This is a genomic window from Actinomyces sp. oral taxon 175 str. F0384 (assembly GCF_000223355.1).
GTDB lineage: Bacteria > Actinomycetota > Actinomycetes > Actinomycetales > Actinomycetaceae > Actinomyces > Actinomyces oris.
Genome location: NZ_AFUR01000001.1, coordinates 1,146,516 through 1,377,201, shown reverse-complemented (window position 1 = coordinate 1,377,201; position 230,686 = coordinate 1,146,516). Strand labels below are relative to the sequence as shown.

Genomic DNA, 230,686 nt, shown 5'->3' with positions numbered 1-230,686 from the left:
AGCGGGGACTGATCCCCCTGGCCTCGATCGACGTGCTCCGGCAGGCTGAGGGGCGCCCCTGCGTCCTTGTCCATCCCGTGCCATCACGGCCCGTCTCTTAGACAGCTCCACCCCAGTGTTAAGGACCTCATGCTCGGCAACCACGGCCGCGGCCTGACCAAGGCCCTGTTCACCCGACCCGCCCTCGCGCTCGGGCGGCTCGGGGTTACTCCCAACATGCTCACCGTCACCGGAACTGCCCTGTCCGTGACGGCGGCGGTCACCCTGCTGCCGAAGGGACACTTCGTGACCGGGCCCCTGGTCCTGCTCGTGGTGCTGGTGGCCGACTCCTTCGACGGCATTCTGGCCCGGGCCACCGGGAAGAGCTCGGTGTTCGGGGCCTTCCTGGACTCCACCATGGACCGCCTCGCCGACGGCGCCGTCCTGGGATCCCTCGCGGCCTGGGCGGCCCTGTCCATGCCCGTCGGCGCGCTGCGCACCGTGACCGTCGCGGCTGCCCTGGTCGCCGTCGTCATGGCGGCCACTGTTCCCTACGCCCGGGCGCGGGCCGAGTCCATCGGCGCCACCGCCTCCGTAGGGATCGCCGAGCGCACCGACCGGCTCCTGGTCGCGCTCGGCTCCACCTTCCTCGTGGGGCTCGGGGCACCCCAGTGGGTGCTCACCGTTGGGCTCCTCTACGTGGCAATCGCCTCCTTCATCACCGTGATCCAGCGCGCGCGCGCCGTCCACCAGCAGGTCCGGCAGGAGGATGAGAAGGCATGAGGATGCGCCTGCCAGCCGCCTCAGACGCCTACCGCCTGGCCTGGCGCGGTACCCGCCACCTGCCCGCGCCGGTGGGCTACGGCCTTGCCCACTCTGTCGCCGACGCGCTGTGGGTCTGGCAGCGCCTGCGCCGCTCCACCGCCGGGGTGGGACAGCTCGAGCGCAACCTGGCACGCATCCTCCCGGCGGGAACACCACCGCGCGCGCTGCGCCGGGCCACCCGAGCCGGCATGCGCTCCTACATGCGCTACTTCTACGAGGCCTTCGCCCTGCCCGGTATCACACCGGAGCAGATCCTGGCGCGCGTGCGCACCGACATCGACCCCCAGCTGCACGAGGACGTGCGCGTCGGCAGCGTCGTCATGGCCCTGCCACACATGGGCAACTGGGACCTCATCGGAGCCTGGGCCTGCCGTGAGCTCGCCACCGTCCTGACCGTCGCCGAGCGCCTGGAGCCCGAGGACCTCTTCGAGCAGTTCGTCTCCTTCCGCCAGTCACTGGGCATGCGCATCATCGGCCAGTCCCACGGGGAGAAGGTCTTCGACCGCCTCCTTGAGGCGGCGAGCCAGGGGCACTACGTCGTCGCACTCCTGGCGGACCGGGACCTGTCCTCGGCCGGCATCACTGCGCGGCTGGGTGGCGCCACCGCACGGGTGGCTGCCGGTCCCGCGGCGATCGCCCAGCGCCTGGGACGCCCCCTGTACGCCGCCTCGATCCACTACGAGCCGCTCACCGGGCAGAGGCGCCGTCGGGCTGGATCGCCCTGGGGAATCGTGCTGACCGCCCGCAGGGTTCCGGCGCCCCAGCAGATGGAGGGACGCGAGCAGGTCGTGGCGCACACGCGCGCCTGGGTCGCCGCGCTGGAGCCCCTGCTTGCCGAGCACGCCGAGGACTGGCACATGCTTCAGCCCGTCTTCGACGCCGACCTGGACCAGGAGCGCCTGGCTCGCAGCCACGCCCGCGACCAGCAGGGCGCCCACGAGGAGGACGCATGAGGATCGGTATCGTCTGCCCCTACTCCTTCGACGCTCACGGAGGTGTCCAGGTCCACGTCATGGACCTGGCCGGTGAGCTCTTCCGCCGCGGCCACGAGGTACAGGTCCTCGCGCCGGCCTCCCAGGACACCGAGCTTCCCGACTGGGTCACCAGCGCCGGTGACTCCATTGCCATTCCCTACAACGGCTCGGTGGCGCGGCTGAACTTCGGCGCCCTCGTGGCCAGGCGGGCCCGACGCTGGCTGGATGCCGGGGACTTCGACATCCTGCACATCCATGAGCCCATCACCCCCAGCGTCGGGATGCTGGCCCTGCAGGCCGCCACCGGGCCGGTGGTGGGCACCTTCCACGCCGCCATGGACCGTTCGCTGGCCCGTGAGCTGCTGAGCCCGGCGACGGTGCCGCTCATGGAGAAGCTCTCGGCCCGCATCGCCGTCTCCGAGGAGGCCCGCCGCACCCTCATCCAGTACCACGGCGGCGACGCCGTCGTTATCCCCAACGGCGTCAATGTCGGGCCCTTCGCCGACGCCCCCAAGGACGACCCCCGGTTCCTGGGCACGGACGAGGCCCCCACCATCTCCTTCCTGGGGCGTCTGGACGAGCCCCGCAAGGGACTGCGGGTTCTGGCCGATGCCATCCCGACGGTGCTGGAGTCGGTGCCCAGGGCGCGCTTCCTCATCGCAGGGCGCGGGCAGGCCCAGGAGATCCGTCAGGAGCTGGCCCGCTTCAGCGACTCCGTGGTCTTCCTGGGGGGCGTCAGCGACGAGGACAAGGCCGCCATGCTGGCCTCGGCCAGCTGCTACGTGGCCCCGCAGACCGGAGGGGAGTCCTTCGGCATCGTCCTGGTGGAGGCCATGGCCGCCGGCACCCGGGTCGTCGCCTCCGACCTCAAGGCCTTCTCGGACGTGCTTGGCGAAGGCCGTTATGGGGCCCTGTTCCGCAATGAGGACGGCGGCGACCTGGCCCGAGTCATCATCGACACCCTGCAGGACGCCACGGCCGCTCAGGCCCGCGTCCAGGCGGCCAGTCAGGTGGTCGGCCGCTACGACTGGTCCGCGGTCACCGACGAGGTGCTCGACGTCTATGACATGGCTCTGTCCACCGCTCACACCCGGGTCGAGCCCGCCCCCGGTTCGCGCACCATGCTGGGCCGGTTGCGCGATGCCCTGGACGACTAGCAGCTGATCTCAGGAGTGATGAGGAACCGACCATGGCAGCAAGCATGACGACGGCCATGACGCAGGCCGTTGATACCCCGGCCAGTGCGACCACGGCCCTACCGGCACTGTCCTCCACAGAGTCCGGCGCGATGACGGCGCCGATGTGGAGCATCGTCGTGCTGCTGGTCGGGCTGGCCGTGACCGCCGGGTGGGCCCTCTACGCCAGGGCAGTGCGGGTGGACCGGCTGCACCGGCAGGTGCTGGGCGCTCGGGCCACGCTTGAGGCCCAGCTCGTTCACCGGGCCGAGGCCGCAGCGGAGCTGGCCACCGTTCCCGCCCTGGATCCGGCCTCCGGACTGCTGCTCAGCCGAGCCGCTCGTGAGGCGCTGGACGCCGAGGGGCCTCTCGTCGATGACGGTCTGGACACCTCCACGCCTCTTGAGGACACCCCCTCCTCCCATCCTGCTTCCAGCGGCGCGGTGCTCCCGACGCCGACCGCCCGCAGTCGGGCCCTCATCGAGTCCGACCTCAGCCGGGTCCTGCGAACGGTGGTCAGCGAGCCCGCACGCCGCGAGCTGTCCGCCGACCCGCTGAGCCTGCCCGCGCTCAACCGCCTGGACCGGGCCTGCTCCCGCCTGGTCCTGGCCCGCAGGTTCCACAACACCCACGTCAGCGAGGCCCAGGCCCTCAGGGCACGGCTGCTCGTCCGGATGTGCCACCTGGCTGGGCACGCGCCCATGCCCCAGACCTTCGATGCCGACGACGACACCACCCCTGAGACGCCGCCCGAGCGCGACGACGAGGTGCAACCGAGGTGATTCCATGAGCATGCCCCCCAGTCCCTGGGCTCCCCGTCCCGGATACCGGCGCTCCAGCGCCCTGCCGCAGACCCCAGCCGACTCCGGCCCCCTTCCCGGAGTCGGGCAGCGGTATCAGGTTCATCGTGACACTCAGGGCACGCCTCCTTCGCGGGCCACCACGGATCCTGAGGATGGACGGCAGCAGCACGAGCAGGTGGCCTCCCTCATCCCACCTGGTATTCCGGCGAGGGTCGGGGCGATCATCATGCTCACCGCGATCGTTCTGTTCTCGCTGCTCACCGTGTACTTCTTCTCAGGGCTTCGAGACGATTTCGGTCCGGTCGTGCTTCCGTCGTTTCTGCTGGCGCTCATCCCCTTGGGCGGGGTGCTGGTGGTCACGATGCTGCTCGCGGGAGTGTTCTGGTACGTCCGCTGGGAGCCCAGGCCTCCCGGTGTGTTCACGGTGGTCACGCTCCTGGTGGCGTTCCTGTGGGGGACGAGCGTGTCCACCCTGTGCTCGTTGGTGGTCAACGGCTGGGTGGGTCGGGTCATCACCGAGGCCATGGGGGACCCGAACGCGGCCGGCGTCATTTCAGCGCCCCTGGTGGAGGAGCTGACCAAGGGATTGGGCGTCCTGTTCGTCTTCCTCATCTGGCGCCGCACGATCAATGGGACGATCGATGGGGTCGTGTATGCGGCGTTCACCGCCGCAGGCTTCGCCTTCGTGGAAAATATTCTCTACTTCGTTCAGGGGTGGGAGTACGTGGGGACGATCTTCGTCATGCGAGGGGTCCTGTCCCCGTTTGCCCACCTGACCTTCACCGCCTGCACCGGAGTGGCCATCGGTGTCTCCTCCCGCCGGCGCTCTCAGTACGCCTGGGCGTGGATGGCTCCTGTTGGTCTGGTCGGTGCGATCCTCCTTCATGCGACCTGGAACGGGTTCGTTGCCGTGAACCCCGGGGTGTATCTGCTGCTTCAGTTCCCCTTCTACGCTCTGTGCGCCGGACTGGTCTCGTGGCTGCGTTGGAGTGAGCGCCGGTCGATGCGCCGCGGGCTGGAGGACTACGCCCACGCAGGTTGGTTCTCCCCGGCCGAGGTACAGATGCTCACCACCGGCGCGGGGCGCCGGTCGGGCAGACGGTGGGCCGCCACCAGGGGACTGCATGCCTCAGCGGCCATGAACACCTTCCAGAAAGGTGCAGCGGAGCTCGCCCAGTTGCGCCAGCAGGCGGTGGACAGCCACGATCTGGGCGAGCTGTCCGTCAAGGAGACCGAGCTGCTCGACCGGGTCAGCTCGGCGCGGCGGTCCTTCCTCGGGGCCGGCTAGAAGACGGCAGTAGCCGGATATCCTGCGACGGTTCAGGTCTCGCTGCGTGAGTATCGGGGACTGTTACGGAGGCGCGGGGTAGCATGCGTGGCGTCAGTATTTTCATGGAGACGTTGCTGTCGCCCTGTGCGGCGGCCGCGGCTCACGGCCAGAGGACCACGATTGAGTACAGAGCAGACCACTCCCAGCACCGGCACCCTCACCGTCAAACGCGGCATGGCGGACATGCTCAAGGGAGGCGTCATCATGGACGTCGTCACGCCCGAGCAGGCCCGTATCGCCCAGGACGCAGGAGCCGTCGCCGTCATGGCGCTCGAGCGCGTCCCGGCCGACATCCGAGCCCAGGGCGGCGTCGCCCGCATGAGCGACCCCGACCTCATCACCGGCATCATCGAGGCGGTCTCCATCCCGGTCATGGCCAAGGCCCGTATCGGTCACTTCGTGGAGGCCCAGGTCCTCCAGAGCCTCGGCGTGGACTACATCGACGAGTCCGAGGTCCTCACCCCGGCCGACTACGCCCACCACATTGACAAGCAGTCCTTCACCGTTCCTTTCGTGTGCGGAGCCACCAACCTCGGTGAGGCGCTGCGCCGCATCACCGAGGGCGCGGCCATGATCCGCTCCAAGGGAGAGGCCGGAACCGGGGACGTCTCCAACGCGGTGACCCACATGCGCACGATCCGCGATGAGATCCGTCGCCTGACCTCGCTGCCCGAGGATGAGCTCTACGTGGCCGCCAAGGAGCTCGCCGCCCCCTATGAGCTCGTCGCCGAGGTCGCCCGCACCGGGCACCTGCCGGTCGTGCTGTTCACCGCCGGTGGCATCGCCACCCCGGCCGATGCCGCCATGATGATGCAGATGGGGGCCGAGGGCGTCTTCGTGGGCTCGGGCATCTTCAAGTCCGGCGACCCCGCCAAGCGGGCAGCCGCCATCGTGCGCGCCACCGCGCAGTTCGACGACCCCGACGTCATCGCCGAGGTCTCGCGCGGACTGGGCGAGGCGATGGTGGGGATCAACGTCGACGAGATTCCCGAGCCCCACCGCCTGGCGGAACGCGGTTGGTGACTGGCCGCCTGGTCGACGGGCGTCACCCGGTGCTGGTCCCGGAGGACTGGGACCAGCACCTCGACACCGGCGAGTGGAGCCTGGGGGAGGACGGTCTGCCCTTCAGGACGGCCGCCCGGGTCCTGGCCGTGACCCAGGACGGCGAGGTACTGCTGTTGGTGGGGCACGACGCCGCGGACCCGGATCACAACTGGGTCTTCACCCCGGGAGGAGGTCTCCACAGCGGTGAGGACCCCCGTGCCGGGGCCGTGCGTGAGCTGGTCGAGGAGTCCGGGATCAAGGTCGCCCCGGAGGACCTGGAGGGGCCCATCGCCCACCGGGAGGCGATCTTCCGCTTCGCCTCAGTCACGTGCCGACAGGACGAGATCTTCTTCCTCCTGCACCTGGCGAACCGGCGCCCGATCAGGAAGGACGGCTGGACGTGCCTGGAGCGCGACGTCGTCGACTCCATCTCGTGGTGGAGTGCCGAGCAGCTGCAGGCCGCCCAGCAGCGGGGGCAGGAGATCTACCCGGTGCGCCTGCCCGAGATCGTGGAGGAGCTCGCCTCGGGCTGGAACGGCCGGTGCCTCGACCTGACCGATCCGGTGGACCACGAGGTCCTGGCCGAGCTCGCGAGCCCCCTCCCCGTCACTGCGACCCCAGCACCTGAAGGAGCACGATGACCGACCCGAGCCACGCCCACCGCCCGGCCCACACGATGGACGCCCGCCACCCCCGGGCGCTCTTTCCCGCGCTCGCAGCGCCCGACTCCCGCCCCACGATCGGGATCCTGGCCCTTCAGGGCGACGTGCGCGAGCACTCCTTGGCCCTCGAGGCGGCCGGAGCGCGACCCGTCGTGGTGCGCCGCGCCGCCGATCTGGGTGAGGCCCCCGGCCAACGGCTTGACGGCCTGGTGATCCCCGGAGGGGAGTCGACCACCATGAGCACGCTGCTGGTCGCCTTCGAGATGCTCGCGCCCCTGCGCGAGCTCATCGGCGCGGGCCTGCCCGCCTACGGGTCCTGCGCCGGGATGATTATGCTGGCCGACCGCGTCGAAGGGGCACAGGAGGGTCAGGCCTTCCTGGGTGGCATCGACATGACGGTGCGCCGCAACGCCTTCGGCCGACAGGTGGACTCCTACGAGGAGGACCTCATCGCCCCGCAGCTCGACGCGCGGCCGGACCGACCGCTGCGCGCCATCTTCATCCGGGCCCCCTGGGTGGAGGAGGTGGGCCCGGGCGTCGAGATCCTCGCCACGACCCGCGCCGGACGTGCGGCTGGGGTCGGTGGGGCCGACGGCGGTAGGATCGTCGCGGTTCGTCAAGGGTCCCTGCTCGCCACGTCCTTCCACCCGGAGGTCGGAGGCGACCACCGGGTCCACGACGTCTTCGTCTCCATGGTGACGCGCCGGGCCTGAGCAGGTCCGGCAGCGCCCTCAGTATCGACTCCCAAGGAGCACTTATGTCGGGTCACTCCAAGTGGGCCACCACCAAGCACAAGAAGGCCGCCATCGACGCCAAGCGCGGCAAGCTCTTCGCACGGCTCATCAAGAACATCGAGGTCGCTGCCCGCACCGGCGGTGGTGACCCCACCGGTAACCCCACTCTGTTCGACGCCATCCAGAAGGCCAAGAAGAACTCCGTGCCGGCGGACAACATCACCCGCGCCGTCAAGCGCGGCAGCGGCGAGGAGGCCGGTGGCGCTGACTGGCAGACCATCATGTACGAGGGCTACGGTCCCGGCGGGGTCGCCTTCCTCGTCGAGTGCCTCACCGATAACCGCAACCGGGCCGCCTCCGACGTGCGCGTGGCCTTCTCCCGCAACGGCGGAAACCTGGCCGACCCCGGTTCGGTGGCCTACAACTTCACCCGCAAGGGCGTCGTCGAGGTCGCCAAGGCCGACGGCGTGGACGAGGACTCCATCCTCATGGCCGTCCTGGAGGCCGGCGCCGAGGAGGTCGAGGACATGGGCGAGTCCTTCGAAATCTACTCCGAGCCCGGTGACATCGTCGCCGTGCGTACCGCCCTGACGGAGGCGGGGATGGACTACGACTCCGCCGAGGTCCAGTTCGTCGCCGGCACCAAGGTGGAGGTCGACGTCGAAGGAGCCCGCAAGGTCTTCCGCCTCATCGACGCCCTGGAGGACTCCGACGACGTCCAGAACGTCTACACCTCGGTGGACCTCAGCCCAGAGGTGGCCGCCGAGTTCGCCGGCGACGAGGACTGAGCCCCTGGACCTCGCCGGCCCCCGGCCGCGTTCGGCTCGTGCCGTCGTCGCCCAGCAGCGGGTCCTGGGAATCGATCCCGGACTGACTCGCTGCGGTCTGGGATGCGTCGATGTCGACCCTCGCCGTCAGGTGCGCCTGGTGGAGGTCGGCGTGGTTCGCACGCCACCTTCCCAGAGCCCCGAGCTGAGGCTGCTTGCCATCACGGAGGCCATTGAGGACTGGATCGCCCGCCTGGGCCCGTCGGTGGTCTCCATCGAGCGGGTCTTCGCGCAGGACAACCTGCGTTCGGTCATCGGGGTCGCCCAGGTCATGGGGACCGCGATGGCCACAGCGGGGCGCGCGGGCCTGGAGGTCGCACAGCACACGCCCAGCGAGGCCAAGGCCGCCGTCACGGGCTCGGGCACGGCTGACAAGGCTCAGGTCCAGGCCATGGTCACCCGCATCCTCGGCCTCGACGCCCCACCCCGGCCGGCCGACGCCGCCGACGCCCTGGCCCAGGCGATCTGCCACGGCTGGCGAGGGGGCGGAACGGGCACGGACGACGCCACCGAGATGGTCTCCGCCGGGGGAGCGGTGCGTGTCTCCGCCCGCACGCCGGCACAGCGCCAGTGGGCCGCCGCCCAGGCCGCGGCCCGGCGCACCGGCGCCGTCGACCCACGACGAGTGCGGCGCTGAGGACCCCGCCGACGTCGGGCTGCTAGGATCCGAACGTCTGTTCGAGCCCCGTCGGCGTCCGTCAAGGCTGCCTGAGAGCGCTCGACCCGCTGAGAACCCCAGGAGAAGTCGCCCATGATCGCCTCCCTGCGCGGCACTGTCCTCAGTGTCGGCCTGACCAACGCCGTCATTGAGACCGGCGGCGTCGGCATGAGCATCCAGGCCACGCCCACCACGCTGTCCGGCCTCAGGGTCGGCGAGGAGACCCTCGTGCACACCGAGATGGTGGTCCGTGAGGACTCGCTGACCCTGTTCGGCTTCGCCGACACCGACGAGAGGGACAGCTTTCGCACCCTGATGAGCGCCAAGGGGGTCGGAGCCAAGCTGGCGCTGGCGATGCTGGCCGTCCACACGCCCAACGCACTCAGGCGGGCCATCGCCTCCCAGGACGTCGCCGCCCTCACGCGGGTACCCGGCCTGGGCCCCAAGGGCGCTCAGCGCGTCATCCTGGACGTGGCCGACAAGCTGGGCCCTGTCACCGGGGACGATCTGGGGGCCGCGCAGACTGCTGCGCAGAGCGCGCAGGGGGTGGAGGCGATGAGCGACGGCGGTCCCGAGCCCCACGCGGACGTGGTCGCCGCCCTGGTGCAGCTCGGCTGGAACGAGGCCAGCGCGCACCAGGCGGTCTCCTCAGTGACGGCCGATGCCGCCGATGGAGGCCAGGAGCCGGACATGGCGGCGGTGCTGCGGGCCTCCTTGAGGTGGTTGGGAGGCGGACACCGTGGCTGAGCCCGATGAGCTCGATGGGCAGCGTTTGGTCGGTGGCGGCGCCGACGCCACCGAGCGCGCCGCCGAGGCGGCCCTGCGGCCCAAGCGCCTGGAGGACTTCACCGGGCAGGAGGTGGTGCGAGGCCAGCTCTCGGTGGTGCTGCGCTCGGCCCTGGCCCGTGGAGTGACGGCTGACCACGTTCTGCTCTCGGGGCCGCCTGGGCTGGGCAAGACCACCCTGGCCATGATTATCGCCGCCGAGGTGGACGGTTCTCTGCGCCTGACCTCGGGGCCGGCCATCCAGCACGCTGGAGACCTCGCGGCCATCCTGTCCTCCCTGGAGGAGGGGGATGTGCTGTTCATTGATGAGATCCACCGCCTGGCACGCACCGCCGAGGAGATGCTCTACCTGGCGATGGAGGACTTCCGGGTCGACATCGTCGTGGGAAAGGGACCCGGTGCCACCTCCATCCCCCTGTCCTTGCCTCCCTTCACCGTCGTCGGGGCCACCACGAGAGCGGGGCTGCTGCCGGCGCCGTTGCGGGACCGCTTCGGCTTCACCGGGCACCTCGACTACTACGGGCCGGGCGAGCTCACCCGTATCCTCACGCGCAGCGCGGGGCTGCTGGGGGTGAGCCTGGAGGCGGACGCCGCCAAGGAGCTGGCCTCACGCTCGCGCGGCACGCCCCGAATCGCCAACCGGCTGCTGCGCCGGGTCCAGGACTGGGCGGAGGTGCACGGGCGTCCCGGTCGACTGGACCTGGAGGCGGCGCGTGGCGCCCTGGATGTCTTCGAGGTCGACGCCCTGGGCCTGGATCGTCTGGACCGCCAGGTGCTTGAGGCCCTGTGCACCCGGTTCGGCGGCGGCCCGGTGGGGCTGACGACGCTGGCAGTCAGCGTGGGGGAGGAGCCCGAGACGGTGGAGACCGTGGCCGAGCCCTACCTGGTGCGTGAGGGGCTCGTGGTGCGCACCCCGCGGGGGCGGGCGGCCACGCCGGCGGCCTACAGCCATCTGGGACTCGAGCCCCCTGCCGACGGATCATTGTTCTCCTGACTGACAACCGGGTAATGTGACCATTTTGTAACCGGTTGGTACCCAGTTGTGCCCGACCACTCGCCGACGGTCGGTAAGGCTCTGGCCCGCGTGCCATAGACTCGCCACCGCCGGCCTGTGACAGTCGTAGGTCTGCATCAGCCGGGACTGCCTAGTCGAAACGGAAGAGGCCTCCATGTCGTCGTATTTCATCTGGATCATGCTCATCGGGATGCTCCTGATGATGTGGTTCGTCAGCCGCAGGCAGCGCGCGATGCAGGAGGAGCAGAAGCGCCGTACCGAGAAGGGCCTGGTACCCGGCAACTGGGTTCGCACCATCGGCGGCTTCTACGGCACGGTTGTCGAGGTCGACGGCGACGTGGTCACCCTGGCCACGCCGCTGGGCGACGAGACTCTGTGGAGCAAGCGGGCGATCGCCGCCATCGAGGAGCCGCCCTTCGGCTCGGCCTCCGCCCACGAGGAGTCCGGCTCCGACGTCGAGCAGACTGACAACGACATCCAGGACTCCGAGCAGGACGCGGTCGAGCCGCAGTCCTGATGTCGCGAACCGAACGCTCTGCCACGATGTGAGCGCGGCGGCTCCCCGCGGAGCTCTGCACACCCCACCCGCGCCTGGCGACCAGACTCGCCGAGTCCACCGGAATACGGTGCGTCTCATGGTGGTGCCCGCCAAGCATCCCTACCCACACTCACCTCAGCCTTCGGGCCATGTGCTCGAGCACACTCCACTCCAGGAAGGGACCACGTGTCCAGTAAGCAGCGAAAGCGCCCAGGGCGCCGCCTCCTGATGTTCATCCTCGTCCTCGTCATCGGTTTCGGTGCGCTCGTGGCGGGAAGCATGAGGCACAAGGCCTCGCTCACCCCCGGCCTCGCCCTCGATCTGGAGGGCGGGACCCAGCTCATCCTGACGCCCACCACCTCCGACGGCTCGGCGATCAGTGACAACGACGTCGAGCAGGCCATCGAGGTGATCCGCCAGCGCGTGGACGCCTCCGGTGTCTCCGAGGCGCAGATCTCCCGCCAGGGCGGTCAGAACATCGTGGTCTCGCTGCCGGGTAAGCCCAGCCAGGCCACCCTGGAGCTGGTGCGCACCTCGGCCGTCATGTACTTCCGCCCGGTCCTGCGCATCCTGCCGGGCAGCGCCCAGCAGGCCGCCAAGAACATCGCCAGCCAGAACCCCTCTGGTGGGCCGACCCCGGCGCAGGCGGCTCAGCCCAGCCCGAGTGCCGGCAGTGAGGCGACTCAGCCGGCGGCGGACTCCGAAGGCGCCGAGGAGGGCTCGGGCGACGGCGAGCAGGCGGCCGCGACCCCGGCCCCCACCGCGCAGCCCACGGCCCAGTCGACGGCACAGCCCAGGACTCCCGAGGAGATCGCCAAGCAGCTGGCGGATGTCAACCAGGATGGGGTGATCTCCTCCGACCCGCTCCCCGCTCAGGACAAGACGAACTCGTCGGACTCCTGGATCACCGAGAAGCTCCTCTACGACGGCTACATGACCGACTGCTCCGACCCGAAGAACCTCACCGGTCAGACGCAGGACCCCAAGGTCGCCGTCATCTCCTGCTCCAAGGAGGCCGGCTCCCAGCACCAAGGCGCCTACATCCTCGGCCCGGCCGAGATCACCGGCACCGAGCTCAAGAGCGCCAACTCGGGCCTGGAGACCGACTCCCGAGGACAGGCCACCCAGCAGTGGGTCGTCTCGCTGGCCTTCAACGCCGACGGCACCAAGAAGTTCGCCGAGCTGTCCAAGCGGCTGCTGGCCTACCGCGACCAGGCCAGTGCCGCCGGTGCCCAGGGGGCTCAAGGCGCTCAGAACCAGGACAGCCAAGCCAAGGCCCAGTTCGCCATCGTCCTGGACGGCCTGACCATCATGGCCTCCGGCTTCAACGAGACCGTCCACTCGCCGATCACCGACGGACGGGTCCAGATCACCGGTGGCTTCAGCCAGAACCAGGCCAACACGCTGGCCAACCAGCTCTCCTTCGGCTCGCTGCCGCTGAGCTTCACGGTGCAGTCCGAGCAGCAGATCTCCGCCACCTTGGGAACCGAGCAGCTGCGCAACGGCCTGATCGCCGGACTCATCGGCTTCGCCCTCATCATCCTCTACCTGGCCTGGCAGTACCGCGGCCTGGCGGTGGTGGCTGTGGCCTCCTTGGTGGTGGCAGCAGCCGGCACCTACCTGGTCATCGCGGCACTGAGCGCGACCATGGGGTACCGCCTGTCCCTGGCGGGGGTGGCCGGACTCATCATCTCCATCGGCATCACAGTCGACTCCTTCATCATCTACTTCGAGCGCGTCCGTGACGAGGTGCGTCAGGGACGGACCCTGAGGACCGCGATCGATGAGGGATGGAAGCACGCCAGGCGCACGATCCTCGTCTCCGACGCCGTCAACCTCGTGGCCGCGATCGTCCTGTACTTCCTGGCCGTCGGCGGAGTGCAGGGATTCGCCTTCACCCTGGGGGTGACCACGTGCGTGGACCTGGCCATCATCATCCTGTTCACCCACCCGATGATGGAGTGGATCGTCCGATTCCGCTTCTTCGGCGAGGGGCACCGCCTCTCCGGCCTCGACCCCGAGCACCTCGGGGCGACGTCCTCGACCTACGGCAAGGGGCGCGAGGCCGTCGCCGACCGCGTGACCGGGTCGCTGGCGCGCCGCAAGGCCGAGGCCCGCAGGAACGCCGAGAGCCCGGAGGGCGCGGCTGAGGAGTCCGACGGCGAGACCGCCGACGACGATGCTGAGCAGCAGGAAGGTGATGCGGTCGATGCCGCGGCCGACAAGGGAAAGGACGGTGAGACGAAGTGAAGTCTCTCGCCACGCTCGGTAACGAGCTCTACTCGGCCAAGACATCCATCCCTTTCGTCGGCAAACGGAAGATCTGGTATCTCATCGCCGTCGTCATCATTCTTGGCTCGGCCACGCTCCTGGGCACTGTGGGCCTGACTCCGGGCATCGACTTCAAGGGCGGTTCGGAGATCACCGTCACGGGGCTGTCCTCCCCCTCAGAGCGTCCTGCCAACGAGGTCCTCTCCAAGAGCGACCTGGCGGCCGGCTCCTCGGTGACGACCATGGGGTCGTCGTCGGTGAGGGTGCAGACCTCTGAGCTGAGCAAGCAGCGTCTCGACTCGCTGGCCGGTCAGCTCGCCACCGCCTACAAGACCGACGCCTCCAATGTCTCAGCGACGACCGTGGGACCGACCTGGTCCTCCGATGTCACGAAGAAGGCGGTTCGAGGACTGGTCCTGTTCTTCATCTTCGTCGGACTGCTCATCTGGGCGTACTTCCGCACCTGGAAGATGGCGGCGGCGGCCCTGCTCGCCCTGTGCCACGACATCATCGTCACCGTGGGCATCTACGCCCTGTCCGGATTCGAGGTCACCCCGGCCACGATCATCGGTGTGCTGACGATTCTGGGCTACTCCCTCTACGACACGGTGGTGGTCTTCGACAAGATCCGTGAGAACACCGAGGACTTCGAGTCCCAGAGCCGATCCACCTACGCCGAGCTGGCGAACCTGGCGGTCAACCAGACCTTCATCCGCTCGATCAACACCTCCGTGGTCGGCGTGCTCCCGGTGGCCTCGCTGCTGTTCGTCGGCGCCTTCATCCTGGGGGCGGGAACGCTGCGCGACATCGCCCTGACGCTGTTCATCGGCATGATCGCCGGAACCCTGTCCTCGATCTTCCTGGCCACCCCCCTCCTGGTGGACCTGCGCTCACGTGAGAAGCGCATTAAGGAGCAGGCCGCCAAGGTCGCCGCGGCGCGCCAGCACCGTCGGGACGAGGCCGGTGACGACGCCGAGGAACTGGCTAAGATTGACGCGGCTCCGGCCGCCTCACCAGTCACTCCCGGCCACCACCTCGGCGTGGCGGCTCAGCCAAAGAGGAAGAAGAAGCGCAGATGACCGCTCCCGTGGCCCATTCCGAGTCGGTGCCCGAGTCTCTGACCAGGCTGGTCATGAGCCACTTGCGAGAGATTCCCGACTTCCCCGAGCCGGGGGTCCTCTTCCGGGACATCACTCCGCTCCTGGCCGATGGGCAGGCCTTCGCCGCTCTCGTCGAGGGGCTGGCCGATCACTACCGGGGCCGGATCGATGCGATCGCGGGGCTCGAGTCGCGCGGCTTCATCCTGGCGGCGCCCTTGGCGGTTCGGCTCGGGGTCGGCATGATTACGGTGCGCAAGGGCGGCAAGCTGCCCGGCCCGGTCATCGGTGTGGACTACGCACTCGAGTACGGCACGGCCCGGATGGAGCTGAGGCCCGAGACCGTCACCAAGGGTGCGCGTGTCCTGGTCATCGACGACGTGCTGGCCACCGGTGGGACGGCTGCCGCCTCCATCTCCCTCATTGAGCAGGCCGGCGCCACGGTGGAGGCCATCTGCATGCTGCTGGAGCTGTCTGATCTGGGCGGTCGCCGCCAGCTCCAGGGGCGTGAGGTCGACTCGATCGTCATCTTCTGAGGCGGCTGCTCGTCGCAGGCCTGCTGCTCGACGGGTAGCCGGGGCTGTTTCTCGTGCGGTGTCGTGATCCTGAAGGACGCGACACCGCACGGTCACCGGCAGTGCCGGCACGCCTCGGTGTGCCGGCCGCTATATGATGCGTCAATGACGGAGACGAAGAACACCCCGGACACGTCAGGTGACAGTGTTGTCCCCGGCTCGCGCGTGCGCAGCCGACTGGCGTGGTTCGGCTCCCGGGGACACTCCACACCGGCGGCCATCGAGCCGCTGCTGCGCGCGGTGCGCGCCAACCACCCCAAGGCCGACACGAGCCTCATCGTGCGCGCCTACGAAGTGGCGGAGAAGGCTCACTCCGGTCAGCGACGCAAGTCGGGGGAGCCCTACATCACCCACCCGGTGGCAGTGGCAACCATCCTGGCCGAGCTGGGAATGACGGCCCAGACGCTGGCGGCTGCCGTCCTGCACGACACCGTGGAGGACACCGACTACACCCTCGAGCGTCTGCGCGCCGACTTCGGCGACGAGATCAGCCTGCTCGTCGACGGCGTCACCAAGCTCGACAAGCTCCAGTACGGTGAGGCCGCCCAGGCCGAGACGGTGCGCAAGATGATTATCGCGATGTCCAAGGACATTCGGGTCCTGGTCATCAAGCTCGGCGACCGCCTTCACAACGCCCGCACCTGGAAGTACGTCTCCGCGGAGAACGCCGCCCGCAAGGCCAAGGAGACCCTGGAGATCTATGCGCCCCTGGCCCACCGCCTGGGGATGAATACGATCAAGTGGGAGCTGGAGGACCGGTCCTTCAAGGCCCTCTACCCGGGCGTGTACGAGGAGATCGAGCACATGGTGGCCGAGCGGGCCCCGGCTCGTGAGGAGTACCTGCGCCAGGTCCGACTCCAGATCGAGGAGGACCTGAGGGTCAACAAGATCAAGGGCGCCGTGACCGGACGGCCCAAGCACTACTACTCGATCTACCAGAAGATGATCGTGCGGGGGAAGGACTTCGACGATATCTACGACCTGGTGGCGCTGCGAGTCATCGTCGACACCGTCCAGGACTGCTACGCGGTGCTCGGCTCCCTGCACTCGCGCTGGACCCCCATGAGCGGGCGCTTCAAGGACTACATCGCCGTCCCCAAGTTCAACCTCTACCAGTCGCTGCACACGACTGTCGTCGGGCCGGGTGGCAAGCCGGTGGAGATTCAGATCCGCACCCACGAGATGCACCGCATGGCCGAGTACGGCGTGGCCGCGCACTGGCGCTACAAGGAGGACCCCAACGCCTCGGGCCCCAGCGCCCTGGGGGGCAGGCCCGGAGACTCCGACCAGGGCGACATGGGCTGGCTGCGTCAGCTCGTCGACTGGCAGAAGGAGACCCAGGACCCCACCGAGTTCCTTGACGCCCTGCGCTACGAGATGGCCGGGGACCAGGTCTACGTCTTCACCCCCCGGGGTGATGTCCTCGCACTGCCGGCGGGAGCCACCCCGGTGGACTTCGCCTACGCCGTCCACACCGAGGTCGGCCACCGCACCGTGGGCGCACGCGTCAACAGCCGACTGGTGCCCCTGGACACGCGTCTGGAGAACGGTGACACGGTGGAGGTCTTCACCTCCAAGGCCATCAACGCCGGACCCTCGCGCGACTGGCTCTCCTTCGTCGCCTCCACCCGGGCCCGCAACAAGATACGTTCGTGGTTCTCCAAGGAGCGTCGTGAGGAGGCCATCGAGGAGGGCAAGGGCGCCATCGCCCGCACCCTGCGCAAGCAGAACCTTCCCCTGCAGCGCCTCATGAGCCACGAGACCCTCATGAACGTGGCCAAGACCCTCGACAAGGTCGACATTGACGGCCTGTACGCCGCGGTGGGTGAGGGACACGTGTCGGCCCAGCACGTCGTCGACACCCTGGTGGCCACCATGGGCGGGGAGGACGGCGCCGAGGAGACCCTCGCAGAGGGGATCCTGCCCACTCGGGCCACGACGCACCGCCGGCCGCGTACGGCCGACGCCGGAGTCGTCGTCGCCGGTATGGATGAGGGCGACGTCTACGTCAAGCTGGCGCGCTGCTGCACCCCCATGCCGGGTGATCCCATCGTCGGCTTCATCACCCGCGGTTCGGGTGTCTCAGTGCACCGGGCCGACTGCCAGAACGTCGAACAGCTCCAGCGCGAGCCCGAGCGCCTCATCACCGTCTCCTGGGCGGATCACGCCCAGTCGGCCTACCTGGTCCAGGTGGAGGTCGAGGCCCTGGACCGCGGGGGCCTGCTCGCCGACATCACCCGAGCGCTGGCAGACAGCCACGTCAACCTGGTGAGCGCCTCCATCGCCACGAGCCGTGACCGGGTCGTCACCGGGCGGTTCGTCGTCGAGCTGGCCGAGGTCGGGCACCTGGACCACACGCTGGCGGCCCTGCGGCGCATCGACGGCGTCTTCGAGGCGCGCAGAAGCCTGTCCACGACACGTCGTCGATGAAGAGGAATGGGGGCGAGTGGGTGCCACGTGACTACTGATCGTTACGTGACATTCAGTCTGACACTATGGACTCTTCGTAAATAGGAGTCTCCAGAGCCATCTGCAACTGCCTCCATCACGGCAAGCTGGTCGAATCCATCCAGCAAGGATGGCCAACGATTATTGCGAAGGCGAAAGGCGATGACTGATGTCACATGCTCCCCACGGTAATCTTTGGGTGAGAATTTGATCTTGCGTCGATCGGAAGAGTGTATGACAAGGTTTCGGGTCTGCCGCCGAGTAATTGAGTAATTATATGAGTATGCTGTTATGTCTCCAAAATCGATTCGAGTTGTTCCGGCAAGGAAGGAGCGTTTCTTGATGAATCCTGGCCCGACCTCGACGTAGTTCACGAATGTTTGGAAGGCTACTCCAGCTCCTAAAGTGATAAGGATGAAGGCGCACACGAGCCATATGGTAGCGACGCCGGCGTCATCGTCAGAAAATGAAGGGGTGACCCATCGCCTGCAGCCGAGCCAGAGGCAGGCCAGGCCGATGAGTAACACCCCTCCGCCGCCGAGCAACTGATGCTGTGGTGGTCTTGATCGTGCAACGCCATTTTCTGACATGTGGAGCCTGTCACTCGTTCAAAGTGGTCCAATCTCAACCTCATGAGGATGGCGAGTATCATAGCACGGCCGAAAGGGAATGGAATAACAACATGAGTTTCTTCTGCTGGGGGCCATGAACAGCGTCACCGAGGGCTTCATGAAGGCTTTGGCTGGTGCTTACGGTGGTGACTCGAATCAATGTCTTCGAGAATGTGTCGCTGTTTACTGGCGGAATGCGACGGACTCGATGATGTGCTGCGCCCGCGGGCAGCCTCTGCTGGCAGCCCCGCGACAGTGATTGAGCGTGAGCAGGAGACGGACTCGGCTCACTCCGTGGTTGCGGGCGGTCAGGATGGCTTGCACAGCCTGCACCGGTGTCCCCAGACGAGCGATGTCGACGGCGGCTCGGGCGATCGTGGCGCAGGTGATACCCCCGATCACGGTCGTGTCGCAGTGAGGCAGCCGACCTCGTTTAGTCACCAGGTAGGGCAGTCGACTCCGACGACCTCCGGGCAGGCTCACCTCCAGGGAGTCGGGTGGGGGCCCACCGACGTGCACCCACAGGGCAGTGCTCGCCAGAAGCACACCTCGGCAGGGCAGCGCAGCGGCAATGGCCCGCATACGTCCCTCGGCCGAGCGCAGCGTGTCGGCCGGTTGCAAGTTGCCCAGAATGTTGACCAACAGCCGGGCATCGAGGCTGGCGCACCTGAGCACCTCCATGTCCTGAGGCGGAAGCGTGCCCAGAACCGGGGTCAGCGGGCGGGCGGACAGATGGGCCACGGCGGCGTGGCCGGGTACCGGGACAAAACGAGCCATATGCCATCGTGGACGTCAACCGGCCGCGGGCGCCACAGTGAACCGGCCGCCTGTGGATAACCTCGTGGTGACCGTGAGGAGTTGACCCTCACGCGGCGGGAGGCTCCACGGTGGATGACACGCGCCCGGACACGTGCCAGGTGGAGCCAGTACTGAGGAAGGAGACTACGGTGAAGGACTCTCAACACCGTCATGCTGGAGCTGAAAGGCCTGGCACGACAGCCGAGGCCACGGTCGATGCCGTGTCGGACGATGCTGACATCGCCATGACGGTCGGTGAGGTCTCAACGCTCCTGGGCGTCAGCGTCAGGGCGCTGCATCACTGGGACGAGTCCGGCCTGGTGCATCCCTCCCAGCGCAGTGCCGCCGGATACCGGCTCTACAGCGAGGCGGACATCATGCGCATCCAGCAGGTCCTCGTCTACCGGCAGACCGGCATGAGCCTGGCCGACATCAAGGCAGTCCTTGACGAGCCGGGCGCCGATGCACTGACGCACCTGCGCCGTCAGCGCGAACTGGTGCAAGGACAGATCTCCCACCTCCAGCACAAGCTCAGCTCCATCGACATGGTGATCGATATACATCAGTTGGGAGCGAGGATCTCCGTGGCTGAGATGGCGGAGATCTGGGGGACCGACTGGGACCCCGTCTATGTCGAGGAGGCCCGCGCCCGGTGGGGTGATACACCGGAGTGGGCCGAGTCCTACCAACGCAAGGCTCGGATGTCTCGCGCCGACTGGGTGCAGGCGCACGAGGAGACCGTCGCTCTGGAGACCGCGCTTGCCGAGGCGATGCGCAACGGCGTCGAACCGGGCAGCCCCGAGGCCAATGCCCTGGCGCGGTGGCACCGCAAGGACTTCAACCGGTGGTTCGAGGTCTCCACCTCCAAGCAGGTGCTCATCGCCCGCGGCTACGTGGCGGACGAACGCTACGCCCGGTACTACGACAAGCGCGCGCCGGGCCTGGCGGCCTGGCTCAAGGACGTCATCGACGCCTGCGCCAGGTCCGAGGGAGTGGATCCAGAAACCGCCACCTGGGAATAGCAGATCGCCCGACCAGGGCCACCAGGACGAGACACGAGGCGGGGCCGACACCGGTGGGTGGTGTCGGCCCCGCCTCAGGTGCTCCTTCAGTCTCAGAGCTGAGCGGAAGGTGCTCGGCTCAGGCCTTGGCTGAGCGCAGTACCTGCTCGAGCCAGGCCCGGCGAGCCGTCAGCGCGGCCTCGGCCTCGGCGATCTTCTTGGCGTCACCGGCGGCCTGGGCGGCTGCCAGGTCCTTCTCCAGACCGGCGATCGCGTCCTGGAGCTGACCGGCCAGGCCCTCGGCGCGGGCCTTGGTCTCCGGATCGGTGCGGCGCCACTCGGCGTTCTCGGCCTCACGGATCGCGTCCTCGACGGCGCGCATGCGGCCCTCAATGCGACGCACGGCGCCGCGCGGGACCCGCCCGGCCTCCTCCCAGGCGTCCTGAATGGGGCGCAGGGCCTTCTTGGCGGCCTTGATGTCCTTGATGGGCAGGAGCGCCTCGGCCTTGGCCACCAGCGCCTCCTTGACCTTGAGGTTCTCGGCGAACTCGGCGTCGACGGCCTCGTCCTTGGCACGGCGGGCGTCGTAGAAGACCTGCTGGGCGGCCCGGAAACGGGCCCACAGGGCGTCGTCCTCCTTGCGGGAGGCGCGTCCGGCCTTCTTCCACTCGGCCAGCAGGTCACGGTACTTCGCGGAGGTGCCGGCCCAGTCGGTGGAGGTCTGCATCTCCTCGGCGCGCTTGATGAGCGCTTCCTTGGCGGCCCGCACCTGCGCCTGCTTGGCGTCCAGCTCGCTGAAGAACTGGCGGCGGTGACGGTCGAAGGTGGTGCGCGCGTGGGAGAAGCGCTTCCACAGCCCGTCCTCGGTGGGACGGTCCAGGCGCGGCCCGCGCCGCTGTGCGGCCTTCCAGGACTCGAGCAGCTCACGCAGCTCGGCGCCGGAGTTCTTCCACTGCGTGCGGGCCGGGTCCTGTTCGGCGATAGCCTCAGCGCGCTCGACGATCGCCGTGCGCTCCTTGAGAGCCTGCTCCTTGGCGGCCTGGCGTTCGGCGGAGACGGCCTCGCGTCGCTCGGCGGCCACGGTCTTGAGCGCGGCGAAACGGGCCCGCAGTCCCTCCAGGTCGCCGACGGCGGCCGGCTCGGTGAGGGACTCGGAGATCGAGGACAGGGTCGAGTCGATCTCTCGGACGCTGAGCTGGGGCAGGCGGGTGGCGAACAGGTCGATGGTCGCCTTGAGGTCCAGGTAGCGGCGCACGTAGAAGGCCATGGCCTCGGCGATCGGGGCATCGGGGAACTGGCCGACCTCGCGCTCGGCGCCACCGTCCTGGACGTAGACCCGGCCCTCACCGTCCACGCGTCCCCACTTGGCGGCGTCCATGGCCTCCTGCGGGTCGACGGCCGGCTCGGCAGGTGCCGCAGGCGCCGCTGCCGGGGCGGGAACCTCGGCCGGGGTCGGCGTGGCGTCCTCGGAGGTGGTCTCGGTGGCCTGAACCTTCTCGGTCGGCTGCTCGGTCTGGGCAGGCTCCTCGGAGGCGGGAGACGCCGGCTCGTCAGAGGACGCCGCTGTGGACTGCTCGACGGGTTCCGCGGGCTCGCCGGGCTCGGGCTCCTTGGAGGACTCGACGTCGGCATGTGTCTGCGGGGTGCTGGTCTGCGTTGACGCAACGGCCTCGGCCGCGGGATCGGCGGGGGAGGCGTCGGCCGTTGGTGCCTGCTCCGTCGGGCTGGGCGCTGCCGACTCGTTCAGGTCGGTCGGCTGGATGGTCTGCTCAGTGTCTGACTGGCTATCAGGCTGGTTGTCAGACCGGTTGTCGGGCTGGTTCCGCTCAGTCACGGGATGCTCCTTCATGGTTGACGGGGAGGGAGCGGCGTGACCGCTCCGTTCCGTTCGCGCCCGGCTCTCAAGCCGGGTGGTGGTGAGGTGCCGTCGGAGGACGGCAGTGTCGAAAGTCTACGTTCCCGCTGGCTCCATTCACCATCCTTCGTCCCACTGATTTCCGTTGATTCGTTGAGCGCCGGTGCCCCTCACGAGCGGGCCAGTGTCGGTTGCCCCACCTCGTCGACGGCTGGCGCTGTTAGCATGTGACCATGCTCGCGTGACTCGCCCCTGTGCCCCCACCGCCTCATGCCAAGGACGAGTCATGCCTGCGATCAGTTTCTCCCATGTCAGCTTCTCCTACACCTCCGCCCCCTTGCTGGAGAGCATCAACCTCACGGTCTCCGACGACGAACGCGTCTGCGTCGTCGGCCCCAACGGATCGGGGAAGTCCACGCTCCTGCGCCTGGCCACCGGTGAGCTGTCGCCTGACCAGGGGACTGTCAGCATTCCCGAGCAGCCTGGCCCGCAGGCGGCCGACTTGGAGGAGGCGACCGCCACGTCGATCGAGGGCTATCTCGACGCCGTCTGCGCTGAGACTCTGGACGCGCTTGATCGTTTCGAGCGCATGGGCGAGGCCATCGCCCATGCCGGAGCTGAAACCGGCTCCCTCGCCGAGGATTACGACGTGTTACTGACCCGGCTCGAGTCGCTCGACGCCTGGAACCTGCCGGCTCGACGGGCTGAGGCGCTCGCCGGGCTGGGACTGGGACGCGTGGATACAGGCCGCCTTGTCTCCTCTCTGTCGCCGGGCCAACGGGGGAGGCTGGAGATCGCGGCTCTGCTTCTTTCAGCCGGTCAGGCGCTGGTGCTCGACGAGCCCACCAACCACCTGGATGCCGGTAGCAGTAGCTACCTGAGCGAGATGATGGTGTCATGGCCCGGACCGGTCCTGTTCTCCTCTCACGATCGTGCCTTCATTGACGAGGTGGCCACCGCCGTCGTCGACCTGGACACAGCGCCGTGGCAGGCACTCGCCATCGCCTCCGGGGACAGCGGCCCCATGGGTGCCTACCGGTGCGCGGGGCGATACAGCGACTACCTCGTGGAGAAGGCGCACGCCAGGTCGTCCCACCGCAGTCTTCACCAGCGTCAGCAGGAGCAGCGGCGCAAGCTCGTGCGTCACCGTCGCGACTCCGAGATCGTTGGGCACAGCGGGGCAGCGCCCCGGACCGAGGCCCGCATAGCCCGGAAGTTCTACGCCGACCGCGCCCAGCGGGTCTCCACCCGGCGCCAGACGCAGGACGACCGCCGGCTGGAGGCGCTCGCCAGTACCGAGGTGCGCAGGCCCCGCTCCTACGACCTGCAGCTGGGCCTGAGTGAACCGGCGCCGCGAACAGGGATGGCGGTCTCGGCCCGGTCAGCTGCCGTACCCGGGCGCCTTGCACCGGTCACGGTCGATGTCATGGCAGGCGAGCACCTGCTGGTCACCGGTGCCAATGGGAGCGGCAAGTCCACGCTTCTGGCCTGGATGGGGAGACGGTCAGCACCCACGGAGGACTCCGTCGGCAGCCTCACGGTATCTGGTTCAGTGCTCCGGATACCCCAGCACCTGCCGAAACTCGGCGACCCTGGGATGGATGAGAGTGTGTGGACCGAGGGGATTGGGGACAGCGGCCGGGGCGCACTGCACCCGCGCCTGTGGAACCGTCCCGTCAGCGAGCTCTCCGACGGTAACCAGCGCCGCGTTCAGCTGGCCCTGGCCGCTGCTGCTGGGCCTGAGGTGCTTGTCGTCGACGAGCCCACGAACTACCTGGACCTGGACGCCCTCGAGATGCTCGAGGCCGCTCTGAGGACATGGACGGGCACGCTCATCGTCGCCAGCCACGACCGCTGGCTCATTGAGCACTGGTGGGGGCGGCGGCTCCACCTTCGGTGAGCCAGCCGGGTCATGCGGACCGGAGCAGTTCTTTTATCCGTATCGTCACTGTTCCCAGACGACCCAAGTAGGGTGGGGGCATGATCTTGGAGCGCACCATCGCACCCGTGTTCGCCGCCAACTGCTACGTCCTGGCCGCAGGTCCGGGCGAACCCGCCCTCGTCGTCGACCCCGGAGCCGGTGCCGCCCGCGGCGCCCTGGCCCTGCTTCGCTCCCATCGGCTCACCCTGAGCGCCATCCTGCTCACCCACGGTCACGCCGACCACGTGTGGGACAGCCAGGCGCTCATCGAGGCCGCCCACGCCGAGGGCCTGCTCACCAGTGACGACGCCGTGGACGTGCCGGTCTACATCCCCGAGCGCGACCGCTACCGGCTCGAGGAGCCCGACATCACCACCGGTATCAGCGCCAACGGCATGACCTTCACCGACATGGCCGGCAGCGAGTGGAAGCAGCCCGCCGACATCCGTCTCTTCCCGGGAGACGGCTTCTCCCAGGCCATCGAGCTGGCCCCCGGTATCGCGCTGCGCGCGGTCCCCGCCCCGGGCCACTCGGAGGGCTCCACGCTGTTCTTCTTCGAGGCCCGCCTGGCCGACAACGCCTTACTCTACGAGGCCGAGGTCATCGATGACGACCCTGCCGTCGCCGACGAGGAGCACTCCTACCTCATGGCCCTCGACGGCGACGTCATCTTCAAGGGCTCCGTCGGACGCACCGATCTGCCCGGCGGGGACCAGGTGCAGATGCTCGCCACCCTGCGCTTCCTGGCCAACGCCGTCGACCCGGCCACCATCCTGCTGCCCGGGCACGGCGCAGTGACCACCATGGAGCACGAGCACCACGGCAACCCCTACCTCGCCGAGGCCAAGATCCGTGGGGGAGACCTCAAGGCCTGATGGCGCCAGGGCCCGACGGCGACGCGCAGGCTCACTGCTCGTCATGACACAATGCGGACCATGGCACAGGTACGACAAGCTCTCTCCTCACTGTCCGGCTTCCCCGAGTGGCTCCCCGCGGGCCACATCGTCGAGCAGCACTTCGTCGACATCCTGCGCCGCACCTTCGAGCTCCACGGCTTCAGCGGCATCCAGACCCGCGCCGTCGAGCCGCTGAGCGAGCTGACGAAGAAGGGAGAGACCTCCAAGGAGGTCTACCTGCTCAGCCGCCTTCAGGCCGATCCCGCCGACGCCGAGTCCGAGACGGATCCGCGCAAGCAGCTGGGGCTCCACTTCGACCTGACCGTCCCCTTCGCCCGCTACGTCGTGGACAATGCCGGGCTGCTGACCTTCCCGTTCAAGCGCTACCAGATCCAGAAGGTCTGGCGCGGGGAACGGCCCCAGGAGGGACGCTTCCGCGAGTTCATCCAGGCCGATATCGACATCGTCGGTGACGGCGCCCTGCCGCTCCACCACGACGTCGAGGTCCCCCTCATCATGCACGAGGCGCTCAGCGCCCTGCCGGTGCCCGCGGTCACCATCCACGTCTCCAACCGTAAGGTCGCCCAGGGCTTCTACCAGTCGATCGGCATTGACACCGACCGGCTCATCGAGGTCCTGCGCGTGGTCGACAAGCTCGACAAGATCGGTCCCGAGAAGGTGGCCGCCGAGCTCACCCAGAGCGTCGGCACCACCGCGCAGCAGGCGGCACAGGCCCTCAGGCTCGCCACCATCACCGGCACCGATGGTCAGGACGTCTCCGATCAGGTCCTGCGGGCGCTGGCCGGCGCCGAGCCCACCGAGCTCCTCATCGAGGGCCTGGCCGAGCTGACCGCCCTGCTCGAGGCCACTGGACGGCGCCGCCCCGGCGCCGTCATCGCCGACCTCAAGATCGCTCGCGGACTGGACTACTACACCGGCACCGTCTACGAGTCCTTCATGGCAGGCCACGAGGATCTGGGCTCAGTGTGCTCCGGGGGCCGCTACGACTCCCTGGCCACCAACGGCAAGCGCACCTTCCCCGGTGTGGGCATCTCCATCGGCCTGTCCCGGCTCCTGGCCCGCGTCATCGGCGAGGGCCTGGTGCAGGTCAGTCGAGCCGTGCCCACGACGGTGCTCGTGGCCGTCACCGACGAGGCCCACCGCTGCGCCTCCGACGCCGTCGCCGATGCGCTGCGCGCCCGCGGCATCAGCGCTGACGTGGCCCCCAGCGCCGCCAAGTTCGGTAAGCAGATCAAGGCCGCGGACAAGCGTTCCATTCCCTTCGTCTGGTTCCCCGGTTCTGAGGGGGCCCCCGACTCGGTCAAGGACATCCGCTCCGGTGAGCAGGTCGAGGCCGACGCCGCCACCTGGCAGCCGCCCGCCGAGGATGCCGCCCCACGGATCACCGTCAGCCCGGCTGCGGCCTGCTCCCCGGCCGATGGCCAGGACGGCTGCGAGGTCGACTCAGCCTCATGACCACGAGCCGGAGCGAGTCCAGCAGCACGCACCACGTCCAGCAGGCGACCATGGCGCTGTCCGCCCTCCGGGACAGCCTGACGGCCCTGTCCATGCCCTATGTCCTTCAGGGAACCGCCGCCGCCTCGGACAAGGCCACGCTCATCCGCGACCAGCTCGGTGACTACGTCCTTCCCCGCCTGGCCAGCCTGGACGCACCACTGCTGGCCGTGGTGGGCGGCTCGACCGGGGCCGGCAAGTCGACCCTCGTGTCCTCGCTCGTTCGCCGGCACGTGGCCAGGGCCTCGGCGATCCGCCCCACCACGCGCCGCCCCCTGCTGCTGCACGCACCGACCGACGCCGCCTGGTTCGACACCGACCGGGTCCTGGGGTCTCTGTCGCGCATGCGCTTGGACGCCGACGCACCGGCGAGCCCGGCCACCGACCACACGCCCAGAGAGCTCGAGCTGCGGGACTGCGAGGGGCTGCCCGAGGGACTGGCGATCGTGGACGCACCCGATGTCGACTCCGTGGTCGAGGACAACCGGGACCTGGCTGCCACGCTCCTGGCAGGGGCGGACCTGTGGATCTTCGTCACCACGGCGGCCCGCTACGCCGACGCCGTCCCCTGGGAGCACCTGCGGGCCGCGGCCGAGCGGCACATCACGGCCGCCATCGTCCTGGACCGCGTACCGCAGGGCGCGCAGAGCGAGGTGGAGGCAGACCTACGGCGTCGGCTCACGGAGGCCGGCCTGGCCGAGGCGCCCGTCTTCACGATTCCCGAGACCGCTCTGGACGATGACGGCTTCCTGCCCGAGTCCTGCGTCTCGCCGCTGCGCCAGTGGTTGGGGGCGCTGGCCTCCGACGCGGCTGCTCGCCAGGACGTCGCGCACCGCAGTCTGACCGGCGCCATTGGTTCCCTCCTGACGCAGAGCGAGCTGCTCGCCGTCGAGCTGGCCTCCCAGGAGGCCGAGCACGCCGAGCTGCGGCGAGCAGCCACCTCCGAGCACGATGACGCTCTCGAGCGCGTCATCGAGGCCACCGAGGACGGCTCCATGCTGCATGGCGAGGTGCTGGCCCGCTGGCAGGAGTTCGTGGGCACCGGAGACCTGTTCCGGTCCTTGGAGGTGCAGGTGGGGCGGGTCCGCGACCGCGTCACGTCGCTTCTGCGGGGACGTCCGGCGCCGGCCAAGCGCGTCGAGCAGGCGATCGGCTCCTCCTTGGTTGAGCTCCTGGTCGCCGAGTCCCAACGGGCCTGCCTGGCCACGGAACGCTCCTGGAGACGGGCCGGAACCTCCCAGCAGGCGCTCAACCGGGCTCTGGCGGAGGTGCCCAGTCAGACCGGCCTGGAGGTTGTCGCCGCGGCCCTCGTCCACGACTGGCAGCGTCAGGTTCTCACGCTCGTTCGATCCGAGGGGTCCGACAAACGGCTCACCGCCCGCCTGCTGTCCCTGGGGGTCAACGGCGCCGGAGTCGTTCTCATGATTCTCGTCTTCGCTCACACCGGTGGACTGACCGGGGGAGAGGTGGGGATCGCGGGAGGTACCGCCATCCTGGCTCAGCGTGTCCTGGAGGCCGTTTTCGGGGACCAGGCAATGCGCGGCATGACCAAGCGGGCCCGGGAGGACCTCAGCGAGCGTGCCACGGCTCTGTTCGCCAACCAGGCGAAGTGCTTCACCGACGCTCTTCCGCTGCCCACCCCGAGCGCGGACACGCTGCGAGAACAGCTTCGGGCCTGCCAGGAGGCGGCCACGTCCTTGCGCGTCCTGCCGGCTGCCCGCGGTCGCCGTACGGCCGGGAGGAGGGTCAGGTGACCACCGACTGCTCCGAGGCGTTTGACCTGCCTCAGGTTCTTGAGGACCTGGCCAGGGCGGTCGACCTGGGCGAGCAGCTCGGTCTGCGCGAAGAGCTCACCCAGGCCCGGGACGTCCTCACGCAGGCCTCCCACCGACGGCGTCTGGCGCCGCAGACCACGGTGGCGGCCCTTCTCGGGGCGACCGGGTCGGGCAAGTCCAGCCTCACCAACGCCATGGCCGGCTCCGAGGTGTCCCGAACCGCCCGCACCCGCCCGACGACGACCCAGCCCCTCGCCGTCGTCCCGGACACGGCCGCTGAGGCCACTGAGCTGCTGGACTGGCTCTCCATCAACCACAGAGTGCGCGTCGACGGCGGCTGGGCCCTGGGCGAGACGACGGTGCTGGTCGATCTTCCCGACATCGACTCTGACGAACCCGCGCACCGGGCCATCGCCGAGCGCATGGCGGGCAAGGTCGACGTCCTGGTGTGGGTCCTCGATCCGGAGAAGTACGCCGATGGCGTCGTTCATCGCGACTTCCTCATCCCTATGGCGGCGCACGCCGAGGTCATGGTGGTCGCCCTCAACCAGGTGGATCGGCTCGACCCCGAGAGCCGGGACGCAGTGCTCGCCGACCTCAGAAGGATCCTGGACCGAGAAGGTCTTGGAGCCGTCTCAGTGATTGCCGTCAGCGCCCGCACCGGACAGGGCGTAGAGACCCTGGCACGCACCGTGGCCTCGGTCGCCTCGAACAGGCTGGCCAGTGCGCGAAGCCTTGCCGCCCACGCCCGGCGCGCAGCCAGTGAGCTGGGCGAGCGCACGGGGCTCATCGCTCCATCCGGCCGTGGTGCGCCAACACCGGGCCCGGCCGCTCAGCAGGAGCCGCAGGTACGTCATTCCCTCACTGCCCTGCGGCAGGCGGCCGCGAGCCTCGCCGGGGTCGACGTCGTCTCACAGGCGGTTGAAGGATCGGACCGTCACCGGGCCCGCACCCGAGTCGGCTGGTTCTGGCTGCGGTGGATCGGACACCTCAGACGCGATCCGCTTCGAGCCCTTCACCTGGGGACCGGGCGTCCGCCGGCCCCGAAGTCTGCAGACGCGGAACGATCCGACGGCGCCACGGGCTCCGGCGTCATCGACCTGACCTCCCTGCCCCCCGCAGGACCTGCCGCAACGGGCAGGCTGCGCAGCAGTGCTCACGTCTACGCCGTGGCGGCCTGCTCCGCCCTGCCCGGTGACCTGGCCGCTCAGGCCGTTCTGCGCAGCGACGAGCGCGCCGAGAGGCTTGCCGAGCCTCTGGAACTGGCTGTGGCCCAGGTGGACTACGGGACGTGGAAGCGCCCGGTCTGGTGGAAAGCTGCGAACGTACTGCAGTGGGTGACCGCACTGGCTGCGCTCATCGGCGGGTTGTGGCTGGTGGCCATCCACGTGCTGGAGGACTACCTCCTGCTCATCAGCATCGACGTTCCGCGCTGGGGGGCAGTCCCCTGGCCCACCGTCCTCCTGCTCGGAGGCCTGCTGATCGGACTGGTCCTGGCGGGTCTGGGGACGTTCCTGGCCGGCCTTCAGGCCAGGCGTCACCGCAGGCGGATCGTCGAGCGCTTGCGCCGGGCCACCGACGAGGTCGTGAACGCCGAGCTCATCGAGCCGCTCAGGGCCGAAACACATGGATGGGTGGAGCTCGCGCGGATTCTGGAGCGAATCGCCTAATGTGACACCATCATGTTCCGATTTGACATCAACTTGACATCAAATTCTCTTGGCTGGGGTGGCTAGTGGTGTCATCATGGTGTCATGCATGTGGATGCCTACACCGAGACCCTGCGTCGTACCCTCGTGGAGACCTCGTCCCTGGGTGACGACCGGACCCAGGACGTGGCCCGCTCCCTGGCGGCTGCACTCGATCCGGCGCTGCGCCTCGTCGCCCTGCAGATGCTCACGGATACCGCAGATGAGCTCAACGGCGAGCTCGACGGGGCTCATGTCGCCGTTGTGATGGACGGTGCGACGCCCCACCTTCTGGTGACCCAGGCTGATCGGTCTGATGAGCGGGAGCAGGACCACGTGACGGGCCCGGACCGCCATGCCGAGACTCCGGTGCACGCAGCACCTGAGGTGGAGGAGGGCCCGGAGGTTCGCACAACGCTACGCCTGCCCGAGTCACTCAAGCAGCAGATTGATGCCGCCGCCCGGGTGCAGGGACGTTCGGTCAACGCCTGGCTCGTGGAAGCGGCTCGAGGTGCGCTGTCGGAACAGTCGTCCGCGTCGGGCTCCCAGCGCCCGCCGAGCACGAGCACCGGGAACGACGGGGCGGGGTCTGATCGCTCTGCGAGTGGCTCCGACGGTGGACGCCCCACCGACTGGCGTGCCGGACCGGCGCAGCACCGGAGCTCGGGGGCGACGCTCACCGGCTGGTTCGGCTGACCCCGTACCAGCGCGCCGTCGTGCCACTGATCTCACCTGATCCCAATGACTCACCCGCTGGATGACCACATCGTGGCGGTCCGCGCAGATACCTGGAACCTGAGGAGACCACCCATGCCGATCTGGACCTTCGACCTTCCCGACGACGTTCAGCCGAGCCTCGTCCTGGATCTGTCTACCCTGAGCGTGGTGACTGCGCCTGGGACGGGAAGCGCGATCACCGTCGAGGCCGATGAGAGCCTGAACCCCCTCCTGGACGTCACCGCCGACGGGGCCAAGGTGAGCATCCGCCAGATCGCTCTCGTGGGACGTGAACGATTCGCTGGCATCTGGCCGTGGGGCCCGCAGACATCTCGAGTTCGGGTCACGGTGCCGCACGGCACGCACCTGGATGCCCGCCTCGATGCCGGATCGATCAGCGCTGAGCACTCCTGGGAGCACGTGCAGATCCGGACCTCGGCAGGATCGATCCGGCTGGGCGACTGCATGAGTGCGCAGGTGCACGCCGACGCCGGCTCCATCGTCATCGGCGCCCTGCATGAGGGGAGCGTGCGGGCCCAAGCCGGTTCTGTGCGCATCCGCTCGACCTCCGGCACAGTGTCTGCCCACACGGAGGCCGGCTCGGTCAAGATCGTCGAGGCCCGTGAAGGAACCTTGGATCTGTCCAGCGAGATGGGAACCGTGTCGGTGGGAGTGCCCGAGGGAACCGCGGTCCTGGCCGACTGCCACTCCGACTTCGGTCGAGTCGCCACCGACCTGCCGCGCCAGGAGCACCCCGATGCCCTCGAACGACGCCTCGAGCTGCGGGCCCGCACCCAGATGGGGACCGTGCGGGTGCGCAGGGCCTGAGCACCCACCCATGCGACGACCAGATGGCGGAGTAGGGGAAGAGTAGCGGGGGCGGCAACACATGTTGCCGCCCCCAACCGCATCAGAGGAGTCCTGAGAACTCAGCGCTCGCCGCGCCCTCCGCGGAAGCCACCCCGGTTGCCGCCGAAGCGGTTCTGGTTGCGCTCGCCGTAGCCACGGCGCTCGCCCCGGTGCCCGTCGCGGTCGTAGCCGCGGCCACCCCGGTCCTCGCGCCGGCCACGGAAGCCGTCCCGATCGCCACGGCGCTCATCCCACCGACGGTTGTCACGGCGCTCCCCGCGCTCCGAGCGGTCGTAGCCGCCCCTGCCGCCGCGCCCATCACGGTCTTTCCAACCGCGCTCGCCGTCCTCACGGCGGGGACGGAAACCGCGCTCCGACCGCTCGCCGCGGTCGCCGCGGTCGCCACGGTCCTTGCGGTCCTCCCAGTCACGCCGCTTAGGACGCCGCTCGGCGCCGTTGGGGCCGGACCAGCCGTGCCCCGGACCCTCGTCGGGACGGATCCGCAGCTCGCGGCCGGCAAAGGTCGCCCGCCCCATGACGCTCAGCTGCTCGGGGCTGAGGTCGGCGTAGATCGTGACCAGGGAGAAGGACTGGAGGATGTCGATCTTGCCGATGTCGGAGCCCTCGATACCGCCCTCGTTGGCCAGCGCGCCCACGATCGCTCCGGGCAGGACCCGGTCGCGGTGCCCGACCTCCACGCGGTAGACGGTCCCGGGGCCCTCGTGCTCGCGGCGCCCGGAACGCGTGGCCGAGCGGCGTCCCTCGCCGCGGTCTCCTCGCTCTGCGCGACGGCCCTTCTCCCGGCCGCCTTCGAAGGAGGCCGACAGGAAGGTCCCCTCGGAGTCGAGGTTCTCCTCCCGGCGGGCGCGCTGGGGGCGCTCACCGCCCCGGTCCTCGCGCCTGCGCGGTCCCTCGTCTCCCACGGCCAGGGCCAGCAGCGTGGCCGCCAGCTCCTCGACGTCGATGTCCAGCTCCCGGGCGGAGTCGGCGACCAGCGGCAGGTACATGTCCAGACGGCCGCGCTCGTGGCGGGCGGCTGCCTTGGACAGGAGCTTGCGGGCGCGGTGCTCGGAGACGTCCGCGGGGGAGGGCAGGGTGATCTCCTCCAGACGGCTTCCGGTGAGGCGCTCGATCTGGCGGAGCTTGCCCTTCTCCTTGGGGGTCAGGAAGGTGACGGCCTCGCCGTGGCGGCCGGCTCGGCCCGTGCGACCGATGCGGTGCACGTAGGCCTCGGCCTCGCGGGGCACGTCGAAGTTGACGACCAGGCCGATGCGGTCCACGTCCAGGCCTCGGGCAGCGACGTCCGTGGCCACCAGCACGTCGAGGGTGCCGGCGCGCAGCCGCTCCACCAGGCGCTCGCGCTCGCGCTGAGGCACGTCACCGGAGATCGCGGCGGCCTGGATGCCCCGGCCTGCCAGCTCGATGGCGACGTCCTCGGCCGTGGACTTGGTCCGTACGAAGACGATGGCGGCCTCGGCGTCGGTGACGGCCAGGACCCGGGAGACGGCGCCGATCTTGTGACGGAAGGGAACCACCGCGTAGGTCTGGTGGACGGTGGCAACAGTGGAGGCCGGCCTGGAGACCTCGACCTGAACGGGCTCGTGAAGGTGCTGGCGCGCCACGGCCTGGATGGCCGGCGGCATCGTCGCGGAGAACAGGGCGGTGCGCCGATCGGCGGGAAGAGACTCCGCAATCGTCTCCACGTCCTCGGCGAAGCCCATCCGCAGCATCTCGTCGGCCTCGTCCAGGACGAAGTAGCGCACGTCGTCGAGCTGGAGCGCGCCCTTGTCAATGAGGTCGATGACGCGGCCGGGAGTGCCGACGACGACCTGGGCGCCGCCCTTGAGCGCGCCGATCTGGGGGCCGTAGGGGGCGCCACCGTAGACGGCCACCACCTCCAGTCCGCGGGAGCGGGCGGCCATGTCGGTAATGGCCTCGGCGCTCTGGAGCGCGAGCTCGCGGGTGGGGGCCAGAACGAGCGCCTGAACGACGTTGTCACGCGAGTCGACGGCGTCGAGCAGCGGAAGCCCGAAGGCCGCCGTCTTGCCGGTTCCGGTCTGGGCGACGCCGACGACGTCGCGGCCGGCCAGCAGAACCGGGATCGCCTCCTTCTGGATGGCGGTGGGGGTCACGAAGCCCATGTCGGTGACGGCCTTGAGCAGGTCACCGGGAAGACCCAGGTCGGCGAAGGTGATCTCCTCATCCTCGTGAGCGGTCCTCACCTCGCTCTTGTCCCGGTCGCGCGGCGAGGCGGCGCGCTCGACATCGCGCTGGTGGCTGTCGGAGTCGGCATCGGTGTCGATGAAGGGGGTGTGGCCGTCAACCTCGTCCTCATCAATGTCGACGCCGTCGTCCTCATCGGAGTCGTCGATCCCGTCCTCCGGGTCGGCCTCGGGGAGGTCTCGGTCGATGTCGTCCGCCTCCTCCTCGTGGTCGACGTCCTCCGGGTCCTCAGGGGAATCAGAGGAGGCGGGAGTGGCGAAGTCCTCGGGGGAGGAGGTGGTGCCGTCGCGGTGGTGCGGCGCGGCGACAGTGCTCTCCTCATCGTTCTTGGTCGGGCCGGTCTGCTCGCCGCCGGAGAGCTCGGCGGAGAAGAGCGCATCGAGGCTGAGGGGGCCGTTGCCGTCCTGGCTCTGAGCGTCGGAGGCGCCAGGCGCAGTGCTGCTGGAGTGAGTCATGAAGTTATCCCATATCTGTCCCCATGAAGATGGTGGGGACCGCGGCGGAGTGTGGGGGAGGACCTTCTGTCCTCCGCTCTTTGCCGTACCTGGCCCACCACACTCGCCCCGCACCCGGACTGGCCGGGTGACTCATGGGCTAACACGCACAGACTCACGGGATACTCGTGCCGCACACCGGGTGCGGCAGGACCCGAACGGGGTCAACAGGGCACGGATCGCTCCTGCGACCAGGCTACGGGAGAATCAGCGGAACTCCGCGCTCCACGGGCTGGATCACAGGTGAGGTCGGTCTCGTGGCCCGTTCACCGCCCCAGCAGGCCGAGGATCTTCCGACGCAGTTCGCGGACCTCGTCACTCGACTCGTCGTGCTCGGGCACCTCGATGTCGGCGACGATGCGAGCGGGGCGCTCTGACAGGACGACCACTCGGTTGGACAGGCGCAGGGCCTCGTCCACGTCGTGGGTGACCAGGACGGCGGTGAAGCGTTGGGACTCCCACAGCTTGAGGATCTCGTCCTGGAGCTGGAGGCGTGTCAGGGCGTCGAGCTTGCCCAGGGGCTCGTCCAGGAGAAAGAGCCGGGGCCGGTTGACCAGGGCTCGGGCCAGTGAGGCCCGTTGAGCCATACCGCCTGAAAGCGTGGCGGGGTAGGAATCGGCGAAGTCCCGCAGCCCCACGATCTGCAGGGCCGCCTCCACCCGGCGTCGGTCGCGCTCCACCCGGCCTCTTGCCTCAGGGCCCAGGGCGACATTGTCCCGCACGGTCCTCCACGGCAGGAGCGTGGCGTCCTGGAACGCGAGCGCGCGCAGAGGCGAGGGGCCGGTCACCTGCGTGGAGTCGACGGTGACGCTGCCCTCGACGGGCTGCTCCAATCCGGCCAGCAGTCTCAGGATCGTGGACTTCCCGCAGCCGGACGGCCCCACGAGTGAGACGAACTCCCCGGGTGCCACCGTCAGGTCGATGTCATTGAGGACGGCAAGCTGATCCGGCTTGGCAGCCTCAGCCTCGTAGCGAGCCCTCGCAGCGGGGGAGAACCGGCGCAGCAGCAGATGGAGCCACCCGTGCTCCAGGTCATGGGACAACGGGTAGCTGTGGGAGACACCAGCGAGATCGACCTGTGCACCGCGGGGGACGGACGGAGTCGAAACCTGCGGCGCGGTAGTAGCCGCCGACGAATCAGCAGACATCGGTTCACCACCTCACAAGGTTCTGCTGCCATGCCAGCAGCGAGGAGCGGATCTTGAACAGCAGGACCATGAGCGTGCGGCAGAAGGTCACCAGAATGATGAGGCCCACGTACATCCGGGGGTAGTCCGCCCAGCCCTTGACCCAGTTGATGTACCAGGCCAGGCCCTTGTCGACGCCGGTCAGCTCGGCGGTCATGAGAGCGGCGAGCGAGGTTCCCAGTCCCGTGAACAGGCCGGTGAGCATGTCTGGTAGCGCGGAGGGCACGGCCACTCGTCTGATGAGGAAGAACTCGTCGGCTCCCAGCGTGCGGGCCATGTCGATGTAGTCGCGGCGCACGGAGCGAACTCCCGCCCGAGTCATGGTCGCCATGGGGAACCAGGCGCCGAAGCCGACGATGAAGGCTGCCGAGGTGTACGTCGTCGGAAGCAGCAGCAGCGCCAGCGGAAGCAGAGAGGCCGCGGGAACTGGGCCGATGGTCTGAAGGAGCGGATGGAGCCAGTAGTCGGCGCGCCTCGACCAGCCCATGAGCAGGCCGGTGAAGAACCCCAGCACCGATCCGGCCGTGTACCCGATGATGAAGAGCAGCGCCGAGGCACCCAGGCAGCTGAGCAGCAGCCTCCAGTCTCCGAGGAAGGAGGCAATGAGTACTTCTGGGGCGGCGAAGTACGGGGGCGTGAGCAATCCGAGCTTGGATGTTGTCAGCTGCCAGACGATGAACCATGCGCCGGCGGCGTTGATCCAGGGCAGGAAGTGCGTCAGAGACCTCGCTGCCGAAGAGGCCGGTCGGACCCGTGCGGTGAGTGTCCACGCGATCAGGGCGGTCAGCCATGCCCCGGCAAGGACTGCGACTGGAGTGGTTGACTCCTTGCGGAGAAGGTCGGCTTCCGGCAGGGCGATGAGGAGGACCAGGTAGGCCGACCACAACAACAGCGCCGTCGTGCTCACAAGCGCGCCTGCGCTGGAACGGCGATCGCTTGGTGCGCTCTGCCTGGCTGTGGAGGAGGGCGGTCGTGGATGCCCATCGTCGACGGGCTTGGAGGACGCGGTCGATGCGGTCGCGGGAGTCACTTCAGTGGGCATCGTCACTCAGTCCTTGATGCCGAGGTCGGCGACGACGGTGTCGGTCAGCTTCCGGGCGGAGACGTCGGATGCGATGAAGCCGGTCCCCTTGAACTTCTCGATGCCGGGCTCGATCGCGGCCCGGAACCTGGAGGCCGAGGCCTTGAACCCGTATGTCTTGAGCACCCGGACGACGACGTCCTGGTCGGCGGCGACGTAGTCGTTGTCAACCTCGATCTTCGCGATCTCCTCGATGTGGCCCGGTACGTAGGCCGAGCCCTTCAACCAGGCCTCGGTCAGAGCCTTCGCCTCCTTGGGCTGTCGGCGTACGAAGTCTCCGTTGAGCGCTACCGAGCAGCAGAACTCCTCAGCGTCGTTGTTGGCCAGCTCACGGGCCGTCCCGTTGAAGACGGGAAGCAGTGGTCCGGGGTCGGAGCCCATGATGGCGTCCACCTGACCGTCAGTCAGTGCGGTCCCCAAGGAGTCCGCATCGACTGTGCGCCACGTGATGTCGCCTCCGTCCGGCTTGACGTTGATGCCGGCCTCGGACAGCCCGATCGCGAAGTAGGCGAAGGCGGATGACGACAGTGACGGCACGCCGATGGTGGTGCCTTTCAGGTCAGCCAGCTTCTGATACGGAGAGTCCTTGCGCACCACCAGGCGCAGGCAGCCGGCGTGTAGCCCCGCGGTGAGCCTGGCGTTGAGGCCGTTGTAGATCGGCTCCAGCCAGGAGAAGAAGATTCCCGGAGCGCCAATGTACTTACCGGCGCCCACGCCGTCCTTGGTGTCCTCGGTCTGCTGGGTGCGCGCCAGCGTGACCTTCAGTCCCGCGTCGTCGAAGAAACCCCGGTGGTACGCGGCGTACAGTGGTGCGGCGCAGATGTCGCCGCCAATCACCAGGGGGAGTGCCTCGTGGGCTCCGATGACACCCTGGTTGGTGCGCCGAATCGTCAGGTACGCACCGGTACCGACCGCGGCAGTGGCTGCGAGTCCCCCAATCGTGAGTAGCGTGCGCCGTGACGGTTTGCCGCGATGCGACTGATCCGTCTCATTGGCGTCGGGATCATCGATGTCGTCATCGGCTGCCAGAATCGCGGCGGCGTTCTCAGCCGTGACCTCCTGAGTCTCCACGACCTCGGCCTCCGATGGGACGGAGGACAAGGAGTCGGAGGACTGGGACGGATCGGAGGAAGAAGAGGACGACGAGGACGTGGACATGGTTTCTCCTGTAGTGGTGGGAACGGGCCTCGATGCGCATGACGCAGCAGCGTCCCGGTGAAAATGGTGGAGGAGGAGCACAAGAAGCCGAGCGGAGCAAGCCGAGTAAGTGCGGACACAGCCTCAGGCCATCAGAGCGTGTGAAAGGGCGTCTCCGTACTCTGGCGAGCGGAAAATACGCGGCACGGGAGCCCACGACGTCATGGCCGGTTGTCGTTCTCGGCCGGCGTCAACGCTGCTTTGAGGCGTCGTCACGCTCCCCGGGCAGGTTCAACGCCGGGGGAGGGGACGGAATCAACAGGCTCGACAACAACACATCTGCGCACCACACATGACCGCGAGCGCCTGTGCGCCAGGAGCGGTTGTGGCCGTAAGAACGATGTGCGTCATGACGACTACCCTATGCCACCCTCCCCGGAACAATGCAAGCCTGCCATGCGTCCCATGATGCGAGCCTCCCATCGCCGGATCACTGTGGAACCGATACGTGGAACCGATACTGAGTGGCTGTAGAGTCGGCGACGTGAGTGGGGGGTGTGGCGATCAACCGCCTGTGCCGAAGGCACGGTGGAGACAGCTGGTCGCGACTCCTGTGGCCCAGGACGGCGGCCCGCTTCGCATCACCCCGGCATGGTGGCCTCCGGTTCCCGACGATTCAGCCTTGGCCGCTGCCGCGGTGCACGGCACTCCCGTCCTGGGGGAGGGACGCATCATCAACGGGGTTGAGATGGTGGAGGCGAGCTTCTTGTGGCGCGATGACCACCGGCACGGCGCCAGCCCCAGTGTGCTCATCCATCTCAATACCCTGACCGACAATCATCGCGCTCACATCGCGCCGGCACTGGCCGCCCGGGTTCCTGGGACCGGCTGGTGGGCGCTTCACATCCTGCTGCCGCGGGATGCGCTCTTGAGCTACCGGATCGTCGTGACTCACGACGCCCTGCCTGACGATGCCGGGACCCGACGCGAGTGCTGGAAGCGCGTTCATGCACTGGGACGGCCCGATCCCCTCAATCCCGAGCGGCTGCATGACGGCTTCGGTCTGGTGTCCTCGCTATGGGCGGGCCCCAAGGCCGTGCTGCACCCGGATTGGATGATCGGCTCGGGCGCTTCGGCAGAGGGGGCGTGGCAGGCGCTGAACCGTCCCCAGGATGAACACGACAGGTACGTCCTCCGGTTCGACCTGGAGAACGAGGTGCTCACAGACTTTGATGAGCCGGGAGACCCCGGACGGCGAGTCACACTGTGGTGCGGGGGCCGTGTCCAGGAGGCCTCCTGCGGGCACAGTGAGCGGGGTCTGCTGATCCTGCTCGACGGAAACGTCTGGCGTGGTAACCATGCCGTCGATCACCTGGCCCCCAGATCCCGCCAATGGGATGTGCTGCTCATCGACTCCGGCAGCCTGGCCATGCGCTCACGCGACCTGGGGGATCCGCGACGCAGCAGAGAACTGCTCCGTAGGTGTCTGCAGGCGGCACATCGGGCCGTCTGCGGGCGAGGCTGCAGGATTGCTGTGTCCTCTGAGGATGGTGGTGGTTGCCTATGGCGCCCGGATCGGATCGTGGTGGCTGGGCAGTCTTTGGGAGGGGTTGCTGCGGCCGACCTGGTTCTGCGTCATCCCGAGCTGGCTACTCGTGCCATTGTCCAGTCCGGCTCCTTCTGGCTCGGCTCTCAGCGCCGAGGCGAGGGTGAGGGAGAGCTGCTGCGCTGGTTGCGTCACCGCTCCGAGGCTCGGAGCCTGCAGCGCCCGAGAAGCGACCAGCATCCTCATGATGGCCATGGGCTGGGGGCGCGACTGGTGGTCCAGTGCGGGGTCCATGAAGACGGCCTGCGTCAGGGGGCTCGCACCGTCTCAGAGCTTCTTGGGGTCGAAGGAGCGCTGCTCGAGTATCGCGAGGAGCGTGGCGGGCACGATTACGCCTGGTGGCGTCATGCCTTGTCGTGGGGGCTTGACGCTCATGAGCAGGACCTGGGGTTCTGCTCATGAGCCTCCTGAGGTGCTCCGCGTGCGGCTGCCGCCAGCTCGGGGCGCACTGCCGGGGCGGATCTACTGCGCAAATAAAACCGTGATGCAAAAGAAATCTTGGCAACAAAGGGGTTACGTATCCCAATTTATCGTTACCATTGCTCGAGTTTCCTCAAGTCTCCCGGTTCTGAATGGTCTCAACCCGACCGATTGACGGGTTACCGCTGTGTATACTTAACCCGGAATCGACAACGCGGACGATGTTTTCGGGTGATAGCGGATTCTTAGAAGGGAGGCGTCCGTCTATCATCGTTCGCGAAAGGCAGTCGCGCCTGCTTCGTGGTGCGTCCTTTCCTCGTGCATCTCGGTTGTCAACCGTGTGCTGTACGAGTAAGTCCATCTGCCCCTGCCCATGAACGAGACCACGTCATGCAATACGCTCAGCGGCTGCTTGCCGCCCTCCCTTCCGTCAGGAGCGGCCTGCGCGCGATTCTTGCTGTTCTGACAGCCTTCGGCATTGTTCTGGCCACCGCCGGTGTTGCCGCCATGCCCCTTTTGAATGCAGGCAATGCTGTTGAGGACTATGAGAGCGGTTCGGCCTGCCACCCCGCGGCCAGAATGGTCTACCCCGAGGGCCAGTCGGCGCCCGAGTACGTGGTGCCGGTCTATGAGACCGGGTTCGGCGTGGGGGTCGAGTCGATCCTGTCGGGCTGGTGCAGTACCGCTGGGGAGGTCCTGGAGGACCCCACCATCACGCTCAACGTCGTCGAGGGCAAGACCGTCACTCCCTACCTGCTTCCCGGCATCAAGGCCGAGCTTGAGCGTCCGGCTCCCGCCAACGGCGAGCAGGATGTGTTCATCCCGACTGACTACCTCGTCAAGGGCGTGCGTCAGGCCACCGGAGACAAAGGCTGGGAGGTCGGCACGAAGGTCTTCAGCCTCACCTACACCAGTGGAACGGTGAGTGCGACCACGGGCCTGTTCTCCTTCGTCAAGCAGGACCCGGATGTCATCAACCCTCCGGCTCCCGAGCCGTCGCCGGAGCCGACTCCCGAACCCTCTGCGGAGCCCACCGCGGAGCCGACTCCCGAACCCTCTGCGGAGCCCACCGCGGAGCCGACGCCGGAGCCTACCGCGGAGCCGACTCCCGAACCCTCTGCGGAGCCGAGTGCTGCACCCGGTCCGGTGCCAACTGCTGAACCGACGACCGCACCTACTGCGGAACCGGCTCCTCATGCCTCGAATGAGCCGTCGCCGGCGCCCTCGGCGTCTCCCACGCCGGTACCTACACCGACGCCTTCACCGAGTCCCTCCGCGGCACCCAGCCCGTCGGCAGCCCCCTCACCGTCTCCTTCTGCGGCGCCCAGTCCGACGGCCAGTCCTTCCGCGGCTGCTTCACCCAGCGCATCGCCCTCGCCTTCCAAGTCGCCCGAGCCGGCTGCCTCTGCCCAGCCGAGCGCGACCGCTAAGACGTGCCAGGTCAAGCCCGCCGTCCAGGTGCTCGGTTCCGATGGCTCGGATCTCCAGGGGACAGAGCCCTCCTACGACCCGGATACTGCAGTCAGGGTGCGGGGTACGGGCTGGTGCTCGCAGGGGACGATGCTCGACGGCGAGAAGCCGGTCGAGATCAAGGTCGCGGCCTACGGCGGGTACGTGGTTCCGGGAACGCTCTCGGTTCCCGTCACCTTCCGTCACGGGGCCTTCGACGCCCAGCTCAACCTGTCGGCCCTCTACACCGGGGGGAAGGTCGACAAGGGGCGCTACTACCTGCAGCTCTCGCCCATCGATTCCGGACTGACGGCCGCGACCAACATCTTCGCCCTCAACAAGGCCGTCGCCCCGCAGCCCACGCCGGAGCCGTCCCCCGCGCCGAGCCCGGCTCCTACTGCGACCGCGGAGCCCTCGGCCACTGCGGAGCCCACCAGCGAACCCGCACCGGAGCCGACTGGTTCACCCAACAGCCCTGCTCCCACGCCCTCGGCTGCTCCGTCGTCGGAGCCCTCCGCCTCGCCGGCACCTTCAGCCCACCCCTCCGAGACGGCGTCCCCGGCTCCTGCACCTCAGACCACCGAATCCGACCAGAACGCTCCGAAGCCGAACCCGGATGACAGTGGGCGCCCCGGAACGGACAACGCCGCGGGCAACCACCCAGGTGGCAACCCCGGCGGCACGGGCTCCGGCTCGGGCGCTGGTTCAGGTGCGGGCGCGGACACAGGCGCAGGCAGCCAGGCCGACTCCTCCGCGCCGCAGGCCCCCGATGCCGGATCGGACTCCCGTTCGACCTCGCAGGACGGCTCCGCCCAACAACCGGCCAACGCTGGGGCGGCGCCCGCCCCGAACGCCGGTGGCTCAGGAGGCGAACGCGTCCATGCCTCGGAAGACTCCGCGGCCTCGGCGCAGGCCTCGCCTGAGGCTGACGCGAGCTCACAGCGCACCGTCCGTCCGGACCGGAGCCCGGTGGCCCCGGTGACCAGCGCGGCCCACCTGAGCGCGGACAACGCCGGCTCCCTGTCCGGCTCCCGCCAGGGCAACATCGTCAACCTCGTCCTGCCCAAGTCCAAGGCGCAGGCGGGCGAGTGGGTCTCGGTGTTCGTCTTCCCCGGCGCCACCACGAAGGGATGGGTGCAGGTTGATGATGCCAACAGCGTCTCCATCGATATCTCAACATTCGACTCCGGCTCCTACGAGCTGGCGGTGGCCGATCGCGACAACAGCCTCCTGGGATGGGCGAAGCTGGAGATCTCCTCTGCGTCCTTCGATCCTCGCAACCCGGCACAGGCTCAGCTGCTGACCTTCCCGGACACCGCGGCTGCGCCCACCAAGGGCCTGAGTGCCAACGACATGCTCCTGGGGAGCGCCGGAGGGCTGCTGGTCGTCGGAGCCGTGAGCCTGCTGGTCGCCGCGTTCTCCGGGATGCCACTGCGCGCACCACGGACCACCCTGCGGCTTCCGCGCAGGCGCTGAGACGGTGTAGTAGGAGAGCGTCAATGACATCGTCAAGGAGCCGGAGCACGCGGCCGTGGAAAGGAGGTGTGAGCAGATGATCCGGATATTCCGGATGACTGAGCGCGTACGGCGTGAGCGGCGTCCCGTGCCGAGTCGACATCGGAGTGCCTTGAGGCGCCTTCAGGGGGCACCTCGGATGCTGGTCATCGTCTGCTCCGTGCTCCTGGCCTCCCTGGTGGCGGTGGTCTCCACGAGCCCCGTCGCCAGCGCGGACACCAAAACCGGTCCCTCCACTACAGGAACCGCCTCAACAGTCAGCCCCTCGACGGTCGCTGTCGGAGGAACGATCATGTACACGCTGTCGGGATTCCCCAGCGGCGTGACGGTCCAGGTCCTCATCGACGACGGTGCCCTGGTCGCCTCGCGCCCCGGGGAGTCCGAGGTGGTCACCACGATCACCGTCAAGAAGGACGGCACTGCCGCAGGCTCCTTCGAGCTGCCCGAGTACGTCGAGCAGGGCAACCACTGGCTGCGATTCCGGGTCTTCGGGGCCCAGGGGGAGAGCGGCCAGGAGGGCAACGCGGCGGACTACACCAACAAGAGCCCCTACTTCACGGTATCGGGTGTCACGGTCATAGGCGGGTCCGCCCCTCCCACCGTTCCGCCGGCTCCCACCCCACCGCCCCGTCAAGTCGCGGCCTCGGGCCGGGCCAACGGCACCGCCGCCGGCATTCAAGCCGCGGGGCCAGGTGGCGAGTCGGCCGGTTTCCCAATCATCGGTGCCTTCGTCCTCGGGCTCAGCGTGATCCTGGTGGTGCTGTCGGTGCTCGTGGCGATCAACCGTCGCAGGATGGCTGCCTATCAACGTCGTCGGGCCATGGCCTGAGGGCTGAGACCCGAGCTCCTTGTAAACTGCCGCCGGCGCCCACCCGTCTCGTGGTGCGCCCCGACGGGCACCGGCTCAGTGCCCCACACGGAAGGAACTCAGCACCGTGCTGCGAACCCGAAACGCAGGCTCTCTGCGCGCCTCAGACATCGGCCAGGTCGTCACCCTCACCGGATGGGTGGATCGACGTCGTGACCACGGAGGCGTTGCCTTCATCGACTTGCGGGACGCCTCGGGGATCGCCCAGGTCGTCATCCGCGAGGAGATCGCCCACGACTTGCGCGCCGAGTACGTCTTGGCCGTCACCGGGGAGGTGAGCGCCAGGCCCGAGGGCAACGCCAACCCGAACCTGCCCACCGGCGAGATCGAGGTCGTCGTCTCCGACGTCGAGATTCTCAACGCCTCCGCGCCGCTGCCCTTCCAGGTCTCCGACCACGCCGAGGACGCCGGACAGGTCGGCGAGGAGGCGCGTCTGCGCTACCGCTACCTCGACCTGCGGCGCAGCGCCATGCAGCACGCCATCCGCCTGCGGGCCAAGGTCAGCCAGGCCGCCCGCAGAGTCCTGGACTCCCATGACTTCGTGGAGATCGAGACCCCCACCCTGACCCGCTCCACGCCGGAGGGCGCCCGCGACTTCCTGGTCCCGGCTCGACTGGCACCGGGCTCCTGGTACGCCCTGCCGCAGAGTCCGCAGCTGTTCAAGCAGCTCCTCATGGTGGCCGGCATGGAGCGCTACTACCAGATCGCCCGCTGCTACCGCGATGAGGACTTCCGCGCCGACCGCCAGCCCGAGTTCACCCAGCTCGACGTGGAGATGAGCTTCGTCGAGCAGGACGACGTCATCGCCGTCGCCGAGGACGTGCTGCGTGAGGTGTGGGCGCTCATCGACTACGAGCTGCCCACGCCCATCGCCCGCATGACCTACCACGACGCCATGGAGAGGTACGGCTCGGACAAGCCCGACCTGCGCTTCGGCTGCGAGCTGGTGGACCTGACCGACTACTTCAAGGACACCACCTTCCGGGTCTTCCAGAACCCCTACGTAGGCGCGGTCGTCATGCCCGGAGGGGCCTCCCAGTCCCGACGTACCTTCGACGCCTGGCAGGAGTGGGCCAAGCAGCGCGGCGCCAAGGGCCTGGCTTACGTCACCATCGCCGAGGACGGGACCCTCGGCGGACCCGTCGCCAAGAACATCACCGACGCCGAGCGCGAGGGCCTGGCCCAGGCCGCCGGCGCCGCGCCCGGCGACTGCATCTTCTTCGCCGCCGGGCCCGTGGACTCCTCGCGCGCCCTGCTGGGCGCTGCCCGTCTGGAGATCGGCAAGCGCTGCGGCCTCATCGACGACGACGAGTGGTCCTTCGTGTGGGTCGTGGACGCCCCCCTGTTCAAGCCCTCCGCCGAGGCCAAGGCCGACGGCGACGTGGCCCTGGGCAAGTCCGCCTGGACCGCGGTCCACCACGCCTTCACCTCACCCAAGCCCGAGTGCCTGGAGACCTTCGACACCGACCCGGGAAGCGCCCTGGCCTACGCCTACGACATCGTCTGCAACGGCAACGAGATCGGAGGCGGCTCCATCCGTATCCACCGCAGCGACGTCCAGGAGCGCGTCTTCAACGTCATGGGGATCGGCGAGCAGGAGGCCCAGGAGAAGTTCGGCTTCCTGCTGGACGCCTTCAAGTTCGGTGCTCCGCCGCACGGCGGCATCGCCTTCGGCTGGGACCGCATCGTCTCCCTGCTGACCCGGGCCGACTCCATCCGCGACGTCATCGCCTTCCCCAAGTCCGGTGGTGGCTTCGACCCACTGACCGAGGCGCCCGCCCCGATCACGCCCGAGCAGCGCAAGGAGGCCGGGGTTGACGCCGAGCCCGACACGGCCGATAAGCCTGAGGTAGCGAACAAGGCCTGAGAGCCCACAGGGCCCACGGCAAACCGAGATGGTCGACGGGTGCGTGTCAGAACGAATGATCTGGCGCGCACCCGTCGATGCCTTGAAACATCGATACTGGCTCGGCAGCTCTACAACCGGCCCAGGACGCAGGCGAAACCCCGACTGCCCGCGGCCCACTCCTCATCATTGGGACCGAGCGTGTTGATCGTGTAGCTGGTGGACAGGTCGAGTCCGTAGCGCTGCGCGTAGGCGCTGGTGCAGGCGGCCTCGACCTGAGGGTCATTCGCCATGGCCTCGGTGGCGCTGGAAGCGGTCGTGGCCGGATCGAAGGTTCCGCCGGCGAAGACGATCCAGTCGGCCTGGGAGCAGTCGACCTGGCTGACGCTCGTGCCGCCCACGACCGAGGTCGTCCGGCTCAGACAGGTCCCCAGAGGCCACGGCATGTCGTCGGAGTAGGGGATGCCCTGGGCGTTGACCTGCACGGGAGTCGGGGCGGCTGTCGGGGAGGGCGAGGCCTTCCGGGAGCCGGGCACGGTCGCCCGTACCGTGGCCGAGGGGCGGCTGCCGGCGCCCTGCTCCGCTCGGGCCCCGGCATGTAGCACGGGCGAGGCAGAGGCCCCCTGGGCCGCCCGGTTCGCTGACGGCACCGAGTCGATGAGCCTGACGGCGCCCAGCACAGCGGCGGAGATGACGACGCCCGCTGTCACCCCCAGTGCCAGGAGCATCAGTGCCCTGCTCGAGCGGCGCGATCCGGCTGTGGGCGTCGAGATCACCGCAGGCAGGGGGTGGGAATCCCGTAGCGCCGAGTGAGGGGTGCTGAACGCGCCGTTCGAGAGCCCGCCGGCCCGAGTCAGTGCCTCAGTCAGCTCATTGCCGTCGCGGTACCGCTGAGCGGGGTCGGGGTGCAGCGCCCGGTCGAGCAGCGGGCGTAACGCCTCGGGGATGCGCGCGTCGGAGGTGTCGATGGGCACCGACAGGTGGTTGATGATCTCCGGCAGGCTCTGGGGTGCGCCGTCGGCTGTGCGTCGAGGACCGCGTCCGGTCAGGAGCGCGAAGAGAACGGCCCCCATCGACCACACGTCGCCCCTGGGTGAGGGCGCGGCCAGGGTGAAGGCCTCCGGGGGAGCGAAGTCCGGCGTCATCGTCTCCAGGGTGACGGAGGAATCGATGCCCTCGCGCTGGACGGCGGCCAGGCCGAAGTCGCTCAAACGCGGGCTTCCATAAGCGTCAATGAGGATATTTCCGGGCTTGATGTCGCGGTGGAGAACCCCGGCGTCGTGAGCGGCGCCCAGGGCGGAGCACACGGCCGTGACGATGCTGACGGCCTGAGCGGCGCTGATCTCGCCGCGCTGCAGGACCTGGGCCAAGGAGCCCCCGTCACAGCGTTCCATGACCAAGTAGGGGCGCCCGTCGGGAAGCACTCCGGAGTCGATCAGCGAGACCGCGTTCGGGTGCCCGCTGATCCGGCTGGCGGCCGCCATCTCCCGCATGAAACGTCGGCGGTTGCGCTCGTCGTGCAGCGGCCTGGAGTCGATCTTGACAGCCACTGGGCGCCCCAACGAGACCTGCTCCCCGGCGTAGACGGTGGCGAATCCTCCCTGACCCAGCACCTGTCCCAGACGGACACCGGGCACAGGCGGTGCAACGTGCCCAGAAGCACCGGAAACAGGGAGGGGACTGCTCATGGGCACATGATCGTTGCGCGTGCGCATCGGTGCAAACCCGCCATTCCCTGAGCCTCATCGTCCAGGGGCCTCCCACTGACCGTCTGCTCCGGGTGCCGTCGGCTACAGCGTTGCCGCAAACCGTGAGGGCCTCCTGCCGACATACGTCATTCGGCAAAAGGCCCTCACAGGGGCGCACCTCCTGAAGGCGGAGCCCGTCCAGGGGTGACTGACTGAGTCGCTCAGGCGGCGTGCGTGCAGGTCGGGCAGGTGCAGTCCTCGCAGGTGCACGAGGAGCAGGAGTCCGAGCAGTGCTCGCACGAGCAGGTGTTGTGGTTGCAGGTGGGGCAGGTGCAGTCCTCGCACTCGCACACGGCGCAGGGGTCCGAGCAGTGCTCGCACGAGCAGGTGTCGCACTCGTCGTAGTGGCCGTTGTCCTCGTGGTGGGCGTGGCCGTTGTGAATGTAGTCCACGTGGTCTCCGTGGATGACGGCCAGGTGCCCGCAGTCGGGGCCGTGGGTGTGCTGGTGGGCCTCAGCGGGGCGGTGCTCAGTGGTGGCAGTCATGATCGTGCTCCTTCGTGTGCTCGAGGGTGTCGATGAAGATGGATGCGACATGGTCGTCAATGAGGGAGTAGCTCTGGCGCTTGCCGTCGCGGACCGACTCGACCAGGTGGGCGTTGCGCAGGACCCGCAGGTGGTGCGAGACCAGGGGCTGGGAGACGCCGAGGAACGTCACCAGCTCGGTGACGTCAGCCGGTGAGCTGATGAGGCGGTAGACGATGCTCGCCCTCATGGGGTGAGCCAGCGCCTTGAACAGCTGCACCACGGCCGAGTCCTCCCCAAGGGGGGCCTCCGGTGGTGTCGCGACCTTTCGCATACAAGGGATTTTATATCAACTTGCCTTGATGTCAAAGCGTTCTTCCGCGGAGTGCGTTCGTGCGGCTCATGTAGCATTCCGGCCATGTCATCGGTGACCTCAGACAGTGGAGGGTGCGTACGCGGAGACGAGCGCATGATCTTCGGGCACCGGGGCCTGAGCTCGCTCGCCCCGGAGAACACCATGGCCGCTTTCCGTTGTGCAGTGGATCATCAGGTGAAGTGGGTGGAGGCCGACGTCGACGTCATCGCCGACGGAACAGTCATCATCTGCCACGACTCCACCCTGGACCGGACCACGAATCGCACCGGTCGGTACGACGACCTGACGGCGGCCGATCTGGCGGGCATCGACGCCGGAGGCTGGTTCTCCCCTCGGTTTGTGGGTGAGCCGCTGCCCGCCCTGAGCGATCTCATCGACCTCATGAACGACAGTGGTCTCAACGCCAACATCGAGATCAAGCCCAACGAGACCGGCAAGGAGGCGACCTTGCGCCTCATCGATGGCGTCATCACACAGCTCGAGCGCCTGCGCCCCGACGTCAAGGTCATCGTCTCCTCCTTCAGTCACCTCCTGCTCCACCTGTTCAAGCAGCGCGCCCCGGAGGTCCCCGTGGGGTGCCTCTACGAGAGTCGTGCGCTGTCGGGTGACTGGAGGAGCACCCTTGAGATCGTGGGCGCCGACTTCATCCACCCCGAGGACTCCGGCCTGACCCGGCAGCAGGTCCAGGAGTTTCGGGATGCGGGCTACGGCGTCAACATCTGGACCGTCAACTCGCCCAGCCGAGCCGACGAGCTCTTCAGCTGGGGGGCCACCGGCGTCTTCTCCGACGTCGCCCACCAGATCCCTGGCTGCTGACACCCGTCTGTCCCCAGAACGCTATGTGAGAACCATCACCCGGGGTAGGGTGGGGGCATGGCACGTTACATCGAGCTCCACCCCGTCAACCCGCAGGTGCGTCTGGTTGAGAAGGTCGTCGACACGTTGCGCGACGGCGGCCTGGTCGCCTACCCCACCGACTCCGGATACGCCCTGGCCTGTGCGCCGGGCAACAAGGATGGGCTGGACCGGATCCGCACCATCCGCCAGCTCGACGGCAAGCACAACTTCACCTTCGTGTGCGCCGACTTCGCCCAGGTCGGGCCGCTGGCCATCGTGGGCAACAACGCCTTCCGGCTCATCAAGCGGCTTACCCCTGGGCCGTGGACCTTCATCCTCAAGGGCACCAAGGACGTGCCCCGGATGACGCTCAACCCCAAGAAGCACACGCTGGGCGTGCGCATCCCCGACCACGCCATCACCCAGTCCCTCGTCGCCGAGTTCGGCGCTCCCATCCTGTCCTCCACCTTCATCCGGCCCGGCCAGGAGGAGCCCGAGACCAACGGATGGGAGATCCAGGATTCGCTGGGGCACCTCATCGACGTCGTCATCGAGGGGCCGGTCGGACAGGGGGAGCCCACCACCGTCGTCGACCTGACCGACGACGTCCCCGAGGTGCTGCGTGAGGGTGCCGGAGACGTCAGCCTCCTGTGACCGATCTGTGGCCGACTCGGCCATCGCTGAGCTCGTGTTGCTTGCCGGGCCCGCCTTCGCGTGAGGCCTTGCAAGTTCCTGGAGATCGTGCATCCGTGGGGCCGGCGTCAGGGGAGATAGGGTCGGTGCATGGACCTGTTCGAGTCGGCCGGCACGGATGACGCCGGGATCCCCGTGGACTCCCACGCGCCGCTGGCGGTGCGGATGCGTCCGCGCACGCTCGATGAACTCCAGGGGCAGGCACACCTGCTCACCCCCGGATCGCCTCTGCGCCGCCTCGTGGAGCCGGCCGAGGCGAGCGGGGGCTCCCATGCTGGTGAACGGGGCGCCGCCGCGCGGCCGTCTAGCTCCTCCCTGTCCTCGGTCATCCTGTGGGGCCCACCCGGAACCGGCAAGACGACGCTGGCCTACCTGGTGGCACGGGGCAGTGGCCGCAGGTTCGTGGAGCTGTCAGCGGTGACGGCCGGCGTCAAGGACGTGCGCGCCGTCGTCTCCGATGCCCGGCGCCGTTTGGCGGCGGGGGAGGAGACGGTGCTGTTCATCGACGAGGTGCACCGATTCTCCCGCTCCCAGCAGGATGCCCTGCTACCGAGCGTGGAGAACCGGTGGGTGACGCTCATCGCGGCCACCACGGAGAACCCGTCCTTCAGCGTTGTTTCACCGCTCCTGTCCCGCTCCCTGCTTCTGACGCTCCAGCCTCTGGGGGCCGATGACATCGGGCGCCTGATCGATCGCGCGCTGGATGACGAGCGGGGCCTGGCCGGCACCGTGGGCATCAGCGAGGAGGCGCGCGAGCAGATCGTGCGCATGGCCGGCTCCGACGCCCGCAAGGCGCTCACCGTGCTGGAGGCCGCCGCCGGCACGGTCCTGGCGCAGACACCTGCTTCCAGCTCGTCGCCCCTCATCGAGGTGGCCGACGTCGAGCGGGCCGCGGACGTGGCAGCGGTGCGTTACGACCGCGCCGGAGACCAGCACTACGACGTCATCAGCGCCTTCATCAAGTCGATGCGCGGCTCGGACCCCGACGCCACGATGCACTACCTGGCGCGCATGATCGCCGCAGGGGAGGACCCCCGCTACATCGCCCGCCGCATCGTCATTCACGCCGCCGAGGACGTGGGCCTCGCCGACCCCACGGTGCTGTCCACCGCCGTTGCCGCCCAGCAGGCGGTCGCCATGATCGGGATGCCGGAGTCCGGGCTCATCCTGGCCGAGGCCGCGCTCGCCGTGGCCACCGCTCCTAAGTCCAACGCGGTCACCGCGGCGCTCAACGAGTCACTGGCCGATGTGCGGGCCGGTAAGGCCGCGGCCGTTCCCGCTCACCTGCGCGACGCCCACTACTCCGGGGCCGAGGGGCTCGGGCACGGCAAGGGCTACCGCTACCCGCATGACTTTCCCCACGCCGTCGTCGGCCAGCAGTACCTGCCCGACGGGCTCGAGGGCAGCCGGTACTACCGGCCCACCGGCAACGGCTTCGAGAAGCAGCTGGCCTCCCGCCTCGAGGCGGTCAGGCGCATCCTCGACGAGCGATAGTGCGTACGCCTTGAGCACCCCATCCGGGCAGAGCTTGAGGACCGTCTCACACCGGGCGGTTCCGACATGGGTTTTCGCCGGTGAGCACGCTAGAGTTCTCGAGTTGTCCACATCGGAAACGGCAGGCGCCTCCCGCAGGTGTCACCGGCCGACGACGATGCGGACCTCCTGGGGTCCCGGCCCGAACCGAGGCTTGACCCCGCGCCGTCGGCTCCCGCCACGGCGTGCGACCATCGATCCGACAGGAATGACACACATGAGCTCTTCACGCTCCCGCCGCCAGGTGCGCCTCTCCCGCGCCCTCGGCATCCCGCTGACCCCCAAGGCCGTGCGCTACTTCGAGCGCCGCCCCTACGGCCCCGGTGAGCACGGCCGCGCCCGCCGCCGCACCGAGTCCGACTACGCCGTCCGCCTCAAGGAGAAGCAGCGCCTGCGCGCCCAGTACGGCATCCGCGAGGCCCAGCTCCAGCGCGTCTTCGAGGAGGCCCGTCGCGGCCAGGGCCTGACCGGTGAGTCCCTCGTCGAGCTGCTCGAGATGCGCCTGGACGCCCTCGTTCTGCGCTCCGGGATCGCCCGCACCATCGCCCAGGCCCGCCAGGACGTGGTCCACCGCCACATCCTCGTCGACGGCAAGGTCGTGGACCGCCCCTCCTACCGCGTCAAGCCCGGCCAGACCATCCAGGTCCGTCCCCGCTCCCAGGTGATGGTGCCCTTCCAGGTCGCCGCCGCCGGTGCGCACCGCGACGTGCTGCCCCCCGTCCCGGAGTACCTCAACGTGGACCTCGAGAAGCTCTCGGCCACGCTGGTGCGCCGTCCCAAGCGCGACGAGGTCCCCGTGACCTGTGACGTCCAGATGGTCGTCGAGTACTACTCGCGCTGACCCTCACGCCCACCTGACGCCGGGGCGCCCCGGACCCATGAGAGGTTCGGGGCGCCCCGGCGTGGGAGTACGCTCACCATGGAGCAACTCGACCGGCTCCGCGTCCGCAGGCGACTGATTCCACCGTCTCCGCCGAGTACCTGGCCGGCCGGTCGGCCACACCACACCGTCCACCCGCCCAGCACCAGGCCCAAGAGCCGCAGTGCCCGGGCACACCTCGAACAGGATGAGGACCCCATGCGCACATCCGAGATCCGCAGCCGCTGGCTGGACTACTTCGCCGCGAACGAGCACGAGATCCGGCCCTCGGTCTCCCTGGTGTCTCCCGAGCCCTCCATCCTGTTCACCGTGGCCGGCATGGTGCCCTTCATCCCCTACATCCTGGGTACCGAGGAGGCCCCCTGGCCCCGGGCCGCCTCGGTGCAGAAGTGCATCCGCACCAATGACATCGACAACGTCGGTATCACGACGCGCCACGGCACCTTCTTCCAGATGAACGGCAACTTCTCCTTCGGTGACTACTTCAAGGAGGGGGCCATCTCCTACGCCTGGGGCCTGCTGACAGGCAGCCGCGAGGAGGGCGGCTACGGTCTGGACGGGGACCGGCTGTGGATGACGATCTGGGAGGAGGACCAGGTCTCCCTCGACTACTGGACCCGTGAGATCGGGGTGCCCGCCGAGCGGATCCAGCTCCTTCCCTTCAAGGACATCTCCTGGTCCACGGGCCAGCCCGGCCCTGCCGGTTCCTGCTGCGAGATCCACTACGACCGCGGCCCCGCCTACGGGCCCGACGGCGGTCCCGCCGTCGACACCCAGGGTGACCGCTTCCTGGAGATCTGGAATCTCGTCTTCGACGAGTTCCTGCGCGGAGAGGGCAAAGGCCACGACTTCGAGCTCCTGGGCAAGCTCGACCAGACGGCCATCGATACCGGTGCCGGTCTGGAGCGCCTAGCCTTCATCATGCAGGACAAGCCCAACATGTACGAGATCGACGAGGTCTTCCCCGTCATCAAGGCCGCCGAGGAGCTGTCCGGAAAGGTCTACGGCCGCGGCTCGGCCGGCCCCGAGGCGGGCGAGGCCTACCACGATGACGTGCGCATGCGGGTCGTCGCCGACCACGTGCGCTCGGCCCTCATGCTCATCTCCGACGGCGTGCGCCCCGGCAACGACGGCCGTGGCTACGTCCTGCGCCGCCTCATCCGCAGGGCGGTGCGCTCCATGCGCCTGCTCGGCGTCGACGAGGCCGCCATGCCCACGCTGCTGACCGTCTCGAAGGACGCCATGAAGTCCTCCTACCCCGAGCTGGAGACCGGCTGGAGCACCATCTCCGAAGTGGCCTACGGCGAGGAGGACGCCTTCCGCCGCACCCTGGCCGCCGGCACCACGATCCTGGACACCGCGGTGGCCTCGGCCAAGAAGGAGGCGGGCCGCTCCGGGCGCCCGCTGGTGTCGGGCAAGAGCGCCTTCGAGCTGCACGACACCTACGGCTTCCCCATCGACCTGACCCTCGAGATGGCGGCCGAGCAGGGGGTCGATGTCGATGAGAGCGCCTTCCGCAGCCTCATGAACGAGCAGAAGGAGCGTGCCCGGGCCGACGCGCGCGCCAAGAAGACCGGACACGCCGACATCCGCGTCTTCCGCGAGCTGGAGAAGGAGATGGGCGGCGGCTCGACCTTCCTGGGCTACACCGAGTCCTCCGCCGATGCCACCGTCGCCGGGATCCTCGTTGACGGCGTCCCGCAGAGCGTCGTCACCGCCCCGGCCGCGGTCGAGGTCGTCCTGGACCGGACTCCGTTCTGGGCCGAGATGGGCGGCCAGCTCGCCGACCAGGGCACGATCCGGCTGGCCGACGGCGGCACCGTCGAGGTCGACGACGTCCAGGCCCCCGTCAAGGGCCTGCACGTCCACCGCGGCACCCTGACCGAGGGCACGATCGCGGTCGGGGAGAAGGCCTTCGCCCAGATCGACTCGGCGCGCCGCCTGGCGATCGCTCGAGCCCACACCTCCACCCACATGGTGCACAAGGCGCTCCACGAGATCGTCTCCGACAACGCCACCCAGGCCGGCAGCGAGAACTCGCCCTCCCGCATGCGCTTCGACTTCCGCCACGGCTCAGCCCTGGCCTCGGACCAGATCTCCGGCATCGAGGAGCGGGTCAACGCCAGGCTCTCGGAGGACCTGGCCGTCACCGACGAGGTCATGGACATCGACGCCGCCCGCGCCGCAGGCGCCATGGCCCTGTTCGGGGAGAAGTACGGCAAGCAGGTGCGGGTCGTCTCCATCGGGGGTGACTGGTCCAAGGAGCTGTGCGCCGGCACTCACGTCCCCAGCACCGGCCACATCGGCCGCATCGCGGTGCTGGGCGAGTCCTCGATCGGTTCGGGCGTGCGCCGCATCGACGCCCTCGTCGGTGAGGGCGCCTACGGCTACCAGGCCAAGGAGCACGCGCTGGTCTCCCAGCTCTCAACCATGGTCGGGGGCCGCCCCGAGGACCTGCCCGAGCGCGTCGAGAGCCTCATGACGCGCCTGAAGGACGCCGAGAAGCGCCTGGCCGCGGCCGAGCAGGCGGCGCTGTCGGCGCGCACGGCCGGCATCGTCTCCGACGCCGTCCGGCTGGGCGAGGTCCGTCTTGCCTCAGCCGACCTCGGGACCGTCGGCTCGGCCGATGCCGTACGCTCGCTGGTCCTCGACACCCGCAGCCGGCTCGGTGACGCCGAGCCCGCCGTCGTCGCCGTCGGCGCGGTCGTGGGCTCGCGTCCGGTCGTGGTGGTGGCCACCAATGCCGGTGCTCGTGACCAGGGCATCCGTGCCGGTGCCCTGGTGCGTACCGCCGCCCAGGTTCTGGGCGGCGGAGGCGGCGGCAAGGACGACCTGGCCCAGGGCGGTGGTCAGAACCCCCAGGCTCTCGACGAGGCGCTGCGCGCCGTGGCCGAGCAGATCCAGGCCTGATCCGGGAAACCGGATCGCCCCGTACCATCTCGCAGATCCTGTGACAGGCTCATCGGCTCAACCGGATTCGACGCAATTCCGTCCCGGTGTCCGCATCGCCTTCGATGTCGGAAAGGCACGTATTGGTGTCGCTCGTTGCGATCAGGACGCGATCCTGTCGTTTCCTGTGGTAACTCTCAGGCGGGACCGCTATGGTGCAGACCTCGACGAGGCCGTTGACCTCGTCGAGGAGTACGGTGCCTTCGAGGTGATCGTCGGTCTGCCCAAGCACATGGGCGGCGGCAGCTCGAGCTCAACCAGGGACGCCCGCGCGTGGGCGCGAGACCTGGCGAGCCGCCTGCCTCAGCGGGTGTGCGTCCGGCTGGTCGACGAGCGGCTCACCACCGTCTCTGCTCACCGGGATCTGCACGCGGCCGGCCTGAAGGAGAGGAGCTTCCGCGGTATTGTCGACCAAGCGGCAGCGGTCGTCATCCTCGAACAGGCCATCACCACTGAGCGGATGTCCGGGGTCCCGGCCGGTGAGCGAGTCCACCCGATCAAGAGAGGCAGAGCGTGAGCCACGACGATTTCTTCGCCGAGCTCGGCATCCAGCGCGATGAGGACGCTGGTGACGCCAAGGACAAGCCCAAGAGCCGCAGGCAGCGGCGCATGGAGAAGGTCGAGCGCCGTCAGCGCAAGCGGCGCCGGCACTGGCTGACCAGCCTTGTCATCGTCATCACCCTCGTGGCCGTCGGCGTCCTGGGCTACAAGGCCATCGGGATCATGCGCGACGCCTCCGCCCAGGCGACTCACGCCGAGGACTACAAGGGTGAGGGTGAGGGCGAGGTCACCGTGACGATCCCGGAGGGGGCCTCCGGGGCTGACATCGGAGACATCCTTCAGAGCAAGGGCGTCGTCGCCTCCGGCAAGGCCTTCACCAATGCGGCGAAGAACAACCCGAAGGGCAATACGATCCAGCCGGGCACCTACAAGCTCAAGAAGAAGATGTCCGCCAACTCCGCTCTCCAGGCGCTGCTCGATCCTGAGAGCAAGGGCGATCACACGCTGACCATCCCCGCAGGTGTCTCCAAGCAGATCGTCAAGGACCGGCTCAAGAAGGTCGGCAGCTTCACCGACGAGCAGATCGAAGCCGCCTACGCCGACTCCGCTGCCATCGGTCTGCCTGCCGAGGCCGGCGGCAATGTCGAGGGCTGGCTCGCCCCGGGCACCTACGACGTCACTGAGAACGCCACGCCGAAGGACCTGGTCAAGAAGATGGTCTCCCAGACCGTCACCCAGCTCAAAGAGCTCCAGGTGCCCAAGGAGGACTACCAGAAGGTTCTGACCAAGGCCTCCATCGTCGAGCGCGAGGTCAACAGTGAGCGGTACTACGGGCAGGCAGCGAGGGTCATTGAGAACCGTCTGTCGCAAACAGACGGCGAGACCCATGGCCTGCTCCAGATGGACTCGACAGTGCAGTACGGCCTGGGACGTTATGGAGGCATCCCCACCGAGGCGGAGACTCAGGACGCCAACAACCCGTACAACACCTACGTTCACAAGGGTCTCCCGCCCGGGCCGATCGGCAGCCCTGGCGAGGCGGCCATCAAGGCGGTGCTCAACCCGCCGGCCGGGAGCTGGCTCTACTTCGTCACGGTGAACCTCGAGACCGGCGAGACTCTGTTCGCCTCCACCAACGAGGAGCAGAAGACCAACACCAAGAAGCTCAACGACTACTGCAAGAAGAACCAGGAGATCTGCAACGGCGAGAAGAAGAGTGGCTGAGTCGCCGGCGGGGGAGATCCGCCACCGCGCCGCCGTCATCGGCAGTCCGGTGAGCCACTCGCTGTCACCCGTGCTGCACCGGGCCGCCTACGCCGGGCTCGGACTGGACGACTGGTCCTACGAGCGGCGCGAGACCGACTCGGAGGCGCTGTCGGCCCTGCTCGCCGAGCTGGCCGCTCCGGTTCAGGCCGGTCCGGCCTGGGCGGGCCTGAGTGTCACCATGCCCCACAAGCAGACGCTCCTGGCGCGCCTGGACGTCATCGACCCTCTCGCTGGGGCCGTCGGCGCTGTCAACACCGTGGTGGCACAGCGCAGCGGCGCAGGAAGTGCGCTCCTGGCCGGCTTCAACACCGACGTCGCCGGTATTGTCGGCGCGCTGCGGGAGACCACCCGTACACAGGAACCGGATTGCCCAGGCGTCCGCCCGCGAATCGAGCAGGCCGTGGTGCTCGGATCGGGTGCCACCGCCTGTTCCGCCCTCGCAGCGCTCGGAGAGCTCCGGGCCGGCCGGATCACCGTCGTGGCCCGACGACACGCCGGCCCCGGTCGTGCACTCAGCGCCGCCCACCGCATGGGGCTGGACATGGAGACCCTCACCTGGAAGCCTGCCGACTCCGCCTCCAACACCGAGGCGGCCCGGCGTCTGGCCGCAGCCGACGTCGTCATCTCGACCCTGCCCGCGCATGCGGCCGACCCGCTGGCAGACCCACTGAGGCAGGCCCTGGACCAGGCCGAGGGCACCCGCCCAGGAGCCGCCATGCTCGACGTCGTCTACGCCCCCTGGCCCACCGCCGTCGCCGGTGCCTGGGCGCAGGCCGGGGGAGCCCTCGCCCCGGGCTGGCTCATGCTTCTGCACCAGGCCGTGCCTCAGGTGCAGCTCATGACCGGGCAGCAGCCCGATATTGAACTCATGCGCACCGCGCTCCTAGCGGCCCTCGCCCCCACCACGGATACCTCGGAAACCTCCAACTGACCCGCACCACAGCGACGATCCAGGACGGGTGACACCGGCGGCGGCATCGGCGTGTGAGAGTATCTACCCCATGCTTCGATGGATGACGGCCGGGGAGTCCCACGGCGAGGCTCTGACCGCGGTGCTGGAAGGCGTGCCCGCGGGCGTGCGGATCACCAGTGAGGACATCCGGGCGGCACTGGCCCGGCGGCGACTGGGGCACGGGCGTGGTGCCCGCCAGGCCTTCGAGCGCGACGAGCTGCGGGTCCTGGGCGGCATCCGCCACGGGAGCACCATCGGCAGCCCCGTCGCCCTGCAGATCGGCAACTCCGAGTGGCCCAAGTGGTCCACGGTCATGAGCGCCGACCCCGTGGACCCCCACGACCTGCTCATCGACGCCGGCACCGGTGACGAGCGCGAGATCGCCCGCAACCGCCCGCTGACCCGCCCCAGGCCCGGGCACGCAGACCTGCCGGGGATGCTCAAGTACGACCTGCCCGAGGCCCGTCCGGTCCTGGAACGGGCCTCAGCCCGCGAGACCGCCGCCCGCGTGGCGCTGGGGGCCGTGGCCGAGGCCATCCTGGAGCAGGTGGCCGGTGTCAGCCTGGTCAGCCACGTCGTGCGGATCGGATCGGTTGCCCTGCCCGACGACGTACCCCCGCCGAGAGCTGAGGACACCGAGCGCCTCGACGCCGACCCCGTGCGCTGCACGGATCCGGCCACCAGTGCCGCCATGGTCGCCGAGATCGATGCCACCAGGAAGGACGGTGACACGCTCGGGGGCGTCGTCGAGGTCATCGCCACCGGTGTTCCGGTGGGACTGGGCACCCACGTCAGCGCCGACCGCCGCCTCGACGCGCGCCTGGCGGCCGCGCTCATGGGGATCCAGGCCGTCAAAGGCGTGGAGATCGGTGACGGCTTCACCGAGGCGGCCCGGCGGGGCTCAGCGGCTCACGACGAGATCGTCTCAGTGGACTGTGGAACGCTCACCCGGTCCACCAACCGCGCCGGTGGCATCGAGGGCGGTATCTCCAACGGCTCCGACGTGCGGGTACGGGCCGCCTTCAAGCCGATCTCCACGGTGCCCAGGGCCCTGCGCACCGTCGACCTGGCCACGGGCGAGCCCGCCACCGGGCTGCACCAACGCTCAGACGTGTGTGCCGTCGTCCCCGGAGCGGTCATTGCACAGGCCATGACTGCTCTGGTTCTGGCCGATCTTCTGCTGGACAAGACCGGAGGGGACTCGGTCGATGAGGCCGGACGCAACCTGCGTTCCTACCTGGACCGCATCGCTGAACGGACGCAGTGGCGAACCGAGCGGTGAATCTTGTGGCAAGTCGATCTGCTCGGGCGATACTGGTACGACCCACAGCGATCTCGACGGAGAGGGAGTCACGATCATGACCTGGAAGCGTGTTCCGACCATCGCTCTGCGCGACGACCAGCTGCCCCTGGTACTGGTGGGGCTGCCCGGCGCGGGCAAGACCACCCAGGCCAGGCTCCTGGCCCAGGCCCTGGGCGTCCAGGTCACTGACACCGACGCTGAGATCCGCCGGCGCGCCCGCATGACGATCCCAGAGATCTTCGCCGCCGAGGGGGAGGAGAGCTTCCGCGACCGCGAGCACCGGGCCATGCGGGCAGTCCTGGACTCCCCGGCGGCCGCTCAGGGTGTCATCGCCCTGGGCGGGGGAGCGGTGCTGCGCCCTGAGAACCGAGACCTGCTGCGCGGTCACACGGTCATCTACCTGTCCGCCTCTCCGAGCACTGCGGCCAAGCACGTGGGGGACGGGGCCGGGCGCCCGGTCATGGCTCCGGACGCGGACTCGGACCAGGCCCGTGCCGCTCAGCAGTGCTGTGAGGAGCAGGGCGAAAACGCGGGCGTCCTGGCGCGGATGGAATCCCTCCATGCTCAGCGCTCGCCGCTGTACTCCGAGGTCGCCACGCTGACCGTGCCCACTGATGGGCTCAGTCCCCAGCAGGTTGCCGCTCTCATCCTGGTGGCGCTGGGGGTCCAGACCTCTCAGGCAGTCGGTGTCCTGGCTCCCATGGCCGAGACGCAGACAGACTCGCCCGCTGCCCCGGACGGGGCCGACGCCTCGCCACGGCGCGTCCGCGTCCGGCCCGTGGCAACCACCGAGGCCAGCAGCGGCGCACGGAGGGTCACCGTCGGCGGCCCGAGCCCCTACGACGTCCTCATCGGCCACGGGATCCTGGCCGAGCTGCCCCGCATCGTGCAGGACGTCCCCGGAGCAGGTGCGGGTGGCGTCGCCGTCGTTCACGCCAAGGCGCTTGCCGACCGCGCCCGCGCTGCCGAAGCGGCGCTGACCGCCGAGGGGCTGCGCGTCCTGAGCGTCGAGGTCCCCGATGGGGAAGTAGCCAAGAAGGCGCGCGTCGCGGAGTACCTGTGGGAGCGGCTCGGCTCCTTCCGCCTGGGCCGTGACGGGCTCGTCATCGGACTCGGTGGCGGAGCGACGACGGACCTGGCCGGTTTCGCCGCCGCGACCTGGTTGCGGGGTGTTCCCGTGGTGCAGGTGCCCACCACGCTTCTGGCCATGGTGGACGCCGCCGTGGGCGGTAAGACGGGGATCGACACGCCGGCAGGCAAGAACCTGGTGGGTGCCTTCCACCCGCCGGCCGCTGTCATCGCCGACCTGGAGACGCTCTCCACGCTGCCGGCCTCCGAGCTGCGGGCCGGACTCGGTGAGGTCATCAAGTGCGGCCTGATCGCCGATTCGGTCATTCTCGACCGGGTCCTGGCCGATCCCGCCGACTGCCTGACCTGGGACTCGCCAGTACTGGCCGACCTGGTTGCCCGTTCGGTAGCGGTCAAGGCAGCCGTCGTGGGGGAGGATCTCACTGAGGCCGGCCTACGGGAGGTCCTCAACTACGGCCACACCTACGCCCACGCGATCGAGAAGGTCACCGGGTACTCCTGGCGTCACGGAGAGGCGGTGGCCGTCGGCTGCGTCTTCGCCGCCGAGATCGCCCACCGCAACGGCAGTCTGAGCAGTGACGCACTCGCCCTGCACCGGCAGAGCCTCGAGGCGGTCGGCCTGCCGACCCGCTTCCCCGAAGGGGAGGGACGCTGGGATGAGCTCAAGGAGGCCATGATGAGCGACAAGAAGGTGCGCGGTGGCCGGCTGCGCCTCGTGCTGCTCGACGACATCGCCAGGCCCGTGCGGGCTCAGGCGCCGGCGGAGAGTGTTCTCCTGTCAGCTCATGAGGCCGTCACCGGTGGGTCCGACCGGCCAGAAGGAGACCTCGGTTGAGTGCCACGGCACCGGGCTCCCTCATCCTCATCGGCCCGCCGGGTGCCGGCTGCTCCAGCGTGGCCCGTGCCGTCGGGGGCGCCCAGGGCCTGACCGTGCTCGATCTGGGCCGGCTCGTCGCCGACGAGCTGGGCACCCGCCCCGACCTGGCACTCGTCGCGGTGCCGGAGACCGAGTACCGCCGCATCGAGGCCGGCACCGCTGAACGGCTCCTGGAGCGGGCCGAGACCGGGGGCCTCGTCGTCGCCCTGGGATCGGGCTGCCTGGAGGCCACGGGAGTGCGTCAGGGCCTTGAGTCCCTCAGGCTCGCCAACCGGGGAACTCACCATGTCGTGTCCCTGACGTGCGCCACCCGGGTCCTGGCCACCCGTAACGGTCTCGACGCACCGCGGTCCGTGGCCCTGGGAACCATCCACCACCAGTTCGTCCAGATGCTCCACGAGCGTCAGGCCCGGTGCCAGGACCTGGCCGACGTCGTCATCGACACCACCTCAACGACCCCAGACGAGGCCGGCAAGAAGGTCATGAGTGCCGTCGGAGCCGATTTGTCCCGCCACTCGTGATCGGTGCGACACGCCCGTCGCCGGGGGAGCGCAGTGCCTCGCGGTAGGATCAGCGCGTCCCAGATGCAATGCAACAGTGAGGAAACCCTCGTGGCCACGACGAACGACCTGAAGAACGGCATGGTGCTCAACCTTGAGGGCCAGCTGTGGCAGGTAGTGGAGTTCCAGCACGTCAAGCCCGGCAAGGGCCCCGCCTTCGTGCGTACCAAGATCAAGAACGTCCTGTCCGGCAAGACCGTTGACAAGACCTTCAACGCCGGCCTCAAGGTCGAGACCGCCACTGTCGACCGGCGTGACATGCAGTACCTCTACAAGGACGGCGACGACTACGTCTTCATGGACGTCAAGTCCTACGAGCAGACCTACGTCCCCTCAGCCACCGTCGGCGAGGCCGCCACCTTCATGCTGGAGAACCAGGAGGTCATCGTGGCCTTCCACGAGGACTCGGTGCTGTTCGTCGAGCTGCCGGCCTCCGTGGTTCTGACGATCTCTCACACCGAGCCGGGCCTGCAGGGCGACCGCTCCAGCGCCGGTACCAAGCCCGCCACGGTCGAGACCGGTGCTGAGATCCAGGTCCCGCTGTTCCTCAACACCGGTGACAAGGTCAAGGTGGACACCCGCTCCGGTTCCTACATCTCCCGCGTCAACGACTGATGACCGAGCATCCCGAGGAGGTCTCGAGCCACTCGAGCCCCGCATCGCGCCACCCGGTCACCGCCCGCACCAAGGCGCGCCGGCGTGCCATCGAGATCCTCTTCGAGGCCGATCAGCGCGGGATGCTGAGCTCCGAGGGCTCCGGGGAGCTGCGTTCCTTCGCGCAACTGCGCGCCGTCAGCTCGGCCAACCACACCGAGGCTCCTGCCTACACGCGGGAGATCCTCGACGGCCTGTGCGATCACCTGGGCGACGTCGACGAGACGATCCAGACCTACGCCCAGGGGTGGACCCTGGGGCGGATGCCGGCCGTCGACCGCGCCATTGCTCGAGTCGCCACCTGGGAGATCGTCTACAACGACGAGGTGGATGCGCCCGTCGCCGTGGATGAGGCCATGACGCTGAGCCGGATGCTCTCCACCGACGAGTCACCCAGGTACCTCGGTGGACTTCTGGGGCGTATCGGAGACCTCGCGGACACGTTGCGCTGAGTCACGGCGCGCAGGGGCTCACGGCATGGGGATGACTCCCTATGCCGTGAGTTGCGTCCGTCCTGCATCGGTGGCCTAGGCTGAGGCCGCCCCCTCTGCCGATGCTGGAGTACTCTGTGAGTCAGCTACCTCCCCAGGATCCCAACGACTACCCCTACATCAAGGGCGTCGGCGCATCGCAGGATGGGGCAATCGGTGTCGACAACCCTGTAGCAGTACTGTCCGGCCCCCACGTGGCCGGCTACCCCTGGGCGGGATCGGGAATGCCCTACCCCGCCGGGCCCCATCCCTTCGGAGGCCTCCCGCCGTCTCCAGCAGTACCCGGAGGTTTTCCGGGGAACGGACCCACGCCTGTTCCTCACGGTCCCTACCTTCCAATGGGACTGAACCCGGTTCCTGGAATCGTCTGGAACGACCCGGTCCTCATGTGCGAGCGCAAGCGCTCCGCAACCCGTAAGGTCTCGCTCACCAGCGGCATCATCGGGCTCATCACCATGGTGATCCAGATGGCCATCATCGTCACCATGTTCCTCGCCATCGGGTACACGGGGCAGCAGGGCGACTTCTTGCTGTTCATGTCCTTTCTCATCGTGGTCCTCGCTCCGATGGCCGTTGGCCTTGGATGGGTCACCACCTTCATCCTGGCTCTGGTCGCCTGTATTCAGGCCCGTTCCCGCACGCCTCAGGTTCAGCCGGACGGATGGATCCAGGCCAAGACACCAACGCTGGCGCTGCTGGTCACAAGCATCGTGACGGGACTGCCCACCCTCATCATGTACGTGGTCCTGTACGAGGCGCTCTCACGTGACTACACCGATGATTTCATCGATGGCTTCCTGGAGCCATTACTCATGTTCTGCGGCCTGACCCAGGTCCTGATCGTTGTGGGGTTCGTGTTTCTTCTCCGTATGAGCAAGGCACTGGACCCGGCGGTCAGAGCATCTCAGGCCCCGGGAGGGCAGCCCGCATGATCTGTTCGCAGCAGCGATGCGAACTCGGGCGCCGACGTGCCATCGAGATGCTTGTCGACGCCGATCACTGCGGAATGCTGGGCGCTGGTACAGGGCGCGAGGAGGCTCGCGGCATGGGGTGGGCTCCCTATGCCCTGAGCTGCACCTATCCGACGCGGATGACCTAGGCTGCGGCCATCCCCTTTGCCAATGCCGGAGTACCCCATGAGCCACCTACCTCCCCAGAATCCCAACCGCGACCCCCATATCCAGGGCGCCGGCCACCCACGGAACGCTCCCACGCCTGTTCCTTACGGCCGCTACAACCCTCCGGTGGGGCAGACATCTGCCGCTGGCTTCGGCTCGATCGATCCGGTCTTGATGGAGGTTCAGCGCAAGCGCTCCGCGACCCGCACGGTTTCACTCTTGAGCGGCATCGTTGGGATGATCACCATGATCATCCAGATGATCTTTACCACCACCTTTCTCGCCTTGCTCATCGCCCACGGGGAGTACGACCTGCCGTTTGGATTCTTTGCCCTTTTCGTTGTGCTCGTCACCCCGTATATCGTTGGTGTTGCTTGGGTCGCTACTTTCATCCTTGCTCTCATCGCTTGTATTCGGGCACATTCCCGGACGCCTCAGGCTCAGCCTGACGGATGGGTCGAGGCCAAGATGCCAACATCGGCTCTGCTGGCCGCGAGTATCGTGGCGGGACTTCCCGCCTTTATCGTTTGTGTTGTTTGGCCTTTGATGTCCTTATCTGGCTCCGCTCTCGAACCACTGCTTGTCTTTTGCGCCCTGGTGGAGGTTCTGATCGCAGCGGGATTCATTGTTCTGCTCCGCAGGAGCAAGGCGCTGGACCCGTCGGTGAGAGTGCCTTAGGAGCTGGGAGCCCAGGACGCTGAGTACTGAGTACTGAGTCCTGGCGCGAGAGGGCTCGCGGCACATGGGGTGGACTCCCTATGCCGCGAGCTGTGCCCATCCGGCGCGGTTGACCTAGGCTGAGGCCATCCTCTCTGCTGATCCTGGAGTACCCCATGCCTGTTCCTGACGGCCGCTACAACCCTCCGATGGGGCAGACGCCTGCTCCTGGCTTCGGCTCGATCGACCCGGTCCTGACGGAGGTTCAGCGCAAGCGCTCCGCGACCCGCAAGGTCTCAGTCGCCGGCAGCATCATCGGGCTCATCACCATGATGATCCAGATCATCTTCACCACCTACGAACTCCTCACCGTCAACCTGCGGGGGGAGGAGTACCTGGGGCTTGCGCTCTTTGCCGTTCTCATGCTGATCGCCGCCCCGTTCGTCGTCGGCTTCGGGTGGATCGTGACGTTCATCCTCGGTCTTATCGCCTGTATTCGGGCGAATTCCCGGACGCCTCAGGTTCAGCCCGATGGATGGATCGAGGCCAAGTTGCCAACGTTGATGCTGCTGGTGGCGAGTTTCGTGGCGGGACTTCCCACCCTCGCCATTTATGTCGCTTGGTTCTCGGAGGGCTCGTCCGAGTCGGTTCTCACATCTCTGCTTTTCGCCTGCGACCTGGTGGAGGTTGTGATCGCAGTGGGGTTCGTGTTTCTGCTCCGCATGAGCAAGGCGCTGGACCCGGTGGTCAGAGGGTCTCAGGCCCCGGGAACGCAGCTAGCATGATCTGTTCCCGGGCCCGATGAGAACAACGGGCGCTGCATCAGCTACTCATCCATCGCCCGTACGACGATGTAGTCAATATCCACCTGGGCCTGCGTGAAGCCCTCGTGCTTGAGCCGTCCCCGGTGGATGCTTCCGCTGTGCGTGGTCAGGCAGATGTGGTAGGCGGCCTCGTCACCGAAGCAGGCATCGAACTCCTTCTGCGATGCTGAACGCAAGACCTCGTGGTAGGGCTGACCGTCGAAGAGGAAGAGAATGCTCTCGGGGGTCTTCTCCATCCCGTAGGTGTGCCACTGAGTGAGATCGGGTCGCGGCGAGACCCCCAGGTTGCTTCCCTTGCCCCCCGCCTGGCCGTAGTGCACAGTCGACTCGGCGATACCGGCGGCGCTGCCGCCGCCGTAGGTCTCCACGACATCGATCTCGCCCCCGTTGTCGTCGTCGTCCGCCCGCAACCAGATGCCGGCGAAGAGTCCCTCGGCCGACTGGGGGAAACGTGCCCTGGTCTCCAAGGAGCCGTAGACGAAGGAGAACAGCCCCTGCGTGGTGACAAAGGCCTGGTCGACGTAGCGCTGGGTCGGCTCCTTGTCGAAGCGGTTCTGGAAGCCCTTGAGGGGGGTGGCGCGCTTGCGCCACAGGACGTGCCCGACACCGTTGCTGACGCTGTGGGTGTCATGGGTGAACACCCCCCAGTCGTAGCTGGTACAGGACTCGGGCTCTGAGCGGTTGTCCCGCCACCGTGACGGGGAGAAGTCCGATCCGTCAGAGAACTGCTCATTGAAGATGACGCTGCTGAAGTCGTAGGAGGACTCCGCAGCCGCTGCCTGCGAGGGGGAGGCGAGACTGGCTGCGGCCAGTCCTGCCCCGGCGCTGAGGCCGGTGATGATCGAACGTCGAGTGGGGAGTGTCATGAGGGCGTTCCTTGCTTGAGAAGAAGTCACTGACGCAGCAGCAACACCGGACCGTGCCTGCTCTGCGACATCGTTCAGCTCTCAATCGGGCTCAGATGGATCCGGCACTCACTTCTCAAGCTCTCGACATGTTGTGACGATCTCGCAGTCAGCGTCTGACGACGCCTGAGCATTGGGCTAAGACTAAACATTGTTACGGACAATTTGTAGATGCGAAACACGTCCTGTTGCGATCGTCGTCAGGTGCTGGGCCGTTCCGCAGCCATTGGCGTGACCTTCGTCTCCGAAGGTCGTGCTGTGTGGGCGAGCACATCCTGCCGGAGGTGACGTACACTCGATGGCGACCAACATCCTTTAAGTCCGTCCAGAGAGGCGGGGAAGGAGGCCTGAAATGGCCGAAAGTTTGTCAGGCGCCTCTGGCGCACCGATCCAGGGCAAGGAGATCCTCGGACCTCCCGATATAGCCCGTTCCCTGTTCCGTATCGCGCACGAGATTTTGGAGCGCAACCAAGGGACGCAGGACATCGTCGTCCTCGGGATCCCCAGTGGGGGAGCACCACTCGCGCACAGACTCGTCGAGGCGCTTGCTGTCGCCGCGGGAGAAGGGACGCAGTGGTCCGAGCAGGCCGAGCAGGCACAGGTCGCCGCCAAGGTCCCGGTCGGCACCCTGGACATCACCATGTACCGCGATGACCTGGGACGTCACCCCATCCGTGTTCCCCGCCCCACGGAGATCCCCCAGGGGGGCATTGACGGCAAGGTCGTCATCCTCGTCGACGACGTCCTCTACTCCGGGCGCACCATCCGGGCCGCCCTCGACGCCCTGGGCGCCGTCGGCCGCCCCCGGGCCGTGCAACTGGCCACACTCGTGGACCGCGGACACCGGGAGCTGCCCATCCGAGCCGACTACGTGGGTAAGAACCTGCCGACCTCCCGCTCTGAGAAAGTGGTGGTGTCCCTGACCGAGCTTGGCGCCTCCACCGACGCCGTCACCATCGTCCCCGCAGACGTCCCCACTGAGCGTTCGAGTGAGCGCAGCAACCAGGAGGCCACCCGATGAAGCACCTGCTCTCCGCCAAGGACCTGACCCACGACGAGGCGGTCATGGTCCTGGACACCGCCGAGGCGATGGCCGCCACCCAGCGTCATGCGGTCAAGAAGCTTCCGACGCTGCGCGGCAAGACCGTGGTGAACCTCTTCTTCGAGGACTCCACCCGCACCAGGCTCTCCTTCGAGGCCGCCGCGAAGCGCCTGAGCGCCGACGTCATCAACTTCTCGGCCAAGGGCTCCTCAGTGTCCAAGGGCGAATCCCTCAAGGACACCGCCCAGACGATCATGGCCATGGGGGCGGACGCCGTCGTCGTGCGCCACTCCGCCTGCGGCGCCGCGCACCTGCTGGCCCACGCCGGCTGGATCGACGTGCCGGTCCTCAACGCCGGTGACGGCACCCACCAGCACCCCACCCAGGCCCTTCTGGACGCCATGACGCTGCGACGCTGGTACGTCCCCGGAGCGCCCGCGACAGCGGACGGCAGCCCCTGCCCGCAGGGGCGGGACCTGGAGGGCGCCCGCCTCATCATCGTCGGAGACGTCCTGCACTCCCGGGTGGCCCGTTCCAACGTGGACCTCATGACGGCTCTCGGCGCGAAGGTCACGCTCGTCGCACCTCCCACACTGCTGCCCGTCGGTATGGACGACTGGCCCTGCGAGGTCTCCTACAACCTCGATGAGGCGATCGAGGAGATTCAGCCCGACGCCGTCATGATGCTGCGCATCCAGCGTGAGCGCATGAGTGCCGCAGGAGGGGGCTTCTTCCCGAGCCCTGCCGAGTACTCCAGCGTCTACGGCCTCACCTCCGCCCGTCGCCGGGCCATGCCGGAGCACGCGATCGTCATGCACCCCGGCCCCATGAACCGCGGCCTCGAGATCACCGCCGAAGCCGCCGACGCCCCCCGCTCGCGCATCATCGAGCAGGTCGGCAACGGAGTCTCCGTCCGTATGGCCGCCCTCTACCTCCTCCTCGCTGACGAAGGGAACCAGCTGTGACCTCCCACCTCCTGACCGGTGTCCGCCCCTACGGCGAGGACCCCACTGACATTCTCATCACCGACGGCACCATCACCGCCATCGGCCCTGACGCAGCGGCGAAGGCCCCGGCCGATGTCCAGCGCCATGACCTGGACGGGCTCATCGCCCTGCCCGGGCTCGTCGATATCCACACTCACCTGCGCGAGCCCGGAGGGGAGTCCGCCGAGACCATCTACTCCGGTACCCGCGCCGCAGCCGTCGGCGGCTACACCGCCGTTTTCGCGATGGCTAACACCACGCCCGTCCAGGACAACGCCGGTGTCGTGGAGCAGGTACTGCGGCTGGGCCGTGAGGCCGGCTGGGTGGATGTCCACCCGGTGGGCGCCGTCTCGGCGGGACTGGCCGGCGAGCACCTCTCCGACATGGGTGCCATGGCGACCTCCGCCGCCCGGGTGCGGGTCTTCTCCGACGACGGCAAGTGCGTCTCCGACCCCGTCCTCATGCGCCGGGCCCTGGAGTACGTCAAGTCCTTCGACGGCGTCATCGCCCAGCACGCTCAGGACCCCCGCCTCACCGAGGGCTCCCAGATGCACGAGGGCGTCGTCTCCGCCGAGCTGGGACTGCGTGGCTGGCCGGCGGTGGCCGAGGAGTCGATCATCGCCCGCGACGTCCTGCTGGCTGAGCACGTCGGCTCGCGTCTGCACGTGTGCCACCTGTCCACCGCCGGCAGCGTCGGGATCATCCGCTGGGCCAAGTCCCGCGGCATCAATGTCACCGCCGAGGTCACACCGCACCACCTCCTGCTGACCGATGAGATGGCCCGCACCTATTCCCCGCTGTACAAGGTCAACCCCCCGCTGCGCACGGCCGAGGACGTCGAGGCGGTTCGCGAGGCCCTGGCCGATGGCACCATCGACGTCGTCGGCACCGACCATGCCCCGCACCCGGTGGAGGACAAGGACTGCGAGTGGCAGGCCGGAGCCTTCGGCATGACCGGCCTGGAGACCGCACTGAGTGTCCTGATCGAGACGATGGTCGCCACCGGCCGCATGACCTGGCGCGACATCGCCCGGGCCATGTCCTCGACCCCCGCCAGCATCGGCCGCCTGAGCGACCAGGGCTGCGAGCTCGAGGTCGGCGCCCCGGCCAACATCACTGTGGTCGACCCCGAGGTGCGCCGCACCGTCGACGCCTCCGCCCAGTGGACCAGCTCCACCAACACCCCCTACGCCGGGATGGAGCTGCCGGGACAGGTCATGGCCACCTTCCTCCACGGCCGCCCCACCGTGCTCGACGGCGCTCCCGTTGAGGCTCCCGCCGGCTCGGCTCATGACTGAGCTGAGCCACCGCCCAGCCGCCCTCCTCGTGCTGGAGGACGGCTGGGCCCTGCGGGGCCGCAGCTACGGGGCCCAAGGGCGCACCATTGGAGAGATCGTCTTCTCCACCGGGATGACCGGGTACCAGGAAACACTGACCGATCCCTCCTACCACCGCCAGATCGTCGTGCAGACCGCGCCACACATCGGTAACACCGGGGTCAACGACGAGGACGCCGAGTCGGACCGTATCTGGGTGGCCGGCTACGTCGTACGCGAGCCTGCTCGGCGGGCCTCCAGCTGGCGCTCCCGTCGGGAGCTGGAGGACGATCTGCGTGACGCCGGCATCGTTGGCCTCTGCGAGGTCGACACCCGGGCCCTGACCCGGCATCTGCGCGAGGCGGGCGCGATGCGTGGCGGCATCTTCTCCGGGGACGCCCTGCCTGCCGGAGGCACTGACCCCGGTGGTCCCAGCCAGGCCTGCATCGACATCTGCCTGGAGGCCGTGCGCAGTGAGCCGCCCATGAGCGGCCGCGCCCTGGCCGCCGAGGTGACCACTCCCTCCGGCTACGTCGTCGAGCCCACCGGACCGGCCAAGGGACAGGAGCCGGTCGCGGTGCTGGTCGCCATCGACCTGGGCATCAAGTCCCGCACCCCGTGGCAGTTCGCCGAGCGCGGCGTACGCGTCCACGTCCTGCCCCAGTCCACGACTCTGTCCGAGATTCTTGTCCTCAGACCCGATGGCGTCCTGTTCTCCAACGGCCCCGGAGACCCGGGGACAGCGGACGCCGAGATCGAGCTCCTGCGAGGCGTCCTCGACGCGCGCATCCCCTTCTTCGGCATCTGCTTGGGCAACCAGCTGCTGGGACGTGCCCTGGGCTACGGCACCTACAAGCTCACCTACGGGCACCGCGGCGTCAACCAGCCCGTTCTGGACCGTGCCACCGGCAAAGTGGAGATCACGGCCCACAACCACGGCTTCGCCGTCGACGCCCCCATCGATGAGCCCTCTGTAGCCCCCTTCGACAACGGTCGCTACGGTCGGGTGGAGGTCTCCCACCTGGGACTCAATGACGGTGTGGTCGAAGGGCTACGGGCGCTGGACCTGCCGGCCTTCTCCGTCCAGTACCACCCCGAGGCCGCTGCTGGACCCCATGACGCCGAGCACCTCTTCGACCGATTCATCCGCCTCATGCGGGAGCACCGCCGGGGCCAGGACCGCGAGGACACGAACTGACATGCCTGTTCGCCCTGATATCAGCTCCGTCCTGGTCATCGGATCGGGCCCCATCGTCATCGGGCAGGCCTGCGAGTTCGACTACTCCGGCACCCAGGCCTGCCGCGTCCTGCGCGCTGAGGGAATCCGCGTCATTCTGGTCAACTCCAACCCGGCCACGATCATGACCGACCCCGACGTCGCCGACGCCACCTATATCGAGCCGATCACCCCCGAGGTGCTGACCACCATCATCGCCAAGGAACGGCCCGACGCCCTCCTGCCCACCCTGGGCGGGCAGACCGCCCTCAACGCCGCCATGAGCCTGGTCGAGCGCGGCGTGCTCGATGAGTACGACGTCGAGCTCATCGGCGCCTCCGCCGCGGCCATCAACGCCGGGGAGGACCGTGACGAGTTCAAGGACGTCGTCGAGCGTTGTGGCGCCGAGGTCGCCCGCAGCGTCATCGCCCACACCATGGATGAGTGCCGCGCCGGGGTCGATGCCCTGGGCGGATACCCGGTCGTCGTGCGCCCCTCCTTCACGATGGGCGGCCTGGGCAGCGGTGTCGCCTTCAATGACTCGGACCTGCATCGCATCGCCGGGGCGGGTCTGGCGGCCTCCCGCACCACCGAGGTCCTCCTGGAGGAGTCGATCCTGGGCTGGAAGGAGTACGAGCTCGAGCTCATGCGCGACACCGCCGACAACGTGGTGGTCGTGTGCTCCATCGAGAACGTCGACCCCGTGGGAGTGCACACCGGCGACTCCATCACGGTCGCCCCGGCCCTGACCCTCACCGACCGCGAGCTCCAGAGGCTGCGGGACATCGGCATCGCCGTCATCCGGGAGGTCGGGGTCGATACCGGTGGCTGCAACATCCAGTTCGCCGTCGACCCGGCCACCGGCAGGATCATCGTCATCGAGATGAACCCCCGCGTGTCCCGGTCCTCAGCCCTGGCCTCGAAGGCCACCGGCTTCCCGATCGCCAAGATCGCCGCACGCCTGGCCGTGGGGTACACGCTCGATGAGATCCCCAACGACATCACCGGCTCCACCCCGGCCTCCTTCGAGCCGACCTTGGACTATGTGGTCGTCAAGGTGCCGCGCTTCGCCTTCGAGAAGTTCCGGGGTGCTGACCCCCGGCTCACCACCACCATGAAATCGGTGGGCGAGGCTATGGCGATCGGTCGCTCCTATACGGAAGCCCTCCAGAAGGCCTTGCGCTCTCTGGACAAGAAGGGAACCGTCTTCCACTGGGACGGACCGGCGCCCAGCCAGCAGCAGACCGCTGAGCTGCTGGAGTCCATCGCTGTGCCCACCGAGCACCGACTGGTTGATCTCCAGCAGGCCGTGCGCGGTGGAGCCACCATTGCTCAGCTCCACGAGGCCACCCGCATCGACCCCTGGTTCCTGGACCAGATGCTGCTTCTTGAGGAGGTGGCCCAGGAGGTCAAGGGTGCATCCGCGCTCACCGCGGACGTCCTGGCCCTGGCCAAGCGCCACGGCTTCTCCGACGTCCAGGTCGCCTCCCTGCGCGGCATCAGCGAGGACACGGTGCGGGAGGTCCGCCATGCCTTCGGCCTGCGGCCCGTCTACAAGACCGTTGACACCTGCGCCGCCGAGTTCGCCTCACGCACCCCCTACCTCTACTCCAGCTACGACCTGGAGACCGAGGTGGCATCCCGCGAGCGTGAGGCCGTCATCATCCTGGGCTCGGGTCCTAACCGGATCGGCCAGGGCATTGAGTTCGACTACTCCTGTGTTCACGCCGCGATGGCGCTGTCCGATCGCTACGAGACCGTCATGGTCAACTGCAACCCTGAGACCGTCTCCACCGACTACGACATCTCCGATCGGCTCTACTTCGAGCCGCTGACCTTCGAGGACGTCATCGAGATCTACGAGGCCGAGCTGGCGGCCGGCCCCGTGACCGGTGTCATCGTCCAGCTCGGTGGCCAGACACCGCTGTCTCTGGCCGCCAGGCTGGCCGAGGCCGGGGTGCCGATCCTGGGGACGAGTCCCGAGGCGATCGACGCCGCCGAGGACCGTGAGGCCTTCGGGGTCGTTCTTCAGCGTGCCGGTCTGCCCGCACCGGCGCACGGCACCGCTCTGAGCGACGAGCAGGCGCGCTCGGTCGCCCAGGGCATTGGCTATCCGGTCCTGGTGCGCCCCAGCTACGTGCTCGGCGGCCGCGGTATGGAGATCGTCTACGACGCCCAGGGTCTCGACGACTATCTCCAGCGCGCCGGTCTTGAGCCCGGCGGCGTCTACGGTACTGGGCCACTACTCATCGACCGTTTTCTCGACGACGCCATCGAGATCGATGTTGACGCCCTGTACGACGGCAGTGAGCTGTTCCTCGGTGGCGTCATGGAGCATATCGAGGAGGCCGGCATCCACTCCGGTGACTCCGCCTGCGTCATGCCGCCCATGACCCTGTCCGACACGGAGATCGCTCGCATCCGGCGCTCCACTGAGGCGATCGCCAAAGGTGTGGGCGTGCAAGGGTTGCTCAACATCCAGTTCGCCCTGGTCTCCGACGTTCTCTACGTCATCGAGGCCAACCCCAGGGCCTCGCGCACAGTCCCCTTCGTCTCGAAGGCATCCGGTGTGCAGCTGGCCAAGGCGGCGGCCCTCATCATGACGGGGGAGACGATCGCCTCGCTCAGGCGCTCCGGTCACCTTCCCGAGGCTGACGCCGCCGTCACCGATCCCGATGACCCGATCGCCGTCAAGGAGGCGGTCCTGCCCTTCAAACGGTTCCGTACCACCGAGGGCCGTGTGGTCGACACGATCCTGGGGCCTGAGATGCGTTCCACCGGCGAGGTCATGGGCTACGACGTCGACTTCCCGCGGGCCTTCGCCAAGTCCCAGGCCGGTGCCTACGGTGGTCTACCAGGAGAGGGAACGCTGTTCGTCTCGGTGGCCGACCGGGACAAGCGAGCCATCATCCTGCCGGTGGCTCGGCTCGCGGAGCTCGGCTTCACGGTCCTGGCCACGACCGGGACCGCACAGGTGCTGCGCCGCAACGGGATCGACGCCTTGGCGGTGCGCAAGATCAGCCAGGGCGTTGGCGACCACGGCGAGCAGACGATCGCCGAGCTCATCGAGTCCGGAGCCATCGACATGGTGGTCAACACCCCCAAGGGCCAGGGCGCCCGTGCCGACGGCTACTCCATCCGCGCGGCCACCACCGGTGCCGACCGTCCCATCATCACCACCGTCCAACAGCTCCAGGCAGCGGTCCAGGCCCTCGAGGCCCAGCTGCGCGGTCCCTTCCGGGTTCGCAGCCTCCAGGAGCACATCGCCGCCCGCCGATCCCGGCGAGGCCCGGTGTCCGAGTCCCACCCCGTGGCCCCCGTTGACGACAAGGAGACCAGATGAGTTCCGCCGCCGCTCACCAGACCAGTCGACGCCCCTTCGGAGCCCGCCTGGCTGACGCCATGGACGACCACGGCCCCCTGTGCGTCGGCATCGACCCCCACCCGAACCTGCTCGAGGCCTGGGGCCTGGCCGACTCGGCCGCAGGCCTGCGGGACTTCGCCCTGCGGACCATCGATGCGGTTGGTGGACACGTGGCCGCCGTCAAGCCCCAGTCCGCCTTCTTCGAGCGTCATGGCAGCGCCGGCATCGCGGTCCTCGAGGAGGCCCTGGCGGCCCTACGCGACCTCGGCACCTTGTCCGTTCTCGACGTCAAGCGCGGGGACATCGGTTCCACGATGGCCGGCTACGCTCAGGCCTACCTGTCCGACGACGCTCCTACAGCCGCCGACGCCATCACCGTCTCGCCCTACCTGGGCTACGGGTCCCTCACACCTGCACTCAACCTCGCCGAGACCAACGGACGCGGCGTCTTCGTCCTGGCCCTGACCTCCAATCCGGAAGGAGCCGGCGTCCAGCACGCCGTCAACGGGGACCAGGCCGTGGCCGCCGGCATCGTGGAGGGCGTGACCGCCTCCAACGCCCAGGCCAGTGGCGAAGGCAGGCTCGGCAGCATCGGGCTGGTCATCGGCGCCACCGTCGGTGGGGCCGTGAGCGACCTGGGAATCGACCTGCAGCGCGCCAATGGTCCGTTGCTGGCGCCGGGCGTGGGCGCCCAAGGCGCTGGGCCGGCCGAGCTGGAGGCGGTTTTCGGGACGGCGCGCCGTCAGGTCCTGGCCTCCACCTCACGCGGGGTTCTCAAGGCGGGACCCTCCATCGACGAACTGCGAAAAGCAGCGTCGGCATTCGCCTATGAGGCCGCAACAGCTCTGCGCTGAGTCTGAAGGTGCTGCAGCCCGCCTCGGATTGAGGGTGTGTGCGGAAACACGAAGTCGGTGGTGGAATATAGGCCCCTGCGAATGCGAGTACACCTGGCCCGACTTATGCTCGTGGTGCGGGTCACTGGTATTCGACCGGGAGGAGACACACCATGACGCTTCCGACGCTGACACCCGAGCAACGGGCTCAGGCACTGGAGAAGGCTGCAGCGGCGCGATCGCATCGCGCCCGTATCAAGTCCGAGCTCAAGAGCGGGGAGCTCAAGCTCTCCGAGTTCTTCACCGCCTCAGAGACGGATGACGTCTTGGGCAAGATGAAGGTCAGAGCACTGCTCATCTCCCTGCCACGTGTGGGGACCACAACAGCTGATGCCATCCTCGCTGACGTGCATATCGCCGAGTCGCGGCGAGTGCGTGGGCTGGGAGCGAACCAGCGGGCGGCACTCGTGGAGCGCTTCGGCTAGGAAGGCCGCTTAGACGCTGGGTCGTGCCGACGGGTCCCGGTAGGCCATGATGTGGCCATGACCGACGTTGCTGCCACAGACCCGTCCGTTCCCGCTCTCGCCCGCCTGACCGTTCTGGCCGGCCCCACGGCGGTGGGTAAGGGCACTGTCGTCACCGAGCTGCGCAGACGTCATCCAGACCTGTTCGTCTCGGTCTCGGCCACCACCCGTCGGCCTCGTCCCGGTGAGGTCGACGGCGTGCACTATCACTTCGTCAGCGATGAGGACTTCGACTCGCTCGTCGCCAGCGGCCAGATGCTGGAATGGGCTCTGGTCCACGGAGCGCATCGTTACGGCACCCCCCGGGGCCCGGTCCAGGACCGGCTTGATGCCGGATGCCCCGCACTGCTGGAGATCGACCTGGACGGTGCCCGGCAGGTGCGTCGGGCGATGCCTGAGGCCCGCCTCGTCTTCCTCGCGCCGCCGAGCTGGGAGGAGCTCGTCCGCAGGCTCGTCGGTCGCGGTACTGAGGATGCCCATGAGCAGGAACGGCGCCTGGCCACGGCCCGCACCGAGCTGGACGCGGCCGGGGAGTTCGACCACGTCGTCATCAACGACACCGTGGCGAGCGCCACCGCGGAGCTGGAGAGACTCATGGGATTGGGCAGTTAGAATAACGTGGCTCTGAACTATCGAGATTGAACCGGAGGCATGCACATGCTCGGAACCTCTCCCCAGCCCGAGGGCATCACCAACCCGCCGATCGACGACCTCCTGGAGAAGGTTGACTCCAAGTACGGGCTCGTGGTGGAGGCCGCCAAGCGCGCCCGCCAGATCAACACCTACACCCAGCAGCTCGAGGACAACCAGTTCGAGTTCTTCGGTCCGCTGGTCGACTCCGAGGTCGGCGAGAAGTCCCTGGGCATCGCTCTGCGTGAGATCGCCGAGGACAAGCTCGAGGTCATCCCAGGGGACGTGGCCCGAGCCCGCCGCGCCGAGGCCGAGGAGGCCCGTCGAGCCGCGGAAGCCGACATGTTCAGCGACATCTCGCTGGATGCCCCGGTGTCCCTCGAGGGCGGCGAGACTCCCACCAGCCTCGACGACATCCAGTTCTGAGCCCGGCTCGCCATGGACGAGCCGCACACTGCTGTGACTGAACGCGCCGTGACCGCCGTGGAGCGGCCACGGCGCGTCGTCGTCGGCGTCGCCGGGTCGATCGCCGCCTACAAGGCCCCCTTCGTCGTTCGACTGCTGCGTCAGGCCGGGCACGAGGTCAAGGTGGTGGCTACCGAGTCGGCGCTGAGGTTCATCGGTGCTCCGGCTCTGGCGGCGGTCAGTGGCAGGCCCGTATCCACCGGGGTCTTCGATGACCCGGCCGCCGTCGAGCACGTGGCCGTGGCCGAGTGGGCCGAGCTCGTCGTGGTCGCTCCGGCCTCGGCGGACCTGCTGGCCCGGGTACGGGCAGGACGGGCCGACGACATGCTCACCGCGACGATACTGACCTGCCAGGCCCCCGTCGTCCTGGCGCCGGCCATGCACACCCAGATGTGGGTCAACCCCGCCACCCGGGAGAACGTGGCAGTGCTGCGTGAGCGTGGTCTGACGGTCATCAAGCCGGACAGCGGGCGCCTGACCGGCAAGGACTCCGGAGTGGGCCGGATGCCCGAACCCGAGCAGATCGTGTCGCAGGCCCTGGCCGCCCTGACACAGCCCGCCACCGGGTTCGCGGGAGCGCAGGAGGCCTCGGGGGAGGGCGACAAGAGTCTGCAAGGACGTCACGTCGTCATTTCGGCCGGCGGTACACGTGAGCTCATCGATCCGGTGAGGTACCTCGGCAACCGCTCGTCAGGGCGCCAGGGCTGCGCACTGGCGGCGGCCGCTGCCGAACGGGGAGCCCGCGTCACCCTGGTGCAGGCGCACGTGGCCTCCGACCTGCTCAAAGCCCTGCCTGCGCAGGTGAGCGTTGTTGCGGCCGGTACCGCCGCGGACATGCTCCGTGTCGTGCGCGACGCCGCCCGCGACGCCGACGCCGTCATCATGGCTGCCGCCGTCGCCGACTACCGGCCCGTCACCGTGGCCACCACCAAGCTCAAGAAGCAGGCGCCCGCCGGCGAGGAGCCCTTCAGCGAACCGACCATGTCCATTGAGCTCACCACCAACCCGGACATCCTGGCCGGGTTGGTGAGCGACCCGCCTCGGCCCGGACAGATCGTGGTCGGATTCGCCGCCGAGACCGGGGACGAGAACGGTGACGTGCTCTTCCACGGCAGGGCCAAGGCCCGCCGAAAAGGGGCGCACCTTCTGGCGGTCAACGCGGTGGGGGAGGAGCTCGGCTTCGGAGACGTCCCCAACGCCGTCGTCGTCCTGGATGCCCACGGCACTGAAGTCGCGCGTGGACAGGGCAGTAAGATGGACGTCGCCCGCCTTCTCATCTCTTTGACCGCTGACCTGGTGAATGGAGCCTGAGGGCCGGCTTCCGCATTTTCGTGGGTAACGCCACGACGGATCAGTTCCGGCGGTGACTACGATGGGTGCGTGAGTTCCTCCTTACGTCTGTTCACGTCCGAGTCGGTCACTGAAGGTCACCCGGACAAGATCTGTGACCGTGTCTCTGATGCGATTCTCGACGCCATTCTCGAGCAGGACCCCACCGCGCGCGTCGCGGTGGAGACCATGGTGACGACCGGCCTGGTGCACGTGGCCGGAGAAGTCACGACGGAGAGGGCCTACGTTGAGATCCCTGAGATCGTTCGCCAGGAGATCTCCGCCATCGGCTACACCTCCTCAGATGTCTGCTTCGACGCTCGCTCCTGTGGTGTGTCGGTATCGATCGGGCAGCAGTCCGCGGACATCGCGGCGGGGGTCGACAAGTCCCTTCAGGCCCGTCGGGACGACACGGACATCGATCCTCTCGACCTGCAGGGTGCCGGAGACCAGGGGCTCATGTTCGGCTACGCCTGCGACGACACCGCGGCTCTCATGCCCCTGCCCATCCATCTGGCTCATCGTCTGGCGGAGCGTCTGGCCTTCGTGCGCAAGCAGGGCATCGTCCCGGGACTGCGCCCCGACGGCAAGACGCAGGTGACGATCGGCTACGACAACCAGCGCCCGGTGAGCCTGGATAACCTGGTCATCTCCACCCAGCACGACGCGGACCGCACTCGTGCCTGGTTGACCGACGCTCTGCGTACAGAGGTCATCGAGCCGGTGCTGGCCGCCCAGGCAGAGGCCGGTACCGAGCTCGACACCGCCGACACCGACGTCCTCATCAACCCTTCGGGACAGTTCGTCATCGGTGGTCCGGCAGGTGACGCCGGCCTGACGGGACGCAAGATCATCGTGGACACCTACGGCGGAATGGCCCGTCATGGCGGGGGCGCATTCTCCGGCAAGGATCCCTCGAAGGTGGACCGCTCCGCCAGCTATGCCATGCGCTGGGTCGCCAAGAACGTCGTCGCAGCCGGACTGGCCAGAAGGTGTGAGATTCAGGTGGCCTACGCCATCGGCTCCGCTCACCCCGTGGGCGTCTACGTGGAGACATTCGGGACGGCGGCCGTTCCTGAGGAGCGCATCATGAAGGCCGTCAACGAGGTCTTCGACCTTCGCCCGGCCGCGATCGTGCGCGATCTCGACCTGCTGCGTCCCATCTACCGCGCCACCAGCTCCTACGGCCACTTCGGGCGTCCCGGCTTCAGCTGGGAGGCCACCGACCGCGTCGAGGCCCTGCGCCAGGCCGTCTGAGTCCCGCGTACTCGGGGCGGGAGACTTCCGAGGGGTTGTATGGCAACCGGCTACGACGACGCCGCTTCTGCCTCCGGTGAGTCGGATGGCCCCGCACGTGGCTACGGCGTCAGCAGGCAGGGTGAGCTGCTGGAGCTGCCAGAGCCCGGTCAGCGCACAGTGACGGTGGCCGGGGTCCGTGACCCCGTGGCCAGGGTCCTCTTGGACTCCCCGGTGCCGCACCTCGACCGCACCTTCGACTACCTGGTTCCTGCGGCGATGGCGCAGCAGGCCCTGCCTGGCACCCGGGTCATGGTTCGCTTCGGTGAGCAGGAGATGCGCGGATGGATCTGGGAGCGAGGGTCCACAACCACCCATATCGGCCGGCTCTCGGCTCTGCGGCGAGTGGTCTCCGACCTCCCGGTCCTGCCGGAGGGCTCGCGTCGCCTCATCGGGGCCGTTGCCTCCCGCAGCTGCGGAACACGCTCCGACGTCATCCGTCTTGCGGTTCCGGCCAGGCACGCCACCACGGAGAAGGCTGAGAGGGACAAGGCTCCCCTCGCACTTCCCACCTGGGAGCCGCCGTCCTCAAGTGAGCTCAGCTGGCAGCCTTACGACGGTGGTGAGGAGTTCCTGAGACGGCTGGCTCACGGTGAGGCTCCACGCGCGGTCTGGTCCGCCCTGCCGGCCCAGCTGCCGCCGCCCGAAGCACGTTCGTCGGACGACGACGGCAGGCGCGTCCCGGTGGTCTTGCCGTGGCAGCTGTGCCTGGCCCGAGCCATCCAGGCCACCTTGGCGAGCTCTCGCGGCGCCGTCGTCGTGGTGGCGACGACCCATCAGGCTGAGACCCTGGCAGCCCGGCTCAGGCGCGACCTGGATGGGGAACCGGTGGTGGTGCTCTCGGCCGAGCACGGTCCTGCGCGCCGTTATCGGGCGTTCCTGGCTCTCCTGCTGGGGCGAGCCCGGGTGGTCGTCGGCACCAGGGCGGCGGCCTTCGCCCCGGTGCACCGGCTTGGGCTGGCGGTCGTCTGGGACGACGGGGACAACCGGTTGGAAGAGCCTCACGCCCCCTACAGTCATACGCGCACGGTGCTCGCCCTGCGCTCGACGTTGGATGGAGCCGGCCTGCTCATCGGTGGATTCAGCCGTTCCGTGGAAGCGCAGTCGCTCGTCGAGCAGGGATGGTGTCAGAGTCTGGCGGCGCCACGGCACATTGTGCGCGGTGTTGTCCCTCGTGTGGAGGTCCCCGGCCCGGCTGAGCTGGACCGGGAGGGCGCGTCCGGGGCGGCCCGGCTCCCGTCGCTCGCCCATCAGGCACTGCGGCGCGCCCTTAAGGACGGGCCGGTTCTCATCCAGGTGCCGCGCGCCGGCTACGCGCCGTTGGTGGCCTGCGCCCAGTGCCGCGAAGCCGCTCAGTGCGCTGTCTGCGGCGGCCCGCTGGCGATGGACCAACGGGGGCGTACCTCCTGCCGTTGGTGTGCACGTACGGTGGGCCAATGGAACTGCCCCGAGTGCGGCGGCCATGGACTGAGGATGGCGACGGTCGGTTCTACCCGGACGGGTGAGGAGCTGGGGCGGGCCTTTCCGGGTGTCCCCGTGGTGGTCTCGGGGGCACGGGAGACCCACGGCGTCATCGACGAGGTAGACGACGCGCCACGTCTCGTGGTGGCCACGCCCGGGGCGGAGCCGGTCGCCGAGGGCGGATACCGGGCTGTCCTACTCCTCGACGGCGCCGCACTGTCTTCCCGTCCTGATCTTGGTGCTGCCAGCGAGGCATTGCGCCAGTGGTCCAATGCGGTGGTGCTGGCGGCGCCGTCGGCCCGCGTTGTTCTTCTGGGAGGCCCAGAGCCGGTGGCGGCACAGGCCCTCGTGCGATGGGACCAGGCGGGATTCGCCCGCAGAGACCTTCTGGAGCGGGCCGACCTGCACCTACCGCCCGCATGGCGAGTGGCCCGCTTGGACGGGCCGGTACGCGCCGTGGAGTCCCTCCTGGCTCAGGCCGAAGCCGATGGCTTTGAGGTGCTCGGCCCGGTGGCTCCACCGCCTGTTCACGGTCAGGTGCTCCCCGGCGCAGCCAGGGCCCTGGTACGCGCTCCGCTGTCACGCGGCAAGGCGCTTGCCACCATGCTCGGGGTACGACTGCGCGACCGATCAGCCCACCGCGAGGAGCCGGTTCGTGTTGAGCTCGATCCCACCCGTTTGTGGTGAGGGGCCATCAACATCGAGGCGGGAGGCAGACCCGCTCGGACGGTGCACTAGTCGGCGGTGCTACCCATCACCGCTGCGACGGGCGACGAGGCGGGAGAGCCATGAGGCGACGCAGCGCTCACTGTGCCACCAGGCGCCTGGAAGGGCGGCATGCCATGGGCCAGGGAGATGAGATCCGTCAGTAGCCCCGCGGCTGTGGACTTGACGTTCCACCCCTCACTGAGCGCGGTGACCGCAGCACCATCCACGACAGCGATGACCATCTCCGGTTCGAGCGGGCTGTCGAGCTGGCGCAGCACGCGGCGCAGTGCGGCATTGAGACGTTGCCGCCCCTGACGATAGGCGTGCTTCACCGGTGATGCCTGGCTGGCTGAGATGAGCTGAAGATAGTGCCCGAAGTAGCCGCCATGGGCGGGAAGAGTCGCTTGGAGGATGAACCGCACCCGTTGGGGGACGTCCGGAACGCCCTTGAAGGCCTCCACCCGGTCGGCGACGTGCTCCGCCCGAGACGCCCACAGTCCGATGTTGACCAGACCCGCCTGGTGGAGGAGATCCTCCAAGCCGTCGAAGTAGTAGGTTGTCGCGGACAAGGAGCACCCGGCTCGCTTGGCGACACTGCGGTGGCTGATCGCGGACGGTCCTGACTCACGGATGATGGCCGCCGCGGCTTCGATGATGGTCTGACGACGGTCCTCACCTCGCGGGGTCACTCGCGATTCCGTGCGAGAGCCTGCGGACACGGAAGTATCACTACTCGCTGCCTCTCCAGCGTCATCTGCATCAGTACGAGCCATGCCCATCATCTTACGACGACAACGCGTTGAAGTCCGTAACAAGACGGTGATAATGACCTCGTGAGCAAGCAGGCTATATTCAACCTGTCGCCACATGCTATCAGTGAGTGGGTCAGAGTTCGGAGTGAGCCTGCTCCTCAGTCAGCTCCGACCCATGAATCGCACGAGAACGGAAGATTGCCACCATGGCGATCAGCGCGATCACCGTGAGATAGACCGCAGGCGCCAGGGGGGAACCAGTGACCTTGATGAGCCATGTGACAACGAACGGCGTTGTTCCGCCAAGAAGCGCATTGGCCCCGTTGAAGGATAGGGCAAAGCCCGAGTAGCGCACGTTGGTCGGGAAGGACTCAGCCAGGAAGGTGGCCAGAGTTCCATCATTGGCCGTCAACGCTATAGCGAAGACGATCTGACACAGGATGACCGCTGCAAGCATGCCCGCAGCCTTCGTCATCACAACGAACAACGGAATCGTGAGCACAATGAACGCGACGCAGGCGGCGATGAGCATCCGACGACGCCCGAATGAGTCCGACAGGTGTCCCATGAGGAAGATCGCCGCAATATAGACGACCAGCATCACCGAGGTAGCCAGAGTGGAGGTGTCCTGGGAGAACCCGAGCTCTTCGTGAACATACGTCGGCATGTAGGTGAGAAGCATGTAGAAGGCAACGGCGTTGAGGCAGGAGACTCCAAAGGTAATGAGGGTCTCATGCAGGTGGTCTCGCAGCAGCAGTCGCAGAGGCTCGGACCAGCTGGTGGCCTTCTGCTCCTGCGGCATCTCCGCGCGCATCTCCTGGTATGCAGGGGAGTCCTCCAGGTGCACTCGGATGTAGCGGCCGATGAGCCCCAGTGGCCCCGCCAGGAGGAAGGGAACTCGCCAGCCCCAGGTGTTCATGGCATCGTCACTGAGGACCGAGAACATGCCCGTCACCATGAGAGAACCGGCAAGCAGGCCACAGGCAGTAGAAGCCGGAACCAGCGACGTGTAGATACCGCGCCGAGCCGGAGGTGCGTACTCGGCAAGGAAGGTTCCGGCACCCGCGTACTCACCGGAGGCGGAGAATCCCTGAATCATTCGCAGGACAAGAAGGCCGATAGCACTTGCCATGCCGATAGCCGCGTACGTGGGAAGGAGACCGATGAAGAATGTCGATCCGGACATGATAAGAATCGACCAGGACAGTGCCCAACGGCGCCCCCAACGGTCTCCCCATGCCCCCCATACGACGGCGCCGATCGGGCGCAGAATGAAGGACATCGCGAATACTGCGTATGTCGAGAGCAACTGGACTGATTTGTCAGCGGCGGGGAAGAAAGCGTGACCAATGACGGTGACCAGGTATCCGTACGAGGCGTAGTCGAACCACTCAATGAAGTTTCCGATGAAGCTCGCCTTCGCTGCACGCCTCAGTGCGAGACTCCGTTCTGAGTCCAGATGATGGTCTTTCGTGCTTCCTGAGTGGGAGGTGTTCATAGCCTATGACTCCGGCTCGGTGGATGTCGACGATGACGTAATGGTCATCCCAAGGTGAGACGTTGATGACTCTACATGTGATCCTGTCTGCCCGCTGGGAGTTGGTGCAGGCAGACAGGATCACAGGAGGATCAGGACGTGGAGGCGCGTGATTTCCGGGCGATGGCATCCACGATGATCGGGGCCAACCCACCGCCGACAATGAGCAGTCCGCCGATCATCCCCATGGGCGTGAGCTTCTCTCCCCAGACGAGCAGGCCGCACAGAATGGCGACCGGGCACTCCCAGTAGGAGATCGTCGAGTACTCAACGGCAGGCAGGTTGCGTCCTGCAACGACCAGGAAACCCAGTGCGAAGAGGCCGCAGACGAGGAAGAGGGCCACTGCCCACATCCAGTTGGTGGCGGTGAAGGTGGAAACTCCGTGCCAAGGACGCAAGACGATGGACATGACCAGAGTTGCGCAGGCGGCCCAGAAGAAGTTCCACACACCGCGGACGATTGAATCAATGTCCTTACGGTACCCGTAGAAGAACAGTGCCAGACCGTAGAAGACGCCGGACAACAGACCTAAAAGATCCCCTAGGCTCTTCTGAGGGAACTCAGGTGTTGTGGCAGACAGATCCAGTCCGAAAGTCAGAGTCCCGTTCTTGAAGTCGATGATTCCGATGGTCAGCAGCATTCCTATGAACACAAGAGACAGGAAGATGCCGGAGAGCACGCTGATCTTCTCTTTGCGGAAAATGCGTGCGAGCAGTGCGCAGAACAAGGGGCCTGTGTAGATGAGGAAGACGGCATTGGAAATGGTCGTCATCAGGGTCGAGGAGATGTAGCAGCCCAGGGACAGGCCGATACTGACCCCTCCCAGGATCACGGTCGTGCTCAGGCGGGTGCTCTTGAACAGCTCGGACTTCCCGGTGAAGATGAGGATAAGAATGAACCCGAGTAGTCCGACGCTCATGCGGCCGAAGGCCAGGAACGAACCGATGACGGACTTGTCGGCGTGAGCGAGGCCGGCGGTCGTACCACGACTGATGGTGCCGACAAGCCCCATCCCGGTGGCGGAGAGAAGCATGGCGATGGCGCCCAGCTTCTTGTTCATGACGTACTCTGTGACAGAGGATTCAGCGGACGATGTCTGTGACATGGCAGTTGTGTCTCCTGAGTTCTCCCCCGGCGTGCGCGACGGACCGGCATCCTTGCCAGGTCTCACGCGGTCAGGAGGGCCTTCCCAGTCCTATGGAGCGTCCGCTGACCGCGCTGCGAAGAGCAGAGCCGGGTAAGGTGCGGGGCGGCAGCCCGGTCCCATGAGCCGCCGCCCCGCACCCTTGAGATCAGACCAGAGTCGGGTCAGCGACCTGGTTGGGGAAGTAGTCCTCGCAGCCGCCCTCGCGGTAGACGTCCGCCGTCGCGCAGTGGAGGCCACCGCCGAAGGCGTAGGCGTCGCGGAAGGGAACCGGGATGACATTCATGCCGAGCTTGTCCATCTGCTCCATCTGGTGGACCTCGCTGGCCTCGACACACACGGTCTTGTGGTCGATGACCAGGCAGTTCATGGACAGCCAGACGGAGGAGTAGCACAGCGGCGGCGGAACCTCGTGGGCCGGGGGAGCCGCGTCGACGATCTGCCAGTCGTTGGCCTCGAAGATCTTGCGCTGCTCCTCGGGCAGGCGGCGGTGCGGGTTGTTGATGATGAGCCCGGGCCGCAGCGGCACGAAGGTGGCGTCGATGTGGATCGGGTAGGGGTCGCCGGGGAAGTTCACCGCGTGCACCCGCAGGTCCGGGTAGTAGCGCTTGAACCACTCCATAGCCTTGCGGTTGGTAGTCAGACCGTGCTGGATGAACAGGTCCTTACCCACGCGCATGACGTCGGCGGCGTCCCACATCGGCTCGACCTCAGTAGTCACGAAGTCCTTGGCGGCGGTGCGCTCAAGGCGCTCCTCCAGGGAGATCCGCTCGTCGTAGTAGTTGTGCTTGTAGGACTTGTCCGTCAGCCGCGGACGAGGGGCCTGGGTCCACTTGAACTCCGGGTCCTCCTCGAAGTACTGGTTCATGAGGGGCCAGTAGGCCAGGTACTCGAAGTAGCGGCAGCGGAACGAGTTGGCCGACGCCATGATCTCGTCACCGATGGTGAGCAGGATGTCACGCGGAGGCATCTGGGTGAAGCCCGACTCCGTGCGGAAGTCAGGCGTCTGGATGGCCTGGTTCCACTGCAGCGGCGTGGGGCGGTCCACCTGGACGCCCAGACCCTCGAGGATCTTGACGTAGTTGTCGAGCTGCTCGTTGGCGGCCTCAACGGTGGCGGTGGGACGGGGGCCCCACATGCCGCGCATCTCGGAGTCGATCGGCACCTTCTCAGAGGTGGCGGGCTCCTCGGGAGGAATAACCGAGAAGTCGGCGCGTCCGACGATGACACGCTTGAGAGGGTCGAAGTCGTTCCAAGAGTTGACGATCTTCGTCATGAGTAAGTCACTCCTTTGTGCTCGATGTGTGATGCGTGAATGAAGACAGGTGGTGTGTCTATGATTCAACACTGTCATTCTACTCTGAACGAACGGCAAATGTGGCCGTAGGAGTATCTGAATACAATGATGGGTGCTGAACCGTGGCACGGTCATTGTGGGTTCAGGGTTTTCACCACCTCCTTGAAAGACCGATGCCGTTGCGCCGGTCAGGCCCTGCGGATGCGCGTGTCGAGCTGCTCGGGAATTGGGGGATGGATATCGTCTGGGCCCCCGTAGTTTCCTCCGGGAGTCACGATAGTCCCTGCCTGGCCCTCAATGATGGAAACGGCGTCCTCAAGACGTCCGATTGCCGCCATATCGCCAGTCAGCTCAACAAATCGGCACACCGCCTCAACCTTTGGTCCCATGGACCCACTGGGAAGTCCCATGGACCGCAGCTCTGCCGGCGTCGCCCTCGGAACCTGTTTCTGGTTCTCGGTCCCGAAATCCTGAAACACTCCATCAACGTCCGTGAGGATAAGAAGCGCATCGGCCTCCAGGGCCTCGGCCATGACCGACGCCGTGAGGTCCTTGTCGATGACGGCTTCAATACCCTTGAGCTTGCCCTCCTCGCTGCGGACGACGGGCACACCGCCGCCCCCGGAGCAGACGACGATCGCGCCGGCATCCAGCAGTGTGCGCACTAGACGGGTCTCGATGACGCGCTGCGGCATGGGGGAGCCGACGACGCGGCGGTAGTGCTCGCCGTCGGGCTTGACCACCCAGCCCCGCTCCTCAGCCAGCTTCTCGGCCTCCTCCTTGGTGTACACCTCACCGACGAACTTGGTGGGGTTGGAGAAGGCCGGGTCACCGGCCATCACCAGGGTCTGGTTGACCATGGCGGCCACGTGGCGACCGGGCAGGGCGTTCTGCATGGCCTGCAGCAGCCAGTAGCCGATCATGCCCTGCGTCTGGGCACCGAGGGTGTCGAAGGGGTAGGGCTCGGAGAGACGCTCGTCGTTGGCGGACTGCAGGGCCAGCACCCCCACCTGGGGGCCGTTCCCGTGAGTCAGGACCAGCTCGTGCTTCTCCGCCAACTTGGCCAGCTCATGGGCCGCAATCTCGACATTGCGGATCTGGGTACTGGCGTCGGGCTTTTCCCCCCGACGCAGCAAAGCGTTTCCTCCGAGGGCGACGACGATTCTCACAGGTCAGTCCCACTTTCCCAGGGTCGCGACCATCACGGCCTTGATGGTGTGCATACGGTTCTCGGCCTGGTCGAAGGCGACGTTGCGCTCGGTCTCGAAGACGTCGTCGGTCACCTCCAGGCCCTCCATCCCGGTCTTGGCGAAAATGTCCTCACCGACCGTGGTGTTGCGGTCGTGGAAGGCCGGCAGGCAGTGGAGGAACTTCACGTCCGGGTTGCCGGTGGCCTCCACCAGCTGGGCGTTGACCTGGTAGGGCGCGAGCAGGGCGATGCGCTGGTCCCAGACCTCCTTGGGCTCACCCATGGAGACCCACACGTCGGTGTAGAGGAAGTCGACGCCCTTGACGCCCTGGGCGGTGTCGTCGGTAATGAGGATGCGGGCGCCGCTGTCCTTGGCCAGCTTCTCAGCCTGAGCCACCACCTCGGGAGATGTCTGCAGCTCCTTGGGTGCCACCATCCGCACGTCCATCCCCATGAGGGCCGCTGAGATGAGCAGTGAGTTGGCAACGTTGTTGCGGGCGTCGCCGAGGTAGGCGAAGGAGATCTGCTCGATCGGCTTGTCTGCGTGCTCCAGCATGGTCAGCTGGTCGGCCAGCATCTGGGTGGGGTGCCACTCGTCCGTCAGTCCATTCCACACCGGGACGCCGGAGAGCTCAGCCAGAGCCTCGACGTGCTCCTGCTTCTTGCCGCGGAACTCGATGCCGTCATAGAAGCGGCCCAGCACCCGAGCGGTGTCCGCCACGGACTCCTTGTGGCCCATCTGGGAACCGGAGGGGTCGAGGTAGGTGACCTGTGCGCCCTGGTCGTAGGCGGCCACCTCGAAGGAGCAGCGGGTGCGCGTCGAGGTCTTCTCAAAAATGAGAGCGATGTTCTTACCGGTCAGCCGCTTCACCTCGCGGCCGGCCTTCTTGTCCGCCTTGAGCTGGGCGGCCAGCTCGAGCAGGGAGCTCCACTCCTCAGCCGTGAAGTCGAGCTCTTTGAGGAAACTGCGGTTGTGCAGGGGGTGGGACATGAGGATTCCTTCGTCCAGTGTGGTGATGTACTGATAGTTCTTCTTGTGTGTCGGCCAGGGCCGACTCAGGCAAGCGGGTCCCGCAGGGTTGGGCAGCTCATGCAGTGTGGACCACCGCGACCGCGACCGACCTCCGAACCGGGAATGGTCAGGACCTCGATGCCATGGGAAGTAAGGTACTCGTTCGTGTTGACGTTACGTTCATAGGTAACGATGACACCGGGGGCGATGGCCAGGGAGTTGGAGCCGTCGTCCCACTGCTCACGGGCGGCGGCCATCGAGTCCTGGGGCGTGATGAGGACGTTGAGCTCGTCGACACCCAGGGCCTGGGCGATGACGCGGTACATGTCCTCGGGGGCGTTGCGCGTGACGCTGATCTGCTTGTCTCCGTCCGGGCGCAGCGTGAGCGTCGGCAGCTTCCCCAGGCCGCCGTAGATGGTGAACGTGCCGACGTCGACCATGGTCATCACCGTGTCCAGGTGCATCTGGGCGCGTGTCCGGTTCATCTCGACGGCGACGATCTGGTTCACCGTGCCTCCGGCGAACAGTCGGCTGGCGAGCCTTTCGATGCCCTGCGAGGTGGTGCGCTCGGAGACTCCGACCAGAACGGCGCCGTTGCCGATGATCTGGACGTCTCCACCCTCCACGGTGGCGGGGCCTGCCTGTGTGCCCTCGGACCACACGGGGAAGTCGGAGCCGGCGAAGAGAGGGTGCCAGCGGTAGATCGCCTCGTAGTTGATGGTCTCGCGCTGGCGGGCCGGCATCATCATCGAGTTGATGGAGACGCCGTTGTAGATCCAACAGGATGTGTCGCGGGTGAAGAGGTGGTTGGGCAACGGCGGCAGAAGCAGGTCGTCGTCGTCCATGGAGGCCAGCACGAGCGAGTCCGGGCAGGAGGTGCGCTCGAGCAGCTCGGCCTTCGTGATCCCGGCAACGAGCACCTCGGCCAGCTCGGCCCCGGACAGTCCCTGAGCCAGGGCGCGCAGCGGCTCGGCGGCGCTGGGGCCGTTGGTGTTCTCGTTGACGACTCGGTCCAGGACGTACTGCCTGGCTTTGGGCACCTCCAGGGTCTGGGCCAGCAGGTCGCTGAGGTAGAGCACCTCGATGTCGCGGTCGGTCAGCACTCGTGCGAACTGGTCGTGCTCCTCCTGGGCCCGCTCGAGCCACAGCACGTCATCGAACAGGAGGTGGTCCTTGTTCTGCGGAGTGAGTCGGAGCATCTCGTTGCCGGGGCGGTGCAGGATGACCTGGCGAAGCTTTCCGATTTCGGAATCTACGGAAAATTCCATGACTCCCTCTCTGACACAGCACTGTGTCGCCGATGTGGATCATGACGCGCATCACGCGCTCTGACTGCAGAAGTGGTACGCCCGTACCGGAATGGTACGAGCGTACCAGGGTTCTTGAGAGTTGGAAACCCCCTGGTAGAAAGAAGTTTCAAACATGTTGATCGGGCGTTCTCGGTCGAAGGGTGATGTTGCTCCCACCAGGCGCTTTGCCGCTTCGGGCGCTGCTGTGGAGCGCCCCTGGACCGCCGATGCAGCGGACCCGCGTCAGTAGGTGACTCACAAACGTCAAGGGCGATCCGTCCCGGATGGATCCATCCGAGTCCCGAGGCGCCGGAGTGGGAGGATGGCGGACGTGAACGCACCGTCCCCCTTCGCCACGACCTCCAGCCCCGTAGACGCCGTCAGTGCCGTCGTCCTCGACTACGGCAACGTCCTGTACGCGTGGGAGCCCATGGCTGCCGTCGCCGGATACGTCTCAGCCGACGAGTGGGAGGAGTTCGTGGTCGACGGAGGGTTCCTGACCTGGAACGAACGACTCGACCGGGGAGAGCCCTTCGAACAGGTGCTCGCCGACTACACCCGGGCCCACCCCGGCCGCCCCGACTGGGCGGAGATCCTCTCCTTGTACCGTCAGCGCTTCGCCGAATCGCTGACGGGTCCCGTTCCCGGCATGGCCGCTCTGCTCGACGACCTCCTTGGGAGTGGCGTGGCGCTGTACGGGCTGACCAACTTCGACGCCGCGCCCTTCGAGCGGGCCAGGCTCCTGGTCCCCCAGCTCGAACGCTTCGTGGGCATCGTGGTCTCCGGGCGCGAGCACCTGGCCAAACCGGATGCCGCCATCTTCGACCTTCTTCTGAGTCGTTACCGTCTCCAGGCCTCCCGCACCCTGTTCATCGACGACTCGGCGGTCAACATCGAGGCGGCTGGCCGCCTGGGAATGCGCACCCACCACTTCACCGGTGTGGGACGGCTGCGCTCCGAGCTCGTCGCGCTGGGCCTGCTCCCCACGCCGGACCGGCATTGAACCCCGCACTGGGTGACGTCGCCCCTTAGACTCAGCCGCATGCGTGTGCTTTTCGCCGGAACCCCCGAGGCGGCCCTGCCCACCCTGGAGGCCCTCATCGCCAGTGAGCACGACGTCGTCGGGGTCCTCACCCGTGCTGACGCTCGCAAAGGGCGCGGCCGGACGCTGCACCCCTCGCCGGTGGCGGCCGTGGCTCGCGATGCGGGGCTCGATGTACGCACTCCGGCCACCCTCAAGGGGGAGCAGGCCGACGACGTGCACGCGTGGATCGGCGCTCTGAAGGCTGACGTCGCCGTCGTGGTCGCCTACGGTCGCCTGGTGCCGGCCGATCTGCTGGAGGTACCAGAGCACGGTTGGCTGAATCTGCACTTCTCTCTGCTGCCCGCGTGGCGCGGAGCCGCCCCGGTCCAGCGGGCGGTCATCGCCGGTGAGGAGGTCACCGGGGCCTGCGTGTTCCGCCTCGAGGAGGGGCTCGACACCGGTCCCGTCTATGGCCGACTCACGGAGGCCATCAGCGGTCGGGACACCAGCGGGGATCTGCTCGAGCGGCTGGCGCAGGCCGGGGCGCCCCTGGTCCTCGATGTGCTGCGCCGGGTTGAGGACGGCAGCGTGCGTCCGGAGCCGCAGGAGGACGCGCTGGCCACGCTGGCCCCCGTGCTCTCCTCGGCCGACGGTCTGATCCGCTGGGAGGATCCGGCGCTTGCCATTGACCGTCGGATCCGGGGCGTCACTCCGGCGCCGGGTGCCCACACCACTTACCTGGGGTCCCGGTTCCGTCTGGGGCCGGTCACCCCGGTCCCGGAGGTCACCGATCTGTTGCCCGGCCAGCTGCGCGCCACCAAGCGCGAGGTCCTCGTGGGAACCGGGGGCTGTGCCGTCCGTCTGGGGCAGGTCGCGCCCGCCGGGCGCAGCTGGATGCCTGCCGACGCCTGGGCCAGGGGAGCGCGTCCGGAGGTGGGGGCCGTCCTGGGGACCTCGTGCGTGACGAACGACGACGGTGAGGCGATGAGCTGATGGGGGAGCGATCGACACGCCGGGGCGCGTCGGGCGGCCACGACGATAACCGGCGAGGCGCAGGCCACGGGCGGGGTGGCGCTCCTGGCAGACGCCGGGAGCAACGCGGCAGGCGAACTGAGCGCGGCGGTCCTCACCCGGGTCGCCAAGCCCAGGGCCGGCGCTCCTTCAAGCAGGACGGCCCGCAGGCGGGTGCATCGGCACGCCCGGCGGGGGGCCGATCTGGCTCGGCGCGTCAGGTGGCCCTGGAGGTGCTCACCCGCGTTCGCCGCGATGACGCCTTCGCCAACCTCCTTCTGCCCGAGCTGCTGGAGACCGCTGACCTGGATCGGCGTGACGCCGGCTTCGCCACTGCTCTGACCTACGGGACCCTGCGGCTGCTGGGTCGCTACGACGCGATGATCGCCGCCTGCACGGACCGTCCCCTGGAGCGCATCGATCCAGCCGTGCTCGACGTCCTGCGCTTGGGAGCCCACCAGCTCATGGGCATGCGGGTGGCCCAGCACGCCGCCGTGAGCACCACCGTGGACCTGGCCACCACCTCCTGCGGGCGCGGCGCGGCCACCTTCGTCAACGCCGTCATGCGTCGGCTTAGCGGGCGGGACCTGGACTCCTGGATGGATGAGCTGCGCCGGGACGCACCCGATGAGACGAGCGCTCTGGCCCGCACCCAGTCGCACCCGGAGTGGATCGTCAAGGCGCTGCGTCAGGCCCTGGTCACCCACGGCCGCAGCGGCGAGGAGCTCGAGGTGCTTCTGGCCGCGGACAACGCCGACCCCGAGGTGGCCCTGTGTGCCAGGCCCGGCCTTATCGCGCCGGAGGCGCTGGCCAAGGCCGCCCGCAAGGCCGACCGGGCTCACGACGTCGAGCCGCGCCCCGGCAGGATCAGTCCGCTCGCCGTCGTCATGGTCGGGGGAGACCCGGGCCGGATCGATGCGATCCGCGACTGCCGGGCCGGGGTCGAGGACGAGGGCAGTCAGCTGGTGGCGCTCGTTGCGGCGCATGCCCCTGTGGAGGGCCGCGATGAGCGGTGGCTCGACCTGTGTGCCGGGCCCGGTGGCAAGGCCGCGCTTCTCGCCGCGAGGGCCGCGCAGACGGGCGCCCAGCTGCTGGCCAATGAGGCCAGCCCCCATCGGGCCGACCTGGTGCGCTCGGCCCTGCGAGCCATCGCGCCGGACGTCGCCCGGGTGCGTTGCGGTGATGGACGTGACCTCGGGCGCGATGAGCCCGGCGCCTACGACCGGGTCCTGGTCGACGCCCCCTGCACGGGGCTGGGGTCGCTGCGCCGCCGCCCCGAGGCCCGCTGGCGCCGACAGCCAGGGGACGTCACCGTTCTGGCCGAGCTTCAGCGCGAGCTGCTGGCCAGTGCCCTGCGCGCCGTGCGACGCGGGGGAGTGGTGACCTACGTGACCTGTTCCCCGCACGCCCTGGAGACGACCCTCGTGGTGCGCGACGTGACGCGGCTGCTGGAGCGCGAGGGCCTGCGCACCGAGCCCCTGCACGCCGGGGACGTCGCCACCCGCCTGGCCCCTCATCCGCCGGCCGGATCCGACCGGGCGGCGCTTCAGCTCTGGCCCCACCTCGACGGCACCGACGCCATGTTCTGCGCCCTGCTGCGCCGCACCAGCTGACTGACCAACCACACCAGCGCATCATGAGGAGCATCCCGATGACGGCCATCCACCCCTCGATCCTCAACTGCGACATCGCCCACCTGGCCGACGAGCTCGACCGGGTCACGGGCGACGTCGGCGCCCCGGGCGCCGACGGGCTCCACGTCGATGTCATGGACAACCACTTCGTGCCCAACCTGTCATGGGGGCTGCCGGTGGTCGAGGCGGTGCTCGCCCATTCCTCGCTGCCCGTGGACGCCCACCTCATGATCCGCGACGCCGACCGCTGGGCGCCGGCCTACGCCGAGGCCGGCTGCCAGATCGTCACCCCCCACGCCGAGGCCACGACGGCGCCGGTGCGTCTGGCGCGCGAGCTCCACCGGCTCGGCGCCGGCGCGGGCATCGCCCTAAGGCCCGCCACCCCCCTGGAAGCTGTCGCCGATGTCCTGGGGGAGTTCGACCTCCTCCTGCTCATGACCGTGGAGCCGGGCTTCGGGGGCCAGTCCTTCATCGAGTCGATGCTGCCCAAGATCCGCCGGGCGCGCGAGCTGGTCGGTGCCAGAGGGCTCGACCTGCGAGTACAGGTCGATGGCGGCATCACCGCCCAGACGATTGAGCGCGCGGCCGAGGCCGGGGCGGACGTCTTCGTCGCCGGGTCGGCCGTCTACCGGGCCGACGACGCCCTGGCCGCCATCTGCGAGCTGCGCGAGGCGGCCTCCTCGCACTGCCATGCCGCTCGCGGCTGACACTGATGACGCCGCGGGGCGCTGCCCGCGACCGGCAGCGACGTCCTGTTGGAGGAGGTGTTCGTGATGCAGGTGTGACAGCCGATGCGCTGGCCCACTCCGCCCCGTCGGGCTTGTGGGAAACCTCAAAGGCATTCGAGAGGCGGGAGCCGTCTTTGCCAGGCCCCCGTTATGCCGCCCCATTACTGGGGTCTCGATTGTTACACCAACGCAACTCTCAGTCTTTGTGAGGTTTCCACAAATGGAATGTGGTGCCTTGAGCACGTAACGTCATAGTCCAGTGGACCCGCCCCTCGACGATTGTAGGGAAAGCACGGATCCACCCCGCCGGCCCAAGGAGGGCCCGCCGCCAGCCCGGCAGCGTCCAGGTAAGGAGACTCTTGGTGACCCTCTCCCGTATCCTCATCGCCAACCGTGGTGAGATCGCACTGCGTATCGTGCGAACCGCCCGCGATCTCGGGGCGACGTCGATCCTTCCGTACACGCCCGAGGACCTCATGAGCCCTGCCGCAGAGCTCGCCGATGAGGCCTACGCACTGCCCGAGGGATCGTCCTACACCGACGCGGCGGCGCTGCTCGAGCTGGCCCGCGCCACCGGCGCGGACGCCATCCACCCCGGATACGGGTTCCTGTCCGAGGACGCAGACTTCGCCCGCTCCATCATCGAGGCGGGGATCACCTGGGTCGGCCCCTCACCCGAGGCCATGGACGCCCTCGGAGACAAGATGAGCGCCCGAGCCACCGCCGAGCGGGCCCAGGTCGCCCCGGTGCCGGGCATCACCGACTCGGTCACCGACGCCGAGACCGTCATCGCCTTCGCCGCCGCCCACGGCTACCCGGTTGCCCTGAAGCGCACCGACGGTGGCGGCGGGCGCGGCATCACCGTCCTGCACAATGACGACGAGGTCCGGGCCACCCCTGCCTTCGAGTCCGCGGCGCAGGGCGGCGGAACCCTCATCCTGGAGCGGTTCGTCACAGCCGCACGTCACGTCGAGACCCAGTGCGCCCGCGACAGCCACGGCGGTTTCGCCGTGGTCTCCACCCGCGACTGCTCCCTGCAGCGACGCAACCAGAAGCTCCTCGAGGAGGCTCCCGCACCCTTCCTGCCCGAGGGCGTTCACGGGCGTCTGGTCGAGGCCTCCCGTCGGCTCCTGGAGACGGTCGACTACGTCGGCGTGGCCACCTGCGAGTTCCTCCTGACCCCCGAGGGCGACATCTGGTTCCTGGAGGTCAACCCCCGTCTGCAGGTGGAGCACTGCGTCACCGAGGAGGTCGCCGGCACCGATCTGGTCGAAATCCAGCTGCGCATCGCCGAGGGCGGTCACCTCGGACAGGTCAACGAGCCCCGCGGTCACAGCCTCGAGCTGCGCATCACCTGTGAAGATCCCGCCCGAGGTCTGGCCCCCTCCACCGGTACCATCACCCGCCTGCGCTGGCCGGCCGGTCCCGGTATCCGCATCGAGTCCGGAGTCACTGAGGGCGACGTCGTCACCCCCTTGTTCGATCCGATGCTCGCCAAGATCATCGTCACCGGTGCCAGCCGGGAGCAGGCCATCGCCCGAGCCCGGCGAGCCCTGCGGGAGACGGTGGTCGAGGGCGTCACCGTGTGCACTGCCCTGCACTCCGAGGTCCTGACCCGCCCCGAGTTCACCGCCCCCGACGAGACCGGGCGGCTGGCTGTGACCACGCGGTGGATCGAGAACGAGGTGCTGCCCGATCTCGCCGACGCCGCGGCGACGTCGCAGGCCGACGGCTCGGCGGAGACGGTCGCCAACCCGCGTACCCGCTCCAGCTACATCATCGAGCTCAACGGCCGCCGCATGCAGCTGACCCTGCCCGATGGGATCCTCGCCCCCTCCAACTCGGCGCGAGGCTTCAGCCACCGCAGCAACCGGGCCCAGCCGCTGCGCGGCCGTTCGGGCGCGACCCGCTCACCTCGAGGCGCAGCCCCTGGTGAGACCGGGACCGCCGGCGGTGAGCCCGGTGTCATCGCCGCCCCCATGCAGGCCATCGTTACCCGGATCTGCGTGGAGCCGGGCCAGCCGGTCTGCCAGGGCGATCTGCTCGTGGTCCTGGAGTCCATGAAGATGGAGAACTACGTCCACGCACCCAGCGACGGCACCATCTCGGAGATCCCCGTCAGCGCCGGACGCACCGTCTCTGCCGGCGATGTCCTGGTGCGCATGAGCACCCCCGAGAACGACTCCGAGGAGGCCTGAACCGTGACCACCGCCCCCATCACCGGCCCCGGCGCATCTGCCGAGACACCGGCCCAGGGAACCACTATGGCCGACTCGGAGGCCACCACCGCCTTCCGCCAGCGCATCGCCCGCATCGACCGGGAGGCCGAGGAGCACGCCGCCGCCCGTCAGCACGCCAAGGGCAAGCGCACCGCCCGCGAGCGCATCAACGACCTGCTCGACGACTCCACCTTCCTGGAGATCGGCCGCTACTCCGGTTCAGGTGCCGGCGACAAGGCCCGCCCCTCGGGCGTCGTCACCGGCTTCGGCCAGATCGACGGCCGCCAGGTGGCCGTCTACTCCCAAGACTTCTCCGTCTCCGGCGGCGCCCTGGGCACCATCGAGGGGGACAAGATCGTCCGCCTCCTGGACGACGCCCTGCGCCTACGCATCCCCGTCATCGGACTCATCGACTCCGGCGGCGCCAAGATCCAGGAGGGCGTGGGAGCTCTGCGCCAGTACGGGCGCATCTTCAACCGCACCTGCGCCGCCTCCGGACTGGTCCCGCAGATCAGCGTCATCCTGGGCCCCTGCGCCGGCGGCGCCGTCTACAGCCCGGCCCTGACCGACTTCGTCATCGCCACCCGCCAGGCCTCGCACATGTTCGTCACCGGCCCCGACGTCGTACGCGCCACAACCGGTGAGCAGATCAGCGCCGAGGACCTCGGCGGTGCACAGATCCACGGTTCCGTCTCCGGCGTCGTCCACTACGTGGCCGACGACGAGGAGGACGCGTTGGGGCAGGTCCGCACCTTCCTGGCCTACCTGCCCTCCTCTTCCGAGGTCAGCGCCCCCCTGTACGCCTACGACGACGCTGACGCCCAGGCCGACGCTGAGGCCGCCCGCAGTGTCGGCGAGATCGTCCCGGCCTCCACCCGGCAGGCCTACGACGTCGTCGAGGTGGTCTCGGCCGTCGTCGACCACGGCGAGCTCGTCCAGGTCCAGGAGGAGTTCGCACCCAACGTCGTGGTCGGCTTCGCCTGCTTCGAGGGCCACCCGGTGGGGATCGTCGCCAACCAGCCGCTGGTGGACGCCGGCACCCTGGACGTCGACGCCTCTGAGAAGCTCGCCCGCTTCGTGCGCTTCTGCGACGCCTTCGGGCTGCCGGTGGTCACCTTCGTCGACGTCCCCGGCTACCGTCCCGGAGCCGAGCAGGAGCACGCCGGCATCATCCGCCGCGGAGCCAAGGTCATCAACGCCTACGCCACCGCCACTGTGCCGCTGGTGACGATCGTTTTGCGCAAGGCCTATGGCGGCGCCTACATCGTCATGGGCTCCAAGGCCATCGGCGCCGACCTCAACTTCTGCTGGCCGGGAGCCGAGATCGCTGTCCTGGGCGCCGCCGGCGCCGTCGGCATCATCCACCGCCGCGACCTGACCAAGGTCCGTGACGAGCAGGGGGAGGAGGCCGCCACCGCCGAGCACGAGCGGCTCGTGGCCGAGTACACCGACGCCGTCATCAACCCGGACAAGGCCGTGGCCATCGGTGAGATCGACGCCGTCATCGCCCCTGAGGACACCCGCAACGTCATCGTCGACTCACTGGCCGCGCTGCGCGCCAAGAACGACGCCCGCCCCGAATCCCCCAAGAAGCATGACAACATCCCCCTCTGACCCGGGCTCCGAGACCCACTCGCCTCCGCCTCCGCCGTATTCCCCCTCTTCACCCGACCCCAGTTCAGGTAACCGTTCCGAGACCACCGACCACGCCGTCGCAACACCGAAGGACACCACTACCGTGCACACGAACTCGCAAGCCCCCAGCCCCGCGACCACCATCGCTGAGCGCCTGAGCGGAGGCGAGCCCTACATCATCACCTTCGGCGGTCAGGCCACCCCCTGGCGCCAGACGCTGGCCGACCTGGTCTCTCTGGACCACGCCCTGGCCGCTGACGTCGTGGCGGTCGACCAGGCCGTGGCCGAGCGTCTGGCCCCCGTGTCCACCGACCTGCTCACCGTGACCCCGCGCGGCTCGAGGCTCCTGGACGACGAGGCGGCCCCGGTCGCCCCTCAGCACCGCACCACCGCCGACGGCGCCGACGTCTCCGTGCCCGGCATCCTCATGGCCCAGCACGCCGCCCTGGCCTCCCTGCCCGGCGCCGGCATCGACCCGGCCGCCCACGCCCCGGTGAGCGCCGTCGGCCACTCCCAGGGCGTCCTGGGCGTCAGCCTGCTCCAGGCCGTGCAGGCCGGCGAGCGCGAGCGCGTCATTGAGGTTCACGCCATCGCCCGCCTCATCGGTGCGGCGGCCACCCGCACGACCCGCCGTCTCGACCTGGGCACGGTGGGGGAGTCCACCCCCATGCTCTCGGTGCGCGGCGTCACCCGCAGCGTGCTCGACGCCGTCCTGTCCCGGGTCCCCGGCTCGGAGCGGATCTCCGTGGGCGTGACCAACGGCCGTCAGGCGCACATCCTCTCGGGGCGCCCGGCCGACCTCGAGGCCGTTGTCACCGCGCTGGAGGCGGCCGCCGCCCGCAGCGCCAAGGCCCGTAAGGACCGCCGCCGCGGCGGCGCCGTCCTGGCCCCGGTCACCGAGTTCCTCACCACCTCGGTGCCCTTCCACACCCCGCTGCTCGCCGGAGCGGTCGACGACGTCGCCGCCTGGGCGGCCGCCTGCGGCCTGAACGAGAAGCTCGCCCGCGAGCTGGCCACCGCTGTGCTCATCGACCCGGTCGACTGGCCCGGTCTGGTCACCGGGGCCCTCGCAGCCGGATCGGACGCCCCGGTGCGCACCGTCCTGGACCTGGGGCCGGGCAACGTCCTGGTCCGTCTCACCGAGGGCGTCGTGGCCGGCACCGGCACCACCGTCGTGCCCGCCGGGACCGCCAAGGCCATTGACGACCTCGACCGGGCCGGCGCGGCCCCCCGGCCCGGCGTCGACCGCTCCCGCTTCGCCCCGCGCATCACTCGCCTGCCCGACGGCCGCCTCACCCTTGACACCGCCTTCACCCGCCTGACCGGGCGCAGTGCGGTGCTGCTGGCGGGAATGACCCCCACCACCGTGGATCCCGCCATCGTGGCGGCCGCCGCCAACGCCGGTTACTGGGCCGAGCTCGCCGGTGGGGGCCAGACCACTCCCGCCGTCCTGACCGAGAACCTCCAGGGCCTGGAGAAGGCTCTCGAGCCCGGGCGCACCGCGGCCTTCAACGCCATGTTTATGGACCGCTACCTGTGGAACCTGCACCTGGGGACCCAGCGCCTGCTGTCCAAGGCTCGCGCCGGGGGCGCCCCGATCGACGGCATCACTATCTCCGCCGGGATCCCCGAGCTTGAGGAGGCCACCGCCCTGCTTGAGCGCCTCCACGCCGAGGGCTTCCCCTACATCGCCTTCAAGCCCGGCACCGTGGACCAGATCCGTCAGGTCCTGGCCATCGCCCGCGCCGTGCCCGACAGCCCCGTCATCATCCAGATCGAGGACGGGCACGCCGGTGGCCACCACTCGTGGGAGGACCTGGACACCATGCTCCTGGCCACCTACGACGCCATCCGCGCCGTGACCAACGTGGTGCTCGTCGTCGGCGGCGGCATCGGTACGCCCACCCGCGCCGCCGACTACCTCACCGGCCGCTGGGCCGAGGCCTACGGCACGGCTGCCGCCCCCGTCGACGGCGTCATGATCGGCACCGCCGCCATGACCTGCCTGGAGGCCAAGACCAACGACGACGTCAAGCAGCTCCTCGTCGACACCCCTGGAATCCCCGAGGACTCCGGGGTCGAGGGCGGCTGGGTCGCCTCCGGGGAGTCCATCGGCGGTATGACCTCCGGACTGTCCCACCTGCGCGCCGACCTCTACGAGATCGACAACTCCTCGGCCCGGGCCTCCCGCCTCATCCAGGAGCTCGCCGGTGACGAGGCCGCCATGGCCGCACGCCGCCAGGAGATGATCGACGCCCTGGCCAAGACCGCTAAGCCCTACTTCGGTGACGTCGAGGAGATGACCTACCTTCAGTGGGCCACCCGCTACGCCGAGCTGTGCGTCGCCCCCCACGAGGGGCGCAGCGCCACCCGCGCCGACTGGGCCGACGAGGGCTGGTACGACCGCTTCATCGACCTGCTGCACCGCATCGAGGCCCGCCTGAGCCGGGCCGACCACGGCGAGATCCCCACGCTCTTCGCCGACTACGACGCCGTCATCGACTCTGACGCCGCCCTGGCCGCACTGGCCGAGCACTACCCGTCGGCCGCCTCCACCCTCGTGGAGCCCGTCGACGCCGCCTGGTTCGTCGACCTGTGCCGCAAGCACCCCAAGCCCGTGCCCTTCGTGCCCGTGGTCGACGCCGACATCCTGCGCTGGTGGGGTACCGACTCCCTGTGGCAGTCCCAGGACCCGCGCTACACCGCTGACCAGGTGCGCATCATCCCCGGTCCGGTCGCCGTTGCCGGTATCACCACCATCAATGAGCCGGTCGGCGAGCTGCTGGGCCGCTTCGAGACCGCCGCCGTCGAGGCCCTCCAGGAGGCCGGCACGGGCGAGCAGGAGGCCGCAGGCCGCCTGGGCGCCGCCCCCGCCGTGGCCGACGGCGTCCTGGCAGCTCCCGTGGCCGACGCCAAGGAGCTCGTCCAGGTGGCCCCCCACGTCCTGTGGAACGGCCACCTGACGGTCAACCCGGCCATCGTCCTGGACGACGACGCCTACAACGTCGTCGCCCGCCCGGACGTGGCCGAGGACGCCTACGACCTCGACATCCGCCTCGACACCCACTGGGACGGCACTCCCGGCGGAGATGAGATCCACGCCGTGCGCCGCCTCGTCGTGCCGCTGCGCCTGGCCCGCGCCTGGGACGGCGCTGCTCCGCTGGTCGACCCCGAGCGCATCAGCGAGACGATGAACGACCTGCTGCGGGCCACCGCCGGCGTGGGGGCCGTGTCCATCACGGGCGACCATGTCGACCACCTGCCCGAGGTCCGCCCCGCGCAGGCCGGGGCCACGGACGTCCTGGGACGCCCCACCACCCAGCCCTTCGGCACCATCCACGGCTCCTTCACCCTGGCAAGCACCCTGGGCCACGACCACGCCTCGGTGACCGCCGACGCCCTGCCGTCGGACCTGTCCGCCGCGCCCTTCGTGCCCGACGCCCTGCTCGGCCCCTGCTGGCCGGTGGTCTACGCCGCCCTGGGCAGCGTCGTCGAGGACGGCATGCCGCTCATCGAGGGCCTGCTCGGTGCCGTCCACCTGGACCACACCATCGACCTGCACCTCACCCTCCACCAGCTCCAGGAGGCCGCAGCCACGACCAGCCCCACGATCAACGTCACCGGCTGGGTCGCCGCTCTGGAGGAGTCCAGCGCCGGCCGCGTCGTCGACGTGCGCCTGGAGCTGACCGACGCCACCGACGGCACCGTGGTGGCACTCATGCGTGAGCGCTTCGCCATCCGCGGCCGCGCCTCCGGCAACGCCGTGCCCAGCGCCCCCGAGCTCGCCGGCGGCACCGGACGCGAGACGGCCCCGGCCGCACGCCGCATCCTGCGCCGCACCACCGTCACCGCGCCCGCTGACATGACCGCGTTCGCCCGGGTCACCGGTGACTTCAACCCGATCCACACCTCCTACAACGCCGCCCACGTGGCCGGTATGGAGGCCCCGCTCGTCCACGGCATGTGGCTGTCGGCCACTGCCCAGCAGGTGGCGGCCTCCACCGCGGCCGACGGCTCGCGCCACGTCCTGGCCGGCTGGACCTACGTCATGACCGGTCCGGTCGAGCTGAGCGACGACGTCGAGATCACCGTGGAGCGCACCGGACTGGTGGTCGGCGGCGGCTACGTCCTGGAGGTCGTCTGCCGGATCAACGGCGAGGTCGTCTCCCGCGGTACTGCCGTGACGACGCCCGAGCCCACCGCCTACGTCTATCCCGGTCAGGGCATCCAGGCCCCCGGCATGGGCTTGGACGAGATGAACTCCTCCAAGGCCGCCCGGGAGATCTGGGAGCGGGCCGACGCCCACACCCGCGCCGAGCTGGGCTTCTCCGTTATCAACCTGGTGCGCGACAACCCCACCGAGATGACCGCCCGCGGCGTCACCTACCGCCACCCCGAGGGCCTGCTCAACCTCACCCAGTTCACCCAGGTGGCCCTGGCCACCGTCGCCATGGCGACCACTGCACGTCTGGCCGAGGCCGGTGCCCTGGTGGAGAGCGCCGCCTTCGCCGGCCACTCCCTGGGCGAGTACACGGCGCTGAGCGCCTACGGGCGCGTCATGCCCGTGGAGACGACCATCTCGATCGTCTTCCAGCGCGGCTCGACCATGCACTCGCTGGTGCCCCGTGACGCCGACGGCGCCTCGAACTACCGCATGGGGGCCCTGCGTCCCAACCAGGCGGGCATCAAGGCCGACGAGGTCGAGGCCTACGTGCGCTCGATCTCCGAGGCCACCGGCGAGTTCCTCCAGATCGTCAACCACAACCTGGCCGGCGTCCAGTACGCCGTGGCCGGCACGATCAAGGGCCTGGACGCCCTGGCCGCCGACGCCCGCGCCAAGGCCAAGGCCCGCGGGGGCAAGAACCCCTTCATGTTCGTCCCCGGCATCGACGTGCCCTTCCACTCCGAGGTGCTGCGCCCCGGTGTGCCGGAGTTCCGTGGCCGTCTGCTCGAGCTCGTCCCCGAGGACCTGGATGTCGCGCGCCTGGTGGGCCACTACGTTCCCAACCTCGTGGCCCGGCCCTTCGCGCTGACCCAGGACTTCGCCCGTTCGATCCTTGAGGTCGTGCCCTCCGAGCCCGTTGAGGAGATCCTGGCCGACTGGGACTCCTGGGTGAAGCGCCCCACGGAGCTGGCCCGAGTCCTGCTCGTCGAGCTCCTGGCCTGGCAGTTCGCCTCTCCGGTGCGCTGGATCGAGACCCAGGAGGTCCTGCTGTCCTCCCCGAGCGAGGGCGGCCTGGGGATCGAGCACATCGTTGAGGTGGGCCTGGCCAATTCCCCCACCCTGGCGAACCTGGCCACCAACACCCTGCGTCTGCCCCAGCACGCCGGGCGCCACGTCACCGTGCACAACGCTCGTCGCGACGAGGCCCGGGTGCTGGCCACCGACACCGACCCGGCCGTAGAGCTCACCGAACCGGACTTCGACGTTCCGGCCGCCGAGGAGCCGGCTACTGAGGCCCAGGCTCCCGCACAGAGCACTGCTGCCGAGCAGGCTCCCGCCCCCGCGGCCGAGGCCGCACCCGCTGGTCCGGCTCCAGCCGCAGCCGGACCGGTGGACGACCTGCCCTTCGGTGCGACCGACGCCCTGACGGTGCTCCTGGCCCACGCCTCGCGCATCCGCCCCGAGCAGATCGGCGCCACGGACACCACCGAGACACTCACCAACGGAGTCTCCTCGCGTCGTAACCAGCTCCTCATGGACCTGGGTACCGAGCTCGAGCTCGCCTCCATCGACGGTGCCGCTGACGCCGACATGACGGCTCTGGCCGCCACGGTCGCCAAGGGCGCTCCCGGTTACAAGGCCTTCGGTCCGGTCCTCACCGAGGCCATCCGCGTGGGGCTGGGCCGGCTCCTGGGCCCCTCCGGCGTGCGCGCCTCCCGTATCGCCGACCGCGTCACCGGCACCTGGGGACTGGGGCAGGGCTGGGTCTCCCACGTGACCGCCGCCCTGTTCCTGGGCACCCGGGAGGGCGCTTCGATGCGTGGCGAGGACCTGGCCTCCCTGGGCTCCTCGGCCCCGCTGACCAGTGCGAGCGCCGTGGACTCCCTCATCGACTCCGCCGTCCAGGCCGTCGCCGCCGACCACGGTGTGAGCGTCGCCAAGCCGAGTGCCGGTGGTGCCGGGGGCGCAGTGGTCGATTCCGCGGCCCTGGACGCCTTCGCCCAGAGCGTCACCGGCTCCGAGGGTGTCCTGGCCACCACGGCCCGCACCCTCCTGGACGCCCTGGGGCTGGCCGAGAAGGCCACTGTCTCGGCTGATGCCGATGACGAGGCCTCCCGTACCCGGGCTGCCATGGCCGCCCTGGACGCCGAGCTCGGTGCCGGATGGGTCAAGTCCGTCACCCCGGCCTTCGCCCCTGAGCGCGCCGTCCTCATCGATGACCGCTGGGCCACGGCCCGTGAGGACGTCGCCCGACTCGGCTCCGGCGAGACCGACCTGGACGCCTTCCGCCGGCTCCTGGCCCCCGAGCGCTTCGTGGGTCTGGGACAGGCGGTGGCCGATCACGCCACTTGGTGGGCCAAGCAGGCCAAGGCCTCCGACCTGGCCGACGGTGCCGAGCGCGCCGCCGTCCTGACCGAGATCGCCCTGGCCGCGCCGAAGACCCCGCAGGCCGGTGACGCCACGGTGCGCTGGTCCGAGGACGTCGCCGTCGTCACCGGTGTGGCCCCCGGCTCCATCGCCGCAGCCGTCGTCGGGGAGCTGCTGGCCGGTGGCGCCACCGTGGTGGCCACCAGCTCGCGCCTGACCCACGAGCGCCTCGAGTTCGCCACCACCCTGTACCGCGAGCACGCCGCGGCCGGCGCCAAGCTGTGGATGGTTCCCGCGAACCTGTCCTCCTACCGGGACGTCGACGCCCTGGCGGAGTGGATCGGCAACGACCAGGTGGTCACCTCCGGCGGCTCCACCAAGGTCGTCAAGGAGGCCCTGGTTCCCACCCTCCTGTTCCCCTTCGCCGCGCCGCGAGTCTCCGGCACGCTGGCCGACGCCGGCCCGGCGGCCGAGTCCCAGACCCGCCTGCTGCTGTGGTCGGTGGAGCGCACCATCGCCGCCCTGAGCGCCATTGGCACCGACACCCACGTCGACCACCGTCTGCACGTGGTCCTGCCCGGCTCCCCGAACCGGGGCACCTTCGGCGGCGACGGCGCCTACGGCGAGGTCAAGTCCGCCCTGGACGCGATCGTCAACCGCTGGTCCTCGGAGCGGGCCTGGGCCCAGCGCGTCACCCTGGCCCACCCGCGCATCGGCTGGGTCAAGGGAACCGGCCTCATGGGCGGTAACGACCCGCTCGTCGCCGCCGTCGAGGCAGCCGGGGTGCGCACCTGGACCACGGAGGAGATCGCCTCCGAGCTCACCGGCCTGTGCACCACCGAGGTGCGCACCCGGGCGGCTCAGGCCCCGGTGAACGCCGACCTCACGGGGGGACTGGGTGACGACATCGACCTGGTGGCCCTGCGTGAGAACGCCGCCGCGCAGGCCGCTGCGCCCGCTGAGGAGGCCGAGGCCCCGGCCGTCATCAAGGCCCTGCCCACCCCGGTGGTTCCGACCCAGCCCACCGCCCCCCAGTGGGGCGAGGTGAGCGCCGACCTCGATGACCTGGTCGTCATCATCTCCACCGGAGAGGTCTCCACCTGGGGATCGGGCCGTACGCGCCGCGAGGCCGAGCTGGGAATGAGCGGCGGCGAGGACGTCGACCTGACCGCTGCCGGTGTCCTCGAGCTCGCCTGGGGCATGGGTCTGCTCACCTGGCAGGACAGCCCCAAGGCCGGCTGGTACGACACCGACGGGGAGATGGTCGAGGAGTCCGACATCCTGGAGCGCTACCGCGACGAGGTCGTGGCCCGCTGCGGTATCCGCGAGTTCGTCGACGACGGTGTCATCGCGCCGATCGCCGACGAGGAGGTCACCGTCTACCTCGACCGCGACATCACCCTGTCGGTTCCTGACGAGGCCACGGCCCGCACCATCGAGGCCTCCGACCCCGAGCACACGCTCGTGGTTCCCGACGCCGAGACCGGCGAGTGGACCGTCACCCGACTGGCCGGCTCACTGGCCCGGGTGCCGCGACGCGCCGCTCTGTCGCGCACGGTCGGCGGCCAGTTCCCGCGCGACTTCGACCCGGAGCGCTGGGGCATCCCCGCCTCGATGACCCAGGGCATGGACCCCATCGCCTCCTGGAACCTGGTCACCGCCGTCGACGCCTTCCTGTCGGCCGGCTTCACCCCGGCCGAGCTCCTCAAGGCCGTCCACCCCTCCGACGTGGCCTCCACGCAGGGCACCGGGTTCGGTGGCATGGAGTCGATGCGCAAGATGTTCGTCGGCCGGTTCCTGGGGGAGGAGCGTCCCAGCGACATCCTCCAGGAGGCCCTGCCCAATGTCGTGGCCGCCCACGTCATGCAGTCCTACATCGGCGGCTACGGCGCCATGGTCCAGCCGGTGAGCGCCTGCGCCACCGCGGCCGTCTCCATTGAGGAGGGCTGGGACAAGATCGCCCTGGGCAAGGCCGACGTCGTCGTGGCCGGCGCCATCGACGACATCTCGATCGAATCGGTCGTCGGCTTCGGCAACATGAACGCCACCGCGGAGGCCGCGGCCATGCGCGCCAAGGGCATCTCCGACCGCCACTTCTCGCGCGCCAACGACCGCCGTCGCGGCGGATTCGTGGAGGCCGAGGGCGGCGGCACGGTGATCCTGGCCCGTGGCTCGGTGGCGGCCCGCATGGGGCTGCCGGTGGCCGGTGTGGTCGGTTTCGTCTCCTCCTACGCCGACGGCGCCCACACCTCGATCCCAGCACCCGGCCTGGGCGCACTGGGCGCCGGCCGCGGCGGGCGCAGCTCGCGCCTGGCCAAGGCCCTGGCGGCTCTGGGTGTGGAGGCCGACGACATCGCACTGGTCTCCAAGCACGACACGTCCACCGGTGCCAACGACCCCAACGAGTCCGAGCTGCACACGCGTCTGGCGCGCGCACTGGGACGCTCCGAGGGCAACTCGTTGGTGGCGGTCTCGCAGAAGACCATCACCGGTCACGCCAAGGGCGGCGCCGCCGTCTTCCAGGTTGCGGGCCTGACCGAGATCCTCGCCTCCGGTGTGGCTCCCGGCAACGCCTCCCTGGATGTCGTCGACGCCCCGCTGGCCAAGGACGCCTTCTGGGTGTGGCCGCGCAGGCCCATCCGTCTGGCCGGCCGTGGTGGCCAGGACGGGCGCGTCCCGGGCGCCGGCCCGGTGCGAGCCGGTCTGCTGACCTCGCTGGGCTTCGGACACGTCTCCGGTCTCATCGCGATCGTCCACCCCGGTGCCTTCGAGGCCGCCCTGCGTCAGGCCGAGGGCCAGGAGGCGGTTGACGCCTGGCTGGCCTCCGCCAACGCCCGCCTGGCCGCCGGGACCAGGCGCCGCCGCGCCGGGATGATCGGTCGGGCCCCGCTGTTCGAGCAGGTTCAGGGCCGTCGTCTGGGGGAGGAGTCCAAGCAGCGCGACCCGCATGAGGTCGAGGCCGCCATGCTGCTCGACCCCGAGGCACGCCTGGGCTCCGACGGCGTCTACCACGCGGGTGAGTAACCACCTCACCTGAGCGCTCACAGGACCGGTTTCACGGGCAATGGGTACCATTTCCGTGGAACCGGTCCTGTCTGTGCTCGCACAGTCTTTTTAAAAGGAAATTCCTCGATGATTTGTAAGCTTTTCTTCATTGGAGCTCGATGATGACAAAGCCTAGGCTTCCAGATGCTCCGCCGACTTCCCCCGATTCCACTGTTCTGGCGGTGGGCACGGACCTGGTGCACATTCCGGAGTTCTCCGCCCAGCTCGAGCAGCCCGGCAGCGTCTTCGCACAACGCGCCTTCACGGCGCGCGAGCACCGAGAGGCCCGAAACCGTTCGGAGGAGAGGGGAACCGCCCCGGCCCAGCACCTAGCAGCACGGTGGGCAGCCAAGGAGTCCTTCATCAAGGCCTGGAGCCAGGCACACGTTCTGCGCGCAAAAAGTCGCGGGACGAGCACTTCTCCGGTTATCCTGGCTGAGGACGTCGACTGGCGTGAGATCGAGGTTGTCACCGATCGGTGGGGCCGCCCTTCTTTACGCCTGAGCGGCACCATTGCCCACGCTGTTGGGCGCAGCCTCGGAGAGGAGGTATCAACCCCAGGGTGTTGGCCGGTTTCCATGAGCCATGACGGTGATTACGCCGCGGCTATCGTCCTTCACGTGCGTTGAGTCGTGCCCACACAGAAGGAACGACGAGGAAACCTTGACCATGATCCAGTGAGCGGTCACTGCTGCCCGTCATGTCATGTCACGTACGGATTTGCACATCATCCGTAGTACTTGTCCGTCGCTCATGGTCGCGCCATCAGGAACATCAACGACGAGCCGCGATATGCCGCGCATGCCGACCTGAATCGTTCAAGCGACTCCCCGAGTCCTTTCTCCAACGGCTGCAGCGGTATGTCTCCCCTCTGACTGACGTGAGGACATATAGATGACTGCCACTACCTATCAAGCCATCGCGATGATCGTCTACTTCGTGGCCATGCTCGCCATCGGGGGCTGGGCCTATCTGCGAACGGATAACTTCGACGACTACATGCTCGCCGACCGCGACCTCAATCCCTGGGTGGCGGCACTGTCGGCGGGAGCCTCGGACATGTCGGGGTGGCTGCTGATGGGACTGCCGGGAACCCTGTACGTCAGTGGACTGGTCGAGGGATGGATTGCTGTCGGACTGACGGTCGGAGCCCTGGCCAACTGGCTGCTGGTGGCCCCTCGCCTGCGCGCTTACACCGAGGTCGCCAACAATTCCATCACGGTCCCCAGCTTCCTGGACAACCGGCTCCACGACACGCACCGGCTGCTGCGGTGGTCCAGCGGCCTCATCATTCTGGTCTACTTCACCTTCTACGTCTCCTCCGGCATGGTCGCCGGCGGCCGTTTCTTCGAGTCCTCCTTCGGCATGGACTACCACCTCGGCATGGTCATCGTCGCCGCCATCACCGTGGTCTACACGCTCATCGGCGGGTTCCTGGCCGTGTCCTACACCGACTTCGTCCAGGGAGTCATGATGGTGGCCGCCCTGGTCATGGTGCCCGTCGCAGGGGTCATTCGGCTCGGGGGACTGTCCAACCTGAGGCAGGCCATCGCCGAGGTCGACCCTCACTACTGGGTCATGTGGGGCCCGACGACGACGCTGCTCGGCGTCATCTCGGCACTGGCCTGGGGCCTGGGCTACTTCGGACAGCCGCACATCATCGTCCGGTTCATGGCCATCCGCAGCCCCAGGGAGGCCGTGGCCGGAGGCACCATCGGAATCGGCTGGATGCTCTTCGCCGTGCTCGGCGCAGCCGGCACCGCCGTCGTCGGCGTGGCCACCTACCACCACGACACGAATCAGCTGGCCGACCCGGAGACCGTCTTCATCACGCTGGGCCAGCTGCTCTTCCACCCGTTGGTCGCCGGATTCATGCTGGCCGCCATCCTCGCCGCCATCATGTCGACGATCTCCTCCCAGCTGCTCGTGACCTCCTCGGCACTCATCGAGGACCTGTACGGGTCCTTCGCCCGCACCCGAGAGGAGAAGATCAGCGGCAACCGCATGGTGCTCTACTCACGCATTGCGGTCTTCGCCATCGCCCTGGTCGCGGCGGTCATGGCCTGGAACCCCAGTAAAACGATCCTCGCCCTCGTGGCCTTCGCCTGGGCCGGCTTCGGCGCCTCCTTCGGACCCACCATTCTGCTGTCGCTGTACTGGAAGCGCTTGAGCGCCATGGGTGCCTTCGCCGGAATGATCACCGGGGCCGTCGTCGTCATGATCTGGGGGTACGCCTCCGGCGGTCCGGGACGCATCTTCGACATCTACGAGATTCTGCCCGGATTCCTGGGCAACCTGGCTGTGGCCGTGGCCGTATCTCGGATGAGTCAGCCCTCGAAGGAGATCTCCGCGGAGTTCGACGCCGCTGTCGCGGCGTCACGGGCATAGACGGCCCACACCATTGCTCGCGGCGCTGTGGATCATCATGGCGCCTTGAGCGGTCCACGACTGCGGCTGTGGTGGCCCACAACGACGGTCGCCACAACCGCAGTGGCCGTGTGGCGATCAACGTTGTATCCTTGCGGCCAGCAACGTGCTCCGGGGTCGGTGAAAGTCCGAACCGGCGGTCACAGTCCGCGACCCGCTCGCACCACAGCCGCCTGAGGCGGCTAAGGGTGCGGCGGCTGAGCCGGTGGAATCCCGGCACCGACGGTGAAAGTCCGGAGGGGAGGATGCGCGTGGCGCTCGGCGGGGTGACCCGCGACTCGAGGCAACGTCCCGATCTCACACATGACGGTGAGCTCACCGGATAGTGAACCGAGCGAGCGCCCAGCACGTATGTGCGCCGACCGACGGCGTGCAGGCGGACCCCGGTGCAGCCGGGAGCGCCCGTTCCCGGAACGACCCGGGAGGACACCGTCGTGTACAGCCCCAGCCCCATCGGCAAGGCCGCACGCTCTCAAGCTTCCTCCACCGTGGCATCCTGCGATGTCCAGGAGCCGTTGACGTCCTCGACCTCACCGATGGCCTCGCCGTCGGGGTCCGCCTCAGAGTCGTCGGACACGGCTCCGGCTCACCATGTGCCTCGTATCCGCGCAGCAGGCCGCCGCGGCCCGTGGCCGGCGTTCCTTCTCGGCGCTACTCTGCTCGTCGCGTGGCAGGCAGCCGCGGCCTCAGGCGCTGTTCCGGCCATCTTCCTGCCCAGTCCGCTGGCCGTCATCAACCGGATGTGGCTGGGCCTGACCCAGGCGGGGCTGGCCTCCTACGCAGGGGTGACGCTCAAGGAGGCGCTCCTGGGCTGCTTGCTGGCCGCCGCCTTCGCGCTGCCACTGGCCTGGATGCTGCACCACTGGCGGTTCTTCTCCCGGGCCGTGCTGCCCTATGTCGCCGCGAGCCAGGCGGTTCCCGGTATCGCCTTAGCCCCGCTCCTCGTCCTGTGGATCGGCTATGGCACCCTGCCGGTGGTGATCCTGTGCGCCTTCATGGTGTTCTTCCCCATCACAATCACCGTGCTTCTGGGGCTGCGGGGCCTGGACACGGACGTCATCGATGCTGCCCGGCTCGACGGCGCGCACGGGCTGAGCATGCTCGTGCACATGGAGCTGCCCATGACGCTTCCGGCGATCTACACCGGGCTGCGCACAGGGTTCACCCTGTCCATCACCGGCGCGGTCGTCGGAGAGATGATTATGGGCGGTGACGGCCTGGGCATGCTGTTGTCCACCCAGCGCGACAAGGTGGACACCACCGGCATGTTCTCCACCATCACCCTCCTGTGCATCCTGGCCACCACCATCCACTGGGCGCTCCACGAGCTCGAGCAGCGCAGCCGCACCGTGGACGCCCTGCGCGGCCGGCGTGCCGGCTGAGCCACCTCGACCATCGCGCCTCGCACCCGTCGCCCTGCCCCGATCCCCCTGGAAAGGAAATACTCATGCCCCTCTCGCGCCGCCACCTGCTCGCCAGTGGTCTCGTCCTGAGCGGTACCGGTGTGCTCACCGCCTGCTCGTCACAGGCAAGCAGCCCACTAACCATCGGCCTGACCTACACGCCCAACATCCAGTTCGCGCCCTTCTACATGGCCAAGAAGGACAGCAAGTACGCGTCCGGGGTGAGCCTGCGTCATCACGGGGCCCAGGAGGGACTCTTCGACGCACTTCTCAGTGGGAAGGAGCAGCTCGTCGTGGCGGGAGCCGATGAGGCCGTCGTCGCCGCCTCCAACGGGTCCGACCTCGTCGTCGTCGGCGGCTTCTACCAGTCCTACCCGGCCTGCCTCATTGTCCCGGAGGGCTCTGCGATCAAGGCACCTGCTGACCTCAAGGGCAAGACCGTCGGTACACCGGGACGCAAGGGGGAGACCTGGTACGCCCTACAGCTGGCCATGGACACCGCCTCGCTGAGCGAGTCCGACCTGACGATCCAGGACATCGGCTACACCCAGCAGGCGGCGCTCGTGGGCGGCAAGGTTGACGCCGTCGTCGGCTTCTCCAACAACGACGCCGTGCAGATCAAGCAGGCCGGCACCGCGGTGCGCACGATCCAGCCGGCCGAGTCGATCCCCCTCATCGGCGTCTCCCTGGTGACGACCCGCAAGCTGCTGGACTCCCGGCGTGAGGACCTTCAGGCGGCGGTCAAGGCCTCAGTGGAGGGCATGACCGCTTTCGTCAAGGATCCTGACGCCGCGGTCGAGGCGACCAAGGAGCACGTGCAGGACCTGGTCGACTCCACTCAGGCCGCCAACGCCCGCGAGGTCGCCGTGGCCACGGGCAAGCTGGTCAGCGGGGAGGGAAAGGCGGCCGTCGGCTCGGTGCGGGTCGACGACTTCACACCGATGATCGAGTTCCTCGCCTCCCACAAGATCCTGGGCGACAAGAAGACACCCAAGGCCGCCGATGTCTGCGTGCCCCTGACGCAGTAGAGCGCAGGAGATCAGGACAGGGCATCTGGCCCGAGGACGTTCAGTGGAAGGCCTCTAGAGCCGGCAGGCCAGCAGTGAGGAGACGAGGATGGCGCGCGCCCCGACCTCGTAGAGCTCGTCCATGACCCGGTTCATGTCGGCTCGCGGGACCATGGCGCGTACCGCCACCCAGTCGGGGTTCTGCAGCGGGGAGACGGTGGGGGACTCGATGCCCGGGGTGAGGGCTGTCGCCAGATGCAGCTTGTTCATGGGGATGTCGTAGTCGACGAGCACGTAGGCGCGGGCGCGCAGCACCCCCTCCAGCCGCCGCACGAGCGTGGCCAGTCCGGGCTCTGCGCGGAACTGCTCGGTGGTGATGAGCACGGCCTCGCTGACAAGGATCGGATCCCCGAAGGTCTCCAGGCCGGCGGCCCGCAGCGTCGTGCCGGTCTCGACGACGTCAGCGATGAGGTCGGCCACGCCCAGCTGGACGGAGGACTCCACAGCGCCGTCGAGGTGAACGGTCTGGGCATCCACACCTCGAGCAGCCAGGTAGCTGCGCACCAGGACGTCATAGGAGGTGGCCACCCGACGCCCGGCGACGTCGGCCAAGGAGCTCATGGTCCCCTTGGGGGCGGCAAAGCGGAAGGTGGAGCGGGCGAAACCCAGGGGCAGGTGCTCGACGGCGTCAACCCCGGAGTCCAGGAGCAGGTCGCGGCCGGTGATGCCGGCGTGGACGGTGCCCTGGCCGACATAGACGGCGATGTCGCGCGGACGCAGGAAGAACAGCTCGACGTCGTTGGCCTCGTCGACGAGCACAAGCTCACGGCCCGTGCGGCGGGTGCGGTAGCCCGCCTCGGAGAGCATGGTGATGGCGGGGTCGGATAAGGAGCCCTTGTTCGGGACGGCAATACGCAGCACGGCGGTTCCTGATCTGTGGTGGGGGAGTCGAGTAGGAGGCGTGAGGGGGCTCGGGGATTACAGGTAGCGGTAGACGTCCTGGAGGCTGTAGCCCTTGGCGATCATCATGACCTGGGCGTGGTAGAGCAGCTGGCTGATCTCCTCGCAGGCGGCTTCATCGGACTCGTGCTCGCAGGCCATCCAGGCCTCGGCAGCCTCCTCCACGAGCTTCTTGCCGATGAAGTGGACCCCGCGGTCCAGCTCCTCCACCGTCCCGGAGCCCTCAGGGCGGGTGGCCGCCTTGTGCTGCAGCTCGCTGAAAAGGTCCTCAAAGGTCTTCATGGGCCTAGGCTATCGGAAAGCCGGTGGGACACTGACCGACCGTTGTCCCATGACCTCTGTAAGACCGGTCCGGCTCGCAGCGCTCGGTGCCTGCGACGGAGTCAGCCATCGTCGAGTGATGTCCTGCCCTGAGGTTTTCCACAGGGTGTCCTCGGGGTCTGGTTTGGGGGCGTTGAGGCAGGTAATGTCAATGCACCGTCTGGATGGGCAGTGTCGCCCGGCCGGGCGGGGTATGGAGTTGTTTCGGTGGCGAGGAGGCTTCCGTGTTGAGTGTGTCCCTACGACCTGCTGCGCCCACAGGGGCCAGGCAGCCCGCATCCGATCCTGGCCAGGTGGTCGCGTCAGAGCAGCGCCCCGTACCGCAAGGCCGTCGCGCCCACCCGCACCGAGACGGCGAGGGGCGGGCGGCGCTGGTCGGAGGCGTGGAGCGGCCAAGCAGCCGGCTGTCCGAGCCGGGGCGGCGTCCCGTCGGATACGAGCGTGACTCCCACCCAGGTCCCGGTGTGTGCGCGGGGTGGGCAACCCTGCCGGGAGCACCGGAACGACTGAGCGGGCCAGCGCTAGCAAGGCGTAGGGATTGGTCTGGTTCTGGCGTCGGGCGTCGCAGGGGTGTGGCCGGTCTGGTGGCGGTATGTGTGCTGACACTGGGGGTGGCGGCCTGCTCGGCCAAGGACGCCAAGGCGGAGGCCAGTGCGAGCGCTAGTGCCAGCGCGTCGGCGGCTATTGCTCGGGCTGAGAAGGGCATCGCTGACGCCAACGCCTCAGCGACCGCCTCCCGAGAAGCCGCCCTGACCCCAGAGCTGCGCGCCAAGCGCGACGCCGCCCTGGCCGAACCCGCCCCGGAGAAACCCGGGCAGATGAATGAGGAGAGTCCCGAAGGGGCTGCTTCCAGTGTCCGCTACTTCCTCGACCTCTACCGCTACGCCTTCATGACCGGCAACACCACAGAGCTCGCCGCCATGAGTGACGAGCGCTGCAAGTTCTGCCAGTCCACCATCGACGACGCCAATGACATCCACAACAAAGGAGGATGGGCGGACAAGTGGGATCAGGAAATTGTCGACATGACTTTCTACGAGAAGCTAGAAGGTTATGACTACAACAGAGTCAAGGTCGTCGTTAACTACGGAAAGATGGCTTCATACTACGGAGACGGAGGCAGTCCCACCATCGCCGAAGCGACAACTGAACAGGAGGTCAACTTCGGAGTTCGATACAGTAATGGCCGATGGATGATTGGGGCTGTGGAGGTGGTTTCCAAATGAAAACAAGACACAGCACCACAGCCATCATGGTTCTAATTTTACTTCTCGCGCCTTCTTCTTTGAGGGCCGAAGAACAAGACTTCAATCCTCCTGGGACGAAACTAGGAGCAAGAAACATCGATGGTGGCAGTCAGGCTTACGGTGAGATGACTGAAACCATTCCTCAGGAGGGGGTGCCGGACTCTGGCGAACCTCCGTCTCAGGAGCATCCGACTGTGACCGCGTCGGACCCGTCGATGTGGGATGAGCAGCCTCAACACAAGTGCATGCCGCAGAAGGACAAGTACGGGCGGATCGAGGACAAGTGCTACGACCCACCAAGCACCCCCTCCCCCCAACCTGCCGAACCTGCCGATGGTGGTCCTCGTACGATCACGATTACCACCCGCCAGGCCGCCACGCTGATCGCCTCGGGCTCGGGTATCACGCGTCAGCCCCCGGGCCCCAAGGTCATCATCTCCAAGGCCTTCATCGTCTACACCAACCCCGCCGTGCGCTACCAGACCACCACCATCCTGAACACCCCCATCGAGGTCGAGTTCACCCCCACCTCCTACACCTGGGGCTGGGGAGACGGCACCACCACAACCACCACCGACCCAGGCGCCCCCTACCCCCACCAGACCGTCACCCACCACTACCAGCACACCGCCACCGGAATCACCACCACCCTGACCACCACCTGGACCACCAGGTTCCGCCCCCAAGGCGACACCCAGGGGAGACCCATCGAGGGCACCATCACCACCACCGAGACCTCCACCCCCTACGACCTGGTCCGCATCATCACCTACCTCACCGACGACGCCGAAGAAGCCCAAGGCCACTAACCCCCAACACCCAGCACACGCGGTCGCACCACAGACCACCAGGCTCACTCCACAACCGGTGTCACAAACGGCGACTTTCAAGAGCACCCCTGGCCGATAACATCGCACCCTGGCACACGTATGCGCTGGTCAGAGCCCCACAGACCCGGACACGCCAGCCGACAGGTAACATAAAAGTCGCCAAATGTGACACCGAGGGCGCACGGCACACCGACAACACCCCCACTCAGTCCCGGATGGCGGCGCGCCGGGCACCTAGGGCCGCCGTCCCCATCGCCACCGATCCGATGAGCAGGCTGAGGACAACGATCGTGAGCCAACGCTCGGGAGACTGGTGAGCGATACTCATCCAGCCCCAGGGGGCCAGCCGCCACAGCCAGGTGGCCGCCAAGACCTCGTTACCGCCGATGAGCAGCCCCATGATGACCAGGATGATGTTGAGGACGATCGCCACGACGATCCGGGTGCTCAGAGCCACCGCCAGGCTGACGGCCGCGATCATGAAGGCAACGGCCGGCATCACCATGAACCCGTAGACCGGACCGGTCACCGCCGGCAGGTTCGGGTCGGTGCGGGTCAACGTGTCGCCCAGGACCGTCATGCCCCAGGAGGCACCCAGGACCGGGATGAGGAAGAACCCACTCAGGACCGCAGCTGAGGTCAGGATGGCCCCGGCACCTCGGCGGGTGATGAGCGCACGCCAGGCAGGTTGGAGACGTCCCCACACCGTGATGCCGACGAGGGCGGCGGCAACCGGCACTCCCATGAGTTCAAGGAAGCTCTGCCCGTACTCGGGTGGGTACACGATGTGGAGGATCCCCAGGAAGGCGAGCAGCAAGACCGCCAGGACCGCCCACACGATCCAGGGCAGAACGCCGGCCATCGCCAAGACGGCACTGCGCGGCCCGGGAACACGGGCCATACGGGTGGTGAGCGTGGCTTGACGAATCGGGATGCCTCGGGGCTGCGACGTCGTAACCTCCACCGGGGCCTGCACCGAGACGGTCTCCGACTGATCGTCAACGGCATCCCTTCCGCCAGGAAGCAGCCGGCTGAGCCGGGAAGCTGACGACACCGAGGACCCGGCACCACCGGAAGCCCCACAGAGTACGGCCAGTTCGACGCCGGCCAGGGTCAGGCCGATCGTCAGCAGGAACCCGGGCAGGAGCGGGTAGCCCCACACCGGCGAGTCCGTCTCGAGCAGCACGCTGCTGCCGTGAACACCCAGCAGGGGCAACGGGACCCTCGCTGTCCAGGCCCACGGGAGCATCCACCAGTCGCTCCGCTCGGCCTGGACCACGCCCGCCACGGACCAGACGAAGCCGAGGACAGGGGCGACCCCTATGGAAACAACTCGCAGCACGTGGAAGGCTGCCATGCCCCAGGCGCAGGCGCCGGTGACGACGATCCACATGTAGGTGGCGAACAGCAGGTACCGGTCCCAAGGACCCCAGCCGTTGCCGACGATGAGGGCGTGACCCACCACCGGGGCGACCAGCGCCACCTGGCAGGCCAGCGCGGACAGGCTCAGGACCACGAGGCGGGCACCCGCCACCCGGCGCGGTGCGACGGCGCGCCATGCCGTCCCACCCTGACGCCACCGCTGCTCACGCCACTGGGCCATCGCCCCGGTCAGCAGCCCCAGAGGCACGGCGAAGCCCCCGGCATACATGTGCATCCACGCCAGGGCATTGCCGTTCCACTGGAGCTCCGTGACCACTCCTGAGGAGATTGAGGCGTTCGCCAGGATGATGGTGTGAACGGTGAAGATGAGAGTCGCCCCGATCACGCCCCAGGTGAAGGTGCGCCGACTGCGGGTGAGCTCGGCGCGCACCAGCTCCCACAGGCCTACTCTCACCTTTGCTGCCGTCCCCTGTGCCTTCACCCGGGTCTGCGGCTGCACAACGGTGCTCATGCGCGTGCCCCCGTCCCGACAGGGCGTCCGCTTCCGGTGACTGCCGCCAGGAATGCCGCCTCCATGGCCCGTTCGTCGTCGGCGTCGGCGAAGTCGGCCAGCGGCCCCTCGTAGACGAGGCGCCCGGTTGCCAGGACCCCGATGTCGTCACTCATGCGGGCGATCTCCCCGAGCTGGTGGCTGGAGACGACGACGGTGCGTCCCTCGTCAGCCAGGTTCCGCACGAGATCGCGCAGCTCGATGATGCCCTGAGGATCCAGTCCGTTCTGGGGCTCGTCGAGGATGAGGACCTCCGGGTCGGTCAGAAGTGCCATAGCCAGGGACAGGCGCACCTTCATGCCCGTGGAGAAGGAGCCGGCACGCTTTCTGCCGACTCCAGCCAGCCCGACACGTTCCAGGAGCGGGGCGATGGCCTGCGGCGAGGTACCGGTCAGACGGCAGTGGACGAGCAGGTTGCGTCGCGCGGACAGCTGGGGGAAAAGGGCGGGGCCGTTAATGGAGGCCCCCACCTGGGCCAGGCTGCGACGGGAGAACGGAGCCCCCTGGATTTCCACACGCCCGGCGTCGGGTGTGAGCAGCCCCAGGGCGATGTTGAAGGCGGTCGACTTGCCCGCCCCGTTGAGACCGAGCAGCCCGTAGACACGGCCGGGATAGGCCGACAGGTCCAGATCGGTGAGGACCTCCTGGCGACCGAATGACTTGGAAATCCCGGCGAGCCTGAGACCAGGCGTCAGGCCGACGGCGTGGGTGGGGGAGGGGCGAGGTGATGATATTGCGGTGGCTGTCATGGTTCCATGCTCGTGCGCACCAGTACCTCAACGGATCCCCACCAGGGATACAGTCCGCATCCGCTCCCACACTCCCGTCTCCTCCCTGGGGAGGAGAGCTACCGCGGCTGGACGAGTCCCGTGGTCAGGGCGTAAATGACGAGCTCGACCCGGTTGTGGCAGCCCGTCTTACCCAGGATCGTCTTGACATGGGACTTGACCGTCGACTCGGCGACATGGAGCCGCTCACCGATACTGGCGTTACTCAACCCCTGGCACACCAAAGCGAGTACGGCGTCCTCCCGACCGGTGAGCGCCTCGTAGGGACCCGACGGCGCCCCCACAACGGGCACAGCCCCATCGATCGGTGCCGACCGGGAGGCCGACGACGGCGGGGCACCAGGTCCGGTACCTGCATCAAGATGCGCCAGAACGGTTCCGGTGACGGCCGGATCCAGCCAGGACCCTCCGCCGGCGACGACACGGATCGCCTCCAACAGCGTCGTCGGCTCGGCGTCCTTGAGGAGGAACCCGTGGGCGCCGGCACCCAGCGCCGCCAGGACGAGGTCCTCATCATCGAAGGTGGTCAGGACCAGGACCCGCAACGAGGCGGTGGCCGGTGCCGCACGCAGTTCGCGAATGGCACTGACCCCGTCCAGGACCGGCATCCGCAGATCCATGAGCACAAGGTCGGCCCCTCCGTGGGGACCGGTGGCTCGAGCGGTCAAACCCTCGACGGCCTGACGCCCGTTGACGGCCTCCAGAACCACCTCCATGTCGGGCTGTGCGGCCACGAGAGCGCTGAAGGCGCTGACCAGCAGCGGCTGATCGTCGACAACAGCCACCCTGATAACACCGGTCGTCCTGGTCGTCATCTGCAGTCTCCTGATTCTGTCTCGCCGGCGGTCATGGCGCTCGCGGGCAGCTCGAGCGGCGCCACCGGGAAGTCGACATCAATGGTGAAGAAGCTGTGGTCCCCGTTGTTGTGGACGCCGTGGGTCATGGTTCCGCCCACGAGCCTGAGCCGCTCCTCGAGGCCGACGAGTCCGCTGCCACCGAAGGGGGAGTGCTCTGCGACGTCCGGCACCGGGTTGGCGACGTGAAGGTGGCAGGAGTCCTGCGACAGTGTCAGGCTCAGCTCGATCTGGCCGGTTCCGTGCCTGACGGCGTTGGTGAGGGTCTCTCCTACCAGACGCACGAGGGTGAGACGTTGTATTGCCGACCACGCCGAGTTGCAGTGATCCAGGATCTCCGGTTCGGGAAGCACGGCGCTGATCCGGCTCCCTGAGCTGCGGGTGGTCTCGATGAGGGCTGGGATGGTCCGCAGGTCCGCCAGGGGAGTGATCTCGCCGGCGTCGGAGCGCAGCACGGAGACGAGCTGGCGCACGGAGGCCAGGGAGGCATCGGCCGTGTCACGCACCGTGGTCAGCGTGCTGCGCAGCCGTTCCTCGCCTCCCAGGGCCAGGCCGGTGGCGGCCTGCACCTTGATCGTGGTGAGGCTGTGGCCCACCAGGTCGTGGAGCTCCCGGGCCAGGCTGAGGCGCTCGGCCGCAACCGCCTGGGCCGCTGCGATGCCGACGTCGAGGGCTTGGTTCTCGGCGATCCGGCGCCGGGAGGAGGCCAGCAGGTGGGTGAGTACCACGGCACCGACGAAGACCAGGCTGGAGAGTGCTCTGACCAGGAGGATGGTTCCGTCCCAGCCGGAGCCTGTCGTCGGGTCGGCGTCTGATTCGTAGGGCGGGGTGTAGGAGGCGAGGGTAACGGGGTTGACCAGGGCGCCGGCCAGAGCCAGCAGGAGTGCCGCCGTGCCCCAGCGCCGGTCGGGCTCCCAGCGGGTGACGGTGTAGAGACTGGTGATGGCCGTGGCGATAATCGGGTTGAGGCCGAGGTTGACGGGGGAGAGGACCACGAGGATCGCGTAGGCCGCCAGCAGGGCGTAGGTCGCGATGAAGGAGACACGCAGGAGACGCAACCGTCCGAACTGCGTCAGCGCTAGCGCCAAACACAGGGCGAAGTCCGCAACATAGATGGCATAGCCGCCGAAGCGCAGGATGAAGGTGACCGACTCCAGTGCGAAGGCGAGGAAGACGATCCCCAGGGCGAGATCCACGACCGGGATCGAGTAGTGTGCCCAGCAGCCTCTTCGCCCCGGCACCATGCGGTGACGGGCCTGCCAGTCGTAGGCCGCTGACAGACTCGCTGTCGTCGGCAGCACCGCGCTGCGGGCCGTCGCGCCCGGTTGGCCGTCTCGATCAGCCATGCGCGGTTCCTTCGTCAAGGATCTGGCGCGCGTGGCGACCGGCCGCCGCTGCGGCGATGAAGGCGGCTGCATCCTCATCCAAACCTCGTCGCATGGTGGACAGCCTGACCCCGGTCTGCGCCTCCGCCTCCCGCAACAGCTCCAGGAGCCCGTCGGCGGGAACCTCGACGAGTCGGTGCTGCCCGGCCCCCGGCCGGGGCGCGCACAGGGTCTCGGCCTCCTGACGCACCTGCACCCCCAGCGGCCCCTCCAGGTCGGGGACGACGACGTCGGCCCCCGCCAGCGCTACCCGCCCGTACGCCGTCATCGAGTGGTGGGACACGCCCCGGTGGCGGGCGCGGGCATCGGCCTGGGATACACGCAGGCAGGCCACCGGGTGTCCGCCCAGCGTGGCGATGGCGTTGATCGCGTCCCCGCAGGCCACCCCGGAGAAGCCCCAGGGCGTCTCGGTGCCCAGGTTCCCAGGCCCCTGGATGACGACGGCGGCATCGGCGCGCAGGACGTGACGGGCCGCCAGGAGCGCGTTGTGGACACTGACCGCCTCAATGTCACCGCCCCAGGCCTGGCCGGCCGTGATGGTCCCGGTCAGCCACCCGGCCTGGCTCAGGGCGGCAACGACACGTGAGTAGGCCAGGGGCAGGGCCCCGCCGTCGGTCATGATGTAGACGACGCGCGGCTGCTCCTGACCGTCGGGGGAGCGCAGCCCGGCGAGCACCGCCGGCAGGCTCGAGTGCAGGTCGGCCACCACCACCGGCATCCCCTCCAGATGGAGGCTGCCGATCGGTTGGGACAGCAGGCCGTGGTGAGCCGTGCCCTGTTCGTCAACGCCGGTGACCATCACCTGGTCCGGCATGTAGCGGGCCTTGACGAGGTGCCCCTCGCGCGGAGGATCGGGGGGCAGGACGTCCAGGCGAGAGCTGACCATGGCGTGTCCGCCCGTGCCCAGTGCGCGGTCGAGGGCTGAGACCTCCAGCCTCACCCGCTCGGCGGCGCCGGGCAGCCCGGTGAGGGCCTCGTAGGCGACCGCGCGGATCCGCTGGCCGGGCAGCAGGCCGTCCGCACCACTGGGAGCCCCGACGATCTCCACGTCCAGTTCGGCGCAGGATCGCCCCGCGGGTCCCCATGCCGTCCTCGTCCCGGTCACTACGCCATCGCGCCACATCATGGCGGCAGACTATCCGGGCGCGCGCGTCACCAGCCGCAAGCCACTGGATTCTCCTAGGCTGGGGCACCGTGAGCCAGTCGACCCGTAGCACCGAGGAGCGCCTGGTGAGCCTTCTGCTCACCTTGCGCAACACCACCACCGGTCTCAGTGCCGAGGAGCTCGTGGCCAGTGTGCCGGGATACGGCTTGGCGGACCCCTCCACGAATCCGCTCTCGGCTCGCCGCAAGTTCGAGCGGGACAAGGACACGCTGCGCGAGCTCGGTATCGAGGTGACCACCACCGGACGCCCCGAGGAGCCCCGGTACCGGATCATCGAGGAGGACTACACCCTTCCCCCGCTGCACCTGAGCGCCGAGCAGGCCGCCTGCCTGGGCCTGGCTGCATCCGCCTGGCGCGACGGCGATCTTCCCGCCACGGCCCGGCGGGCCCTGACCAAGCTGCGTGCCGTCAGTGAGGGACCGACCGGCAGCAGCTCCGCCGGCCTGCCGGTCCTCACCGCGGACCTGTCCGGTGAGGAGATCCCCGAGGAGCTCATCACCGCGGTCGACGAGCGCCGCCTGGTCACCTTCGACTACGTCTCGGCCCGCTCGGGCAGCACCCGGGCCCGCACTGTCGAGCCGCACCACCTGCGCCTGGCCGAGGGCGCCTGGTACCTCGACGCCGTCGAGCCGGCAGGCGCCCACCGCCCAGACGCCAGCAGGCAACCGGAGGAAGCGAAAGGAACCACCGTCGGGTTGCTGACCTTCCGCCTAGCCCGCATCGCCGGTTCAGTCACCGTCCATGGGAGCCCCGGAGCCTTCACCCGGCTTCCCGCCAAGGCGCCCAGCCGCCGGCGCGCACTGCTCGCCGCCCTGCCGGGACGGGCTCTGGGACTGCGTCTGGCCGGAGCCCACCTCGATCCGGTTCAGGCCCTGCAGGCAGAACTGCCTGCTCTGCCCGCGCACCTGGAAGGCCGTGATCTCATCGCTGTCGAATACGAGGATCCCTTCTCCTTCGCCGGGACCGTGGCCGCTCTTGGCGATGCAGTTGTCGTTCTCGTCCCTGACTCCTTGCGCCAGGCGGTCCTATCCCACCTGCAAGGCGCGGCTGGGCTCGCGGCACCGGAGGGGGAGTGACGATGGCTCGCGTATCCGCCTCCGACCAGCTCACGCGACTGCTGGCGCTGCCCGCCTGGGTTGCGGAGCACCCCGGCGTGACCGTCGCGGAGGCCGCCGAGCACTTCGGCGTCACCCGGGCCGTCATTGAGCGCGACGTCAACACGCTGTGGGTCTCCGGCTTGCCCGGCGGCATGCACGGGGACCTTGTGGACTTCGACGCCGCGGACTTCGAGGCCGGGCGCCTGCGCCTGTCCGAGCCGCTGGGGCTGGACCGCCCGGTTCGGCTCACCCGGCAAGAGGCGATCTCTCTGCTCATGGCGCTCAGGGTGCTCGCCGACCTCCTGGCCGACGACGAGGCCTCCGCACCCGTCATCGCCTCCACCCAGCAGGCGGTGACCGCCCTGCTCAGCTCTAGTGCCTCCTCCGAGGACTCCGACGCGCGCGCCGATCCGGAAACCGTCACCACCACCGGCCCAGGGCCCGCACACGCAGGACGTTCCAGCCGTACGTCCCGGATCCTGGCCGTTGTGCGCTCCGCTCTACAGGACAGACGGCGCCTCCACCTGGTCTATGTCTCCGCCACCGACACCCCTTCGGAGCGAGACGTCGATCCCATCACCCTGGAAAGTGATGGATCACATATGACGCTGGTGGGCTGGTGCCTCAGTGCCCAGGCCGAGCGCAGCTTCCGCCTGGACCGGATCACCTCGGCTGAGGCGCTCGACGCCCCGTCCGTGCGGCATCGCGCCTCACGCAGGACGAAGCAGCCCGCGGCCGATCACTATGCGGGCAACAAACCTCGCGCCACGCTGGTTCTCCAACCGACGGGCCGTTGGCTCGCCGAGCAGGTCCCGTGCCTCTCCCAGGAGGAGACCGGGGACGACAACCTTAGGGTGGTCGTTGAGGGACGCGATCGCTCCTGGCTCATCGGCCTGGTCCTCTCAGCGGGTCGCCATCTCGTGGCGGTGGAGCCCCCGGAGCTCGCCCAAGAGGCGGCAGCAGCAGCTAAACAGGCTCTGACCTCATACGACTGCTGAGCCTTGTCCCGTCCGCCTTGGGGAGAACCGTCAGGACCCTCGTTCTGAGGCTACCGCCAGGGAGGCTACACTCAGCCCGTATCGATAGCCCCTACCACAAGGAGCAGCGCCGTGAACCTCTTTAAGCCGTCGCACATCATCTTCCTGCTCATCGTCGTCATCCTGCTGTTCGGCTACAAGAAGCTGCCTGACATCGCCCGCAGCGTGGGCCAGTCCATGAAGGTCTTCAAGAAGGAGGTCAAGGAGCTGCGCGACGACGACTCCAAGGACTCCCAGGCTCAGATTCAGCAGCCGCAGGAAGGCACCTACTACACCGAGCCCACCCAGTCCGGCCAGACCGCTCAGAGCGCCGAGGGCTCATCCCAGAAGTGATGTCATCCGGCCAGAGCCGGTGACCTGCAGATGAAGGAGGCCGCGGTGCCCAAGCTCCCTCAGATCAAGCGATCGAGGCGCAGGGACAACCCCGAGGCGCGCATGTCCATCGGGGACCACCTGCGCGAGCTGCGCCAGCGTCTCTTCGTCTCCGCCGCGGGCGTCATGGTGATGACGGTCGTCGGTTACCTGGTCTACGAGCGGGCCTTCGCCCTCATTACCCGGCCCATCGAGCAGGCCAATGCCAAGGGCGCGCACCTCACTCTCAACTTCGACACGATCCTGGCCTCCTTCGACATGAAGCTCGAGGTGTCGATCTGGCTGGGAGTTCTGCTGTCCTCACCGTTGTGGATGTACGAGTTCTGGGCCTTCGTGGGACCGGGCATGACCCGCAAGGAGAAGGCATACACCTGGGCCTACGGCACGGCCGGGCTGTTCCTCTTCCTCGCCGGCGCCGGCCTGGGGATCTGGGTGATGCCGCACGCGGTCTCCATCCTCACCAGCTTCATCCCTGACGGCCCCACTGCCGGAGTGATCGGGGCGAATCTCTACCTGTCCTTCGTCATGAGGCTGGTCCTCGTCTTCGGGATCGCCTTCCTCCTGCCCGAGCTCCTCGTCGCCCTCAACATGCTCGGGCTCATGCAGGGAAAGACCATGCTCAAGGGCTGGCGCTGGGCCATCATGGGCATCGTCACCTTTATGGCCATTGCCAACCCGCTGCCGGATCCATGGTCGATGGTCTTCATGTCCGTTCCCATTGCCGGCCTGTACTTCCTGGCCTGCTTCATCTCCATCAGGCATGACAAACGGGTGGAGAAGAAGCGTGCTGAGCTCGATGCCGAGCTCGAGGCCGCCCTGGCCGAGTAGTCAGGTGCATCACCCGGCCCCTGCTGACCTGTCGCACCCGTTGCCTCGATGCGTATCGCTCTGCTCTCCAACCCCTCCTCGGGTCGAGGCCGTCATGCGGCCGCCGACGACGTCGCCCGCCGGATCCTGACCGATGCCGGCCACGAGGTCCTTCACGTCCGTGGCAGCTCCTACGAGCAGGCGCGTGACGCAGGACGGGCCCTCCTGGGGGACGGGCCGCATCGGAATGTTGAGGCACTGGTGGTCGTCGGCGGGGACGGCATGGTCCACCTGGGGGTGGATATCGTCGCCACGACGGGTGTGCCCCTGGGCATCGTGGCCACCGGCACCGGTAACGACATCGCCCGGCACTTCGGTCTGCCCAGCAGGGATGTAGCGGCCTCCGCCCGCCTCATCAACCAGGCGCTGTCCGGGAAGGGCGCCATCACGGCGGTGGACGCGATCTACGCCTCCCGCCCCGACGGCACTCTGCTCGCCCCGCAGCGTCGCTGGTCCCTGGCCGTGGTCAGCGCCGGGGTGGACGCCGCCGTCAACGCCCGCGCCAACACCCTCTCCTGGCCGGCCGGCGAAGGACGTTACGTGCGCGCCTTCACCGCCGAGCTCGCGACGCTGGCGCCTTACGGTTACCGGGTCACCACCGACGAAGGCACCTGGGAGGGGCCGGCGCTTCTGCTGGCGGTGGCCAACACCCGTTACGTCGGCGGCGGCATGGACCTGGCGCCCCAGGCCGACCCCACTGACGGCCTGCTGGAGGTGCTGCGCCTGGATCCCGTGGGCCGCACCCACCTGCTCACCCTCTTCCGCCGGCTCTTCCGCGGCACGCACCTGACCGACCCGGCCGTCCACGTGGAGCGCAGCCGCACCGTCACCATTGAGTCGCTCACTGAGCGAACCGGCCGTGATTGGGGCCTACGCCCGCCTCCTCACCCCTTCGCCGACGGCGAGCCGCTGGCCGAGCTGCCCCTGCGCCTCGAGGCCGTCCCCGACGCCGTCGGGCTGCTCCTACCGGCTCCGGGCTGATCGGGCCCGTAGGGTGTTGCCATGAGCTCACCAGCCGAGCGCTATGCCGCATCTCGACGTCGACAGGCCGCCTCCAGCAGTGAGCTCGCCCGCTTCGCCCAGGGCTACGACTTCCCCCTCGATCCCTTCCAGGAGGAGGCATGCGGCGCCGTCGAGCGGGGAGAGGGCGTGCTGGTCGCCGCTCCGACGGGCGCCGGCAAGACAGTGGTGGGGGAGTTCGCCGTGCACCTGGGCCTGGCCCGGGGGCTCAAGACCTTCTACACCACCCCCATCAAGGCCCTGAGCAACCAGAAGTACCTGGATCTCGTGGCCCGCCACGGTCAGGAACGGGTGGGGCTGCTGACCGGTGACACCTCCGTCAACCCTCACGCGGACGTGGTGGTCATGACGACCGAGGTGCTGCGCAACATGCTCTACTCGGGCTCGCGTGACCTGGATCGGTTGGGCTTCGTGGTCATGGACGAGGTCCACTATCTGGCCGACCGCTTTCGCGGGCCGGTGTGGGAGGAGGTCATCATCCACCTGCCCACTGAGGTCCAGGTGATCTCCCTGTCCGCCACGGTCTCCAACGCCGAGGAGTTCGGCGACTGGCTCGGCCAGGTTCGTGGCAGGACCGCCGTCGTCGTCTCCGAGGAGCGCCCCGTCCCGCTGACTCAGCACATGATGGTCGGACGCCGGCTGCTGCCGTTGTACTCCCACCCCGCAGAGGCACCTGAGCAGTCCGACCGGCTCGACCAGTCCGAGCAGACCGACCTGGAGCGGCAGGCGGAGCGGACGGGGCAGCCCCCGCTCAACCCTGAGCTGCTCAAGGCCGTCAAGCAGGCCCGGCGTGCCGCTGCCTCCGGTGGCGCCTCCAAGAATGGCTACCGCGGCCGCGGCGGAGGCTCGGCTCGAGGGACACAGCCCTGGAAGCGTTCCGCACGGGGCGGACGGGCTCCTCGCCGTGGCGAGGGGGGAGCCCGCACAGCCAGGTTGAAGCCGCCGTCGCGACTGCAGGTCGTCACGGCCCTGGAGGGGACGCGCCTGCTGCCCGCGATCGTCTTCGTCTTCTCTCGGGCGGGCTGCGAGCAGGCCGTCCACCAGGTGGTCAGCGCCGGGGTGGACCTGACTACCGATGCCGAGGCGGCCCGAATCCGGGAGGTCATTGAGCGGCGCACGGCTGACATCCCCTCCGGCGACCTGGGGGTCCTCGGCTTCCACTTCTGGGCCCACGCCCTGGAGCGCGGCGTCGCGGCCCACCACGCGGGGCTGCTGCCGGTGTTCAAGGAGACAGTGGAGGAGCTCTTCAGCGCGGGCCTGGTCAAGGTCGTCTACGCCACCGAGACCCTGGCGCTGGGGATCAACATGCCCGCCCGCACCGTGGTCCTGGAGTCGCTGCGCAAGTGGAACGGCTCGGCCCACGTCACCCTCAGCCCGGGGGAGTACACCCAGCTGACGGGGCGGGCCGGGCGACGTGGCATCGATGTGGAGGGCCACGCCGTCGTGCTGGCGGCTGACGATGTCGAGCCGGCCACGGTCTCCTCGCTGGCCTCCCGGCGCACCTACCCGCTGGTCTCCGCTTTCCGTCCGACCTACAACATGGCTGTCAACCTGCTTGAGCGCATGCCGCGGATGCGGGTGCGCGAGGTGCTCGAGCAGTCCTTCGCCCAGTTCCAGGCCGACCGTGGCGTCGTGGAGCTGGCTGCTCAGGCTCGCCGCAAGCGCCGCAGCCTGGAGGGCCTGGAGAAGGACATGACGTGCCGTCTGGGTGACTTCCGCGAGTACGCCTCCCTGCGCCAGGCCATCGCCGACGCCGAGGCGGACCTGTCGCGGGACAAGTCCGCGGCGCGCCGCAGCGAGACGGGGCGGACCATGAGCTCACTGGGACGCGGTGACGTCATCGTCTTCCGCAAGGGGCGACGCCGCCGCCACGGCATCGTCCTTCAAGTCGGTGCCGACCGGACCGGGACCCCCACCATCACGGTGCTGGGGGAGGATGGGCGAGTCGTCGCCCTGACCCCGGACACGGCACCGGACGGGGTGATGCGCGTGGGCGCGCTGCGGGTGGCGGACTCGGTGGACCCGCACCGGCCCCGGGACCGGGACCGGCTCGTTCAGCGTCTGATCGACGCACTGCGCGCCGGGGACCTGGAAGAGGGCGCTAAGCGCACGCGCACCCGCTCCAGCCGCGCGCAGGCCCGCCGAGACAGTGCGATCGAGAACCTTGAGCGCCTGCGCCACGAGATGCGCTCCCACCCCTGCCATGGCTGCCCCGACCGGGAGGAGCACGCCCGGGTGGGCCGCAAGTGGTCCAGGGCCAAGGCCGAGGCCGAGCGCCTTCAACGGCGTATCGAGACCCGCACCGGCACCATCGCCCGCCTCTTCGACGCCGTCTGCGAGGTGCTGCTCGAGCTGGGCTATCTGCACCCCGTGGACCGGGGCCACCCGGAGCGCGAGCTGCGGGTCACCGGCGCTGGCAAGGTGCTGGCCCGGATCTACGCCGAGCGGGACCTGCTCATCGCCGAGTGCCTGCGCACGGGAGTCTTCGAGGACCTCAGCGCCGCGGAGCTGGCCGGGGCACTGAGCGCCTGCGTCTATGAGCCGCGACTGAGCGCACAGTCGATCGGGCTGCCCGTGGCGCCCGGGACCAGGCTCGGCCAGTGCCTGCGCGCACAGCTGGGGGTCTCGCACCGGCTCCACGACCTGGAGTCCCTGGCCCGCATCGAGGCCTCCTCGGGCGCGGAGCCGGCACTGGCCGGGGCCGTCCAGGCCTGGTGCGATGGCGCTCAGCTGGCGGACATCCTGGACGCCACAGAGCTGACGGCTGGGGACTTCGTGCGCTGGTGCAAGCAGCTGCTCGACGTCGTCGGGCAGATCGCGAGCCTCTCACCACCACCGGATGCCAGCCCCGAGCAGGCCAGGGCGGTCACTGACCTGTCGATGCGCGCCGCCGAGGCCTCCCTGGATCTCAATAGGGGAGTGGTGAGCTGGTCGGCCGTGTGACGCGGCGGCTAGTACTCTCGTTCCAGCCGATACTCCGGACGACAGGACTCTTGCCCCCATGTCAGGCTTCTTCGCCCTTCTCGACGACATCGCCACGCTCGCCAAGCTGACGCTGTCCACCGTTGACGACACGGCCTCCATGGCCGTCAAGACATCGGCGAAGGTCTCGGCGGCCGCCGTCGACGACGTCGCCACGACCCCCCAGTACGTCACCGGCATCACCCCGGACCGGGAGCTGCCGATCATCAAGAAGATCACGCTGGGCTCGCTGCGCAACAAGCTCCTCATCATCCTGCCGATCGGCCTGCTGCTGACGGCCGTGGCTCCGTGGCTCCTGCCGGTGGCGCTCGTCATCGGTGGCGCCTACCTGTGCTTCGAGGGCGGGGAGAAGATCCTGGAGCGCTTCGGCGGCGCTGCTCACGCCGAGGTGGAGTCCGGCTCCGTCGACGAGGCCCAGATCGTCCGTCAGGCCATCACCACGGACTTCGTCCTGTCCACCGAGATCATGCTGCTGGCCCTGGCCGAGGTGGAGGGGGAGTCCTCCATGAGGCGCATCATCGTGCTGGTCCTCATTGCCCTGCTCATCACCTTCGCCGTCTACGGCCTGGTGGCGGCCCTCATCAAGCTCGACGACACCGGCGCGCACCTGGCCGGACAGGGCCGCACCGGCGCCATCCGGTCCCTGGGCCGTGCAATCGTGACGTCTGCGCCGGCCCTCTTCCGCGGCATCGGGATCATCGGGACCGTGGCAATGCTGTGGGTGGGCGGCCACATCCTGGCGGCCAACCTCGCCAAGGTCGGTTTCCACCCGCTGCACCACGCCATCGAGTGGGCCGAGGAGCTCACCCACAACCCGGTCCTGTCCTGGATCACCGGAACAGCCATGTCCTGCCTCATCGGAGCCGTCATCGGCACCCTGCTGGCCCTGGCCTGGCAGCCCGTGCATCACGCACTGGCCCGCCGTCACAAAGGTTAACCATCAACATACCCGTATGCTTCACCGCGTGACAGTGCCCTCTCGTTTGCCCTCCCGGATGCTCTCTCGGTCCCCCGGCTGGCTTCGTCGATCAGCCCCGGCGGCGGTGGCGCTGCTGGCGGGCCTGGCCACCTACGCCGCCTTCCCCCCGGTGAACCTGTGGTGGTCGGCCCTGATCGGGGTCGGGGCCTTCATGCTCCTCATCCGCGGCCGCCGCTTCTGGGCGGGCACCGGTCTGGGACTGCTCTACGGCTTCGGCCTGTTCACTCCTCTGCTGCACTTCACGATGGTGGGCATGGGCAACCCGATCGGCTGGATCGCGCTGACGCTCTTCGAGTCCCTCTACCTGGCCGTACTCGGCGGGGCCTGGTCCCTGGTGAGCCGTCTGCCACTGCTCCAGGGGACTGCCGGGCAAAGTCGGTTCACCCGGCGTGTGCCGGCCGGTGCGGCCGGCGTGCTCTTCTTCGCCCTGCTGTGGTCCGGGATCGAGGAGCTGCGCTCAGTGTGGCCGCTGGGCGGCTTCCCCTTCGGGCGCCTGGCCTTCGCCATGGCGGATGCTTCCGTCCTGCCGGCGGCGGCCTATGTCGGTAGCGCCGGGGTGGGCCTGCTGGTGGCGCTGGCGGCCGCATGCCTCGCTCACGCGGCTCGATCCGTCTACGAGCGCCGCGCCATGCCGGTCCTCGCCTGCGCAGCAATCGCAGCGGCTGTGCTCGTTGCGCCGCGGACGCTGCCACTGGAGACGCGCGCTGAGAACGGCACCGTCCGGGTCGGAGCCGTGCAGGGCAATGTGGCCACCGACTTCGAGGACGCCTTCAACCGGGCCCTGGAGGTGACCGGTAACCACGCCAAGGCGACCAAGCAGCTGGCCGCCGACGTCGGCCCCGGCAGCCTCGACATGGTCATCTGGCCGGAGAACTCCGCTGACCTGGACCCTCGCGACTACCCGGCCTCGGCGACCATCGTCGATGAGGCCGCCCAGGCGGTCCAGGCGCCGGTGCTCGTGGGCGCAGTTCCTGTCGTCGACGACATCCGCTACAACGACGTCCTCGTCTGGAATCCCGGAGACGTCTCTGGCAAGACGGCTCATCCTTACTACCGCAAGCACCGGCCCGTGCCCTTCGCGGAGTACATCCCCTCCCGCTCCCTGGTACGGCGTCTGACCACCCAGGTCGACCGGGTCGGTATCGACATGCTGCCCGGCACCGGCCCCAGCACGCTGGCGGTTCCGGCCGTCACCCAGGGCCGGGACGTCACCTTCGCCATGGGCATCTGCTTCGAGGTCGCCTACGACGACGCCCTGCGCACCGGTATCAAACAGGGAGGGCAGGCGATCATCATCCCGACGAACAACGCCTCCTTCCTCGACTCCGGTGAGGCCGCCCAGCAGCTCGCTCAGGGCCGTGTCCAGGCCGTGGTCCACGGCCGCAGCGTCATCCAGGCCTCCACCGTCGGCTACACCGCGATCATCAATCCCCGCGGTGAGGTCGAGCAGGTCACCCGGCCCTACACTCAGGCGAGCCTCGTGGCAGATGTTCCGCTGCGCAGCTCGCAGACCGTCGCCGACCGGCTCGGTGCCGCCCCCGGCATCGTCCTCCTCGCCGGTGCAGGCGCACTGGTGGGAGCCGGTATCCTGAGCCACGTGCGCCCAAGGCGCAGCCACTAGCCTCGGCGCCACACGACCCCAACCTTGGAGACAGAAGTGAAGGCACTCGTCGTCATCCCCACCTACAACGAGATCGAGTCCCTGCCCACGGCACTGGACCGGGTCCGCGAGCACGCTCCTGAGGCCGACATTCTCGTCGTCGACGATGGTTCTCCCGACGGCACCGGCGACTACGCCGACACCCGCGCGGACGAGGACTCCCACATCCATGTCCTGCACCGCTCGGAGAAGAACGGGCTGGGCCCGGCCTACCTCGCCGGGTTCTCCTGGGCACTGGCCGCCGGCTACGAGCTCATCGTGGAGATGGATGCCGACGGCTCCCACCGCGCCGAGGACCTGGCCCTGCTCATTCAGCGCGCTGAGATGGCCGACGAGCCGGACCTCGTCATCGGCTCACGGTGGGTCTCCGGCGGCGCCACCGAGGGCTGGGACGCCAAGCGCGTGGCGCTGTCCAAGGCCGGGAACCTCTACATCAACGCCATGCTGGGGCTGCGCGTCAAGGACGCCACCGCGGGCTTCCGGGTCTTCCGCGCCTCGATCCTGCGCCGCATGGACCTCGGGAAGGTCGAGGCTCTCGGCTACGGGTTCCAGGTCAACATGACCAAGCTGGTTGACGAGATCGGCGGACGCATCGTGGAGATGCCGATCACCTTCTTGGAGCGGGAGGCCGGGCAGTCCAAGCTCTCGGGGGGTATCTTCACCGAGGAGCTGTCCCTGGTGACCCGCTGGGGTGTGGCCAAGCGCTCCGGCCAGCTGCTCGATGCGGCCAAGGTCGCCGGGAGCAGGCTGCGCGCTGCCCGCGACAAGCGCCGTCGGGCCGCCGCCGGTTACCAGCAGCAGCGTCCGACGAGCTCATCGCGGCAGAAGCGCTCCTGACGGCTTTCAGCCGCTGACCCGCTCGCGGTAGACCTCACCGCTGCGCAGCGCCTCGAGGCGCTCGTTGAGGAGAACCTCGAGCTCATCGACCTTGCGGCGCTCCAGGAGCATGTCCCAGTGGGTGCGCGGGGTCTTCTTGGGCTCGTCGGGCTCGGGCTCGTCCTCGCCGCGCCGGGCGGCGAGCTGGCCGCACTCTGGGCACTCCCAGGTGGGAGGCACCTCGGCCTCGGTGGACATCGGGATCTTGGTGACGTGCGCCATCGGGCACTCGTAGCTGACGATCATCCGCTCGGCGAACTCGACGCCGTCCTCCGACTCCATCGACTTCGCGCCAATGGTCATGCCTCGCAGTGCGCGGTCTGCCATGCTTGTGGTCTCCTTGTGGCTCGTCTTTCGTCGTGTCCCGGTTCTGATGGGTTCCCACTGGGTTCCCCGGCATCGACGCGATCAGGGTAATGATGATACCGGTTGGCGTCTAACGCGGTGTCGTCGATCCGTTTCAGCGACCAGCCTGCCTCGCATCGCCGGAATCAGCGGAACCGGCGCCTACAGCCTGTGCGGACCAGCGGGGACCGGCATACTTGGCTTCATGGCTCAGCGCATCGGCATTCTCACGGCGGGCGGCGACGCCCCGGGACTCAACGCGGCGATCCGAGGCTTCGGAAAGGCGGCGATCCAGCAGCACGGCTGGGAGCTCGTCGGCTTCCGGGACGGCATGCGCGGCCTGGCCGAGAACCGCTTCACTGAGCTCGACCCCGCTGCCCTGTCCGGGATCCTCACTACCGGCGGAACCATGTTGGGAACCAGCCGGGACAAGGTGCATCGGATGATGGTGGACGGCGAGCCCCGGGACATGGTGCCCACCATCGTGGACAACTGTGAGAAGGACGGGATCGACGCCCTGGTCTGCCTCGGCGGGGGAGGGACCGCGAAGAACGCCAAACGCCTCATGGATGCTGGCCTGAACGTGATCCACCTGCCCAAGACCATCGACAACGACATCGTCCACACCGACTCCTCCTTCGGCTTCGCCACGGCTTTGGAGATCGCCACTCAGGCCGTGGACCGCTTGCACTCGACGGCGCACTCCCACCACCGCATCATCCTCACCGAGATCATGGGGCACCGGGCCGGCTGGCTGGCCCTGGGCGCCGGCATCGCAGGTGGAGCGGATGTCATTCTGCTGCCGGAGATTCCGTACTCGGTGGACGCGATCGCGGACAAGATCGAGCGGCGCCGCTCCCACGGGTCGTCCTTCTCCGTGGTGGCTGTGGCCGAGGGGGCGCTGTCCGTGACGGATCACGCCGAGCTGGAGCACGCCCGCGCCCTGGTCAAGGACGCCTCCAGCCCCGAGCGCAAGGCGATGGCCAAGCGGGGCGTCAAGCGTCTGGAGGCCTCTCACCGCGCCAACACCTTCACCCTGGCCGAGCAGTTGGAGAGCCTGACCGGGCTGGAGGCGCGCGTGTCCATCCTGGGATACGTCCAGCGCGGCGGCTCGCCCTGCGGAGCGGATCGTCTGTTGGGCACGCGCCTGGGCGTGGCCGGAGCCAACGCGATTGCGGAGGGCCACTTCGGAGTCATGGTCGCCGACCGCGGTCACGGCACGGAGCTGGTGCCGCTCAAGGAGGTGGCCGGACGTACCAAGTTCGTTCCGGCCAACCACGAGTGGATCCAGGCCGCTCGCGCCGTGGGGACCGCGCTGGGGGACTGACGGCCCCGCCCTGAGCGGCGAAGAGTCGGGCTTCAGCCGGCCAGGAGCGGCCCCGGAGTCCAGGCGATCTCTCCTGGGCCTACACCGGAGGGCGCGTCACCGGAGACGATGACGTCTGCGCGCCGCCAGGGTCGGTCCTTGGCGAAGAAGAGGCGCTCGCCGGCCATCCACCAGTGCCAGAAACGCACCGACTCCTCGGCGTCGCCGTTGACTCCCTCAGCGATGTCCCGCTTGATGCCGCGGCGCTCGGCCACGTCGTCGCCGGTCTGAACCCATACGTGCGCGTCAATGAGGCTGCGCGCTGCGGCCAGACCCGCCCCGGTCCCCTCGACGAGGACCAGGGGAGCGCCGGCTGGGATCCGGATGGAGCCCTCGCGGCCGTGCTCGCGCCACTTGTCCGGGACCAGGTCGAGGCTGCCGGCCCGACGCAGCTGAGTCAGGGTGTCGACGTACAGCTGGTCCCAGTCGTAGAGCGGCTCGTTCCAGATGAGGTCGTCCAGGTGGAAGGCTTGCGCGCCGGGAACGGCTGCGGCCAGCGCCGTGGTGAGCGTGGTCTTGCCCGATCCGCCCCTCCCGTCGACGGCGATGATCGCCGGCCGTCCCTGGGGCGTGCCGACAAGGCTCAGCAGGTGCGCCACAAGGTCATCGGTGGCGCTGACCTGCCACTGGGTGACGGCGGGTTCCTCGGGCTGGAGCTGGATGGACTGGTCGGCATCGACCCGCCGGTGGCTGTCGGCGGGCTTGATCTGGTCACAGCACATGGTGGGTCCTTTCAGGCAACGGCTCATGAGGGTCAGGTCGAGGATCTGACCATGTTTCTCGCCGGCCTGCGGGACAGTGCCGACAGTGGTGAAACCATAGCGCTCGTGCAGGCGCACCGAGGTGGCGTTACCCGCCTCGATGAGAGCGATCATCGTGCGGTCCCCGGCCCGCCGTGAGGCCTCGATGAGGGCGGCGAGGAGCCTGGCACCAAGTCCCTTGCCTTGCGCCGCAGGGCTCAGGTAGATCGAGTCCTCCACGGTGCGGGCGTAGCCCTCGTAGGAGTGCCAGGGACCGGCCACCGCGAAGCCGACGACGTCCTGCGGCTCACCACTGACGTGAGCGACGAGAGCCGTTCCGCGCTGCACCATGGGCGCCAGCCAGGTTTCGGCTTCTCCATGACTCTGCCCGAGGCTGGTCCAGATGGCCAGGGACTCCCGCACGGCGGCGTTGCGGATTTGGCGGATCGCGGGGGAGTCCGCCATCGTTGCCGGACGGATTCGGTAGGGACGTGCCGCGTCGGCACGTCCATCATCCTGCGCCTCACTCGGGGGCATGGTCGTTGTCCTCCTCGACATACCGGGCAAGGTACTGCCCCGTCAGTGTGCTTCGCTCCGCCACCATCTGCGCCGGCGTTCCGGTGAACACGACCCGGCCGCCGTCATGGCCCGCTCCAGGGCCAAGATCGATGATCCAGTCGGCGTGAACCATCACGGCCTGGTGATGTTCAATGACGACGACGGTGCGGCCGCTATCCACGAGGCGATCCAGGAGCGTCAGCATGGCCTCGATGTCGGCCGGGTGCAGTCCGACGGTCGGCTCGTCGAGCACGATGACGGAGCCTTCCTGGCTCAGGTGGACGGCGAGCTTGAGCCGCTGACGCTCACCACCGGACAAGGTGGTCAGGGCCTGGCCGAGGTGGAGGTAGCCGAGCCCCACATCCTTCAACCGTGACAGGATCCTGGCTGCCGCGGGGAGACGAGCCTCGCCCTGGGAGAAGAAGGTGAGTGCCGCCTCGACGCTCATGTCCAGGACATCGGCGATGCTGAATCCAGCGAAGCGGTAGGCGAGCACCTCGTCCCTGAAACGCCGCCCGTCACAGGCCTGGCATCGGGACTCCACCGTCTCCATGAAGCCCAGCTGCGTCTCAATGATTCCCGTTCCGCCGCACACCGGGCAGGCCCCGTCGGAGTTTGCCGAGAAATGCGCGGGTTTCGCACCTTGATCCTTATTGGCTGTGGCGAAGGCCTTGCGAACAGGGTCGAGCAGCCCGGTATAGGTGGCGGGATTCGAGCGCCTGGAGCCTTTGATCGGTGCCTGGTCAATCGTCACCACGCCATCGATGGGGGAGAGGTGGCCGTGGATGAGGCTCGACTTGCCGGATCCGGCCACTCCAGTGATGACGCTGAGAACTCCCAGGGGAATATCGACGTCGACGTCGTGAAGATTGTTCGTGCTGGCGCCGCGAATCTCGATTCTTCCCGTGGGGGAGCGGTGGCTGTTCTTGATTCGCATCCGGTCCGCCAGGTGGCGTCCGGTAAGAGTGCCGGAGCCGCGCAGATGCTCGACCGTTCCCTCGAAACAGATCCGGCCTCCTCGGGTTCCCGCTCCCGGCCCCATGTCCACCACGTGGTCGGCTATCGAAATGGTCTCGGGTTTGTGCTCGATGACGAGCGCGGTGTTTCCTTTGTCCCTCAGTGACAGCAGCAGCTCATTCATCTGGTGGAGGTCATGCGGGTGCAGGCCGATGCTGGGCTCATCGAAGACGTAGGTGACATCGGTGAGGGCCGAGCCCAGGTGGCGCACGAGCTTGGTGCGCTGAGCCTCACCGCCCGAGAGCGTGGAGGCCGGGCGGTCCAGTGACAGATAGCCCAGCCCGATGAGCGCGAAGGCGTCCAGCATGTCCTTCAGATTATCCAGCAGGGGAGCGGCACCGGTCAGAATCCCTTGAAGACGAGTGATCCACTGCGCCAGATCCGAGATCTGCATGGCGCAGGCATCAGCAATGGATTTACCGTCGATCAAACAGGTACGGGCAGGTTCGGACAGGCGGGTTCCATGACACTGCGGGCAGGTTCCGAACACGACGGCCCATTCCACGAAGGAGCGGATATGAGGTTGCAGCGCCTGTGGTTCCTTGGACAGGATCGACCGCCGAATTCTGAGAACGAGCCCTTCGTAGGTCACATTGATGCCGCCGACCTTGATCTTCGTGGGCTCCTTGTAGAGCAGATCGTCTCTCTGTTGGGGCGTGAAGACGCCCACCGGGACATCTGCCGGAAAGAGACCGGATTCAGTGAAGCTGCGCACCTGCCAGCCGCCGGCCGCGTATCCGGGGACGGTGATGGCACCGTCATTCAGGGAGAGCGTCTCGTCGAGCACCTGGTTCAGATCGATGTCTGAGACCTGACCCGTGCCTTCGCATGCCGGGCACATCCCGCCCTGGACGGTGAATGTCTTGCGCTCGACGATCTTGCGGTTGCCGCGCTGCGTGGTGAGCGCACCACCACCGGTGACGGACGGGACGTTGAAGGCGAAGGCCTGAGGTGAGCCGATGTGTGGCACGCCGTGCGTCGAGTACAGGACCCTCAGGAGGGCTCCGACGTCGCTGACGGTACCGAGCGTTGAGCGCGGGTTGGATCCCATGCGTTCCTGGTCCACGACGATCGCCGGCGTCAGTCCTTCCAGACGGTCGACGTCGGGACGTGCGCCGGTGTCCATGAACCCCTGGACGAAAGCCGGGTAGGTCTCATTGACCAGACGGCGCGACTCGGCGGCGATCGTGGCGAAGACGAGCGAGCTCTTGCCCGAGCCTGACACGCCAGTGAAGACCGTCAGCCTGCGCTTAGGGATGACGACGTCGATACCGCGCAGGTTGTTCTCACGAGCCCCGACGACGCGAATGACGTCATGCGCATCGGCGGGGTTGTTTCCAGCAGCCCTTCCAGTCACACGCACAATTGTGCCGGACTGAGGGACGTCGCCGCCGACCGGATGTCCCGGACCCGATGCCGCGCACAGCGCTCCTGAGAACAAGCCCCACTCGCCGAACGCCGATAATGCACATTATGTCATTCTCGCAGGAGCGACACTCTCCCGCGACACGCGGCAGGAACTGGACGGCGTCCTGCCTGGTCGCCACCCCTCAGGTGAGCGCTACCCCTGAACCCTCGACCTCGCGAACCTCTCGCGGCGTGTAGCCTTCACGGAGTGCGCCAGCCGGCCCGCTGTCGACTATCCCTCAGGGAGCCCCATGTTCCTCGCGCTGCGCGAGATCCGCCACGAACCCGTGCGCTTCACGCTCATCATCTCCGTCATCACCCTGGTGGCCTACCTCACATTTTTCTTGGCCTCCTTGGCTGTGGGCCTCGCCCACCGTTACCGCGCCGGCATCGACGGCTGGAACACCGCCAGCGTCGCCGTCACGGACGCCTCCAACGAGAACCTCTCCGCCTCCCGTCTGAGCGACAAGCAGCTGGGAGCGGCCACGGCCCTGGCCAAGGACAACGGCACCACGGCCTCCGCCCTGATGAGCACGGCCGCTGTTGCCCAGGCACCAGACGTCAAGGACGAGGACGGTGAGGCGCTGCGTGAGGACGTCTTCGCCTTCGGAATCGATCTGGACGGACAGCTCAGTCCGCCTGTGGCCGACGGGCGGGCGATCTCCACCCCCGATAGCGAGGTCCTCGTCGACGACTCGCTGAAGACCAAGGGACTCGCGGTTGGTGACACGCTCCGGCTGCTGGGCTCTGACCACGACTGGACCGTCGTCGGGTTCACCCATGACACCACCTTCCAGGCGGCTCCCGTGGTGACCATGGACAGCCGGGCCTTGCGCCAGCACGGCCCCACAAGCCTGTCCCCCGCCGTCTCCGCCGTCGTCTTCACCTCCGACCTGACCGCCGACAGCAAGGCCACGCAGTCCGCCAAGGACGCAGGACTGACGATCCTGACCACCGAGGAGCTTGTTCGCACGCTCCCCGGCTACTCGGCCCAGGTCCTCACCTTCAGCCTCATGATCGGCTCACTTATCATCATCGCCTCCACGGTTCTGGGCATCTTCATCTACGTGCTGACGCTGCAGAAGAGACCGGTCCTGGGCATCCTCAAAGCCCGCGGCGTCCCCACCGGCTACCTCATCCGCTCCGGATGCGCCCAGACCCTCGTGCTGTCGGTAGCCGGCATCGGCATCGGCCTGCTTCTGACGATGGCGACGTCCCTGGTCCTCCCCCGCGCCGTGCCCTTCAGAATCTCCGCCGTCCTGGACCTGCTCATCGTCACGGCATTCATCGCCATCTCCGTCATCGGAGGCTTCATCTCCGTCCGGGTCATCTCCCGCATCGATCCCGTGGAGGCCATCTCATGACCGCATCAGCAGCAGCAAGTGGAGCGGCAACCCCGGTCATGTCCCTGGAGACGGTGACCCGCGACTACCGTCAGGGCGATGAGACCGTTCACGCCCTGCGCAGCACGGACCTCACGCTGCGCGCTGGCGAGCTGGTGGGGATCCTGGGGCCCTCAGGCTCCGGGAAGTCCACGCTCCTGACCATCATGGGCGGCCTGCGCACTCCCTCGAGTGGCACCGTGACGATCTCCGGTCAGCCCTTCTCCAGCCTGCCGGAGAAGCAGCGGGCCAGGCTCCGACTTCGGCGCATCGGCTTCGTCCTCCAGGCCTCGGGGCTGGTTCCCTTCCTCAGGCTCAACGACCAGTTCAGCCTGCACGACCGAGCGGCACGAACGCAGGGCGACACCGACCGACGGGACCATCTGCTGGACTCACTCGGCATCACGAAGCGCGCCCACGCCTACCCCTCGGAGCTCTCCGGGGGCGAGCGTCAGCGCGCCGCCATCGCGGTGGCGCTCTACCACGACCCGGACATCATCCTGGCCGATGAGCCCACGGCCTCCCTGGACACCCGACGGGCTCAGGATGTCGCTCATCTGCTTGCGGACCAGACCCACGAGCTGGGCAAGGCCACGGTGATGGTCACTCATGACGAGCGGCTGCTTCCCGTATGCGATCGGGTCCTGGCGATGCACGACGGTGTCCTGACCGAACAGGACGCACCCAAGGACAGCGAGGGCCAGAGCGGTTCACGCGATGACCGCTGAGCAGCGCTGGCTCCTCCCGGCATGGAGAACTACAGTCGGTAGCCGTGTCCACGATCCCGCACTCCGACCACTTCCCCACTGCTGTCTTCCTCGGTGACTCCATCACCACCGGTTGGCGAGCCCTGAGCCATCCTCGTAATCGCTGGACCTCGCTCGTGTGTGAGCATCAGCGGTGGCGGGAAGTGAACCTGGCGGCGGACGGCCTGGGCTTCTTCGCACGACGTGGGGGCCACCTGCCCGGCGGGCAACGCTCACCGTCGTGCCGTGACACCACCTGGCTGGAGGCGGTCCTGCGTTGCGAGCCCGACGTCGTCACGATCAGCCTGGGCCTGAACGACGCCGCCTTCCTCCCCTCTCAGCGTGAGCTGGTCGAGCAGGCGATCGACCATGACCTCAGCTTCATCTCCACACGCCTGCGGGGCGCGCCGGTCATCATCGCCCCCTACTTCCCCTCCCTGGAGGTCGGTCCGCGTTTCCAGGCCATCCGCCGTCTCGTGCACGAGAAGGCCACGTCCCTGGGTCTGACCTCGACCGATGCCTTGAGCACGGCCATCAACGGTGACGAGGACCGCCTGGCCATCGACCAGATCCACCCCGACGACGCCGGACACGCCCGGATGGCTCGCGCCATGATCTCCTTCTACGCCGAAATCCTGCCCGGCTCGTAACACTTCCACTCACGTTTACGCAGGTCAGTTGGGTAATGGCCCCCTCGAGGCATATGCTTGGCAGCAGATCGCACTCACCGTGACCGACTGAAGGAGCTCGAGGACCCACTCGTGGAGTCACACCGCGAACCCACACTGGCCGATGTCGCCCAGGCTGCAGGCGTCTCGCTGACGACAGTCTCCCGCGTACTCAACAACCGCGGCTACCTCTCCCAAGAGACACGGGAGCGGGTGGCTGAGGCGATCGCTCAGCTCAACTACCGCCCCAATCAGATCGCCCGAGCACTGCACGGCAAGTCGACGCATTCAATCGGGCTGATCGTCCCCACCGTTGCCCTGCCTTTCTTCGGCGAGCTGACCGAGCATGTCGAGGACTTCCTCGCAGAGCGCGGCTACCGGACCTTCGTCTGCAACTCGATGGGCAAGGCGGATCGGGAGCGCGAGTACCTCGACCTGCTCGTCTCCCACCGGGTCGATGGCATCATCTCCAGCGCCCACAATGACGGTCTTGCCGACTACAGCTCGATTCACCTGCCCTTGGTCAGTGTGGATCGGGACCTCTCCCCCATCGTCCCCAATGTCCGCTGCGACAACGAGGCCGGCGGTCGGCTCGCCGCCGAGCACCTGCTCAAACGGGGGGCGCGTCGTCCGGCCCTGCTGACGTCTCGCACTGGAATCCACAACCTGAGGGAGAAGGGGTACCGCCAGGTGCTCCAGCAGGCGGGGATCGAGCCGGTGGTCTTGACCGTCGACTTCAACACCCCCAACAGTGAGCGCCCCCGTCTCATCCGCGAACGGCTCGACCTCGTGGTCGACGACATTGACGCGGTCTTCGCGACCGACGATCTGGCTGCCGCGCAGGTGATGGAGTGGGCTGCCGAGCGCGACCTGCGGATTCCGGACGACTTCAAGGTGATCGGCTTCGACGGGACGGTCGCCATGCGGCATGCCCTGCCGGCGCTGACCACGATCCAGCAACCCATCACCAAACTGGCACGGGCAGCAGTCGACCTGCTCCTGAAGCGGATCGACTCGGCCACCGCTGTCTCCGCGCAGAGCACGCAGTCGGGTGGTCCCGGGGTGGAGGACCTGCAGGCCCCTCCCCCATGCCGGTGAAGCTGCTGCCCGGCCGCACCGCCTAGTGATCCGTTGACGATGCTCGTGGGCCCCGACCTGGATGGTCGGGGCCCACGAGCATCCGAATCACGGACGATCCTTGACTGGATCAGGCTTTGGCCTGAGCGGCGTCGGCCTGAACATCCGTTGTGTCGGCACCGGGGTCATCGGCCTTGCGCACGACGTCGAAGAGCGCATCACCTCGGTGAATCGTTCCAGCACCGTGCTCCTCGATCCCCTCGTAGCCCTGGGCGTTGGAAACGACGATCGGGGTGACGGTCTGGTAGCCGGCGGCTCCGACGGCGGCCCAGTCGACGTCCACCAGCGGCATGCCCCGCAGAACCTTGTCGCCGGCCTTGACCTTGGGGCTGAAGTGCTTGCCCTCGAGCTGGACGGTGTCCATGCCAACGTGAATGAGCAGCTCGACTCCACTGGCGGATCGTAGGCCGTAGGCGTGACCGGTCGGGAAGGCCACGAGGACCTCGCCGTCGACCGGGGAGACGACCGGCCCCTCGGCGGGTGCAATGGCCATGCCCGGACCGAGCATGCCTGAGGCGAAGGTCTGGTCCTCCACCTCGGACAGCGGGATCGCACGTCCCTGGATCGGAGCGGTGACGGTGAAGTCCTCAGTGGCCTCAGCGGGCAGCTCGACGGTCTCGGCGTGCTCGGCCATGGCCTCGGCCTCCAGGGCGGCCTCATCGGCGTCGACGTCATCGCCGGCCAGGGAGGCCTTACCGCGGGTTGAGGCGTAGGCGTAGGCGGCGGCGAAGGCAATGATGATGGTGAACACCTCCACGGCGAGGTACTTGGGGATGTCCGTTGTCCGCATCGACACGAAGCCCACCATTCCCGCAGCCCCCAGGGAGTGCGTGCGCAGGTCGAGCAGGGACACCAGGATGCCTCCGATACCGGCTGCCCCCATTCCGATGAAGAAGGGCCAGCGCAGTCGGAGATTGACACCGAAGATGGCGGGCTCGGTGATACCGAAGAGCGCGGAAACACCACCGGCTCCTGCGAGCCCCTTCATCTTGGCGTCGCGGGTCTTGAGGAACACGGCCAGAGCCACGGCACCCTGAGCGACATTGGCCATGGAGGCGATCGGGAAGATGAAGGACCCACCGGTACTGGCCTTGTCAGCGATGAGCGGCAGCTCCACCGCCGGGAAGGACTGGTGAAGACCGGTGACCACGATCGGGGAGTAGACGATGCCGAAGAGGAAACCACCCACGGGACCTGCCGTGTTGTACAGCCAGTCCAGCCCGTCCGTGATCCAGATCGACAGCTCGCGGGTGAGCGGTCCGACGACGATGAAGGTGAGGAACCCGGTCACCAGCATGGTGAACAGCGGCGTCAGCAGGAAGTCAGCGGTCCCGGACAACCGCTTGTGAAGCCACTTCTCCACCACGGACAGGATCCACGCTACGCACAGCACCGGGATGACCATGGCCTGGTAGCCGATCTTGGCTACCTCCAGCCCGAACAGGGACCAGGTCGACGACTCCCCGGTGTACTCCCAGAACTTCGCCGCCGCCTCCGGGTCGGACATGCTGTAGGCGGACAACAACGATGTTGAGACCATGGCCGCGCCCATAGCAGCGCCGAGATAGACGTTGCCGCCGAAGCGCTTGGTCGCCGAGTAGCCCACGAGCACCGGCAGGAAGGCGAAGGCCGACGCCGAGATCATGTTGATGAGGGCCGCGTAGTCCTTGAGCCAGCCCCAGCGCTCCGTCAGCGCCTGGTCACCGAAGAGCCCCTCAGCGGTCAGGACGTTGTTGAGGGCCATCATGAGACCGCCGGCAATGAGGGCGGGAAGAATCGGAACGAAGATGTCCGCAATGGTCTTGATGAAGCGGGATAGCGGGTTGCCGCCCTTGGCGGCCTGCTCCTTTGCCTCGTCCTTGGAGACCTCCTTGACCCCTCCGGTTCGGATCATCTCGGAGAAGACTAGGTCGACGTCTCCGGGTCCGACGATGATCTGGAACATGCCACCCGCGATGAAAGTGCCCTTGAGGTCGGGATCCTTGTCGAGAGCCTTCTGGTCGACCTTGTCCATGTCATTGAGGACAAGACGCAGACGCGTTGCGCAGTGCGCTGCTGCGTTGATGTTGTCGGCGCCACCGACGTATGTCAGGACGTCCTTCGCCACGCGGGCGTGATCCATTGCCACCCGGAGGTTTCCTTTCTCGTGATGGGGCCGCAGCACCTGGGAGGGCGGGGAAACCCAGCGGTCGGGATCATCGCTGACTCCCTGCAGCCACACCTATGTCAATCGATCGTCACATTACAGTGAGTTAGAGCACCCTGCAACCGGAAGGAAGGGTCCTGATCTATTCCCCGCCTTCGCCCTGCTCAGGACCCCTTTCTCCCATAGTGGCGCGAGGCTGGGAAGGTCTCAGGACGATGCGAAAGTCCTCGTGCTGCCGGCCGTCAACGCAAGGTCCTCCGCGACCATCAGCCGTACTCCCGTGCTGCTGACGTCGACGAAGCTGCGCAGCGTGAGGACCAGCTCCCCGTCACCGACGACGACCTCGGTCAGCGAGCGGTCGTGAATGACCTCCAGCACTGGCGCACACCCTTCAGGAATCGTCACGCTGCGCACCGATCCGTGCTGGGTATAGCGGGAGGTGGAGCGGTCCACCCGCAGCACCTGCCCATCCAGGGTGATATCCACGTGCGAGTCATCCGATCCGATCCGCAGTCCCCACGGCCCTGTCGTCTGCTCGGCGTCCGCCTCCAGGCGCAGCTGCCAGCTGCGGTGCCCGCTGAGGTCATCGACCTCGTGGAGGCCCGCCTTCAGGCACTCACCCACGAGGGCCGGTTCCCCGGCGTCATACGGCAGTGAGGCGGCAGGACGCTGGATGAGTCGGCCCGCCTTGAGACTCAGCATCCGAGGCATGGTCAGGGCGTGGACCCACTGCCCGGTCTCGATGGAGGGTTGGTCGTCCTGTGCGGCGTTGCCCGCCCACCCGGTCAGCAGGACCGGCCCCGGCTCGGAGGGACGACGGGCGAAGACCTGAGGGGCGTAGAACTCGAAGCCCCGGTCAACCTCGTGGAAGACCCCGTCGGTGTCTCGCAGCTCAGTACCCATGAGGTGCCCCACCGTGTAGACGCAGGGGAAGATGTTCTCAAAGCCCTCCCGCTCGGGGGTGATGCCCTGTGGGCACCAGATGAGGACGTCCCAGTCCTCGCCGGTGTCCTCATCCTTCAGCCGCACTAGACCGGGGCACTCCCACATGTACCCGAAGGCATCGAAGGCGCCTCCCGCCCCGGGGAAGCTCAGTTCCCCCTCCAGCTCCCAGGAGACCAGGTCCCGGGAGCGGTACAGGACTGCGGCGCCGGTCTCATCGGCGCGCTGGACCCCGATGAGCATTCGGTACTCCCCCGGCCGGTCAGGATCCCGGAAGACCTGCGGGTCACGGTAGTGGGTCGTGTAGCCCTCGGCGTGGGTGGGGATGAGCGGATTACCCAGCCACTTGGCGAAGTCAGTCAGGTCGTCGCTGGTCACCAGGCACTGGCTGGCGGTGCGCTCATCGGTAACCGGGTCCTTGAGGTTCCCGGTGTAGAACAGCTGGAACGGAGCCCGAGCAGGGGCGGCATCGACCTCATGGCCCTCCAGCACGATCGCGTTACCGGAGTAGGCACCGCTGCGGTCGTAGGAGGAGTCCGGGATGATGGCGGGCGCGTGGTGGCGCCAGTGCAGCAGGTCAGTCGAGGAGGAGTGCCCCCAGTAGACCAGCTTGCGGTGAGGATGGAAGGGACTGAGCTGGTAGAAGGCGTGGTATGTATCGCCGTCGATGAGCAGTCCGTTGGGATCGTTGAGTCGGCCCACCGGCGGGACGACGTGGAAGCAGGGATAGTCCGGGTCATCGGCCGCTGCGGATGCGGCGATTGCATCCTGGGCCATGCGTTTGAGGTCCTCAGTCACGCAGGGATGTTAGCAGGACCACTATCGTGCGCCGAGGCGGTTCTCAGTGGAAGTACGGGACGATAAGCCACAGACCGAATAACGCGATCACGCCGGCAATAGCGATGAAGACACCCGCCAGGACCTGAGCCAGACGCACTCCTTCGACCTCGCCGGCCTCGTGCTTGGCATGCACGGTGGCCAGCATGCGGGCCGCCAGCGAGCAGATGGTGAGGATGAAGGTGGTGCCCAGCACCGTCACGGATGCCACCAGCCCCAGTGAGCCCCAGTCGATCGCCATGCCGGTCATGCCATGGATCCTGTCGTCATCCGATGCGTACTGTCCTGGTCCGTCACGCCGTTGACGATCTCGGAACGCACCTCGTCCAGCGTCCGCGGTTCACGTCCCAGTGCCGGATCCTGCTTGACGACGACGACCTCGGAGGCGTCATTGACGTTGGAGAAATCCACCCGGTTGTGGCTCGCCTGCCGAATGATGGCCAGGGCTCCCAGGATGAGCAGGCAGATGACGACGATCGTGCCCGGCACGCCGCCCTTGACCGCGACATAGGACGTGGCGGCCCCCACCAGGCCTGAGCACGGAAGAGTCACCAGCCAGGCGATCCCCATCTTGCCGGCGGTCCTCCAGGACACCTTGGTGCCCCGGCCGATCCCGGAGCCCAGGATCGACCCGGTGCAGATGTGGGTGGTGGACAGGGCGAATCCCAGATGGGAGGAGGCTAGGATCGCCACCGTCGAGGCGGTCTCGGAGGCGAAGCCCTGCGGGGCCTCGACATGCACCAGCCCACGCCCCATAGTGCGCATGATGCGCCATCCGCCTGAGTAGGTGCCCAGGCCGATGGCGAGGCCTGCTGCGGCGATGACCCACCAGTGGGGGCCGGTACCGGCCTCCTGGTAGCCGCCGGCCACCAGCACCAGCGTGATGACCCCCATGGTCTTCTGACCATCAGACGTGCCATGGGACAGCGCCACCAGCGATGCGGTGACCCGCTGGCTGTTGCGGAAGAGTCTCTCGGAGTACGGGTTGGTCGGGTGCGCGATGCGGTAGGCCAGGGTCGTGGCCAGGGCTGCCGCCACTCCGGCCACCACCGGCGCGATGACGGCGGGCAGGATGATCTTGGAGATCACCGTCCCCCAGTGGACTCCCTGGACCCCGGCTGCCACCACGACCGCTCCGATGAGTCCTCCGAACAGCGCGTGGGACGAGGACGACGGCAGCCCGAACAACCAGGTCGCCAGGTTCCACAGGATGGCGCCGGCCAGACCAGCGAAGATCATGGCCGGCGCCGCCTCGATCACCGTGTCGTCGAACATCCCGTGCGAGATCGTCTTGGAGACCTCGGTCGACAGGCAGGCGCCGATGACGTTGAGCACGGCGGCGACCAGAACCGCTCTTCTGGGTGTGAAGGCGCCTGTCGCCACCGACGTCGCCATCGCATTGGACGAGTCGTGGAAACCGTTCGTGAAGTCGAAGACGAGGGCCGTCACGACGACAACGATCACGAGGAAGAGAATGGTGCTCATACCGTTCCCGATGGGAGATCTGGCTGACCCTCTCGGCCGCCCTGGCAGACGGCTGCGGAGGTCCGGGTCGCGTGAGCGCAACCCACCAGTATTGTTACCCGCCGACCCCCCTGCTGCCTAACCAATCGCATACGAGCCTCGCACTGGTTCCCCAGGTCTCATAAGCGCGTCATGGCCACTCCCCAGCAACACGGTCTTTCGTCCCACCTCAGGGGCAAAACCGCTGAGCCAATTGTCACGTTCCACAAGTACCTCGCAACATGGCGGCTTAGCCCGGAAGGAAGGGCCCGTCACGATAGAGTCACTGCATGGCAGCGGACACGACGAAGAGCCTGGACAGCATCGGCAGCGGCACCCTCCCCGACCAGGGGATCGACCACGAGTCAGCAACAGACATCGATCTGGGAATCGACCTGGGGACGACACGTACCGTCGTGGCGCGTGCTGACCGGGGGAACTATCCCGTTATCAGCTTCACCGACGAGCACGGCGACGAGCACGACTTCATCCCCTCGCTGACAGCGCTGCACGAGGGGACGCTCGTTCACGGTTTCGCCGCCAGGCAGGCAGCTCACCAGGGTGCTCCGTTGCTGCGCAGCCTCAAGCGGGTCCTGGCCTCCCCCACGTTGACCGCCTCGACGCCGGTACGGCTGGGAGACAGTACCTTCTCCGTTTTGGAGGTTCTCACCAGTTACCTCCGTCACCTGAAGTCCGAGCTCGCTGATCGGGGCATCGACATCACCCGCGCCCGCGTGGTGGTCGCCGTGCCCGCCCACGCCTACGGGGCGCAGCGTCTTCTGACTCTTGAGGCCTTCCAGCAGGCCGGCTTCCGTGTCGCCGCCATGCTCAACGAGCCCAGTGCAGCCGGATTCGAGTACACCCACCGCAAGGCGACCACCGTCTCCTCCAAGCGCACCCGGGTTCTGGTCTACGACCTGGGCGGTGGCACCTTCGACACCTCACTGGTCGACGTCGTCGGCACGTCTCACGAGGTGCTGGCCTCTCACGGGCTGGGAGACCTGGGCGGGGACGACATCGACCTGCTCATGGCCACGATGGCCCTGAGCCGGGCGGGCATCACCGAGGAGGAACTCTCCCCCACTGAGCTCGATGACTTGTTGGACCAGTGCCGCGACGCCAAGGAGCACCTCACCCCTCAGAGCCGTCGGGTGCTCATCATCCTCAGAGGCCAGGACGTCGTCCTGCCGGTGTCCGACCTGTACACGGCCTGCACACCGCTCATTGAGCGGTCCTTGGCCACGATGGCCCCTCTGGTTGGCAGGATGGACGACGGGAGCCCGGACCTGACCGACATCGCCGGCGTCTACCTGGTCGGCGGTGCCTCCGGTCTTCCCCTGGTGCCCAGGCTCCTGCGGGAGCGCTTCGGTCGTCGGGTTCACCGCTCCCCCTACCCCGGGGCCTCCACGGCCATCGGCCTGGCAATCGCAGCGGACCGCACCAGTGACTACGACCTGACCGACCGGCTCTCACGGGGTTTCGGTGTCTTCCGCGAGGCCGACGGCGGCCACCGTCTCACCTTCGACGCGATCCTGAGCCCCGAGTCGGTCCAGGCCTCGCCCGGGGGCCGGGAAGGCACGGTGCTGACCCGCGAGTACGATGCGGCGCACAACATCGGCTGGTACCGCTTCGTGGAGTGCGCCGGTGTCGACGAGGGCGGTGAGCCCCGCGGCGAGATCGCCCCCTACCAGGACATCGTCTTCCCCTTCGAGGCCTCACTGCGGGACGTCGACGACGAGGAGCTGAGGAGCTACTCGGTGGAGCGGCGCGATCACGGTCCGCGGATTCAGGAGCACTACCGCGTCGATGAGGCCGGCCTGGTTCGTGTCACCATCACCGACCTCTCCGACGGATACAGCCGTCGTTACGTTCTGGGCAGGCGCACCCTGTAACTGCCGGCCGACCCCGCAGCGGGTCAGGCGCGCGCGGCATCGGAGACCCGGGTGAGAGCCCGGGTCTCCTCGTCGCTGATCTCGAGCGTCAGCGCCTCCACGATCGGTCGCAGCTGACTCAGGTTGCGCGCCGAGGCCAAGGGAGCGGTGACACCGGGACGGTCACGCAGCCAGGCCAGTGCCACGGCTGCCGGCTCCACCCCGTGATCCGCCGCCACCCTGGCGACGGCCTCAACGACGTCATAGCATTCGGGCCGCTGGTAGTCGGCTACCATCCCTGCCCTCTCACCACTGATCGGCTCATCCCGACGGTACTTCCCCGTGAGGAAACCGGCGGCCAGGGCGAAGTAGGGCATGAGCCCCATACCGAGCTCGGCCGCCACCTGCCCCCTGGCGCCAGGGCCTTCGACGTCGTCTCGGTGGAGAAGGTTGTAGTGGGGCTGAAGGACGATGGGCCGTGCATACCCGTGAGCGTCAGCAATGGCGAACCACTGCCGGATGCGCTCAGGCGTGTAGTTGGACAGCCCCACGTGCCGGATCCTGCCGGCGAGTCGAGCCTCTTCGAAGGCGCCAACGGTCTCCTCCAACGGAGTCGACTCATCGTCGAAGTGGGCGTAGTAGATATCAATGACGTCGGTACACAGCCGCGACAGCGACTCCTCCAGCGCCCGGCGGACATTATCCGCGCTCAGACCCGGACGGTCGGGCTTCGTGGATACCTTCGTGGCCAGAACCACGCGCTCACGAACAGGACGCGAGGCGAGCCAGGCACCGATCACGGTCTCCGACTCCCCTCCTGAGTTCCCCGGAGCCCAGTAGGAGTATCCATCAGCAGTGTCGATGAGGTTCCCGCCACCGTCCAGGTAGGCGTCCAGCACCTCGAAGGAGATCGCCTCATCGGCCGTCCAGCCGAAGACGTTGCCTCCCAGCCCAATGGGGCTGATCCTCAGGTCGGCCAGGGTACGGGTGGGCGCTCCAGTCATCTTGCCTCCTGGTGCGAGAGCGCCGCCGGAAGCTGCACCGCAGCGACACTCGCCTTGTCATGAATCGGATCGACTCGGCCAGAGTACGTTGAAGGCTGGAACCGTCTCCACGGTTCCAGCCTCAGCGAACAGGCGTTCTGATGATGTGCGCCTCGCAGTGCTCAGATGGCCTGCTGCCGCTTGGCGGCGCGACGCTTGGCCAGCTCGTCCTCAACCAGAGGAGTACCGAGGGCCTGAGCGTGATCGACGGGGAGGTCCGCCAGCGCTCCCTCGACCTCGTGCCACACCCGCCCCACGGCGATGCCGAAGACGCCCTGGCCGCCGGCGACCAGGTCGACGACCTCGTCGGCCGAGGTGCACTCGTAGACCGAGGCGCCGTCGCTCATGAGGGTGATGGAGGCCAGATCCTCGACACCGCGAGAGTGCAGGGCACTGACCGCCGTACGGATCTGCTGGAGCGAGACCCCGGTGTCCAGAAGGCGCTTGACGACCTTGAGAACCAGGATGTCGCGGAAGGAGTAGAGCCGCTGGGAGCCCGATCCCTTGGCGCTTCGAATCGATGGCTCAACCAGCCCGGTACGTGCCCAGTAGTCGAGCTGGCGATACGTGATGCCGGCGGCTCGGCAGGCCACCGGCCCGCGGTAGCCCGAGTCGGCATCGAGCTGGGGAAGCGGGTCACCGAACAGCATGCCCTGAGTACGCTGAGGCCTTGCTATCGCGCTGGCTTCATTCATGCTCACGACCTGCTCCTGTCGCCGGAAGAACACGCACCTGAAACTGGTGCGGCGGCCCGCCTCGTGCGGCCACGGCTCCACGATAGGGCCACTTGAGGCGATGCTCAACGAAGGGCGCGCCCCATCTCGGTGTGCCGTCAGGCATGAATCTCTAGGTGAGGTCGACAGTCGCGGTCCACACACCGACTATTCCCCATGATGCAGCCGATTCTTCAACAAGACAGCAGTGTCCATAAGTGACGCAGATTACAACACTAGTCACATCAGTCACATCAGTCCCGCGTGTCGCCGTCGGCCAGGTCATCGGTCTGCGACAGCACTCGCTGCCACTGCTCGAGGCGCTCCGCACCGTGGTCGTCGCTGAGGTCCACAGCCCTCAGGCGCGTTAGCGAGCTGCTGGCGTGCACCGGGAACCGGTGGTATCCACTCAGAAGCAGCCCCTCTCCCGGAGTGCAGGCAACAGTCGTCACCCCGCTGGCCCGGGCAGGAGTCTCAACGACGAGCCTGGCGACGATACGCGCGTCATCGTCGACGTCGAGCTCAGTGCGCCCGATGCGACCGCCCAGCGCCTCGACGACGTCGTCAAGGAGCCTGGGCCATGAGGGCGAGCGGTGCGAGCCGTGGGCCTGCAGCACCAGCCCCTCGTGCGCCGTCACCGGAATGGCCAGCATCGCCGGTCCGCCGTCCTCCACGAGGACGGCGACCAAGCCGTCATCAGGATCGGTGGATCTGACACCCACCAACTGCATCAAGGGCACGTTCCAACCCTACGGGAGGTGGTCACCCCTGTCCCGGGAACGCGCGACCGATGCACGCTGACCTTCGTCGACACGTGCCACCGGCCGGCTGGACGCCTACCGGGCGTGCACGCGCCCGCTCTCAGCCCAGCGCGTCAACGGCGCGACGCAGCAGAATCGTGTGCAGATCCGCGACGAGCTCGGCCAGCTCCCGAGCCGTCTCCTCACCGGCGCTGCGCGAGCGTGACCGACGCGGAGCCACTGCCTGGTCGATTGTGTCCGCTTCCCGCTCAGCTGAGGCACGTACCGCGCGCAGGTTGCGCAGGGGCACTCCCTTGCGGGTGATCTCCATGGCCAGACGCACGGTCCTGAGGTTCTGCTGACTGTAGCGTCCACGAACATCGGGACTGATGAGTCCGACCGCGACGAGCTCCTCGATCTGGGACTCACTGGCACCGGAGTGAGCCAGGAGCGCCTCCAGATCCATGGGGCCGTCGTCGACGATCCGGCCATCCCGGGCGACCACCCGGGCGACGGGCTGCGGGGCGGGGGCCTCGACGTCGGCGTCCAGCCGTGCCAGACGCTCACGGATGACGTGCAACGGAAGGTACTCGTCGCGCTGCACCGCCAAGGCGTATCGCAGCCGCTCCAGGTCCGCCTGCGAGTAGCGACGGTACCCGTTGCCGACACGGTGAGGGCTGATGAGCCCCTCACCCTCGAGATAGCGAACCTTGGAGATCGACAGGGCAGGGAACTCCACCTTGAGGAGATCCACCACCTGTCCGATCTTCATCACAGGCTCTCGAGAGATGCCGCGGGGCCAGGTCTCGCCTGCCGGGCGCTCAGAGGCCTCAAGCAAGGAGGAGGGGGCGTCTCGCTTCTTGCTTCGTGCGGTTGCAGCGCTCACCGAGACGCGGCTCCGCCCTGGGGGCCGGGGTGGTAGGTCATCCGGTACTTGCCGATCTGGACTTCGTCGCCGGAGCGGAGCGCCACTTGCTCCACACGCGTGCGGTTAACATACGTTCCATTGAGCGAACCGGAGTCACGGACGCCGTACCCGCCATCGGGCAGCGACGAGAAGACCGCGTGCTTCCTGGAGACGGTGACGTCATCGAGGAAGATGTCCGCACGAGGGTGGCGCCCCACGGTGGTCTCCTCGGCGTCCAGGAGGAACCGCGCACCGGTGGTCGGCCCGTGGTGGACGAGGAGAAGCGCCGTTCCCGACGGTAGGGCAGCGATCGCGGCGGCGTCCTGCTGGCTCAGCCCCACCACCGGGGAGTCGACTGCGTTGGCGACGTCGACGACCCCGAAGGTCTGTGTGGAGGAGGGATCCTGCTCGATCGGACTGCTCGACATTATTCCTGCCCCTCAGTTCGTTGCGGCGCCCGGTGCGCCGCCTCAGGGACCACCATACCGTTCGTTGCACCGCCGTCGAGTCAACACCACGACGCGACCCTCCATGATTGGCCAGCAGCCTACCCGCTGCACGCCCGCGACGATGCCCGCGAGGTGACTGGGAGCACCGATTGAAGGTCTCAAACAGGTCACGGCTCCGCATTGATGATACTCAGGCTAGGACAAAGGTCTCACGGGATGGAGATGGCCCGATCCCTTCAGAGAACCGCAGAGCCTGTGCGTCGAGCGGTCAGAGCGCGTCGCAGGTCGTCCAGGCTCTTGAGGATGAGTCGGCGCAGGGCCGACGGCGCCTCGGGGTGTGTCGCGAGCCAGTCCTCGACCGCTTGGGCATCCGCCTCGTCCCCGCAGGAGGGGAAGAGCCCGACGACCAACCGGGTGGCGATCTCCTGACCGCGCTCGGCCCACAGCCCTTGGATCTCCCGGAGGTAGCGAGGGGTGAAGGACGCGGTCAGCTCACGGTGGGCGTCGACGGCGAAGCCGGCCACGAGGGCGTCGATGTGGTCGTTGCTCAGTGTGGTGTCGCTGAGGAGCATTTCGAAGACCTCGGCCTTGAGGTCCTGGTGGGGCATCGAGGTGGAGGCCTGCAGGTGATGGGTGATGCCGCTGGCCGTCGGGTCCGCCTTTCGCTGTACCTCGAGCTCGTTGGCACTGACGGCGTCCAGCCGCGCCAGAGCGGTTAGGGCCCGCCACCGCATGTCGGCGTCCAGCTCCAGTCCGGGCAGGGCTCCGTCCAGGATCTCTCGTGCACGAGCGGCCACCTGGGCACTGCCCGCCTCACCGAGCAGCCTCGCCTGCCCTGCTGCCTCCAGCCAGGCGCGGGCGCGCACGATCTGGGCGTCGGATCCCGGCGCGGCAGCACGGAGCCTGCCCCACCCACCGGGCAGGACGGCCGGCTCCCCCTCCGTGGAGGGCCCGGTCGAGTCATCGGCCACGAGGCGCTCCAGGAGCCCGCGACGCGTGTGCTGGTCGGCGTACCTGCAGGCGACCCGCAGCGCCTGGTTCAGCAGGACGGTCAGGGTGCTCGGCTCGGTATCATCGTCGGCGTGTGCCAGAACGGCCTGGACGAACAGTGCCGCATCGATGACCGCGTCACGGACGAGGTTGTGCAGCATCGACCAGGCCAAGGACCTCGCCATGGGGTCACGCAGGGAGCCGAGCGAGGCGGTCAGGCATGACAGCGAGGTGTCGTCGGGCCGCACGACGGCGTAGGTGAGGTCCTCGTCGTTGACGATGACGAGATCGGGAGCGGGCAGACCCACGGCCTCGACGACGTCGAGGCTCGCGGCCTCCAGGACCACCGGCAGGCGGTGGGTGCGTACCAGCGCTCCGTCCCCGTCGAAGGAGTACAGGCCGACGACGAGCGTGTGCGGACGCAGCACGCTCTGCCCGCTCACCGGGTCGATCCCCTCCTGTTGCAGGGTCAGGGAGGCGATGCGTCCCTCATGAACGACCAGCTCGTCGGTGATGACTGAGGGGCCTGCGGTGTGGAGCCAGGCATGAGCCCAGTTCTGCATGTCACGGCCCGAGACCTGGGAGAGCACGTGCAGGAAGTCGTCCAGGGAGGCGTTGCCGTAGGCTCTGCGCTCGAAGAGGAGCCCCGAGGCCTTGAAGAAGGCCTCCTGGCCGACGTGGGCGACGAGCTGTTTGAGGACGGCGGCCCCCTTGGCGTAGGTGATGCCGTCGAAGGCCTGCCGAGCAGCCTCGACGTCGTCGACCCGGGCGACGATGGGGTGGGTAGTGGCCGGCCGGGAGTCCTCCAGGTAGGCCCAGGCCTTACGGGTGGAGGCGAAGCTCACCCAGGCCTCGGTGTAGCCGGCCGCCTCGGCCTCGGCCCAGGTGCCCTGGTGATCGGCGAAGGACTCCTTGAGCCAGGTGTCCTCCCACCAGGTGGGGGTCACGAGGTCGCCGAACCACATGTGACACATCTCGTGGAGGATCGTGTTGGCGCGTCCGGCCCTCTGGGAGCGGGTGACCGGCCCCCTGAAGAGGTAGAGCTCCTCGTTGAAGGTGACGCAGCCAGGGTTCTCCATGGCGCCGAGGTTGTACTCCGGGACGAGCACGCTGTCGTAGGAGTCCCAGGGGAAGCCGTAGGCGTAGGCCCGGTCATAGAGGTCCAGGCCGGCCCGGGTCAGGTCGAGGAGCTCAGCGGCATCGAGGTGCTCGGCGAGGCTGGCTCGGCAGGACCACGACAGCGGGATCGTCAGGCCCGGCCGGCTCGGGGACGTCCATTGCCCGGTCACTCGGTGCCAGGGGCCGGCCGCCAGTGCGGTGAGGTAGCTGGGCAGGGGCCTGGAGGCGGCGAAGGACGTCGTCTCACAGCCGCAGTCCGTGCCGGTGGCCTGGGGGCTCGATCCGCCTGCTTGCGGGCGGGTGTTGGACATGACCGTCCAGCCGCGGGGGTGCCTGACCTCCAGCGAGAAGCGGGTCTTGATATCCGGCTGCTCCATGACCGGCCAGGCCCGGCGCGCGTCGGAGGGCTCGAAGTGGGTGTAGAGGTAGGTGGCGCCGTCGACCGGGTCGTGGAAGCGGTGCAGCCCCTGACCCGAGTTGGAGTAGAGGCCGCGCGCCGTGATCTCCACCGTGTGCTCGCCCGGGTCGAGGACGGGCAGCTCGATACGGGCCCCGTCCCAGGTCACCGGGGCGGGTTGCCCGTCGATGCTGAGGGAGTCGACCGTCTGCCCCACGAAGTCCACCCAGAGTCCTTCGGCGCGTTGCCTGATGTCCAGGCCCATCAGGCAACGCACGCTGAAGGCGGCCTCGTGGCGGTCGATGGCCCCGGTGACATCGACAGCCACGTGGGCAGAGGGCACCTGGCACACGGAGGATCGCCAGGCGGCCTCCTCGTGACGCAGGTTCGTGGGGCTGTCGGAGCGGGCGGGCGCGGCGGTCGTCATGCGGCAAAATCTAGCGGCATGCGGTCGCGGCCGAGACCTCAGCGAGCCTGGTACGAGGTGGGTACCAGGCCTCGCCAAACCTCAGTCCCACTTCTCCTCGGTGCGCTCGGGCGTGGCCCACAGGGTGTGGTAGACGCCCTCGACGTCATCGGTGCGGTGGTAGGTGTGCGAGCCGAAGAAGTCTCGCTGCCCCTGGATGAGGGCGGCCGGCAGGCGCCGGGAGCGCAGCTGGTCGACGTAGGCCAGGGAGGAGGCGAAGGCCGGGGCGGGGACGCCGGTGGTGGCGGAGGTGGCCACGACCTGGCGCCAGGCGGGCAGAACCTTCGCCAGGGAGGAGGCGAAGACCGGCGCCGTGAGCAGACTGGCCAGAGAGGGGTTCTCGGCGTAAGCACGGGTGATGTCGTCCAGGAAGCGGGCGCGGATGATGCAGCCGCCTCGCCAGATGCGGGCCATGGCACCCAGGTCGATGTTCCAGTCGAACTGCTTGGAGGCGGTGGCGATCTCATCGAAGCCCTGGGCGTAGGCGGCGATCTTGGAGCCGTAGAGGGCCTGCTTGACGGCATCGACGAAGCCGCGTCGCTCCTCGGGGTCGGTCAGGGCCGTCTGCGTGGTTCCTGCAGCGATGTCAGCGGCCTGGACCGCGGCCCGCGCCGCGCTGGAGGAGGATACCGCGCGTGCGAAGGTGGCCTCGGCGATGGCTGGCACGGCCACTCCCAGCTCGAGAGCCGTCTGGGTGGTCCACACGCCGGTGCCCTTCTGCCCGGCCGCGTCGACGACGACGTCGACGAAGGCCTCACCGGTGGCCGCATCGGTGTGGGACAGGACCTCGGTGGTGATGTCGATGAGGTAGGAGTCGAGCTCGGAGTCCTTCCAGGAACGGAAGACCTCAGCGATCTCGGGGACCGTGAACCCGCCGACGTGGCGCAGCAGGTCGTAGGCCTCGGCGATGAGCTGCATGTCGGCGTACTCGATGCCGTTGTGGACCATCTTGACGAAGTGGCCGGCACCGTCGGGACCGACGTGGGTGCAGCACGGCGTGCCGTCCACGTGGGCAGAGATGGACTCCAGCATCGGCCCCAGGCGGTCGTAGGACTCGGCGGTGCCACCGGGCATGATCGAGGGGCCGTTGAGCGCCCCCTCCTCGCCGCCGGAGACCCCCATGCCCACGAAGTGCAGCCCGCGCTCACGCAGGGAGATCTCGCGGCGCCGGGTGTCGGTGTAGAGCGTGTTGCCGGCGTCGACGATGATGTCGCCGGGCTCCATGAGGGCGGCCAGCTCCTCTATGACCGCCTCGGTGGCCGCTCCGGCCTGGACCATGATGATGGCCACACGCGGCGTGCGCAGCGAGGCCACGAAATCCTTCAGGTCAGCGGCGGGCACGAAGTCGCCCTCGGAGCCGTAGCGTTCGATGAGCCTCTCGGTGCGGGCCAGCGTGCGGTTGAAGACGGCGACCGCGTGACCGTGACGAGCCAGGTTGCGGGCCAGGTTCGCCCCCATCACCCCCAGCCCGAAGACACCGAGGTCGGCTGTGGCCGGTGCGGGGATGAAGCTGCTCATGGACGTCCTTTCCTGTGCCGCAGCCCCCTCATGACGGCGCTGCGATTCCAAGCCTTGGTGCGGAGGATAATGGTTGCGCTCTGCGATAACGGCAACGGCGTGTCAACATTCCGGTTCACGACGCTGATGAGTACCACCCGCACCTGTCAACCTCTGTGACCTTACCGCGTCCTGTCCTCGCGCACGAGGACCGTCCGTGGTTCAGACGTGTCGACAACGGCGTGTGACGGCTCACGACAGGCCTGTCCCTGCCGGGTGAGCCGCCTGAGGTGGCGTTACAGTGACGGGTGCGGCCAGCACGGTTCCTCCGGGCGGTGCAGCGGCCCCGGCCGGGCCTCCGCTCAGGGTGCCGCAGTGCTCCGACGACCAGTCGGTGCCACCTGGTCCGCCGTTCGTCGAATCTCAGAAAGGCTGACGTGTCCAGCTCCGACTCTGCGACTCCGTTCCCGTCGTCGAGACCCGCGCGGGCGGTCAACCCGCTTCTCGACGCCCGTGACCTTCGCCTTCCGCGTATCGCGGACCCCTGCGTCCTGGTGATGTTCGGCATCACCGGCGATCTGGCTCGCCACAAGCTCCTGCCCGCGATCTACGACCTGGCCAACCGGGGCCTGCTCTCCCCCAGCTTCTCCCTGGTGGGGGTCGGCCGGCGCTCCTGGTCCGACGATGACCTGCGCGCCTACGTGGAGAAATCGGCTCGGGAGGGCGCCCGTACCCCGTGGCGTCCCGCCATCTGGGAGCAGCTGGCAGCGGGGATGCGCTTCGTGGAGTTCGCCTCCTTCGAGGACGACGCCGCCTATGACCGGCTCACGGCCGTGGTGGATGACCTGGACGCCACCCGGGGCACGCGCGGCAACCGAGCCTTCTATCTGTCGATCCCTCCGGGGTGGTTCCCCGCCGTCACCGAGCGCATCGCCCGCTCCGGGCTCGTGGAGGAGTCGGCCGAGGCCTGGCGCCGCGTGGTCATTGAGAAGCCCTTCGGGCACGACCGCGCCAGCGCCCGAGAGCTCGATGACCTCGTGGGACGCATCGTGCGTCCCGACGACGTCTTCCGGGTCGACCACTACCTGGGCAAGGAGACGGTGCAGAACATCCTGGCGCTGCGGTTCGCCAACACGATGTTCGAGCCGCTGTGGAACCAGCGCTACGTCGACCACGTCCAGATCACGATGGCCGAGGACATCGGTATCGGAACCCGGGCCGGTTACTACGACACCATCGGCTCGGCGCGCGACGTCATCCAGAACCACCTGCTCCAGCTCCTGGCACTGACCGCGATGGAGGAGCCCACCAGCATGGAGGCGGCCGCGGTGCGCCTGGAGAAGGAGAAGGTGCTCAACTGCGTGCGTCTGGAGCGCGACGGGGTGCTGGACCTGGACCTCACCACTGCCCGGGGCCGTTACGACGCCGGCTTCCAGGGAGGGCTGCCGGTGCGGGGCTATCTGGAGGAGGACGGCGTCGCCGCCGACTCCCGCACCGAGACCTTCGCCGCCCTGCGTCTGGAGATCGCCAACCGTCGCTGGGCCGGCGTGCCGTTCTATCTGCGCGCCGGTAAGCGCCTGACCCGCCGGGTCACCGAGGTCGCCGTCGTCTTCAAGCAACCGCCGTTCCTGCCCTTTGAGTCGGCGGCCACCACAGCCGTGGGTGCCAACACCATCGTGCTGCGCATCCAGCCCGATGAGGGCATCACGCTGCGGCTGGCCTCCAAGGTGCCCGGAACCCAGATGGAGCTGCGCGACGTCTCCATGGACTTCGGCTACGGAGCCACCTTCAACGAGGAGTCCCCGGAGGCCTACGAGCGCCTCATCCTCGATGCGCTCCTGGGTGACGCCCCACTCTTTCCCCACCAGCGCGAGGTCGACCTGTCCTGGCGCATTCTCGATCCCGTCATCGAGCACTGGAGCGCCGGTGGGAGTCCCGAGGGCTATCGCCCCGGCTCCTGGGGGCCGGTAAGTGCCCACGAACTCCTTGCCCGCGACGGCCGCACCTGGAGGCGCTCATGATTACCACACTGACCGCGACGACCACATCCCGGATCGTCTCCCGGCTGGTGGAGCACGAGGGGACCTCCGGCTCCTCCCGGGTGCTGACTCTCGTGATCTCCACCGACGAGAAGGGCCTGGAGGATGCACTGTGCGCCGCGCACGGCGCCAGCCGGGATCACCCCAGCCGCATCATCGCCGTCGTCAAACCGCCTGAGGAGGACACTGCCGGTCGCGTGACTCCGCGCAGCCGTGACGGACACGTCCCAGCCCAGGCCGGAGGGCACCTGGATGCCGAGATCCGTGTCGGTCACGACGCCGGTGCCGGCGAGACGCTGGTTCTGAGGCCTTGGGACGAAGCGGCTCTGCACACCGACACGCTGGTGGTGCCCTTCCTCCTGCCCGACGCCCCGGTGGTCGTGTGGTGGCCGACGACCGTCCCCGAGATCCCCTCACAGGACCCCTTGGGACGCCTTGGCTCCACACGCATCACCAACACTCCCGCGCAGGACTTCCCGGCCAGGGCGCTGCGAGAGCTGGCACCGGTGAGCGTGCGCGGCGACATCGACCTGGCCTGGACCCGCATCACCCTGTGGCGCGCCATGGTGGCCTCCACCCTGGACCCGCTGCTGCGCGCGGGCAGCCTGCGAGAGCTCGTGGTGGCCGGCGAGCCGAGGAACTCCTCGCTCTCCCTCATGATCGCGTGGTTGCGGCTGCGGCTGGACGTACCGGTCACGAGAGTCGATGAGGAGGACTTCAAAGGCATCTCCTCCATTACCGCCAGAACCGACGACGGCGAGATCATCATCGCCCGCCATGACCTGGAGCGGGTCACGATCACGCGCCCCGGCTCCCCCGAGCCCCAGGTGGTCACGATGGCGCGGCGTGAGCCGGTCAGCACCCTCAACGAGGAGCTGCGCCGGCTCACCCCCGACCTCGTCTACCAGGAGGTCCTGGCCACGCTGCTCGAGGAGCCCGTCAATGACTGACACCGGCACCCCCCGCACCCGGGCCATCGCTGAGATCCAGGAGGCGGCTTCGGCCGCCGCCACGCCAGAGGTCATCGTGCTTCCCACACTGAGCGACGCCGCGCGCAGGGCCTGCCAGGACACCGTGCGAATCCTGGCCGCGGCGGTGACGGACCGGGGAGTCGCCCACCTGGCGCTGACAGGCGGTTCCGGGGGGATGGCGCTGTCTGAGGCCCTCGCGCCGCTCATCGCCGCCCAGCCCGAAGAGGTGCGTCGCGCCATCCACCTGTGGTTCGGTGACGAGCGCTTCGTGCCCGCCGGGGACCCGGAACGCAACGATCTGCTGGCCACTCCCCTCATCGCCGCAGGCATCAGGGAGTCTCAGACCCACCGGCTGGCCGCTCCGAACGAGGTCGGTGGCCTGGATGAGGCGACCGCCCGCATGGCCCACGAGCTTATGTCGGCGGGTGTGGCCCACGGCGGCTTCGACGTCGTCCACGTGGGGCTGGGACCTGATGCGCACGTCTGCTCCCTCTTCCCCGGGCACCCGGCCGCGCTCGCGGTGGAGGCTCCCGCCGTGGCCGTGCGCAACTCGCCCAAGCCGCCTCCCGAGCGCTACTCCCTGACCTTCGATGCCTTGCAGCATGCCGGCCGGATCATGGTGGTGGCCGGCGGTGAGGGCAAGGCCGAGGCGGTCCGCCTGGGGCTGGGCGCTCCCGATGTGCTTAAGGCACCGGCCTCGTGCTGCCGGGGAAAGCAGACCACCTGGTACCTGGATGAGCAGGCCAACGCCCTGACGACTGATTGAGTCTGATCCGGTCGCCCTGCCTGCGCAGTGCGGGCCGACGAGCCCGAGACTTCATGTCGGTGGGTAGGGCTACCGTAGCCTCATGAACGCTTCCGGCCGGCTCCTGGCGCGCCTGACGGTACTCGGTGCGCTCAGTGCGTCGGGGATGACAGCAGCTCTTCCCGTCCATGCCGATGATGCCTCGCCGGAGCCCTCGCAGAGGTCAGCGGCCACCGAGCTCGCCGCCCTCCATGAGGCGCCCTGGGACCGGAGAGGAGACTTCATCCTGTCCCTGAAGGCATCTCTTGAGGTGCTTTCGGAGCTGCCCGAGGACGCTCCGGCCGCCCGCTCCTGGGCCGAGGGAGGTTCCCGAACCGGCTGGTTCGGTGAGGCGTGGACCGACGTCGACGGTGACGGTTGTGACACTCGTAACGAGATCCTGGCCCGGGACCTGGAGGATGCCGACTTCTCGCGCGCCGACGGCCTTCAGTCCCGGGAGGAGGGACGTGGCCGGGGTGCGGGCGTGTGCCCGGACGCCACTGTCTGGGCGGGCGTCCTTCAGGATCCCTACACCGGCAGAAGGGTCACCTTCACACGCGGTCAGGAGACCTCAGCGGCTGTCCAGATCGACCATGTGGTACCGCTGAACTACCTCTACGCCCACGGAGCCTGGCAGTGGGATGAGCGCACCCGACTGCTGGTGGCCAACGACCCGCTGAATCTCGTCGCCGTTGAAGGCGAGGCCAATCAGGCCAAGGGCGCCTGCGGGCCGGCGAGCTGTCCCGTTGGTTCCACCGAGACCGGCAGCTGGCGGCCCACCGGACCGGGCGGCTGGTGGCCGGCCAACTCCTCCTACCGCTGCACCTACGCACGTCGCTTCGTCTCAGTGGCCGCCGCCTACCGGCTTGGCCTGCCTCAGGCCGACAAGGCGGCGCTGAGCACCACCTTGAACAGCTGTCTCGCCGGTGGGGACGGGACCGCATCCCTCCCGGAACGCGCCGCGCGTAGCGCGAAAGAGGTCGGCTCCGTGGTGTGGCACAGTCCCCGATACGCCGCACTGGCAGCACTCGGCGCCCTGGTTCTGGGCTGGGGACTCATCCTTCGAGGCAGACGTCGAGGGCGCGCAGTCTCACGGCGTCGGCGCCGTTCCATGTCCCGCCACTGAGCCGTCTGCTTAGGATGCCGCCATGGCAGCTCACCCCCGTTCCGCCTCCAGCGGCAACAACGCTCCAAGTGCACCGACGTCGGCTCGTATCGACGTCTGGCTGTGGAGCGTGCGGCAGATCAAGTCCCGTTCGGCGGCGACGAGCGCCTGCAAGGCTGGGCATGTACGCATCAACGGAGAGACCGCCAAGCCCGCCCAGCACGTCTCGGTGGGGGACGAGGTCCGCTACCGGGTCGATGGCTTCGACCGGCTACTGACCGTCACTCGAATCCTCACCAAGCGGGTGGGTGCCCCCATCGCCCGCACCGCGTACATCGACTCCTCTCCCCCTCGCCCGTCGCCCCTGGATGCGCCGGCAGCTGTCATCCGAGATCGCGGGGCAGGACGGCCCACGAAGAAGGAGCGTCGTCAGCTCGACGCCCTCATGGGAGGCGGACGCCATCAGGATGACCGCGTCTGACGCGCCGGGGTGAGCGGCCTCACCGCCAGCAGATTTCGGAAGGAGCCGCCCCATGGGTTAAGGTTCTGCTCGTTGCAAGCGGCCCGAAGCCGCGAGTCAACGGGCTGTGGCGCAGTTTGGTAGCGCACTTGACTGGGGGTCAAGGGGTCGTGGGTTCAAATCCCGCCAGCCCGACCAGAACAAAGGTCCGCACTCTTTCAAAGGAGTGCGGACTTTTTTGTTGACAGCACTTCGGCAGCAGACGTTCACATTCTTCCGAGGCCACCCTTATCAACACCAGACACATTTGCATCCCACATAACAACCATTAGGCTAATTTAAGCCGATGAGCCCGATAGCAATTTACCGACCTTTAATCACGATCCAGTCAACGTTGCAATGACGGCGGTCACCCAGCCTGCCCGCCGCCTGCAGCCAGTTTTCATTGGTACCTCAAGACGAAAGAACTACCCCTTGCAGTCGGCCACATGATTCAGCCGCGCGACGAATTCGGTCAGAAAAGTCACAACCGAATAACATGCATGACTGACGCGACTGTGGTTGAGTGAACACCGACATCAAGGGTGTCTCACAGCATCCTGCGCGTCGGCTCATCGTCGATTGTGCAAATCAGACTGTGTTCTCATATTCCCGATCAGAGAGAACGACACATGAACATCAAGCGCGTCATCGCCGCAGCTGCGCTCACCGTCGTGCCGCTGACCGCCTCCTCGGCCGCACTGGCCGCTCCGGCCGCCCCTCAGGGCGCACCTGCAGCCGCCGCCGCGGTTCCCGCCCAGGTGACCTCGGAGGGGGCCCAGTACGCCGACACCGTCCTGAACAAGGTCAACGAGCTGCGCAGCAGCCTGAACCTTCAGCCCGTGACCCGGTACCAGGAGCTCGACGCCGTCGCACAGGACTGGTCCGAGCAGCAGGCCGCCGCCAACAACATGAGCCACCGCCCCGACTTCACGTCGGTCTACCCCAAGGGCTGGACCACCGGCTCTGAGAACGTGGCCTGGCGTACCGCGGGTGGCGACACCGGCGCGCTGATCTTCGAGCAGTGGCTCAACTCCCCCGGCCACTACAAGAACATGACCGACCCGAACGTCAACTCCATCGGCATCGGTTTCGCCCAGACCTCGGACGGCAGGTGGTACGCCACCCAGAACTTCGCCGCCTACAACGTCAGCAACTCGACGCTGACCCCGTCGACCACGACGACCACCAACACCACCACCACGACGACGAAGAGCAACACCCCGCCGTCGACGACCGACACCCCGCCGACGGACACCACCGTTCCCGGTCCGACGCCGACCCCGGAGACCACTCCGTCGACGCCGTCCACCGAGACGACTGCTCCGGCTCCGACTGCTCCCCCGACCTCGGAGACCACCACCCCTGCGTCCACGCCTTCCGCTCCGGCCACCACGGTGACCACTGAGACCGTCACGACCACCGGTACCCCGGCCAAGCCGTCAGCGACTCCTGTCGTTGCGGCTCCTCGCACCACCCCGACGAAGCCCGCCCTGGCCACCACTGGTCCGAGCATCGCCGTCGCCGTCGCCGCCGCCGGCCTGCTGGGCACCGGCGCCGTCCTCGTCATGCGTCGCCGCCAGGCCAGCTGACTGAGCTGAAGGCTCTCAGAGCGCGAGCCGTTCCTCTGACGGGCGCCTGTTGGTCCACTGATCGGTGTGGGCCAGCAGGCGCCCGTCTTGTGCGCGCCTCACACCGTGCTGACATGGACGCGTCATCCTTGAGAGGATGACGCCGTGAAGCACCTTCCCCTGGAGCCCGAGCTCCTCGCAGCGTTGCCCGCGCAGATCGATCTCCGTCTTGTTGTCACCGACATGGACGGCACTCTCCTCGATGGTCAGGGGCACGTTCCCGCCGGGCTGCTGGAGGCAGTCGAAGACATGCGAGCCGCCGGCATCGTCTTCACCCCCGCCTCGGGTAGGCAGCTGGCGAACCTGCGTGCGGTCCTGGGCTCCGCCGTCGAGGACTCACCACTGATCGCTGAGAACGGTTCCTTCGTCGTCCACGGCAGTGAGGAGGTCCACTCCGACACCATCAGCGCCCAGGACGCCGAGGCCGCCATCACCACCACCCGCCACCTGGTCGACTCCGGGTACGATGTCGGCGCGGTTGTAGCCGGCAAGCACTGCGCCTACATCGAGCGCTCCGATGCGGCCTTCCTGGAACAGGCCGGGTTGTACTACGAGGCGCTGGAGATCGTCGAGGACCTGACCGCCATCGCCCTGGATGAGGTGCTCAAGGTCGCGGTCTTCGACTTCGACGACGTCGAGAACGGCAGTTCTCAGGCACTGACCGCTGCGGTTACCCACGTGCAGACCGTCGTCTCCGGGTTGCACTGGACGGACATGATGTCGGCGCAGGTCTCGAAGGGGCGGGCCCTGGCGGCGCTTCAGGCCAGGCTCGGAGTCCTCCCGGAGCAGACTGCTGTCTTCGGGGACTACCTCAACGACCTGGATCTCTACGACCACGCGGACCTGGGCTTCGCCATGCGCAATGCCCACCCCGGCATCCATGCCGCAGCGGCGTACACGGCGCCCGCCAACACCGAGGACGGTGTCCTGCGTACAGTCGAGGAGCTGCTCAGGCGCTCTCGGAGACAAGGCTGAGATACGCGGGACGGCCTCGAACCGGTCAGTCCGAGGCCGTCCCGATGGGTTGGTTGCCCGTCGGGTTACTGACCCAACCAGGCCTTCATGCCGCCGCTGACGTTGAGCAGCTCGCCGGTGTAGCCGGCAGCGGTCAGGGCCTTGACCGCCTTGGCGGAGCGCACTCCGCCGGCACAGATGACCGCGATGGGGCGGGACACATCGAGCTCTCCCATCCGGTCGACCACCTCACCCAACGGGATGTTGACTGAACCGGGGATCGCCGTGCGCGCCACCTCGTCGGGCTCACGCACGTCGAGAACCACCAGGTCCTCCTCCGCCTCAAGCCGACGCCGCAGCTCATCGACGTTGACTTCCTTCATCATGTCCTCCTCAAGGGTTGTACATCGCTGACATAACAGAGCATTCGGCTGGTCTCGCCGGGCTCCACGTTCCAAAAGCCGTGCCGCTCATAGAAGCGTCGGGCATCGATGTCGCCCTCATCGACGCTGATGCGCGTCTCGAGCGCGGAGCGCTGCCGCACCTGCTCACGTGCCTGCCCGAGCAACCGGGAGCCGATACCGCGGTTGCGGCATTCGGGCTGCACGTAGAGCTCCTCCAGCTCGGCGACCGGCCCATCACCGTACGGAGTGGGACGCAGCGTCAGATACGCGAAGCCCACTGCCCGCAGGTGCTCACCGCTGCTGTCCTCGGCCAGGAGGACCAGGACGTCCTGACGGTGCAGCATCACCTGGAACCTGCTGGCGAGCTCCTGCGCCGAGGGAGTCGAAGTGTCGAACTCGGCGTTGAAGTCGAACAGCAACCCTCCGACGCATGACGCATCGGCCGGTTCTGCTACGCGCACCTGGACCTGCGATTCTCCTTCGAGCGGATCGGTTGGCGCTGAGTGGCTGCCAGAAGCCATCGGGCTAGTGACGCAGACCGCGGTAGCGGGTGATGAGGCCGCGGGTGGAGGCGTCCTGTCCTGAAAGGGCCTCCTCGTCCCCCTGGACAGCGGGGGCGATCTCGAGGGCCAGCTTCTTGCCGAGCTCGACCCCCCACTGGTCGAAGGAGTCGATGCCCCACACGATGCCCTGGGTGAAGGTGATGTGCTCGTAGAGGGCGATGAGCTCTCCGACGACCGCGGGCGTCAGCGCCGGGGCGAGGATCGAGGTGGTCGGCTTGTTGCCGGCGAAGACGCGGGCCGGGACGATCTCCTCGGCGGTGCCCTCGGCGCGCACCTCGTCGGCGGTCTTGCCGAAGGCGAGCGCCGCGGTCTGGGCCAGGTAGTTGGACAGGAACAGCTCGTGGACGTCCACTCCCCCGTCCTTGGTGGGGTGAGCGGGGTTGGCCACGGCGATGAAGTCCGCGGGGATGAGCTGGGTGCCCTGGTGGATGAGCTGGTAGAAGGCGTGCTGGCCGTTGGTGCCCGGTTCTCCCCAGAAGACCTCACCGGTCTCGGTGGTCACGGGGCTGCCGTCCCAGCGCACGGACTTGCCGTTGGACTCCATGGTGAGCTGCTGGAGGTAGGCGGGGAAGCGGTGCAGGTACTGGGCGTAGGGCAGGATGGCGTGGGAGCCGGCCTTGAAGAAGTTGACGTACCAGACGTTGAGCAGGCCCATGAGCATGGGGACGTTCTCGGCCGGGGCCTTGGTGGCGAAGTGCTCGTCAACAGTGTGGAAACCGGAGAGGAAGTCGGCGAAGTTCTCCGGGCCGATGGCCACGGCCAGGACCGTGCCGACAGCGGAGTCCACCGAGTAGCGTCCACCCACCCAGTTCCAGAAGCCGAAGGCGTTGGCCGGATCGATACCGAACTCGGCGACCTTGTCCAGGGCGGTGGAGACGGCCACGAAGTGCTTGGCGATGGCGCCGTCGGTCTCAATGCTCTTGGCCTGGAGGGCGGCCAGGAACCAGTCGCGGGCCATGCGGGCATTGGTGAGGGTCTCCAGGGTGGTGAAGGTCTTGGAGGCGATGATGAACAGGGTCGTCTCCGGGTCGAGGTCCGCGACCTTCTCGGCACAGTCGGTGGGGTCGATGTTGGAGATGAAGCGGCACTCAAGGCCCTTCTGCACGTAGGGCTTGAGGGCCTCATAGACCATGACGGGGCCGAGGTCGGAGCCACCGATACCGATGTTGACCACCGTCTTGATGGGCTTGCCGGTGACGCCGGTCCACTCCCCCGAGCGGACGCGGCGGGCGAAGGCGTAGATCTTCTCCAGGACCTCGTGGACGTCGGCGACGACGTCCTGGCCGTCCACGGTCAGGGAGTCGGCGGCCGGGCGGCGCAGGGCGGTGTGGAGAACGGCCCGGTCCTCGGTGATGTTGATGTGCTCGCCGGCGTACATGGCGTCGCGGCGGCCCGGGACGTCCACCTGCTCGGCGAGCTCGACCAGGGCGTCGCGGACGTCGTCGGTCAGCAGGTTCTTGGACAGGTCGACGTAGAGGTCTCCCAGCTCGTAGGAGAAGCGCTCGGCGCGCTGCGGGTCGTCGGCGAACCAGGCGCGCAGGTCCGGGGTCATGGAGTCGTGGAGCTCGGTGAGGCGCTTCCAGGCGGGCGTGGTGGTGGGGTCAACCGGATTCAGCATGGCTACAGTCTATGGGTGTTGCGGCCACGCGCCACTGTCCGGTGCCAAACGTTCTCACGCTCGCGGCGTCCTGCTGGTTCTTGACGCGCCGGCGCGGGATCCTCAAGGCTGCCCCATAAGATGAGGCGATGGAGCCTTCTTCAGCCGGCCTCCAGAGAACAGGCGGGTGGCTGCACCTGGCACTCACCTGCGTCGGGACGGTTGTCGTGGTTGCGTCACTGGCAGTGGGCATCATCGCAACAACCGGCTGGCAGAACACCTACAAGCTACCCGCGTGTGTCCCAGCCTCGGACTGCCTCGGTCAGACCCGCGAGGCTGTGGCCGAGAACCCGGCCATCCTGTTGCTGGGAGTCATGACCCTCCTACTGGCTGCGGCCGACGTATGGGCACTCGTCCAGATGCGGCGGCACCGCACGACGTTCTGGGTGCAATTCTCCGGCGCATTGCTGGCACTGACGACGATACTGTCTCTCAACACCCTGACGGCATGGTGGAGCTTCCGTTCCCTGGTCTATTGATCGGGCGGCACTTGCCCGAGGTTTGAACCCGTTACCGGTCACTGAGAGCCTGACGATCGCTGATGGTCTGCTGTCGGTACTGGCTCGGTGAGAGCCCCAGAACGCGTCGGAAGTCGGCGGTCAGGTGGGCGTGGTCCGCGTAGTCGAGCTCGGCGGCCACCTGCGCAACGGTGACGGACGAATCCTCCCGAAGCCGCTGTGCTGCCTCTTGGAGCCGGTAGCGTCGGATCACTGCGAGTGGGGGCAGGCCGATGTACTTCTCACAGAGGCGTTGGAGACTGCGGACAGAAAGATCGAGGCGTCGCGCCAGCTGATCGACGCGCAGGACGCTTCTGTCGGAGGCGACGACGTCCTCCATCTTGTTGGCGATGAGCGCCATCGCTTGTGGCGGCCCGGCATGTTGCGCCACCCAGTCTGCCAGCGCACTGGCGGCACGTTGTCCACCCCTCATCGTGTTGGTATCCGCCATGGCGTCAGCAACCGCAGCGCCCAGGTCAGGGTCCTCGAGCGGCCGATGGGAGTTCCGGATCAGGGATGGGGAGCACAGCGCACCCGCTGCCGCAGGCCTGAGAAGGGCTCCGACGGCCCATCCTCGGCCTTCCAGCTCACGATAGGAGATGCTCGTCGTCGGGCCGTGCAGAGCCATGCCATCGGGCTCGACAACGAGGTTGCAGGCGGGGAACGGGAGCACCTCCTGGCGGTCCCGTTGTCCTGCGGGCAAGTCCCAGCGTGGGATCCAGATCCAGCGGACCCGATCGGCCAGTGCCTCGGGGACAGGCTGGCGGTGAAAGGTCGGAAGCCTGGAGGGATAGAGGATCCCCCGTCGATCAGCGGTCGTCTCGGGCACGGCTCCTCACCTTTCCGGAGCTGTCGCAGATCTTCAAGCGAAGGCACCTCCATCGTTCCTACAGTCGTTGGCATGAGTACACGCAACCTATCCGGGGCCACTGGTCACTACACGACTGATGGGACTCCGCACGGCTTCACCAGCATCACACCGTTTCTGGCGGTTGACGGCGCCGACCGAGCGCTCAGGTTCTACCGTGACGTCTTCGGTGCGCGCATCGTGGACAGTGTGGAGATCGAAGGTGCGGTCGTCCACGCAGAGCTCGACTTCGGTCACGGCAGGATCCAGATCGGTGAGCCCTCAGCCTTGTCCGGTCTGGTTGCGACTCCGTCGGATGAGCCGGTCTGCTACTCGATCCGCTTGTACTGCCCGGATGTCGACGCCGCCGTTGAGCGGGCTACTGCCGCCGGTGCGACCTTGCTGGAACCGCCCGACACCTTCGTGTCCGGGGACAGGTTCGCCTCCATCCGCGATCCCTTCGGCGTGCGGTGGTCGGTCATGACCCGGGTCGAGGACTTGTCCGAGGAGGAGAGTTCCGCACGTGTTGCCGCGTGGGCCCAGAAGCAGGCCGTTTCCGACAGCTGAGCCCTTCCGGGGCTCAGCGCCGCTGGCGCTTCTCGCGCACGCGCACCCCGATCTGGATGGGGGTGCCGGTGAAGCCGAACTCCTCACGCAGGCGGCGCTCGATGAAGCGCCGGTATCCGGCGTCGAGGAAACCGGTGGTGAAGATGACGATCCGGGGCGGGGCCACCTGGACCTGGGTGGCGAAGAGGATGCGGGGCTGCTTGCCGCCGCGCACCGGGTGCGGGGTGGCGGACTGCAGCTGGCCCAGGAAGCCGTTGAGTCGGCCCGTGGGAACGCGCGTGGTCCAGCCCTCCAGGGCGGCGTCGAGGGCGCGCACAAGCCGGTTGGTGTGCCAGCCGGTCCGGGCGGCCAGGTTGATGTGGGGGGCCCAGGAGACGTGGGCCAGGTCGTGCTCGACCTCCCACAGGAGCATCTTCTGGCGCTCCTCGTCCACCAGGTCCCACTTGTTGTTGACCAGGACCAGGGCTCGGCCGGCATCAACGGCCTGCTGGACCACGCGCACGTCCTGCTCGCTGATCGGCTCGGAGGCGTCCAGCAGGACGACGGCGACCTCGGCCTTGTCGATGGCGCCCTGCGTGCGCAGCACCGCGTAGTAGTCGGCGCCCCGTGACTGCTTGACCCGCCGGCGGATCCCCGCGGTGTCGACGAAGACCCACTGGCGCCCGTCGAGCTCGATGATCTCGTCGACCGGGTCACGGGTCGTGCCCGCGGTCTCGTTGACGACGACGCGCTCCTGGCCCGCGATGGAGTTCAGCAGAGAGGACTTGCCGACGTTAGGACGCCCCACGAGAGCGATGCGGTGCAGGTCCCCCTCCGGCGCTGCGGTGGCCACGGCGGAGACCTCCGGAAGGACCTCCATGACGGCGTCGAGGACCTCGCCGCTGCCCCGGCCGTGCAGGGCCGAGACCGGGAAGGGCTCGCCCAGCCCCAGGTTCCACAGGGTGGCGGCGTCCCCCTCCTGGGCCGGGGAGTCGACCTTGTTGGCGGCCAGGACCACCGGCTTGCCGCTGCGGCGCAGCATCCGCACCACGCGGGCGTCGGTCTCGGTGATGCCGACCTGGGCGTCGACGACCAGCAGGACGGCGTCGGCCATCTCCACGGCGATCTCGGCCTGGGTGGCCACGGCGGCGTCGAGGCCGGCCACGTCCACCTCCCATCCGCCGGTGTCGACGATGGTGAAGCGGCGCCCGGCCCACTCGGCCGGGTAGGAGACCCGGTCGCGGGTGACACCGGGGGTGTCCTGGACAACGGCCTCGCGACGGCCCAGGACCCGGTTGACCAGCGTCGACTTGCCCACGTTGGGGCGGCCGACGACGGCCAGGACCGGCAGCCCGGGCTCGACGCTGTCACCGGTGGGCAGGCCGCCGTCGGCCTCCAGGAGGGCGAGGTCCTCCTCATCGAGCTCGTAGTCGGCCAGGCCCGCGCGCATGGCCTGGGCCCGCAGGTCCTCCTCGGCGTCCCGCTGGGCGGCGGCGTCGGCGGCCTCCTCCACCAGGTCCAGGACCCGTTCGACCGACTGCTCCAGGGTCAGCTCCGAGGTGTCCACCAGGGTGACGCCCTCGGGTGCGGTGAGGAACTGGGAGACCGTGGCGTCGTCGCGGTCGCGGCGCACCACCTGGTCTCGCAGGGCGTCGGCGTCGACCTGCTTGCCGGCGGCTTCCAGGTCCCCGGCGCGGCGGGCCAGGCGGGCCTCCTCCGAGGCGGTCACCAGCAGGCGGGCGTCGGCGTCAGGTGCGATGACGGTGGTGATGTCACGTCCCTCGGCCACGATGCCGGCACCGGCGGAGAAGGAGCCGGTGTGCCCGGTCGCCTCGAAGCGGATGATCTCGCGCTGGCGGCGCGCCAGGTCGGCACGCACCTCGAGGTTGGTGGCGACCTTCGAGACGACGGTGGCGATGTGCGGGTCGCGGATCGCGGTCGATACGTCCGTGCCGTCCACGGTGAAGGTGGGGTGCTCGGGATTCAGCCCCATGTGCAGGGGCATTGCGGCGACGGCCTCGGCGACGGCGGCCCCGTCCTCCAGGTCGATGCCCTCGTGCTCGCACCACCAGGCGGCGGCCCGGTACATGGCACCGGTGTCCAGGTAGGCCAGTCCCAGCTCGGCGGCGACGCGCCGCGAGACGGTGGACTTGCCCGATCCGCTCGGTCCGTCGATCGCAACGACGATTCCCATGGTGCCCTCCATCAGGGTCCGATTGACGGTCATGAACTGGGCCAAGCGTCCCACACTCCGGCGCGGTACTGCGGATCAGGTCCCCATGAGCACTGACACAGGCGGACCTCGGTGACGGATTGAACCGGCTTCAGCCCGCGACGACGCGCCAGCCCTGGGCGTCCAGCGCCTCCTCCAGCCGTTGGGCGGCCGCAGGAAGGACGGAGATGAGGGCGATGCCCGCGCTCTGCCCGGCCGAGTGCTCTAGGGAGAAGTCCTCAATGTTGACGCCGGCGGCTCCGACGTCCGAGAAGAGCCTGCCCAGCTCGCCGGCGGCGTCGGGTACCAGGACCTGGACCTCGGTGTAGCGGCGCGGCGCCCCGCCGTGCTTTCCGGGGATGCGTTCCCGACCGAGGTTTCCCCGTGTCATGACATCGGTGACCGCGCCGACGGCCCCGGGAGCGACCACACGTGCCGCTCCCGGGGCCGTGTGCTCCGGACTGTCCGAATCGCAGGCGGCCGCTTCGATCCCTGTGATCAGTAGGCCTAGGTCATCACTGATCCGGCGCAGCAGGTCGACCACGGGCCCGGCGTTGCCCACGATGATGGCCGACCACAGCCTGGGGTCCGAGGCCGCGATCCTGGTGACGTCACGAAGCCCCTGCCCTGACAGAGCCAGGGCCCCCTCCCCCAGCTCCTCCAGGCGGGCGGCCACGAGTGAGGAGACGAGCTGGGGCATGTGGGAGACGGCAGCGACGGCAGCGTCGTGCTCCGCCGCACCCATGCGCACCGGGGTGGCGCCCACATCGACCGCCAGGTTCCTGATGACCAGCTCCGCCTGTGGATCGGCGTCCTGGCCGACCACCACCCAGGGGCGCCCTGCGAAGAGGTCGCAGTCGGCGGCGCCGGCGCCCGAGCGCTCCCGGCCGGCCATCGGGTGGGAGCCGACGTACCTGCGGGCCTCGTCTCCCGCCCGGGCCCGGACCTCGGCGACGACCCGTTCCTTGACGGAGGCGACGTCAGTGACCACGGCACTGGGGTGGGCGCTCAGCTGCGCGACGACGACGTCGGCGGTGACGTCGGGGGGCGTGGCCACGACGACGATCTGCGGCTCAGGGCTGTCCTTGCCATGAAGCGTTCCCGCTCCCATGTCTCGAGCCAGGGCCAGCGAGGTCGGCGAGGTGTCGGAGAGCAGGACCTCGATACCTGCCGCCCGCAGCGCCAGAGCGAGTGAGGTTCCCAGCAGCCCCGTGCCGACGATGAGCACCGGGCCGCGCGTGGACACTGACGCCCGCGGCTCGGGGGCGCTCACAGCCCGACCTCCTGCTGCAGTGCGGCGATCTCCTCGCCGCTGAGGGGGCGGGTCTGGCCGGGGCGCAGGTTGCCCAGCCGCAGCGGTCCGAGCCGGGTGCGCGCCAGACGCGTCACAGGGTGGCCGACGGCGTCCAGCATGCGCCGCACGATGCGGTTCTTGCCGGAGTGGAGGGTGATCTCAACGATGGAACCGCGCGGCCCGGAGTCCTTGACAGTGACCCGGTCCGCCTTGGCCTCACCGTCCTCCAGCTCGATGCCGCGCCGCAGCTTACGCGGGACCCAGGGCTCAACCTGTCCCTCGACGATGGCGACATAGGTCTTGGCGATCTCGAAGCTGGGGTGCATGAGCCGGTGGGAGAGCTCGCCGTCGTTGGACAGCAGGAGCAGCCCCTCGGTCTCGGTGTCGAGGCGCCCGACATGCACTAGGCGCAGCGAGTCGGGCAGCTCGGGGTGCTCAGCCAGGTAGTCGCGTCCGTACTGGGCCACGGTGGGACGGCCCTCAGGGTCCTCCATGGTGGTGACGATGCCTGCCGGCTTGTGGAGCATGAGGGTGATGAGCTCGGGGTTGGTGAGGATTCGGCTGCCGTCAACGCGGATCTCCTGGGTCAGCGGGTCCACTCTGACGCCCGCCTCGGTGACGGAGATGCCGTCGACGCTGACGCGGCCGTCGGCGATGAGCTGCTCGCAGGCGCGGCGCGAGGCAACCCCTGCGTGGGCCAGGACCTTCTGCAGCCGTTGCCCGGAGGCGACGTGCGGGTCGTCCTGGCCGCCCTTGGTGGCGCGCTCACGCATCTGGAGCAGACGGGCTTCCTCATCCTCATCAATGGCCTCGGCGTCGAAGGCGGCCAGGTCGCCGGCGTCGGCCTGCTCGTCCAGCTCCTCGAGGTCATCCTCGTCGTAGAACTCCTGGGCCCCGAAGTCGCTGTGGGGCACGGACTCGGTTCGGGTGTGGCGGTTTCTCGGGGTCATGGGGTCCTCCTACCGGCCATCTCATCGGCCTGTTCGACGATCTCCCCCAGCGCCTCGACGCGGGGGAGGTAGGGAGCCAGGGGTGGCAGCTCGTCCAGGGAGTCGATTCCCAGGTACTCCAGGAAGTCTCCCGTGGTCCTGTACAGAATCGCACCGGAGGTCTCGGCACCGGCCTCCTCGATGAGGCCGCGGGCGTGCAGGGTGCGCATGACGCCGTCGACATTGACCCCGCGGATCTGTGCGACCCGCCCCCGGGTGACCGGCTGCCGGTAGGCGACGACGGCCAAGGTCTCCAGCGCGGCCTGACTCAGGCGTGCGGTGGCGCCGCCAATGATGAAGTGCTCGACGAGGTCGGCGTGCTCAGGCACGGAGGCGAAACGCCACCCACCTGCCGCACGTCGCAGGAGGAATCCATGAGCACGGCTGCCGGGCGCCTCTCCACGGTACTCGGCTGCCAGACTCTCGAGCAGCTCCTCGCAGACGCTCTCCTCCATGCCAAGGGCCTCGGCGATCGCAGAGGTGGTCACCGGCTCGTCGGCGACGATGAGGATGGCCTCAGCAGCACTGCGCAGCTCAGACCCCACAGCCTCGCTCATGCGAATTCCTCCTCGAGCTCAGTAAGGTTCTCAGAGGTCATCATGCCGGTCAGGTCGTCCTGGCCGCCGCACCAGGTCACGGTGATCTCGCCCATGGCCTCCGTCTGGTCCAGCTCGGCACTGCCCTGGCGGTGGAGGATGAGCAGCGCCAGGAAGCGGGCCACCACGACGGCAGTGCGCTCGGCGTCCTCAATGAGTTGGGCGAAGGTCAGGGTTCCGTGACTGCGCAGCCTGCTGGCGATGAGGCTCAGCTGCTCACCGACCGGTACCCGCTCATGCAGGTGGACGGTCTGGACGCCCGGATCCGTGGGCCGAGTGAAGGCGCCCACCGCCAGCCGCGTCAGCTCCTCGGGGGTGATGGTGGCCACGAGCTTGGGCAGCAGCGCCGCCAGATGCGGTTCCAGGGCGACGATGCGCGGGTAGCTGCGCGCGGAGGTCTCCGCCCGGTGGCGGAAGGCAGCTGCTGCCTCCTTGAAGGCCCGGTACTGCAGGAGCCGGGCGAAGAGCAGGTCACGGGCCTCGAGCAGCTCGAGGTCGGGCTCCTCCTCGTTCTCGTCATGGGGCAGAAGGCGGTGCGCCTTGAGCGCCAGGAGGGTCGAGGCCACGACGATGAACTCCGATGCGCGCCCCAGGTCCCAGTCCGAGCGCATGTGGGCGATGAAGTCGTCGGTCACCTCGGCCAGCGCCAGCTCGGTGACGTCGAGCCGCTTGCGGGCGATGAGACTCAGTAGCAGGTCGAAGGGGCCTTCGAACTGGGGCAGCGTGACGCTGAATCCGGGCAGCCGGGGCGGCCCCTGCTCCTCCGACTCAGGCGACATCGCCGCGGGCGATGACCTCGCGGGCCAGCCGGCGGTAGGCGTCCGCGCCGGGGTGGGAGGGCGCGTAGCTGGTGATCGGCTCATTGGCCACGGAGGCGTCCGGGAACTTGATCGTGCGCCGGATGCGCGTGTCGAAGAGCTGCTCACCGAAGGCCTGCTCCAAGCGCTCAAGCACCTCCCGGGAGTGCAGGGTGCGGGAGTCCACCATGGTGGCCAGGATGCCGTCGATCTCCAGGGTGGCGTTGAGGCGGTCCTTGACCCGCTCGACGGTCTCCACCAGGAGCGCCACCCCACGCAGGGCGAAGAACTCGGTCTCCAGCGGGATGATGACGCCGTGGGAGGCGGTCAGGGCGTTGATGGTCAGCAGTCCGAGCGAGGGCTGGCAGTCCACGAGGATCACGTCGTACTCGTCGAGCACCGGACGCAGCACCCGCTTGAGGGCCTGCTCGCGGGCGACCTCGTTGACGAGCTGGACCTCGGCGGCGGACAGGTCGATGTTGGCCGGGACGATGTCCAGCCCCTCCACCGTGGTCTCGTGGATGACCGTGCGGATGTCCGGACGGCTGGCGACGAGCAGGTCGTAGATGGTGGAATCGAGCTCGTGAGCGTTGATGCCCAGGCCGGCCGAGGCCGCTCCCTGGGGATCGAAGTCGACGATGAGGACCTTGCGCCCCAGCTCGGCCAGGGCCGCACCGAGGTTGATCGTCGTCGTGGTCTTGCCGACGCCGCCCTTCTGGTTGCACATGGAGATGACCCGAGCGGGTCCGTGCGACTCCAGCGGCGCGGGAACGGGGAAGTCCTTCTCCTCGCTCTCGTCGGTGCCGGGGTTGTCGATCAGGCCTGGCTGGATGGAGTCATTCACGTCATCCAGCCTAGTCGAAAGCCGACCGACATCGCCCAGTTCAGATAGGACACGCCAGAGATCAAAGCCGACGGGACCCCGCTTTCAGGCGCGGCCCGGTGCGCACTCAGGCTTCCCCCACAAAGGACTGGGGTACGGCCCTCACCTGCGGGCTCATCGATCAGGCCAGAGCCCGCGGGTGACTGGTGGCGTAGACCTCCCGCAGGTGGTCGACGGTGACCTTCGTGTAGATCTGGGTGGTGGTGACCGAGGCGTGTCCGAGCATCTCCTGGACGACACGCACGTCCGCCCCTCCCGCCAGCAGATGCGTGGCGAAGGAGTGGCGCAGGGTGTGGGGGGAGATGCGCCGCTCGTCGGCGCCGTCCGTCCCGATGAGACCGGCCCGTTCAGCGGCCTGTTGGAGGACCGCCCAGGCGCTCTGCCGACTCAGGGGCCTGCCCAGGGTGTTGAGGAAGACCTGTGGCACTCCCCTGCCCTTCTCGGCCAGGACCGGCCGCCCTCGCACCAGGTAGGCGTCCAGCGCCTCCCAGGCGTAGGCCCCCATGGGGACCACGCGTTCCTTGCGTCCCTTGCCGAAAAGCCTCAGCAGCCTGGAGTCGGTGTCAAGGTCGTCGACGACGAGCCCCACCGCCTCGGAGATGCGGGCGCCGGTGGCATAGAGGACCTCCAGCAGCGCTCGGTCACGCAGGCTCACCGGGGAGTCGTCAACGCCTGCTGCCTCCAGGAGACGGCGGACCTCGTCAACCCCTAAGGCCTTGGGCAGACGCCTTCCGGGCTGGGGCGGGCGCACGGTGGCCGAGGGATCCTCTGAGGTGGTGCCCTCGGCCAGGAGGAACTTGTGCCAGCCGCGTACGGCCGTGACGGTTCTGGATGCCGAGGACGACGCCAGCGGACGGGCGCCGTCGGATCCGGTGCGCAGGACCTCGAGGAAGCCGGCCACGTCGTTGCGGCTGACGTCCTGCGGTGCTGAGATGCCGGCGCTCCTCAGGTAGCGCAGGTAGCGGCCGAGGTCGCGCTCGTAGGCGCTCAGGGTGTGAGGGCTCAGCCCGCGCTCGACACGCAGGTGGGCGAGGTAGCCGCGCAGCCCTCGGTCCAGATCGTCTCCACGCGGATCGGGGGTGGTATCGACGGTCGGATCCGTCGTGTGCGCTGTGCTCGTAGGAGTCCGCCGAGGCTCAGCCGAGCTTGGCGACCAGGCCGAGCCCGACGATCGTGATCGTCCAGATGATGGCCACCGCCACCGTGATGCGGTCGAGGTTGCGCTCGGCCACGCCGGAGGACCCTGCGGAGGAGGAGATACCGCCGCCGAACATGTCCGACAGACCGCCGCCCTTGCCCTTGTGCAGGAGGATCGACATGATGAGGAAGAAGCTCGAGAGGACGAGCAGCACCTGAAGGACGATACGCACTACGTTCACGTCACGTTCCCTTCGTTGTTGGTTCCGTCTTGCTGCGGGGGCCTCACGCTCCGGCATGGGTCCGGCGCGACTCCCGACAGGGTCCGCGCCCCCACCTGTCCGCGTGGCAGTCTACCCGCAACGCACAGGGTCCCGGACACCTCGGGGTGTGAGGTGTCCGGGACCCTGTCAGCGAGCGGTGGGACGCTGCGGAGAAGTGATCGCTCAGCTCCTCCGCCGCGGCTCGGGTCGCTCAGGCGTAGAAGCCGGCCATGGCGGCGAAGGAGTCCGCCTTGAGGGAGGCTCCGCCGACGAGTGCACCGTCGACGTCGGGCTGGGCCATGAGCTCCTTGATGTTGCCGGGCTTGGCGGAGCCGCCGTAGAGGATGCGGGTGGCGTCAGCGGTGGCGTCGCCGTAGTCGGCACGCAGGGCCTCGCGGATCGCTCCGCACACCTCCTGAGCGTCCTCGGCGGTGGCGGTCTCGCCGGTGCCGATGGCCCAGATGGGCTCGTAGGCGATGACGATCTTGGCGACGTCCTCGCCGCTCCATCCCTCCAGGGCGGCGCGGATCTGCCCCAGGACGAAGTCGACGTGGGTGCCGGCCTTGCGGATCTCCAGGGCCTCACCGCAGCACAGGATGGGGGTCATGCCGGCGTCGAGCACCTTGCGGGCCTTGGCGCCCACGAGGGCGTCGGACTCGCCGTGGTACTCGCGGCGCTCGGAGTGGCCCATGACGACGTAGCTGACACCAAGCTTGGTGAGCATCTCGGTGGAGATCTCGCCGGTGTAGGCGCCGTTGTCGTGGATGGAGACGTCCTGGGCGCCGTACTTGATGTCCAGGGAGTCGGCCTCGACGACGGTCTGCACGGTGCGGATGTCCGTGAAGGGCGGGATCACGAGAACCTCGCACTTGGTGTAGTCGTGGTCGTGGTCCTTGAGCTCCATGGCCAGGCCCTGGACGAGGTGGTTGGCCTCGAGGTGGTCGAGGTTCATCTTCCAGTTGCCCGCCATGAGCGGGGTGCGGTTACTCATCTGGGTTGCCTTCCTTCAGTCGTTGAGCACGGCGATACCGGGCAGGGTCTTGCCCTCGAGGAGCTCGAGGGAGGCGCCGCCGCCGGTGGAGATGTGGGAGAACGTGGCCTCGTCGAAGCCGAGCGTGCGCACGGCCGCGGCGGAGTCGCCACCGCCGATGACGGAGAAGGCGTCGGACTCGGAGATCGCCTTGGCCACGGCCTTGGTGCCCTCGGCAAAGGCCGGGAACTCGAAGACGCCCATGGGGCCGTTCCACACCACGGTCTTGGAGGTGGCGATGGCCTCGGCGAAGAGCTTTCGCGTCTCAGGGCCGATGTCCAGGCCCATTTGGTCGGCGGGCAGGGCGTCAGCGGGCACCACGGTGGCGGGGGCGTCCGCGGCGAAGGTCGGGGCCACGACGGTGTCGACGGGCAGCAGCAGCTCGACGCCGTTCGCCTTGGCGGTCTCCAGGTAGCCCTTGACGGTGTCGATCTGGTCCTTCTCCAGCAGGGAGGTACCCACCTCGTAGCCCTGGGCGGCCAGGAAGGTGTAGGCCATGCCGCCGCCGATGAGGAGACGGTCGGCCTTGCTCAGCAGGTTGGAGATGACGCCGAGCTTGTCAGAGACCTTGGAGCCGCCGAGCACCACGGTGTAGGGGCGCTCGGGGTCGTTGACGGCGCGCCCCAGGGACTCGATCTCCTTGACGACGAGCAGACCGGCCGCCGAGGGCAGCAGCTTGGCGACGTCGTAGACGGAGGCCTGCTTGCGGTGCACGACGCCGAAGCCGTCGGAGACGAAGACGTCGGCCAGGGCGGCGAGCTCGGCGGCGAAGGCCTCGCGCTCGGCGTCGTCCTTGGAGGTCTCGGCAGCGTTGAAACGCACGTTCTCCAGCAGGACGATCTCACCGTCACCGGCTGCTGCGACGGCGGCCTTGGCGGAGTCGCCCACGGTGTCCTCGGCGAGGGTCACCTTGACACCGGTGACCTCGGCGAGGCGCTTGGCGACAGGGGCCAGGGAGTAGTCGGGGTTGACCTGCCCCTTGGGGCGCCCCAGGTGGGCGGTGATGATTACCTTGGCGCCGGCGTCGAGCAGGGTGCGCAGGGTGGGCAGAGCGGCCTGGATACGACCGTCGTCGGTGATGTTCTTGTCGGCGTCCAGCGGCACGTTGAAGTCGGAGCGGACCAGGACACGCTTGCCCTTGAGGTCGCCCAGGGACTCGATGGTCTTCATGAAGCCTCTCATCGGTTGTGGGTGATGGTGTGGGTGTGGGACGGACGGCGCCCGCGCACGCATAGCGTGGCGCGGGCGCCGTCTTCTAGAGAGTCATGCTCTCGGTCTGGTCTCAGGCGAGCTTGGAGCCGACCAGGGAGGTCAGGCGGACCAGGGCGTTGGAGTAGCCCCACTCGTTGTCGTACCAGGAGAGGACCTTGACGAGGTTGCCGATGACCTTGGTCTCGGTGGCGTCGAAGATCGAGGTGTGCGGGTTGCCCACGATGTCGGTGGAGACGATCGGGTCCTCGGTGTACTCGAGAACGCCCTTGAGCTCGCCCTCGGCGGCGGCCTTGACGGCAGCCTTGACGGCCTCGACGGAGACCTCCTTCTCAGCGATGAAGGTCAGGTCGGTCAGCGAGCCGGTCGGGGTGGGGACACGCACGGCCAGACCGTCGAACTTGCCCTTGAGGGCGGGCAGAACGAGGGCCACGGCCTGGGCGGCACCGGTCTTGGTGGGGATCATGTTCAGCGCGGCGGCGCGAGCACGGCGCAGGTCGCTGTGCGGGGCGTCGAGGACGCGCTGGTCACCCGTGTAGGAGTGGATGGTGGTCATGATGCCGCGCTCGATGCCGAAGTTCTCGTGGAGAACCTTGGCCAGGGGGGCGAGGCAGTTGGTGGTGCACGAGGCGTTGGACACGATGTTCATCGTGGCGTTGTCGTAGTCGCCCTCGTTGACACCCATGACGAAGGTGCCGTCGACGTTCTTGGCGGGAGCGGAGATGACGACCTTCTTGGCGCCACCGTCGAGGTGGGCCTTGGCCTTCTCGCCGTCGGTGAAGAAGCCGGTGGACTCCACGACGACCTCGACGCCCAGGTCGCCCCAGGGCAGGTCGGCGGGGTTGCGCTGAGCGAGCACCTTGATGTGCTTGCCGTTGACGGTGATGCCATCCTCGTCGTAGGAGACCTCGCCGTCGAAACGACCGAGGATCGAGTCGTACTTGAGCAGGTGGGCCAGGGTCTTGTTGTCCGTCAGGTCGTTGACGGCGACAACCTCGATGTCGGCGCCCTGCTCGAGGGCGGCACGGAAGAAGTTGCGGCCGATCCGGCCGAAGCCGTTAATACCAACGCGGGTGGTCACTTTGTGTCCTCCTAGTGCGCCGGTTGGCGGCGCACGGTTGCTGGGGCTCTTTTCACACATGGCGTGTGCTCCGGAACCTCCTCTTCAGCTCACATCCGATTCAGCTCCGGTACGGCCGAGTCTAGTCACACTGGGCAGGCGCTGGGAGTCGCCGACCACGCCACGGGCGAACACTGTGATGCACAAGCCAAACCGAGGGGACCAAAGACCATCAGGCGCCCCCAAGGCAAGGACCGAGGTCCCATCTCACCTCAGGGCTCGAGCATCTCCTGGGTGAGAACCGACTCCGTGTCGGGGATGCCCAGCTCGTGGGCCTGCTTGTCCGCCATGGCCAGGAGGCGGCGGATACGTCCAGCGACGGCGTCCTTGGTCAGCTGTGGGTCGGAGAGCTGCCCAAGCTCCTCCAGGGATGCCTGCTTGTGCGCGATGCGCAGGCGACCGGCCTGAAGCAGGTGGGCGGGGACATCGTCCCCCAGGATCTCGAAGGCTCGCTCGACGCGGGCACCCGAGGCGACGGCGGCGCGGGCCGAACGGCGCAGGTTGGCGTCGTCGAAGTTGGCCAGGCGGTTGGCGGTGCCCCGCGACTCGCGCCGAGATCGGCGCTCGGCCCACACCTTGAAGGCCTCCGGCGCCCCCATCCGCTCCAGGAGAACACCGATGGCCTCACCGTCGCGAACGACGACACGGTCGGCCCCGCGCACCTCTCGGGCCTTGGCGGAGATGTCGAAGCGCCGCGCGGCCCCGACCAGGGCCAGTGCGGCCTCGGAGCCGGGACAGGTGACCTCCAAGGAGGAGGACCGGCCGGGCTCGGTCAGGGATCCGCGGGCCAGGAAGGCCCCACGCCAGGCGGCAGCGGCGGCGTTGCGCCCTCCTTGAATGACGGACACCGGCATGCCCCGCACCGGCCGGCCCCGGTCGTCGACCAGCCCGGACAGCCGGGCCAGGTCCTTGCCGCGCTTGGTCACTCGCAGCACGTAGCGGGACCCTCGGTGCAGGGAACCGCCCTGAACCACCATGACCTCGGGCTCCATCCCGTAGAGCTCCTTGAGGTGCTGGTGCAGGCGCCGCACCGCTCCGCCGTGATCGAGCTCGGCCTCGACGACGATGCGGCCGGAGACGATATGGAGCCCTCCGGCGAAGCGCAGCATCGCGGAGACCTCCGCCCGTCGTTGGGCGGCGTTCTCAGTGGCGACGAGCGCGAGCTCATCCTTGACGGTGACCGTCAGCGACATGGGCGGGCTCCTCGTGGTCGGGGTTCGTGATTCGGGACTGGCCAACATGGTTGACGCTGCGGCCGTTGCCAGGGCGTCCCGGGTGCTGGCGAGGCGCAGCTCGAACATGCGCGGGCGAAGCGACTCAAGACGTCAGGGCGATGTCATACGGCGCCCGAGGCGTATCAATGGAGAATTTTTAGCCGCAGCACCCGGCAGCCGGCTGGAAGCGGCCGCCGAGAATTATGAACGATCATGCACAGCGGGACTCTTCAATGAGTCCAGCATCACATGTCATCACGTCCACTGAGATCGGTGACGTCCCCCAGAGCCCCCTCGAAGGCGTCCCGGAAGGCGGCTGCCAGGCGAAGCGGATCGTGGTGGCACAGGGCCTCGCCGGTGCGCACCTGGCGCAGGACGACGGTGGCCCCCATGGCGGCGGCCACCGCTGCAAGATCCTCGACGTCCTCAACGGTGGAGGGGTCGGCCAGCACCACGTCCAGGCGCAGGTCGGGCGCGTACTGGCTCAGGACCCGAAGATGATCGGCACTGGTCATCCCGTCGGTCTCGCCCTGCTGAGCGGAGAGGTTGAGGACCACGACCTTGCGGGCCGAGGTGTTCACCAGCGCGCGGCGCATGGACGGCAGGATGAGGTGCGGGAGCACCGAGGTGTACCAGGAGCCGGGCCCCAGGACTACCCATTCGGCCTCATCGATGGCGCGCAGCGCCTCGGGATGGGCCTCGGCGTCCTGAGGAACCATCCCCACGTTCTCCAGACGTCCGCGGGCCGAGGCCACTGCCACCTGACCACTGACCCGGCGTCGACTCCCCCCGGAGACGATGTCGGCTTCAATGACCAGGGGTGAGGAGGACATGGGAACGACGCGGCCGTGGATCGTCAGCAGGCGCCCCACCCAGTCGAGCCCGGCAACTTCGTCCCCCAGCAGCTGCCACAGCGCCAGGATGAGCAGGTTCCCCAGGGCGTGATTGTCGAGCTCGCCCTGCCCCTCGAAGCGGTGCTGGAGCACGTCTCGCCAGGTCAGGCCCCACTCGGAGTCCTCGCAGAGCGATGCCAGCGCCATTCTCAGGTCTCCTGGCGGCAGACAGTCGAACTCTCGGCGCAGGCGTCCCGAGGAGCCTCCGTCGTCGGCGACGGTGACGACGGCGGTGAGCCGGTGGGTGACGTGGCGCAGCGCCCGCAGCGTGGCGGACAGTCCGTGCCCGCCTCCCAGGGCGACGACGGCGGGTCCCTCCTCACCGCGGCGGGGCCAGCCCGCCGCATCGATCGTGGTTCCCACTGCCTACTCCCGTCCCAGATCGCGGTGCTGGACAACGACCTCGAAGCCCCCACGCCTCAACCTGGTCCCGAGCCGCTCCGCCGAGGCCACGGAGCGGTGCTTGCCGCCGGTGCAGCCCACAGCCAGGGTGACGTGGGGCTTGAGCTCATCGACGTACTGCGGGAGCGCGGGGATGAGCAGGTCGGCGTACCCGTCGACGAAGGCGGCAGCTCCCTTCTGGGCGAAGACGTAGTCGGCCACCGGTGCGTCACGTCCGGTGAGGTGGCGCAGCTCGGAGACCCAGTAGGGGTTGGGGATGAAGCGCACGTCCAGGACGTGGTCGGCGTCCAGGGGAATGCCGTACTTGAACCCGAAGGACATGACGTTGATACGCAGGGCCAGGTCGGACTCGTGCGCCACGAGCTCGCGCACCCGCCGGGCGAGGTCGTGGACGGAGTAGTTGGAGGTGTCGATGACGCTGTCGGCCACGCCCCGCAAGCCCCCCAGGAGAGTGCGCTCGTGCTCAATCCCGTCCAGGACGGAGCCGCTGCCCTGCAACGGGTGGGGTCGGCGAGAGGACTCAAAGCGTCTGACCAGCACGGCGTCGGAGGCATCCAGGAAGATGAGCCTCACGTCGGTGCCGTTGTTGCGGACCTTGCGCAGATAGTCCATGAAGTGGGAGAAGAACTCGCGACTGCGCACATCGACCACCGCGGCCAGCCGGTGCACACCGGCGCCGACCGTCGTCATCATTCCCGACAGAGCCGGCAGCAGCTGGGGCGGCAGGTTGTCCACGACGTACCAGTCGAGGTCCTCCAGCGCGTTGGCCGCGCGCGAGCGCCCCGCCCCGGACATACCCGTGACAATAATCATCTCGGGGCGTTCCGCCGGGGGAACCGGAGGAGTCGCCTCATCGAGGGCGGGGATCTCAATGGGAACCGTGTCCTGAAGCCGCTGGCGCTTGCCGGAGGAGGACTGAGGGCGGCGCTCGTCATGCATGCACCAAGCATCGCATGCCCAGCTCGCTCCGCCCATCGCCGACGCCGGTTTACCGGTAGCGTTTCACCGTTGCCAGTACTCACTGCCGCCGGTTCCCGGCGCCAGACACCAGGAGGCCCCATGAGCTCCTCCCCCATGTCCGACCAGGCTCCCTCATGCCAGTGCACGCCCCAGGAGACGCCGATGCGTCGGCCCACCGCCCCGGTGCTGGGTACGCCCTGGACCAGCTCCGCGACGAAGGTGGCGCTGCTGGGCGCCGGTGAGATCGGCAAGGAGGTGGCGATCGCTCTGACCCGCCTGGGGGTGGAGGTCACGGCGATCGACCGCTATGAGGGGGCTCCGGCCCAGCAGGTGGCGCACAACGCCATGACGGTGGACATGAGCGACCCCGAGGCGCTGACGGCCGCCATCCGCGCCAGCGGTGCCGCCGTCGTGATCCCGGAGATCGAGGCGCTGGCCACCGACGCCCTGGCGGCGCTGGAGAGCGCCGGCGAGGTGCAGGTGGTACCGACCGCCCGTGCAGTGCAGCTGACGATGAATCGTGAGGGCATCCGACGCCTAGCGGCTGAGGAGCTGGGGCTGGCGACCAGTCCCTACACCTTCGCCTCGTCCTTGGATGAGCTGCGCGCGGGTGCTCAGCAGGTGGGCTTTCCGTGCGTGGTCAAACCGGTCATGTCCTCATCGGGGCACGGCCAGTCCGTGGTGCGCGGGCCGCAGGACCTGGAGGCGGCCTGGCGCTACGCGGCGGCCGACGGCAGGGTGGACCGAGGCCGGGTCATCGTGGAGGGATTCGTGCGTTTCGACACCGAGATCACGCTGCTCACGGTGCGCTGGCGTCATCCCGGCACCGGGGAGACGGTGACGAGCTTCTGCGAGCCGATCGGGCACCGGCAGGTCGATGGGGATTATGTGGAGTCCTGGCAGCCACAGCCCCTGAGCCCGGTGGCCCTGGAACGGGCCCAGCAGGTGGCCGAGCGCGTGACCGCGGCGCTGGGCGGCTGGGGCCTGTTCGGGGTGGAGCTGTTCATCTGCGGGGAGGAGGTTCTCTTCTCCGAGGTCTCCCCGCGCCCCCATGACACCGGCCTGGTGACACTGGCGAGCCAGCGCCTGAGCGAGTTCGAGCTGCATGCCCGCGCCCTACTGGGTCTGCCCGTGGACACCACGCTGCGCTCCCCCGGCGCCTCGGTGACCATCAAGGCGACGGGAGAGTCCGCGCCGGGTGAGGGTGTGCGCTTCGCGGGTCTTGACGAGGCCCTCGCTCAGGAGGGGGTGGATCTGCGGCTCTTCGGTAAGCCTGAGGCCCACCCGGGGCGGCGCCTGGGCGTTGTCGTGGCCTATGCCGACGACGTGCAGGTCGCCCGAGATCGGGCGCGGTCCGCCGCCCAGGCGATCCGTCCCAGCGTCTGAGTCAGATCGCCCAGGCGGGCCGCACCGTCCGAGCGGTTACCCCTGTGCCGCATCCTGTGGCGAGGGAATGAGGCAGGCGCCGTTGGAGGCGATGACGTCTCGGTACCAGCCGAAGGACTTCTTGCGGTAGCGGGCCAGGGTGCCGCTGCCGTCGTCATCGCGGTCCACGTAGATGAAGCCGTAGCGCTTGGACATCTGGGCGGTGGAGGCCGAGACCAGGTCGATGCATCCCCAAGAGGTGTAGCCCAGGACCTCGACGCCGTCGGCGATGGCCTGGGCGACCTGGACCAGGTGGTCGTTCATGTAGGCGATGCGGTAGTCGTCCTCAACCGTGGGGCCGTCGGGGCCGTCAACAAGGACGTCCTTGGCTCCCAGCCCGTTCTCGACAATGAACAGGGGCTTGCCCCAACGATCCCAGTAGTCGTTGAGGATGGTGCGCAGGCCCGCCGGGTCGATCTGCCACCCCCACTCGGAGGCCTCGAGGGTCGGGTTGGTCACGCCACCCATGAGGTTGCCCCGGCCGGCCTCGGCCGACTGGGTAACGGTCTCGCACACGGACATGTAGTAGGAGAAGGAGACGAAGTCGACGGTGTGCTCCCGCAGCAGCGCGCGGTCCTCCTCGGTGATCTCCAGCTTGATGCCCTTGTCTCGCAGGGAACGCAGCAGGTAGCCGGGGTACTCGCCGCGCACGTGGAGGTCCCCGAAGGCGTAGTTGGCGCGCTCGGCCTGCTTGGCCGCCCAGACGTCACGGGGATCGGGGGTCAGCGGGTAGGTGGGCACGGCCAGGATCATGCAGCCGACCTGGATGTCGGGGTTGACCTCGTGGGCGATCCTCGTGGCGGCAGCAGAGGCCACGAGCTCATGGTGGATGGCCTGGTAGAGGTCCTGCTCGCTGAGCCTGTCCTTGGGTGTGGCGATACCGCCGGACAGGAAGGGCTCGTGAAGGACGGAGTTGATCTCATTGAAGGTGAGCCAGTACCTGACCCGCTTGCCGTAGCGCTCGAACAGGGTGCGGGCGTAACGCTCGAAGAAGCCGATGAGGCGACGGTCGGTCCAGCCGTCATAGGTACGCGCCAGGTGGAGCGGGGTCTCGTAGTGGCTGATGGTGACCAGCGGCTCGATACCGTACTTCTCGAGCTCGTCGAGGACCCGGTCGTAGAAGGCCAGCCCCTCTTCGTTGGGCTCGGTCTCGTCACCGAGCGGGAAGATACGGCTCCAGGCGATGGAGAAGCGGAAGACCTTGAAGCCCATCTCCGCCAGCAGGGCGATGTCCTCGGCGTAACGGTGGTAGAAGTCGATGGCCTCAAGCTTGAGGTTGTCCGGAGTGGGGGCCTGGGTGGGCGGGGCCAGGATGCCCCGGGGCATGACGTCCTGAACGGACAGGCCCTTGCCGTCCTCGTTATAGGCGCCCTCGATCTGGTTGGCGGCGGTGGCTCCGCCCCACAGGAAGCCGCCGGGGAAGCGCAGGTCGGGGTTGGGTGATGATGTGGTCATGGCTCCTCATCCTCCGTGTGTTCTGTCAGGTGCAGGTTTCAGAAGGTTCCGGGCCAGTGACCGCCACGATCAGATCGCGCTGACGGCGGCCGACCTGCGCCTCATGGCGGCGTCCGACCTCAGTCCTGGAGACCCACCATGACGGAGGAGGCCTTGACGACGGCGACCGCCTGCTTGCCCTCTGCCAGCTCGAGTTCCTCGATGGCCGCGTTGGTGATGGAGGAGGTGATGATGACGCCGGGGGCGACCTCGATCTTGACGACGCCGTTGACGGCGCCCTTCTCGATGGAGACGACGGTGCCGGGCAGCTGATTGCGGGCGGAGATCCTCATACGGGGTGTCCTTTCGAGTTGACGTCAGTCCAGCGCGTTGCGAGATCGCACTATTGTTCAGTACCTGGACTGTTGAGGTGAGCCAAGATAGTAGCCGCCAAAGCCGGTCCGATGCCCTTGACACGGGTGATGTCATCCACATCGGCTTGCCGGATGCGCGTGACTGAGCCGAACTCCCGCAGAAGGGCCGCCTGACGCGCCGGCCCCAGGCCCGGGATGCCGTCCAGGACGGAGCGGGTCATGCCGGCCGAGCGCTTCTTGCGGTGGTGGGTGATGGCGAAGCGGTGGGACTCGTCGCGCAGGTGCTGGAGCAGGTAGAGGGCGGGCGACGTGCGCGGCAGGATGACGGGGAACTCCTCCCCCGGCACCCACACCTCCTCCAGACGCTTGGCCAGGCCGATGAGCGGCACGTCGATGCCGAGCTCGTCGAGGACGGTACGTGCGGCATTGACCTGCGGCAGACCGCCGTCGACGACGACCAGCCCGGGCGCGTAGGAGAAACGCCGGGCCTTGCCGGTCTCAGGATCGATGGGCCCGGAGGCGACGGCGATGCCCTCGACGTCCTCGATCTCCTGCGCCGCCCTGGCTGCGGCCTCACCGCGCCCCTGCTCGGCGATGAGGCGTTTGAACCGGCGGGAGAGGACCTCGTGCATGGCGGCGGTGTCGTCAGCGGCGCCGCTGCCGTCCTGGCCGCGCACGGTGAAGCGTCGGTAGTCGGACTTGCGCGGCGCACCGTCCTCGAAGACGACCATGGAGCCCACCTGGTAGGTGCCCTGGGTGTGGGAGATGTCGTAGCACTCGACGCGCAGGGGCGCTTCGGGCAGATCGAGGGCCTCGGCGAGCTCATCGAGGGCGAGGGCGCGCTGGGTGAGATCTCCCGCCCTCCGGGTCTTGTGCAGCCGCAGAGCCTCCTGAGCGTTCTTGCGCACCGTATCCATGAGGGCGGCCTTGTCGCCGCGCTGCGGGACGCGCAGGTCGACCTTCGCTCCGCGCAGGCCGGACAACCAGGTTCGCACGGTGGCGGCGTTGCTGGGCAGCTCGGGAACCAGGATCTCCTTGGGCACCGCCGTGGTGGCGGTGTGGGCGACGTCGTCGACGCTCGTGGCCGCCGACTCTCCCTTGCGCCGGGAGGCGTCACCGTTGGAGCCGTGGGGGCCGCTGCGGGGCTGGGGGCTGGAGGGGGCACGGTCCCCCACCCCGACGGAGGTGGTGGTGCCCGAGGAGGTGGGGGCGCCACTGTGGTGGACGGCGCCGGTGTCGGCCGGATCAACGAGGGAGGCGTAGACCTGTTCGAGGAGGCGCTCGATGAGCTCGGCGTCCCCGGCGTCGTCGATGAGGTCCACGACCCAGCCGCGCTGCCCGCGCACCCGGCCGCCGCGGACGTGGAAGACCTGGACGGCGGCCTCGAGCTCATCGCGGACCAGGGCGAAGACGTCGGCGTCGGTCGCGTCGGGAAGGACGACGGCGTTGCCCTCGATGACCTTGCACAGCGCGGCGGCGTCGTCACGCAGGCGGGCGGCCTTCTCGAAGTCGAGGGCGGCGGCAGCCGCCTTCATCTCAGCCTCGACCTGGCGCAGGTAGGGGCCGGTGCGACCGGCCATGAAGGCGCAGAAGTCCTCGGCCAGCGCCCGATGGTCCTGCGGGCTGATGCGGCCCATACAGGGCGCCGAGCACTTGTCGATGTACCCCAGCAGGCAGGGACGCCCTGAGGCCTGGGCGCGGCGGAAGACGCCGGCCGAGCAGGAACGCACCGGGAACACCCGCAGCAGCTGCTCAACGGTCTCGCGGATGGACCAGGCCTGGACGAAGGGACCGAAGTAGCGGGTTCCTGGTTTGCGGGCCCCGCGGACCACCTGGACGCGGGGGTAGGTCTCCCCCATCGTCACCGCCAGGTAGGGGTAGGACTTGTCGTCCTTGTACATGACGTTGAAACGGGGGTTGAACTCCTTGATCCAGGAGTACTCCAGGGCCAGGGACTCCACCTCGGTGGACACGACCGTCCATTCCACCGCGCATGCGGTGGTGACCATCTTCTGGGTGCGCGGGTGCAGTGCGGCGAGGTCCTGAAAGTAGTTGGACAGGCGCTGACGCAGGTTCTTGGCTTTGCCGACGTAGATGACCCGTCCCTGCCCGTCCAGGAACCGGTAGACCCCCGGGGACGTGGGGATCTCGCCCGGGGCAGGACGGTACGTCGAGGGGTCGGCCATGCCCGCAAGCGTAGACGCCCATCATCCTCGTCCACGACCCGCGGCCCGGCAGCCGGCCGCCGGTGCACCCAGCCCGAGAACAACGAAGGACCCGAGCCGGTCGGGCTCGGGTCCTCGTCATGGTGGTGGGCGATACTGGGATCGAACCAGTGACCTCTTCCGTGTCAGGGAAGCGCGCTCCCGCTGCGCCAATCGCCCGAGGTGGGTACCGGATTCGAACCGGTGTAAACGGCTTTGCAGGCCGGTGCCTAACCTCTCGGCCAACCCACCATGAGATGCTGGGGCTGGGCGCTCCCGGCTCCTCGGAGCGGATGACGGGACTCGAACCCGCGACCCTCACCTTGGCAAGGTGATGCTCTACCAACTGAGCCACATCCGCATGAATCCTCACGGTTCGTCCGAACCGCTCGGTGCTGGAAAACCATAGCACCAGGATCGCAGTGGCAGGCAAATGGCATCGCGGTGATTCACCTCACCGGGCAGCCGTTTGCTCCGGAGGCACCCGGCTGGCTATGGTTGGCGCCGCACCGGGCGATTGGCTCAGGGGTTAGAGCGCCTCGTTCACACCGAGGAGGTCACTGGTTCGATTCCAGTATCGCCCACCGGATATCAGTTCCCTCACGCTTGCCCTCTTCCGGGAGGGCAAGCGTTTATTCGTTCCCGCTACGCGCGGTGGTGCCGGACCTCATGACTGAGTGTCCTGCACCACCGCGTAGCGACCGGCCGCAACTAGCAGGGCCGCGACCATCGATTCGTTCAGATCCGGGTGCCGTCGGCGATCCGTCCGGGCGAGCCCTCCGCCTCCACGTGCGCCTCACCGGTGGCGACGACGTCGGCACCGAAGGTCCAGTCGCCCTCCACCGTCAGCGACTGCGCGTCCTTGATGGAGGGGACGCCGTTTGGGAACCGAGCCTCGAAGTCCTGGATCTTCTTGTAGAAGCGCGGGTCGAGACTCACGGTGCAGGCCTGGTCCGGGACCATCTGCAGCAGTCCGTCGTCGTCGACCTTGTAGACGTCCGAGCGCACCAGCAGCAGGTCGTTGGTGGTCTTGACCGGCAGGAAGCGGGAGCGCGGCACCTCGATGGCGGTGGCTCCCTCGAAGGCCTCAACGGCGGCACCCATGGCCGTCTCGAGCTGGATGACAGGCGTCGAGGAGGAGTCGGCGGGGTCCACCGTCTTGCTGTTCCTGATGAGTGGAAGCCCGAGGATCCCGCCCCGATCGGCGAGGGTGTCACGCAGCACCTTGAGGTCGAACCAGAGATTGTTCGTGTGGAAGAAGGGGTGGCGGAACTGGTCGGTGAAGTAGTGCATCTGATCCTCGGGGGTCTGCGCCGTGTCGCGCAGGATGATGCGCCCGTCGCTCTTGCGCACCGCCAGGTGGCCGCCCTTGACGTCGGCCGGCGTGCGCCGGCACATCTCCGGGGCGTAGGGGGCTCCGGAGGCGGCGAACCAGCCGGCGATCCTGGCCGAGGGCGCCGCACCGAGGTTGTCGGAGTTGGCGGTCATGGCGTATCGATAACCCTTGTCCAGCAGGGCGTCCAGAAGCCCGGAGGCGAGCAGGGCGGTGTAGATGTCGCCGTGGCCCGGAGGGCACCACTCGAGCTCGGGGTCGGCCTTCCACTCCACGGGAGTCAGATCGTCGGCGCGCAGCTTGGGCTCACGATTCTGCAGGAAGTCCAGGGGCAGGCCGTCGACCTGGATCTCGGGGTGCCCGGCCAGCACCTCAAGGGAGTCCTCCCGGGTGCGGAAGGAGTTCATGAGGATCAGCGGCAGGCTCACTCCGTAACGGCGACGCGCCGCCAGGACTTGATCGACCAGCAGGTCCAGGAAGGTCTTGCCGTCACGCACCGGCAGGAGGGACTTGGCACGATCCAGGCCCATCGAGGTGCCCAGTCCCCCGTTGAGCCGGATGAGGACCGTCTTGCTCAGCGCCTCACGAGCATCCTCCTCACTGACCTCGACATCAGCCAGAGAGTCGATCTGCGTGAGGGGCTCGATGGTCTCCTCGGGAATGAGCCCTGTGGCCCCCGCCTCCAGGGACTGGTAGTAATGGGTGAAAACCGTGATGGCCTGCTCTGCGACACCGGCGTCGCGCATCTTGTGCTGGGCTGAAGTGAGTCCGTTCTCGCTCATGATGCAAGCCTATCCCAGCCTGACCGTTCTTGTGGAACTTTGTTCGACTCTGTTCGTTCTTGAAGGATTGGTTCCCTCCCTACCTCTCGAGTTATCCACAGGGCACTTGTACCCCCTTCACGCCATCGACGACTCCCCTTACTCTCAGATGAACCGGTTGAGTGACACGTGCTCACCGCCGAGCACCGAGTGACGAGGAGAACCGTCATGTCCATGCCGCCAACTGTCGGCCCGAATGTCGCCCTGGTCCTGCAGCGGCTGGACCTCATCGAGAGGAAGATCGACTGGCTCGCCGAGCGCGTCACCTGGCTGACCTACTCCTCTGCCGCCTCGACGCAGGAGAGCAGCGGCTCCCCCGACACAGTGAGGAGCAGCAGCCCCTCCCGTCCGGAGACGACTCCGCCCTCGATCGCCCCGCAGACGAGGTCTGCCTCAGAGCACTCCTGGCAGCGTCTCAACGAGTCCCCCGCTCAGGCCCCGGTCAACGACCCCCTCCCGGAGGACAGGCACGTCCACCCTGCGAAGGCACCATCCGCTGACGCTCCCCGAGCCACTCAGACTGAGGTACCGCAGGCCCAGCACTACCAGCCCCCCGCCCCAGTGGAGCCCGCGCGATCCTTCGCAGCCCAGGCGGGCCCGACTCCGATGCAGTATGCCCCCGCAGCGGGCAATGCCCCTCATATGCAGGCGACCAATCAGGTGGGTCCGGCCGGCGCCGGTCAGGCACTCGGCGCTGAGGCCCAGGCGGTTCCGGGCTGGGCCCAGCGGGCGATGCGGGAGGGCAACCTCGGACGCTATCTGCTCTCCGGCGCCGCAGCAGTGCTCGTCCTGTCAGCCGGGGTCAGTCTGCTGGCTCTCGTCTGGGACTACATTCCCAACCCCGTCAAGATCCTGGGACTGGCACTCATCGCGGTCATCATGACAGCAGCCGGGGCTCGGCTGGGCCTCACCCATCCCCGGCACCGTGTCGCCGCCGCAACGATCACGGGAACCGGCGGGGGGCTCGGTTTCGTCGCCATCGTGGGGGCCGTTCTTCTCGGAGGGATGCTCCGCCCAGAGCCAGCCCTGATCCTCATGGCCTGCTGGGGCCTCGTGCTCCTGGCCGTGTCGCACATGACACGGGTGCTGTTCACCGCGGTCGTCTCCACCCTCGGCGCTCTGGTGACCATCGGGTTCGCAGTCAGCCATGTGTCACGCCAACCACAGGCCGCGCTCGTCACATGGTTGATGATCGGTATCCATGTCACGGTGCTGGCGCTGACCTGCATCGCCCTGTCGCGCAACACCGGACGGATGAGGTCGGCCGCCTGGTATCCGGTGACATCGATGGTGGCGACGGCAACGGCCCTCATCGCCGCACCGATCCAGCCGATGCTGCGTGTTTCCACCGTCGGCGGTACCAGCATCACTCTCATCCTGTGCGCGCTGCTGGTGTCGCAGACGATGCACGCAAGCACGCGACTGTGGAGCATCGGTATCAAGACCTCGGGCTGGGACTGGGGCCTGACCGCGGCGGTGCTCATGGTGGGGTTCATCAACCTGCTGACGGGGCAGATGGCTCTCCACCTGGCACACACCGTCGTCGTCATCACCTATCTCCTCGAGCTCCTCCTGCTGGCCGCGGCGGCGCTCGCGACGCTCCCGAGCTACTGCCCCGATCACTGGCGCCGCGCCATGGCGATCGGGCACGAGGCCGCGTTCTTCCCCCTCGCGCTGGCCGGAATGGCGGCTGTGGGTGATCCTCGGGTCCATCTCTTCGTCATCGTGGCTGCGATGCTGTGCCTCCTTCCGGCCATCCTGAACGCACGAGTGGAGCCGGCCCCGATCCTGGCCCTGCTCGGAACGGTGCCGATCCTCGTGCCCCCGGGAGCTGGATACTCCCGCAGCGACTCCTGGTCGCTCATCATCTCCGTGGTGATCTCGGCGCTCATGGTGTGCGTGGCTGAAGGACTCGGTGACCGAGTGGCCCGCAGCTCACCGGTCCCGGCTCCGTATGCCGCGCCTTCACGCGTTCAGCCACGGGTGCAGGCGCTGCGGGTGGCTCTGGCGGCAGTCGCCTTCAACATGACCGTCCTCGTTCCGTTCCTGGGAACCGGCCTTGTGGAGAACAACCGGGGTGCTTGGGAGGCGCTGCGCATGGTTCCGGGCCTGGTGGCTATCGCGCTCATCGCACTGGGGACGGTCTCACCCGGTGCCACGCCTCTGCGAGTGCTCAGTGGCCAGTGCCGAGGAGCCCGTTACCGGGTGGGGCCCCACGGCGAGGCCCTGCCCGACCCTTCAGGGAGGCAGACGGGAGCACCGGCACCATCCTGGATCGTCTCGGTGATGGCCGCCGTGCTGGCACTGGTGACGCTGTCGTGGGCTGATGCCGCGTCCTCAACGGCCTGGATGCTGCTACTGGTCGCCGTCGCCCTGGGGCTGGGAGCCAGCGCCACGTGGCTCCTGCTTCCCTGGCGGCGGCACGCGGAGGTGTGCCTGAGCCTTGCGATCGGAAACTCGTTGCTCATGTGGATCTCCGTGATGGTGGCCACCGACGTCGGCCCGGGCTCAGTCCTCATGTCGGTGCTGGTCCTGCTGACGGGCGGAGCCTGCATCGTGTTCGGCTTCAGGGCACGCCTGACGATCCTGCGCCACTACGGCCTGACCCTGGTGCTCCTGTCCGTGCTCAAGCTCGCTGTTATGGACGTGGCCTCGCAGAACTCGATCATTCGAGTCATCTCACTGGCGGCCGCGGGCGTCGTCTGCTTCGTCCTCTCCCTGCTCTACAACCGCTTCGCGCAGGAGCAGCGTCGCGAGAGCAACCAGGCCCCCATGGGGCCCGGGAGCTTCTGAGGGCGGCGGCCCGACGTCGAGCCGTCGGGCTCAGCCGGACCGGAGCAGGCGAGGGCGTCAGCCGCGGGCGGCCTCCAGCACTGGGGCCAGGAACTGACCGGTGTAGGACGACTCGGTGGCCGCGACCTTCTCCGGCGTACCGGCCACGACGACGGTTCCCCCACCCTTGCCGCCCTCGGGTCCCATGTCGATGACCCAGTCGGCGTTGGCGATGACATCGAGGTTGTGCTCGATGACGACCACGGAGTTGCCCTTGTCGACCAGTCCCTGAAGCACCCCGAGCAGCTTGCGGATGTCCTCGAAGTGCAACCCGGTGGTCGGTTCATCCAGGACGTAGATGGTCCGGCCGGTGGAGCGGCGCTGCAGCTCGGTGGCGAGCTTGACGCGCTGGGCCTCACCGCCGGAGAGCGTGGTGGCCGACTGCCCCAGGCGCACGTACCCCAGTCCCACCTCGACCAGGGTGTTGAGGTGGCGGGAGATGACGGAGGAGGCGGAGAAGAAGTCGGCCGCCTGGTGGATGGTCATGTCCAGGACGTCGGCGACCGTCTTGTCCTTGTAACGGATCTCCAGGGTCTCCCGGTTGTAGCGGGCGCCGTGGCAGACCTCGCAGGGGACGTAGACGTCAGGCAGGAAGTTCATCTCGATCTTGAGCGTGCCGTCGCCCTTGCAGGACTCGCAGCGCCCGCCCTTGACGTTGAAGGAGAAGCGCCCGGGCCCATATCCCCGGACCTTCGACTCGGGCACGGCCGCGAAGATCTTGCGGATGTGGTCCCACACACCAGTGTAGGTGGCGGGGTTGGAGCGGGGGGTGCGCCCGATCGGTGACTGGTCGACATGGACCACCTTGTCCAAGTGATCCACACCGCGGACCGTCTTGTGCCTGCCAGGCACACCGCGGGCCCGGTTGAGACGGTTGGCAAGCACCTGGTAGAGGATGGAGTTGACCAGGGAGGACTTCCCCGAGCCGGATACCCCCGTGACGGCGGTGAGCACACCGAGCGGGAAGGAGACGGTGACGTCTTTGAGGTTGTTCTCCCGGGCCCCGACGACGGTGACCTCACGGTGCTTGTCCCGCTTGCGCCGAGTGGATGGGATCTCGATCTGACGCCGCCGTGCCAGGTAGTCACCGGTGATGGAACCCTTGGCTCCGGCCAGGCCCGCGACGTCACCGGAGTAGACGACCTCACCACCCAGCTCGCCGGCTCCGGGCCCGATGTCAACGATCCAGTCGGCCGAGCGGATCGTGTCCTCGTCATGCTCGACGACGATGAGCGTGTTGCCCAGGTCCCGCAGTCGCTGGAGGGTCTCGATGAGTCGGGTGTTGTCGCGCTGGTGCAGACCGATACTGGGCTCGTCCAGGACGTAGAGGACGCCCACCAGGCCTGAGCCGATCTGGGTGGCCAGGCGGATGCGCTGAGCCTCACCCCCGGAGAGCGTGGCCGCGCCTCTGGCCAGGCTGAGGTAGTCCAGACCCACGTCCACGAGGAAGCCGAGGCGCGCGTTGATCTCGGTCAGGACGCTGCCGGCGATCTGGGCGGCCTGGCCGGTGAGGTTGAGGTCGGCCAGGAAGTCGCGGGCTTCGTTGATCGGAAGCTCGCACAGTTGAGCGATGGACAGCTCGCCCACGCGCACGGCCAGCACCTCGGGCTTGAGCCGGGCTCCGTCGCAGACGGGACAGGGGATCTCACGCATGTAGGCCTGGTAGCGCTCCCGGGACCAGTCGGACTCGGTCTCGTCGTGCTTGCGCATGACATAGTCGAGAACCCCCTCGAAGCCGGTGGAGTAGATGCGCTCGCGCCCCCACCGGTTGCGGTAGGTGACCTTGACCTCGTAGTCCTTACCGCGCAGGATCGCCTCCCGAGCCCGCGCAGGCAGGGCCCGCCAGGGGGTGTCGACGTCGAAGGAGAGCTCCTTGCCCAGGGCCTCAAGCTGGCGGGTGAAGTACTTCTGGTGGCTCGACCAGGGGGCGACGGCCCCCTCGGCCAGGGTGAGCTCCTCGTCGGGGACGACGAGCTCGGGGTCCACCTCGAGCCGGGTGCCGATTCCGGTGCAGGCGGGGCAGGCACCGTAGGGGGCGTTGAAGGAGAAGGTGCGCGGCTCCATCTCGTCCAGGGCCAGGGAGTGCTCGTTGGGGCAGGCACGCTTCTCGGAGTAGCGCCGCTCCCGGTCGGGGTCGTCCTCGGGCAGGTCGACCTGCTCGATGATGACCAGCCCCTCCGCCAGCCCCAGCGCCGTCTCGACGGAGTCGGTGAGGCGCTGGCGGATGCCCTCGCGGACGACGAGCCGGTCGACGATGACCTCGATATCGTGCTTGAGGCGCTTGTTGAGGGTCGGGGGGTTGTCGAGGCGCTCGGCGGCGCCGTCGACGCGCACCCGGTTGAAGCCGCGTCCGCGCAGCTCGCCGAAGAGCTCGGAGTACTCGCCCTTGCGGCCCCGCACCACGGGGGCGAGAACCTGGAAGCGAGTGCCCTCGGGCAGGGCGCGGACCTGGTCGACGATCTGCTGCGGGGTCTGGGAGGAGATGACGGCGTCACAGACCGGGCAGTGCTGGACGCCGGCGCGCGCGTAGAGCAGACGCAGGTAGTCGTAGATCTCCGTCACGGTGCCCACCGTGGACCGGGGGTTGCGCGAGGTGGACTTCTGGTCGATGGACACCGCCGGGCTCAGGCCCTCGATGAGCTCGACGTCGGGCTTGTCCATCTGCCCGAGGAACTGGCGGGCGTAGGAGGACAGGGACTCCACGTAGCGGCGCTGTCCCTCGGCGAAGATCGTGTCGAAGGCCAGGGAGGACTTGCCCGAGCCCGACAGTCCGGTGAAGACGATCATCGTGTCGCGCGGCAGGTCCAGGTCGACGCCCTTGAGATTGTGCTCGCGGGCCCCACGGATGATGAGAGAGTCGTTCACGGGATTCGAGTCTAAGGGGTGAGCGCACATCCCGTGCGTCGCACATGTGTTCGACACGTCTCATGGTCGGGACACCGGAAGAATGACCGTGCTCCCGAGTTCCCACCACGGTCGGGGTCGGCGCCCCTATGCTGAGGCCATGAGCAAGATCTACGCCGTCGAGTACCGCTACGTCACTGACAAGGACGAGGAGATGGCCGCTGTCCGCCCCTCGCACCGCGCTTTCAACGGCCGCCTGGCCGATGAGGGCCGGCTGCTGGCCGCCGGCCCCTATGTGGGCACCCACGACGCCCTCATCGTCGTGCGGGCCGAGGACGAGGCCGGCGCACTGGCCCTCCTCGAGGACGACCCCTTCCAGCAGGCCGGCTACATCGCCGAGCGCATCCCACGCGAGTGGAACCCCGTCATCGGAGTCCTGTCCTGAGCCGGCAGAAGGCCTCACCGACCGGATCCCAGTTCGCCCGCCCCTCCTCCCTGACCGGGCGTCTGCTGCTGCGCGGCATGAACATCGGGCACTCCCGCCTGCACCGGTGGGGGCTGGAGGCAGCGGAGATCCGCCCCTGTGACAAGGTGCTCGACGTCGGCTGCGGAGGCGGCAGGGCCATCGCCCGGATCCTTGCGCGGACTCGTCGTGAGGTAGCCGGTGTCGACCACTCCCCCGAGGCGGTTGGGACAACCCGCCGTCTCAACCGCTCCGCCATTGCCTCCGGCCGTCTTCGAGTCCTGGAGGGCTCGGTGGACCACCTGCCTTTCCGCGATGGATTCTTCAACGTGGCGACAGCCTTCGAGACCACCTACTTCTGGCCCGACCTGCGGGCAGGCCTCGTTGAGATACGTCGCGTCCTGAGTCCCGGAGGTCGGCTCGTGATTACCAACGAGGTCGCCGATCGGGAAGCGGCGGGGCGCTGGGCGGAGCATCTGGACATGAATGTGCCTGATGGCCGGAACCTCGCCGCCCTGGCCCACGAGGCCGGCTTCCTCACGGTCGACATCAGCATCCACCCCCGGCACGGATGGCTTCGCCTCCTCGCCACAAGGTAGGAGCGGCGACGAGGCAGCAGGGCACTTAGCCGCGGCCGCGCACGATCCGGCGCCGCACCAGGTGGACCAGCTCGATGCCGCCAACGGCCAGGCCCGCCATGAGTGCGATGACCCACCACACCCCGGGGGTGGGCCAGGCCAGCAGGAAGAAGGCGCGCACCGGTGGGGCGACGACGCCGAGGACCGCGATCGTCCCCATGAGAGCGACCAGCCCCAGCCGCCAGCTCGTCAATGGTCTGGCGGTGAGCGTGAGCAGCCACAGCCCGCAGGTGATGAGGACCAGGGTCGTCGCCGTGGTCACCTGGGCGCGCGGGGCGTGGGTGAGCGTCAACCAGAGGTAGGTGGACAGCGTGACGGTGCCCGCCATGAGCCCGGCCGGTACGCACAGGCTGAGCACCCGCCCGAGGAAGCCCTCCCGGTAGCGCTGGTTGCTGGGGGCCAGGGCCAGGACGAAGGCGGGGATCCCGATCGTCAGTGAGGAGACGACCGTGAACTGGCGGGGCAGGAACGGGTAGGCGACCGCCATGGCCGACACGACGACGGCGATAAGCGAGGCGTAGATGGTCTTGGCCAGGAACAGGGAGGCGATGCGCTCGGTGTTGGCCATGACGCGGCGTCCCTGGGCCACGACCCCGGGAAGGGCCGAGAACTCTCCCTTGAGCAGCACCAGGCGAGCCACCGCCTTGGTGGCCGGCGCTCCGTTGCCCATGGCGATGCCGAGGTCGGCGTCCTTGAGCGCCAGGGCGTCGTTGACGCCGTCCCCGGTCATCGCGACGACGTGCCCTCGGGACTTCAGTGCCCGCACCAGTGCCCGTTTCTGCTCGGGCGTGACGCGTCCCAGGACACTGGCGCGCTCAACCGCGTCAGCCAGGCGCTCCAGGTCCTCCTCCGTCTCCTGCCCGCTACCCGCTCCGGCAGGCAGGGTACGTGCGTCCAGGACGACGAGCTCGCCGCCGTCGGGCGCGGTGACTCCGGCCTGACGGGCGACCGCGGCCACCGTCTCGGGGCTGTCCCCGGAGATGACCTTGGCGTCGACCCCCTGCTGGCGGAAGTAGGCCAGGGTCTCCGCGGCGTCGGGGCGGATCTCCTCGGTGAGGATCACGATCCCTGCGGCCTCAAGGTCATCGGGAAGCCGCGGCTCCTCCTGCCCCTCGGCCAGCCTCCAGGGCGAGCGCGAGCAGGCCAGGGCCACGACGCGCATCCCCTGCGCGGCGATCTGACGGGCACGATCCAGCACTGACGCGTTGTGTCCGGCCAAGACGATCTCGGGGGCGCCGAGCACCCAGGTGGTGCCGAAGCTGTCGCGAACCGCGGACCACTTGCGGCGCGAGGAGAAGGGCACTGACTCCACACCGGCCCTGCTGCCGGCGCCGGCCGACGACAGCGCCTCTTGAAGTCCTGGTGCACCGAGCCACTCGGAATCAGCGATCCCCTCCCTGATGGCGTCGGCGGTGGCGTTGGCCTCCCCCACCGTACTGAGAAGTGCGAGCGCCGAGAGCACCTCGGGTGGAGCCGCACCGCCGTCGGGCCCCTGGATCTCACCGAGGCGGATGCGTCCGGTGGTGATGGTGCCGGTCTTGTCCAGGCACAGGGTGTCGACCCGGGCCAGGACCTCGACGGCGGGCAGCTCCTGAACCAGGACGTTGCGCCTGGCCAGGGCCAGAGAGGCGGTGGCGAAGTTGACCGAGGTCAGGAGCACCAGACCCTGGGGCACCATGCTGACCACGCCCGCGATGCCGGCGACGACCGCGTGGCGCCAGGCGCCGCTGCTCCAGGCCTCGCCGACGCTTCCGCTCAACCGCAGCTGGGACCACACCAGGACCAGGGCCACGGGCACGATGACCCAGCTGATCCAGTGCAGCACCCGGTTGGTCCCCGCCTGCAGCTCGCTGACGACGAGTGAGTACCTGCGGGCCTCCCGGGCCAGCCGGTGGGCGTAGGCGTTCCCGCCGACCGCGGTGGTGCGGAACAGCCCGGTCCCGGCCGTCACCGTGGTCCCGGACATGACCTTCGCTCCGCTCACGGGGCGCACCGGCCGGGACTCGCCGGTGAGGATCGACTCATCGATCTCCAGGCCGTCGCTGGTCAGAACCTCCCCGTCGGCCGGCACCTGTTGGCCGACTGCGAGCCGTACGACGTCGTCGAGGACGACCTGGCCGACGGCCACCTCGGTCTCGGCCCCGTCCCTGACGACGATGGCGCGGGGGGTCTCCAGCACGGACAGACGGTCCAGGGCACGCTTGGCGCGGATCTCCGCCAGGGTTCCGGTGGCGGTGTTGAGCACAAGGACGAAACCGAACAGTGCATCCGCCCAGTGCCCCAGTACCAGGACAAGGACCAGTGCGGCGCCGAGGATGCCGTTGAAGATCGTGAAGACATTGGCTCGCAGAATCTGCGCGGCGCTGCGGGAGGTCCGCTCGCGGTACTCGTTGGTCTGTCCGGCGCTGACGCGCTCGGCGACCTGGGCGGCGCTGAGCCCGCTGACCGAGGACTCAGGGGGATGCGTGGTGCTCACGAGTCACACAGTAGTGAATCGGTCAAAGAGTGCCCCTCCTCCTGGGGGCCGAGACCTCAGGATGCGGCCTCCAAGCGCCGGGCATCTGCCCGCGACTTGAGGACCGAAGCGATGACCGTGACCAGGACGGTGCTGATGATGACGCTCAGGGACACTCCGATCGACGCCTCGGGGATGGCGTGCCACTCCTGGCCCCCGTTGATGAAGGGGACCTCATTGGTGTGCAGGGCGTGAACGATGAGCTTGAAGCCGATGAAGCCGAGGATGACCGCCAGGCCGTAGTGGAGGTAGACGAGTCGGTCGAGCAGCCCGTCGATGAGGAAGTAGAGCTGGCGCAGGCCCAGCAGGGAGAAGGCGTTGGCGGAGAAGACCAGGAAGGGCTCGCTGGTCAGGGAGTAGATCGCGGGGATGGAGTCGACGGCGAACATGACGTCGGCGGTACCGATGGCGATGATGCACAGCATCATGGGGGTGATCATGGTGCGCCCGGCGTGGCGGTGAATGACCTTGCCGCCCACGAAGCCGTCGGTCAAGGGGATGACGCGGGCGATGAGCTTGACGAAGCCGCTGGGCCTGTACTCCTCATCATCGTCGTCGGGCTCCTGGACGCCCTCCCGGGCCTGGGAGAAGGCGGTCCACAGGAGCCAGGCCCCGAAGAAGTAGAACACCCAGGAGAAGTTCTCGATGAGCGCGGCGCCGGCGAGGATGAAGATGAGCCGGAGAATAAGGGCGATGACGATGCCGGCGAGCAGCACCTCCTGCTGGTACTTCCGGGGCACCTTGAAGGAGGACATCATGATGACGAAGACGAAGAGGTTGTCGATGCTCAGCGCCTTCTCGGTGATGTAGCCGGCCAGGTACTCCTGGGCGAAGCCCCCGCCCCACACGAACCAGACGATGCCGCCGAAGACCAGGGCCATGCCGATATAGGCCACCGACCAGACGGCGGCCTCCTTCATGGTGGGCTCGTGGGGGGTGCGCACGTGACCGACGATGTCGATCACGATGAGGGTCAGGATGATGGCCGCCAGGCCGATCCACCCCAGGATGTGGACGTCCACGTGTTCTCCTCCGGTACGGAACTGGTACCGGAGGTCTCCTCCCGCCACGTGCACAGGCGCTCAAGGCATGTACCGCTCTGGCCGCGACGCCGGGAACGCAGGACTGATGGGTGCCCGCACCGCCGTGATGACGACGTCGCCGTTGGTTGGGAGTACTCCCCTCCGTGTATAACGCCTGAGAGTCTAACGGGACGCTTCCTCTCGACGTAGCCACGCCGAGTCACTCATAGCTGTGAGATCAGTCGGCGGCCCGCATGGCGCGCAGCTCCTTCTTGAGATCCTGGATCTCGTCGCGCAGCCGGGCGGCGAGCTCGAAGTGGAGGTCCTCGGCGGCGGCGTGCATCTGCTGGGTGAGCTCGTTGATGAGCTCGGCGAGGTCACCCTGTGCCGCGCCGGCGAGCTTCTCGCGCACCGTGGCCTCGGCGGCGTGCTTGCGCCGGGCCCGCACCGAGGAGTCCTCGTGGCCCCGGTAGCCGCCGGCCAGGAGGTCGGCGGTGTCGACGTCCTCGCGGGCGAGCATGTCGGTGACGTCGGCGATCTTCTTGCGCAGCGGTTGCGGGTCGATGCCGTGCTCGGCGTTGTAGGCCAGCTGCTTGGTGCGGCGGCGCTCAGTCTCCTCGATGGCCTCGGCCATGGCCGGGGTGATGGTGTCGGCGTACATGTGGACCTCGCCGGAGACGTTGCGGGCGGCACGTCCGATGGTCTGCACCAGGGAGCGGGTCGAGCGCAGGAAGCCCTCCTTGTCCGCGTCCAGGATGGACACGAGCGAGACCTCCGGCAGGTCCAGGCCCTCACGCAGCAGGTTGATGCCCACCAGGACGTCGAAGCGCCCCAGCCGCAGCTCGCGCAGGAGCTCGACGCGCCGCAGCGTGTCGACGTCGGAGTGGAGGTACTCCACGCGCACGCCCCTCTCGGCGAGGTAGGTGGTCAGGTCCTCGGCCATGCGCTTGGTCAGGGTGGTCACCAGGATCCGCTCCTGGCGCTCGACGCGAGTGCGCACCTCCTCGAGCAGGTCGTCGATCTGTCCCTGCGTGGGCTTGACGACGACCTTGGGGTCCACCAGTCCCGTGGGCCGGATGATCTGCTCGACAACACCGTCGGAGCGCTGGGTCTCGTAGTCACCCGGGGTGGCCGACAGGTAGACGGTCTGGCCGACGCGGTCCTCGAACTCGGCGAAGGTCAGGGGGCGGTTGTCCAGTGCGGAGGGCAGACGGAATCCGTGCTCGACCAGGGTGCGCTTGCGGGAGGCGTCCCCCTCGTGCATGGCGCCGATCTGGGGAACGGTCACGTGGGACTCATCGATGACGAGGAGGAAGTCCTCGGGGAAGTAGTCCAGGAGGGTGTTGGGCGGGGTGCCGGTCTCGCGCCCGTCGATGTGCAGCGAGTAGTTCTCGATCCCCGAGCACATGCCGATCTGCTGAAGCATCTCCAGGTCGTAGGTGGTGCGCATGCGCAGGCGCTGGGCCTCCAGGAGACGGCCGTCGTGCTCGAGCTGGGCCAGACGCTCGGCGAGCTCGGCCTCAATGCCCTCGATGGCCTTCTGCATGCGTTCGGGGCCGGCCACGTAGTGGGAGGCGGGGAAGACGAAGACCTGCTCGACAGTGTCGATGACGTCCCCGGTCACGGGGTGCAGCGTGGCCAGGGCCTCGATCTCGTCCCCGAAGAACTCGATGCGGATGGCGAGCTCCTCGTACATCGGGATGATCTCCACCGTGTCGCCACGCACGCGGAAGGTGCCCCGGGTGAAGTCGATGTCGTTGCGGGTGTACTGCATCGTCACGAAGCGCCGCAGAAGATCGTCCCGGTCGATCTGCTGGCCCACTTCCAGGGGCGTCATCCGGTCCACGTACTCCTGGGGGGTGCCCAGGCCGTAGATGCAGGAGACCGAGGAGACCACGACGACGTCCCGGCGGGTGAGCAGGGAGTTGGTGGCGCTGTGGCGCAGGCGCTCAACCTCGTCATTGATGGAGGAGTCCTTCTCGATGAAGGTGTCCGTCTGCGGGACGTAGGCCTCGGGCTGGTAGTAGTCGTAGTAGGAGACGAAGTACTCCACCGCGTTGTTCGGCAGCAGCTCACGGAACTCAGCGGCCATCTGGGCGGCCAGGGTCTTGTTCGGCTCAAGGATGAGGGTGGGGCGCTGGACCTGCTCGACGAGCCAGGCGGTCGTCGCGGACTTGCCGGTTCCCGTGGCGCCAAGCAGGACGATGTCCTTCTCCCCCGCCCGCAGACGCTCAGTCAGCTCGGCGATCGCCGTCGGCTGGTCCCCGCTGGGCGAGTAAGGGCTGATGACCTCAAAGGGCTTGGCTGCGCGCTGGAGCTCGGTGACGGGACGCATACCCTCAGGCTACGCGGTCCGACCGACACCATGGACACCTCAGACCGCGCAGTCACCTCCTTCACCATCCTGCGATCCGGCCGTCACCACACAGATACGTCTTTGTATCCAGGAAGGGACCTTTCAATCGAGTTCACCTATTACGGTGGTTCTCGCAGGACGCCGGGTCGTCCCGTTCCACGTTCATGTGGATGCTCATGAGGCCCGCCCCTGCGCCCTGTCTTCATCCCCTGAGTCCAAGGATCCCTCATGGCCTTCATCGTCGCCGTCTCCGCCACCATCGTCGGAGCCCTCGGCCCCGCCCGCACCACCTCTCGACGCAACAGCTGCTCGGGCTGAGTCTGCCTTCCGGATCTACCTCTCGGTTCCGCCCCACTCGACGGCGGTGAACCCGGTCCGGGTCGGCCCAGGCTCCAGCTTCTGCTCCGGAACCGCTGTCTGCGGGACATCCCCGACGACGATGTAGACCCTGATGAAGGTATCCGGGACGATCCCGGCACCCGAGGAGGGGTCCGTCAAGCGGTAGACGGCCTGGCGCGCGAACTCCTCAGAGGCGAAGGTGACCAGAGCCCTGCCCCGCTCGGCGATCCGAGGCCCCCAGAAGGTGATGAACTCGGCCGCCTCGCGGTCACTGAGTCCCAGCAGGGAGAGCTTGTCCTCCAGGAAGCCGGTGGCCGCATCCGCCTCGACGACGAAGCCCTCGTTCTGAACGAGGGTGGCCGGCTCCTCCCCCTCCCAGAACAATGACGGGTAGTGCCGCCCCACGGCGTCGGTCAGATCCCCGTCGGGTGCTGCCGTCACGTGCCACGTGATACTGCCGTCGGCCTGCGTCTGCGGCGTCGGATAGGTGTAGGTCAGTGTCCCCTCATAGTCCAGGGAGACCAACAGGTCCATCGTCGTGGTGGGGTAGAGATACAGGACCGGTTTCTTGTCCTTCTGCTCCTCCGGCCACATCCCGCAGCCCGCGAGCATCCCACCCGCAGCAAGGCCGCCGAGCAGCAGAAGGCTGCGACGAGCAGGGGTCTCCATCCGTGAAGGCGGCATGACGGTTCCTTTCGTAGGACTGATGCGTCCGGCCCGATGGAGTCCGGGGCGCCACGGCTCCTCGTCCCACTGTAGGAGTGGGCGCGGTGTCCGCCGATGGGAAGGTCTCCCCCGCCGTCAGACGATGGCTCCCGGCTCCAGGATCCGGGTGCTCCAGAGCCTGTCGACCTCGGCGTTCAGGTCCTCCAGCGCCCCGGAGTTGGACACGACGACGTCGGCGACGGCTCGGCGTTCCTCGTCGGTGGCCTGCACGGCGATACGAGCCAGCGCCTCGTCACGGGTCATCCCCCGCGCAGCGAGCCGCTCCAGACGCACCTCAAGCTGGGCCTCGACGACGATGACGAGATCGAACAGGTCCTGCATCTGTCCTTCGACGAGGAGAGGAACGTCGTAGACCGCCACCTGCCCAGCCGGAACCGTGTCCATCCGAGCCCACGCCTCTGCTGCGATGAGGGGCAGGAGGAGCTCCTCCAGGCGGGCACGGCGTAGGTCGTCGGAGAAGACCAGACGCCCCAGGGCACTGCGGTCCAGGGAGCCGTCCGGGGCTAAAATCCCTTCCCCGAACTCGGCCACCACTGCCGCAAGACCGTCACTGCCCGGGCTGACGACGTCGCGAGCAACCTCATCGGCGCTGGTCACGACCGCGCCGCGCTCCTCGAGCAGGCCGGCCACCGTCGACTTGCCTGAGCCGATGCCACCGGTGAGCCCCACGCGCAGAGCTCGGTCCTTCGGACGACGAGTGGAACGGGGTACAGGTGTGTGGCGCATGGTCCCATCATGCCGTGACCTGCCCGGGCCGGGCCAGCGCGTGGTGATACAGCCGACACCGGTGTCCACCGGGCGCAGCCTCGCCTTGTCAGTGCCAGCTCACTTGCCCCCTGCGGCCGCCTGGCCGTCAGTCGTGATCGTGGTGGTCGAACCGGGTCGCCTTCTTCCTCCCCGGCCCCGCCCGTAGGGCGCGATGCGCTCCTCGACCCGGGCCAGCGACTCCACCGCGCCCTGCGGGGGACTCACGCACCGGGAGGCCTGCTCTGAGGCCCGCGAGATGATCTCGCGGATGATCGGTGCACGAGTATGGTCCTCCTCCACCCCGTCGACCAGGACCTCCGCCAGGGCTGAGAGGACCTGCACGGCGACCAGAGGGTCGCCGACGGCGTCGACGAGTATCCCGCAGCGCTCTCCTGGCCGGTTCATCGGCCAGGACTCCATCGCGTCACGGCACTGGTGCCATGCCCTGCCGCTGGAAGCGCGGTCCCCGCGGGCCTGAGCGGCGTGCGAGGCCAGAGCCAGGGCGGCGCAGGCCGTTTCCGTCCACCCCTGGCTCAGGCTCAGCTCCGCGGTGTCGAGATGCTCCTTCTCCGCGCGCTCATTGGCACCAAGTGCCGCCAGCAGCCGGCCGAAGGCCAGGCGAAGGTCGACGACCAGCTCCAAGGTGGAGTCATCCACCACCTCCGACAGTGAGGCGCTGACCGTCTCCGCGGTCGACATGGCGCGCTGTCGCACTGACTCCATGCCATAACCGCGAGACAGCGTGAGCAGCTCGCGGACCTCCTTGAGCAGCGCTCCCTGGTTACGCAATCGGGCACGATCTGCCGGTACGGCGCTCGTCACCGTCCCGTAGGACCGGCTGGCCAGACCTGCGGCCTCAGCGGCCATCCGCATCTCGACCCGGTACGACACGCCGTTGTTGCCGTTGCGGACGTCGAAGCGGTGAGCGACGCCGCGCACGAAGCCGGTCATGACGTCATAGGCGCGGCCGACGGTGTCCCAGGCCGTGAGCTCCAGGTTCCCCCACGGCGTTGTCCAGCTCAGCGAGGCGCCCAGGGCGTGCTTTCCGTAGTCCGCCCGGTTGGCCGCCCTCATGACGAGGGCCAGTCCGACGGCGGTGTTCATCAGTTGCCAGGCCGAGGCCTCAGAGACGGCCTTCATAGGGCTGTGACGGATGAGTGCGATGGCCCGTTGCCACTGAGAGGACAGTCCCAGGTACTCGAGCCTGTCCGCCAGGCTCTGGAGTGACACGGCATCTGGAAGGTGGAGCAGGCTCAAGGAGGCGAAGGCGTCCTCGGCCTCGACGATGCGTTGGTGGGCCAGGTAGGGAACCAGCACCGCGCCCAGCCCCCGTGCGCTCTCCACGGGATCGGCCTCGGCGCGTTTGGGTGTGGCCGTGGTTGTGCTGATGACGCCGGAGTAGTCATCGTGCATGCGGGCGGTGGCCAGCACGGCTCCGGTGTCGGTCTTGCCGAAGGAGAAGAGTCTGGCCTCACGGAGCTGCTCGAGGGCCTCGTCCCTGAGGCCGAGGACGGCGGAGAGCTCCACCTGGGCGTAACGCAGCGGGAGCGTCGAACGGCCGTGAGCCGCCCGAATCCCCTGGCAGAAAGCGGTCGCCTGCTCAAGGCTCGTTCTGCTCGTGTCCGGGTCCTGGCCCAGCTGAACCAGCCACGCCCGGTCGACGGCGCAGACCGCCTCCACCACCTGGTCGGGCGCGCTCCCCGCATCCGTCCCCTCGACGTCGTCGGCGGCAACCGCCTTCCACAGGGCCGCTGCAGCGAAACGGCTGGGGCAGATGGGGTCGACATCCTCCAGAACACGGGCAATGGCGCCCCAATAGCTCATATCGTCTCCAACGGTCGTCACGTTCTGGTTCCGGCTTCTAGGAAGCAGGGAGCACGGGGCCCGGCCACAGCCTCGCACAGGCACGTCACCTGAGCGATGGGGAGAAGGCACCGAACGTCTGAGGGCCTCTGCCTGCGGAGCAGGCAGAGGCCCTCAGATGATGTCAGAGATCAGTCCTGACCACTGAAAAGGTGCGGGAGCTCAGTTACCGGTGAGCTTCTCGCGCAGGGCGGCCAGGGCCTCATCGGAGGCCAGCGTGCCGGAGGCCTCCGACGGCGCCGAGGAGTACGAGGTGCCGCCGGCGGGGGCTGCCGGAGCACCGGACTCCTGCTCCTCCTCCAGGGCCTTGGCGACCTGGGCCTTGTGGGCCTCCCAGCGGGCGTGAGCAGCCGCGTACTCGGCCTCCCACGCCTCGCGCTGGGCGTCGTAGCCCTCGAGCCACTCGTTGGTCTCCGGGTCGAAGCCCTCGGGGTACTTGTAGTTGCCCTGCTCGTCGTACTCGGCCGCCATCCCGTAGAGGCTGGGGTCGAAGTCCTCGGAGGCGGGGTCGACACCCTCGTTGGCCTGCTTCAGCGACAGGGAGATGCGACGGCGCTCCAGGTCGATGTCGATGACCTTGACGAAGACCTCGTCGCCGACCTTGGCCACCTGCTCGGGGACCTCGACGTGACGCTGCGCCAGCTCGGAGATGTGGACCAGACCCTCGATGCCGTCCTCGACACGCACGAAGGCGCCGAAGGGGACGAGCTTGGTGACCTTGCCGGGAACGACCTGGCCGATGGCGTGGGTCCGGGCGAAGGCCTGCCACGGGTCCTCCTGGGTCGCCTTGAGCGACAGGGAGACGCGCTCGCGGTCGAAGTCGACGTCCAGGACCTCGACCGTGACCTCGTTGCCGACCTCGACGACCTCGGAGGGGTGATCGATGTGCTTCCAGGACAGCTCGGAGACGTGGACCAGACCGTCGACGCCCCCCAGGTCCACGAAGGCACCGAAGTTGACGATGGAGGACACGACACCGGAGCGGACCTGCCCCTTCTGCAGGGTCTGCAGGAAGTTGGTGCGGACCTCGGACTGGGTCTGCTCGAGCCAGGCGCGACGGGAGAGGACCACGTTGTTGCGGTTCTTGTCCAGCTCAATGATCTTCGCCTCGAGCTCGCGGCCCACGTAGGGCTGGAGGTCGCGAACGCGACGCATCTCCACCAGGGAGGCGGGCAGGAAGCCGCGCAGGCCGATGTCCAGGATGAGACCGCCCTTGACGACCTCGATGACGGAGCCGGTGACGACGCCGTCCTCCTCCTTGATGCGCTCGATGGTGCCCCAGGCGCGCTCGTACTGCGCGCGCTTCTTGCTCAGGAGCAGACGCCCTTCCTTGTCCTCCTTCTGCAGGACGAGGGCTTCGATCTCGTCGCCGACGGAGACGATCTCGTCGGGGTCGACGTCATGCTTGATGGACAGCTCGCGAGCGAGGATGACGCCTTCGGTCTTGTAGCCGATGTCGAGGAGGACCTCATCACGGTCGACCTTGACGACAGTGCCCTCGACGATATCGCCGTCATCGAAGTACTTGATGGTCTCGTCAACGGCGGCGAGGATCTCCTCGGTCGAACCGATGTCGTTGACGGCGACCGGGGCGGGGCTGGGCGTAGTGGTTGTCATTGAGTGGATGCTCCGAATGCGGATAGTTGGATCGGGTTGATAGGGACCGCGTGCTCCCCAGTGACGCGAATCGGCCCGGACCAATTCATCGACCTGGTTGGATCAGTCTCATAGGAGACGCCCAGGAGCGCACGAATGAACCTTAGCAGTACGTGACGAATCCGTAACTAGACGATGCTCAAGCATTATCCCGTACATGCGTGCAATCGCTCACGTCGTCTGACGACTTGATGTCAAAAGGATGACGTGACGATCTCATTCGTATATCACCGGCTTCTTCGGCCGATGAGCGGAGGTCCCGTAAGGGCTCTTTAGTGGGCGGCCTCACGCCAGGTCCGCCCTCGTCCGACGGCGACGTCCAGGGGGACCGAGAGCTCTGCTGCCCCACCCATCTGCTCCTTGAGGAGGCTCTCAACAGCCTCGGCCTCTCCAGGCGCGACCTCGATGAGGAGCTCGTCGTGGATCTGCAGAAGAATGCGGCTCGTCAGGGCCTGCTCGCGCAACGCGCTGTCGACATCGATCATGGCCTTCTTGACGATATCGGCGGCGCTGCCCTGAATGGGGGCGTTGAGGGCGGCCCGCTCAGCCATCTCACGGCGCTGCCGGTTGTCGCTGGTCAGGTCGGGCAGGTAGCGGCGCCGTCCGAACATCGTCTCGGTGTATCCGTCTCGGCGCGCCTGCTCCACCACGGACTCCAGGTAGTCGTGGACCTTTCCGAACCTGGCGAAGTAGGCGTTCCTCAGATCCGCTGCGTCAGCGTTGTCGATACCGAGCTGACGGGCCAGCCCGAAGGTCGACAGGCCGTAGGCCAGTCCATAGCTCATGGCCTTGACGTGGCTGCGCTGCTGGGCGGTCACGTCCTCGACCTCGATGCCGTGGACCAGGGCGGCGACGTAGCGGTGCAGGTCCTCCCCGCTGCGGAAGGCCTCGATCAGCGCCTGGTCCTCGGACAGGTGCGCCATGATGCGCATCTCGATCTGGGAGTAGTCGGCGGTCATGAGGCACTCGTAGCCCTCGCCGACGGTGAATGCCTCGCGGATGCGCATCCCCTCCTCGTGACGTGCCGGGATGTTCTGCAGGTTGGGGTCGGTGGAGGACAGGCGCCCCGTGGCGGCGATGGTCTGCTGGAAGGTGGTGTGGATGCGCCCGTCAGCCTGGATCGCCTTGCGCAGTCCCTCAACCGTCTGCCGCAGCTTGATGGCGTCGCGGTGCTCAAGAAGGTGCTCCAGGAAGGGGTGCGAGGTCTTGGCATACAGCCCGGCCAAGGCGTCGGCGTCCGTGGTGTAACCGGTCTTGGTCTTGCGGGTCTTGGGCATCTTCAGCTCGTCGAACAGGACGGCCTGGAGCTGCTTGGGGCTGGAGAGGTTGAGCTCTCGCCCGGCGGCGGCGTAGGCGCCCTCGGCAGCGTGAGTCACGCGGGCGTCGAGCTCGGTCTGGCGGGCTTGGAGCACGGCGTCGTCGACGGCGATGCCGGCGTCCTCCATGACGGTCAGGGTCGCGGCCACGGGCATCTCCAGGTCGGTGAAGAGCCCCAAGGCATCACGAGCCGCCATCTGCTCATCGAGCACGGCCTGGAGCGAGAGCAGGGCGGCGGCCCGGCGCGCACTGGCCAGGTGGGAGGGGGCAACGGCCTCCTGAGAGGTGAGGGCCTCGAGGTCGAATGCGCTCTGGGACTCACCGGAGCCGCCGTCACCCCCGGCACCGCCCTCGTTGACTGCGGCCAGGTCGATGCCGAGCCAGCGCTGGGTGAGGGTGTCGACGTCATAGCTGCGCTGTTCGGGACGGCACAGGTATCCGGCCAGTGAGGGGTCTGCGACGACGCCGTCGAGCCTGAGTCCCCGGGCGCTCAGCGCGTGCCAGCTCCCCTTGGCGTCGGCGACGAGCTTGGGACGCTCCACGTCGGCCAGGAGCCGGGCCAGGACGGCTTCGTCCTCGGGCAGGATCTCGGTCAGGTCGATGGCGACCGCCCGAGAGCCGTCGGACAGTGACACGAGCGCGGCATCGCCCTCGACGGGTCTGAGGGCGCCGACGACATCCACACCCAGGAGGCGGGTGCCGTTGTCGTCATCCGCCGGCAGGCTGGTCTTCAACCATTCAGCCAGCCGCCCCGCGGCTAGATCGTGTCCCAGCGAGACGATCTCCAGATCGCTCAGCGCGTTCAGTGCGCCGGCTTCGTCTGCCTCACTCGGCTCGGCGTGGTCGGAGGTGTCGGTGAAGCTCAGGATGCGCAGCGCCCGCTGGTGCAGGGTGCGGAACTCCAGGGTCTCGAACACGCGCGCCAGGCCGGCGCGGTCGGCACCCGTGAGGCGCAGGTCGGTGCGGGGTTCGATTCCGAGGTCCAGGTCGGTGAGCAGGCGGTTGAGGCGGCGGTTGCGCACGACGTCGTCGAGGTGATCGCGCAGCGACTGTCCGGCTTTGCCCTTGATCTGGTCCGCGTGAGCGATGACGCCGTCGAGCCCGTCATAGAGGTTGAGCCACTTGGCGGCGGTCTTGGGGCCCACGCCCGGAACCCCGGGCAGGTTGTCACTGGTCTCGCCGACCAGGGCGGCCAGGTGCGGGTAGCGCTCGGGCGTCACCCCGTAGCGCTCCTCCACCTCCTGAGGCGTCATGCGCCGCAGTGTCGACACGCCCTTGACCGGGTAGAGCACGGTGCACCGCTCGGTGACCGTCTGGAAGGAGTCGCGGTCCCCCGAGCAGATGAGAACCTCCATGCCCTCGGCCTGGGCGGAGGCCGCCAGGGTGGCCAGGATGTCGTCGGCCTCGTAGCCCGGAGCGGTGAGCGCTGTGACGCCCATGGCCTCCAGGACCTCCTGGATGAGCTCGACCTGCCCGAGGAAGGGCTGCGGGGTCTCATCGCGGGTTCCCTTGTACTCGGCGTACTCCTCGGTGCGGAAGGTGCCTCCCGGCAGGTCGAAGGCGACGGCCACGTGGGTAGGCCGCTCGCTGTCCAGCAGCGACAGGAACATGGAGACGAAGCCGTGGACGGCGTTGGTGGACTGACCAGTCGACGTGGTGAAGTTGTCGACGGGCAGGGCGTAGAAGGCACGGAAGGCCATTGAGTGTCCGTCGATGAGAAGAAGCCGCTCGGGAACCGGGTCCGAGGGGGACTGAGGTGTTGGACTCGTCGTAGGGCTGGTCGCGGTGGTGCTCACCGTGCCAGCCTAGGCCCATGAGCCATCCACAGTCCGACTCGCCCGTCTCCCCCATCAGCGTAGGGGACTCCAGTGACTCTCAGGCCTCTCCTGCCTCAGCCGACTCCCCCAGCTCGCCGGCGGTCGTCGGGCCGCTGGGCCCCGTGGGCCGCGTCACTGCGGCCTCTTACTCCGGAGCGAGCGCCTCAGCCGTGGCCTTCCCGGACCCTGCCAGGCGCCCGTTCCCGGATCCGCGTCCCGCGGGCTCTGCCGTCTCCGCCTCCTCGGCACTGCACGCGGTGCTGGAGGACAGTGAAGAGGGCACGCTCATGGAGACCCTCGGGATGGAGGTGGTGACTCGCGACGCTCATCGGACCGAGGTCCGGATGCCGGTCGACGGGGCCCGACAGGTCGTCGGGATCCTGCACGGCGGTGCCACCGCCGCGCTCATCGAGACGGCTGCCTCCGTGGCCGCACGCGCGGGCGCGCCCGACGATGCCGTCCCGGTCGGGGCGGAGCTGACGGTCAGCCACCTGCGCTCCGTGTCCCAGGGCTGGGTGAAGGCGACCGCCACTCCCCTGCACCGCGGCCGTCGTACCGTGGTCTACCAGGTAACGGTCACTGACGACGATGAGCGCACCATCGCCGTCGGGACACTGCGCAGCCTGTTCACCTGAGGCGCTGCGCCGCACTGGGCTATCAGTGGGTGCTTAGTCCTTCTTGGCCGAACCGACCTGCTCGATGACGGCGTCGGCCACCTCGCGCATGGTCAGACGCCGGTTCATGGAGGTCTTCTGCAGCCAGCGGAAGGCCTCCGGCTCGCTCAGTCCCATGCGCTCCATGAGCAGCCCCTTGGCCCGGTCGACGCGCTTGCGGGTCTCGAAGCGCTCGGTGAGGTCAGAAATCTCACTCTCCAGGGAGAGGATCTCCTCGTGCCGAGACATGGCGATCTCAAGTGCCGGGATGAGGTCCGCCGGGGTGAAGGGCTTGACGACGTAGGCCATGGCGCCGGCGGCGCTGGCTCGTTCGACGAGCTCGGTCTGGGAGAAGGCGGTCAGCATGACGACGGCGCAGTTGTGCTTCTCGAGAATCCTCTCCGCCGCGGTGATGCCGTCGGTCACCGGCATCTTGACGTCAAGAACGCACAGATCGGGGTCATGCTCATCAGCCAGGCGGACGGCCTCCTCACCATCTGCGGCCTCCGCGACGATCTCGTAGCCGGCGTCGGTGAGAGTCTCGACGATGTCAAGGCGGATGAGGGTCTCGTCCTCAGCGACGAGCACCCGGCGGGACTTGGTGGTGCTGGACTCATTGCTCACGGCTGTGATCCTAGTATGATCTCGCTGTTAGCGCCCCCGCAGAGCGGACGGCGTGCCTCCGTAGCCCAATTGGCAGAGGCATCCGACTCAAAATCGGAGTGTTGTGGGTTCGAGTCCCACCGGAGGTACCAACAGGTCCCTACCCAGCCCCACCTCAGAACAGACCGGTCAGATGGAGAGCACCTTGGGCACCACGTGGGCCTCACTGTACGAAGCGGCCAAAGCTGTTCAACGTCCTCGTCACGTGTCCTCGTACATCGAGGCGGGCGGTGTCGCAGCTGCAGTGGAGTCGTCCTCGGGAAGAATCTATACGGGCGTCTGCGTGGATACCGCCTGCACCCTGGGAATCTGTGCCGAGCGCAACGCGATCCTCAACATGATGACCAACGGTGAGGATGCGATTCGACGGGTTCTGACGATCATGCGCGACGGCCGTACCGGTCCGCCGTGTGGAGCATGTCGAGAAATGATGACGCAGCTGATGCCGAGCCAGTTCGGGGACATCGAGGTGATGATCGACTTCGCTGCCGGGAAGACCATGACTCTTGCCGATCTGACTCCCCAGTGGTGGCTACGGCGATGAGGCTGTGACCGCAGAGCTCCACTCTGCGGTGTCCTGCCCCCACCGATTCATCAGCGGGAAGCAGATGCCAAAATCCGTCGCCCTGAACCGGATCGAGGGGCCTCCCGGTGATAGGTGGGAGACCCCTCGACGGATCAGAACCGGTGCTCAGACCTTGTAGTCGCCCGTCTCACCGACGGTGTGGACACGGATCGAGTTGGTCGAGCCGGGCGTGCCCGGAGGCATTCCGGCCACGATGACGACGGTGTCCCCGGGCTGGGCCAGATGCTTGTCCTGAAGGATCTCATCGACCTGGGCCACCATCTCGTCAGTGTGCTGGACCTCGGGCACCTCGTAGCACTGCACGCCCCAGGAGACGGCGAGCTGGTTGCGCGTCTCACGCAGCGGGGTGAAGGCCAGCAGCGGAAGCGGCGAGCGCAGACGAGACAGGCGCCGGGCGGTGTCACCGGACTGGGTGAAGGTCACCAGGTAGGTGACGTCGAGGTGCTCGCCCATCTCCGCAGCGGCGCGGGTCAGTGCCCCACCTCGCGTCTGCGGGTAGGAGCCCAGGCCGGGGATGCGCTCCCCTCCGTGCTCCTCGACGTTCTCGATGATGCTGGCCATGGTGCGCACGGCCTCGATGGGGTAGGCGCCCACGGAGGTCTCACCGGAGAGCATGACGGCGTCGGCGCCGTCGAGAATGGCGTTGGCGCAGTCGGAGGCCTCAGCCCGCGTGGGACGCGGGTTCTGGATCATGGACTCCAGGACCTGGGTGGCCACGATGACCGGCTTGGCCTGGCGGCGGGCCAGCTCGATGGCCCGCTTCTGCACCAGCGGGACGGCCTCCAGGGGCATTTCCACACCGAGGTCGCCACGGGCCACCATGATGCCGTCGAAGGTGGAGACGATGTCGAAGAGGTTCTCCACCGCCTGGGGCTTCTCGATCTTGGCGATGACCGGGATGCGCACGCCGACCTCGTCCATGATCTCGTGGACGTCCTTGATGTCATCGGCGTCGCGCACGAAGGACAGGGCGATGAGGTCGGCACCGATCTTGAGGGCCCAGCGCAGGTCCTCACGGTCCTTCTCGCTGAGGGCCGGCACGGAGACGGCGACGCCGGGCAGGTTGATGCCCTTGTTGTTGGAGACGTAGCCGGGCACCTCGACCTTGGTGACGACGTCGGTGTCGGTGACGGCCACGACGCGCACCGCGACGTTGCCGTCGTCGATGAGGAGCCGGTCACCGGGGCGGCAGTCGCCGGGAAGTCCTTTGAAGGTGGTGGAGGCGCGCTTGACGGTGCCCAGGACGTCGTCAATGGTGATGGTGAACTCGTCGCCCTTGTTGAGCATGACCTTCTGGTCGTCCACGAACCGCCCCAGGCGGATCTTGGGGCCCTGGAGGTCGACGAGGATGGCGACGGCGCGACCGGAAGCGTCGGCGGCCTCACGGATACGGCCGATGACCTCCTCCTGATCCTCGGCGCGACCGTGGGAGCGGTTGATGCGCGCGACGTTCATGCCGGCGTCCACGAGCGCTTGCACCTGCTCGGGAGAGTCGGTAGCGGGTCCGAGGGTACATACGATCTTGGCTCTACGCATGGGTTCAGAATACGGGACACCGGGCCCTGCGCACGAGGAGGAATCTCGTCAGTCGTCAGGTTGCGACCATCCTCACCCACTTGTCTCCCACCGGAGTGGCGGGCGGGTCCCCGATTCGGTCGCTACGAACTCGCCTGGTCTGAGCGAACCGACTCCGCGCCAGCGGGTTCTGCGGCTGAGGCGTCCTCATCAGTCGAGTCATGCTCGGCGGCGGTTTCCTCGGCGGAGTCGTCCTCATCGGCCGCTGATCCGTCCTTCCTCGCCCTGTGCCCCGGCCTATCGATGGCGTCGCTCAAGGGGCGCCGTGAGGAGAGGACCAGTCCAATGGCCCCGACGAGGAAGATGACGATGGAGGTCCACACGTTCAGTCGCAGGCCGAGGACCGTCTCGGCCTCGTCGATGCGCAGCATCTCAATCCACACCCGGCCTGCGGTGTAGACCATGAGGTAGATCCACAGCAGCCTGCCGCCCGTGACCCCGCTGCGGGCGACCATCCTTCTGCCGATCCACACCAGGAGGACCGCTCCGGCCAGGTTCCACAGGGCCTCATAGAGGAAGGTCGGATGAAACAGGGTGCCGGGCGGGTAGGTGGAGCCCGCCGGCAGATGGGCGTCGTCGATCCGCAGTCCCCAGGGCAGCGTCGTCGGGGCGCCGTAGAGCTCCTGGTTGAACCAGTTCCCCAGGCGACCGATCGCCTGAGCGACCAGCAGCGTCGGGGCGACGGCGTCGGCCAGCGGAGCCACCCGCAGGCCGCGATGGCGCAGAAGAAGCACCCCGGCCAGGACCCCGCCGGCGATACCTCCCCAGATTCCCAGGCCCCCCTGCCAGGTCTGTGGGATACGGGCCAGGTCGCCGTTGGGGCCGAAGTAGTCGTCGGGCGAGGTGACCACGTGGTAGAGACGAGCTCCCACGATTCCAGCCGGCACGGCCACGATGGCGACGTCGAGGACCAGCTCCGGTCGGCCTCCCCGGGCCCGGTAGCGCCGGTCCGACCACCACACGGCCACGAAGACTCCGGTGAGGATGCACAACGCATAGGCCCGCACCGGGATGGGGCCGAGGTACCACACGGCCGAGGAAGGGCTCGGTATGCCCGCTCTCAGCGCGGCCGTGAACGGCATCGCCGACAACGTTGGCATCGCGGGCATCGTTGACATCATGGCGGAAAGGGTGGCGACAGGCACTCAGAGAACCTCTCGGTGGGCGGAGGGGATCAGTGCCGGGTGGGCGCCGGCGGCGACCAGCTCGGCAACGAACTGCTGGGGGTCGGTGGAGCGGATGATGGCCTCACCGACGAGGACGACATCGGCCCCGCAGCGCGCGAAGCTCATGACATCGTGCGGACCTCTGACTCCTCCGGCCGCGATCCGTACGACCTGCGTCGGCAGAACGTCAGTGACCTGATCGAACAGGCTGCAGTCGACGGCCAGGGTGTCGGGATCGCGGGTGTCGATGGCCACGATGCAGGCCCCCGCATCGACCGCGGTCAGCGCCTCACGGCGGGTACGGACCTCAACGACGGCGCCCATCCCCAGGGAGTGGACCCTCTCGATGAGTCCCTCGAGCACCAGGGTCTCGAGGCGGGCATCGAGCATGAGCAGATCGGCGCCGTGAGCCCGGGCCTCGTGCACCTGGTAGGGCGTGACCACCAGGTCGTTGGCGAGGACGGGAAGATCCACTGAGGCCCTGACGGCGTCCAGGTCCTTGAGGGAGCCTCGCGTAGCGCTCGGCCCGGTGACCACTGAGACGCAGGCGGCGCCGCCGGCGGCGTAGAAGCAGGCCAGCATCCCCGGATCCCCGACGCCGCTGAGATCCGCGAACGTGGCTGTGGAGCGCTTCACCTCGGCGATCACGGTGACCGCCCGGTCATCGGTGCGCAGGCTGGACAGGGCGCTGATAGCACCGGGAACCAGGCGGGAGGCCTCTTTGAGGCGGGCCAGGGGAACCAGCGAAGCGCGGCGGTCGGCGGCCGCCTTGGCCTCTGCCACCATCGCCTCGAACGAGGTCATCGCGCACCTCCCCGATCTCACTTGCCGGCGCTCCGGAGGGGCGCCTGTTCGTATCCATCGTGACGGCCCGAGGCCGTCTGTTGCAAATCGCCAAACCGTACTGGCCGCGGAGCGGTCAGCTGGGTCGCTCTCCCACGTGCGCTCCCAGATCACCGCCGGCCAGGAAGCAGGTGCGCTCACCGGTGTGGCAGGCGGCTCCAACCTGATCGACCTCGATCAGGAGGGCGTCGCCGTCGCAGTCCAGATGAACGGACTTGACGTACTGCGCGTGTCCGGACGTATCACCCTTGCGCCAGTACTCACGCCGCGACCGCGACCAGAAGGTCACTCGTCCCTCTTCCAGGGTGCGCCGAAGCGCCTCGTCGTCCATCCACCCCACCATGAGGACCTCACGTGAGTCGTGCTGCTGGACGACGGCGCAGACCAGGCCGTCCGCGTTGCGCTTCAGGCGCGCAGAGATCTGGGAATCGAGAGTCACAACCGCATTATGCACGCCGGGTGCTGCTCAGCCCGGAGGGCCGAGCAGAGGGCCGAAGTAGACCCACATGCCTGGCAGGTTGCGCACCACCGCGAAAACGGCCAGCGCCACCCCGAGAAGGATGCCCTCCCTACCGGTGACGAGCGGCCGCCGCCGGCCTCGGAGCCATGCGAGCAACCAGCGCGCCACCAGCACCATGACCACCACCTCCAGGACGAGCGCGAAGGGGTTGTAACCCATGGCTGCCCACAGGTTGCCGTGCATGAGTTCCCGGGTCGCCCGGGTGCCTCCGCACAGTGGGCACCACAGCCCGGTGGTGCGGTGAAGCGGGCAGAGGTCGGGAAGCCCCGGAGAATTGCGAGGCAGAGTCAGTGCGCGCAGCACGATGAGGCCACCGGGAAGGGAGGGCAGAACCATCAGAAGGCCCAGTCCGATCCGCCTTCCGTGTCCCGCGCGTCCACCGGGACGCTCGTGCTTCGTCGACGCAGTCACGCAACAGTTTTCAGGCATACAGTTCATTGAGACAACATCACTATAAAAAACAGCATAAGGTAGCAAGCGCCGATGACAGCGCCAATGGCGCCTGTCACCACTCCGGCTATCGACAGCCCCTTGTTCGAGGCACGCCCCTCATTGGCGGCGCGCATTCCCAGGACTCCGACGACGATCGCCGATATGCCCAAGATCAGGCCGAAAGACAAGCAGTTCGCAACGATACTCGCAATACCGAGCCCGAGCGCCCACCCACCGAGGGCGTTCGCCTCATGTCGACGCGGATCGTAAGGCGCCCCCCAGTACACGCCCTGACCATATGGTGGATACGGGCCATAAGAAGGCGGCGGATAGGGATACTGCTGGCTGTAGGGCTGCCCATAGGCCTGGCTGTACGGCTGCTGGCCATCCCCCGGATAAGGAACCATCTGGCCTCCCTGCGCTGCCGGGAAGCGGGGTGACTGATCGCCAAGAGCGTCCGCGCTGTAGTAACCATTCTGGGTCGACGACACGGCCGACGCAGACTGGGAGACACCATCGAAGTCGGTCGGATAAGGGGTACCAGCAACTCCTTGATGATAAGGATCCGCCGGATAAGGATTCAAATCGCTCATTATTCCTTCCCTGGTGTGAAGCGCAGCACTGAGTCTACACGAGCACTCGAATCACACCCTGGGAACAACCTCATCTCAACGGGGAGAACACCCCATCGGCCCGGATGGACATGCTCCCACAACCCTTCGCCCCGCAGCGCAGACAACTGGCAAAGCCCCTGCGCGGCGGAGCGAAGGCGGGAGGTGAGGACCTTAGGACTCGAACCCACTCATGAGCCGCTCATTCAGACCAGTAGCATAGGAAACGATCAGCAGCACGATGGAGAGGACTCCCAAGGCGATACCCGCAATGGACATGCCCTTGTTGGTGGCACGCCCTTCATTCGCCGCCTGCATCCCCAGAAAACCCACAACGATAGCGGGAATGCCGGTGAAGATACTGCAGCACAGGAAGCCAGCCACACCCAGACCAAGAGCCCAGTTCCCCAACGAGTTCTTCTCATCAGGACGAGGACCGAATCCACCAGGGACATATCCTCCGGGTTGCTGATTATACTGACCGTTGGGGTACGGGCTCATGTTGCTCATGGCATCTCTCTGCGTAAATAAGGATCGACGATGTTCATGCTGACAGCATGTTGCTGAAGCATAACAGCCATCACTCGGCGCGCAAATCAAGCAGCCTCACAACACCACCCCGCCGAACCCTCATTCTACTGAACAGATAAATGAGAGCGACACTTAACCCAATAAGCTCCGCGGGAATGCCGGCAACTCCCGCGAGAATGTTTCAGGAGCAGAAAATACTCGTCAACGCACCGGGTGGCCCGCGTCTCGCAGAGCATTCTTGGCCTCAGGGATGGTCGTCACTCCGTAGTGGAACACTGAGGCTGCCAGAACGCCGTCAGCACCATGGTCGGCTGCCGTGACGAAGTCTTGTGGGCGTCCAGCGCCGCCGGAGGCGATGAGTGGCACCTGGACCTGTCGACGAACAGCGTCGATCAACTCGGTGTCGAATCCTTGAGTGACCCCGTCGGCATCCATGGAGTTCAGGAGAATCTCTCCGGCACCGAGCTTGACTCCTCTCACCGCCCAGGCGACGGCATCGATGCCGGTGGAGGTCCGTCCTCCGTGCGTGGTGACCTCGAAGCCGGAGGCCGTCGAGACGCCGGAGGGGCACCGGCGCGCATCCACGGACAGGACGAGTACCTGATTGCCGAAGCGCCGCGCCACCTCCGTCAACAGCGAGGGGGCTTCGATGGCCGCGGTGTTGATACTGACTTTGTCCGCCCCCGCCTTCAGCAGCAGGTCCACGTCATCGAGTGAACGCACTCCCCCACCGACTGTCAGAGGCACGAAGATCTGCTCGGCAGTTTGGCAGACCACGTCCAACATGGTGGAACGCCCCTCGTGGGAGGCCGAGATATCGAGGAAGGTGATCTCATCGGCCCCCTGAGCGCAGTAGCGGGAGGCCAGCTCCACGGGGTCTCCGGCGTCCTTGAGGCCCTGGAAGTTGACACCTTTGACGACCCGACCGTCCTTGACGTCCAGGCAGGGAATGATGCGGATGGCAACGCTCATGAATGCTCCTTGGATGTTGGGCCGGCGGAGGAGCCGGGAATGGCGCTCGACTCACTGCCCGCACGACCCCCGGACGCTCCGGAAGGCTGAGCAGGGTCCTTGGCCAGGACGTCGATCACCACGACGACTGGTTCCTTCCCCTGCGCCTGCTCAGCGGGCAGCGAGAGGACCACCCGGGAGCCGACCGTGATGTCAACCAGGTTCTGGGAGACTCCCACCAGCGCATTGCTCATGTCGAGCTGCTTGGGCGGCTCCTGGTGCCCGAAGGTCGATTTGTCGAGGGGTTGTCCCGACGTCCAGCTGACCATCGTGGTACGAGCAATAAGCCGGTCCTGGGAACCGATCTGGGGGCCGGTGCCCTTGATGAGAATCTCCGTGGAGGCTCGAGTCGGTGCAGGAAGTCCGGCACTGCTGACGGTGATAGAGCCGTCCGGTCCCTCAGTCACGGTGGGGGTGCCTTCCGCCGGCTGCTTCGCCTCCCCCGTTGCCGTAGTGGGCAGGAGGTCGACGACAGTGATCTTCGTCGTCCTGGAGCCGTCCTCCTCCTCAGTCGGTTCGCGAAGAACGACGCGAGCGCCTTCGCGCTGGCCGGAGACCGCCGCATTGATGTAGTCGCCCACGTCGGGGCCGAGCATGCCCTGCCAGAGCTTGTACCCCGCTTCGTTACCCGTCGTGTTGCGCCCGTTGAGACCGGAGAACTGTGAGACCTGCAGGATCACAGGCGTCCCCTCGGAGACAGCGCGCCCCTGCCCGATCTGGACGACGTCGGTCAGTACCGAGCCGGGAGCGGACAGAGAGGCGTCGCCGTTCAGCTCGATGGAGGGCGCCACCCCCGATCCGACCCGTCCGCTGACCGTCAGCAGCTGGCTGAGGGGGGCGTTGCCATCCAACACGGTCGACTGAGCCGCTGTGCTGGCGCCCGTTCCGTTCCTTCCGGAGACGAACTTGTTGACAGCCAGCGGCACCAGGATCATGGCAAGGACGACGACACCGATCAGGCCGACCGCCAGGGGCCCCCGCGGCATACGCCCCAGCGGGCCACCCAGGGTCCGTGGACGCGGCGTCGGTTCCGGCTCCCGGGCCTCGGCGACCACCTCGTCCTGCCGGTGCCCGGTCCCATGTGGGAGATCGCGTCGATCGGCTCGTGCGGCCGGCATGTACTCGCTGCGCGGATCGTGGCTGCTGCCCGGCACGTGAGGCTGCAGCTGAGGCCGGGACTGCGGCTGTGGCTGCGGTTGCGACACGGTGCGAGGCGCTGGTGCGCCGGTTGCGGATCGGTCACTGGGGGAGGCAGTACCGACCGGGCGTGCCTGGACAGCAGGCTGGGCGGGTGCCGACAAGTCTCCGATCGCAGCCTCCCGCTGGGCCTGCTGAGCACGTTCGAGCGCACGGCGCTGACGCCGCGTCAGGGGCATGCCCGCTTCGGGATCCGGGGAGGGGGTAGTACTCATGTTGCGTCTTCCGTCTGCCACCTTATCAGTGCCGTGAGCCTCACCGTTCACACCCCGATGGGAGGATCGGTTGCCGAACGCCCCATGCTCTCCAGGAGTGCATCGATGCGCTCGTCCACGGCACAGAAGGGATCATTCAGGGTAACAGGTGAGCAGACGCCGTCGTCGAGTCGAACCCCCACCCAGTCGACACTCACATCGCGGCGCAGGTCCTCGGCCCGGGCGACGACCGCGCCCCGCAGACGCGCGCGCGTGGTCGCGGGCGGAGTGTCGACCGCCCGGCGGCAGGTCGCTTCGTCAACGAATCGACGCAGGAGCCCAGCGCCCTCCAGACGCTGCCGCAGTCCTCCGCCGGGAGAGACGTCGTGATAGGCCAGGGCCAAGCGACTCACCCGGGGATCGGTCAGATCGGTGTCGTGCCGCTGGCAGTAGCGGGTCAGCAGCCGGTGCTTGACCGCCCAGTCCAGCTCCTTGTGCACGAGCTCGGGCTGCTGCAGGCGCAGGGCCTGGAGCCCTCGTTCCCACAGGTCCAGTGCGGCTTCGTGGAAAGCAGTGACCTCGATGCCCTGCGCGACGTGGTCGCGCAGACGCCCGAGGTGCTCGGCCTGCATCTCCAACGGCGTGATGGTGCGCCCGTCCGACCGTTCCAGGAGCACCCCTCCACTCATGTCGTGGCAGGTATCGCGGATGGCCCTCATGGGGTCGGCCAGGGCCAGGTCACCGAGCTCTCCCCCGTGCTCCAGGTAGTCCAGGAGCAGGTCCATGGCCGCCACCTTGAGCAGGGTGGAGCCCTGAGCGATGTTGGAGTCCCCGACGATGACGTGCATGCGCCGGTAGCGCTCGGCATCGGCATGCGGTTCGTCCCGGGTGTTAATGAGCGGCCTGGCGCGGGTCGTGGCTGAGGAGACGGCGTCCCACATCTGGTCGGCCCGCTGGGAGAAGACGTAGCCCCTCAGCCCGTCGGCGGCGCGCCGAGTGTCCCCGTCCGCGGCGATGTGGCCGGCGCCGACGAGGATCTGCCGGGTCACCAGATGGGGTACGAGAGTGCGCGCGTCGTTCCAGAAGTCTCCACGACGGCGCACGAGGTAGTTCTCGTGGCACCCGAAGCCGTTGCCCTCGGCATCACGGTTGTTCTTCAGCAGGTGGATCCGCCCGGGAACACCCGTTGCGGCCAGACGCGCATTGGCCTGCTCGGCCAGATCGGCCATGACGAGCTCACCGGCGCGGTCTTGAGCAAGCACGTCCTCCAGGCGATCGCACTCGGCGGTGGCGAACTCGGGGTGGGAGCCCACGTCCAGGTAGAGGCGAGCGCCCCCGCGAGTGAAGACGTTCGAGGAGCGCGAGCGCTGGACCACGGGATCGAAGAGCTCACGGGCGGCGTGGTCGGCGTCCATGGGAGGAGGGCCGTCGGTGGTGGGGGCGCAGGTGATGCCGTACTCGGTCTCCACCCCGATGATGCGCCGCGCCAAGGGCCGTGAGCCGCTCATGCTCACTGGCCGCCCTTCTGGACGAAGCCCTGGACGAAGGCCGCGGCGTTGGTCTCGATGACCGAGTCGATCTCATCGAGGATGCTGTCGACGTCACTGGTCTGCCCGGCCGACGACGTCCCGGTACTGATCTGCTGCTCAGTGTCCGCTGAGGTGGTCTCGACGCCGTCGCGACGGACCTGTCCATGGGACTGACTGGCGTGCTGCGGCGTCATGCGTTGCTCCTTCACTCGTCCTGCTCAGCGGTGCACTGCTGGTGAGCGCACTGTGAGGCTCAGTGTCTCTCAGGTGCCGCCCGGCGACCAATTTCCTCCAGGATGGTCGCCGTCTCATCGGGGCCGACGACCACGTCGTCGGGCAGGCGCAGACGTGCCAGGGCGGGGGTGCCCGGCACGTCGAGGAGGAGGCAGGTCCAGGAGGCCCCCACGATCTGCCGGTGACGGCGGATGGCGGTTCCCCGGACGGCGGCGCGCGTGCCCTCGGGAGGCGTGTCGGCCGCACGCTGGATCTCCGCGTCAGCGACCAGCCGATGGATTCTGCCGGCGGCGTCGAGCTTATCGACGACGGATCGTCCCGGTCGTAGGTCGGCCCACTGGATGTCGAGAGCGGCCAGGCGGGGATCGTCCCAGCCGGTTCCCGACCTGCGGCGCAGTCCCTCACAGAGCTCGTACTTGGCGACCCACTCCACCATTTGGGCGGCCGGCCCGGATCCGTCGTGGCGCCACTGCTCCAGGGCGTCGAGGACCTGCCTCCACAGGGCCAGGGCGCGGTGGGCCTGAGCGTCCTCCACACGGGTGACGGCAGGGCTGACGGCGTCGAGGATGGCGCGCTGAACCTCCAGGGCGGTCATGGCCCCGGCCTGGGTTCGCAGCTCGTGTGACAGGGAGGGGTCGTGGGAGAGCGCCCAGTGCTCCTCCACGGGGTCGCCGATGATGGCCAGGTCCTTGAGCCTGGCCAGAGCCTCCTTGAACCGGCCGGAGCCCTCGGTGTACGCCTGCTCCAGGAACCACAGAAGCAGGTCGGTGGTGGCGACCTTGAGGTAGATGGGAACGTCGAAGCGGTTGGCGTCACCGTTGATGACGTGAAGCCTGCGCCAGCGGGCATTGTCGGCGTGCGGTTCGTCGCGGGTGTTGATGATGGGGCGGTTGAACGTGGTCTGCAGGCCGATCTCGGACTCGACATAGTCGGCGCGCTGGCTGACCTGGAATCCGGGGTGCTCACTGCGCTGCCCGATCCCGACCCGGCCGGCACCGGCGATGACGGGCCTGGTGACGAGGAAGGGGGTCAGGACCGCGGCCAGCTCCTCGAAGGGCACATCGCGCCGCACGAGGTAGTTCTCGTGGGAGCCGTAGGCCGCACCCTTGCCATCCACGTTGTTCTTGTACAGGACGATCTCCGCCGGTGTCCCACCCCGATCGCCCTCGTCACCCAGGGCCGTCATGGCGCGCCGGGCGACCACCTCACCGGCGCGGTCCCAGATCAGGGCGTCGCGGGGTGTGAGGACCTCGGGTGAGGAGTACTCGGGGTGGGCGTGGTCGACGTAGAAGCGGGCGCCGTTGACCAGGACCGCAGTGGTGGCCCGGGGCAGCGCCGCCTCGGCGGCACTGGGGCGAGCGCGCGACCCCCAGGGGGCCGGTGGAGGGTCTGCCGTCTCCCCCGCATCGGCCGACGGTGCATCGCCCGAGGGCGCTGGGCGAGCAGGGTCGTCGGTGAGCTGGCTGGGGTGGGCGGCGGAGCGCCGGAGCCTGCCGCCCCGCAGGTCGGCCAGGGGATCCTCGCCCTCGTAGTCCCACCGCACGGTGGGCACGCCGGCGCCGGCGCAGTAGGCCTCCACCACGCGGGTGGACAGGACCACGGGGTTGGCGTAGGCGTCGCCCGGGCGCAGGACCCCGAACTCGGTCTCCAGACCGACGGGTCGCGTCACCGGACCGGGCTGAAAGCCGACATCGTTCATGTGCTCTCCTTGCCGAGTCTGCGCACGCTGAGGATCTGCGAGGTGCGGGTGCCGATGAGCCGGGCCCACCCCTCGGGGGTGGTCGCGCCGGTGATCTCCTCGTTCTGCCGCGCCTCGGTCTCGACGGCCGAGCGGAGCCTGGCTGCACTCAGCCCGCCCACTCCCCCGGCGAGCTCGTCCTTGATGGAGGCGGTCTTGGCGCGCGAGACGATGGCGGCCAGCATGGCGCCGCTGGTCAGGTCGGCCAGGTGAAGGACGCGGGTGGAGGCGCCACTGACCGTATGGGTCTCGGTGATCTCCAGGACGGCGGTGGCCTCGTTGCGGGCGTAGAGGGCCTCAACGACGACTCGGCGCAAGGAGGCGGCGGTGGCCTCGCGGTCTCCCCCGTGGGCGGCGAGCTCGGCCGGATCCAGGGGGAGGTTCGCGGTGAGGTGCCGGGCGAGGATCTCCTGGGCAGCGGCCGCATCGGGCCGGTTGATGCGGATCTTCACGTCCAGGCGCCCGGGACGCAGGATAGCGGGATCGATCATGTCCTCGCGATTGGAGGCCCCGATGATGACGACGTTGCGCAGGGACTCCACGCCGTCGATCTCCGCCAGGACCTGGGGCACGATCATGGTCTCGACGTCGGAGGACACGCCGGTGCCACGGGTGCGGAAGAGGGCCTCCATCTCATCGAAGAAGATGACCACCGGCCGGTCCTCGGCGGCGGCCTTGCGGGCCTGGTCGAAGATGGCGCGAATCTGGCGCTCGGTCTCGCCGACGAACTTGCTCAGAAGCTCAGGACCCTTGATGTTGAGGAACGCGGGCGGGCGTCCCGTGATGCCCGAGGCGCTGGGCGAATCAGCCAGCGAGGTGGCCACGGCCTTGGCGATGAGGGTCTTGCCGCAGCCGGGCGGGCCGTAGAGCAGCAGTCCCTTGGGGGCGCGCAGACCGTAGGCGTGGAACAGCTCGGGGTGGGTGAAGGGCAGCTCGAGGGCATCGCGGATCTGCTCGATCTGCGGTCCCAGGCCACCGATGTCCGCCCAGGAGACATCGGGTGTCTCGGCCACGACCAGCTGCTCGACGCTGGTGCGCTCGATGAGAGCCGTGGCGACGTCGGCGCGCAGGTCGGCGGCCAGGGTGTCACCGGGCTTGATCCCCTCACCGGTCCCGGCGATGCGGCCAAGAGCCGAGGACAGGGTGAGGATCCGGGTGCCTCCTGCGCCGGTGGTCACCAGGACCCGGGCGTCATCGAGCCTCTCCTCGAGGGTGACGGCCTCACCGGTGCGGGGCTCGGGGAGGGTGGCGACGACGAGCATCTGGTCGTTGACGGCCACGCGCCGCCCGACCTGCAGCTCGGTGTCATCGACGCCGGGGTGGACGTGCAGGAGCATTTGGCGGCCCGACAGGCTCACGGCGACTTCACGGGGCTGGGCTGCGTCGGCGGCATCGACGGCATCGACGGCATCGCCAGTGTCACCTGCGGCATCCCTCGTGCGGGGAAGGCCGGTGAGCAGTCCCAGCGTGACCGGGGGGTGAGTGACGGCGTCGAGCTGCTGGCCGAGCTCGGCGATGCGCTCGCGGGCGGTGCCCAGAGCGGCCACCAGGCGCTCGTTCTTGGCCGCCAGGCTGACGGCCCGGGCGCGGGCCTCACGCAGCTGGTGGCTGGTGAAGTCCGTGGCCGGCATCCCCAGTGGCTGGGGTGTGCCGGCGTCGGCGGCAGACGTCTCAGACATGGTTGGCGCCGTCCTGGCTGTCGTCCGCGCTCCCGCTGAGAACGGGTGTGGCGTCGGAGGGCTGCTTGGCCCGGCAGTCTCGCAGAACGCGGCGGACCTTCTTGTCCGTGCTGGTGCGCTCCTTGACGTCGTCGGGCAGCCAGTAGCCGCCCTCGTCGTAGGCGCCGCGGGCGGGCGGGCGCTTGCGGGTCAAGGGCCGGGAGCCTGCGGCCAGGCGACGAGCGGTCAGCAGGAAGCCGGTGTGCGCCACCATGCGGTGGTCGGGGCGCACGGCAAGCCCGTCGACGTTCCAGGTGCGCACCATGGACTCCCAGGACTCCGGCTCGGTGAACAAGCCGCTGTGACGCAGGGCCTCCACGGTGCGGGAGAGCTGAGTGACGGTGGCCACGTAGGCCAGGAATAGCCCGCCCGGGGCCAGGGCTTGGGAAGCGGCCTCGACGTTCTCCCAGGGGGCGAGCATGTCCAGGACCACCCGGTCGATGCTGCCGGGTTCCACCTGGGCGGCGACGACGTCGGCGAAGTCCCCGGTGCGCAGCTCCCAGGCGGGATGGTGGCGGCCGAACCAGGCGTCGACGTTGGAGGCGGCGATCTGGGCGAAGTCCTCACGGCGCTCGATGGACAGCAGGTGGCCGCCCTCTCCGATGGCGGAGAGCAGGTTCATGGTCAGTGCGCCGGAGCCGACGCCGGCCTCCAGGACGCGGGCGCCGGGGAAGATGTCCCCCATGGCGATGACCTGTCCGGAGTCCTTGGGGTAGACCACCTGGGCGCCGCGGGGCATGGACAGGACGTAGTCGGCCAGGAGCGGGCGCAGCAGGAGCAGCTCGTGGCCGGTGTCGGTCTCGATGACGCTGCCCTCGTCCATGCCAACAACGTCTCGGTGGTGGAAGGAGCCGCGCACGGACTGGAAGTAGCCGTGGGGGTCGAGCAGGAAGGTGTTCTTGCGGCCCTTGGTGTCGGTGACCTGGATGCGATCGCCGTAGCGGAAGGAGCCCCGGCGACCGGCCTGCCCCAGGTTCTCCTGGGGGGCGGGGCGTGGGGAGGACTCCGTGGGTGAGTTCACCGGGTGCTCAGTCTGCTCGCTCATCAGGGCGAGTGTAGGACCGGTGTGCGACCTCAGTGCGTCATCACGACACTCGCCTCGGAGGTGTACGGGAGGAAAGTGAGCGTCTCTTGGAGATAGAGCTCAATCGACTCGGCATCATGTGAGAGATATCCGATGGAGAGGTCCTGGCCGAGGTGCAGCTCGTAGTCGCCGCCCCGCGTGCTCAGCAGGACAGCGCCCTGAATGGCGGGAGCCCACAGGACCTCACCCTCCAGGAGACGATCGATGTGCTTGCGGATGGGATAGCCGTCATCAGTGGTCTCTGCGACGGCGGTCCACAGCTCGGCGGAGAGCAGGAGGGCGTAGGGGCCTTCGACTCCGGCGAGGCGGAGCTCCTTGAGGGCAGCGGCAACGGCGTCAGGAAGATCCTTCGGCTGCGGGAGCGATACGGCAGGGTTGGAGCTTGAGGGAACCAGTCCCTCGATGCCTGCGCTCGCCAGTCCGTCGAAGACAATGCCGTCCTCGGCCCTGGCGATCTGAGCAACGGCGTCCTTCACAGGCTGCCAGTCGGAGTCCTGGGCTCCGCGGTCGACGGCGTCGACGGCCTCGCGGCTGACCCGGAAGGGAACCCTCAGCTCGACGATCTGGCGGACCTGACGCTGGTGGGCCTGGACGCCTTCGAAGGGGGTGTCCACACATACCTGGTGACCGGTGCGTACTGCCGCGAGATCCTCTCCGTCGGGTCCAACGACGTCGACGACGCGTCGTCCAGCGATCCAGCGGATGAAGGTGCGCCGCGCCTCTTGGTCGATCTCACCCCAGGCAGCTTCGGAGATGGGGGCCAGCTGTCGATGCAGATTGTTCATACTTGGCCTTTCAGGTTTCCGATCCCGAGGGATCCGTCGGACGGCGCGGCAGTGGAACCCGCACCATTGCTGTGGTCATCTGGTGTCTGGTCACGCGGCGCCTCAGAAG

General features: G+C 68.1%; 186 protein-coding genes, 6 tRNA genes, 1 pseudogene and 1 riboswitch (2 of these 194 only partly in view). Of the genes and pseudogenes, 104 read left to right on the top strand and 89 right to left on the bottom strand.

Translation table 11 applies throughout. The features are described 5' to 3' along the window. The 18 genes from HMPREF9058_RS05765 to HMPREF9058_RS05680 form a co-directional block, all read left to right on the top strand. On the top strand, nt 1-12 hold the 3' portion of the coding sequence (locus HMPREF9058_RS05765) for an HIT domain-containing protein (RefSeq protein ID WP_009747395.1). 603 nt of this gene lie to the left of the window's left edge; only the last 12 of its 615 coding nucleotides appear in the window; the start codon falls outside the window, past its left edge; its stop codon occupies nt 10-12. A 117-nt stretch (nt 13-129) separates the two neighbouring features. Continuing rightward, a complete protein-coding gene (gene pgsA, locus HMPREF9058_RS05760) occupies nt 130-762 on the top strand; it encodes a phosphatidylinositol phosphate synthase (RefSeq protein ID WP_009405560.1) in 633 nt (210 codons plus the stop codon). Then, nucleotides 759-1,757: a phosphatidylinositol mannoside acyltransferase gene (locus tag HMPREF9058_RS05755; RefSeq protein WP_009747570.1), complete on the top strand. Its 999-nt coding sequence runs from the start codon at nt 759-761 to the stop codon at nt 1,755-1,757. The genes pgsA and HMPREF9058_RS05755 overlap by 4 nt, the downstream gene beginning before the upstream one ends. Beyond that, nucleotides 1,754-2,935 (top strand): glycosyltransferase family 4 protein, encoded by a 1,182-nt coding sequence (locus HMPREF9058_RS05750; protein WP_009405677.1) that lies wholly within the window; start codon nt 1,754-1,756, stop codon nt 2,933-2,935. The genes HMPREF9058_RS05755 and HMPREF9058_RS05750 overlap by 4 nt, the downstream gene beginning before the upstream one ends. 32 nt (nt 2,936-2,967) lie before the next feature. Beyond that, on the top strand, nt 2,968-3,735 hold the full coding sequence (locus HMPREF9058_RS05745; protein ID WP_009747406.1) for a hypothetical protein: 768 nt from the start codon (nt 2,968-2,970) through the stop codon (nt 3,733-3,735). Between the two features lie 10 nt (nt 3,736-3,745). Then, nucleotides 3,746-5,044, top strand: coding sequence for a PrsW family intramembrane metalloprotease (locus HMPREF9058_RS05740; protein WP_254654083.1), 1,299 nt, complete (start codon nt 3,746-3,748; stop codon nt 5,042-5,044). A gap of 162 nt (nt 5,045-5,206) precedes the next feature. Further along, the gene (gene pdxS / locus HMPREF9058_RS05735; RefSeq protein ID WP_004564804.1) at nt 5,207-6,109 is read left to right on the top strand and encodes a pyridoxal 5'-phosphate synthase lyase subunit PdxS; all 903 of its coding nucleotides are present in this window, start codon (nt 5,207-5,209) and stop codon (nt 6,107-6,109) included. Then, entirely contained in the window at nt 6,106-6,771 is a 666-nt protein-coding gene (locus HMPREF9058_RS05730; protein WP_009747551.1) for an NUDIX hydrolase, read from the top strand. The genes pdxS and HMPREF9058_RS05730 overlap by 4 nt, the downstream gene beginning before the upstream one ends. Continuing rightward, entirely contained in the window at nt 6,768-7,505 is a 738-nt protein-coding gene (gene pdxT / locus HMPREF9058_RS05725; protein ID WP_009406428.1) for a pyridoxal 5'-phosphate synthase glutaminase subunit PdxT, read from the top strand. The genes HMPREF9058_RS05730 and pdxT overlap by 4 nt, the downstream gene beginning before the upstream one ends. A 44-nt stretch (nt 7,506-7,549) precedes the next feature. Beyond that, the gene (locus tag HMPREF9058_RS05720; protein WP_004564807.1) at nt 7,550-8,314 is read left to right on the top strand and encodes a YebC/PmpR family DNA-binding transcriptional regulator; all 765 of its coding nucleotides are present in this window, start codon (nt 7,550-7,552) and stop codon (nt 8,312-8,314) included. Nucleotides 8,315-8,384: 70 nt separating this feature from the next. Next, complete coding sequence (locus HMPREF9058_RS05715; protein WP_302621220.1) at nt 8,385-8,990, top strand: crossover junction endodeoxyribonuclease RuvC; 606 nt, start codon at nt 8,385-8,387, stop codon at nt 8,988-8,990. Between the two features lie 114 nt (nt 8,991-9,104). Continuing rightward, entirely contained in the window at nt 9,105-9,758 is a 654-nt protein-coding gene (gene ruvA, locus HMPREF9058_RS05710) for a Holliday junction branch migration protein RuvA (RefSeq protein WP_009747304.1), read from the top strand. Beyond that, nucleotides 9,751-10,791, top strand: coding sequence for a Holliday junction branch migration DNA helicase RuvB (gene ruvB, locus HMPREF9058_RS05705; protein ID WP_009405798.1), 1,041 nt, complete (start codon nt 9,751-9,753; stop codon nt 10,789-10,791). The genes ruvA and ruvB overlap by 8 nt, the downstream gene beginning before the upstream one ends. Before the next feature lie 175 nt (nt 10,792-10,966). Further along, nucleotides 10,967-11,329 (top strand): preprotein translocase subunit YajC, encoded by a 363-nt coding sequence (yajC, locus tag HMPREF9058_RS05700; RefSeq protein ID WP_009406458.1) that lies wholly within the window; start codon nt 10,967-10,969, stop codon nt 11,327-11,329. A 207-nt stretch (nt 11,330-11,536) separates the two neighbouring features. Further along, entirely contained in the window at nt 11,537-13,600 is a 2,064-nt protein-coding gene (gene secD / locus HMPREF9058_RS05695) for a protein translocase subunit SecD (RefSeq protein WP_009405658.1), read from the top strand. Beyond that, complete coding sequence (secF, locus tag HMPREF9058_RS05690; RefSeq protein ID WP_009405661.1) at nt 13,597-14,700, top strand: protein translocase subunit SecF; 1,104 nt, start codon at nt 13,597-13,599, stop codon at nt 14,698-14,700. Before secD ends, secF begins: the two co-directional genes overlap by 4 nt. Beyond that, nucleotides 14,697-15,254, top strand: coding sequence for an adenine phosphoribosyltransferase (locus HMPREF9058_RS05685; RefSeq protein WP_004564814.1), 558 nt, complete (start codon nt 14,697-14,699; stop codon nt 15,252-15,254). Before secF ends, HMPREF9058_RS05685 begins: the two co-directional genes overlap by 4 nt. Before the next feature lie 144 nt (nt 15,255-15,398). Then, nucleotides 15,399-17,723, top strand: coding sequence for a bifunctional (p)ppGpp synthetase/guanosine-3',5'-bis(diphosphate) 3'-pyrophosphohydrolase (locus HMPREF9058_RS05680; RefSeq protein WP_009747358.1), 2,325 nt, complete (start codon nt 15,399-15,401; stop codon nt 17,721-17,723). A gap of 812 nt (nt 17,724-18,535) precedes the next feature. Here HMPREF9058_RS05680 and HMPREF9058_RS05675 read toward each other — a convergent pair. Beyond that, the gene (locus HMPREF9058_RS05675; protein ID WP_004564816.1) at nt 18,536-19,129 is read right to left on the bottom strand and encodes a hypothetical protein; all 594 of its coding nucleotides are present in this window, start codon (nt 19,127-19,129) and stop codon (nt 18,536-18,538) included. A 170-nt stretch (nt 19,130-19,299) separates the two neighbouring features. Here HMPREF9058_RS05675 and HMPREF9058_RS05670 point away from each other — a divergent pair, with 170 nt between their 5' ends. Beyond that, on the top strand, nt 19,300-20,172 hold the full coding sequence (locus HMPREF9058_RS05670; protein ID WP_009747464.1) for a MerR family transcriptional regulator: 873 nt from the start codon (nt 19,300-19,302) through the stop codon (nt 20,170-20,172). Nucleotides 20,173-20,290: 118 nt separating this feature from the next. Here HMPREF9058_RS05670 and HMPREF9058_RS05665 read toward each other — a convergent pair whose 3' ends face one another. Next, nucleotides 20,291-22,000 carry a DUF349 domain-containing protein gene (locus tag HMPREF9058_RS05665; RefSeq protein WP_043537659.1) on the bottom strand — a complete coding sequence of 570 codons (1,710 nt, stop codon included), beginning with the start codon at nt 21,998-22,000 and terminating at the stop codon, nt 20,291-20,293. Between the two features lie 292 nt (nt 22,001-22,292). Here HMPREF9058_RS05665 and HMPREF9058_RS05660 point away from each other — a divergent pair, with 292 nt between their 5' ends. The 7 genes from HMPREF9058_RS05660 to HMPREF9058_RS05630 all read left to right on the top strand — a co-directional run bounded on the left by HMPREF9058_RS05660 (nt 22,293) and on the right by HMPREF9058_RS05630 (nt 31,346). Then, complete coding sequence (locus HMPREF9058_RS05660; RefSeq protein ID WP_009747633.1) at nt 22,293-23,906, top strand: ABC-F family ATP-binding cassette domain-containing protein; 1,614 nt, start codon at nt 22,293-22,295, stop codon at nt 23,904-23,906. Between the two features lie 80 nt (nt 23,907-23,986). Continuing rightward, nucleotides 23,987-24,802 carry an MBL fold metallo-hydrolase gene (locus HMPREF9058_RS05655; RefSeq protein WP_004564820.1) on the top strand — a complete coding sequence of 272 codons (816 nt, stop codon included), beginning with the start codon at nt 23,987-23,989 and terminating at the stop codon, nt 24,800-24,802. 51 nt (nt 24,803-24,853) lie between these two features. Continuing rightward, entirely contained in the window at nt 24,854-26,299 is a 1,446-nt protein-coding gene (gene hisS / locus HMPREF9058_RS05650; RefSeq protein ID WP_009406394.1) for a histidine--tRNA ligase, read from the top strand. Then, nucleotides 26,296-28,092 (top strand): dynamin family protein, encoded by a 1,797-nt coding sequence (locus tag HMPREF9058_RS05645; protein WP_009406150.1) that lies wholly within the window; start codon nt 26,296-26,298, stop codon nt 28,090-28,092. Before hisS ends, HMPREF9058_RS05645 begins: the two co-directional genes overlap by 4 nt. Then, nucleotides 28,089-29,783, top strand: a complete 1,695-nt coding sequence (locus tag HMPREF9058_RS05640; protein WP_009405569.1) for a GTPase — start codon at nt 28,089-28,091, stop codon at nt 29,781-29,783. Before HMPREF9058_RS05645 ends, HMPREF9058_RS05640 begins: the two co-directional genes overlap by 4 nt. An 84-nt stretch (nt 29,784-29,867) precedes the next feature. Then, nucleotides 29,868-30,497 (top strand): CopG family transcriptional regulator, encoded by a 630-nt coding sequence (locus HMPREF9058_RS05635; protein ID WP_009406392.1) that lies wholly within the window; start codon nt 29,868-29,870, stop codon nt 30,495-30,497. 114 nt (nt 30,498-30,611) lie between these two features. After that, entirely contained in the window at nt 30,612-31,346 is a 735-nt protein-coding gene (locus HMPREF9058_RS05630; protein WP_009405753.1) for a DUF4097 family beta strand repeat-containing protein, read from the top strand. A 101-nt stretch (nt 31,347-31,447) separates the two neighbouring features. On the opposite strand, the gene HMPREF9058_RS05625 is transcribed toward HMPREF9058_RS05630, so the two are convergent. From HMPREF9058_RS05625 to HMPREF9058_RS05610, 4 genes are all read right to left on the bottom strand, one after another. Then, the gene (locus HMPREF9058_RS05625) at nt 31,448-34,045 is read right to left on the bottom strand and encodes a DEAD/DEAH box helicase (protein WP_009747319.1); all 2,598 of its coding nucleotides are present in this window, start codon (nt 34,043-34,045) and stop codon (nt 31,448-31,450) included. Between the two features lie 305 nt (nt 34,046-34,350). Beyond that, on the bottom strand, nt 34,351-35,232 hold the full coding sequence (locus HMPREF9058_RS05620; protein ID WP_009405974.1) for an ABC transporter ATP-binding protein: 882 nt from the start codon (nt 35,230-35,232) through the stop codon (nt 34,351-34,353). 4 nt (nt 35,233-35,236) lie between these two features. Next, nucleotides 35,237-36,313, bottom strand: coding sequence for an ABC transporter permease (locus tag HMPREF9058_RS05615; protein WP_009747434.1), 1,077 nt, complete (start codon nt 36,311-36,313; stop codon nt 35,237-35,239). 6 nt (nt 36,314-36,319) lie between these two features. Then, nucleotides 36,320-37,510 carry an ABC transporter substrate-binding protein gene (locus HMPREF9058_RS05610; RefSeq protein ID WP_009406218.1) on the bottom strand — a complete coding sequence of 397 codons (1,191 nt, stop codon included), beginning with the start codon at nt 37,508-37,510 and terminating at the stop codon, nt 36,320-36,322. 661 nt (nt 37,511-38,171) lie between these two features. Here HMPREF9058_RS05610 and HMPREF9058_RS05605 point away from each other — a divergent pair. From HMPREF9058_RS05605 to aspS, 4 genes are all read left to right on the top strand, one after another. Further along, nucleotides 38,172-39,497 (top strand): enterochelin esterase domain-containing protein, encoded by a 1,326-nt coding sequence (locus HMPREF9058_RS05605; RefSeq protein WP_254654068.1) that lies wholly within the window; start codon nt 38,172-38,174, stop codon nt 39,495-39,497. A 408-nt stretch (nt 39,498-39,905) separates the two neighbouring features. After that, nucleotides 39,906-42,440 carry a hypothetical protein gene (locus HMPREF9058_RS13955; protein ID WP_009747617.1) on the top strand — a complete coding sequence of 845 codons (2,535 nt, stop codon included), beginning with the start codon at nt 39,906-39,908 and terminating at the stop codon, nt 42,438-42,440. A 178-nt stretch (nt 42,441-42,618) separates the two neighbouring features. Then, on the top strand, nt 42,619-43,308 hold the full coding sequence (locus HMPREF9058_RS05595) for a DNA-directed RNA polymerase II (protein ID WP_175284673.1): 690 nt from the start codon (nt 42,619-42,621) through the stop codon (nt 43,306-43,308). A 106-nt stretch (nt 43,309-43,414) separates the two neighbouring features. Next, entirely contained in the window at nt 43,415-45,214 is a 1,800-nt protein-coding gene (aspS, locus tag HMPREF9058_RS05590; RefSeq protein ID WP_009405780.1) for an aspartate--tRNA ligase, read from the top strand. A 110-nt stretch (nt 45,215-45,324) separates the two neighbouring features. Here aspS and HMPREF9058_RS05585 read toward each other — a convergent pair whose 3' ends face one another. The 3 genes from HMPREF9058_RS05585 to HMPREF9058_RS05575 form a co-directional block, all read right to left on the bottom strand. Beyond that, nucleotides 45,325-46,881 carry a serine/threonine-protein kinase gene (locus HMPREF9058_RS05585; RefSeq protein ID WP_050798015.1) on the bottom strand — a complete coding sequence of 519 codons (1,557 nt, stop codon included), beginning with the start codon at nt 46,879-46,881 and terminating at the stop codon, nt 45,325-45,327. A gap of 221 nt (nt 46,882-47,102) precedes the next feature. Next, on the bottom strand, nt 47,103-47,426 hold the full coding sequence (locus tag HMPREF9058_RS05580) for a hypothetical protein (protein WP_009405546.1): 324 nt from the start codon (nt 47,424-47,426) through the stop codon (nt 47,103-47,105). Further along, on the bottom strand, nt 47,410-47,739 hold the full coding sequence (locus HMPREF9058_RS05575; RefSeq protein WP_004564836.1) for a metalloregulator ArsR/SmtB family transcription factor: 330 nt from the start codon (nt 47,737-47,739) through the stop codon (nt 47,410-47,412). Before HMPREF9058_RS05575 ends, HMPREF9058_RS05580 begins: the two co-directional genes overlap by 17 nt. Nucleotides 47,740-47,823: 84 nt before the next feature. Between HMPREF9058_RS05575 and HMPREF9058_RS05570 the strand changes: the two genes are divergently transcribed. The 16 genes from HMPREF9058_RS05570 (at nt 47,824) to HMPREF9058_RS05495 (ending at nt 64,926) form a co-directional block, all read left to right on the top strand. Continuing rightward, nucleotides 47,824-48,597, top strand: a complete 774-nt coding sequence (locus tag HMPREF9058_RS05570) for a glycerophosphoryl diester phosphodiesterase (RefSeq protein WP_043537658.1) — start codon at nt 47,824-47,826, stop codon at nt 48,595-48,597. A gap of 57 nt (nt 48,598-48,654) precedes the next feature. After that, nucleotides 48,655-49,272 carry an L-threonylcarbamoyladenylate synthase gene (locus HMPREF9058_RS05565; RefSeq protein ID WP_009406373.1) on the top strand — a complete coding sequence of 206 codons (618 nt, stop codon included), beginning with the start codon at nt 48,655-48,657 and terminating at the stop codon, nt 49,270-49,272. 129 nt (nt 49,273-49,401) lie between these two features. After that, nucleotides 49,402-50,805 (top strand): replication-associated recombination protein A, encoded by a 1,404-nt coding sequence (locus HMPREF9058_RS05560; protein ID WP_009406229.1) that lies wholly within the window; start codon nt 49,402-49,404, stop codon nt 50,803-50,805. A 256-nt stretch (nt 50,806-51,061) separates the two neighbouring features. After that, the gene (gene rpsD, locus HMPREF9058_RS05555) at nt 51,062-51,685 is read left to right on the top strand and encodes a 30S ribosomal protein S4 (protein WP_009747225.1); all 624 of its coding nucleotides are present in this window, start codon (nt 51,062-51,064) and stop codon (nt 51,683-51,685) included. Between the two features lie 237 nt (nt 51,686-51,922). Then, nucleotides 51,923-54,634 carry an alanine--tRNA ligase gene (gene alaS, locus HMPREF9058_RS05550; RefSeq protein WP_009747542.1) on the top strand — a complete coding sequence of 904 codons (2,712 nt, stop codon included), beginning with the start codon at nt 51,923-51,925 and terminating at the stop codon, nt 54,632-54,634. Nucleotides 54,635-54,674: 40 nt separating this feature from the next. Further along, complete coding sequence (gene ruvX, locus HMPREF9058_RS05545; RefSeq protein ID WP_009406284.1) at nt 54,675-55,190, top strand: Holliday junction resolvase RuvX; 516 nt, start codon at nt 54,675-54,677, stop codon at nt 55,188-55,190. Continuing rightward, complete coding sequence (mltG, locus tag HMPREF9058_RS05540) at nt 55,187-56,398, top strand: endolytic transglycosylase MltG (RefSeq protein WP_009405606.1); 1,212 nt, start codon at nt 55,187-55,189, stop codon at nt 56,396-56,398. Before ruvX ends, mltG begins: the two co-directional genes overlap by 4 nt. After that, complete coding sequence (locus HMPREF9058_RS05535) at nt 56,391-57,371, top strand: shikimate dehydrogenase (protein WP_009406273.1); 981 nt, start codon at nt 56,391-56,393, stop codon at nt 57,369-57,371. The genes mltG and HMPREF9058_RS05535 overlap by 8 nt, the downstream gene beginning before the upstream one ends. 70 nt (nt 57,372-57,441) lie before the next feature. Further along, nucleotides 57,442-58,674 (top strand): chorismate synthase, encoded by a 1,233-nt coding sequence (gene aroC, locus HMPREF9058_RS05530; protein WP_043537657.1) that lies wholly within the window; start codon nt 57,442-57,444, stop codon nt 58,672-58,674. Between the two features lie 76 nt (nt 58,675-58,750). After that, on the top strand, nt 58,751-60,619 hold the full coding sequence (gene aroB, locus HMPREF9058_RS05525) for a 3-dehydroquinate synthase (protein ID WP_009747297.1): 1,869 nt from the start codon (nt 58,751-58,753) through the stop codon (nt 60,617-60,619). After that, entirely contained in the window at nt 60,616-61,182 is a 567-nt protein-coding gene (locus HMPREF9058_RS05520) for a shikimate kinase (RefSeq protein ID WP_009406153.1), read from the top strand. Before aroB ends, HMPREF9058_RS05520 begins: the two co-directional genes overlap by 4 nt. A gap of 90 nt (nt 61,183-61,272) precedes the next feature. Next, nucleotides 61,273-61,836: an elongation factor P gene (gene efp / locus HMPREF9058_RS05515; RefSeq protein WP_009405746.1), complete on the top strand. Its 564-nt coding sequence runs from the start codon at nt 61,273-61,275 to the stop codon at nt 61,834-61,836. Beyond that, complete coding sequence (gene nusB / locus HMPREF9058_RS05510) at nt 61,836-62,327, top strand: transcription antitermination factor NusB (RefSeq protein ID WP_009406204.1); 492 nt, start codon at nt 61,836-61,838, stop codon at nt 62,325-62,327. The genes efp and nusB overlap by 1 nt, the downstream gene beginning before the upstream one ends. Before the next feature lie 116 nt (nt 62,328-62,443). Beyond that, the gene (locus HMPREF9058_RS05505) at nt 62,444-63,298 is read left to right on the top strand and encodes a hypothetical protein (RefSeq protein ID WP_254654067.1); all 855 of its coding nucleotides are present in this window, start codon (nt 62,444-62,446) and stop codon (nt 63,296-63,298) included. 312 nt (nt 63,299-63,610) lie between these two features. Continuing rightward, entirely contained in the window at nt 63,611-64,162 is a 552-nt protein-coding gene (locus HMPREF9058_RS05500; protein WP_009747238.1) for a hypothetical protein, read from the top strand. A 155-nt stretch (nt 64,163-64,317) separates the two neighbouring features. Continuing rightward, on the top strand, nt 64,318-64,926 hold the full coding sequence (locus HMPREF9058_RS05495) for a hypothetical protein (RefSeq protein ID WP_009406086.1): 609 nt from the start codon (nt 64,318-64,320) through the stop codon (nt 64,924-64,926). Between the two features lie 41 nt (nt 64,927-64,967). Here HMPREF9058_RS05495 and HMPREF9058_RS05490 read toward each other — a convergent pair whose 3' ends face one another. Then, the gene (locus HMPREF9058_RS05490; protein WP_009747377.1) at nt 64,968-65,831 is read right to left on the bottom strand and encodes a family 16 glycosylhydrolase; all 864 of its coding nucleotides are present in this window, start codon (nt 65,829-65,831) and stop codon (nt 64,968-64,970) included. Nucleotides 65,832-66,222: 391 nt separating this feature from the next. Between HMPREF9058_RS05490 and pyrR the strand changes: the two genes are divergently transcribed. From pyrR to HMPREF9058_RS05430, 12 genes are all read left to right on the top strand, one after another. After that, nucleotides 66,223-66,891, top strand: coding sequence for a bifunctional pyr operon transcriptional regulator/uracil phosphoribosyltransferase PyrR (gene pyrR, locus HMPREF9058_RS05485; RefSeq protein WP_009747510.1), 669 nt, complete (start codon nt 66,223-66,225; stop codon nt 66,889-66,891). Further along, entirely contained in the window at nt 66,888-67,877 is a 990-nt protein-coding gene (locus HMPREF9058_RS05480) for an aspartate carbamoyltransferase catalytic subunit (RefSeq protein ID WP_009406264.1), read from the top strand. Before pyrR ends, HMPREF9058_RS05480 begins: the two co-directional genes overlap by 4 nt. Then, complete coding sequence (locus HMPREF9058_RS05475) at nt 67,874-69,196, top strand: dihydroorotase (protein WP_009405815.1); 1,323 nt, start codon at nt 67,874-67,876, stop codon at nt 69,194-69,196. Before HMPREF9058_RS05480 ends, HMPREF9058_RS05475 begins: the two co-directional genes overlap by 4 nt. Further along, the gene (gene carA, locus HMPREF9058_RS05470; RefSeq protein WP_009747346.1) at nt 69,189-70,412 is read left to right on the top strand and encodes a glutamine-hydrolyzing carbamoyl-phosphate synthase small subunit; all 1,224 of its coding nucleotides are present in this window, start codon (nt 69,189-69,191) and stop codon (nt 70,410-70,412) included. Before HMPREF9058_RS05475 ends, carA begins: the two co-directional genes overlap by 8 nt. Before the next feature lies 1 nt (nt 70,413). Beyond that, nucleotides 70,414-73,773 (top strand): carbamoyl-phosphate synthase large subunit, encoded by a 3,360-nt coding sequence (gene carB, locus HMPREF9058_RS05465; protein WP_009406078.1) that lies wholly within the window; start codon nt 70,414-70,416, stop codon nt 73,771-73,773. Continuing rightward, a complete protein-coding gene (gene pyrF / locus HMPREF9058_RS05460) occupies nt 73,770-74,648 on the top strand; it encodes an orotidine-5'-phosphate decarboxylase (protein WP_009747527.1) in 879 nt (292 codons plus the stop codon). Before carB ends, pyrF begins: the two co-directional genes overlap by 4 nt. Nucleotides 74,649-74,800: 152 nt before the next feature. Continuing rightward, nucleotides 74,801-75,112 (top strand): integration host factor, actinobacterial type, encoded by a 312-nt coding sequence (gene mihF / locus HMPREF9058_RS05455; protein WP_009406210.1) that lies wholly within the window; start codon nt 74,801-74,803, stop codon nt 75,110-75,112. Nucleotides 75,113-75,169: 57 nt separating this feature from the next. Continuing rightward, nucleotides 75,170-75,763, top strand: coding sequence for a guanylate kinase (gene gmk, locus HMPREF9058_RS05450; RefSeq protein WP_009747581.1), 594 nt, complete (start codon nt 75,170-75,172; stop codon nt 75,761-75,763). 45 nt (nt 75,764-75,808) lie between these two features. Next, a complete protein-coding gene (rpoZ, locus tag HMPREF9058_RS05445) occupies nt 75,809-76,207 on the top strand; it encodes a DNA-directed RNA polymerase subunit omega (protein WP_009405492.1) in 399 nt (132 codons plus the stop codon). Between the two features lie 12 nt (nt 76,208-76,219). Next, nucleotides 76,220-77,557 (top strand): bifunctional phosphopantothenoylcysteine decarboxylase/phosphopantothenate--cysteine ligase CoaBC, encoded by a 1,338-nt coding sequence (gene coaBC / locus HMPREF9058_RS05440; protein ID WP_009406357.1) that lies wholly within the window; start codon nt 76,220-76,222, stop codon nt 77,555-77,557. Nucleotides 77,558-77,626: 69 nt separating this feature from the next. After that, the gene (gene metK, locus HMPREF9058_RS05435; RefSeq protein ID WP_009405685.1) at nt 77,627-78,832 is read left to right on the top strand and encodes a methionine adenosyltransferase; all 1,206 of its coding nucleotides are present in this window, start codon (nt 77,627-77,629) and stop codon (nt 78,830-78,832) included. 39 nt (nt 78,833-78,871) lie between these two features. Further along, nucleotides 78,872-81,019 carry a primosomal protein N' gene (locus HMPREF9058_RS05430; RefSeq protein WP_009747281.1) on the top strand — a complete coding sequence of 716 codons (2,148 nt, stop codon included), beginning with the start codon at nt 78,872-78,874 and terminating at the stop codon, nt 81,017-81,019. Between the two features lie 47 nt (nt 81,020-81,066). Here HMPREF9058_RS05430 and HMPREF9058_RS12770 read toward each other — a convergent pair whose 3' ends face one another. From HMPREF9058_RS12770 to HMPREF9058_RS05395, 7 genes are all read right to left on the bottom strand, one after another. Further along, nucleotides 81,067-81,729, bottom strand: a complete 663-nt coding sequence (locus tag HMPREF9058_RS12770; protein ID WP_083816352.1) for a TetR/AcrR family transcriptional regulator — start codon at nt 81,727-81,729, stop codon at nt 81,067-81,069. 196 nt (nt 81,730-81,925) lie between these two features. Further along, nucleotides 81,926-83,290 (bottom strand): MFS transporter, encoded by a 1,365-nt coding sequence (locus tag HMPREF9058_RS05420; RefSeq protein ID WP_009406072.1) that lies wholly within the window; start codon nt 83,288-83,290, stop codon nt 81,926-81,928. A gap of 131 nt (nt 83,291-83,421) precedes the next feature. Next, complete coding sequence (locus HMPREF9058_RS05415) at nt 83,422-84,435, bottom strand: DMT family transporter (protein WP_009405614.1); 1,014 nt, start codon at nt 84,433-84,435, stop codon at nt 83,422-83,424. A 187-nt stretch (nt 84,436-84,622) separates the two neighbouring features. Then, on the bottom strand, nt 84,623-85,750 hold the full coding sequence (locus HMPREF9058_RS05410) for a serine/threonine protein kinase (RefSeq protein WP_004564867.1): 1,128 nt from the start codon (nt 85,748-85,750) through the stop codon (nt 84,623-84,625). 209 nt (nt 85,751-85,959) lie between these two features. Then, nucleotides 85,960-86,940: a carbamate kinase gene (arcC, locus tag HMPREF9058_RS05405; protein ID WP_009747563.1), complete on the bottom strand. Its 981-nt coding sequence runs from the start codon at nt 86,938-86,940 to the stop codon at nt 85,960-85,962. A gap of 3 nt (nt 86,941-86,943) precedes the next feature. After that, on the bottom strand, nt 86,944-87,951 hold the full coding sequence (argF, locus tag HMPREF9058_RS05400) for an ornithine carbamoyltransferase (protein ID WP_009405680.1): 1,008 nt from the start codon (nt 87,949-87,951) through the stop codon (nt 86,944-86,946). 65 nt (nt 87,952-88,016) lie between these two features. Further along, a complete protein-coding gene (locus HMPREF9058_RS05395; protein ID WP_009747409.1) occupies nt 88,017-89,240 on the bottom strand; it encodes an arginine deiminase in 1,224 nt (407 codons plus the stop codon). 352 nt (nt 89,241-89,592) lie between these two features. Here HMPREF9058_RS05395 and HMPREF9058_RS05390 point away from each other — a divergent pair, with 352 nt between their 5' ends. The 11 genes from HMPREF9058_RS05390 to HMPREF9058_RS05340 all read left to right on the top strand — a co-directional run bounded on the left by HMPREF9058_RS05390 (nt 89,593) and on the right by HMPREF9058_RS05340 (nt 111,947). After that, complete coding sequence (locus tag HMPREF9058_RS05390; protein ID WP_009405507.1) at nt 89,593-90,264, top strand: HAD family phosphatase; 672 nt, start codon at nt 89,593-89,595, stop codon at nt 90,262-90,264. Between the two features lie 39 nt (nt 90,265-90,303). After that, on the top strand, nt 90,304-91,278 hold the full coding sequence (gene fmt, locus HMPREF9058_RS05385) for a methionyl-tRNA formyltransferase (protein ID WP_009747330.1): 975 nt from the start codon (nt 90,304-90,306) through the stop codon (nt 91,276-91,278). A gap of 239 nt (nt 91,279-91,517) precedes the next feature. Then, nucleotides 91,518-92,909, top strand: coding sequence for an RsmB/NOP family class I SAM-dependent RNA methyltransferase (locus HMPREF9058_RS05380; protein WP_009747547.1), 1,392 nt, complete (start codon nt 91,518-91,520; stop codon nt 92,907-92,909). 38 nt (nt 92,910-92,947) lie between these two features. Further along, nucleotides 92,948-93,637, top strand: a complete 690-nt coding sequence (rpe, locus tag HMPREF9058_RS05375; protein WP_009406437.1) for a ribulose-phosphate 3-epimerase — start codon at nt 92,948-92,950, stop codon at nt 93,635-93,637. A 383-nt stretch (nt 93,638-94,020) separates the two neighbouring features. Next, entirely contained in the window at nt 94,021-95,856 is a 1,836-nt protein-coding gene (locus HMPREF9058_RS05370; protein WP_009406379.1) for a biotin carboxylase N-terminal domain-containing protein, read from the top strand. A gap of 66 nt (nt 95,857-95,922) precedes the next feature. Further along, on the top strand, nt 95,923-97,491 hold the full coding sequence (locus HMPREF9058_RS05365; protein ID WP_254654082.1) for an acyl-CoA carboxylase subunit beta: 1,569 nt from the start codon (nt 95,923-95,925) through the stop codon (nt 97,489-97,491). Between the two features lie 124 nt (nt 97,492-97,615). Next, entirely contained in the window at nt 97,616-107,068 is a 9,453-nt protein-coding gene (locus HMPREF9058_RS05360) for a type I polyketide synthase (RefSeq protein WP_009747654.1), read from the top strand. Nucleotides 107,069-107,208: 140 nt separating this feature from the next. Beyond that, nucleotides 107,209-107,718 (top strand): holo-ACP synthase, encoded by a 510-nt coding sequence (locus HMPREF9058_RS05355; protein WP_009747552.1) that lies wholly within the window; start codon nt 107,209-107,211, stop codon nt 107,716-107,718. Between the two features lie 265 nt (nt 107,719-107,983). Next, nucleotides 107,984-109,477, top strand: a complete 1,494-nt coding sequence (gene putP / locus HMPREF9058_RS05350; protein WP_009405599.1) for a sodium/proline symporter PutP — start codon at nt 107,984-107,986, stop codon at nt 109,475-109,477. Nucleotides 109,478-109,618: 141 nt separating this feature from the next. Continuing rightward, nucleotides 109,619-109,769: riboswitch (FMN riboswitch) on the top strand. A 283-nt stretch (nt 109,770-110,052) separates the two neighbouring features. Then, nucleotides 110,053-110,898, top strand: a complete 846-nt coding sequence (locus HMPREF9058_RS05345; protein ID WP_368072133.1) for an ABC transporter permease — start codon at nt 110,053-110,055, stop codon at nt 110,896-110,898. Nucleotides 110,899-110,963: 65 nt separating this feature from the next. Beyond that, entirely contained in the window at nt 110,964-111,947 is a 984-nt protein-coding gene (locus HMPREF9058_RS05340; RefSeq protein ID WP_009406230.1) for an ABC transporter substrate-binding protein, read from the top strand. A 54-nt stretch (nt 111,948-112,001) separates the two neighbouring features. On the opposite strand, the gene hisG is transcribed toward HMPREF9058_RS05340, so the two are convergent. Both hisG and HMPREF9058_RS05330 read right to left on the bottom strand, forming a co-directional pair. Next, nucleotides 112,002-112,847: an ATP phosphoribosyltransferase gene (gene hisG / locus HMPREF9058_RS05335; protein WP_009406030.1), complete on the bottom strand. Its 846-nt coding sequence runs from the start codon at nt 112,845-112,847 to the stop codon at nt 112,002-112,004. A gap of 57 nt (nt 112,848-112,904) precedes the next feature. Continuing rightward, nucleotides 112,905-113,168, bottom strand: coding sequence for a phosphoribosyl-ATP diphosphatase (locus HMPREF9058_RS05330; RefSeq protein ID WP_009747388.1), 264 nt, complete (start codon nt 113,166-113,168; stop codon nt 112,905-112,907). A gap of 635 nt (nt 113,169-113,803) precedes the next feature. On the opposite strand from HMPREF9058_RS05330, the gene HMPREF9058_RS05325 reads away from it, so the two are divergent. Both HMPREF9058_RS05325 and HMPREF9058_RS05320 read left to right on the top strand, forming a co-directional pair. Continuing rightward, entirely contained in the window at nt 113,804-114,433 is a 630-nt protein-coding gene (locus tag HMPREF9058_RS05325; RefSeq protein WP_009747646.1) for a DUF6318 family protein, read from the top strand. A 215-nt stretch (nt 114,434-114,648) separates the two neighbouring features. Next, nucleotides 114,649-115,263 carry a zinc transporter gene (locus HMPREF9058_RS05320; protein WP_254654064.1) on the top strand — a complete coding sequence of 205 codons (615 nt, stop codon included), beginning with the start codon at nt 114,649-114,651 and terminating at the stop codon, nt 115,261-115,263. A 226-nt stretch (nt 115,264-115,489) separates the two neighbouring features. On the opposite strand, the gene HMPREF9058_RS05315 is transcribed toward HMPREF9058_RS05320, so the two are convergent. The 5 genes from HMPREF9058_RS05315 to HMPREF9058_RS05295 form a co-directional block, all read right to left on the bottom strand. Continuing rightward, a complete protein-coding gene (locus tag HMPREF9058_RS05315; protein WP_050797994.1) occupies nt 115,490-117,178 on the bottom strand; it encodes a hypothetical protein in 1,689 nt (562 codons plus the stop codon). Further along, nucleotides 117,175-117,966 carry an ABC transporter ATP-binding protein gene (locus HMPREF9058_RS05310; protein ID WP_009747478.1) on the bottom strand — a complete coding sequence of 264 codons (792 nt, stop codon included), beginning with the start codon at nt 117,964-117,966 and terminating at the stop codon, nt 117,175-117,177. Before HMPREF9058_RS05310 ends, HMPREF9058_RS05315 begins: the two co-directional genes overlap by 4 nt. A 98-nt stretch (nt 117,967-118,064) precedes the next feature. Next, nucleotides 118,065-118,820: a response regulator transcription factor gene (locus tag HMPREF9058_RS05305; protein ID WP_009747241.1), complete on the bottom strand. Its 756-nt coding sequence runs from the start codon at nt 118,818-118,820 to the stop codon at nt 118,065-118,067. Continuing rightward, nucleotides 118,817-120,205, bottom strand: coding sequence for a sensor histidine kinase (locus HMPREF9058_RS05300; protein WP_009747284.1), 1,389 nt, complete (start codon nt 120,203-120,205; stop codon nt 118,817-118,819). The genes HMPREF9058_RS05305 and HMPREF9058_RS05300 overlap by 4 nt, the downstream gene beginning before the upstream one ends. Further along, nucleotides 120,198-121,370 carry a DUF3866 family protein gene (locus HMPREF9058_RS05295; protein ID WP_043537654.1) on the bottom strand — a complete coding sequence of 391 codons (1,173 nt, stop codon included), beginning with the start codon at nt 121,368-121,370 and terminating at the stop codon, nt 120,198-120,200. The genes HMPREF9058_RS05300 and HMPREF9058_RS05295 overlap by 8 nt, the downstream gene beginning before the upstream one ends. Before the next feature lie 68 nt (nt 121,371-121,438). Here HMPREF9058_RS05295 and HMPREF9058_RS05290 point away from each other — a divergent pair, with 68 nt between their 5' ends. From HMPREF9058_RS05290 to HMPREF9058_RS05250, 9 genes are all read left to right on the top strand, one after another. Further along, nucleotides 121,439-122,485 (top strand): YafY family protein, encoded by a 1,047-nt coding sequence (locus tag HMPREF9058_RS05290; protein ID WP_175284672.1) that lies wholly within the window; start codon nt 121,439-121,441, stop codon nt 122,483-122,485. 2 nt (nt 122,486-122,487) lie between these two features. Then, on the top strand, nt 122,488-123,504 hold the full coding sequence (locus HMPREF9058_RS05285) for a YafY family protein (protein ID WP_043537653.1): 1,017 nt from the start codon (nt 122,488-122,490) through the stop codon (nt 123,502-123,504). Nucleotides 123,505-123,615: 111 nt separating this feature from the next. Continuing rightward, nucleotides 123,616-123,876, top strand: a complete 261-nt coding sequence (tatA, locus tag HMPREF9058_RS05280) for a Sec-independent protein translocase subunit TatA (RefSeq protein ID WP_009405957.1) — start codon at nt 123,616-123,618, stop codon at nt 123,874-123,876. 45 nt (nt 123,877-123,921) lie between these two features. Continuing rightward, a complete protein-coding gene (tatC, locus tag HMPREF9058_RS05275; RefSeq protein WP_009747369.1) occupies nt 123,922-124,743 on the top strand; it encodes a twin-arginine translocase subunit TatC in 822 nt (273 codons plus the stop codon). Nucleotides 124,744-124,791: 48 nt separating this feature from the next. Continuing rightward, on the top strand, nt 124,792-125,763 hold the full coding sequence (locus tag HMPREF9058_RS05270) for a diacylglycerol kinase family protein (protein ID WP_009747252.1): 972 nt from the start codon (nt 124,792-124,794) through the stop codon (nt 125,761-125,763). A gap of 21 nt (nt 125,764-125,784) precedes the next feature. After that, nucleotides 125,785-128,745, top strand: coding sequence for an RNA helicase (locus tag HMPREF9058_RS05265; RefSeq protein WP_009405623.1), 2,961 nt, complete (start codon nt 125,785-125,787; stop codon nt 128,743-128,745). A gap of 58 nt (nt 128,746-128,803) precedes the next feature. Then, a complete protein-coding gene (locus tag HMPREF9058_RS05260; protein ID WP_009406308.1) occupies nt 128,804-129,721 on the top strand; it encodes a DUF808 domain-containing protein in 918 nt (305 codons plus the stop codon). A gap of 58 nt (nt 129,722-129,779) precedes the next feature. After that, nucleotides 129,780-131,384 (top strand): apolipoprotein N-acyltransferase, encoded by a 1,605-nt coding sequence (gene lnt / locus HMPREF9058_RS05255; RefSeq protein ID WP_009405415.1) that lies wholly within the window; start codon nt 129,780-129,782, stop codon nt 131,382-131,384. A gap of 36 nt (nt 131,385-131,420) precedes the next feature. After that, nucleotides 131,421-132,260 carry a polyprenol monophosphomannose synthase gene (locus tag HMPREF9058_RS05250; RefSeq protein WP_009406341.1) on the top strand — a complete coding sequence of 280 codons (840 nt, stop codon included), beginning with the start codon at nt 131,421-131,423 and terminating at the stop codon, nt 132,258-132,260. A gap of 6 nt (nt 132,261-132,266) precedes the next feature. Here the strand turns inward: HMPREF9058_RS05250 and HMPREF9058_RS05245 are convergent, their stop codons facing one another. Then, nucleotides 132,267-132,626, bottom strand: coding sequence for an RNA polymerase-binding protein RbpA (locus HMPREF9058_RS05245; protein WP_004564902.1), 360 nt, complete (start codon nt 132,624-132,626; stop codon nt 132,267-132,269). A 223-nt stretch (nt 132,627-132,849) separates the two neighbouring features. Here HMPREF9058_RS05245 and HMPREF9058_RS05240 point away from each other — a divergent pair, with 223 nt between their 5' ends. Then, a complete protein-coding gene (locus tag HMPREF9058_RS05240) occupies nt 132,850-133,971 on the top strand; it encodes a 6-phosphofructokinase (RefSeq protein WP_009406111.1) in 1,122 nt (373 codons plus the stop codon). A gap of 32 nt (nt 133,972-134,003) precedes the next feature. On the opposite strand, the gene HMPREF9058_RS05235 is transcribed toward HMPREF9058_RS05240, so the two are convergent. Both HMPREF9058_RS05235 and HMPREF9058_RS05230 read right to left on the bottom strand, forming a co-directional pair. Beyond that, the gene (locus tag HMPREF9058_RS05235) at nt 134,004-135,287 is read right to left on the bottom strand and encodes a GNAT family N-acetyltransferase (RefSeq protein ID WP_009747479.1); all 1,284 of its coding nucleotides are present in this window, start codon (nt 135,285-135,287) and stop codon (nt 134,004-134,006) included. After that, nucleotides 135,274-137,682 carry an excinuclease ABC subunit UvrA gene (locus HMPREF9058_RS05230; RefSeq protein WP_009405991.1) on the bottom strand — a complete coding sequence of 803 codons (2,409 nt, stop codon included), beginning with the start codon at nt 137,680-137,682 and terminating at the stop codon, nt 135,274-135,276. Before HMPREF9058_RS05230 ends, HMPREF9058_RS05235 begins: the two co-directional genes overlap by 14 nt. Nucleotides 137,683-137,983: 301 nt before the next feature. Here HMPREF9058_RS05230 and HMPREF9058_RS05225 point away from each other — a divergent pair, with 301 nt between their 5' ends. The 4 genes and pseudogenes from HMPREF9058_RS05225 (at nt 137,984) to HMPREF9058_RS05210 (ending at nt 141,652) form a co-directional block, all read left to right on the top strand. Next, on the top strand, nt 137,984-139,096 hold the full coding sequence (locus HMPREF9058_RS05225) for an ABC transporter permease (protein ID WP_009406417.1): 1,113 nt from the start codon (nt 137,984-137,986) through the stop codon (nt 139,094-139,096). Next, nucleotides 139,093-139,842 carry an ABC transporter ATP-binding protein gene (locus HMPREF9058_RS05220; RefSeq protein ID WP_004564909.1) on the top strand — a complete coding sequence of 250 codons (750 nt, stop codon included), beginning with the start codon at nt 139,093-139,095 and terminating at the stop codon, nt 139,840-139,842. Before HMPREF9058_RS05225 ends, HMPREF9058_RS05220 begins: the two co-directional genes overlap by 4 nt. Nucleotides 139,843-139,886: 44 nt before the next feature. Next, nucleotides 139,887-140,510 carry an SGNH/GDSL hydrolase family protein gene (locus HMPREF9058_RS05215; protein ID WP_009406589.1) on the top strand — a complete coding sequence of 208 codons (624 nt, stop codon included), beginning with the start codon at nt 139,887-139,889 and terminating at the stop codon, nt 140,508-140,510. A 111-nt stretch (nt 140,511-140,621) separates the two neighbouring features. Continuing rightward, nucleotides 140,622-141,652: pseudogene (locus HMPREF9058_RS05210) on the top strand (LacI family DNA-binding transcriptional regulator). Between the two features lie 83 nt (nt 141,653-141,735). On the opposite strand, the gene HMPREF9058_RS05205 reads toward HMPREF9058_RS05210, so the two are convergent. The 4 genes from HMPREF9058_RS05205 to HMPREF9058_RS05190 all read right to left on the bottom strand — a co-directional run bounded on the left by HMPREF9058_RS05205 (nt 141,736) and on the right by HMPREF9058_RS05190 (nt 147,075). Next, nucleotides 141,736-143,787 (bottom strand): sucrose-specific PTS transporter subunit IIBC, encoded by a 2,052-nt coding sequence (locus HMPREF9058_RS05205; RefSeq protein ID WP_175284694.1) that lies wholly within the window; start codon nt 143,785-143,787, stop codon nt 141,736-141,738. A 231-nt stretch (nt 143,788-144,018) separates the two neighbouring features. Then, nucleotides 144,019-145,551: a glycoside hydrolase family 32 protein gene (locus tag HMPREF9058_RS05200; RefSeq protein ID WP_043537651.1), complete on the bottom strand. Its 1,533-nt coding sequence runs from the start codon at nt 145,549-145,551 to the stop codon at nt 144,019-144,021. Between the two features lie 43 nt (nt 145,552-145,594). After that, nucleotides 145,595-145,840 (bottom strand): hypothetical protein, encoded by a 246-nt coding sequence (locus HMPREF9058_RS05195; RefSeq protein WP_009405436.1) that lies wholly within the window; start codon nt 145,838-145,840, stop codon nt 145,595-145,597. Then, a complete protein-coding gene (locus HMPREF9058_RS05190) occupies nt 145,837-147,075 on the bottom strand; it encodes an inorganic phosphate transporter (RefSeq protein ID WP_009747383.1) in 1,239 nt (412 codons plus the stop codon). The genes HMPREF9058_RS05195 and HMPREF9058_RS05190 overlap by 4 nt, the downstream gene beginning before the upstream one ends. Nucleotides 147,076-147,383: 308 nt before the next feature. On the opposite strand from HMPREF9058_RS05190, the gene HMPREF9058_RS05185 reads away from it, so the two are divergent. Beyond that, nucleotides 147,384-148,985, top strand: a complete 1,602-nt coding sequence (locus HMPREF9058_RS05185) for an Hsp70 family protein (RefSeq protein ID WP_009406231.1) — start codon at nt 147,384-147,386, stop codon at nt 148,983-148,985. A 23-nt stretch (nt 148,986-149,008) separates the two neighbouring features. On the opposite strand, the gene HMPREF9058_RS05180 is transcribed toward HMPREF9058_RS05185, so the two are convergent. From HMPREF9058_RS05180 to gndA, 7 genes are all read right to left on the bottom strand, one after another. Continuing rightward, nucleotides 149,009-149,968 carry an aldo/keto reductase gene (locus HMPREF9058_RS05180; RefSeq protein ID WP_009747253.1) on the bottom strand — a complete coding sequence of 320 codons (960 nt, stop codon included), beginning with the start codon at nt 149,966-149,968 and terminating at the stop codon, nt 149,009-149,011. Between the two features lie 161 nt (nt 149,969-150,129). Beyond that, complete coding sequence (locus HMPREF9058_RS05175; protein ID WP_009397704.1) at nt 150,130-150,657, bottom strand: MerR family transcriptional regulator; 528 nt, start codon at nt 150,655-150,657, stop codon at nt 150,130-150,132. A gap of 317 nt (nt 150,658-150,974) precedes the next feature. After that, nucleotides 150,975-151,451, bottom strand: a complete 477-nt coding sequence (locus tag HMPREF9058_RS05170) for a DUF151 domain-containing protein (protein WP_009747256.1) — start codon at nt 151,449-151,451, stop codon at nt 150,975-150,977. A 130-nt stretch (nt 151,452-151,581) separates the two neighbouring features. After that, on the bottom strand, nt 151,582-152,346 hold the full coding sequence (locus HMPREF9058_RS05165) for a MerR family transcriptional regulator (RefSeq protein ID WP_004564920.1): 765 nt from the start codon (nt 152,344-152,346) through the stop codon (nt 151,582-151,584). Beyond that, a complete protein-coding gene (locus tag HMPREF9058_RS05160; RefSeq protein WP_004564921.1) occupies nt 152,343-152,795 on the bottom strand; it encodes an FHA domain-containing protein in 453 nt (150 codons plus the stop codon). Before HMPREF9058_RS05160 ends, HMPREF9058_RS05165 begins: the two co-directional genes overlap by 4 nt. 257 nt (nt 152,796-153,052) lie before the next feature. Further along, nucleotides 153,053-155,749 (bottom strand): aminopeptidase N, encoded by a 2,697-nt coding sequence (pepN, locus tag HMPREF9058_RS05155; RefSeq protein WP_009406128.1) that lies wholly within the window; start codon nt 155,747-155,749, stop codon nt 153,053-153,055. A gap of 81 nt (nt 155,750-155,830) precedes the next feature. Beyond that, a complete protein-coding gene (gndA, locus tag HMPREF9058_RS05150; RefSeq protein ID WP_009747574.1) occupies nt 155,831-157,306 on the bottom strand; it encodes an NADP-dependent phosphogluconate dehydrogenase in 1,476 nt (491 codons plus the stop codon). 416 nt (nt 157,307-157,722) lie between these two features. Between gndA and zwf the strand changes: the two genes are divergently transcribed. From zwf to HMPREF9058_RS05110, 8 genes are all read left to right on the top strand, one after another. After that, nucleotides 157,723-159,306: a glucose-6-phosphate dehydrogenase gene (zwf, locus tag HMPREF9058_RS05145; protein WP_009405821.1), complete on the top strand. Its 1,584-nt coding sequence runs from the start codon at nt 157,723-157,725 to the stop codon at nt 159,304-159,306. Beyond that, entirely contained in the window at nt 159,303-160,274 is a 972-nt protein-coding gene (locus HMPREF9058_RS05140; RefSeq protein WP_004564925.1) for a glucose-6-phosphate dehydrogenase assembly protein OpcA, read from the top strand. The genes zwf and HMPREF9058_RS05140 overlap by 4 nt, the downstream gene beginning before the upstream one ends. Beyond that, entirely contained in the window at nt 160,267-161,061 is a 795-nt protein-coding gene (gene pgl / locus HMPREF9058_RS05135; protein ID WP_004564926.1) for a 6-phosphogluconolactonase, read from the top strand. The genes HMPREF9058_RS05140 and pgl overlap by 8 nt, the downstream gene beginning before the upstream one ends. A gap of 82 nt (nt 161,062-161,143) precedes the next feature. Beyond that, nucleotides 161,144-162,205 (top strand): HNH endonuclease family protein, encoded by a 1,062-nt coding sequence (locus tag HMPREF9058_RS05130; RefSeq protein ID WP_009405931.1) that lies wholly within the window; start codon nt 161,144-161,146, stop codon nt 162,203-162,205. Nucleotides 162,206-162,227: 22 nt separating this feature from the next. Beyond that, nucleotides 162,228-162,665, top strand: coding sequence for an RNA-binding S4 domain-containing protein (locus HMPREF9058_RS05125; protein ID WP_009747644.1), 438 nt, complete (start codon nt 162,228-162,230; stop codon nt 162,663-162,665). A gap of 100 nt (nt 162,666-162,765) precedes the next feature. After that, a tRNA-Pro gene (locus HMPREF9058_RS05120) sits at nt 162,766-162,842 on the top strand. Between the two features lie 473 nt (nt 162,843-163,315). Then, the gene (locus tag HMPREF9058_RS05115; protein ID WP_009747227.1) at nt 163,316-164,275 is read left to right on the top strand and encodes a CAP domain-containing protein; all 960 of its coding nucleotides are present in this window, start codon (nt 163,316-163,318) and stop codon (nt 164,273-164,275) included. Nucleotides 164,276-164,419: 144 nt separating this feature from the next. Continuing rightward, nucleotides 164,420-165,289 carry an HAD family hydrolase gene (locus HMPREF9058_RS05110; protein WP_009406279.1) on the top strand — a complete coding sequence of 290 codons (870 nt, stop codon included), beginning with the start codon at nt 164,420-164,422 and terminating at the stop codon, nt 165,287-165,289. A 65-nt stretch (nt 165,290-165,354) separates the two neighbouring features. Here the strand turns inward: HMPREF9058_RS05110 and HMPREF9058_RS05105 are convergent, their stop codons facing one another. Genes HMPREF9058_RS05105 through pgi form a run of 3 tightly spaced genes read right to left on the bottom strand, consistent with a single transcriptional unit; the run spans nt 165,355 to nt 167,853 of the window. Next, nucleotides 165,355-165,651 (bottom strand): rhodanese-like domain-containing protein, encoded by a 297-nt coding sequence (locus HMPREF9058_RS05105; RefSeq protein ID WP_009405817.1) that lies wholly within the window; start codon nt 165,649-165,651, stop codon nt 165,355-165,357. Then, nucleotides 165,651-166,193 (bottom strand): GNAT family N-acetyltransferase, encoded by a 543-nt coding sequence (locus HMPREF9058_RS05100; RefSeq protein WP_050797993.1) that lies wholly within the window; start codon nt 166,191-166,193, stop codon nt 165,651-165,653. The genes HMPREF9058_RS05105 and HMPREF9058_RS05100 overlap by 1 nt, the downstream gene beginning before the upstream one ends. Before the next feature lie 4 nt (nt 166,194-166,197). Next, entirely contained in the window at nt 166,198-167,853 is a 1,656-nt protein-coding gene (pgi, locus tag HMPREF9058_RS05095) for a glucose-6-phosphate isomerase (RefSeq protein WP_009405785.1), read from the bottom strand. Nucleotides 167,854-167,981: 128 nt separating this feature from the next. On the opposite strand from pgi, the gene HMPREF9058_RS05090 reads away from it, so the two are divergent. Then, nucleotides 167,982-168,371 (top strand): hypothetical protein, encoded by a 390-nt coding sequence (locus HMPREF9058_RS05090; RefSeq protein WP_009747536.1) that lies wholly within the window; start codon nt 167,982-167,984, stop codon nt 168,369-168,371. 31 nt (nt 168,372-168,402) lie between these two features. Here the strand turns inward: HMPREF9058_RS05090 and HMPREF9058_RS05085 are convergent, their stop codons facing one another. After that, nucleotides 168,403-169,218, bottom strand: coding sequence for a helix-turn-helix domain-containing protein (locus tag HMPREF9058_RS05085; protein ID WP_009406049.1), 816 nt, complete (start codon nt 169,216-169,218; stop codon nt 168,403-168,405). Between the two features lie 72 nt (nt 169,219-169,290). Between HMPREF9058_RS05085 and HMPREF9058_RS05080 the strand changes: the two genes are divergently transcribed. Next, on the top strand, nt 169,291-169,803 hold the full coding sequence (locus HMPREF9058_RS05080) for a glyoxalase/bleomycin resistance/extradiol dioxygenase family protein (protein ID WP_009747605.1): 513 nt from the start codon (nt 169,291-169,293) through the stop codon (nt 169,801-169,803). A 13-nt stretch (nt 169,804-169,816) separates the two neighbouring features. On the opposite strand, the gene der is transcribed toward HMPREF9058_RS05080, so the two are convergent. The 14 genes from der to rapZ form a co-directional block, all read right to left on the bottom strand. Beyond that, nucleotides 169,817-171,976 (bottom strand): bifunctional cytidylate kinase/GTPase Der, encoded by a 2,160-nt coding sequence (der, locus tag HMPREF9058_RS05075; RefSeq protein WP_043537802.1) that lies wholly within the window; start codon nt 171,974-171,976, stop codon nt 169,817-169,819. A gap of 130 nt (nt 171,977-172,106) precedes the next feature. Then, a complete protein-coding gene (locus tag HMPREF9058_RS05070) occupies nt 172,107-173,267 on the bottom strand; it encodes a prephenate dehydrogenase (RefSeq protein WP_009747491.1) in 1,161 nt (386 codons plus the stop codon). Next, the gene (locus HMPREF9058_RS05065) at nt 173,264-174,238 is read right to left on the bottom strand and encodes a pseudouridine synthase (RefSeq protein ID WP_009747235.1); all 975 of its coding nucleotides are present in this window, start codon (nt 174,236-174,238) and stop codon (nt 173,264-173,266) included. The genes HMPREF9058_RS05070 and HMPREF9058_RS05065 overlap by 4 nt, the downstream gene beginning before the upstream one ends. After that, entirely contained in the window at nt 174,235-174,834 is a 600-nt protein-coding gene (scpB, locus tag HMPREF9058_RS05060) for an SMC-Scp complex subunit ScpB (RefSeq protein ID WP_009747243.1), read from the bottom strand. The genes HMPREF9058_RS05065 and scpB overlap by 4 nt, the downstream gene beginning before the upstream one ends. After that, complete coding sequence (locus tag HMPREF9058_RS05055; protein WP_009405443.1) at nt 174,831-175,652, bottom strand: ScpA family protein; 822 nt, start codon at nt 175,650-175,652, stop codon at nt 174,831-174,833. Before HMPREF9058_RS05055 ends, scpB begins: the two co-directional genes overlap by 4 nt. Further along, a complete protein-coding gene (locus HMPREF9058_RS05050) occupies nt 175,642-176,514 on the bottom strand; it encodes a ParA family protein (RefSeq protein ID WP_009406376.1) in 873 nt (290 codons plus the stop codon). Before HMPREF9058_RS05050 ends, HMPREF9058_RS05055 begins: the two co-directional genes overlap by 11 nt. A 160-nt stretch (nt 176,515-176,674) precedes the next feature. Beyond that, a complete protein-coding gene (gene xerD, locus HMPREF9058_RS05045; RefSeq protein WP_043537648.1) occupies nt 176,675-177,598 on the bottom strand; it encodes a site-specific tyrosine recombinase XerD in 924 nt (307 codons plus the stop codon). Nucleotides 177,599-177,689: 91 nt separating this feature from the next. Then, a complete protein-coding gene (secG, locus tag HMPREF9058_RS05040; protein WP_009406441.1) occupies nt 177,690-177,932 on the bottom strand; it encodes a preprotein translocase subunit SecG in 243 nt (80 codons plus the stop codon). A gap of 232 nt (nt 177,933-178,164) precedes the next feature. Continuing rightward, nucleotides 178,165-178,944 (bottom strand): triose-phosphate isomerase, encoded by a 780-nt coding sequence (gene tpiA / locus HMPREF9058_RS05035; RefSeq protein ID WP_004564942.1) that lies wholly within the window; start codon nt 178,942-178,944, stop codon nt 178,165-178,167. A 15-nt stretch (nt 178,945-178,959) separates the two neighbouring features. Next, the gene (gene pgk / locus HMPREF9058_RS05030) at nt 178,960-180,153 is read right to left on the bottom strand and encodes a phosphoglycerate kinase (RefSeq protein ID WP_009747359.1); all 1,194 of its coding nucleotides are present in this window, start codon (nt 180,151-180,153) and stop codon (nt 178,960-178,962) included. Nucleotides 180,154-180,265: 112 nt separating this feature from the next. After that, nucleotides 180,266-181,273, bottom strand: coding sequence for a type I glyceraldehyde-3-phosphate dehydrogenase (gene gap, locus HMPREF9058_RS05025; protein ID WP_004564944.1), 1,008 nt, complete (start codon nt 181,271-181,273; stop codon nt 180,266-180,268). 251 nt (nt 181,274-181,524) lie between these two features. Next, the gene (gene whiA, locus HMPREF9058_RS05020) at nt 181,525-182,505 is read right to left on the bottom strand and encodes a DNA-binding protein WhiA (RefSeq protein ID WP_004564945.1); all 981 of its coding nucleotides are present in this window, start codon (nt 182,503-182,505) and stop codon (nt 181,525-181,527) included. Nucleotides 182,506-182,771: 266 nt separating this feature from the next. Beyond that, complete coding sequence (yvcK, locus tag HMPREF9058_RS05015) at nt 182,772-183,782, bottom strand: uridine diphosphate-N-acetylglucosamine-binding protein YvcK (RefSeq protein WP_004564946.1); 1,011 nt, start codon at nt 183,780-183,782, stop codon at nt 182,772-182,774. A 3-nt stretch (nt 183,783-183,785) separates the two neighbouring features. After that, the gene (gene rapZ / locus HMPREF9058_RS05010) at nt 183,786-184,760 is read right to left on the bottom strand and encodes an RNase adapter RapZ (protein WP_009406293.1); all 975 of its coding nucleotides are present in this window, start codon (nt 184,758-184,760) and stop codon (nt 183,786-183,788) included. A 120-nt stretch (nt 184,761-184,880) separates the two neighbouring features. Here rapZ and purT point away from each other — a divergent pair, with 120 nt between their 5' ends. Then, nucleotides 184,881-186,167, top strand: coding sequence for a formate-dependent phosphoribosylglycinamide formyltransferase (gene purT, locus HMPREF9058_RS05005; protein WP_009747554.1), 1,287 nt, complete (start codon nt 184,881-184,883; stop codon nt 186,165-186,167). A gap of 36 nt (nt 186,168-186,203) precedes the next feature. Here the strand turns inward: purT and HMPREF9058_RS05000 are convergent, their stop codons facing one another. The 6 genes from HMPREF9058_RS05000 to HMPREF9058_RS04975 all read right to left on the bottom strand — a co-directional run bounded on the left by HMPREF9058_RS05000 (nt 186,204) and on the right by HMPREF9058_RS04975 (nt 190,579). Then, nucleotides 186,204-187,661 carry a glycoside hydrolase family 1 protein gene (locus HMPREF9058_RS05000; RefSeq protein WP_009406235.1) on the bottom strand — a complete coding sequence of 486 codons (1,458 nt, stop codon included), beginning with the start codon at nt 187,659-187,661 and terminating at the stop codon, nt 186,204-186,206. 119 nt (nt 187,662-187,780) lie between these two features. Further along, nucleotides 187,781-187,993 (bottom strand): molybdopterin-binding protein, encoded by a 213-nt coding sequence (locus HMPREF9058_RS04995; protein WP_004564950.1) that lies wholly within the window; start codon nt 187,991-187,993, stop codon nt 187,781-187,783. Nucleotides 187,994-188,043: 50 nt separating this feature from the next. Next, nucleotides 188,044-190,200: an excinuclease ABC subunit UvrC gene (uvrC, locus tag HMPREF9058_RS04990; RefSeq protein WP_009406274.1), complete on the bottom strand. Its 2,157-nt coding sequence runs from the start codon at nt 190,198-190,200 to the stop codon at nt 188,044-188,046. Nucleotides 190,201-190,323: 123 nt separating this feature from the next. Next, nucleotides 190,324-190,398, bottom strand: a tRNA-Val gene (locus HMPREF9058_RS04985). Nucleotide 190,399: 1 nt separating this feature from the next. After that, nucleotides 190,400-190,470, bottom strand: a tRNA-Cys gene (locus tag HMPREF9058_RS04980). A gap of 36 nt (nt 190,471-190,506) precedes the next feature. Beyond that, nucleotides 190,507-190,579 (bottom strand) — tRNA-Gly (locus HMPREF9058_RS04975). 150 nt (nt 190,580-190,729) lie between these two features. Here HMPREF9058_RS04975 and HMPREF9058_RS04970 point away from each other — a divergent pair. Beyond that, a tRNA-Val gene (locus HMPREF9058_RS04970) sits at nt 190,730-190,802 on the top strand. Nucleotides 190,803-190,956: 154 nt separating this feature from the next. Here the strand turns inward: HMPREF9058_RS04970 and HMPREF9058_RS04965 are convergent. Next, nucleotides 190,957-192,333: a UTP--glucose-1-phosphate uridylyltransferase gene (locus HMPREF9058_RS04965; protein ID WP_009405988.1), complete on the bottom strand. Its 1,377-nt coding sequence runs from the start codon at nt 192,331-192,333 to the stop codon at nt 190,957-190,959. A 207-nt stretch (nt 192,334-192,540) separates the two neighbouring features. On the opposite strand from HMPREF9058_RS04965, the gene HMPREF9058_RS04960 reads away from it, so the two are divergent. Continuing rightward, a complete protein-coding gene (locus HMPREF9058_RS04960) occupies nt 192,541-195,165 on the top strand; it encodes a DUF2339 domain-containing protein (protein ID WP_009405709.1) in 2,625 nt (874 codons plus the stop codon). A gap of 57 nt (nt 195,166-195,222) precedes the next feature. Here HMPREF9058_RS04960 and uvrA read toward each other — a convergent pair whose 3' ends face one another. Then, nucleotides 195,223-198,069 carry an excinuclease ABC subunit UvrA gene (gene uvrA, locus HMPREF9058_RS04955; protein ID WP_009747314.1) on the bottom strand — a complete coding sequence of 949 codons (2,847 nt, stop codon included), beginning with the start codon at nt 198,067-198,069 and terminating at the stop codon, nt 195,223-195,225. Nucleotides 198,070-198,208: 139 nt separating this feature from the next. On the opposite strand from uvrA, the gene HMPREF9058_RS04950 reads away from it, so the two are divergent. Together HMPREF9058_RS04950 and HMPREF9058_RS04945 are read left to right on the top strand one after the other, a co-directional pair. Then, nucleotides 198,209-198,493, top strand: coding sequence for a YciI family protein (locus tag HMPREF9058_RS04950; RefSeq protein WP_009405513.1), 285 nt, complete (start codon nt 198,209-198,211; stop codon nt 198,491-198,493). Further along, the gene (locus tag HMPREF9058_RS04945; RefSeq protein WP_009406510.1) at nt 198,463-199,110 is read left to right on the top strand and encodes a class I SAM-dependent methyltransferase; all 648 of its coding nucleotides are present in this window, start codon (nt 198,463-198,465) and stop codon (nt 199,108-199,110) included. The genes HMPREF9058_RS04950 and HMPREF9058_RS04945 overlap by 31 nt, the downstream gene beginning before the upstream one ends. A gap of 25 nt (nt 199,111-199,135) precedes the next feature. On the opposite strand, the gene HMPREF9058_RS04940 is transcribed toward HMPREF9058_RS04945, so the two are convergent. The 8 genes from HMPREF9058_RS04940 to polA all read right to left on the bottom strand — a co-directional run bounded on the left by HMPREF9058_RS04940 (nt 199,136) and on the right by polA (nt 213,486). Beyond that, complete coding sequence (locus HMPREF9058_RS04940; protein WP_009406391.1) at nt 199,136-201,625, bottom strand: HAD-IC family P-type ATPase; 2,490 nt, start codon at nt 201,623-201,625, stop codon at nt 199,136-199,138. A gap of 56 nt (nt 201,626-201,681) precedes the next feature. Continuing rightward, on the bottom strand, nt 201,682-202,686 hold the full coding sequence (locus tag HMPREF9058_RS04935; RefSeq protein ID WP_009405744.1) for a TerC family protein: 1,005 nt from the start codon (nt 202,684-202,686) through the stop codon (nt 201,682-201,684). A 238-nt stretch (nt 202,687-202,924) separates the two neighbouring features. Continuing rightward, the gene (uvrB, locus tag HMPREF9058_RS04930; RefSeq protein WP_009406334.1) at nt 202,925-205,021 is read right to left on the bottom strand and encodes an excinuclease ABC subunit UvrB; all 2,097 of its coding nucleotides are present in this window, start codon (nt 205,019-205,021) and stop codon (nt 202,925-202,927) included. Nucleotides 205,022-205,375: 354 nt separating this feature from the next. Continuing rightward, on the bottom strand, nt 205,376-206,065 hold the full coding sequence (locus tag HMPREF9058_RS04925) for a hypothetical protein (RefSeq protein WP_009747568.1): 690 nt from the start codon (nt 206,063-206,065) through the stop codon (nt 205,376-205,378). A gap of 117 nt (nt 206,066-206,182) precedes the next feature. Next, on the bottom strand, nt 206,183-206,833 hold the full coding sequence (coaE, locus tag HMPREF9058_RS04920; protein ID WP_254654063.1) for a dephospho-CoA kinase: 651 nt from the start codon (nt 206,831-206,833) through the stop codon (nt 206,183-206,185). Between the two features lie 99 nt (nt 206,834-206,932). Further along, nucleotides 206,933-208,678 (bottom strand): hypothetical protein, encoded by a 1,746-nt coding sequence (locus HMPREF9058_RS04915; protein WP_043537647.1) that lies wholly within the window; start codon nt 208,676-208,678, stop codon nt 206,933-206,935. 201 nt (nt 208,679-208,879) lie between these two features. Continuing rightward, on the bottom strand, nt 208,880-210,334 hold the full coding sequence (gene rpsA / locus HMPREF9058_RS04910) for a 30S ribosomal protein S1 (RefSeq protein WP_004564961.1): 1,455 nt from the start codon (nt 210,332-210,334) through the stop codon (nt 208,880-208,882). Nucleotides 210,335-210,645: 311 nt separating this feature from the next. Further along, nucleotides 210,646-213,486, bottom strand: coding sequence for a DNA polymerase I (gene polA, locus HMPREF9058_RS04905; RefSeq protein WP_009747404.1), 2,841 nt, complete (start codon nt 213,484-213,486; stop codon nt 210,646-210,648). Between the two features lie 143 nt (nt 213,487-213,629). Between polA and HMPREF9058_RS04900 the strand changes: the two genes are divergently transcribed. Continuing rightward, on the top strand, nt 213,630-214,142 hold the full coding sequence (locus tag HMPREF9058_RS04900; protein WP_043537800.1) for a PaaI family thioesterase: 513 nt from the start codon (nt 213,630-213,632) through the stop codon (nt 214,140-214,142). Between the two features lie 33 nt (nt 214,143-214,175). Here HMPREF9058_RS04900 and HMPREF9058_RS04895 read toward each other — a convergent pair whose 3' ends face one another. Next, the gene (locus tag HMPREF9058_RS04895; protein ID WP_009405613.1) at nt 214,176-214,784 is read right to left on the bottom strand and encodes an ANTAR domain-containing response regulator; all 609 of its coding nucleotides are present in this window, start codon (nt 214,782-214,784) and stop codon (nt 214,176-214,178) included. A gap of 54 nt (nt 214,785-214,838) precedes the next feature. On the opposite strand from HMPREF9058_RS04895, the gene HMPREF9058_RS04890 reads away from it, so the two are divergent. Both HMPREF9058_RS04890 and HMPREF9058_RS04885 read left to right on the top strand, forming a co-directional pair. Further along, nucleotides 214,839-214,915, top strand: a tRNA-Leu gene (locus tag HMPREF9058_RS04890). A gap of 53 nt (nt 214,916-214,968) precedes the next feature. Beyond that, nucleotides 214,969-215,367: a cytidine deaminase gene (locus HMPREF9058_RS04885; protein ID WP_175284671.1), complete on the top strand. Its 399-nt coding sequence runs from the start codon at nt 214,969-214,971 to the stop codon at nt 215,365-215,367. A 147-nt stretch (nt 215,368-215,514) separates the two neighbouring features. Here the strand turns inward: HMPREF9058_RS04885 and pyk are convergent, their stop codons facing one another. The 16 genes from pyk to HMPREF9058_RS04805 all read right to left on the bottom strand — a co-directional run. Beyond that, entirely contained in the window at nt 215,515-216,945 is a 1,431-nt protein-coding gene (pyk, locus tag HMPREF9058_RS04880; RefSeq protein ID WP_009405774.1) for a pyruvate kinase, read from the bottom strand. Nucleotides 216,946-217,067: 122 nt separating this feature from the next. Next, complete coding sequence (gene lgt / locus HMPREF9058_RS04875) at nt 217,068-218,084, bottom strand: prolipoprotein diacylglyceryl transferase (RefSeq protein WP_050798014.1); 1,017 nt, start codon at nt 218,082-218,084, stop codon at nt 217,068-217,070. 45 nt (nt 218,085-218,129) lie between these two features. Further along, nucleotides 218,130-218,954: an indole-3-glycerol-phosphate synthase gene (locus tag HMPREF9058_RS04870; protein WP_009406010.1), complete on the bottom strand. Its 825-nt coding sequence runs from the start codon at nt 218,952-218,954 to the stop codon at nt 218,130-218,132. 115 nt (nt 218,955-219,069) lie between these two features. Next, a complete protein-coding gene (hisI, locus tag HMPREF9058_RS04865) occupies nt 219,070-219,432 on the bottom strand; it encodes a phosphoribosyl-AMP cyclohydrolase (protein WP_040321136.1) in 363 nt (120 codons plus the stop codon). Nucleotides 219,433-219,459: 27 nt separating this feature from the next. Beyond that, nucleotides 219,460-219,849 carry a DUF2752 domain-containing protein gene (locus HMPREF9058_RS04860; protein WP_009405562.1) on the bottom strand — a complete coding sequence of 130 codons (390 nt, stop codon included), beginning with the start codon at nt 219,847-219,849 and terminating at the stop codon, nt 219,460-219,462. Between the two features lie 98 nt (nt 219,850-219,947). Further along, a complete protein-coding gene (locus tag HMPREF9058_RS04855) occupies nt 219,948-220,538 on the bottom strand; it encodes a DUF4190 domain-containing protein (protein WP_254654062.1) in 591 nt (196 codons plus the stop codon). 192 nt (nt 220,539-220,730) lie between these two features. After that, the gene (locus HMPREF9058_RS04850) at nt 220,731-221,066 is read right to left on the bottom strand and encodes a DUF4190 domain-containing protein (RefSeq protein ID WP_043537644.1); all 336 of its coding nucleotides are present in this window, start codon (nt 221,064-221,066) and stop codon (nt 220,731-220,733) included. Nucleotides 221,067-221,288: 222 nt separating this feature from the next. Further along, nucleotides 221,289-222,059 (bottom strand): imidazole glycerol phosphate synthase subunit HisF, encoded by a 771-nt coding sequence (gene hisF, locus HMPREF9058_RS04845; protein ID WP_004564972.1) that lies wholly within the window; start codon nt 222,057-222,059, stop codon nt 221,289-221,291. After that, nucleotides 222,056-223,252, bottom strand: coding sequence for a hypothetical protein (locus HMPREF9058_RS04840; protein WP_254654061.1), 1,197 nt, complete (start codon nt 223,250-223,252; stop codon nt 222,056-222,058). Before HMPREF9058_RS04840 ends, hisF begins: the two co-directional genes overlap by 4 nt. A 305-nt stretch (nt 223,253-223,557) precedes the next feature. After that, on the bottom strand, nt 223,558-224,997 hold the full coding sequence (gene pafA / locus HMPREF9058_RS04835) for a Pup--protein ligase (protein ID WP_139018938.1): 1,440 nt from the start codon (nt 224,995-224,997) through the stop codon (nt 223,558-223,560). A 2-nt stretch (nt 224,998-224,999) separates the two neighbouring features. Then, nucleotides 225,000-225,212, bottom strand: a complete 213-nt coding sequence (locus HMPREF9058_RS04830) for a ubiquitin-like protein Pup (RefSeq protein WP_009747604.1) — start codon at nt 225,210-225,212, stop codon at nt 225,000-225,002. A 59-nt stretch (nt 225,213-225,271) separates the two neighbouring features. Continuing rightward, a complete protein-coding gene (locus HMPREF9058_RS04825; protein WP_009406390.1) occupies nt 225,272-226,951 on the bottom strand; it encodes a proteasome accessory factor PafA2 family protein in 1,680 nt (559 codons plus the stop codon). Beyond that, nucleotides 226,948-228,669: a proteasome ATPase gene (arc, locus tag HMPREF9058_RS04820; protein WP_009405851.1), complete on the bottom strand. Its 1,722-nt coding sequence runs from the start codon at nt 228,667-228,669 to the stop codon at nt 226,948-226,950. The genes HMPREF9058_RS04825 and arc overlap by 4 nt, the downstream gene beginning before the upstream one ends. Further along, a complete protein-coding gene (locus HMPREF9058_RS04815; RefSeq protein ID WP_043537642.1) occupies nt 228,662-229,753 on the bottom strand; it encodes a tRNA (adenine-N1)-methyltransferase in 1,092 nt (363 codons plus the stop codon). The genes arc and HMPREF9058_RS04815 overlap by 8 nt, the downstream gene beginning before the upstream one ends. A gap of 29 nt (nt 229,754-229,782) precedes the next feature. Further along, nucleotides 229,783-230,577, bottom strand: a complete 795-nt coding sequence (locus tag HMPREF9058_RS04810; RefSeq protein ID WP_009747457.1) for a family 1 encapsulin nanocompartment shell protein — start codon at nt 230,575-230,577, stop codon at nt 229,783-229,785. After that, nucleotides 230,574-230,686: the end of a Dyp-type peroxidase gene (locus tag HMPREF9058_RS04805; RefSeq protein ID WP_043537799.1), read on the bottom strand. Its footprint extends 1,027 nt past the window's final position; 113 of the gene's 1,140 nt are visible here — the last part of the coding sequence; the start codon falls outside the window, past its right edge — the gene reads right to left on this strand; its stop codon occupies nt 230,574-230,576. Before HMPREF9058_RS04805 ends, HMPREF9058_RS04810 begins: the two co-directional genes overlap by 4 nt.

Excerpts from the sequence above, each read along its gene's own strand:
- pgsA (WP_009405560.1), top strand. The coding sequence starts at position 130 with ATGCTCGGCAACCACGGCCGCGGCCTGACCAAGGCCCTGTTCACCCGA.
- HMPREF9058_RS05755 (WP_009747570.1), top strand. The coding sequence starts at position 759 with ATGAGGATGCGCCTGCCAGCCGCCTCAGACGCCTACCGCCTGGCCTGG.
- HMPREF9058_RS05750 (WP_009405677.1), top strand. The coding sequence starts at position 1,754 with ATGAGGATCGGTATCGTCTGCCCCTACTCCTTCGACGCTCACGGAGGT.
- HMPREF9058_RS05745 (WP_009747406.1), top strand. The coding sequence starts at position 2,968 with ATGGCAGCAAGCATGACGACGGCCATGACGCAGGCCGTTGATACCCCG.
- HMPREF9058_RS05740 (WP_254654083.1), top strand. The coding sequence starts at position 3,746 with ATGCCCCCCAGTCCCTGGGCTCCCCGTCCCGGATACCGGCGCTCCAGC.
- pdxT (WP_009406428.1), top strand. The coding sequence starts at position 6,768 with ATGACCGACCCGAGCCACGCCCACCGCCCGGCCCACACGATGGACGCC.
- HMPREF9058_RS05720 (WP_004564807.1), top strand. The coding sequence starts at position 7,550 with ATGTCGGGTCACTCCAAGTGGGCCACCACCAAGCACAAGAAGGCCGCC.
- ruvA (WP_009747304.1), top strand. The coding sequence starts at position 9,105 with ATGATCGCCTCCCTGCGCGGCACTGTCCTCAGTGTCGGCCTGACCAAC.
- yajC (WP_009406458.1), top strand. The coding sequence starts at position 10,967 with ATGTCGTCGTATTTCATCTGGATCATGCTCATCGGGATGCTCCTGATG.
- HMPREF9058_RS05685 (WP_004564814.1), top strand. The coding sequence starts at position 14,697 with ATGACCGCTCCCGTGGCCCATTCCGAGTCGGTGCCCGAGTCTCTGACC.
- HMPREF9058_RS05680 (WP_009747358.1), top strand. The coding sequence starts at position 15,399 with ATGACGGAGACGAAGAACACCCCGGACACGTCAGGTGACAGTGTTGTC.
- HMPREF9058_RS05675 (WP_004564816.1), bottom strand. The coding sequence starts at position 19,129 with ATGGCTCGTTTTGTCCCGGTACCCGGCCACGCCGCCGTGGCCCATCTG.
- HMPREF9058_RS05665 (WP_043537659.1), bottom strand. The coding sequence starts at position 22,000 with ATGAAGGAGCATCCCGTGACTGAGCGGAACCAGCCCGACAACCGGTCT.
- HMPREF9058_RS05660 (WP_009747633.1), top strand. The coding sequence starts at position 22,293 with ATGCCTGCGATCAGTTTCTCCCATGTCAGCTTCTCCTACACCTCCGCC.
- HMPREF9058_RS05655 (WP_004564820.1), top strand. The coding sequence starts at position 23,987 with ATGATCTTGGAGCGCACCATCGCACCCGTGTTCGCCGCCAACTGCTAC.
- hisS (WP_009406394.1), top strand. The coding sequence starts at position 24,854 with ATGCGGACCATGGCACAGGTACGACAAGCTCTCTCCTCACTGTCCGGC.
- HMPREF9058_RS05645 (WP_009406150.1), top strand. The coding sequence starts at position 26,296 with ATGACCACGAGCCGGAGCGAGTCCAGCAGCACGCACCACGTCCAGCAG.
- HMPREF9058_RS05635 (WP_009406392.1), top strand. The coding sequence starts at position 29,868 with ATGCATGTGGATGCCTACACCGAGACCCTGCGTCGTACCCTCGTGGAG.
- HMPREF9058_RS05630 (WP_009405753.1), top strand. The coding sequence starts at position 30,612 with ATGCCGATCTGGACCTTCGACCTTCCCGACGACGTTCAGCCGAGCCTC.
- HMPREF9058_RS05625 (WP_009747319.1), bottom strand. The coding sequence starts at position 34,045 with ATGACTCACTCCAGCAGCACTGCGCCTGGCGCCTCCGACGCTCAGAGC.
- HMPREF9058_RS05620 (WP_009405974.1), bottom strand. The coding sequence starts at position 35,232 with ATGTCTGCTGATTCGTCGGCGGCTACTACCGCGCCGCAGGTTTCGACT.
- HMPREF9058_RS05615 (WP_009747434.1), bottom strand. The coding sequence starts at position 36,313 with ATGCCCACTGAAGTGACTCCCGCGACCGCATCGACCGCGTCCTCCAAG.
- HMPREF9058_RS05610 (WP_009406218.1), bottom strand. The coding sequence starts at position 37,510 with ATGTCCACGTCCTCGTCGTCCTCTTCTTCCTCCGATCCGTCCCAGTCC.
- HMPREF9058_RS13955 (WP_009747617.1), top strand. The coding sequence starts at position 39,906 with ATGCAATACGCTCAGCGGCTGCTTGCCGCCCTCCCTTCCGTCAGGAGC.
- HMPREF9058_RS05595 (WP_175284673.1), top strand. The coding sequence starts at position 42,619 with ATGCTGGTCATCGTCTGCTCCGTGCTCCTGGCCTCCCTGGTGGCGGTG.
- HMPREF9058_RS05585 (WP_050798015.1), bottom strand. The coding sequence starts at position 46,881 with ATGAGCAGTCCCCTCCCTGTTTCCGGTGCTTCTGGGCACGTTGCACCG.
- HMPREF9058_RS05580 (WP_009405546.1), bottom strand. The coding sequence starts at position 47,426 with ATGACTGCCACCACTGAGCACCGCCCCGCTGAGGCCCACCAGCACACC.
- HMPREF9058_RS05575 (WP_004564836.1), bottom strand. The coding sequence starts at position 47,739 with ATGCGAAAGGTCGCGACACCACCGGAGGCCCCCCTTGGGGAGGACTCG.
- HMPREF9058_RS05570 (WP_043537658.1), top strand. The coding sequence starts at position 47,824 with ATGTCATCGGTGACCTCAGACAGTGGAGGGTGCGTACGCGGAGACGAG.
- HMPREF9058_RS05565 (WP_009406373.1), top strand. The coding sequence starts at position 48,655 with ATGGCACGTTACATCGAGCTCCACCCCGTCAACCCGCAGGTGCGTCTG.
- HMPREF9058_RS05560 (WP_009406229.1), top strand. The coding sequence starts at position 49,402 with ATGGACCTGTTCGAGTCGGCCGGCACGGATGACGCCGGGATCCCCGTG.
- rpsD (WP_009747225.1), top strand. The coding sequence starts at position 51,062 with ATGAGCTCTTCACGCTCCCGCCGCCAGGTGCGCCTCTCCCGCGCCCTC.
- alaS (WP_009747542.1), top strand. The coding sequence starts at position 51,923 with ATGCGCACATCCGAGATCCGCAGCCGCTGGCTGGACTACTTCGCCGCG.
- aroC (WP_043537657.1), top strand. The coding sequence starts at position 57,442 with ATGCTTCGATGGATGACGGCCGGGGAGTCCCACGGCGAGGCTCTGACC.
- aroB (WP_009747297.1), top strand. The coding sequence starts at position 58,751 with ATGACCTGGAAGCGTGTTCCGACCATCGCTCTGCGCGACGACCAGCTG.
- nusB (WP_009406204.1), top strand. The coding sequence starts at position 61,836 with ATGACCGAGCATCCCGAGGAGGTCTCGAGCCACTCGAGCCCCGCATCG.
- HMPREF9058_RS05495 (WP_009406086.1), top strand. The coding sequence starts at position 64,318 with ATGCCTGTTCCTGACGGCCGCTACAACCCTCCGATGGGGCAGACGCCT.
- HMPREF9058_RS05490 (WP_009747377.1), bottom strand. The coding sequence starts at position 65,831 with ATGACACTCCCCACTCGACGTTCGATCATCACCGGCCTCAGCGCCGGG.
- pyrR (WP_009747510.1), top strand. The coding sequence starts at position 66,223 with ATGGCCGAAAGTTTGTCAGGCGCCTCTGGCGCACCGATCCAGGGCAAG.
- HMPREF9058_RS05480 (WP_009406264.1), top strand. The coding sequence starts at position 66,888 with ATGAAGCACCTGCTCTCCGCCAAGGACCTGACCCACGACGAGGCGGTC.
- carA (WP_009747346.1), top strand. The coding sequence starts at position 69,189 with ATGACTGAGCTGAGCCACCGCCCAGCCGCCCTCCTCGTGCTGGAGGAC.
- carB (WP_009406078.1), top strand. The coding sequence starts at position 70,414 with ATGCCTGTTCGCCCTGATATCAGCTCCGTCCTGGTCATCGGATCGGGC.
- pyrF (WP_009747527.1), top strand. The coding sequence starts at position 73,770 with ATGAGTTCCGCCGCCGCTCACCAGACCAGTCGACGCCCCTTCGGAGCC.
- mihF (WP_009406210.1), top strand. The coding sequence starts at position 74,801 with ATGACGCTTCCGACGCTGACACCCGAGCAACGGGCTCAGGCACTGGAG.
- gmk (WP_009747581.1), top strand. The coding sequence starts at position 75,170 with ATGACCGACGTTGCTGCCACAGACCCGTCCGTTCCCGCTCTCGCCCGC.
- rpoZ (WP_009405492.1), top strand. The coding sequence starts at position 75,809 with ATGCTCGGAACCTCTCCCCAGCCCGAGGGCATCACCAACCCGCCGATC.
- coaBC (WP_009406357.1), top strand. The coding sequence starts at position 76,220 with ATGGACGAGCCGCACACTGCTGTGACTGAACGCGCCGTGACCGCCGTG.
- HMPREF9058_RS05430 (WP_009747281.1), top strand. The coding sequence starts at position 78,872 with ATGGCAACCGGCTACGACGACGCCGCTTCTGCCTCCGGTGAGTCGGAT.
- HMPREF9058_RS05420 (WP_009406072.1), bottom strand. The coding sequence starts at position 83,290 with ATGAACACCTCCCACTCAGGAAGCACGAAAGACCATCATCTGGACTCA.
- HMPREF9058_RS05415 (WP_009405614.1), bottom strand. The coding sequence starts at position 84,435 with ATGTCACAGACATCGTCCGCTGAATCCTCTGTCACAGAGTACGTCATG.
- HMPREF9058_RS05410 (WP_004564867.1), bottom strand. The coding sequence starts at position 85,750 with ATGACGAAGATCGTCAACTCTTGGAACGACTTCGACCCTCTCAAGCGT.
- argF (WP_009405680.1), bottom strand. The coding sequence starts at position 87,951 with ATGTCCCACCCCCTGCACAACCGCAGTTTCCTCAAAGAGCTCGACTTC.
- HMPREF9058_RS05395 (WP_009747409.1), bottom strand. The coding sequence starts at position 89,240 with ATGGAATTTTCCGTAGATTCCGAAATCGGAAAGCTTCGCCAGGTCATC.
- fmt (WP_009747330.1), top strand. The coding sequence starts at position 90,304 with ATGCGTGTGCTTTTCGCCGGAACCCCCGAGGCGGCCCTGCCCACCCTG.
- rpe (WP_009406437.1), top strand. The coding sequence starts at position 92,948 with ATGACGGCCATCCACCCCTCGATCCTCAACTGCGACATCGCCCACCTG.
- HMPREF9058_RS05365 (WP_254654082.1), top strand. The coding sequence starts at position 95,923 with ATGGCCGACTCGGAGGCCACCACCGCCTTCCGCCAGCGCATCGCCCGC.
- HMPREF9058_RS05355 (WP_009747552.1), top strand. The coding sequence starts at position 107,209 with ATGATGACAAAGCCTAGGCTTCCAGATGCTCCGCCGACTTCCCCCGAT.
- putP (WP_009405599.1), top strand. The coding sequence starts at position 107,984 with ATGACTGCCACTACCTATCAAGCCATCGCGATGATCGTCTACTTCGTG.
- HMPREF9058_RS05345 (WP_368072133.1), top strand. The coding sequence starts at position 110,053 with ATGGCCTCGCCGTCGGGGTCCGCCTCAGAGTCGTCGGACACGGCTCCG.
- HMPREF9058_RS05340 (WP_009406230.1), top strand. The coding sequence starts at position 110,964 with ATGCCCCTCTCGCGCCGCCACCTGCTCGCCAGTGGTCTCGTCCTGAGC.
- HMPREF9058_RS05330 (WP_009747388.1), bottom strand. The coding sequence starts at position 113,168 with ATGAAGACCTTTGAGGACCTTTTCAGCGAGCTGCAGCACAAGGCGGCC.
- HMPREF9058_RS05315 (WP_050797994.1), bottom strand. The coding sequence starts at position 117,178 with ATGAGCACCGTTGTGCAGCCGCAGACCCGGGTGAAGGCACAGGGGACG.
- HMPREF9058_RS05310 (WP_009747478.1), bottom strand. The coding sequence starts at position 117,966 with ATGACAGCCACCGCAATATCATCACCTCGCCCCTCCCCCACCCACGCC.
- HMPREF9058_RS05305 (WP_009747241.1), bottom strand. The coding sequence starts at position 118,820 with ATGACGACCAGGACGACCGGTGTTATCAGGGTGGCTGTTGTCGACGAT.
- HMPREF9058_RS05300 (WP_009747284.1), bottom strand. The coding sequence starts at position 120,205 with ATGGCTGATCGAGACGGCCAACCGGGCGCGACGGCCCGCAGCGCGGTG.
- HMPREF9058_RS05295 (WP_043537654.1), bottom strand. The coding sequence starts at position 121,370 with ATGATGTGGCGCGATGGCGTAGTGACCGGGACGAGGACGGCATGGGGA.
- HMPREF9058_RS05285 (WP_043537653.1), top strand. The coding sequence starts at position 122,488 with ATGGCTCGCGTATCCGCCTCCGACCAGCTCACGCGACTGCTGGCGCTG.
- HMPREF9058_RS05270 (WP_009747252.1), top strand. The coding sequence starts at position 124,792 with ATGCGTATCGCTCTGCTCTCCAACCCCTCCTCGGGTCGAGGCCGTCAT.
- HMPREF9058_RS05265 (WP_009405623.1), top strand. The coding sequence starts at position 125,785 with ATGAGCTCACCAGCCGAGCGCTATGCCGCATCTCGACGTCGACAGGCC.
- HMPREF9058_RS05260 (WP_009406308.1), top strand. The coding sequence starts at position 128,804 with ATGTCAGGCTTCTTCGCCCTTCTCGACGACATCGCCACGCTCGCCAAG.
- lnt (WP_009405415.1), top strand. The coding sequence starts at position 129,780 with ATGCTCTCTCGGTCCCCCGGCTGGCTTCGTCGATCAGCCCCGGCGGCG.
- HMPREF9058_RS05245 (WP_004564902.1), bottom strand. The coding sequence starts at position 132,626 with ATGGCAGACCGCGCACTGCGAGGCATGACCATTGGCGCGAAGTCGATG.
- HMPREF9058_RS05240 (WP_009406111.1), top strand. The coding sequence starts at position 132,850 with ATGGCTCAGCGCATCGGCATTCTCACGGCGGGCGGCGACGCCCCGGGA.
- HMPREF9058_RS05235 (WP_009747479.1), bottom strand. The coding sequence starts at position 135,287 with ATGCCCCCGAGTGAGGCGCAGGATGATGGACGTGCCGACGCGGCACGT.
- HMPREF9058_RS05225 (WP_009406417.1), top strand. The coding sequence starts at position 137,984 with ATGTTCCTCGCGCTGCGCGAGATCCGCCACGAACCCGTGCGCTTCACG.
- HMPREF9058_RS05220 (WP_004564909.1), top strand. The coding sequence starts at position 139,093 with ATGACCGCATCAGCAGCAGCAAGTGGAGCGGCAACCCCGGTCATGTCC.
- HMPREF9058_RS05205 (WP_175284694.1), bottom strand. The coding sequence starts at position 143,787 with ATGGATCACGCCCGCGTGGCGAAGGACGTCCTGACATACGTCGGTGGC.
- HMPREF9058_RS05195 (WP_009405436.1), bottom strand. The coding sequence starts at position 145,840 with ATGACCGGCATGGCGATCGACTGGGGCTCACTGGGGCTGGTGGCATCC.
- HMPREF9058_RS05190 (WP_009747383.1), bottom strand. The coding sequence starts at position 147,075 with ATGAGCACCATTCTCTTCCTCGTGATCGTTGTCGTCGTGACGGCCCTC.
- HMPREF9058_RS05185 (WP_009406231.1), top strand. The coding sequence starts at position 147,384 with ATGGCAGCGGACACGACGAAGAGCCTGGACAGCATCGGCAGCGGCACC.
- HMPREF9058_RS05180 (WP_009747253.1), bottom strand. The coding sequence starts at position 149,968 with ATGACTGGAGCGCCCACCCGTACCCTGGCCGACCTGAGGATCAGCCCC.
- HMPREF9058_RS05175 (WP_009397704.1), bottom strand. The coding sequence starts at position 150,657 with ATGCTGTTCGGTGACCCGCTTCCCCAGCTCGATGCCGACTCGGGCTAC.
- HMPREF9058_RS05170 (WP_009747256.1), bottom strand. The coding sequence starts at position 151,451 with ATGCAGTTGGTGGGTGTCAGATCCACCGATCCTGATGACGGCTTGGTC.
- HMPREF9058_RS05160 (WP_004564921.1), bottom strand. The coding sequence starts at position 152,795 with ATGTCGAGCAGTCCGATCGAGCAGGATCCCTCCTCCACACAGACCTTC.
- pepN (WP_009406128.1), bottom strand. The coding sequence starts at position 155,749 with ATGACGACCGCCGCGCCCGCCCGCTCCGACAGCCCCACGAACCTGCGT.
- gndA (WP_009747574.1), bottom strand. The coding sequence starts at position 157,306 with ATGAGCAGCTTCATCCCCGCACCGGCCACAGCCGACCTCGGTGTCTTC.
- HMPREF9058_RS05140 (WP_004564925.1), top strand. The coding sequence starts at position 159,303 with ATGATTACCACACTGACCGCGACGACCACATCCCGGATCGTCTCCCGG.
- pgl (WP_004564926.1), top strand. The coding sequence starts at position 160,267 with ATGACTGACACCGGCACCCCCCGCACCCGGGCCATCGCTGAGATCCAG.
- HMPREF9058_RS05130 (WP_009405931.1), top strand. The coding sequence starts at position 161,144 with ATGAACGCTTCCGGCCGGCTCCTGGCGCGCCTGACGGTACTCGGTGCG.
- HMPREF9058_RS05125 (WP_009747644.1), top strand. The coding sequence starts at position 162,228 with ATGGCAGCTCACCCCCGTTCCGCCTCCAGCGGCAACAACGCTCCAAGT.
- HMPREF9058_RS05115 (WP_009747227.1), top strand. The coding sequence starts at position 163,316 with ATGAACATCAAGCGCGTCATCGCCGCAGCTGCGCTCACCGTCGTGCCG.
- HMPREF9058_RS05105 (WP_009405817.1), bottom strand. The coding sequence starts at position 165,651 with ATGAAGGAAGTCAACGTCGATGAGCTGCGGCGTCGGCTTGAGGCGGAG.
- HMPREF9058_RS05100 (WP_050797993.1), bottom strand. The coding sequence starts at position 166,193 with ATGGCTTCTGGCAGCCACTCAGCGCCAACCGATCCGCTCGAAGGAGAA.
- pgi (WP_009405785.1), bottom strand. The coding sequence starts at position 167,853 with ATGCTGAATCCGGTTGACCCCACCACCACGCCCGCCTGGAAGCGCCTC.
- HMPREF9058_RS05090 (WP_009747536.1), top strand. The coding sequence starts at position 167,982 with ATGGAGCCTTCTTCAGCCGGCCTCCAGAGAACAGGCGGGTGGCTGCAC.
- HMPREF9058_RS05080 (WP_009747605.1), top strand. The coding sequence starts at position 169,291 with ATGAGTACACGCAACCTATCCGGGGCCACTGGTCACTACACGACTGAT.
- der (WP_043537802.1), bottom strand. The coding sequence starts at position 171,976 with ATGGGAATCGTCGTTGCGATCGACGGACCGAGCGGATCGGGCAAGTCC.
- HMPREF9058_RS05065 (WP_009747235.1), bottom strand. The coding sequence starts at position 174,238 with ATGACCCCGAGAAACCGCCACACCCGAACCGAGTCCGTGCCCCACAGC.
- scpB (WP_009747243.1), bottom strand. The coding sequence starts at position 174,834 with ATGAGCGAGGCTGTGGGGTCTGAGCTGCGCAGTGCTGCTGAGGCCATC.
- HMPREF9058_RS05055 (WP_009405443.1), bottom strand. The coding sequence starts at position 175,652 with ATGTCGCCTGAGTCGGAGGAGCAGGGGCCGCCCCGGCTGCCCGGATTC.
- tpiA (WP_004564942.1), bottom strand. The coding sequence starts at position 178,944 with ATGAGTAACCGCACCCCGCTCATGGCGGGCAACTGGAAGATGAACCTC.
- pgk (WP_009747359.1), bottom strand. The coding sequence starts at position 180,153 with ATGAAGACCATCGAGTCCCTGGGCGACCTCAAGGGCAAGCGTGTCCTG.
- whiA (WP_004564945.1), bottom strand. The coding sequence starts at position 182,505 with ATGTCGCTGACGGTCACCGTCAAGGATGAGCTCGCGCTCGTCGCCACT.
- rapZ (WP_009406293.1), bottom strand. The coding sequence starts at position 184,760 with ATGCATGACGAGCGCCGCCCTCAGTCCTCCTCCGGCAAGCGCCAGCGG.
- purT (WP_009747554.1), top strand. The coding sequence starts at position 184,881 with ATGAGCTCCTCCCCCATGTCCGACCAGGCTCCCTCATGCCAGTGCACG.
- HMPREF9058_RS05000 (WP_009406235.1), bottom strand. The coding sequence starts at position 187,661 with ATGACCACATCATCACCCAACCCCGACCTGCGCTTCCCCGGCGGCTTC.
- HMPREF9058_RS04995 (WP_004564950.1), bottom strand. The coding sequence starts at position 187,993 with ATGAGGATCTCCGCCCGCAATCAGCTGCCCGGCACCGTCGTCTCCATC.
- uvrC (WP_009406274.1), bottom strand. The coding sequence starts at position 190,200 with ATGGCCGACCCCTCGACGTACCGTCCTGCCCCGGGCGAGATCCCCACG.
- HMPREF9058_RS04965 (WP_009405988.1), bottom strand. The coding sequence starts at position 192,333 with ATGAGCGAGAACGGACTCACTTCAGCCCAGCACAAGATGCGCGACGCC.
- HMPREF9058_RS04960 (WP_009405709.1), top strand. The coding sequence starts at position 192,541 with ATGTCCATGCCGCCAACTGTCGGCCCGAATGTCGCCCTGGTCCTGCAG.
- HMPREF9058_RS04950 (WP_009405513.1), top strand. The coding sequence starts at position 198,209 with ATGAGCAAGATCTACGCCGTCGAGTACCGCTACGTCACTGACAAGGAC.
- uvrB (WP_009406334.1), bottom strand. The coding sequence starts at position 205,021 with ATGCGTCCCGTCACCGAGCTCCAGCGCGCAGCCAAGCCCTTTGAGGTC.
- HMPREF9058_RS04925 (WP_009747568.1), bottom strand. The coding sequence starts at position 206,065 with ATGCCGCCTTCACGGATGGAGACCCCTGCTCGTCGCAGCCTTCTGCTG.
- coaE (WP_254654063.1), bottom strand. The coding sequence starts at position 206,833 with ATGCGCCACACACCTGTACCCCGTTCCACTCGTCGTCCGAAGGACCGA.
- HMPREF9058_RS04915 (WP_043537647.1), bottom strand. The coding sequence starts at position 208,678 with ATGAGCTATTGGGGCGCCATTGCCCGTGTTCTGGAGGATGTCGACCCC.
- rpsA (WP_004564961.1), bottom strand. The coding sequence starts at position 210,334 with ATGACAACCACTACGCCCAGCCCCGCCCCGGTCGCCGTCAACGACATC.
- pyk (WP_009405774.1), bottom strand. The coding sequence starts at position 216,945 with ATGCGTAGAGCCAAGATCGTATGTACCCTCGGACCCGCTACCGACTCT.
- lgt (WP_050798014.1), bottom strand. The coding sequence starts at position 218,084 with ATGCCAACGTTGTCGGCGATGCCGTTCACGGCCGCGCTGAGAGCGGGC.
- HMPREF9058_RS04870 (WP_009406010.1), bottom strand. The coding sequence starts at position 218,954 with ATGACCTCGTTCGAGGCGATGGTGGCAGAGGCCAAGGCGGCCGCCGAC.
- HMPREF9058_RS04860 (WP_009405562.1), bottom strand. The coding sequence starts at position 219,849 with ATGGTTCTGCCCTCCCTTCCCGGTGGCCTCATCGTGCTGCGCGCACTG.
- HMPREF9058_RS04855 (WP_254654062.1), bottom strand. The coding sequence starts at position 220,538 with ATGAGCGATTTGAATCCTTATCCGGCGGATCCTTATCATCAAGGAGTT.
- HMPREF9058_RS04850 (WP_043537644.1), bottom strand. The coding sequence starts at position 221,066 with ATGAGCAACATGAGCCCGTACCCCAACGGTCAGTATAATCAGCAACCC.
- hisF (WP_004564972.1), bottom strand. The coding sequence starts at position 222,059 with ATGAGCGTTGCCATCCGCATCATTCCCTGCCTGGACGTCAAGGACGGT.
- pafA (WP_139018938.1), bottom strand. The coding sequence starts at position 224,997 with ATGAGCGGCTCACGGCCCTTGGCGCGGCGCATCATCGGGGTGGAGACC.
- HMPREF9058_RS04830 (WP_009747604.1), bottom strand. The coding sequence starts at position 225,212 with ATGACGCCGCAGCACGCCAGTCAGTCCCATGGACAGGTCCGTCGCGAC.
- HMPREF9058_RS04825 (WP_009406390.1), bottom strand. The coding sequence starts at position 226,951 with ATGAACGATGTCGGCTTTCAGCCCGGTCCGGTGACGCGACCCGTCGGT.
- arc (WP_009405851.1), bottom strand. The coding sequence starts at position 228,669 with ATGTCTGAGACGTCTGCCGCCGACGCCGGCACACCCCAGCCACTGGGG.
- HMPREF9058_RS04815 (WP_043537642.1), bottom strand. The coding sequence starts at position 229,753 with ATGAGCGAGCAGACTGAGCACCCGGTGAACTCACCCACGGAGTCCTCC.
- HMPREF9058_RS04810 (WP_009747457.1), bottom strand. The coding sequence starts at position 230,577 with ATGAACAATCTGCATCGACAGCTGGCCCCCATCTCCGAAGCTGCCTGG.